The organism is bacterium SCSIO 12643, assembly GCA_024398135.1.
In the GTDB taxonomy this organism is placed as follows: domain Bacteria; phylum Bacteroidota; class Bacteroidia; order Flavobacteriales_G; family Salibacteraceae; genus CAJXZP01.
Window position 1 is genome coordinate 57672 of sequence record CP073750.1, and the last position, 230686, is coordinate 288357.

A 230686-nucleotide genomic window follows, 5' to 3' on the forward strand; every position below is an offset into this window, starting at 1 on the left:
GGGATATATTCATCCAAAAATTAGACCCCAGCGGAAACTTCCTATGGGCCAAACACATGGGAGATTTCGGAACCGATCGAGGTTTCGATATAGAGGTAGATCCTAGTGGTAATCTATATACCACAGGAATATTTGCAGGAACTATTGACTTTGATCCCGGGAATGGAACAAGCAATCTTACCTCAAATGGTAATGCGGATATTTTTATCCAAAAATTGGACGCAAATGGCGATTTCATTTGGGCAAAAAGTTTTGGAGGAATATATGGTGATTTTAGTACATCTCTAGCCATAGATCATAATGGAAATATTTATACGACCGGAGCTTTTGTCGATCTGGTCGATTTTGATCCTGGAGTTGGTATTACTAATCTCAATTCCAATGGTGATTATGATATTTTTATTCAGAAACTGGACGTAAATGGTAATTTTATTTGGGTTAAAAGTATGGGCGGAATAGATAAAGAATATGGGTATTCTATTTCTGTCGACCAGATGGGTAATATCTATAATTCTGGATTTTTCGAAGCTACTGTTGATTTTGACCCTGGATCTGGGATTAACAACCTTACCTCTAATGGATTTCAAGACATTTTCATTCAAAAGTTAGATAGTAACGGTGACTTTATATGGGTTGAACAAATTGGTGGGTGGGGAATTGACGGATGCCGGTCGATTGACGTAAGTGATTCTGGTAATATTTATGCGGTAGGTTATTTCTGGGATACCGTAGATTTTGATCCGGGGATAGACTCAAACTATCTCACCTCAAATGGTATGATGGATATTTTTATGCTCAAATTAGGTTCTTCTTGTTTTAACTCTTATAGCACTGATGTACAAGTGGCGTGTGATAGTTATACCTGGATGGATGGAATTACATACACCTCCTCAAATAATAATGCCACGTACACACTCACAAATGCTTCCGGATGTGACTCTATTATTTCATTAGATTTAACCATTAATGCTGTATCTGATATTTCGGTTTCTCAAAACCAAAATACCCTTACCGCTAATAATACCAATGCGACTTATCAATGGTTAGATTGTAATAATAACTATACCCCAATAACAAATGAAACTTCGATAAGTTTTACGGCAACGGCAAGTGGAAACTACGCTGTAGAGCTCACAGAGTTTGGATGTGTAGATACCTCGGCCTGTATGCTTATCAACAATGTAGGAATAAATGAATCAAATCCAAATCAGGGGTTTGAGTTATACCCTACTCCAGCTACAAACTTTCTCAATATATCTATTTATTCAATATCACAAGCTGTTCATGATGTGACCATTTTTGATACAAAAGGTTCCAGATTAATCGATTTAAAACTAAAAAACGGAGATCAAACAATTGATATTAGCAGTTTAAAACTTGGAATATTTATTATTCAGATCGATAATCAATACGCTAAGTTTATTAAGGAATAGTTCAATTCACCATATACATCTTATGTACGAATATTAACTCAAAAATTGAAGTGATTGATCTTTTACAATTAGGTCCTAAAACCTAGTTTTACCGACCAAATTCAATCAATAAACAATCACTACAAACCAAATAGTTACGTATTTACCATATGGATCATATTGCACACATCGAAAACGAAATTTCCGATTTACGTACCGAATTAAGAACGCACAAACTATATACTGCTTTAAACAGCATTGAGGATATCAAAACATTTATGGAGAATCATGTGTATGCGGTATGGGACTTTATGTCTTTGCTCAAAGCACTTCAAATGAAGCTTACATATGTAAACACTCCCTGGTTGCCTCCTCAAAATGCGACATTGGCCAGATTCATTAATGAGATTGTACATGGAGAAGAAAGTGATCTCAATGAATTGGGCGAACCACAAAGTCATTTCGAAATGTATTTGGAAGCCATGCATCAAATTGGAGCAAACACCAATGAAATAGACGGACTTATTCAGGCAATAACTTCAAGTCAATCCATTGATTACGCTTTAAACGAAATTGATATTGACCGTAAGGTTGCGAATTTTGTGAAGTTCACTTTTCAAATCATTGGGACTCAAAAACCACATTTAATTGCCAGTGCATTTACATTTGGACGTGAAGATGTGATTCCTGATATGTTTCTGGAAATATTAAAAAGTGCCGATCAAAAAAACCAGTATTACAATAAGCTTCGATATTATCTGGAAAGACATATTGAACTGGATGGAGATGAACATGGTCCATTATCATTGCAAATGATCACAGAGCTTTGTCAGGGTGATGATTCCAAATGGAGCGAAACACTCGAAGTTGCAAAACAATCTTTAAGTCAAAGAATAGCTCTTTGGGATGCCATTCATAATTTAATTGTAAATAATCAGCATATATCTGAGACAACAGCCCATTTAGAATCATAATTTTCTTCCGGATCTAAGACCATATTCTATCGGAATACCATAATTTTATAGGTATCTGACAATTAATAATATGATCGGTAGAGTCTTAATATTCTTAGTACTCAATTTCGCAGCACTCGCTTTGGGTAGTTTATTTACTGCCAAAGGTGTTCCTTCTGATTGGTACGTTGGCTTAAACAAAGCTCCCTGGACACCTCCGGGCTGGATGTTTGGATTTGCCTGGACATCCATCATGATTTGTTTTGCGCTGTATATGTCATATTTATGGCCGCAAATGGCTAACAAAAAACTGCTTATCCTATTGTTTGCCGGACAATGGATCCTAAACGTATCGTGGAATCCTGCATTTTTTCATTTCCACCAGGTATCAATAGCCCTAATAATTATAGTCTCACTGACCATTCTAATAGGTTATCTACTACTCAGTTTCTGGCCTATACTAAAATTAAAATCAACTCTCTTATTCCCCTATTTTATCTGGTTACTCATTGCCACGTCTTTAAATGGATATATTTTGTTGAAGAATTAAACTCACTAAAGTATAATGATTTATTATGCCTGTTATAATCCATAGTAACAAACATGTTTATGTAAGAATTCCATTGCTTTTGATTTCATTGATAGCATTTGCGATAAGTCCTATTCTTATAAGCATGATTGGTGCTTTGATCTCAGAATCAATATCAGGTCAGCCATGTAACGAAGCTAATTGTATATGGGGTGCATTTGGATGGTTGTTTATGTTAACTTTCCCAATCGCAATTTTAACTGCTATAATTTTAATGATTATTGTTATTTCTGATATCCTCAAACTTGATAATAAGAATAAACCATAAAACTATTATTTTAATAACCTAAATTTCAATTCCATGGAAAACTACTCCTTTCTTAAAACCAACGACCCGTATGTACTCACCCCTAAAAAACTTGTCAGATATAAACTGGAACTTCTGGAACTTCAAGATGGAGATATACTGATCGATATGGGTGTAGGTGATGCCAGGAGTTTGATTATGGCTTGTGAAATGGCTGATGTAAAAGGAATTGGGTATGAAATATCTTCAGAGATTACCGAAATTGCCAGAAAAAATGTTGCTGATGCTGAATTAAGTAATCGTATAGAAATCATAAACAAAAGTATGTACGATGCGGATTTATCTAAAGCCAATACGGTAATTATTTATTTAACCAGAACCATGTTAGGCGCGATCTCTGAAAAGCTGGAGAACGAACTCCCTCATGGTGCGCGTATTGTGACCCATCAATTTGATTTGCCCGGATGGACTGCTGAAAAAGAATTGGAAGTCACATATGAGGGATGCCAGGCCGAAATGGTTTATTTATATCGTAAAGACTAAAACTTCCTGAAAACCCATATACTGAATTACTTAAATACGACTTATAAACAGCGGCAAAAAGCCTTTCAATTTATGGTTTCATTCACTTTGGTTTTAACCTACTTTTGAAACTTCAATTTCATCACATATGAAGCAATCGCAGGCACTGGACATACTTAAATCAGGAGAAAACGTATTTCTTACCGGATCTGCCGGAGCTGGAAAAACCTATGTTTTAAATCAGTATATTGAATATCTGAAATCCAGAAAAGTACGTGTGGCAGTAACAGCCTCTACCGGTATTGCAGCTACACATATGAATGGAAATACCATACATTCCTGGAGTGGTATTGGGATCAAAGATCATTTAAGTCCTGCTGATCTAAGAAACATGGATACTAAAAAGTATCTAAAAAAGAATCTGGAAAAAGTAAAAGTGCTCATCATTGATGAAATTTCTATGTTACACAGAAATCAGCTCGATATGGTGAATATGGTCCTCAAACACTTTAAAAACACACAAAGTGCTTTTGGTGATATTCAGGTAATTTTTGCCGGAGATTTTTTTCAGCTCCCTCCTATTGGAGATACACCAATCCGTGAGCGCTTTGCATTTATGTCGGCTGCATGGGTAGAAGCCGATTTAAAGGTTTGCTACCTTACAGAGCAATATAGACAAAGCAATAACTCTTTGAATAGCATCTTAAATGAGATTCGGTCCGGTGAGGTTTCTCGAAATTCGATCCTACACTTAGAAAATGCAGCACATACTGTGTTAAAAGACAATTGGGAACCCACCAAGCTTTATACCCATAATGTGGATGTAGATAGAATCAATAAAGCTGAACTAAGCCAGCTTACAGGGAAAACCAAAATATTCAAAGCCAAAACACAGGGGAATCCTAAAATACTGGAAACGTTCAAAAAATCAGTTCAGGCTTCAGAAGTGATTGATCTAAAAATTGGAGCTAAGGTGATGTTTGTCAAAAACAATCCGGATTTAGGGTATATCAATGGTTCTTTAGGAGAAGTGGTTGATTTTGATTCTGAAATTGGTTTCCCAATCGTTCGATTGCTTAATGGGAAAAAAATAACAGCAGTACATGATTCATGGAGCATTGATGACGATGGTGGAAAATCACTAGCCAAATACGAACAAGTTCCTTTAAGATTAGCCTGGGCCATTACCGTACATAAAAGTCAGGGAATGACCTTGGATGCGGCAGAAATAGATTTGAGTAAAACCTTTGAAAAAGGTCAGGGTTATGTGGCTTTATCTCGATTAAAAGAGCTGGACAATCTAAAACTATTAGGGTTTAATCCCACAGCAATCGAAGTAGAACCTCTGGCACTTAAAGCGGATAAACGCTTTTTGGAATTATCTGGTGAAAATGAAATTCGTTTTATTGAGTCTTCCAAACTGGAACAAAACGCTAAAGAATTCATGGAATGGTGTGGTGGACTAACCGATCCAAAGGAAATTGAACGAGAAGCCAGAAAGCAAAAACAAAAAGCTTTTAAGAAGTCTACTTATGAGCAAACCAAAGAATTGGTTGAAAAGGGCTTAAATATCCTTGAAATTGCTGAAGAAAGAGGTTTGGGTGTGAGTTCGATTATCACACATCTGATTAAGTTAAAAGCTGAATATCCGAAGCTGGATTTAAGTCAATTTAAACCCAATGCGAAAGATTTAAAAGTGATTAAAGAAGCTCATCAAAAAGTAATGAAAAACAAAAAACCGGATGAGCCTTTAAAACTCGGAGTTCTGTATAATACGCTTAAAGGCGCTTATGAATATTCCGACATTAAATTGGCACTTCTCTTTATATAACGCGGCATTTATTTGGCTGATCACCTACCAATCCAATTATTATTTTAACTTATTTTCAATTTAAGGCAACTATTTTAACCGCTTTTACGTTTAGTAAGTAGTTTATTTATTGTATTTTAAAATAGATAAACTAGACGAAGAACTTAATACTCGATACGAAATTTTATTTCATAGTTAGTTAATAGTTTTAAGTTAATCAGGGCTCAAGAAAAGATCGCTAAAACCTGGCGATCTTTTTTGTTTTAAGTCCTTTTATATTCTTGCTTGATACGTGAACAATTTATGATATCTACCTTTTAGTTCGATCAACTCATCATGGGTTCCTCGTTCTTCTATCTTTCCTTGCTCTACAACCAGAATCTGATCTGCCTGACGAATTGTACTTAATCTGTGTGCAATCACAAATGTGGTTCTCCCCTTCATCAATTCAGTTAAACTATCCTGAATCATGCTTTCACTTTCGGTATCCAAATTTGAAGTCGCTTCATCCAGAATCAGGATTTTTGGATCAGCCAATACGGCTCTGGCAATAGCAATACGTTGTCTTTGACCACCGGATAATTTCACCCCTCTCTCTCCGATCACCGTTTCCAGTCCATCTTCGAATCTATTGGTAAATTCACTTACATATGCGGCCTCAACCGCTTTTTGAATTTGCACTTCAGTGGCATGTGGACGTGGGAAAATGATATTTTCTCGAATCGTTCCTTCAAAAAGGAAATCATCTTGCAATACAACTCCTAAATTGGCTCGATAACTTGCTAAGGTGACTTTTGAAAGGTCGTTACCATCAATCGTTACTTTTCCGGATTCCGGATTCATAAATGAAGAAACCAACCCGGCAATCGTACTTTTACCCGAACCTGAAGACCCCACCAAAGCTGTAACTGTTCCACTTGGTGCGTCAATATCCACCCCATGTAAAACCTCTTTATCTTCTTCATAAGAAAATGTGACGTTCTCGAATCTAATATCTCCTTTAACGTTTTTCAATTCAATCGTACGATCAGTTAAATCATGTTCTTCAGTTAAATTCATTAACTCTTCTGTACGATCTAATCCCGCAAAACCCTCTGTTAATTGACTTCCGATATTGCTCATTTGCACCAAAGGAGTAATCATAAACCCCAGATAAATCGTAAAGGATAAGAAGTCACCAAAAGTCAATGATCCATCTATCATTTTATAACCTCCCAGTCCCATAATTCCTGCGGATGCCAAACCCAATAATAAAGTGGCAGAACTAGTCACCAAAGCGGTTGAGGTCAAACTCTTCTTAATATTATGATATAAGCGCTCTACTCCTGACTGGAACGTCTTAATTTCTTGTGCTTCGGCATTAAATCCTTTAATCACTCTTACCCCATTTAAGGTCTCCGTCAAACGACCGGTCACCTCTGCATTAATCTTTCCTCGCTCTCTAAAAATTGGGCGAATAAAACTGAATGCTTTCATGGCCACAAAGGCAAAAATGGATACCGGAATCAAAACATATGCGGTCATTTTAGGGCTAATTCTAATCAATAAAAACAAGGAAGCCACTGCGGTTAATGATCCGCCTACCATTTGAACCAAACCAGTACCTACCAGATTTCGCACTCCTTCAACATCTGTCATAATTCTGGAAACCAATTCTCCTGACTTACTGTTATCAAAGAAATTAATAGGCAGTCCCAAAACTTTCTTCTGTACTTTAACTCTCAGTTCCGCAATCAAAAATTGCGCTTCTACACTTAGTAATCTCGTTAATAGAAATGAAGTGATCGCCTGGACAATAATCGATGCGACTACAACCATAAGCACCGTCCACAGCATATCAATATCTTTATTCACTACCACGTCATCAATTAAATACTTGGAAGCACCTGGTAATACTAAACTGGCCAATCGGCTGATGACAATTAATATCAGCCCCACAAACAAAAGCTTTCGTCTGGGCCATACTATAGTTTTAAATACATTGGATATACTGGTAGTAGATTTACTCATCTTAATTCTCAATTGATTGTTTAGGGTACGAAAATGTTTTTTTCATACGGGTGCAAATTTAGAATTATAAATAGAGCCAGTGTTTTAAAAGAATGGTATAGAATTCTTAATTTTCTTTAATTATTCCAACACTTCAAACTTTTTAACCAATTCATTACCGTTTTCGTCCACAACCACTAAAACATGTGTTCCTGCTGATGCAATGATTTCTAATTGATGAAAATCCTGCGTCACCCCAATATAATTACCATCCAGGTGCCAGTAAACTTTAAGTTTAGGATGTCGATGCACCAATTCAAAAACAGCTCTACCCTTTTGACCGGATAATTCTTTAGGAATAAAAATTTTGTTAGGGAATTTAGGGTAAATAAAATCCATTAAATGGTCATCAGCCGCTTCGCAGTCCGGTCGGATGGGTGGCAATGGTTTGTATAATGGCGATTTGATTTTGTAAAACCATTCTTGAACCGGAGGAAGCACAAACCAGCTTTTATGTAAAATCCGATCTGCCGATTCACAATTCATATTCACCCGGTATTGCTCTTGCATATCCACATGTACTTTAATGTGATATGGACACACTTTGGTGTTTTGAATCACATTTGGAATTAAAACAGTATCCACCAGATCACAGTCTTGTGAAGCTTTATGTCCACTTATCGCACAAACTCTGGTCTCCTGATAATCAGAAACAGGTTGTTCAAACCAAACCGTATCCTTTAAATGATCAAATACATCAAACATCACCGGAGCAGCATAACCGGAGCCTGTCAGAGATGCTCGCCCTTCCCCGTCTGCGTTTCCTATCCAGACCCCGACCACATAATTTGGCGTCACTCCAATAGCCCAGGCATCTTTATTTCCAAAGCTGGTTCCCGTTTTCCAGGCAATTTTACGAGACGAACCAAATGACTTCCACCCCGTTCGACTTATCGGTCGATTTACTTCCGTTAACGCTTCAAATGTTTCGTAAATCGCAGCTGCACTCAGGCGATCTGCTCCTACTTCCTCCTTATTGGGTATTTGCTTAAAATGACTACTGAGATACATATTAGAGCGTGAATAGGTTCCCGTTTTATTATAATGCTGTAAACGCCTTACCATTCCGGCATACATACTCGTCATTTCAATAAGTTTTCCTTCGGCTCCACCTAAAATCAAAGACAGTCCATAATGATCAGAATTATATACTAATGAACGCATTCCCATTGCAGTTAAGTCATTATAAAATCGATCTACTCCATGTTGCTTTAGCAATCTTACAAATGGAACATTCAAAGAGCGAGATAAAGCTTCATCGGCAGGTACGGCTCCATCAAATGTCATGTAAAAGTTCTTTGGAGAATAACCTGAAAAGTATGTGGGTATATCCGCAACCAACATTTTAGGCAGTAGTTCTCCCTGACTTAACATCGTAGCATACAGGAATGGTTTTAATAAACTTCCGGTACTTCGTGGAGCTTTGATCACATCTACATCATTTCCATGTTTTTTAGCGGTGGTCGCATTACCCACATAAGCCACTATGCGCCCTGTCTTTGGTTCGAGAATCAGAATAGCTCCGTTATAAATATCATTATATTGATATTGTTTTACATAGCTATTCAGAACATTCTGTGCAGACTTTTGCAAATGCGCAGAAATATCGGTTTGTACTCTTTCTCCATTCTTTTGCTCAAATGCACGATCCAACAGGTGATTGGCATATTGAGGTAAAGGATATGGTTTACCCGGCAAACTTTCCAATAACGCCAATTCCAAATTCTCCTCGGTGAGATATCCTTCCTTTTGCAGTTTCTTTAGCAAACGATCTCTTTTCGCTCTTAAAATTTCAGAATTCTTGCCTGGGTAAATTAATGCCGGAGCATTCGGCAACACGGCTAAAGCCGCCATTTCTGCCCAGGATAAATCATCAGCAGATCGATTGTAGTATCTCCAGGCTGCGGCATCTAATCCTACCACATTTCCACCAAAGGGCGCATTTGAAGCATACAGATTTAAGATTTCAGACTTACTATAATTGATTTCCAAATGCAATGTCCAAAACAATTCGATTAGCTTTTGAGACATCGTTCTGGACTTATTTTCTCGGAGCATTCTGGCTACCTGCATGGTGAGCGTACTTCCACCTTGCCTGATCTTTCCTGCTTTTGCGTTGACTTTAATGGCTCTGTATATTGAAAAAGGATTTATCCCTGGATGCGCATAGAAATATTGATCTTCAAAGAGTAAAATACACTTTTCAAACTTTTCGGGAACCTCCTCCATCGCAGGAAATCTCCATTGACCATCATTCGCAATTCTGGCACCGATTAAAACACCTGTAGAATCTTCCAAAATGGTAGATGTAGGTGATTTAAATTCAGGATTTGGAATAACAAATCTGGATAGTAAAATCAGGAGCAAGATCATTCCTGCTCCCCATTTCAAGCCTATTTTGAATCTTCGCACTTATTCTATTGCTCTCCCGGTTTCACCACCTTCACCCATTGTCCAGCCTCATTGGCATTAATTCTATTGTCATACATCGATTCCGCTTTCACTGCTGGGAGATAATACTCTCCCAAATAAGCGGCATTCAACAGAATTCTAAATGTTTTGGTATGATGATTATTGTAACTCGAAAAACGGCTCAGACTAAAGTATGTATACACACGATCATCACGAATATCCTGATATTCCGGAACATCTGCTTCATGAACATTCGGGCCTTCATCCATTCTGGTATTGTGAATCTCCCACCCTGATGGGAAAATCTGTGTCAACGCCAGATCATTTACATATTCATGTGCATTTGGATTAGTTATCTGCACTTCTGCCATAAAATCCGTTCCTTGTTCTAAACGTGACACATCAATTTCTTCGCCTTGCATATTGGTATATTTCACTTGAATCTTCAAGTTATTCTCAGCTGCAGCTTCTTCTCCTCTTGTAGGCGTTCCTGTAATTACTACTCTCGCATACATCAAACCTTTCCCTCTATTTTCCAACTCAATACTTCCTGAATCTGATATAGGTTTGTGTGTCTCTATATCAATCATTTTCAGCGGTAAAATAGAAGTCATTTGATCTTTCTGTTTGTTATTGATATTGAACGCAAATTTCATTTCTTTCGAAATTCCATTTTCTCCGGCAAACTTTACCATCGCCATCAAACAATAAGCGGTAGTCTGCGTACTCATCCACCTTTTATCAGTCAAAGAGTTTGAGATCTTTTTACTTAAAGTCAAAGCTTCTTTCTTTTTACCCATAATACTCATAGACTCTAAAATCATCGCCTGATCCCGATCAACCGAACCATAAGTGTAGCTATTGGTATAATTCCCATTAGTACCCACATAGGTACTCAAGCCAGCCACCATATCTTCTGCAATTTGCTTTTGACCTGCTAAATAATAAGCGGTAGCCAATCTCCAAAGTCCAGTATCGTCCAAATCATGTTTGGCTTTAAGACGATTCATAGCACCCATTTCAGGTGATCCTGCTAATGCTAAAGTATATAGTCGATAAGCTTGCGCCATATCCAAATACCTTCTCCAATGTGTTCCACGATAAGAAGTCAATGAATATGGATTGTAGCCGTTCGCAGCACGTTTTTGATATGAAATCCATTTGTCTTTCATACCGGATGGAATCACATACCCTTTGGCTTCAGATTCCAGAATAAAATGCCCCACATAAGTAGACCCCCAATCGCTTGAGCGGATTGCCCCAGGCCAAAAACCAAAACCACCTTCTGAATTTTGGAATAATCTCAATCGATCTAATGCGGCTTTCACATTTTCACTGGCTCGCTCAAACGCTCTTTGATCTGTTCCGGGATCCATTACATCTTTTAAGTACAACTGTGGGAATGCTCTGGAAGTGGTTTGTTCTACACATCCATGCGGATAGTCTAGCAGATATTTCAATCTGCGTTCAAAATCAACTGGTGGCATATTGGATAATTCCAGAGTAGCTGAGTTGGTCCCTTCTACTCCAAACAACTGATATCCTGTTTGCCATGTTTTCCCTCCATATACGACTGCATCAATGTATTTCGTCATTGGTGGGTTTGGATTTCGTACAGCCAGTTCTATATCATAACTTGCCTTTTCTCCCGCTCCCGAAACCTCAACATGCACCGTTCCTTTCCCAATCTTCTCTAAAACCTCCAGATCAAAGGTGACCACCTGATCATCAGGTTGTGTGAATGTGATCATTTTTTCTTTGACATAGTCCGATTTAAACATTCCATTGGCTTTTACCTTCACTTTTACCTTTTTCACCTTTTTGTCCATCGCAAAAACGGTAACTGGGAGTTTTACTTTCTCTCCCGGACCTAAAACTCTTGGTAATGTGGCCAATACCATCAATGGCTTTTTAACCGGAGTTGTTTTCTCCGCACTTCCGTATCGCTGATCTTCAGCAGCAATCACCATGGTACGCACCGATCCCACATAATTCGGAATAGAAATCACATGCTCATTTTCATCTCCCGATTTCAATTCAAATGGTCCAATAAACTTAACCATCGGTTTGAATCGGTTGACTTTGTCTTTGTCAGAATTATTCATTCCTTCATCTCCACCAATACTTAAAATACGCTCAATCTCTCCTCCGTATGCGCCAATCACCTCATCATACATATCCCAGGTTTTCACACCTAATGCTTCTCTCGCATAGAAATTTGCATGTGGTTTTGGCGTTTTGAATCGTGTTAAATCTAAGAGGCCCTCATCAACCATTGCCACTACATAGGTCATTGGTTTACCTTCTTTCTCTTTAATAGAGATTTTCAGGTCCGTTTCAGGCGCCAATTCATCCGGCATTTCTATGATTGGTTCCAACTTCGTATCCGGGTCTTCTACTTCAATTGGCATCACGCCATACATACGAATTGGAAGGTTATTTTCATGGGCATGAGGCTGCACCAATGTGACGCTGACATAAGCATTAGGTGCCATTTCAGGAGTAATTTTAATGGTATGATGTAATTCTCCACCTGATACTTCCAGCCATTGCGCATCGATCACTTTCGTTCCGTTTTCAATGGTCACTAATGCACGTCCACTTGCACTGGTTGGGACCACAATCTTAGCTTCTTCTCCCACTTTATACGAATCCTTATTCGTTGAGAAACTCAATACAGAAGCGCCTCCGGGATTTTCCCGGTTTCCACGATTCACCCAGGCTGGCCAATCTACATAGAATATGGTTCCTGTACTATGTCCACCATCTCGATCAATCACACGAACCAGATATCTTCCCCAATCCGGATATTCAATTTGAATCGGAATTTTCCCTTTGCCATTTTTGGTATGTATCACTGTTTTTGAAACCAGATTTTTATACGAGTTTCCGGTATAGTTTGCCAGGTATTCATGAGAAACATCCCACCACCAACGCCAGGATAGCTTGTAAATTCTAACTTCCAACCCAGATATGTCTACTGGTTCCCCATACTCATTTACAGTTCTTACATCAGCATAATAGGTAGAGTCCGTATAATATGTAGCATTAGATTTTGGCTTTGGGAGTTTTACACCAACATAACGTTTAAATGGCGAATAAGGCATTGTAAATCGATCAATACTATAATCCCCTCCTTCCTCAAACACTCGGGTCACAAAACTCGCACGTAACATTCCTGGGGCTGCATCCATGACTTTGATATCCGGTTGAATAATGGCTTTTCCCTCATTATCAATTTTACCATCAAAAATGACTTGTTCACTCGGGGTATATCGTTTAGCGATGTCTCTGAATTGATACTCCGAATATTTTTCAAAAGCAGTAATTCCGGGAGATAATGTCACCGCAATTTTTGCCTTTAAATTCTTTGCGGTAGCTCCATGTAACCATTGTACTGCAAGCTCTCCTCTATTGTCGGATTGGTTTACGGTTAAAATCTCATTATCAAATGTGTATTTGATTTTAAGACGATTCGGTTTAACGGTTTCTATTCTGATATACTTGCTAAATGTGGCTCCTCCCACTTTAATCTTAGCCAACCAGGAACCTGTTAAATCTTCAGGATCAGTAATTACTTTAAAATGATAGAAATCATTCAGTCCATCCTTTTTTACGATTCTCTTCTTTAATTGTCCTCTCGGATCAATCAACTCTAATTTCACCGGATGTCCTTTTGGCAATACATCATTTTCATCTTCTAAAATGAAATTCAGGAATAAGGTATCTCCTGGTCTCCAAACCCCTCGTTCACCGAAGATATATCCTTTAATCCCATCCTGAATCACTTGTCCACTCACATCAAAATGGCTCATAGAAAGAGATACTCCATCATCTAATTTTAAATACCCTTTTTCGCTTCCTTTGGATGCCACCAGCAAAAAAGGTTTTTCGGTTAAGTCAATCCATACCAATCCATCCGATGAGGATGTTGTAGTTCCAATCTTTTGATTTTGGTAATTGTAAATATCTAATTCAACTCCGGATAAAGATTGAGCCGTTCGAAGATCATTCACTGCTATCAATAGCTTTTTGTCTTTTCCTGACTTTACAATTAACCCGATATTACTGGCCAGAATATTCTTACTGACTCCTCGATGTGTTCTGTAATATGCTCTGTTACATGGATTGTCTCTTTCATTCCAGTCGTAATCATAATACCCGTAATCATAGTCATATTCGTCATAATATCCCCATTCATCGTAACGTACTTCTTCATCCCAACTGTCTGATAGTTCTTCATCATCCAATTCATCTTGCACTTCTTCACATGGATAGAGAGAGTAACTCTTTTTAAAACTTAAACTCACGCGGTATATCGCCCCTGGTTCAGCCTGAATCAACTCTGATAAATCCAATGAAAAATTATTCCATACACCATAATCAATAGGTTGTTCACTGGTTAAATTGACTTTCTTACGCAATACAGTTTTTCCGACTCTGGACATTTGATATGAACCATTGAGATTATTTGTTTGCAAGAATTGCAAAATGTTGTTCTCAAATATCCTTGTAATTTTCACATCAACCGCACTCAAATTCACCGCTTCAAATGGAAATATTAATCCGTCTGTTGAGGGTAATATGACGCCTTCTCCATTGATTCTCACTAAAGGTTTTACTTCAATAAATTCTATTTCGTATTTATCTACAGGTTGGAGATTATAGTCTACTGCATTCTTAATCTCCGTTTCAACCATCAGATATCTTACACCGGAAAGTCGTTTCTTCGGATATGCTTTGACAATGTTTCCTGAAATCTCAAATTTAAAGTTGTTATAATCCTGTAATCGAATCAGTCCATTTAAGTCCTGCGGGACTTTTAACGGGTCAGAAAAACTCAATTTCACATGTTGTTCTGGTTGTTGCACCACACTCACTTCCATGAGTTTAAAATCATTCAACGATGGGATTTCATATTCCAATTCTCCCGAGATTTCAATTCCAGCCTCATCTCCGTCCCATTCCAAGAATAGTATCTGCGCATCCACTTTACGTTCTACACTATCCACATAAAATTCATGCAGCGTCCCTGCAGCATCATGCATCCAATGGATTTCAAATGCTTCTGCATTTTGGGTAATCTTTAATAATTTCTCCGCTTCTCCATCATCCAAAAAATCAGCTGTTCTGATATTCCCGGAAAACTTATTCCATTCTAGCTTTTGAGTTTCGTAAGTTGTAATTCCATCGATGTTTACCGTAAAACTCTGTGTTTTGGTTACTACAGAAAACTCAAATACCTCAAAGTTCGGTTTTACATCAGCGACCTTTCCCAACTCAAATTCTATATCATATGTGATTCCTGACTCTAAATAACCATCCGGGATAAAAACCACGGTTTGCTGATCTCTCCAATAGGTTTTTCCGTCCACAGATGGTGAAAAATCAAATAACTCCTCCTTGACTTCTCCATTCATTTCGGTGAAATGTTTACTAGGTTCTGCCAATCGAATCACAAACTCGGACTTCTTCGAAATAACTCCTGAAGTAAACCCGGAAACGTATTGACTAAACGCTGGATCTACTTGTTTGACTTCATTCTTTTTATCGGAGCAAGAGTGAACAAATAATACACTAATAATCAGCAGGAAGTGTGTTAAGTTTTTCTTTAAAGTCATGGTCATTGATTTTGTGTAAAGTAAAAATAAAGTTTAAAAACGTAGGATAAATAGTAGCATTCAGTTCCGCTAGTTTTCAACGGGTTTTCCAAGGTATAGTATGGGGTAAATTGTTTTTTAACTTTTATTATCATTCAAAAAAAACAGCGAACCCAAGTCCGCTGTTTCTTCCTTGTTTTTTTTAAAACCTGGCATTGAGTGATAGAATGAAATTTCGGCCAGCCGCTGATACTCCGGAACTATACGGTCGATAACGTTGATCCGTAATATTCTCTATCCCCGTGCTTACCCAAAATGCTTTTGAAAGCTGATATTTCACTTTCAAATTCAGGGTATACCAGGATGGAGAATAATTGTTACCATCTGCATCTTTTGCATAGATTTCATCTTTATTCCGCTCTTCAACTGCTAAATCTGCAAATTTTCTTTCGCCCTGATAATTCATGTAGAACTGAATATTGAGCTTATCTACATGATATGTTAATCTGGAAATTCCGAAAAATGGTGCCGCATGTCTGGAGGGACTTATACTACCATCATCCAATTCTTCCTTACCTTCTTGAAAATTCAAGTCAGTAGAAAAGCTAAAACCTTCCGGTAGTTTTAATTCCAATCCAAACTGAACCCCATAAACATTGGCTACCGCAGCATTTTGGATAGCTTGAACCTGACTTAATTCTCCATCGTACATGATACTATCCTGTCCATTGATTTGGTAATTTCTACGTACCATAGCATTCTCTAGACGCGTAAAATACCCGGTTAGATCGATCTTTAATATCCCCGCAAAAACCTTAGCCATACCAATGTCCAAATTATAGGCATATTCTGCTTCTAAATTGGGATTAGGCACTGTAACTGCTCCGGGTTCGGAATCAAACACTTTACCTATATCATCCACATTTGGCGCTCTAAAGGCAGTCCCAAAATTGGTTTTAAACACCCATGTATCGGTTGGCCGATACACTCCTCCAAAACTTCCGGTTATTGCGCCATTGCTACTGCTTGATTCCTCAAATGGCAATGGATAAAAAGCCTGATTTTGTCTATAATCTGCTTCTAACATATACTGATTATAGCGTACTCCGGTTTGTAACGTTAGTTTCGGATTCACCTTGAATTCATCATTTACATATGCCGCAATCGACATCCATTGGGCTTGCGGATATCTGGAAGCATCCTTTTGCTCAATTCCTGTTGTAATATCCAAACTCACACCTTCAGATTTGACATCATTTAAAACATATTCCGCTCCATAGAAAACAGAATGACGTTTCCCCATTGACTTAATAAAATCCAGATTTACAGAATACGCATTTACCTTCTCCGTATTTGTGCTCTGATCGACTTTATTAAAGTTTCTGGTGATTCTACTCTCTTTAAACTGTTGTTGCGCCAATCGCACAGTCATGATATCAAAAGCCTTCTTATTTCCTTGATATATTACATTCAAATTATTCATCATCCACTTTTGTGGTCCATAATCCCAAACCGCATATCTAGGCAGCCCGTTTCTCACTCGATTATGTCGATCATAACGTCCATAAGACGAGGTCTCCGAATAATGATATCCATAGACAAAATCCCAGTTGGCATTAGGTTTAAAACGAACCTTCTGCATGAAATTCATCTGTGAATATGCCGTGGGTACCTGAAGCAATTGATCTGACTGAGTGACTACATGATCGATGGAATCTTGTCTTTCGACATAATACGGCTTTAAATAATCATCCGGTCCGTGGTTTCCCTGACGTAAATGGTCATAATCCCATGAACTAAAACTAGTCACCAAAGACCACTTATTCCATCCTATATTTACATCAAAGTGACCCGTTTTTTCTTTGTTCGCAGAAGAATATCTGGTATTCACCTTTCCTGAAACAAACGGTTTTCCATTTAAAGATAATTGAGGTTTCAATGTTTGAAATCCCATCACACCTCCAATGGCGTCACTCCCATAAATTACAGATTCTGGTCCGAATAGCACTTCGGTATTGGCCACAGCAAACGGATCAATGTTAATCACGTTCTGGATATTTCCGCCACGAAAAATGGCTGTATTCATCCGTACACCATCAACGGTATACAAAAGTCTATTGGTCGCAAAACCTCTAATCATAGGGCTTCCTCCTCCTTGCTGACTTTTTTGAACGAATACTTTTCCTGAAATTCCAAGTAAATCTGCTGCGGTTTGCGGATTTTGCAATGCGACTTCTTTACTGGAGATCGAAATAATCTTCTCAGGAATATTTGAGGTAGATTGTCGCCACCTCGTTGCAGAAACCACAGATTCATTTAAACTCAGGTTGGTTTCTTCTAAAACAATTTCAAAGTTTCGAGACTTTAGATCCTCAAAACTCCAGGTTTCTGTTTTATATCCAAGTGACCTGATTTCAATTTCTGTAGCTCCTTTAAATGCTGATATATCAGCTTGCCCGGAAGCATTTGTTGTGGCAAATGCTTTGGGCGATTCGCTGGCCAATGTGACCAGCTCTAATGGTTCCCCGGTTTCTTTATCTTTAATGGTAATGGTTTGAGACCATCCCACGACACAGAAACTCAACAAGAAACCAATCATTATAATTTTTTTCATTATTGATTTTAATTAAGCTTTCATTGTTATTTTATTTCATCAACTCTGATGAAAATAATATGACTTGTGGTTTAGCTTAATTGTGGTGGAGGACTATGTTGCTGTGGATTACACTGTTTTATCGAAAAACAGTAAGGTGTATTTGAATCTTGAAAAATGATATCCTCAGGACTAATTTCTAGTACCTGTTTGTCGTAATAAAGTGTTTTAATGATCTGTTGAATCTGCCACTTTTGATTCTGATTTTGTGGACTTCCATTTAACGCTATCGAAACCAATTGTGCCAACTGTTTATTTAATCTGGTTTCTTTATGATCCCACCAACACCAGTAGATTATAGAATCTCCATTGACTTCGGTTTCCACAATATCATACATATCTCCATTATACTCAAATTCTCTGGAATGTTTCCATTTAAGTTGAGTTTCTGTTTCTTCCTTGCTGAACTTCAATAGGGCTAACTCTTCACGATCCAGATCATGTATCATTTTCCACTTTATTTCACGTTTCACCTGTTTTTTCTGATAATTCAACCACAAATAAGTCACACCAATAGGCCCGACCAATACCAGAAACAATATGATTGACTTAATTCGTAACAAAGCAATGTACGTGTAGAATACGCAAACTTAATATTACTTACGTGAACTTGCTTTTATAGTGAGGGTTAAAGTGATTTTTATTTCTAAATCGTTAATCTTTTGAAATAGCATCCCGTACCGTCAAATCATGATTTTTTATTTGTATTCGACTCTTTTCCCGGATTTATCAATATCAAACCATTCCGATCCTAGTTGGACTCTTGCGTATTTGTTTTTTCTCAGGAACCCCATTGTTGAATCATAAATTGCAGGAATAACCAATTCACCCGCTCTATTTATAAAACCATATTTCCCATTTAATATCACCGGAGCTCTATCTAAACTATAACTTCCAATTTGCTCATATATGGGTTCACAGATAACCTCCCCATCCAGGGTCATTAATCCAAACTTAGATTCTTTCGAAAACATCAAATAATCATCTATCAAATAGAGTTCGCCTTTAATTGGTGGTATGATATCATTAAATTTTAAGTCTGTAAACCGAGATATTCCATTATTCTGCCATAAAATATAATGGTCTTCCGCTTCAATGATATTGTTATGAATCAATGGTAAAACTACTTGTCCTAATGTATCAATAAATCCTACTCCAGTTTCTGACCATACTTTATAAAATCTATTGAATGCTTTTATTTGAACAACACCATTATATGGGTACGTTACGAATGGACCAATAAATCTATATTGATGCGGCACAATCATTTTTTCTGATTTTTTGACCGATTTCAAGTCCCAATCACCAGGCTTATAGGTCTCCATATTATACTGTTTTATGACTTTCCCAGATCGATTTCTTATCAAAATAGGGTTGCCTTTAGGTTTTGGATACACCATGCTCCACGTCAATGCTCTGGGATGTTCTGATTCCAGAATCCTAATTTTTTGGTTCCATAAACCAATGACATCAACTTCAATAATTTGCGTTCCATTATAGAAAGGACGATAAAATACCGTTGGTTTCCTTTTATTCAATTCTTTCTCTGTTTTACTCCAATGTTGCCCCTGACAAGGAACAAAAATCAAAAGAATTAAAACCAATAGAAAATATCTTTTCATACCACAATTTTAAAACAAATCGTGACAACAAAAATTGATCCGTTTTAGGATACTCATATGAATCTAGGTTCTATTGGCAAGTTTTCTTTCTTAAGCTCCTTTTTTCTACAATATTTATGATTCATGAGCATTGATCTTAATGTTTGAATCTCATGAATCAGCTCTATCTTATACATATACATTCGATAAGCACAGTTTCCTTTTTCAAACAAAAGCAGTTCTTTTTGAAGTTGATATTCTGCATTAAGTAATTTCAGTTGTCTTTTGCCCGGAATACTGATGACACTATCATTCCCGTCTTCTTCCTGCGTGACATGATTCTTAATACTATCGCAATGCGACTTTATAAACTGGAACTCACCAACCATTAAATCAATTTTTCGCATTTGGTCTTGAATTTCTCTGAGTTTGATAATTTGTTTCTTTGAAATAAAAATTGCGTTACCCTCTTTAATATGTTGATCAATAGAATCAATCATTTTGATATCAAACTTGGATGATAAAAAATCATTACTGATATCTTGATTGATTTGACATAAATCGTCTTTCAATTTTGATTTCTGCCCCATGCCCAGATTGGCTACAAAAAAGATCAATATGATTAAACTCCCTACTTTCATTATTTCTTTGCCTTCTGTTTTTCATCCGGAAAATCTCCATGATTTTCAAATCTGATATTCAATGTATCTAAATCTCCACGCATGGATTCAATGTTCTGATGGGTTCTATCTAACTGCTCCAGATTCAACTCCTTTATTGGAGCCAGAGCCGCATCTATACGATCCAATGTTTCATTTATGGATTCCAGACTTCTAACCAATTTTTTGTGATCATTCTTAACTACAATTGTTGTTGGAGCCGGCTCTTTTTTCTTCTCTTCTCCCCATGAACTTATGGCAAAATCCGTATGACTATACCAATTATCCAAATTCATCATCCAATGCGGTTTTTCAGGATTTATATTTCCGGCTTCAATAGGTCTGGCGATATAAGCCAATGTAACTAAAACACTCAAAAACCAAACAATCACAAAACCAAATGAAGTATCCGAATTCATGTCGGTATCCTTTTTATCATGATACCAAAACCACAAGAACAAAATGGCAATAATCAATGCATATAGGAGCATATAAACTCCGACTCTCTGAGCGTCTTTCAGATAAACATGGAATATGATTTGTGCCTTTTCATAACGCTCTCTGTACTCCAGATTTTTATGTCTGGAATACAATTCGAATACTTTTAAACTCTTCCCAATATCCACCTCATCACCAAGATCAATATTCTCGAATTCATAGATTTCCGATAATTGTGTTTTTACTTTATCGGTCTTTTCTTTTCTAAGTATTTTATAATTCCATGAGGATAAATTTGAGTTATCTGACTGTTTGTACAAACTATCCATTCTTAAAATAAACTCAGACAACACCAGTACACTGTCTATTTTTTCCAATCTCTGTTTATAAAAATTCAATGTCTTGGTGTAATAGTTTATGGGGTGGTAATAATTCTCAAATTTGGAAAACTGCTCCTCAGGAATCTTACCTTTTAACGCATTAATCGATATTAGGGTATTGTCAATAATTTCACTGTGGATGTACTGGTAATTTGCATTATAGAACTTGTTCAAGCTTTTTTGATCCTCTAATTTTAAATTCGAATTATAGTTTCTAAAGAAAAAAGTCCGAACATTATAATCTGCCTTTAATTTTATCCAGGATTGAATATCAATTGTGCCTTCCTGAGACAATAAAGAATCCGTGTAGTTTCCTTTCGACAAACCTTTTGAAACGTACGCCCATTTATGATTGTCCTTTATCAACTCGTTAATGTTGTGCACATCCGTGCCATCTATCGCCTCAGTTTTTCGATCCGATGTCCTCAAATATTTATACGCTACTAATGGATTAATTTTATTCTTAGAAATCATGGTTGAAGCTTCTTTACGCTCCAGGAAATAGTTTTTGTTACTATGTAGCATCAAAGCTCCATGAAAAGCCAGTAAAATTACCAATACAGTACCTACCAAAATAAGATTAATCCATAAGGGATGATTTCTTTTATCGACTTGAAACAATCTTACTCCCAGAGCTAATACGCCAACGAGAACGATTAGAATCCCACCAAAGGCTACCCAATAATTGTAATTAACAGCTGGAAACCCTCCTAACAAAAATGGGATCACTAAAAGTCCAACAGCTAAATCTTTATAATCATTTTCAACCCTATCCTCTCGTATTCGGTAAAAAGCAAACAAGCTTACAAAAGCATAAATAACTCCTACTCCAACCGCTTCATAAATGAAATCGGTTTTATAGTTCGCCCAGGGTTCTATAAAACTGACTACTCCAATGCCCAAAACGACATCTAATGAGAAAATAACGGTATTGACTTTAAGTAACTTTGCTCCGGACTCCGGATAAAACAACCAGGAAACCAATAACAATTCGGTAATTGCTATGAGTAAATAAAACCAAATGGTAAACTCAAAAAAATTGAACCATGAATAAGAGGAATGAACAAAAAACGGATCTGCTATAAAACCTAAAATTGGAAGTAACTTTAACCCCAAACATAGAATAAAAGCACTGCTTTTATAGCTAGATTCAGAGCGACTTCCTTCATACTGCTCTATCCCCCAAATCCACCAATAGGAAGTGATTAAAAATATGATGGATAAAAAGAATACTATTGAGAAAATCCTCAAAGCACTGTAACTTCCTAATTCAGCTACGTCCCCTAGAATTTCTAATAAATTTGGAAATAATTGGGTAAAACCTCCCCATCCCAGAAGTAACCCAATAAAACCATTGAACAGTAATCCTTTTATTTCATTTAATTTTTCCACCTTATATCATATAGTCTATGGCCAGGTCAGGTCGAACGTATCTAAAGCCATAGTTGGTGTCGTTTGTGGTCCATAATCCACTGGAGTAGGAACCACACGACCATGAGATATGGCTCTTACTGTTCCATCTGACATCACCTGTACTTCTGTAAACCCAAAGTGATTGCCACTATCCAATGTCGTTCCCCCATTTCCGGCAATGATTTGCCAACTTGGAGATGTGGTTGGTTGTCCGGCCCAAAACAAATGCTCATGTGCCGAAAGCATCGCTTCACAATGATGGGTATTCATACTTTGCCAAATATCATGTACCTGATTGGTATCAAATCCCAATCCCGGATCTGAAGTATCACCTGTAGCAATCCCATTTGCATCATATGCAGGTTTATGTCCTAACAGGAATATATGTCCATTTGGATTAGAAGCTCTCCACGTTGAAATATCATTAGTAATCCAATTTACCGGAACTTTTCCCGGTTCATCATAGGTATCTGTATTCATTAATACAAAGTGATCTCCCTTATGATTGATCGAATAGGTTAACTGACTCTCATTATAGATCAAACTATCCGGGCCTCCTATTCCCGGACCATTATTGCCTACAATAAAATCAGACATTAATCGCAACCAAATTTCGTTAGCATATTGATTTGGTACTTCATTGTAATATGGTGGCTCAGAATATAAAAATTCATGATTTCCCGGAATAGCTACCATTTTGATCGTACTACTTGAAATGGCATGTTGATTATACAATTGTTTCCAGGCGGTTAATTGATCCACCAATTTATTGGTATCAATATTTTCAGCCAGAACCAAATCTCCAACAAAAAAGAAATAATCTGGTGTATGTGTGAGGTTTATCGCATCATCAAACGTAGCATTTAACTGAACAATATTGGTATGCGCTGCGTTGTAAAATGCAGATGAATCCCATGCCGGTTTGTTGTCGTGCCAGGAAATCCGGTTACACCCCATCACAATAAAAGAATAATCAATTGTTGGAGCGGCTGGCTGTTTTTCTTTAGATTCGGTGGTATTTTCCGTGGTATTACATCCGTATAAGATAGTTCCTAAAATCAGTAGATATATTGACGTAGCTTGTTTCATAAAATATAGTATAGTATTTAAGATATTCTGCAGGTAGGTTAGCTCGAACTAGTAGGACAGAAAATTACAAAGTCAAAACCTGATTTGGTATCCGTATAAATACGTATTTTATGATTAGGAGAATTTTACCTGTTGACATAAAAAAGCCATCCCAACAATTGGAATGGCTCGATCTATTTTTTAGAATTCTATTTTATCTTTTCTTACCTCCTCGGCCTCCACCTCCAGCAGGTCTTGCAGCAGGTTTAGCCGCAGGTTTTTGACTTGGTTGGCTTGCTGGTTTTGCTGGTTTTTGTTGAGCAGGCTGACTTTGCTGCTTTTGTGCAGGTTGTTTTGCGGGTTGCTGAGAAGGCTGCTTTGCAGGTTGTTTAGACTGTTTATTTTGTTGATTATTCGCAGGCTTTTGTTGCGGTACATTGACTTTACCATCTTTTACATTGCTTTTCTTACCTTGCTTCTCTGCCTCCGTTTTCCAATCTTTTTGTACAGGTTTTCCTGTTGAAGGTGCGCCACTCGCTTTTTTATTGGCACCACTCTGCTTTAAATCCTGACGGTTTTTTGCCCCATCATTTCTTTTAGCGAAAGATTTATCCGGATGTTTTGCGCCATAATCGTTTCGTCTGTTTTTGTTTTGAATATTAACAGCAGTTGTACTTCTTCTAACGGTTGTATGTCGGTAGGTATGATTCACATTTATATGAACATGTACGTTAGTTCTATAACGGTGAGGAGGATATGGATGCCAAGGACGATAATAAGGCGGATAATACCCCCAATAATATGGAGATCTCCATGGATTATAATATGGTCCCCAAAACCAAACATAGATTACCGGAGGGCTCACATATACAGGTTCTATGATGTAATTGCTTCCATACATGTATACATCACCAACTACCTGAACTTGTGTTTCTCCTTTGTCATCTTTTTCTACATCAATAGTTGCAACATCCTGAAAAGTATCTTTTCCCAATACGGCTTGAATCGTGATCAGGTGTGTTTCTTTCTCTGAGTTTTCTACTACTCTTAAGTAATCCACTTCCCCATCTTCGTTTAAATCTAAATTTGAGATTTGTGTTTCCGGATCATTGAGTCTTTTTTCAAAGTCTTCCAAATCCTTGGATTCCCCAAATACGGAAGCTACCGCTTCTAAATCCAGATTATCGCTTATATCACTACTCGTTGCTTCCACCGTGGTCACATCCTGAGCGTGGAGAATTCCTCCAAATAAAAATGCCCCCAGAATTAATATTATATTGAATTTCATTTTCATATCATCCTCTTTTGTATGAAAACCAAAAATAGTTTCTTTAAATCATGCGTCCAATATTATGGGCATATGATAAGATTGATTTTCATCATACTATTTGGATATACGATAATTCAGGTTAGGAAGTCCTTTTGATCGCCATTTCAAATGTTTTCCGCAATCTTTTATTGATCACTTTTTGCGGAGGCGTACTGCGACCATAATATAACTGTGCAAAATCTTCTATATCATTATATGCTACGATGATTTCCTGATTTTCATTTTCGTAAACTAAAAGTTTCTGACAAAATGCATCTAAACCTAATTTCGGACTATCATGCATCGCTTTGCCTCCAGGTCCTGGACCACCAAACAATAAAAGGGTTAATGGCTTAAGTTCAATTCCATACGGTACGGCATCTTTTTGATAATCGATCTCGCCAAACCAACGTGTATCTCCCTGAATTCCTATTATTTCTTTTAACCTCAAGATGGTTGAATCAAATCCGAAATCTGATTTCAAGAATGTAATTCCGTAGTTTTGGTCTACTTCTTTAAGGGAGGTCCTTGATTTTAAATCATCCGGAAATTCTGAGAGTAAACCATTTAAACGCTCATCGTATTCCTCTAGATCAGATTTCGAAACATTATGTCGTCTCGCAATAAAATCAGCTGACGTATAAGCTATGCTTACTTTTTGCGTATCCGGCTCTGAATAACACAATACCTTTAATGGCAAATCCAATGCTATCAAAGGGTTTTCCTGAATCAAACTACTATTCAATTGCGGATCATTAAAAAATGTCACAATCGATGGCGGTGTATAAACGTCTACCTGAGCAGCCAGTCTGGAATGATCAATGGCCATCCAAAAATTTGTAGCTCCTTCCTGCTGCTTCAATTCATTTTGTATCGCATCAACTTTACTATAAATATCTTCTTTGATTTCAGGTGACTGGCATCCTATCAGGGTTAAAATACTTAATACAATAACGCCCCATGAAAGGTTAAAATTCCTAATTAACTGCATAGTATCATTTTAATTCCTTGAAAATTAAAACAATTTCTAACAAATTGATATCCGTGTAAATACGTATTTTCCCGATTACTTTTTAGACTTCTTTTTGCTCGATTTTGCAAACGGATTGAATGCCAAACAAAGGTCTACCCAATAATGTAAATCTTCATCCAAATCAAATCCTTCAGGCTTTACGAATACATATCCCTTCATGGGTCTACCGGTAAAATCCATAGCCAAACATTCTGGCTTTTTTAGTTCTTTTTGATCTGCATCTCCAATCCTGGCCATAAGTAGATCATCACCACTTTTCTTGTCTTTTAAAACACCACACAACATTTTATCATCTACCATAAAACATAGTCCTCCCATCATTCTCAATTCTCTGAATGCTGTACCAGTTTCTTTTAAATACATCCTGATTCGATCTGCTAAAAATTCATCGTAAGCCATATGTTAATCTTTATAAAGTGAAATGACACCTCCATCGGCCATCCATTTGTGATAGTATTTATGATATCGGTCTTCATATAAATCAGATCCGTCCAGCGAATCTACTGAAACCCAATGAAAAGTTTCTACATCTACGATATCTTTTAATTCTCCTATTCCCATTAGAGTATCCGAACCATATAATATGCAAGTATCGCAGTAAAGAGTATGCAACCATCGTACCCGTATTCTTCTTTTATTCTCTTCAGGATCCGGGCTATCTGCAGCACTTCGGTCTTCGGTCCGCAAATACACATTGTCCAAAGAGTCGATATATAACCCATCTCGAACTTCATAATAGGTTCGATCTTTACCTTGATATACATTTCTCTGATGCTCAGAATCTGAACTGCATCGACAAAAAACAATTAAGATCAGATGTAGAATTATAATTCGCATAAAAAAAGCAAGTCATTTACAACTTGCTTTCAAATATACCTTAAATCATGTTTTCCTGAACCGGATCAGGTTGTGTAGCCCAGATATCTTCTCCGGATATTTTAGGCCAAATCACTCCATCAGGCATGGTTCCCAATTCATTCATTATCCGTGTTAATTCCTCATGTAAAAACTGACGTTGAGGTTCCCCGCTCCCTTCTTCCCAGGCCAAATTATTCATCTCCGCTTTATCATTGACCAAATCATACATTTCATACTGGGCTTTCTGTCCATAATGTGGATCAAAATACACAGCATATTTCCACCTTTTGCTCACAATACACCTGATATGAGAAGGTCCCATATCCGCTGGATTTTTAGTGGTTAAATAGGTGTCATCGTATGTAAAATGTACATATTGCTGTACCTCATCTCTCGGATTTAACAAAACAGGTGTTAAATCCTTGCCTTGAAATTTCCAATGATGTTTCTCTACTCCGGCCACTGTGGCTAATGTAGGCATTAAATCAATCAAACCAGACAAAGAATCCGTTTCCAATGGTTCCGGATAAAGTTTTGGATTAGAAAAGATCATCGGAACATTCAATGTTTCACGATATACGTTATACATTTTCTGACGCTGCATTCCGTGCGCCATCCCCATATCGCCATGATCACTAATTCTTACGATTAAAGAATCATCCGTCAAATTATTTTCATCCAGTGCCTGGAGAACTTTATTAATTTCTTTATCAACAAGTGATGTGAGATACGCATAAAACTGAATATATTTTCTGGCTTTTTCTTCAGTTTGAATTGGCCCATTTCCCTGACACATTTTTTTCCAAACCGTTTGTACGTATGGCTTTGTATCCAGACTCTCATGTAAAGAAACCGGAAGTTTGACCTTTATATGCTCAAAGTCAGCATCTTTATATCCAGCTGCTTTATAAAGTGGGGTACCATCTTTCATAAAATTTTTGACAAACCTTCCGGAATCATCAATAAAATCCTTCGGATCTATATCATGTTCTTCAGAAGCTGCAGTTCCCGGATACGACAAAACATCATGCGGGTTGACCAGAGACACTACTAAAAAGAAAGGTTTATCGCCATGTTTGTCTTTATAGGTCTTCAAAAACTCAAGCACACTGGCTTTTTCACGTAAAGCATCAGGAATAGAATCTTCATACCACGCACTATCTCCATCTCCATCAACAAAGCGACCATCGTTGTTAACATTGCCACCTCCGAAATTGAACATTTGCATATCATCTCCTGCATCCGGGTAATTCCAACCATTAAATCTCCACTTATTCGCAATATGTTCTGTATCCACAGGAGTCCAATACAGGTTATCTATTTTATTTTTAGGATTACGTACATTCTCCGTATTGTTTAGATATAAAGCCGGTTTAGTTAAATGCCATTTCCCCTTATACTCCACATGATATCCTGCAGCCTCCATCATTTTCCCCATGTTCTGATAATTTGAGGATAGGATATTTTGCATGGTTTGTTCTGTGGATTGAGGATCATCAAAACCCAACACTTCTTTTACTTTGTGATGTGCCGGATATGTTCCGGAAAACAAAGTCGCCCGGCTTGGGGAACATGTACAGGAATTACAATGCGCACGATTAAAAGTTAAACCGTTGGCCATTAATCGTTTCATGGCCGGTAGTTCTTTATCCGCCCATTCCGGGTCCCAGTTTTGTATCCATGTTTGCTGATCGGTAATGATCATTATGATATTGGGTTGTTTCTTTAGCTTTTCAAATCCCATTGGTAATTAATAGTTGTTAGTGAATAATTTGGATTTTTAGTATGTCCGCGAAAACTACAACTCCCAATCTATTTTCGGTATCAGGGTAAATACGTATTTTACAAACCCTCTAATTAGAGGGTTTGTAATTTAAAAAGCATCCTAATTTCCTATTTCACAACAGGTAATCATTATCTATTCGATGAGATCAAGTCATCAGATAAAAATAGTGGTTTTGCTTCCGTATAGAATGGAACTATGATTTTGCATATTCCCGAATCCAAATCGTTAATTTTTCATCAAAATTATCTGCATTTAACCCCAATAATTCTTCGGTTACATTCATGTATTTATTCACACGATCTTTTCTGCCGCTGGAAACTAATTTCAATACACCTTCTACGCCATGTTGCGTTTCAATTTTATCTACAATTATTCCTGAAATTGTTGATCTTACTGAGATTTCAGTTGAAATATGATCGAATATCTTAGTATTATCATTGAATAACTCCCATAAGCTTACTTCCGGGTTTTGTTTCATATACAACTGAAGCTCTTTAGCCAATTGATCTAACTCAATCATATTTCTATCTGCATCAGTATAATAGGCGTTTCCCCAATAATATGCGACTCCTTCTTCTGCAATCCAGTTACGGTCTTTACGTTCATGGATTTTTGCTGAATAATAATGAAACATATCATGTGAAAAGTCTTCATTGTTTTGAATCGCAAATATGGTTTTGGCATCCACGCCATATCCATCTTGCCACTTTCCGTTTAGATTGACGTAATAATCAAATCCCTGGAGTTTAATAATCTCTTGTCGATTATCACACATATAAAAATCCAGCTCTTCGGGTTTCTGCCCCAATTTGTGGGCAATCTCTGTGTTTTTTTGATCAAATGCTTTGGCTCTATCCAGTTGGATTTCATCTCTAAAATGATACGTAATATTCCCCACTTTTTGCGTCTTCCAATATCGTGTCTGGTAATCCAAAGGAATAGAAAAACGGACATTTCCTTCTCGCTCTTCCGCCAGTAAAGTCAATTCAAATAGCGGAATAATCTGTTCATCTTTTTTCCTAAAATATCCGATGGTCAACCAATACATATGATCTGCAACGGGATATATATTCATTAACTGTTTATCCTGAATTTCCTTTTTGGTCGAATCTTTCTTCAATTCATATCTCTGTAAGGTTTCAAAGGTGGATAAGGTTAATCCCTTTTGCTCTGTTCTTAAATAAATCTCATCCAGTTTTCCTGAAACTAATTGCTTATATAGTCCTTCAATCGCTTGATTTATATTCTGTTTGGTTTGATCAGACATTTCATATCTGATATATTTAGGTTTCAAGACATTATCTTGTGAGATTAATGTCATTTGAGATAGCAATATCCCAATAATTAATAAGGCTTTTTTATTCTTCATATACTTTAATTGGATTCTAGGTTTTTTAAATGTGTTTTAAGTGATTTAAAACTGTTTTTACTCGGTTTTGTTAATGATCATTTTCGTAAAGTTGATGCAAATCCTTTCCCCTGAGTTGCCCACTTTTTGAGTTTAACAAAACCATAAGAAACCCTCCCGGGCATTTTTTGATTTGGGTCAAAATTCAAATGAGATCGCCCTCTTAGATTTGCGATTCATCCAATACATTAAAGATGCGATATATAATTTTTATCTCTATGACTTTACTTTTCTCTTCATGCCAAAAGAAAAGTACTCCTCCTACACCGTCAGAAACAGCTTATATACTTCAACATGATGGGCTTCCAAAACCGGATTTACCAAAAGACAATCCTTTAACCCAATCGGGAATAAAATTAGGCAGAATGTTGTTTTATGAAACAGAACTCAGCAAAGACAATTCTATCTCGTGTGCATCGTGTCATGATCAAAAAAATGCTTTTTCGGATACCAATCAGTTTTCTATTGGGGTCAAAGGGTTACCAGGAAAACGTCAGGCTATGGCTGTTTTTAACATGGCATGGAACAATAATGAATTCTTTTGGGATGGACGTGCTGAATTACTACGCCACCAATCTTTAATGCCTATTGAAGATCCTTTGGAAATGGATGAAACACTAGAACAAGTGGTTATCAAACTTCAAAAAAGATCAGATTATCAATGGTGGTTCAAAAAGGCATTTCCTGACACGCCAGAAATAAATAGCCTCAATATTTCACTCGCATTAGAACAATTCATGTATTCTATTGTTTCCAACCAAAGTAAATACGATCAATACTTAAGAAATGAAGTCCGGTTCACTGCTTCTGAAGAAAGAGGTCGATACTTATATTTTACGGCTTATAATCCTTCCAATCCATCAAAATCCGGAGCCAATTGTGCCATGTGCCACGGTGGAGCCAACTTTGAAAATGATTCTTATATGAATAATGGATTGGACGATGAAAGTGATATCAAAGACCCCGGACGAAAGGCCGTAACAAACTTCTCATTGGATCATGGAAAATTTAAAGTCCCTTCATTGAGAAATATTGAATTAACACCACCTTATATGCACGATGGTCGATTTAATACACTGGAAGAGGTTATCGCGCATTATAATAACGGTATCAAAATCTCCAGTACTACAAGTCTTACATTAACCAGTATTCAACAAAACGGAGGTTTACATTTATCTGTGCAAGATCAAAAAGATTTAGTGGCATTCTTAAAAACATTAACGGACAGTAAATTACTTGCAAATCCCGAATACGCTTCCCCTTTTTAAGTCTAATTCATTATGATTTGATGTAACTGCGGGTTTAAAAACACCATTTTCATTGGGTTCTCACCAAGAATATAGGTTCTTTCATCGGAACCTATTTTTTCCAATTCACTGTTGATAGATTCAGAGAATTTTGTAAAAACGAGATCTGAATATGAATTTGATTCCGGGCTGATTTCTACATTATAGCTGGTTTCTCCAATATTAAATTGATGTTGTACCTGATCATTATTTGAAAGGGTTTGAACTACTCCCATTTCAAGACCCAATACATTCAATGTCTTATTTAGTTTAACATGATCTAATTCCAATTGATGATCTTGCATTTCCAGGCTAAAACTTCTATAGTCAAATTCAATTTCATCCATACAGTTCCAGACCTTTTTAAAATCTCTACAGTTCTGACATGCGCGTATTAATCCTTTACGTGAACTATTCATTTTTCCACGTGGAGTCAGGTTTAGATAACCTGCATTTTCAAGTTTTTTGATGCAGCGTTTAGCCCTGAATCGTCTGATTCTGTTTCGCACATAATCAACCATGGTATTTTGATAACCCATAGCAAATATGACAATCAGACTTGTGGACAAAAGCGCCAGTAATATTGCTTCAAAAATTTTCATTCAGATAATAGGTATATACGGTTACGATTCAATTAAGTTGCGTTGGGTTTACTGCGAATTTACAACGTTATTCTCTATTAAGAATAATTAACTATTCGCTAATTTCATCAACAGATTCAACTTCCATTTTTTCGTTTCCGTAGTCTCATGATATCCAGAATTATGCCAAAAAATTATTTTATTTCATTTCTGAAAAAATCATGTTTTTTAATCGTAGCTTTTTTACATTTATTAACAGTTATATCAAACTAATAAACCATGTGCTTCTTAATAATCCCACATGGATCTCACTTTATTTTTTTCTTCTCTCACCTTCTTCCCTACTAACCTTTCCCATAGAATTAAACCGGATAATTTCTCAATTAGTGTAGTCGGAACTAAAAAATGTTTTAATGATTTATCCGAAGCTTCATTGGCCATTAAAAAAGACCACATTTTGAGTTTCCCTCTTTTATCTTCCGTTAAGATCGATTTGAAATAAGCATTAGGGATCGGGATACTCACTTCATTATCATCATTTTCACCAATACTCTTCACTGGTTTATCAAAATAGAAAATGGGGCCACAAATCACATAGGTTTCCCAAATGTCATCATCCGCGTCCAATTTTCTCACTGCTGCTTCCAATTCTCTCCAAATCCCTCTATTAAATCGTTGATGTTGTGGAGACATATTGGATAATAAGAAAGTCTCACTATTCTGTAGTCTTAATTCATTCTGATTGGCGCTGGCTACTAAATGCCCTCTATCATATCCTGAACCTCTATAGTCGACCAAATCTGCTCTAAAAGCTTCGGGAATTCTATAATCAGGTCTAAAATTATCTATTCGATCAATATCTTTTTTCCCTGAATCTACTATTTCTAAAGCCCATTTTGCCTGCCTGAAATAGTACGAATATCCTAAGGCGTAATGTCTATTAAACAATATTTGATCGGCAGCTGGCATGCCATATCTTGTTTCTCTTTTTAAGCTAGGTAAATCATTCATTTTAAGACCGTATTTAATCTAATTCAACATCCATTATTTGATCTTCTAAAATTACAAAGTGAACACCAAAATGATATCCGTATAAACACCGATTTTTCATGTCCCACCCCTTAAAAATCTCACAAAATCAACACATTACGCTGCATGCATATCTTTTTAATGGTTAAATCTTAATTTGTTAATAGATAATTGAATAACCATCATATTCCTCTTTAAGTTGTTTCTACCTTTGATACTCTTATTCATATAAATTAAATCGATCAAAATGGCAGAATATCAATTTGATCCTAATGGATTACAGCAAAGAATACAACAACTGCTGCCAGATGTTAAGAAACTGGTTTTAGGAGCTGTGGTGATCTTGATAGGTGTCAACTCCTTCTTTCAAATAGACCCGGAAGAAGTTGGTGTCATTACCAGATTTGGTAAATACTCTCGTACGGTAGAATCCGGATTAAACTTCAAAATTCCTTTTACGGAAACGGTATATAAGGTACCTGTAGAAAATCAACAAAAGCTTGAATTTGGTTTTAGAACAACCAATGCAGATGTAAAGTCGGAATACAGACGTTCAAAGGGAGATCGCGAGGAATCATTAATGCTCACTGGCGATCTTAATCTGGCCAGTGTGGAATGGGTAGTTCAATATCGTATTGACAACGCGTATAATTATTTATTTAAAGTTAGAAACCCGGAAATGACTTTACGGGCTATCTCCGAATCAGCTATGAGACAGATTGTTGGTAACCGTACAGTTAATGAGGTGCTTACAGTTGGTAGAGCCGAAATTGGTGGTAAACTGGAAGAATTGATTCAAGACATCTGTAGAGAATATTCTATGGGGGTTAAAATTGACCAGGTGGTTTTACAAGATGTGAATCCACCGGAACCGGTAAAAGCAGCATTTAATGCAGTAAACGAAGCACAGCAAGAAAAGGAGACCTTAATCAATAAAGCCAAGTCGGAATACAATAAGGTGATCCCACGTGCCAGTGGACAGGCCGAAGAAACGATTCAAAAAGCGGAGGGTTATGCCACGGAACGTGTGAATGTCGCCAAAGGTGAAATTGCCAGATTTAACGCGATCTATGGAGAATACGTGAAAGCTCCTGAAGTTACTAAAAGACGAATCTACTTAGAAACCATGTCGGAAGTCATTCCACAAATGGGTAATGTAATCATTACCGATCAAAAAGGTAATGTACTTCCTCTACTTCAAATGCAATTAGATAAATCTCAAAAAACAGAATAATGCAAATCAAATCAACCTTATATTTTATTCTAGGATTCGCCTTTATTCTATTATTGAGTCAAAGTGCGTATGTTGTTCAGGAAAAAGAACAAGTTGTAGTCACTCAATTTGGGCGACCAGTTGGTGATCCTGTATTAGAACCAGGCATCAATTTTAAAATCCCATTTATTCAAAAAGCCAATTTCTTTGAGAAAAGATTTTTAGAATGGGATGGTGAACCGAATCAAATCACCACGAAAGACAAAAAATTCATATTTGTGGATACTTATGCCAGATGGCAAATCACTGATCCATTGCAGTTTTTCAAACGTTTAACCAATGAACGAGGTGCGCAATCTCGACTTGATGATATTTTAGATGGTGCAACCAGAGTCTTTATAGCGAAAAACAATATTGAGGAAGCGGTACGTTCAAGTAATCGTACACCTATTTCTGCAGATACCATGATGAATGCGGTTAAAGATACCCTCCACCCTATTTTTGTGGGGCGTGCAGCCATTCAAAAACAGATTTTAGCAGAAGCAAACCTGCAAACGGCAGATTTAGGCATAGAAATTCTGGATTTTAGATTTAAACGTATCAATTATGTTCAGGAAGTTCAAAACCAGGTTTTTGAGCGAATGAAAAGTGAGCGTTTTAGAATTGCCGATAAATTCCGAAGTGAAGGTCAGGGGGAAGCTTCTCGAATCAACGGACAAAAAGAGCGTGATTTGAAAGAAATCCAGTCTGTAGCTTTTCGTAAAGCAGAAGAAATCAAAGGTGCTGCTGATGCAGAAGCCGCAGCTATTTATGCCAGCGCATACAATAAATCTGCTCAGGCTAAATCCCTCTATGCTTTCCTGAAATCCATGGAAACTTTTGAAAACACCTTTAGCGGGAAAACCTCTATGGTTTTAAATACAGATAATGAGCTGTATAAGTTTTTAAAGAAAATGAATTAACATAAAAGTTGAAGATAATTAATGAAACCTCTTAAAATTGTTTTTTTAGGAACACCTGACTTTGCTGTGGCAAGTCTTAAAGCGATTCATGAATCAGAACACGAAGTTGTTGGAGTGGTCACCATGCCCGATAAAAAAATGGGGCGTGGGAGAAAGCTTCAGGGATCAGCAGTTAAAAAGTATGCTTCTGATCAGGGACTTTTCATCATGCAACCGGAGAAATTAAAAAATCCGGATTTTGTCAACGAACTCCAATCTCTACAAGCGGACCTATTTGTAGTAGTCGCATTTAGAATGCTTCCGGAAATTGTTTGGAATATGCCTGAACATGGTACACTTAATGTTCATGGCTCTTTATTACCTCAGTATCGTGGTGCTGCACCTATCAATTGGGCGATTATCAATGGTGAAAAAGAGACTGGAGTTACGGTTTTCAGATTAAAACATGAAATTGATACCGGAGATATTCTTTTAAGAAAATCTATTCCAATTCTTGAAGACGATAATGCAGAATCCGTACATGATAAGCTTATGGCTATTGGCGCAGAGGCTATTGTGGAAGGGGTACATAAAATAGCAGTTGGAGATTCTAATTTCTTACCTCAATTACAAAGTTCTGATCTCAAATCAGCACCTAAAATTTTTAAATATACTTGTAAAATTAACTGGGATCAGGATATTGAACATATCCACAACTTTATCAGAGGGTTAAGTCCTTATCCAGCGGCCTGGAGTGAAATTCAGATGGCAGATAAAATTTTGAATATCAAAATTTATAAAACACATATTGAGGCTGATAATACTGTTATACCAGGTACAGTATTTACAGATGGGAAGTCAACTTTAAAAATAGCCGGAAAAAATGGCTGGGTGATTATTGATGAAATTCAAATTGCCGGAAAAAAGAGAATGGCTACCGGAGACCTCCTTCGAGGGTATCAGTTAGATCATGCCGAAATCATCTTGTAAAATGAAAAACGCCACTAGATAGTGGCGTTTTCTTATTTATCTAATCTGGTTAATCCGAATTCCAAGCTCCCGTTCAATGGCCCGGAGTTTGGCAACCTCTTTTGCCAGCACAAAACTGATGGCCATACCCTTCTTACCTCCTCGTGCCGTTCTTCCACTTCTATGGGTGTAAAACTCCAATTGAGAAGGGACATCATAATGTACCACGTAATTCAATCCTTCTATATCAATTCCTCTGGCAGATACATCTGTGGAAATCAGAACCTGCAAACTTTTGTTTTTAATGGCTCTTAAGACTTTATCTCTATCTTTTTGATGCATATCCCCTTGTAAGGCATCACAGTTGTAATTTTTAGCCTTAAGTTGTTTAGCCAGAGTCACCGCTGTCTTTTTGGTTGTGCAAAAGATCACACCTCTAGCCCTACCTTGAGATTTTAAGAACTGAATTAACATATCCAACTTGTCATGCTCTCTTACAATTACAAATTGATGCTCGATATTCTTATTTACAATCTCATCCTTACTAATCTGCACATACTCCGCATCCGGACTCAGGTAATTATGAATTATCGCTTTAACATCCTTCGGTAATGTAGCAGAAAAAAGCCAGGTTTGTTTTTTAACTCCGGTTTGGCTTAAAATCGTTTCCAGTTCTTTTTTAAATCCCATATGAAGCATTTCATCTGCTTCATCCAAGACCACCGTCTTTACATGTTCTAGACTTACCACCTGACGCTCCAACAAGTCCACCAATCTACCCGGAGTAGCTACCAGTATATGTGTGGTACGTTTCAGTCTATCCAGCTGTTTCGAAATATGTTCTCCACCATATACAGCTTCAGTAAAAATCTTGTTTTTATGATACTTGGTAAACTTAAACAACTGTTTCGCTATTTGTTGTCCTAACTCTCTGGTTGGGGTTAGAATCAAAGCCTGAATATTTGTGCTTTTCGGATTCATATGATGCAATATCGGAAGTCCGAAAGCTGCAGTTTTACCTGTTCCTGTTTGTGCCTGAACCACAATATCAGATGTATTCTGAATTAAAAAAGGAATGGTTTTCTGCTGAACCGGTGTAGGTTCATAAATTCCAAGTTCGTTAATAGACTTTATATAATCCGGTTTGATTCCCAGCTTTGCAAATTGTGACACTAATTCTAATTTAAAATTGAAATGCAAATGTAAGGATTGCCTTCCATGATACAGGTACAAACCTATCTATGAAAACAAACCTTTAATTTGTACATATGTGGCTCCTATTCCATATTCACCATAATCCGCATCTCTATAAATAATGTTTCCGTGGCTATCGAGAACTTTACGAACCTCAAATTTCAGCACCCCTTCACCTACTCCATGGATCACCACAAACTCAGATACCGATTGATGAATACAAGAATGAATAAACTTTTCCAAACGATTAATTTGAACTTCCAACATTTCTGAATTGGTCATTTTTCCAGGTTGATCAACCAATTCGTGAATATGTAAGTCCAATTCAGGATGGCCTTTTCGACTCATCTTATCAAACACATCCATCGGGATGTGCATAAGTACTTCCTTGATTTTATTCTTCTTTTCAGTGGTCACCAATTCCTCAAAATCTTTTTGATGGGCCTGATGCGTCAAATTATTATCCTCATCTACACGAATCAGACTGGTAGTAGGAAAATCAAATGGGAAACCATCCAACTCCACAGTAGCCGTATTACCACTCAATTGAACGATAGTTCCTTCACCATCTTCATCCAAAATTTTCACATGATCTCCAACTCGAAAAGCCATTCGGCAAACTTAAAAAACTACATTTGCCATATAAAATTATCATTATGAAATTGTCTCATCTTTCGGTTTTAGTTCTATTCTTATTAGGTACATATCAATGTACTTCTTCTAACAAAGTTATCTCGATCAATACCGAATTGGCTGTGATAGAAGCTACAAAAACCCCAAAGGTGATTCGTAACATTCCAGGCGCATTATTAAAATTCACTATTATTTCATCCAAAGACATTACCCTAAATCATATCAGATATTGGGAATATAATGTCCCGGTAAAAATCAATAAACAATCCAATGATACGATTTGGGCAGAAGCTGAGTTCAGAAAGCCTAATTTAATGCGTGAACAGGTTCACAATGAAGAAATGAGTGCCCAACGTCCAATTGACAGTACATGTACCATATTATATACATATAAAGAGGAATCTTTAAAATTGGTCGTGCCTAAACTTAAACTACTTAAAGCAGAATAAACATTTATGAGACATTTGTAACCCGCTGAACATTTAGTCGGATTTACCAAAGGTTTATTACTCTTCGGGAATACATCATTGTATATTGTATTCTCATTTAAAATCCATTGATTATGTCTGATTATACCTATATAGATCAACGCTTACATTTACTATCTCAAATTATTGCCAAAGCCAATAGGTCTTTTATTCCCAAAAGAGATGATGACAGTCATACCAATTTAGGGTTTGATCCTATCAGTAATAGAATTCTGGGTAGATGGATTCAAACTTCATCTGAGCGATTAATGCTAACTTATAACCTGAATTTGCAGGAATTCCAGTGGATCAATGACCATCAGGAAATAAAGGTTACCATTTCATCTAAAAACAAGTTTATTACTCAAATAGAAATGGAACTGATTCGATTATCTGATTCTTTATCTCTTGAAAACTCAGATTTTTCAGCCCCGATGCATTATGAGATTCCAGACTATTCTTTTAAGAATGATCCTATTCCTGAATTTTCATCCGGCCAAATAAAAGAATGGGTACATTATCGAACATTAGCAAATACAGCCAGTTTTGAATTCATCCAGCATGTAGGTATTCATGAAGAAGTACGTATCTGGCCACATCATTTTGATACGGGTATCTATATAGTAGTAAATAAGCAACTAGGAATCGGGTTTGGATTAGCTATGGAAGATGGTCTGGCTAATATTCCATATTTCTATATGTCGGGTTATGGATTAAAAAATGAACTGGAGTATCAAAACCTTTCAGAACCAGGAATCGGTCGTTGGGAAATTGGACCGCATTGGAAAGGTGCGCTACTTCCCATTGATCAAATCAAATCGGATCAAACACTGCATCAATTTATGAAGGACGCGTCAGGTTATTTTTTAGAAACTTCCAGGACTTCTTAGGCCATATTTTGATTATTTGCATTCATTCGTAGCTCATAAATTCATACAAAACAGCTCAGACCCCTTGATATCAGTGGATTTGAGACCCAGTTATTAACAAATGTTGATAGTTTTCAACAAAACGCACCAATTTACTCCTAAATCCTTGCTATAAGTGAGTTATAGCATATATTTGGACAGAGTAATTAAATATTAATAACCTCTTAATTTAAATTATTATGAATAAAGCACAATTAATTGATGCTATGGCTGAAGGAGCTGGAATCTCAAAAGCAGCTGCAAAAAGCGCGTTAGAAGCATTTGTTAGCGCTACTGAGTCTACTTTAAAATCAGGTGGACGTGTTTCTTTAGTTGGTTTTGGATCTTTCTCTGTTTCTAAGAGAAATGCTAGAACTGGACGTAATCCTCAAACTGGAGCTGAAATCCAAATTGCAGCTAAGAATGTAGTTAAGTTCAAAGCAGGTTCTGATCTTTCTGATTCAGTAAACTAATCTGACTTTCAAGAATTTTTAAAAGACTGTTACTTAGTAACGGTCTTTTTTTTTGCCCTATTTTTATCTTTACATTTATTAACACTTTCCCGAAATGCTGCTTTTTAAATTCTTCTACCTTTACTCGTTGTTAGATTGTTTGATGTAACAAAGCGCTATTTCATATCGAGTATTTTAGATTAAATCGCTATATTTCAGACATTCTAATACAACTCGTATCAGAAAATATATATTCATCTAAAAACAATAACATGGGAAAAGGAGACAAACGTTCAGCTAAAGGTAAAAGAGTTATAGGTTCATCTGGTGTTACCAGACAAAGAAAGAAAAGCACTTATGTTGCACCAGCTCCTGCTGAAAAGAAAGTTGCCAAAGCAACAACCAAAAAAGCTGCTCCGAAAAAAGCTACTAAAAAGGCTCCCGCTAAAAAAACCACCAAAAAAGAATAGATTTAAATCAATTTATGGAAATGGTGAAGTCTTCGGGTTTCACCATTTTTTTATGTCTTAACGTTTGTAGCATTTCTATAACTTCTACATTTGAATTTAAACCCAATTCATTAAATAATAATATACATGCTTTTGAAACCGGTACGTCCTGCTCTCCTTCATCTCTTAAAAAGTGGAAAAACTTCATCACCATAAACACATTGAACCATCTGAAGAAACGTTTTCTAAAACTCTCTAAATCTGTGGTGTATAATCTAATTTCCGCAATAATCTCTTTCCAATCCACTGTTTCCAAAAACTTTAATGTCAACTCATCATGAATTTCGGGTTCTGAGATGTACAAGGTATCTACTAACTTCAAAAAGCTTTTCAATCGTTTAAAACTCTCAAACTGTGCTGTTTTATATATCGGAGTTTGGGCTTCATACATTTCCATCATTGCTCTCCCGGTTCCGAAAGGAACTCTAAATGACTGACGTGATGATGGGTAAACATTACATGTAGTCAATGCAGAAACCTCTCCGGCCATCATGAGCTTCAGCATAAACCAAAAATCCTCACCAGCTTTTCTTCGATTCATTCCTCCTTGCAGAACGTAAGCATCACGGGTAACTGCCATGGAAGATCCTACGGTAAATTTAGCATGCGGATGTTCTGCAAATGCCAACCCTGCCTGATAATACCTTAAATGCAATTCATATTGAATGATACTCTCTCTCTCAAAATCAGTCTGATCATTCACAGCTAAAGGATGCTCAAAATTGATACTGCATCCCAATGACTTAGGATGCTTAATAAAGTGATTACGTAAAGACATCAGGTAACTGCGATCACAAGTCGCATCCGCATCAAAAGCGGCTATGATAGGATTTTCAATTTCAGTTCCCTCTAACCTTCGTACCGCTTCATCCATTGCCACTTTGCGTGCCAATCCAGCGCCTGCATGCTTTTTAGGAAAAGATACTGGTTCAGATATCAAAAACTGAATGTGGCCATTGTTCTTTTCCTTTGCCCATTTTGATGCCTGATCAAAAACTTCTTGATTTAGATTCTTTTGATCTATATCCGCATTCTCAGGATGGTTAATCACCACAATAACCTCTACACCACAATCAGGCAAATCAGATTGTAGCAAGGACTCTAAACTTGTGACTAAATTCACTTCAGCATATGCAGGAATTGTCACTACCAGCCCCAGGTTCTTAAGTTTATCCTGCTTAAAGAGGGAATCCGTAAAAGTTTGTCTGGATAAATATTTTTGAATTATTGTCATTATGGTGCTACACGATATTTCTTCCAGGAATCATTCTCTTTTTCGAATACTATTCGATCATGCAATCTGGCTGGCCTACCCTGCCAGAACTCAAAATAATTCACTGTAATAAAATATCCACCCCAATGTGGAGGTCTTGGCACATCTCCTCCTTCAAATTTCTTTCTATACTCATCAGTAAGTCTCATGAGTTCTTCACGGTCTTTAACCAGCTCACTCTGAGACGATGCCCAGGCTCCTATCTGACTTTCTCGTGGTCGTTCTGCAAAATAGGCATCACTTTCTGCACTACTCAATTTCGTTACCACACCCTGAATTCTGATTTGACGCTCCATTTCCGACCAAAATACGTTGGCACAGATGTGCGGATTCTTTTCCAAATCGTTTCCCTTTTTACTGGAATAATTGGTATAAAACTTTATCCCCTCTTCATTCATGCCACGATTGTAAACAACTCTTGATGAAGGTTTATTTTTAGAATCTACCGTTGAAATTACCATGGCTTTAGGATCTAAAATTTGTGACCCTACCGCCTCCTCCAACCACTTCGCATACAGTTCTAGTGGATTATCACCAGCAGCACTTTCATTCAGTTCCTGGGATGTAAATTCATGGCGAATCTTACTTAAATAATTCGAAACCTCTTCTATCATAATTCCTTCTTTTGACCTTTTTCGTGATATAATAAAGCCGGTATCAGAATCAAAGTCAATACCGGATGTATCAATATTCTTCTTACATAAAACAAATATCTGTATTGCTCAGGTTCTGCTTGCCATGCGCCCCATAAAAAGAATGGAAAAAGCGCAATAAATACAATCCCAAGTATAGTACCAGTTAATTTTATCAAATCTCTTTTTTGAAAAATTACCTGAACCAAAGCCAAAGTGAGTAATGTATTAATCCCGTACCTCAACAACATGGCGCTTGAAAACTTCCAAAAATGAATTTCCGGCAAAGGATGGTTTTGATAATCTGGAATATGAAAGAACTCAATCAATGGATCATAAAATAAATGTCCTCCTACGAGTCTAACACCGGCTAGTGCGATGACAATTAATACGATATAGATTGACTTTTTGATCATGAATTATTTGTCTGCTAAAAACTTCACCCAAACCACCCAAAGTAAGAATGTGGTTCCGTATATAATTCCGGGAAAAATATAATCATGTGCCCATGTTGTATAATCCGGTAAATACAATACGATCATTCCTATGAAATAAATTCGAATCAGATTGGCTAAATATAAAATCGTAATTCCCAAAGGTATAAACCACAAATATCTTTGAAACTTACCTTTAAAAGCAATGACAAAGGCCACAAATAAAATCATGACACTTATCGCATTGCATCCTTCTATGAGTAACACCAGGGGTACATCAAAATATCGGATCTCTGCGACAGGACTTTCTCCTGAATAGAATGTGGAGATTTCAGGTAACGACCATGAAAATATTCGAGCCACTTGTTCGGTTACACCCTCGGTAATCATATCAATATGAGTTGTATAATACCCCAGATAAAAATTATAGAGTAAAACTCCAGTGATATAAACTGCGAAAAACTTAAATAGGAATAACCAAACAGCTCTATATTTTCCCAAAAATTCCACTACCACAAAAGTATTCTATATTGGCTATAAATATTCTCAGATCATTAGAAACCTATTACATTTGTGGGCATGAAAAAACAACTTCCTGAAGATTATAAAATTCAACTCGGATACGAAACACCTAAAGAATGGGTAGATGCCGCTATTGAGAATTTTGACGCTTTCTTAGTTAACCACGCTGATAATGAACGTAAAGCATCAACAATGGCCATGAGTTTTATAGCAAAAGCACCGGATAAAACGGAAATCATTGCGGAACTAATCGATGTGGGATTAGAGGAGTTGGTTCATTTCAAACAAGTTTACAAGTTAATGGCTAAAAGGGACTTACAATTCCCAAAGGACATTGAAAAAGATGCTTATATTAATCTCCTGATGAAAAGTTGTCGTTCGGGATGGCGTGAACGTTTTCTAGACCGACTTTTATTGGTGGCCATTGTGGAGACGCGAGGCGCTGAACGTTTTGGTCTGATTGCGCATAATCACCCGGAAAAAGATATCAGAGAGTTTTATACCATGTTATATAAAAGTGAATTCAGACACGGAAGTGTTTTCGTTGAGATGGCCCTAATCTACTACGAAAAGGAAGACGTTATGAAAAGATTGGACGAAATGATTGCTATTGAAGCAGAAATTTGTGCCTCTTTACCAATTAGAGGATTAATCCATTAATTGGTATAGTTTCTATAAAAACGCGGGACAATTTTCTTGCTGATCATCTCTTCTGCTTTTCTATACGCTTCTTTGGATGCTAATGTTTTATTACTTCCCACTCCCTTTACTTTAGTTAGTTTATCCTGATAGACTATACTGTTGTCTTGCGCATTTTTAACAACAACTCTTCCATTTAATAAAACATTATTCAATCCATTCATTACATTGACAAATTGGGTACTGGATTCTATTTCAACCCTTAAATCTGCTGATTTCTTGGAGTCTGCCAGTAAAAATCCCATTTCGGCTGCTTGCAACTCAAAGGCTTTCTTTAAATCTGAATTTCCGCTTTTACTTAAATCCTGTTCATTAGAAGTCACATAAATACTTGGTGCGGTAACTTCCAGCTTAATCAAAGTACTGGGAGCCTTCACATTATCAAAAATTAATGAATTAATCTCATCAGGTCTTTTCGTTCCCATGATCATCTTCTCAAAATCAATTTCAACTTTAACTTCTTGTAAGTTATTGGTACTGGTTACTTTCTTTAATTCAGTAAAGACTGTGCCTTCTAAACTACTCAAACCATCACGCGGACGGATCATTCCCTCAGAATAAGTAAACTTTACCGGAACCTGAGCAATTGGTTTTCCATCAAAATCGGTAATGATAAAACTCAAATCATCAGCATTCACCGCACTTCCCCAAACAGTATTCACCTGACTTTTAACCGGCTTAATATGAAACACGCGTATTCCCTGAGATATTTGAGCAAGAATAAAGTTTCCTAAATACACTTCTTTGGTCCCGTTTATACTCGCTTCCAATGGCTCTGATAAATATGGTTTTATTGGAGTAAGTGCATCAAAATAACCTTGCATTCCGGCTTTGTAATTACCCGCATGCCAGGAATGCCCTGCTTGTTCTAAAACCTGAACCGACATATCTATAGCCTTGTTGATCTTGATTTCCTTATCTTTTTGGTATTGTTCCTTTGACAATCTATAATAAACCCAGTACTCATACTCATTTTCCCAAACTGCAACGGATTCATAATTTTCAATTTGCTGATTGGTTTTTACCTGAATAAACTCTTTGAACTCATCTCTATACTGATTTTCATTTTCAAATGAAAACAACATAGAATTGGATTTCACTTTTACCTGAATTTCCGAAGCCAATTCATTTAGTGCATTTCTCTGTGCCACTATAGAATAACTTGTTGGATTTGCTGTTTTGGATGCCACTCCCACCCCAATATAATACATAGGGTCTGTTGGACGGTTAGTCACCCATTTCGGTTTAATTCCTCCAGTTTTCTGTACCTCCGTTGCAGTTGCTTTTTCGGAGCTACCGCAACCTGGGGTTACTAAAGAAAAACCAACCAAAAGCAATAAAACAATTAAGCTATTCTTCATCCGGATTATAGCTACTGATCCCATCCACAATATTTTTTGAAATTACTTTTAAAACCTCTAAAGACAACTCGTTATGCGACTTTAAAGATGTTTTCTTTGTTCTGACTTTACTGCGCAGTTTTCTTTGCTCAAAAAATGAACTATACACTTCATCTCCTTTGGCAAATGTCATCCCCTTAGATGAAAACTTACCCGGATATAAATTCTTATAATTTCCATTATAATTCACAAAATTGACATAATCAGATTTCTCTTTTCTAACCATATCAGATTTAATCACTTCACCAGTTTCAGTAGAAATCATTTGATATTGAAATTCCATTCTCACAGAAGAAGCTCCTTCAAACTCAGTATAATACACACGTTTATAACGGGTTTCATAGTATGTCTTTTTGGTTTCCGGATTTACTTTTTTCACTTGATAAGATTCAAATCCTTGTCTTCGGAAACTTTCTATCTTACCTCCTATTGGAACGTATCCTACTAACTTTCCTTTCACTAGAATATTGGCTCCCAACAACTCTCCGGTCTGAATATTTGAGCCGGAAGATTCCGCTTGCGCTACATTGGTCTTTTGCTCATCCAACAGAACTTTGTCATTGGAACGATCCAATATTTTAACGAAAGGATCATTTACCTGAATTAAACCGTTTACCACATCTTCCTGTACCATATTTGCATATCCGCCTTTTTGAGGAACATCTGTTTTAAACGGCAATACAGCCACAGTAATACTTCCTTCTTCTAATGCACGCTCTTTATAATCGATCGCCTCTTTATACATTGGCTTTTGTGAAAGAACATTAGACATGATACGATAACATCTACGATATTTCTCTGTATTAAAAGCTTCTATTCCATCCCGATATAATGGTTCCACTGTAGAATGTAAACTTAACTCTTTGACATCCTTGTATTCGGGATCAAGCTTTAAAATCTCTTTGTAAATCAGATTGGCCTCTTTAAACTTCTCTTCATATAACAGATCTCCAGCGGTTTCATAACGCTCGGCCAAATAGACTACCAACATTTCATCATAGTAAGCTTCATAGTACGGTGGAATTTCAACCGAAACAAAATACCCATAACGCCTTTTATAATTCAAAGCTTCCTGGTACTTATATACCGCCTCTTTGTAGTTTGAAACCGAATATGCCTTGTAGAAATCTGTTAGGGTTCGCTCAATTTGAATTTGTCCGGTTTGTTTTAAACCAATTTTCGCATCTACATTTTTGGGATTTCGTTGTAAAGCCTGTAAATAAAAAGCAGCCGCCTCATCATTTAAACCTGCCTCCTGTAAATTCCTTGCTTTTTTAGAATAACTCTTTGATCCTGTGCATCCAGCACCCGTTAAAATGGCAAAAGAAATAACGACATAGTAGATTATTTTCATGTTTAGTTTCGTTGGTTTTCTTCGCATTTTAGCAATGTTTATGCCTAAAAAGCCAAATGTATATCAAAGTTATATTTTGCCATAGCCTTTGCTTCTAAAACCCTCTGAATATTTAAATCTATTAACAGTTTGTTTAAATAAGAAACCGACAAATTTGGAAGAGATAAGCCCTTATCTAAGTCCATTACTATGGTAAGATTTCCAAAGCAATATTCTTTACACAGGAACCAGCTATAAAACAACGCTTTACATCATTAAAAATATTCACGCTTCCTATTGCTTTAACCAAAAGATATTTGCACTTTTGCCGCCCAATTATTTATCCGGAGTTTCGTACTCCACAAAAATAAAGTGCTATATGCCATTAAAATTAAGATTACAAAGACATGGTAAAAAGAGAAAACCTTTTTATCATATTGTTGCAGCTGACTCAAGAGCTCCACGTGATGGAAAATTTGTTGAAAAAGTTGGAACGTACAATCCAAACACAAATCCAGCGACTATCGATATCAACTTCGAGAGGGCTTTACACTGGTTAAGTGTTGGTGCGCAACCTACAGACACTTGTCGTGCGATTTTAAGCTACAAGGGAATCATGTTCATGAACCACTTAAACAAAGGTGTGGCTAAAGGAGCAATGACTCAAGAGCAAGCGCAAGCGAAATTTGACAAATGGATGGAAGGAAAAAATGCTCAAGTTGATGCAAAAGTAGCAAGCTTAGATAAAGCTAAGAGAGAAGCTGCTGCTGCAACACTTAAAGCAGAAACTGAAATCAAAGAAAAACGTGCTGCTGAATACGCTGCTAAAAATGCTGAGTTAGCTGCTGAGGCTGCTAAAGCTAAAGCAGAAGCAGAAGCTGCTGCAGCTACAGATACTCCTGAAGATCAAACTGAGGCTTCAGCTGAAGAAACTACAACAGAAGCTTAATATTTCTGTTCATGGCTCATTCGGGGTATTTTGAGTTAGGTAAAATTGTTCGTCCACACGGCTTTAAAGGAGCTGTAAAAGTGAAATTTACCCACCCTGCCTTAGAGCTTATTGAAATTCCGGAATCAGTTTTTATTGAAATCAATAAAAATCTGGTTCCGTTTTTTTTTACCAAATTTAATCCTCAATCCAACGGTTTTGCCATTGTCCAATTTGAAGACATCGATACTGAAAATGAGGCTAAGAACCTTTCCGGACAACAAATTTATCTTCCTCAAGAATTAGAACCAGTACCCGAAGGAAACGACTTTTATAGTGATGAATTAGTAGGATTCAAAGTGATTGATGCTGTACATGGAGATATTGGAACTCTGGACAATGTCATGGAAGCTCCTGCTCAGGATGTATTTGAAATCTCTCACCCATCCGGAAAAGAAATCATGGTTCCTGTTTTAGGAAATTTCATTCAGGAAATCGATCGTAAAAACAAGATTCTTAAATTAGAAGCGCCTGAAGGTCTGATCGATTTTTATTTAGAATAATAGTTCCATAACCGAGGTATTCTATTGATTCAATTATCCTACTTTTATCGGCTTTAAACCGGGATAAAACTGCAATAGGATTTATTTATCTGTAAGCACATTACAGATTCAACTTACTGTTCTAAATGAAATTAAAGGAAATCAAAATAGAAAGTCAAATCGGATCTATTTGTTTATTCCTACTTGCCAGTATTTTGATTGCTATCTTTAAAAATCCTGATTTTACCTTAGATGATTTTTCAAACTTGTATCTAGGTCAGGCCACTCTTGATGGAATTGATGCTACGAAAAGAGTTTCGTTGCTTTACAACGTTTTAATTCTCTCTGGTTTTATTCTTCCTGGTCTCTATATCTCTATTTCAAAGCTTAAGCAAACAGGCTTTTTATTAAATCGGGACCTACAGACGCTCTCCATTATTTCTACTACGGGTTTCTTTTTAATTCTCGCTGATATCATGCAAATTGAGAATACGTTTACGGTATTCTTCTTTCAATCTTTGTTTGGTTTAACCACCTTATATATCCTGGTCAGAAATCTATTTAATATCGACTTTGCATTTTATACTTTATATCCATTTACCACAACCATCTCCTTTGTATGTCTGCAATTAGGACTTCTTTTATTTAACACCACTGATCTAATCACCCAAAATGCGGTAGTCGTTTACAGTATTATTCTATTTCTGTTAAACGGATTGGTTTATCTGTCCAAAAGAATATTAGGAGTTTCGTATCAGCAAATTTTCAGGTTCTTATGGTTCACATGTTTGATTCCTTTGGTCTCGTTCTTCTCTATTGAACTTCTGTTTTGGTATAAAACAATACACGATGTTTTTATACCGTATAAAATTGTTCTTGCCGGGATTTTGTTTGTGTCGTTTGTGATTAATTTCATATTGGTTCTAAAAAAGAAAATCAATCTCACTCCTACCAAAGCTCTAAACCGATATTTTATTCCCTCGGCATTACTTTCATTTTTACTATTAACTGTATATCTCCCCTTTCAAAAACAACCGCAAGAGCTCTTTGAATTGGCCAATAGTGCGAATGCCATAATGAAAATATTTAGGTTCAATGAAATTCCATTCATTGATTTTTTTAATTCTCATGTCGCATTTGATTTCGTTTTCGGGTCCATTTATACTTTGATTTTCGGATATCAGGAAAATCTGGATTTCTTGTCCTATAATTTCATTTATACAGTTCTTATCTTCTTTATTGTACTCGCATTCAATAAAAAGATTTTTAAATCCTCAATCATTGCATTAATCTTTACTGTTAGTTTTCCTTTTTTCGGAAGTCTCTATTATCACTCCATGATGTTTGGCTTACTGGCATTTCTTATTGCATATCGGCTCGTTAAAGATCAAAGCATTAAAAACTACTTATTTTTATTTGGTAACCTCATCGCTCTCCTATTTTGGAGATTGGATACCGGGATTGCGGCTTTATTTTCAATTGGACTGTTTCTGCCCACATATTTTATTCTGGAAAACCAAAAAGTAAATTGGTCTAATCTATTAAAATCTACAGGTATTACAATACTTATTGGTTCTATGGCGGTTGTCATAGCAGCCGTAATTAAAACGCCTGAATTACTTTGGGATAATTTTATTGGAGCATTAATCTACGTTAAAGCAAATCAGGCGCATGCCTATACTCTGGTGGCCAATCAGATGAATCAGCAGTTTTATTTGTATTACGTCTTTATCCCGGCTTTATCATTTATTACTGTACTCTATATCATTTTTACCTTAAAGAAAAAAGGTACTGAAATATCAACTCAAAATAAGTACTTGCTTTTAGCCTCTTTATTCCTATTCGTTATCTTTTTCTTTAATATCCAAAGAGGAATCATTAGACACGGTTTTATGGAACATACGGAGGGCTTTTTGACCTCCACATTCTTTTTGGCAATAATGCTATTTTTAATGGCTATCAATCCGTTTAAAAGTAAGTCCCATAGATATTTTTTGTTTTTTGGAATTGGCTTCTTTCTCATTACAGTGACCAAATATTTCCCTTTTTCGCCACACAAATCCATGTTCGAAAAGCTATTACGAGAAAATACTCTGGCACAATTGGATTTAAACTTCAATCCTGACACATATTCCAGCAGAGTTATTGAAAACAAAGCATTTGCAAATAAAAATTACATTAACCTAAAAATATTTTTAGATAAACAAACATCTCAAAAACAAACATTTTTAGACTTTTCGAATACTCCGATGTTACATTTTTACACGCAAAAAAATGTTCCGGGTTATTTCTGTCAAAACCTTCAAAATACCGTTGATGATTATCTACAAATTCAGCACTTAAAAATGTTGAATCCAACAGATGTTCCTGTGACTATTTTTTCAAATTATCCTCCAAATGGATATGATCATATGGATGGAGTTCCGGGCACCTTACGTCATTACCTGATTGCGGAATACATATTCAAGAATTACATCCCTTATCAAGTGATTGATCAAAGAAGTATTTGGACCATTCCGGGATTTGCTCCAACTCCTTTATCAGGTCAAATTGATACAATCTCTGTACAACCACAGACGCATCATTATAAATATGCAGCTTTAGCCATTCAAGAACATTTCTCCAAAACTAAAAACCGTAAGCATATCCAATTAATACAAACCATTCCATCTCCTCTTTTAAATGATACGATTCCGATTGATCCTGATGTGCATTCGATATCGCATTTATTCATGAGTATTCAACTTTCTTCTCCTCAAAATTTTCAAAATGTAACGGTTGATCTCTTAAGTCATGATGAAATTATTGCAACAAATACGTTCATAACAAAATCTGATTATAATGCTTATATGATCCGATTAAGCAATCATTATTTGTGGCATAAGGAAAAAGTGACTTCTTTGGTTATCCATTCAAACCAATCTAATATTGCACAAATTGAATTTTACAAAGACTTAAGACTTGAACACTCAAAGTAAAATCTTATTAGACAAAATTTTTGCGAAGACGGCTGCATTTTTATTGAATATTATTGTCCGTATTGTAGGTAAAATTCTTTCCATTGATCATAACCTGGATAAAGAATTTAAAACCATCGCTATCTCAAAGTTCAAGGGTCTTGGAAGTATTCTTCAGTCTACACCAATGATTCATGCGATTCGTCAACGCTATCCTGATGCTGAAATCATATATGTCACTACTCCAGTAAATAAAGCTTTATTGGAAAAAATTGATTGGATCGATACTATTATTCTTGTAGATGATAGCGGATTTTTCAAATTTATCCAGACCAATATCACCGCACTTTTACAACTCATTAAAAAAAGACCTGAGATTTATTTTGACCTGGAAATATATTCGGATTATAGTACGCTATTTACCACTTTTACTTTGGCAAAAAACCGCGTAGGGTTTTATTTAAGATCTAGTTCGTTTAGACTTGGAATCTACACGCATATGATGTTTTACAATTCCAGAGTTCCTGCATCTCAAATCTACCTGCAACTCACAAAACTGATCAATTGTGATACAGATTCTGCTACATTTTATGACTTTTCAAATTATGGAGAACCACGATCCAACCAGTACATCGTCATCAATCCTAATAGTTCTGATTTAAGAGAGGAAAGAAGATGGGAAAAATCCAAGTTTATTGAACTTACCAGGCGAATCCTTAATGAATTGCCCGAGTATGAGGTTTTGTTAATCGGTAGCAAAGGTGAAGCTTCATATGTAAATGAAATTTCAGATGCTATAAATCATCCCAGATTGATCAATACGGCTGGAAAAACCACTTTGAAAGAGCTTATTTCAATCATCAGTCACACCAGTCTACTTATTACCAATGACACTGGCCCAATGCATTTGGCATTTTGTGCGAAGAGCCCTACCGTATGTCTATATGGCCCAAGTGCTCCGGAGAAATACGTAATGAATGATGCTACTTATATCATTTATCACCGTCTGTATTGTAGTCCATGTGTTCATGATTTTGAATTCGCTCCCTGTAATGGTGATAATCAATGTATGAAGTTAATTCAGGTTCAGGAAGTATTTGATCAGGTATTACTGGCAATACAAAAAGAAAAACCACAGACGCTATACAAAAACCCTCCTCATATTTTAAATCAAGAGAAAAAAGTATTCGGGATTATCAATAGATAAGATTCTAAAATTTAATTTTATAACACATCATAAAACTACACTCATGACAACTATAAATCCATATTTAACATTTAACGGCAATTGCGAAGCTGCATTTAATTTTTATAAATCTGTTTTTGGAGGAGAATTCCCTTACGTAGGGAAATTTAAAGACATGCCTGAAAATCCGGAGTATCAACTAACGGAAAACGACATGGAAAAAATCATGCATATTTCCTTACCAATCAGCAAAGAAACCGTTTTAATGGGCAGCGATTCATCTGAGGCATTTGGTAAAGCTTCTGTGGTTGGAAATAACTTTTCTATCTCCATCAATACAGATACCTTAGAAGAGGCTGAACGTTTATTCTCAGCACTATCAGAAGGAGGTCAGGTCACAATGCCCATGAACAAAACCTTTTGGGGTTCTCATTTTGGGATGTTAATTGATCCATTTCAAATTCAATGGATGGTTTCATTCAGTGAAGAAAAAATGGATATGTAATTCTTTGACTTGAGGTTTAAGCTTATTCTTTTGAGAGCATTTATCATCAGTTGCTTTTTGCTATTACAAACTGTTGTTTATTCGCAAAATCAATTTGTGGAGGGTTATTTTATTGATTCATTGGGAACGAAAACAGAATGTTATATTCTGAATATGGATTGGAAAGATAACCCTACTGAATTTTCTTATAAACGCGCATTAAATGGAGAATCTGAAATTCAGACTATCCGTGAAGTAGTAGAATTTGGTATACCATCACAATTTAAATACGTAAGGTTTGATGTTTTAATCGATAAATCCAGTGATCAGATTGAGCATTTAAGTCACACACGTAAAGCCATTTTTGAAAAGGAAAGGCTTTTTTTAAAAGTACTGGTTGAAGGACAAGCTTCTTTATATAGTTATCGCAAGATAAATCTCATCAGGTATTTTTATTCTACAGATACCATCGCAATTGAACAACTGGTTTATAAGCAATATCGGGTTGAAGACAAAAACACCATCTTAAAAAATGAGAAATTCAGGTATCAATTGAAGTTTAATCTTCCTTGTAATCCATCTACCGATTTATTAGCAGAAAACACCAATTACAGAGAAAAGGATTTAATCAAATATTTTATTGAATTTAACTCGTGCAAAGGCGAATACTATTCTGTTTTTGATAATGATGAAGAAAAAGACCTATTCAACTTAAACTTACGTCCGGGAATCCAGTTTTCCACCTTATCCGTATCGAGTAGTTTAACCAGTCTTTACGATGTCCAATTCGAAACGGAAACTGGTTTTAGAATTGGGATTGAAACTGAATTTATACTCCCTTTTAATAACGGCAAATGGGCTATAATCACAGAACCTACTTATCAATATTACCGCTCAGAAGGACACACATCCTCGCAAAATGTTAAAATTGACTATCAATCATTAGAAATTCCGATTGGTTTAAGACATTATTTTCATTTATATCAAGACACAAAGTTGTTTATCAACGGTTTGGTTGTCTTTGATTTACCTGTTAATTCATCAATAGCATGGGAATCTATTCCCGATCAACCTTTAGAATTAAGTACAAACCTTGCACTAGGAGTTGGATATAAGTATAATGAGAGACTTGGACTGGAAATGCGTTATGGGTTTAAAAGAAACATTCTAAATCGATATCTAAATTGGGGGGCTAATTACAATGGGCTTTCTGTTGTTTTAAGTTATACCATTTAATAAATGTTTTCATCCCATTCTTTTTTCACAACAGGTAAACATAACTCAATAGGAGTTTATCTGGTCATATTTATTCTAACAGTGTTTTTCACCAATTTAAGGCAAAACGTTGTTACTAATAATCAATGTGAAATTTGTTCAGATAAAGCAGGGTACTACATGTACTTACCTGCCACATTCCATTGGGGGTTTGGTACAAGTCATTATGAAGAAAGTTTTGAAGAACAACACGGTTATGGATTCAAAATTGACCGAGAAAATGATATTGTAATTACCAAATTCACCAGCGGTGTAGCCATTTTGTTAAGTCCTTTTTACGGACTTGGAACAATTATCGATCGGGTCTTTTCTTTAGGAAATCATCCCTACTCTAGATTTTATTTATTCTTTATCAATCTGGGATCTGCTTTTTATTTAACTCTCGGTCTATATTTTTTACGGAAATGGCTCCACAATTATGTAGACGCAATAAGTTCTTTTTGGACCATTATCACCCTTATTCTTGCTACAAATCTGACTTACTATACGTTGGATGAAAACTTAATGAGTCATTTATATTCATTTACATTGTTTGTCTTGATTCTTTACAGCATTAAGCGATTTTATCAATCTTCACATCTCAAATACTTTATATTATTCTCTTTCGCTCTAGCTCTTAGTATTTTGGTCAGACCCACAAATATTTTGTTCTTGCCTATCGCATTATTTCTGGATATCAAAGATTTTGAATCATTGAAAAAGAATCTATTACAGTTGATTTCTTTTAAAACCATTATTCTGGGAAGTCTGATTCTCCTACTTGTTCTATCTCCACAGATGGTATACTGGAAAATGGCATACGACAAATACATTGTTTGGTCTTATTCGGGAGAAGGATTTACTCTTTGGAATCGACCTGACTTTTTGATTACCTGGTTTTCACCCCAAAGCGGTTTAATCCCATATGTACCGGTTTTTATACTATCTATTATTTTCTGGATAGTTATGTATCGCAGAAAAGCCGCTAATGTCTGGTTAATTCTAATTACTTTTTTAGCCATTAGCTATATGTGTGCTGCATGGCATAATCCATTTTTTGGCGACTGTAATTTCGGTAAACGTCCAATGGTCGAGTATTATCCGGTTCTCTTTTTACCAATAGCATTTATGTTCTCTTATTATCCTTCTTTTTCTATACAAATCCAAAAAATTCTGATAGGCAGCTTAATGATATTTAGCTATTACCATCTTACACTATTTGGTGTTTTTGATACGTGCTTTTATGGCGAGGTATGGGAATGGGATACATTTGGCGCGCTAGTTAAAAAGGCTATTGTTTTAATTCGTTAAGGGTATGTCATTTCAGTTTAAACAGTTTAAAATCAACCATCATCCTGAAGTCTTTAAATTCGGCACGGATGCAGCTTTGTTGGCTACCTGGGTCAATCTTACGCATTCTAAAACAGTATTAGAAGTGGGAACTGGTTCGGGGGTGATCTCGCTCATTATGGGGCAAAGAAACCCTCACGCAAAATATGTTGGCATCGATATTTCCTCTCACGCCATTGAATTGGCTCAACAAAACTTAAAGGACTACCCGCTTCCCACACAAATAGAATTTATGCATTCAAAACTTCAGAATTTTGAATCCTCCATAAAATTTGATCACATTATATCCAACCCCCCTTTTTTTGAGAATAGTACTAAATCGCCTTCTTTATTAAAGAATAACACCAGACATACGGATACCCTCCCACTCCGGGATTTATTGAAGTGTTCTAAACAACTTCTTACTACTCATGGAAAAATAAGCCTTATCTATCCGGTTAGATATCTGGAAGATATTTATTCTATTTGTCAGGAAATTCAGTTATTTCCTCAAAGAGTTCACTTAACCAGAAGTAGACCTGAACGCGATATTAAGAGAGTACTTATAGAATTGGGGGCAACTCCGAATGCAAATCCGGAGCAAACCGAACTCATCATTGAAGGAACCTACAAAGGGTATTCCAAGACAGTTTATGATATGTTTCAACCATTTTACCTAAAACTATAATTTACCTTACAAATCGCAATGGTTGCTTCCAGTCCGGATGTACAATAAAATACATCCCAGCAGGTAAATCCTCAACATTCACCAACCACTTTCCACTTTGTTCAGTCCAATTCAGTTCAATTTTATTTCCAGTAACATCATACACATAACAATCGGAAATGTCAGATTGTACATGCACATTAGAAATCTGTAAGACATCAATTACCGGATTTGGATATAATGACGGTGTCATTTTAAGATGATCCATTGATTCATCACTTAAAACGATTTCGGAATTTCTCATCACCAACCATCGCTCCGGGTCCACTTGAATAAAACCAATTGGTTGATCCCATGTAAAATTAAACCACTGGTTATTTATGGTATTATCAAATGTAATTGACGTATCCGAATTTTGACTTAGGAATTTAAGTTCTACCGGCATTTCAAAGAAATCCACCGAACTATGTGTGGTTACCTGACTTATTTCAACAGAGTAATTGGGCTGACTCCCTGCCAATACTATCTTATAAATAGGATAACCTTCTCCAAAATACCAATCATTAAAGAATTCTGTTAAATCCTTATTACTAGCTGCTTCAAGATGTCCTTTTAGATCATTGGTGGTTACGAAACCAAAATGAAATTGGGGGTCATTCAGGTAATTTCTTAACCCTTGAAAGAAATCATCATCTCCTAATTTCCATCGCAACATGTGCAATAGCATCGCTCCTTTGTTATAGGTTAATCTTGAACTAAACAATCTTCCAAAGTTCAAAGTATCAGTAACAAAAACGCTTCCTCCATTCTGGGAAGTAATATTACCTATTTTACTGCTCTTCCAACTAGACCAGGCTAAATCACTTTTTTCAAATTCATTATACAACCCAGTTAAATAAGTCGCGAAACCTTCATTTAGCCAAAGCTCTTCCCATGAACGACATGTTACAAAATTCCCAAACCACTGATGCGCCAATTCATGTGCAATTAGATCATCATCGAATGAACCCATAGTCGACATCGTCTGGTGCTCCATTCCTCCTCCAATACTACTTTCGGCATGACCATATTTTTCTTCGTGGAAAGGATATGGTGTAAATAGTGAATCAAAAAGATCGAAATAGTCCGCAATATTTTCGTTTTGTGCTTCAGCATAAGCCAAATGCTCCGGATATACATAATTCAATACTGGAAATGAATCACTTCCAAACGGGATGTATTTAGTAAACTCCACATAATTGGTGACCGCTAATGAAACCAAATACGGAACTACTGGATATCTATGTTCCCAATAATATGTCACATCATTTCCTACTGTATCAATATGCGTTAATATCCCCTGGGTTCCTGGTACATTACCTAATGAGGTGGTAATCTGAATGTCTAATGAATCTATTTTATCATTGAGGCCATCTTTACATGGCCACCAGTTTGAAGCTCCATATGGTTGCGAAATGGTCCAAATCTCAGGAATATTATTTCCATGTAATGAATTCACATACGAACCTGATGGATCTCCTTGATAGAATATGGTGATTGAATCTGTAGTATTTGGAAGCAAAGGTCCGGAAAGAACTATAACTACAGTACCATCTCCAGGGCGAATTGGAGTCAGTTGAGTTCCATGATATAGAATCGAATCTACCATTAAGTCATCACTCATATCAAAATACAAATGGTTAATTGTATGTTGATTGACCTTAAAATAAGTTTGAACGCTTCCACTAATGGTATCATTTCCAGGATAGACATTCCAATGAATATCATGATACAAAACATCCACACTATCAGACAATGTAGCTACTCGTTCAGACCTTTGCATCGCTATATTTCTTTCAGATTTTACCAAAGCATCGAGTTTTGAAGCTGAATTATACTGTCCTTGAACAATAGAACCTAAAAGAATAAAAATGCTGAAAAAATAAAACTTCATATAGCAGAAAATTGTTTTGACCGTAGCGTCAACATTGAAATCACATGTATACACGTGTAAATCTAAGCTTTGGTAAACTGAAGTTCAAATAATTTTTGATATACACCATCCTGTTCTAATAATTCCTGATGATGGCCCTGCTCCACTATTTCACCCTGATCCATTACAATGATCTGATCTGCCTTTTGAATGGTAGCCAAACGATGGGCTATGATAATCGAAGTTCTACCTTTTGTTAAGATGTTAATGGCATTCTGAATCAATCGTTCGGTTTCGGTATCCACAGAAGATGTAGCTTCATCCAAAATTAAAATCCTTGGATTGTAAACATATGCACGAATAAATGCGATCAATTGTCTTTGACCTGAAGATAACATTCCTCCTCTTTCCTGAACATTGAAGTCATATCCTCCAGGAAGTTTTGAAATAAACTCGTGGGCACCAACCGCTTTAGAAGCCGCCACAATTTCTTCTTTGGTAATATCCGGATTTCTTAATGAGATATTATTTAAAATCGAATCAGAAAACAAAAAGACATCCTGCAACACTACACCTACGACCATTCGAAGTTCATCCAGTTTATAATCTCGTACCGAAACACCATCTATACTAATCTCTCCTTTCTGATATTCGTAAAACCTTCCAATCAGATTAATCACAGAACTCTTACCCGCTCCAGTTGCACCAACAAAGGCCAGAGTCTGACTTTGTTCAACAGTGAAACTTATATTCCTTAAAATCCAGTTTTCATCGATATAGGCAAACCATACATTTTTAAACTCAATACGTCCGGAAACCTCCATTGCGGAATGCTCTCCCTTTTTCACAATTTCAGCATCAGTATCCAGAACTTTAAAGACACGTTCACTGGCTACCATTCCCATTTGTAAAGTATTGAACTTATCCGCCAATTGTCGAATCGGTCTATACAACATATTGATGTATAAAATAAAAGCCATTAAGGTACCCAAAGTCGTACGATCGGAAATCACATCACCGGCACCCCACCAAACCAGTAATGCCAGTGAAATAGCACTTAAGACTTCAACCACCGGAAAGAATACAGAATTCGCCCATACCGTACGAATATTAGCTTGTGCATGCTGATAATTGATTTTTTCGAATGCTGCCAATTCTTGCTCTTCTCTGTTGAATACCTGAACGACATTCATTCCGGTTAAATGCTCCTGTACAAATGTGTTTAGATTAGATATTGCTGCACGCACATCCTGAAAGGCTTTTTTGATATAGTTTTTAAACCAGTAAGTCGCAATAAACAAAATAGGCATGGGCAATAAAACCGCTATCGTCAGTCTCCAGTCTTCATAAATCATGAATCCTACAACGACTACCAGTTTTAAGATGTCACCTATTATGATCAGAATCCCCTGTGAAAATATATCTGCGATCGTTTCAATATCGGAAACCACTCTGGTTACTAAAGTTCCGATTGGAGTTCTATCAAAGTATTGCAGTTTAAAATTGTTGATCTTCTTATAGATGTCTACCCGAATATCTTTGATCACGGTCTGACCAATCCAATTCGCCATGTAAGTTTGGGTAAATTGTAAAATGGCTTCTAAAACCAATAATGAAACCAATAGCAAAGTGACATTCAAAAGCATAGTTTCGTTCGGAACCAAAATATAATTATCAACCGCATGTTGAATTAAGAATGGTCGAATGGGAGCTAATAAAGCCAGAATAATCACGAGAACTCCTGTCAAAATGAATGTTCCTTTATAGGGTAAAACATAATCCAAAACACGCTTTAATAGCTTTAGATCAAATACATTTCCCGATACTCCTTTTGACATCTATTGATTTATCCAGTTAATTTTAGGAAAGCAAATTTGGCGTATTTATTTTACTTAATACATATCCTTTGATATAATAAATTGTTATTGAATCTAAACAAAAAGGCAGTGTGAAATCCACACTGCCTCTAACTTGATTCTTTATTCTACTTAGTTAATGATCAGTTTTTCATAAGTTACATTTCCTTCACTCTTCAGTGCTATCGTGTAAACTCCAGTACTTAATCTATTTGATTCATTAAACTGAGTTGAAATGATCTCATCTGCTTCTACATAACCATCAAAAATCACATCTACCATATTTCCTGCAAAGTCATATAGTACAATGGTCATTTGAGAAGAATTTCTTACTGAGAACTCTACTGTAAACTCACCGTTTGATGGATTAGGATATACACTTTTTGAAATTAGATTTACTTCAGCCTTGTTTACGCCACTGCTTAAAGTAATTCCATCTTCATCACCTCCATTTTCACTGTTATTTCCATATCCTCGGTAATCGTTTCTATTGCAAACTCCTCCTCCAGTTTTCAGAGTTACACCTCCAGAAGCGGTACAGCCATTCGCATCAGTAACGGTTACCACATATGTTCCGGTACACAATCCACTGATGTCATCTGTGTTATCACCATTGCTCCAGGAATACGTATAAGGTCCTGTTCCACCTTGCATGTAATTGAAATTAATATATCCATTACATGAATACTGTGTGGTAGGATTGTAAGCAGTAAACTGACCTTTCATTTTTGAAGGCTCCGCAACATTAATAGAAACTACTTTAGAACAACCTGCTGCATCTGTTACAGTCACATCATAATCTCCGGCACATACACCTTGAACATCCTGAGTTGTTGCTCCATTTGACCAATTGTAAGTATAAGGTGCTGTTCCTCCATTTACTGTTAAATCAATTGCTCCATCACATAATGGATTCTCATCACAATCGAACTTAAAGTTCCCAACACCACCAGAGTTTTTATAATAGATCACTAATTTCTTCACTCCTGATGCATTCATTGTAATGGTTTGAATAGATCCATCTCCCATATTCACGATGTTCTTAGATACAATTAAGTTATTATTCGCATCATAAGCTTTTGCTGTTCCGTAAGGTCCTCCATCTTTATCGATAAAGTCAAATGAAATCACCTTTCTTGTTTTCACAAATGTGAAAGTAATCTTACCTCCGTATCTTGTATCATCAGGTAGGTCATAAAGTCCATCATTATTATTATCTACATTGTTTTCCGGGAAGATTAGGATGTTTCCTTGATCCACCTCTAAATCAGAATCTCTGGTATTTGACAAGTCAGTATCAAAAATGATCAAATCATGTAATGAACCTGAGTTCGCTACACTTGTTAATGTAAATCCAAGTGAATTATAATTTCCTGACATTACTTCTCCGTTACTGTAGTTCGATAAATCAAACTCACAACTTGTATTTGCTGAGTTACAGCTGTTATCCGTAACCACATTTGAAACCTGAATTGCATTTGGCTCAGTAATTACAACTTGTTTATACGCTTTACATCCATTTACATCGGTTACCGTCACAGTATATGTCCCTGCATCTAAACTATTCACTGTAGCTCCTGATCTTCCATGTGACCAGCTATACGTAAACGGTCCAACTCCACTAGTCGCAGATACCGTTGCACTACCATCAGAAGAACCATTACATGTTACATCACTTTGAGCCACAATGCTTGCTGTAATACCATTGTTAATTGTAATCGTAATCCAGTTAGATTCTCCAATATATCTTGAACAATTGCTTCTTCTTGCACATCTTCTGAATTTAGTTGTTTGTGAAACCACTCCTGGATCATATGACGGTCCATTTGCACCTGGTATCACGGTCTGAGCCTGGCCAGGTATTTTTTTCAACCAAACATATTCTAAGGTTCCTACACCACCTGACGGTAAACTTACACTTGTAATTGGTGCCGGATCGAAACTTCCACAGTTAGACTGTGCTCCTGTGATCACACCTGCACTCGTTACATTACAACACATTGTTGCAATTGAACCACTTTCAGTTGCTGTACATCCATTCGCATCTGTTACCGTTACACTGTATGTTCCAGGTGACAAGTTATTTACAGTAGCAGTAGTTTCGCCATTACTCCAGCTATAAGTATACGGAGCAGTACCAGAGGTTATTACTACATTAGCTGATCCATCATTTAAGTTTGCAGCACAAGTCCCCTGAGTCGTCTGAACTGTTACAGTTACACCACCATGAACAGTCATTGTAATCCAATTGGTTTCTCCAACATACGTAGTACAGTTACTTCTTCTCGCACATCTTCTATACTTAGTTGTTTGTGTAATCATTCCCGGATCATAAGTCGGTCCATTTGCACCTGGTATCACAGTATATGATTGACCTGGTAATTTCTTTAACCAGATATACTCTATTGTTCCCACACCACCTGCTGGTAAACTTACACTTGTAATTGGTGCCGGGTCAAAACTTCCACAGTTTGATTGTGCTCCTGTAATTGCTCCTGCGCTGGTTACATTACAACACATTGTCGCTATAGTGTTACTACCTGTTGCTGTACATCCATTGGCATCCGTTACTGTTACTGAATATGTTCCTGGTACCAGACTATTAATTGTTGATCCTGTTGAACCGTTTGACCATGCATATGTAAATGGTGCTGTTCCTCCTGATACAACTGTATTCATACTTCCGTTGGCTAAGTTACCTCCACAAGTCGCTTGTGTGGCCTGAACTGTCGCACTTAATGCAGTCGGCTCTGTAATCGTTACTTGTGTACTTCCAGTACATCCATTTACATCTGTTACAGTCACTGAATATGTTCCTGCTGATAAATTACTCAATGTAGCTGTAGTACCACCATTACTCCAAGCATATGTAAATGGAGCACTTCCTGTTGCATTTACTGTAGCATTTCCATTTGAAGCTCCGTTACACATTACATTACTATAAGAAACAATATTTGCGGTTACACCACCATGAACAGTCATTGTAATCCAATTGGTTTCTCCAACATACGTAGTACAGTTGCTTCTTCTCGCACATCTTCTATACTTAGTTGTTTGTGTAATCACTCCCGGATCATAAGTCGGTCCATTTGCACCTGGTATCACAGTATATGATTGACCTGGTAATTTCTTTAACCAGATATACTCTATTGTTCCCACACCACCTGCGGGTAAGCTTACACTTGTAATTGGTGCCGGATCAAAACTTCCACAGTTAGACTGTGCTCCGGTAATTGCTCCTGCACTGGTTACATTACAACACATTGTCGCAATGGTGTTACTTCCTGTCGCAGTACATCCGTTCGCATCCGTTACTGTTACACTGTACGTTCCAGGTACCAGACTATTAATGGTTGATCCTGTTGATCCGTTTGACCATGCATAGGTAAATGGTGCTGTTCCACCGGTTACTAATGTGTTCATGCTTCCATTTGCCAAGTTACCGCCACAAGTTGCTTGGGTAGCTTGAACTGTTGCACTTAATACATTCGGTTCAGTAATCGTTACTGAACTTGTACTCGTTGCACCATTAGCATCAGTTACTGTTACACTGTATGTTCCTGCAGCCAATCCGTTGATAGTTGAAGTTGAAGCTCCATTTGACCATGCGTATGAGTAAGGAGTTACTGCTCCGCTTGCACTTGCTGTTGCTGATCCATTAGCATTTCCGTTACAATCTACATTGTTGTTTACTACTGCTGTAGAAGTCAATGCGGTTGGTTCTGTTACCGTTGATGTCGCTACTGCGGTACATCCATTTGCATCAGTTACAGTCACTGTATATGTTCCTGCTGTTAGACCTGAGATTGTTGCAGTCGTTGCTCCAGTGTTCCATGCATAAGTATATGCTGGGGTTCCTCCGTTTGCTGATGCTGCTACTTCTCCGTTAGAGCCTCCGTTGATTAATACGTTTGCGTTTACCACGCTTGATGCGGTTAATGCTGTCGGCTCAGTGATTGTTACTGAACTTGTGCTTGTTGCTCCGTTCGCATCTGTTACAGTTACACTGTATGTTCCTGCTGATAGTCCGTTAATTGTAGCCGTTGAAGCTCCGTTTGACCATGCGTAAGTATAAGGAGTTACTGCGCCACTTGCTGATGCTGTTGCTGATCCGTTCGCATTACCATTACAATCTACATTGTTGTTTACTACTGCTGTAGAAGTCAATGCACTTGGCTCTGTTACTGTTGAACTCGCTACTGCGGTACATCCATTTGCATCTGTTACAGTCACTGTATATGTTCCTGCTGTTAGACCTGAGATTGTTGAAGTTGTTGCTCCGGTTGACCATGCATAAGTGTATGCTGGTGTTCCTCCATTGGCACTTGCTGCTACTTCTCCGTTTGATCCTCCGTTGATCAACACATTCGCATTTACTACGCTTGATGCGGTTAATGCTGTTGGCTCGGTAATCGTTACTGAGTTTGTTGATGTTGCTCCGTTAGCATCTGTTACAGTTACTGTATATGTTCCTGCTGCCAGGTTTGTAATCGTAGCTGTTGTTGCCCCATTTGACCATGCATAGGTGTATGGAGTTACTGCTCCGCTTGCTGATGCTGTTGCTGAACCATTTGCATTACCATTACAATCTACATTGTTGTTTACTACTGCTGTAGAAGTCAATGCACTTGGCTCTGTTACTGTTGATGTTGCTACTGCGGTACATCCATTTGCATCGGTTACTGTTACTGTATATGTTCCTGCTATTAGGTTTGTGATCGTAGCTGTTGTTGCTCCGGTTGACCATGCATAAGAGTATGCTGGGGTTCCTCCGTTTGCACTTGCTGCTACTTCACCGTTTGAGCCTCCATTGATTAACACGTTTGCATTTACAGTTGATGCTGCTACTAGTACGGTTGGCTCTGTGATCGTTACTGAACTTGTACTTGTTGCTCCGTTCGCATCTGTTACAGTCACTGTGTATGTGCCAGCAGCTAATCCATTGATTGTTGAAGTCGAAGCTCCATTTGACCATGCATATGAGTAAGGAGTTACTGCTCCGCTTGCTGATGCTGTTGCTGATCCGTTCGCATTTCCGTTACAATCTACATTGTTATTTACTACTGCTGTAGAAGTCAATGCCGTTGGCTCTGTTACTGTTGAACTCGCTACTACGGTACATCCATTTGCATCGGTTACTGTTACTGTATATGTTCCTGCTGTCAAGTTAGAGATTGTTGAAGTTGTCGCTCCGGTTGACCATGCATAAGTGTATGCTGGTGTTCCTCCATTGGCACTTGCTGCTACTTCTCCGTTTGATCCTCCGTTGATCAACACATTCGCATTTACTACGCTTGATGCGGTTAATGCTGTCGGCTCGGTAATCGTTACTGAGTTTGTTGATGTTGCTCCGTTAGCATCTGTTACAGTTACACTGTATGTTCCTGCAGATAGTCCGTTAATCGTTGATGTTGTTGATCCGTTTGACCATGCATATGAGTAAGGAGTTACTGCGCCACTTGCTGATGCTGTTGCTGAACCATTTGCATTACCGTTACAATCTACATTGTTGTTTACTACTGCTGTAGAAGTCAATGCGGTTGGCTCTGTTACTGTTGATGTCGCTACTGCGGTACATCCATTTGCATCGGTTACTGTTACTGTATATGTTCCTGCTGTCAAGTTAGAGATTGTTGAAGTCGTTGCTCCGGTGTTCCATGCATATGTGTATGCTGGGGTTCCGCCATTTGCACTTGCTGCTACTTCTCCATTTGATCCTCCGTTGATTAACACATTCGCATTTACTACGCTTGATGCGGTTAATGCTGTTGGCTCTGTGATCGTTACTGAGTTTGTACTTGTCGCTCCGTTCGCATCTGTTACAGTTACACTGTATGTTCCTGCTGCAAGGTTTGTGATTGTAGCTGTTGTTGAGCCGTTTGACCATGCATATGTATAAGGAGTTACTGCTCCGCTTGCACTTACTGTTGCTGATCCGTTCGCATTTCCGTTACAATCTACATTGTTGTTTACTACTGCACTTGATGTCAATGCGGTTGGCTCTGTTACTGTTGATGTTGATACCGCAGTACATCCATTTGCATCAGTTACAGTCACTGTATAGGTTCCAGCTGTCAAGTTAGAGATTGTTGAAGTTGTTGCTCCGGTTGACCATGCATATGTGTATGCTGGGGTTCCTCCATTTGCACTTGCTGCTACTTCACCGTTTGAGCCTCCGTTGATTAACACATTCGCATTTACTACACTTGATGCGGTTAAGGCTGTTGGCTCTGTGATCGTTACTTGAGCTGTTGCATCACATCCTTTGCTATCTGTTGCAGTTACAGTATAAGTTCCTGCTGTTAGATTTGTGATCGTAGCTGTTGTTGCCCCATTTGACCATGCATAGGTAAATGGTGCAGTTCCGCCTGTTGCACCTGCAGTTGCTGATCCAGTACTGGTTCCATGACAACTTGCATTAGTTGATGATACAATTGAAGCGGTTACTGTTGGATTTACTTCAATCGCTATCACATTAGATTCTCCTGCATAGAATGTACAAGTACTTGTTCTTGCACATCTGATGAAATATGTTGTTTGAGTCAATACGCCCGGATCGTATGTGGCACTTGTTGATCCTGGGATCATTGTCCAATGTGGATTTCCTACAGTGTTTGGTACGTTCACTAAACTTTGTAACCAGATATACTCTATTACGCCTACTCCACCTGATGGTAAGCTTACACTTGTAATCGGTGCCGGATCAAAACTTCCACAGTTAGACTGTGCTCCGGTAATTGCTCCTGCACTGGTTACATTACAACACATTGTTGCGATGGTATTACTTCCTGTCGCTGTACATCCATTCGCATCCGTTACTGTTACTGAATACGTTCCAGGTACCAGACTATTAATTGTTGATCCTGTTGAGCCGTTTGACCATGCATAGGTAAATGGTGCTGTTCCACCTGTTACTAATGTGTTCATGCTTCCATTTGCCAAGTTACCGACACAAGTTGCTTGGGTAGCTTGAACTGTTGCACTTAATACATTCGGCTCAGTGATTGTTACTGAACTTGTACTCGTTGCTCCGTTCGCATCTGTTACAGTTACACTGTATGTTCCTGCAGCTAATCCATTGATTGTTGAAGTTGAAGCTCCATTTGACCATGCATATGAGTAAGGAGTTACTGCTCCGCTTGCTGATGCTGTTGCTGATCCGTTCGCATTTCCGTTACAATCTACATTGTTATTTACTACTGTTGTAGAAGTCAATGCCGTTGGCTCTGTTACTGTTGATGTCGCTACTGCGGTACATCCATTTGCATCTGTTACAGTCACTGTATATGTTCCTACTGTTAGACCTGAGATCGTAGCTGTTGTTGATCCGGTATTCCATGCATAAGAGTATGCTGGGGTTCCTCCGTTTGCTAATGCTGCTACTTCTCCGTTTGAGCCTCCGTTAATTAACACATTAGCATTTACTACGCTTGATACAGTTAAGGCTGTCGGCTCCGTAATCGTTACTGAACTTGTACTTGTTGCTCCGTTGGCATCTGATACAGTCACTGTGTATGTTCCTGCTGCAAGGTTTGTGATTGTAGATGTTGTTGATCCGTTTGACCATGCAAATATATAAGGTGTTACTGCTCCGTTAGCTGATGCTGTTGCAGATCCATTTGCATTACCGTTACAATCTACATTGTTGTTCACTACTGCACTTGAGGTCAATGCACTTGGCTCAGTTACTGTTGAAGTTGCTACTGCTGTACATCCGTTGGCATCAGTTACTGTCACAGTATATGTTCCAGCAGTAAGGTTTGAAATCGTTGAAGTTGTCGCTCCGGTTGACCATGCATAAGTATATGATGGTGTTCCTCCGTTTGCTGACGCTGCTACTTCTCCGGTTGACCCTCCGTTGATTAACACGTTTGAATTTACTACACTTGATGCTGTTAAGGCTGTCGGCTCAGTGATCGTTACTTGAGCTGTTGCATCACATCCTTTGCTATCTGTTGCAGTTACAGTATATGTTCCTGCTGCTAGATTAGTAATTGTAGCTGTTGAAGCTCCATTTGACCATGCATATGTAAATGGTGCGGTTCCTCCTGTTGCACTTGCTGTTGCAGAACCAGTACTGGTTCCATGACAACTTGCATTTGTTGATGATACAATTGAAGCAGTTACTGTTGGATTTACTTCAATAGTAATCACATTTGATTCACCTGCATAGAATGTACAAGTACTTGTTCTTGCACATCTAATGAAATATGTTGTTTGAGTCAATACTCCCGGATCATATGTTGCGCTTGTTGACCCTGGTATCATTGTCCAGTGTGGGTTACCAACTGTGTTTGGTACATTTACATGACTTTGTAACCAGATGTACTCTATTGTTCCTACTCCTCCTGATGGTAAACTTACACTTGTAATCGGTGCTGGATCAAAACTTCCACAGTTAGACTGTGCTCCGGTAATTGCTCCTGCACTGGTTACATTACAACACATCGTTGCAATTGTATTACTTCCTGTTGCTGTACATCCGTTCGCATCTGTTACTGTTACTGAATAAGTTCCTGGTACCAAGCTATTGATTATTGATCCTGTTGAACCATTTGACCATGCATAAGTAAATGGTGCTGTTCCACCGGTTACTAATGTATTCATGCTTCCATTTGCTAAGTTACCTCCACAAGTCGCTTGTGTTGCTTGAACTGTTGCACTTAATACATTCGGTTCTGTAATCGTTACTGAACTTGTGCTTGTTGCTCCGTTCGCATCTGATACTGTTACTGTATATGTTCCTGCTGATAATCCGTTAATCGTTGCTGTTGTTGATCCATTTGACCATACATATGTATATGGTGTTACTGCTCCGCTTGCTGATGCTGTTGCCGATCCATTTGCATTTCCATTACAATCTACATTGTTGTTTACTACTGCTGTAGAAGTCAATGCCGTTGGCTCTGTTACTGTTGATGTTGCTACTGCGGTACATCCATTTGCATCAGTTACTGTTACAGTATATGTTCCTGCTATCAAGTTAGAGATTGTTGAAGTCGTTGCTCCAGTGTTCCATGCATAAGTGTATGCTGGGGTTCCTCCGTTAGCATTTGCTGCTACTTCTCCGTTTGATCCTCCGTTAATTAACACATTAGCATTTACTACACTTGATGCTGTTAAGGCTGTTGGCTCGGTAATCGTTACTGAACTTGTACTTGTTGCTCCGTTCGCATCTGTTACAGTTACACTGTATGTTCCAGCTGCTAATCCGTTGATCGTTGAAGTTGTTGATCCGTTTGACCATGCATAGGTGTATGGAGTTACTGCTCCGCTTGCTGATGCTGTTACTGATCCATTCGCATTACCATTACAATCTACATTGTTATTTACTACTGCTGTAGAAGTCAATGCACTTGGCTCTGTTACTGTTGATGTTGCTACTGCGGTACATCCATTTGCATCAGTTACTGTTACAGTATATGTTCCTGCTGTTAAGCCTGAGATTGTTGAAGTTGTTGCTCCAGTTGACCATGCATAAGAGTATGCTGGGGTTCCTCCGTTTGCACTTGCTGCTACTTCTCCGTTTGAGCCTCCGTTAATTAACACATTAGCATTTACTACGCTTGATGCGGTTAAAACTGTCGGCTCTGTGATCGTTACTGAGTTTGTTGATGTTGCTCCGTTAGCATCTGTCACAGTCACTGTATAAGTTCCTGCTGATAGTCCGTTAATTGTAGCCGTTGAAGCTCCGTTTGACCATGCATAGGTGTATGGAGTTACTGCTCCGCTTGCACTTGCTGTTGCTGAACCATTTGCATTACCGTTACAATCTACATTGTTGTTTACTACTGCACTTGATGTCAATGCGGTTGGCTCGGTTACTGTTGAAGTCGCTACTGCGGTACATCCATTCGCATCAGTTACGGTTACTGTATATGTGCCTGCTGTTAGACCTGAGATCGTAGCTGTTGTTGCTCCGGTGTTCCATGCATAAGTGTATGCTGGGGTTCCTCCGTTTGCACTTGCTGCTACTTCTCCGTTTGATCCTCCGTTGATTAATACATTAGCATTTACTACGCTTGATGCGGTTAATGCTGTCGGCTCCGTAATCGTTACTGAATTTGTACTTGTTGCGCTATTTGCATCAGTTACTGTTACACTATATGTACCTGCTGCTAATCCGTTGATCGTTGATGTGGTCGATCCGTTTGACCATGCATAGGTGTATGGAGTTACTGCGCCACTTGCTGATGCTGTTGCTGAACCATTTGCATTACCATTACAATCTACATTGTTATTTACTACTGCACTTGATGTTAACGCTGTTGGCTCTGTTACTGTTGATGTTGCTACTGCGGTACATCCATTTGCATCGGTTACTGTTACACTATATGTTCCTGCTATCAAGTTAGAGATTGTTGAAGTCGTTGCTCCAGTGTTCCATGCATAAGTGTATGCTGGGGTTCCGCCATTGGCTGAAGCTACTACTTCTCCGTTTGAGCCTCCATTGATTAATACGTTTGCATTTACAGTTGATGCTGCTACTAGTACGGTTGGCTCTGTGATCGTTACTGAACTTGTACTTGTTGCTCCGTTAGCATCAGTTACAGTTACACTGTATGTTCCTGCAGCTAGTCCGTTGATCGTTGAAGTTATCGCGCCATTTGACCATGCATAGGTGTATGGAGTTACTGCTCCGCTTGCACTTGCTGTTGCTGATCCGTTCGCATTACCATTACAATCTACATTATTGTTTACTACTGCACTTGATGTTAACGCTGTTGGTTCTGTTACCGTTGATGTTGCTATTGCAGTACATCCGTTTGCATCAGTTACTGTTACAGTATATGTTCCTGCTGTCAAGTTAGAGATTGTTGAAGTCGTTGCTCCATTTGACCATGCATAAGTGTATGCTGGGGTTCCGCCATTTGCACTTGCTGCTACTTCTCCGTTTGAACCTCCGTTAATTAACACATTCGCATTTACTACGCTGGATGCAGTTAAAACTGTCGGCTCTGTGATCGTTACTAAACTTGTACTTGTTGCGCCATTTGCATCAGTTACTGTTACACTATATGTTCCAGCTGCTAGTCCATTGATCGTAGCTGTTGTCGCGCCATTTGACCATGCATAGGTGTATGGAGCTACTGCTCCGCTTGCTGATGCTGTTGCTGATCCATTAGCATTACCATTACAATCTACATTGTTGTTTACTACTGCTGTAGAAGTCAATGCCGTTGGCTCTGTTACTGTTGAAGTCACTACAGCTGTACATCCATTTGCATCGGTTACAGTCACTGTATATGTTCCTGCTGTTAGACCTGAGATTGTTGAAGTTGTTGCTCCGGTTGACCATGCATAAGAGTATGCTGGTGTTCCGCCATTGGCTGAAGCTGCTACTTCTCCGTTTGAGCCTCCGTTGATTAACACATTCGCATTTACTACGCTGGATGCGGTTAAGGCTGTTGGCTCTGTGATCGTTACTTGAGCTGTTGCATCACATCCTTTGCTATCTGTTGCAGTTACAGTATAAGTTCCTGCTGTTAGATTTGTGATCGTAGCAGTTGTTGCCCCATTTGACCATGCATAGGTAAATGGTGCTGTTCCTCCTGTTGCATTCGCTGTTGCTGAACCAGTACTGGTTCCATGGCAACTTGCATTAGTTGATGATACAATTGAAGCGGCTACTGTTGGATTTACTTCAATGGCAATCACATTTGATTCACCTGCATAGAATGTACAAGTACTTGTTCTTGCACATCTAATAAAATATGTTGTTTGTGTCAATACACCCGGATCATAAGTAGCACTTGTTGATCCTGGTATCATTGTCCAATGTGGATTTCCTACAGTGTTTGGTACGTTCACTAAACTTTGTAACCAGATATACTCTATTGCGCCTACTCCACCTGCTGGTAAACTTACACTTGTAATCGGTGCCGGATCAAAACTTCCACAGTTAGACTGTGCTCCGGTAATTGCTCCTGCACTGGTTACATTACAACACATTGTTGCGATTGAGGATGTATCTACTAATGAACATCCATTTGCATCTGTAATAGTCACAGAATAAGCTCCTGGATTCAATGCTGAAATCGAAGCCGTAGTATCTCCATTTGACCATAAATAAGAATACGGTGCGGTTCCTCCAGCTGTCAAAGTACTGATACTTCCATCGGCTAAATTTCCACCACAAGTCGCTTGAGTCGTTTGCAAAGTATTTGATAAAGCCGCTACTGGTTCATTTACGGTAAACGTAACCGAATCAGAAACACCATTTGCATCTGTTACTGTAACCGTATACGTTCCTGCGGATAAATTTGAAGCATTTGATACACTTGCTCCTGTATTCCATGCATAGGTATAAGGCGCTACTCCACCTATTCCAGCTAGAGATACCTGTCCTGAATTATCACCATAACATAAAACATCATTTACTTGATGGTTAATACTAATTGAAAGACTACACCAATCTGGCCAGACTATTGATTCAATATCATCATAAGGAGTAATAATATTGCTAGAAGATACAATTGCTAAAGTTTGCGGATCGATGGTGTATATAGTTGTACTTGCTAAGTGTGTTCCGAACATCAATCTTCCATCAGGTCTCATTTCCAAAGACTCCACAGGGCCTGGAAGTGTGTTAGTTAAAATGTTAATGTTTCCGGTAACCGGATCAAATGTGGACAATTCTTTATCATCAGTAGCCACATACAGAACCGATCCGTCTTTACTCCAGGCCATACCGTCAAAATCCAAAGGTGATGAGAATACCATGGTACCTACTCCTGTATTCGTATTAATGGTAATTAAACCATAATCATCTACCCATGCATATAAAACATTCGTCACCGGGTGAAATGCCAATGACACCACATCATCGTATCCTGTGGGACCAATAATGTTAAGGTTTCCTGTTAATGCATCTATACTATAAAAGTATCCATCGAACCCATGTTGGTTATCATTTCCTGATGTTGCATAAAGTATTCCGGTATTTTTATCGATTTCCATACCTTCAATATCCCAACCATCTAAATGAGGTCCAAGATTTGAAACTGTATTACCGTTAAATACATCTACTGTAAAAATTTGAGAATAATCGCTTGACTTTTTATCCTGAACAGCATACAATAAACACGAATTGACCGGTGCTGAAGGCACGGTCATTTTTACCATGTTGGATTGTTCTCCCCAATTGTAACAGGTATTTCTTTTTGACACCCTTATATAATAGGTTGTCTGTGTAATGAATCCTGGATTATAATCTTGAGCTGTTGCCCCCGGAATATCTGTCCAGTAAGGGTTTCCCGGAGTATTAGGTACCGGTACAGTACTCTTCATCCATTTATACTCGATTACACCGGTTCCTCCGGTTGGAAAGTTAGTGTTGACAATCAGGGCTGGATCAAAACCTCCTGGGACACCAGTTTGATTGGAAGAAATTGTTCCTCCATCAGTTATCGGGTCACATAAAATTGATTGTACTGTGAAGCTGTTAGTTTTAGAAATTGCAACGCCTTGCAATAGCAGAAACAACAGTAATGAAATTGTAGTAGGTAATGTTTTTTTCATTCTGTATTTATTTGTGTATGGATGCAAATCTAAGCTCCTTTTTCAATTAAAAAAACGACTTACACCCACGCAACCCACTGTATTACAGCAAAACACCCTATTTTCAAGGATTTAAAAGGGATAAAAAATATTAATTTTGTGATGAAATAGTTTAAAATTGTGACGTTATATTTAAAACGAAGATGTAATAGTTAAAACTCATGACCATTTAGTTAAAAACATTCAGTCTTATAAATTGAATTTTCTCTTAGTTTTTTGATGAAAATCTAATTGAAAAATTTGACCAATAAACACACAAAATATTTTGAGAAAAAAAGACACAAAAATCCCTGAAATTGAAAATATTTTCAATTCATTGCTGAGTTAAGGAAAATAAGAAAGTGTAATTTGTCTATCTGAATTTCTTTTGAAATTCTAGTTTTAAACCTTTGATCGCAACATCAGTCGGAACCTTTTCTAGTTGAGAAATAATATTCATCATTTCTTTCCCTAAATCAACAGCTGTTGCATTTTCAGGTAACCTTGACGCAGCTAAATTGATTAATTTGGTAATTTCATCCTTAGCCATCAAAACAAGCTTCCAGGCTGATAACGAAACATATAACTGCTGTGTCATATTATGCTCATATTCTTGTCTAATCGCCTTTAACATTTGCGTATGCAATGCTCTGGAACTCATTCCCGGTCTCTGCATACGCATCATTAAATTATCAGGTTGCAACCTTTCCAATAACAATATTAAACGTTCGTAAGCCTGCATTTGCAATGGACGCATATCTTGCTTATTCGCTTTGGATATCATCAGCTCATCTCTTCTCTTCTGGTCATCAAAATGATTCTTTAACATGACCTGTACCACCACTACCACTGCTACGGATGGAATTAATATCTTAAATAGGTCAAATAAATAATCTAATGCTGTCATAAACTTCTTCTTTCTTCTACTTTAAAATAAACTAATTTGATTTTGATCTGAATCATCTTCTTGCGCATTTGATTCAGGCTCTTCTTCCGGCTCCTCATATGGCAATGGTTCTGCCGAATCTATTGATTTCACTTTATATTTTGTCAGTCTATTGCCGTGCGCTTTATAACTCTTAATTGCAATAAACTCTTCCATATTTAACATTTCATCTTCACGGTCATTAGAACGTTTATCAAAAGATAGATTGACCATTGGTCTCCAATCCGATGATACTAATTCTAAATAGGAGTCTTCATGTTCAGATATAAAACCTATCTTTTTGGTCGTATCTTCTATTAAAAAGCGTTTTACGTAGAACTGTTCTTTCTCCCCATCCCAATAGATAGCGGTAATCGGCTTTTTAGGATTCCATTTTTCCAAAATCAGATAATCATCATCCACTTTGGTTGAAATATCGAACCCAGTCAATCTATAATGTCCGGATGAAGTAATATGCAGAATTTTATCTTCTCCTTTAAATTCACCCAACAAGTTTCCTCTCTCATCTGAATTAAATCTGGAAACGGTTTCATCAAACCATATTTTCCTTGCCGATAATGTAGAGACTCCTTTTTCTTTTAACTCAATCTTACTAACGATATGTTTGGTTAAAATATTTCCTCCGGCTCCTCTTCCTTTAATCGCAAGTTCTGCAAAGTCATATTCGAACTTGAGTTTTTTGACTTTTCCTGTATTTCGTAATACTACATTTATAACTTCTGCCTCACCATTTGGATTCACCGTAAGATATAACACTTTTGTTTTTGGAATACCCCTGGTTAAATCGTATTCTTTATCACGCGTAATCGATGTCACCTGGAATCTCTTCACACGAATTGGTCCTGTAGCACCATCTTTATATATAAGGTTGTATGTGGTACGTTCATCTCCCTTTTTCCAGATCCCCGCATACAGAATTCCCTTACCTACAAATGTTTTATCGGCTACACGTGTCACACGCATTTTACCGTTCTTTAATATGACAATCACATCATCTATATCCGAACAATTGGTTAGGAATTCACCCTCAGTACGTTTTAAACCGGTTCCTATAAAACCTTCATCATAATTCACCAACAACTTCACATTGGCTGCAGCCACTTTTGTGGCATCAATCGCACTAAACGACCTGATTTCCGTTTTACGCTCCCTACCCTTTCCGTACTTTCTTTTCAGCTCCTTGAAATAATCCACTGCAAACTCAGTAAGGTGCTCCAGGTCATGTTTCACCTGCGCCATTTCGTCTTCTAAGTTCGCTATAAACGTATCTGCCTTTTCTGCATCATGCTTTGTGATTCTTCGCATTGGAATGTCCATCAATTTGGTCAAGTCCTCATCTGTAATTTCGCGAATGAGATGTTTTACAAAAGGCTGCAATGCTTTTAAGGTATAATCCTTAGCTTCATCATACGTTTTTCCATCAAATTCTATATAGATTTTATTCTCAATAAAAATCTTTTCTAAAGAAGATTGATGCCATTTTTCCTGAAGTTCACCCAATTTAATGCGTAACTCCATTTCCAAAAGATCTTTCGTTCTTTGCGCAGAATACTTCAACATTTCAGAAACCCCAATGAAATGCGGTTTTTCATCCATAATCACCGAAGCATTCGGAGAGATCGATTTTTCACAATCGGTGAAAGCATATAATGCATCCATCATCTTATCCGGTGAAGTCCCTGGTGCTAAATGAACCAGTATTTCTACTGAATTAGAGGTGTTGTCTTCAATCTTTTTAACCTTAATTTTCCCTTTTTCACTAGCTTTAACAATACTTTCCATCAAGCTTCCGGTATCCGTGCCAAAAGGGATTTCAGTAATTTTAAGTGTTTTAGAATCTTCTATCTCAATACGCGCTCTAACCTTAATCTTTCCTCCACGTAATCCGTCATTGTAATTAGAGAAATCCGCCAGACCACCAGTTAAAAAGTCCGGTAGAATTTTCACGCGCTTTCCTAATAACGCATTAATCGATTGATCTATTAACTCAATAAAGTTGTGTGGTAAAATCTTACAGGCCAATCCTACGGCAATACCTTCCACTCCTTGTGCTAACAGTAATGGAAACTTAACGGGCTGTGTAATTGGCTCTTTATTTCTTCCATCGTATGACAATTGCCATTCTGTAGTCTTTGGATTAAAAATAACCTCCAACGCAAACTTGGTTAATCTGGCCTCAATATATCTGGAAGCTGCTGCACCATCACCAGTATAAATACTACCCCAGTTACCTTGCGTATCGATCAACAAATCTTTCTGTCCGATTTGCACCATAGCATCTGCGATGGATGCATCCCCGTGCGGGTGATACTTCATGGTATTTCCCACAATATTTGCCACCTTATTGTATCGGCCATCCTCCAATTCACGCATACTATGGAGAATTCTACGTTGTACCGGCTTTAATCCATCATTTAAATGGGGTACCGCACGTTCCAAAATCACATATGAAGCATAATCCAGGAACCAATCTTCATATAATCCAGATACACGAATGACATGTTCCATCTCTACCGAACCTTCTTCAGCAAATTCCGGTTCTTCGTTCATATTGTCGTTTTCTTCAACACTCATTTGTCGATCATTTCAATTCGTTAAAACTCCCTACTTTACCAACTCCTCTTCTACGTCTAATTCAATCTTCAGATTTTCAATAATAAACTTCTGACGGTCCGGGGTATTCTTACCCATATAGAACTCTAAAAGATTATTAATTGGGGTATCTCTTCCTACGATCACCGGCTGTAATCTGATGTCTTTTCCGATAAAGGCTCTAAACTCATCTGGTGAAATTTCACCCAAACCTTTAAATCGTGTGATTTCCGGTTTTCCTTTTAATTTTTGGATAGCGTTTTGTTTCTCCGCATCCGAATAACAGTAAATGGTTTCTTTCTTATTTCTTACTCTAAACAAAGGTGTTTCTAAAACGTATAAGTGGCCACTCTTTACCAAATCCGGGAAAAACTGTAAGAAGAAAGTAATCAATAGTAAACGGATATGCATCCCATCCACATCGGCATCAGTGGCCAATACCACCTTGTTATATCTCAACCCATCTAACCCATCTTCAATGTTTAACGCTGCCTGAAGTAAGTTAAACTCTTCATTCTCATAAACAATTTTCTTAGTCAGCCCATAGCAGTTTAAAGGTTTCCCTTTTAAACTAAAAACGGCTTGGGTACTGACTTCTCTTGCTTTAGTAATAGACCCGGAAGCCGAATCTCCCTCAGTAATAAAAAGTGTAGTTTCCTCTATTCCGTCCTTTTTAGTGTTATAGTGCAAGCGGCAATCACGAAGTTTCTTGTTATGTAGATTTGCCTTTTTCGCACGATCCCGTGCCAATTTCTTAATTCCAGCTAAATCTTTACGCTCTCTTTCTGATTGTAATATTCTCTTTTGAATAGCCTGCGCTGCTTCCGGATTTCTATGTAAAAAGTTATCCAGGCGTTTTGATATAAAATCCGATACAAATACACGCATACTTGGTCCATCTGGTCCCACATCATTTGAACCTAACTTGGTTTTGGTTTGTGACTCAAAAACCGGCTCCATCACTTTTACACTAATCGCAGCAGAAATACCTGAACGGATATCCACCGTATCATAATTCTTTCCAAAGTGATCTCTAATCGTTTTGATATAAGCCTCTCTAAACGCATTTTGATGTGTTCCACCCTGCGTGGTATATTGTCCGTTTACAAACGAATAATATTCCTCTCCATAACTATTCGTATGTGTAATCGCAATTTCAATATCATCTCCTTCCAAATGAATAATTGGATATAGTGGCTCAGCAGATAATTTATTGGTCAAAAGATCTCTCAAACCATTTTCAGATTGAATCTTATTTCCATTGAACAAAATGGTCAATCCACGATTCAGATAAGCATAATTCCAAATCAAACTCTCCACATGCTCCGAACGGTAGTGATAGTTCGGGAATATATTTGGATCTGGTTTGAAAGTCGTCTTCGTACCTTTTCTTCCTGAATAAGGAATCACCTCCGCATCATTTACAATCTCCCCAATGGAGAACTCCGCTTTCTTGGTTTTTCCCTCTCTAAACGATTCAATCAAAAAGAACTCCGATAATGCATTTACGGCTTTGGTACCAACCCCATTTAATCCTACCGATTTTTTAAAGGCTGCACTATCGTATTTTCCTCCGGTATTCATTTTAGATACACAATCCACTACTTTTCCCAGCGGAATTCCACGTCCATAATCCCGAACTTTTACCAGTCCTTCTTTAATACTCACTTCAATGGTGCGACCATTCCCCATAACAAACTCATCAATGGAGTTATCGAGAACCTCTTTGAGCAAAATATAGATCCCATCGTCATAGCTTTTTCCATCTCCAAGCTTTCCGATATACATCCCGGGTCTTAGTCGAATATGTTGCTTCCAGTCAAGTGATTTTATATGATCTTCGGTATAGTTTGTCTCTGTTGCCATGAATATCAAAATTGCGCTAAAAATATTGATTTCATTCAGTTTTTCTAACTAAAAGTTGATACAATTATTAACAAAGTATTGAACCGTTTTTTCGATAATTATTTTATAATTCTTTGCTTTAAAATTCACACTTTAATCATTTTCAATCAATTAGTATTTTAAGCGTCCCCAACAATTCTCATGCATTATTTAACAGCTTTAATTTCTTCATTTAATCACCCAATTTTTGAATAAATCTGAAGGTCAATTTTCAACGCATTAGTTGATCTTTTATTCGATTTATCTGAGGCAGTTTTTCTATTTAAAAATTTAGATACTTTTACCACTCAATTGAATTGAACCTATGCGCATTATCAAATCCCCCATCCTATCGTATACACCACTTATTTTTTCGTTTTTATTGTCCCTGATTTTTCAAATCGGGCAAGCTCAAAATAACCATATTGACAGCTTGCTTAAGGTTTCGAATGAAATGAAATCTCAGGGCACATTGGATTCCAGCTATGCTCAGGTACATTATGACCTGGCTATGAGTTATAATGGGGAGGAAAACTTTGATAATGCAATTGCGCATTCAATTGAAGCGCTGAAATATGTAGACCAAAATACAGACTTACATTTTTCAATTAATAATTCTCTTGGAAGTTTTTATTTGGATAAGGCGGACTATTTGGGATCGTTAGAATGTTTTAAAAAAGCTCTTGCGATTGCCATTACGTTGGATGATCCGATCAAACAAGGAGTGGTTCATTTCAATCTATCTACACATTATGATCATTCTGCAAATAGAGAACTCTCTCACTCACATCTAAAGAAGGCATATGACTTAATGATTGAAGCTGGTGATACCACCAAAACAATTCATCTGTTAAATTCTATGGCCATATTAAATACTGAAGATGGAGACTATGCTGATGCGGAAGATAAATACAAACGTGCTCTGGCATTGGCGAATACAGTTGAGGATCCGCAGTTAGTTTCTACCACCTACAATAACTATGGAAAGCTGTTTTTGGCTATTGATGATACCGCAACAGCTCTGGAATACTTGAAAAAATCCTATGCAATTGATCGGGTATCCGGTAATCAGGCTGAAAATGCAGTGGTGACGTATAATATTGCTGTGATTTATAAAATCACCAACCAACCGGATAGTGCTATTTATTATTATAATCTTGCGAAACAACATAGTAGTAATATCCAACAACTGTACTACTTACAGAGTATTAACAAATCCCTATTTGAACTGTATTACCAGCAGGAAGTTTATGACACATTACCAGAGATTTTTGCGGAATACAGACAGGTTTCTGATTCCATTTTATCGCGTGAAAACCTGAAAAAATATGCAGAAGCGCAGAATGAAATTGAATTGATGACCAATCAACAAGAGTTAAAACTGATCCAGTTGACACAAAAGAATGATAAACAAGCATTGATCTTAATCTCCCTTATCGCTGTTTTACTGGTTATTGTGCTGATGGGTTCCGTGATTGCCAGAAACAATTTACATAAACAAAAAATTGTATCTGAGAATCTGTATCGACAAACTAATGAGCAAAAAGTAAAAATCGAAACTCAAAAGCAGGAACTACAAACCAAACACGAAGCTCTTGAGAAAAATGCGGAGGAAAAAGATCGGATTATGAGTCTTTTAGCACATGATTTACGTACACCTTTCTCATCTATTCACAGTTTAAACCATTTGGTTACTGCTTCCGGAAACCTAACAGATAAACAAAAGGAGTTTTTGGATACATCCAACAAAGTGGTGCATGGAGGTCTGGACTTGATTTCAGATATTTTAGATATCTATAAGCTGGAAAATATGGAGTCTTATGATATCGATGAAATCAATATATCCATGCTTCTGAAAAACTCCATGGAAAAGTTAACTCCTATAGTCACAGTAAAAAATCAGATTCTTACTTCTGACTTTGATGACGAAATTCTATTTAATACCAATAGAGAAATGATTCAAAGTGCCGTGGACAACTTACTTTCCAATGCCACCAAATATTCTGAAAAGGGCAAAGAGATTAAACTTTCTGCCTTTAAAAAGGATAATGAGTTGATTATTAAAATCAAGGATAACGGACAAGGATTTAAAGAAGAAGAAAAATCCATTATTTTTGATCGGTTCAATAAGTTTACCAGATCAACTATTCGAACGGAGCCATCCACCGGTTTGGGATTATTTCTTGTCAAAAGTTTCGTTGAAAAACTTAATGGAACTATTTCAGTTGAATCAGAAAGCGGTAAAGGTTCTACGTTCACTTTAGTTTTTAAAGAGATCTTAGATTAATTCTTTACATATGCGAAAAATATTCTTTGGGTTATTTGCTTTAATTGTCATTGCGGCCCTATCCATTCTACTCTATCTAAAGTCTACAGTTAAAGATTATAATCAGGATATTCAACTGGCGCATTTGCAGCAACCTGCAGAAGTCGTTTTCGATAATTATGGCATTCCGCATATTTATGCGCAAAATGATGAAGATGCATTTAGAATGCTCGGTTATGTTCAGGCTAGTGATCGTTTATTTCAACTGGAGCTTTTAAGAAGAGTTGGTGGTGGTCGTTTAAGTGAAATTTTAGGGAAAGACCTCATCCCCGCGGACAAATACATCCGAACAGTTGGACTTAATGAGAATGCCAAACGTGCAGCAATCGCTTTTGAAAAAGAAGCTCCCGAAGAGGTAAAGAAAAACGTTTACGCTTTTATTGATGGTGTCAATCAATACATTCAGGAAGGTAAAACCCCAATTGAATTTCAAATTATTGGAATTCCAAAAACCGAATTTACTCTGACCGATATCTATCGTATTTTAGGATATATGGGATTTAGTTTTTCCATGGAACTCAAAAATGAACCTTTATATGATTGGATCTACCATAACCTGGGAGCTGATTACCTCAACGATTTAGCTCTAACGCGTTCTGATTTAGATGTTGATATTCCAAGTCAGATTGATTCGTTACCTGATACCACTGACTTCACATCTATCTCTGAGCACATCACTTCTGCATTAGAAAAGTTACCTATTCCTGTTTTTTATGGTTCCAATTCATGGGTTATTAGCGGTCAGAAAACAAAATCGGGAAAAGTGCTTTTTGCAAATGATACGCATATTGGATTTGCACAACCATCCGTATGGCATGAAGTTCATATGGAAACACCCGATCTTAAATTATATGGGAATTTCTTAGCTGGTGTTCCTTACCCTTTAGTCGCTCATAACGATCATCATTCCTGGGGATTGACCATATTCCCTGCTGACGGAACAGATTTATATCGAGAAACCATCAAAGATGGTAAGGTGCTTTACAAAAACGAGTGGACCGATTTAATTACACGTTCTGAAACATTAAATGTAAAAGATCAAGAGCCGGTTATTTTCGAAGTAACCACTACTCCACATGGTCCGATCATCAGCAATCTGGATCAATTTAAAGAAGATTTGTCCAAACCAGTTTCTATGTGGTTTGTTGCGAACCATGTGACTGATAGAAGAATTTATGCCATTGCGAAACTATCCACATCAAAAAACTTTAGTGATTTCAAAAAAGCTGCCGAAGAAATTGATTCGCCTGGACTTAACATTATGTATGGCGATATCGAAGGCAATATCGGTTGGTATGGTGCTGCCAAGTTGATTCATCGTCCGCCACATGTTTCTGGAAAAATCATTTTAGATGGTAGCACTGGAAAAGATGATCCATTAGGATTTTACGACTTTTCGTCTAATCCACATAATATCAATCCGGACAACAACTTTGTAGTTTCTGCAAACAATCCACCTGATTCGGTTAACGGAATTTTCTTTCCGGGATATTATTACCGTGGAGCCAGATATCAAGTGATTGCCGATCGAATCGCTCAAAAAGATGATTGGGACATAGATGCCATGAAAGAATTGGTGATGGACGACACTTCACCATTCTATCCGGAAAATGTAAAAATTATGGCCAATTACATCCAGCCACAAACAGATGCCGAAAAACAAGTCCTTGAAATTCTAACCTCCTGGAATGGCGCACATGGTCCGAAACAAATTGGACCAACGATCTACTACAAAATGATTTACAACACTTTACTCCATACACTTTCAGATGAACTTGGAGAACGTAAATTTGGCTTGATGCTCGCTACTCATATGTATTTAAGAAGTATTACACCTCTACTCCAAAACGATTCTTCAAAATGGTGGGATGATATTCATACCGATACGATAGAATCTGAAGCAGATGTTCTGAATAGCGTCTTTTCAAAAACGGTTACGGATTTAGTCACGCAATTGGGTGATGATCCAAATCTGTGGTATTGGAACAAAGTTCATTTCATTGAACATCCGCATCCGATAGGCAAAAAAGAACCGATGGACCGTGTTTTCAATGTGGGACCATTCCCTGCTGGAGGTGGTGAGGAAGTTGTAAATAAAATTGCTTTCAAACTCAATCCTGAAGGTATCTATATTTCCAGATCTGGTCCGGCAATGAGAATTTTATTGGACTTTAATGATCTCGAAAATTCCATTAGTATTAATCCAACTGGAGCTTCTGGAAACTTTATGAATCCACATTATGATGATCAGGCTGCCATGTATGTAAATGGTCAATTCCGGACTCAAAAAATGGTCAGATCAGATATTATGGATCAGCATGAAGGGGTTTGGAAATTCACATCAAAATAGATTTATGATACAGTATATTATTCAATTTTTAATCGCACTCATTGCATTCATCCATATCTACATTTTATGGTTTGAAATGTTTGCCTGGAATACCCGTGGTAAAAAAGTTTTTAAGCATTTTCCGGATGATTTATTTGAACCTACTACCACTATGGCTGCAAATCAAGGTTTGTATAATGGCTTTTTAGCCGCAGGATTAATCTGGACATTTTTTATATCCAATCCTGAATGGAAAATAAACGTATCTCTATTCTTCTTGTCATGTGTGGCTATTGCTGGCATTTATGGGGCAATCACCGCAGCTAAGAAGATATTTTTTGTTCAGGCATTACCGGCCCTAATCTCTATACTATTAATTTTAATTACTATGTAGGATGTTAGAATTACGCCCCACATGTGAAAACTGCAATCGTGCACTTCCTCCGGATAGTGAGGAAGCCATGATTTGCACGTATGAATGTACATTTTGTAAAACCTGCGTGGAAGAAATCCTGGAAAATGTATGTCCGAATTGCGGTGGAGGTTTTGAAAAAAGACCAATTCGCCCAAAGGGTGGACTTCAAAAATATCCTGCTGGTACGCGAGTAGTTTTCAAGCCCATTGATTTTGATCAATTCTCAAAACGCAAACAAAAGAACATCAACATCCACCCTAAAGATCGATAAGAAACTGATTCATGCAACGGTTTAATATCTGACAAGGTTTTTGTTTCGAATTCAACTTTACAAAATGAATAAGAGAATTGTAGGTATTGATGTGGCTCGAGCGCTGGCTGTTATTGGGATGATCATCGTTAACTTTAAAATGGTTTTTGGACATTCCGGTTCTGAAACATTATACCAGATTTCCAGTATTTTTGATGGTAAGGCAGCTGCCACCTTTGTTGTTTTAGCAGGTGTAGGAATAGCTTTTGCAACCAAAAATTTGTTGGCTCCGGAACATACAGCTCAGCTTATTTCGCGTAGAAATAAAATCTTAAAACGTGCCCTACTCTTATTCGTTATCGGGATTTCTTATATTCCAATATGGCCTGCAGATATCTTACATTTTTATGGTGTATATATTCCAATCACGATCCTGTTAATCAGTAAAAAAAGTAATATCATCTTATGGACGGCTATTGCTTTGGTCTTCTTGTTTCCAGTTTTGATGCTTTTTATGGATTACGAAAGTTTCTGGGATTTTACCAATTACGAATACAATCAATTCTGGACCGTTAAAGGTTTTATGTATAATCTTTTTTTTAATGGCTTCCATCCGGTAATTCCATGGACAGCGTTTATGCTAATAGGATTATGGTGGGGAAGAAATGCCTTACATTCTATTCCATTTATCTTAAAGTCTATGAAAATCAGTCTCGGAATTTTCATTGGCATCCAAATCATCTCTAAAACGGTTATTTACCTACTTGCTGATGGTCAACCGGAAATTGCTCAGGAGCTTTCAGAAATATTAGGCACCAGTCCAATGCCTCCCTTACCCATCTATATGATTTCAGGGGCATCTATCGCTATTTTTATTATTTCTACATGTATTTACATTTCACAAAAATTTGAATCTCATGTCATCATTAAGTATTTGGCTCAAGCCGGTCAATTGGCTTTGACATTCTATGTGGCGCATGTCGTGCTAGGTATGGGATTAATGGAAACTATTTACCCCAATAGTTTAGGCACCTACACCATTACATTCTCAATGAGTTATGCCGTTCTTTTTTCTCTGGGTTGTATTGTATTTGCACATCTGTGGTTAAAACGCTACAAAACCGGACCTTTGGAACGGATGATACATAAAGTCATTTCAATGTAAAAGCGACCAGAGTCATCTACAAACAACATATTTATCCATTTATTTAATCTCTTTGGTTCGTTAATTTTGCGTCTTATTTCCAAAGTATGGGAGATTCAAGAATTGCATCCAACAAGTATATTGATAACAGTCAGGATATTCTAAATATTCAGCAAAAGGTCATCTACTTCCTTCTCAGTATTATTATGGCTTTCGGTTTAACCTATTGGTTATCTGATCCGGAATTAGATCAGGCACAGGTATATGTTATGTTTTTACTTTTCTTATCCATTGGATTATGGGTGACCGAAGCAGTACCTCCCTTTGCAGTCGGGCTATTCATAGTGGGCTTTCTCATCTTCGCGCTGGGTTCTCATTATCAAAAAGTAGATCCCGAAAATGCCACTGAGTACGTCATGAAATACGTTCAAACCTGGTCTAATAGTGTAATCTGGTTAATGCTCGGAGGTTTCTTTATGGCAGAATCCATGCGACAGGTAGGATTAGATAAAACATTGTTTAGAGTCACTATTTCAAAATTCGGAACCCGTCCCAGGTATGTGCTTTTAGGGATCATGTTGGTCACAGCCATTTTTTCTATGATCATGTCTAATACGGCTACCACTGCCATGATGATTGCAGCGATATTGCCGTTTTTGGATACTCTCAAAAAAGATGCGCCATTTGCTAAAGCGATGCTCATCGGTATTCCAGCTGCGGCTTCTTTGGGAGGTATGGGAACTATCATTGGCTCACCGCCCAATGCGATAGCTGTGGAAGCTTTAAACAATCATGGAATTCAATTTGGTTTTTTGGAATGGATGGTGATCGGTTTTCCTACTTCACTGGTTCTCGTTTTTATTTTTTGGTTATTTCTCATTCAAAAATATGTTCCAAAAGTCTCCACTATTGATCTTTCATTTTTAGATCATTTGGATAAAGAGAGCAATTCAAGAATCTTTCAAGTCAAAAAACGGATCGTTTCCAGCATTTTACTTCTCACCCTACTCCTTTGGCTCACTGGAAATGTACATGGAATACCTGCATCGATGATTTCTTTTTTACCCATTATTGCTTTAACCATGTTTGGCATCGTATCTGGTGAGGAAGTACGTAAATTACCCTGGGACACTTTAATGCTAGTGGCAGGAGGCTTATCATTAGGATTAGCTATAAAAGAAACTGGATTAGCAGAATACTACGTCAGTCTGCTAAAAGACTTTGATCTCAACTTTTATGCAATGGTTTTAATTTTTTCGGTGTTGACTATTGTATTCTCTAATTTCATGAGTAATACAGCCACGGCTACCATTCTTATTCCAATTGCCATTATTCTGGCTCCTAACGATCCGTTAACACTTCCTTTGGTAATTAGTTTAAGCGCATCGGCTGCATTATTTCTACCGATCTCCACACCTCCAAATGCTATTGCATTTAGTACGGGAAGAATTGATCAAAGAGACTTTAGACACGGTGGTGTATTAATTGGGTTGATTGGTCCGGTTATCATTATTCTATTGGTTTTACTTTACATTCAATGGATTTAATACATTCGTAGCCTCACACGAAATGGAAAATTCAATAGAAGACATACTAGGAGGCCGATTCAGTAAGGAGAAGTTTATCACGCATATCCAAAGTAATCCTGCCGAATTCCATAAAACTCTTGAAATTTCAATATCCAACTTAAAACCTCAAGCCTGGAGAGCGGCCTGGGTGATCAATCATTGTATGTCTAAAGATGATGAGCGAATTCGTTCGTTTATTGAAAAATATATTCAACATCTGGATCGTGTTGAAGATGGCCATCAAAGGGAGCTTCTGAAGGTGCTATCTAAAATGAAAATTGATGAGGATCAGGAAGGTTATTTATTTGATAAATGCGCAACTATTTGGGAAGATGTTTCTAAAAGTCCTTCAGTAAGAATTATAGCTTTCAGATTCATGGTTCAGGTCGCAGAAAACTATCCCGAGCTAAAAAATGAAATGGGATTCTTTTGTCAGGATCATTATATCGATGAGCTTTCTCCGGGCATCAAAAACTCTTTAAAAAAACTCATCAAATCAGCTAAAATCAATCAAAACATTAACGGCTGAAAAATCACTTCTCCTTTGGTATTCATTTCAATTGCCGGAAATGGAATCTTCACCCAACTTAAAGCAATAAATACGGTTTTCAGAAATTTAGATCGGGTTGGAATTCGTGTAAAATCCACATCCATTGAAAAATAAAATTGTCGGTACCGTTCGAAATATGGTAGCGGTTCTCCATCAATTTCGGTAGGATTTTCATGTCCACCAATCATCCCGTTCGCACCATATCCAAAAGCGACATTGATCCACCTGGGAAATCTTGAAGACGATGGTAAAAACGATCCAACGTTTCCAGATAGCCAGTATGTCTGTCCATTATAGTCCTTCAACATCCTTTCGTTCCAGGAGCTTCCCAATAAATTAGGACGATACTGCGCATATTCTGATGGACTGTAGGATAACTTTAAGGCAAACCTTTGCTCTTTCCAGGTCAATTGTTGTGCTACATATAGTCCACTTCCAACAGTATTTGCGGCCATATCTCCCCAGGAAAAACCCCACCCTTCCGAAAATCCATCCATAACTTCAATGGTGGTTTGATACAACATGGAATATCCGGCACCATATAACGTAGATCTGGTATTATTCATTCCTGACCACCACAAAGCTTCTCGCCCATATAAAGACAATTGATATGCAGTTAAAGTATGCCCTACTTTATCAATTCCTTCCCATTCTCCATTGTCATCAAAAGTGTGGAATTTTCCAGTTGAATATTGGCTGTACCATGTGGCATATAACCCTCCCATGGTAATCCCATAAAATGCAGCCGAAGAAATACCCACAATTTTAACTCTTTTAGAACTTAAGGTATCTGGTCTCCAATCTTGTGGATAATTGGCATATGCAATTACAGCATCGGGATTAACGACCTGTATGCTTTGCTGCGCTATTCCATTCAAACAGCAACATATCAAAACCAGTATTCCTAACGCCTTTTTCAAGTGGCTAAGATACTATGGACATTCACAGATTACAATACAGTGATTAACAAAAAAAGCCGACTACAAGTAATCGGCTTCTCTAATTTAAAATCTTTTAGTGGCTATGTTCTGCCTCTCCTTTCTTCATTTCTGCCATTAGATAATACGCATTGTTGTACGCGATTAAAGTATTGGCTGCGATAGACTGAAGCGGCTTTATTTCCACCCAATCATCATCTGTTACTCCTACGTTAACTTCTATGGGTTTAAACTCCCATTCGGTAACTTGCCCTTCATTTTCCTGCTGAGCTGTGAAGATAAAATACTTATTCCCTTCTCGTACAACAGCGGCTTGTGGCAATGCCAGATTTTTCTGATCATCAACAATAATTCGTCCACGGATATACATCCCAGGAAGTAACATACCATCTTTATTTTCAATCTCTGCATGAATATGAACCGCTTTCGGATCTTGTTCAAAGTTTTTCCCTACTGAATAAATCTCAGCGTATATGGTCTTCTCTTTGCTGCTCTCCACATTAAAAGCAATCATCTGCCCTTCTTTTACCAATGCGATATCCTTTTCATATACCATAAAGTCCGCATGAACGTGGTCAATGTTCACAATTTCAAACAACTCCTTTTGAGGTGCTACATATTGGCCAATTTTCACCTCAACCAAACGTACGAATCCATTAATTGGAGATTTAATCGCAACTTTTTCAGAAATGTTTCCAGCCAAAACATTTTGGGGATTTAAATGCAACAATTTCAGTTGCGCTTCCAATCCCAAAACTCTTCCTTTTAAAGACTGATAGGAAGCACGTACTCTTTGGAACTCCTTTCCAGAACCCACCTTTTCTTCATAAAGTTTCTTTTGGCGTTTATAATCCTCTTCTTTAAATTCCAATTGATTCCAGGCATCAATATAATCCGTTTGTAATTGAATTAAATCGGGATGACTTGCATAAGCCAATATTTGTCCTTTAGATACCTGATCTCCTTCAATAACTTTAATATCGGTGATATTTGCACCAATTACAGTTGATACTGTAGCTTCATTTTGTGGAGGTACTTCCAGCTGTCCATTCGCTTCTACATATGTAGACAAATTCTTTTTTCGAATGGTATCTACTTTCATATTTAGAGAAGCAAACTGTTGAGCCGTAAAATGCACCTTGTCTTCATGTCCTTCACTGTGTTCATGTTGTTCATCAGTTTCACCCGCATGATCATGTTCATGCGAATCTTCCGAGTTTTCCGGATTACAAGCTATCAACAAATAACTTCCCAGAAACATAACCATTAATACTTTTATAATTGATTTCATTTTAATTCTTTTTTACTGAACTCCCAATAGATATTCTAAATTGATAATCGACTGATTATACGCATTTAATGTTTCCAGATAACCGAACTTCATTTGAAGTCCCTGCGTTAAACTCTGGAAGTATTCAATGTATCCAATCCCTCCATTTTCATAGCTTTTTTGCGCGTTTTCAATTAACAAATCAGCCTGTTGCAATGCGGTATGTTTATAATACTTCAAGCTATAATCATATTTCAATACTTGTTGCAGTTGCTTATCGTATTCGTTTTGCAAAACATGAGAATAATAATCGGCTTGCGTTTGTACCATTTCTCTCTGAACATTCTTTGCACGTACATCTGCTTTATATGAGCCAAAGAATATCGGAATAGATATTCCGGCTTGAATCCCTGAAAAACGGTCAGAAGACACTGCTAAATCTCCATTGCTGAGTCTTGAACCATCTAACGACTGATTGAAATATCCGATTTGTAAATCAGGTAAGCTTTTAGCCAATTCTACTTCTTTTTCCGCTTGCGCTATTTCAATTTGTTGCACCACATATTTTAGCATTGGGTTTTGTTGAATTTGCTGTGAATCGGTCAAAGCTGAAAAGTCTCTTTCTTCAAAGATTTTCGGTTCAAATTTCCAGCCAACCGTATCGTGTATCAATGCGCGTAACTGCTCTTCTTCAATGATAATATCCGAATGAATTAAATTCAGATTATTCTTCACTTCCATTGCTTTTGTCTCCGCTGTAACTTTTTCCAAATAGGTGGATGCTTCGGTTTCGTAACGTACATGGGCAGCATAAGCAAACCGTTGAAAAATAGAATCCTGATATTCCAAAAGCTTTTTCTGCTCCAACAAATACGACAATTGATACCAGGATTGTTTGATCTTTTGCTGTAATTCATTTTTAGAAATATCCAGCTGTGCCTGACTTCCTGCAATTCGTTCTTTAGCCAGTTTATTTTGTTTTCCATAAACTGTTGGGAAACTTAAACTCTGATTTAATTCTACTGCAAAATCGTTTCGATAACTATTATACTGCCCGTATCGAAACAACACATTCGTTTTTCCCAGATTCCAGGCTGATTTTTTTCCCAACTCTTCCATTGCTACTCCCTGACGAGCTACAGAAACATTCCCATTACTAGCCAATCCCACTGAAATCACATCTGATAAATCACTTAACACCAAAGAATCAGGTGAGGATTGTGCCATTGAAACTGAAGAGAAAACGGAACAGATCAGAAATACGCCAACACTCTTACGAATTGTAACTTTAAACTGTGTTTTATTTTCCATCCATTTATATAAAATTGGTAATACAAAAAGTGTTAAAAATGTAGCAGTGATCATTCCTCCAATAACTACCGTAGCTAATGGTCTTTGAATTTCAGCTCCGGCCGAGGTTGAAATAGCCATTGGCAAAAAGCCGAATATATCAGTCAATGCAGTCAATAGAATCGGTCTGATTCGTCTCTTTGCTCCAATGCGAATTCGTTCCGATAAACTCAGACTTTGGTCATGTTTGAGTTCATTCCAACCGCTAATCAAAACCAATCCGTTTAATACGGCTACACCAAACAGTACAATAAATCCTACTCCTGCTGAAATACTAAATGGCATATCCCGCAACCATAAGGAGAATATTCCTCCAATAGCAGCCAGAGGAATGGCCATATAAATCATCAATGTTTGTTTTACAGATTGTAGCGCAAAGAAGATCAGGATAAAGATCAAACCCAATGCAGCTGGTACTACCACCTTTAATCTTCCGGTAGCCCGTTCAAAATTTTCAAATGCACCTCCATAACGGATATAATATCCGGGGGGTAACTCCAATTGACTTTCCAGTTTATTTTGAATATCGGTTACCACAGACTTCACATCTCTTCCACGCACATTCACACCTACATATGTTCGTCTATTGGTATTGTCTCTACTGATCTGCATTGGGCCGGAAACATAACTGATTTCCGCTACCTCTTTTAGAGGGATCTGCGCCCCACTTTCCAGATATACATAAAGATTCTTTACATGATCAATTCCATCACGAAAGGATTGATTTAATCTCACAACCATATCAAATCTTCTTTCACCTTCGAATATGACTCCGGCTTTGCTCCCAGCAAATGCCGTTTGAATAATCTCATTTAAATCAGAAACGTTTAATCCGTATTGTGCCAATTTGTAACGATTGTACTTAATCGTAATCTGAGGTAACCCACTGGTGGCTTCTACTTTCATATCCGCTACACCATCAACTGTGGAAATCAAACGCCCCATTTCTTCAGCTTTTACAGCCAGTACGTCTAAATCCTCTCCAAACAACTTCACCGCTACATCTTCACGAACTCCGGTTAAAAGCTCATTGAATCGCATCTCTATAGGTTGTGTAAACTCATAATTTACTCCTGGAATCTGATCTATTTCCGATTTAAGCTCAGCAATCAGCTTTTCCTTAGTCATTCCCGGTCTCCACTCACTTTTAGGTTGAAGAATCGCAAAGCAATCTGCGATATCCATCGGCATAGGGTCCGTAGGAACATCTGCTACACCAATCCGGCTTATGACATGCTCTACTTCAGGAAAATTCTGCTTTACAATCTGCTCCACTTTTGTAGTGGTTTCTATGGTCTCGGACAATGAACTTCCCGGTTTAAGAATCACATGAAAGGCAATATCTCCTTCATCTAATTTAGGAATAAACTCTCCACCCAATTGCATAAAGCTAAATACAGCTAAAGCCAATAAAGTCAAAGCAGAAATAATCATTGCTTTAGAATAATACATCGTTTTCTGAAGCACCTTTTCGTAGGCATTTTCTAAATATTTCACCAACCGATCTCCCGGAGATGGTTGGCTTTTAGGACTTACCTTTAAGAACCATGCTGACATCATGGGCACATAAGTGAGACAAAGGATCATCACACCCATCATCGCAAACATAAAAGTCAATGCCATAGGCTTAAACATCTTCCCTTCTACACCTTGAAGCGCCAGGATTGGAATAAATACGATGAGAATAATTAACTGGCCAAAAAATGCCGAATTCATCATTTTAGAAGAAGATTCGATAGCCACCGCATCTCTGGATTTCGTATCCATTTGATGGTTTTTCACCACCTTTTCATGTAACAGAAATACGGTTCCTTCTACAATGATTACCGCACCATCGATAATAATTCCAAAATCAATGGCTCCTAAACTCATCAGATTGGCCCATACATCAAACACATTCATTAGGATAAATGCAAAAAGTAACGACAATGGAATGGTTGAAGCTACAATCAAACCTCCTCTCCAATTTCCTAAAAGGAACACCAATATAAAGATCACTATAAGCGCCCCTTCAATGAGGTTTGTGCTTACCGTACCGATGGTATTTGAAATTAATCTACTTCGATCTAAAAATGGTTCTATACGCACACCTTCTGGTAAAGATTTCTGAATTTTCTCAACTCTGTTTTTAACCGCTTCAATCACATCATTGGAATTCGCACCCTTCAACATCAAGATCATTCCTCCTACAGCTTCACCCTCACCATCTTTGGTTAATGCGCCATATCTAATCGCCTTCCCATATTGCACAGTAGCCACATCATTAATGGTCAATGGGATATTATTTTCCGTTCTTAAAACGATTTTACGAATATCATCCAGGCTTCTGGCTAACCCTTCCCCACGAATAAAATTGGCCTGATGATTTTTTTCTATATAGGCACCACCCGAATTTTGATTATTAGCTGCTAAGGCTTCAAATACTTCTGACATGGTTACACCCAGGGATTTCAATTTCTCCGGACTCACAGCCACTTCATATTGCTTTATATTTCCTCCAAAGGCGTTTACCTCAACAACACCCGGAACCATGGCCATTTGACGTCTGATAATCCAATCCTGAACGGTTCGCAAATCACTTAAAGAATATTGATCTCGATATTCTTCATCTACCTCTAAAGAATACTGATAGATTTCTCCCAAACCTGTTGAAATTGGGCCGATTTCAGGTGTTCCAAAACCCTCTGGTATTTCTGAAGCCACCTCGGTTAACTTCTCTGCTACCAGTTGTCTGGGTAAATACGTTCCCATATCATCTTCAAAAACAACGGTAACCAGAGAAAGTCCGAATCGAGAGATAGATCTGATTTCTGCTACTCCTGGTAAATTAGACATTGAAACCTCCACCGGATAGGTTACAAATTGTTCAATATCTACGGTTCCCAGATTAGGTGCCTGCGTAATGATTTGCACCTGATTATTGGTAATATCCGGTACGGCATCTATGGGGACTTTGGACATACTCCAAATCCCCATCACAATTATAGCTAGCGTAAACACTCCTATAATTAGCTTATTCCTGATCGAATAAGCGATAATATTATTAATCATAAAATATTCTTTAATTCAACTACAGTTAAGTATTTGCTATCGTTTGGGCATAGCAATCCCTTGAAAAGTTGAATTAAGCCCTAGGCGGCTTGAATAAAGAAGAAACAGGATTTTCTGTTTGAGAACAACGATAAATCGTTTTAATGGTTTGAACGGGTTCTTCTGCTAATGTTTGTTCAAAAGCCATTGGTAATTGAAAGTGTACGTGACAACAGTGACAAAAACATAATGGGGAACATCCATCCGATTCACTATCGTGATTATGTTCATGAGACATTTCCGTATGCACATCATTTTCCACAGATATATCATCTGCACATGGCCACCCTGCCAATGCCAACATATACAATGAAAATATGAATACTATTATTCGCACGTAACAAATGTAATTTGTTTTACCTAAATCTAAAACAAAGAAATACTATGATTTCGTTAATGATCTGATGACGTTTTCATGAAATTTTGAAACAATCATACTATGAAAGTATGGATAGAACTTATCTCTAAAAGTGGATACCCCCTTAAAATATGAACTATGAATAACTTTGGTCTGTCCTGAAGAATGTGGTTCAAATTGAATTTCCTGGATTCCCGCAGTCATTCCATTTTCTATATAACTAAATACAATTTGGAAATTCTCCCGATCAATTTTTACGATCTCCTGCGACATGCACAATTTCTTCAGCCCCAGAATAACTAAATGGATGTAATACACCTGTCCGACTTGCGCCCCTGGAAAATCATCTCCCGGATAATACACCTCTCCGGAGTTTTTATTTAATGCCAAACCAAATGAGACCCATCCACCACTATTCCATGCTATATTGGGGTCTGCTTGAATGTAGTGATCAAAAACTTCAGTAATCCCAGCAGATGCTATGAATTCATCTTGTACTAAACCATGTTGGTCAAAGTTGGAGTCTTTAGGGATGGTAGATTTTAAATCTTTAAAAGATACCACACCAGCGTCCATTTGATCCTGAAGTAGTTTTCTAAGTAACGGAAATTTTAATCGGGATTGATCTATGTCGGATAATTTCATAAAGTCATCGAAAAACTAAATGAAAGTACAAAAACTAAATCGATTGGCACATTTTGACTGTTAAATCCGCCATTCGCGCGGCATAACCTGATTCATTATCATACCAACTCGTGATCTTTACCAATCGGTCCTGAACTTGCGTAAGTGGTGCATCATAGATGGATGAATATTTATTTCCTACGATATCACTTGATACAATTGGGTCTTCATTGTATTGTAAAATCCCTTTGTATTGGTTTTGTGCGCTTTCTTTAAACGCAGCATTGACCTCCTCTACTGTTACATCTTTTTCAATGATACAAGTCAATTCAATTAACGACCCGGTAACCACAGGTACTCTAAGTGCACTCGCATGTAGTTTACCTTTTAACTCCGGAAGTACCACACCAACTGCTGTAGCCGCACCTGTCGTGGTCGGGATAATGTTTTGTGCAGCCGCACGTGCACGTCTTAAATCCGAATGTGGCGCATCTTGCAGTCTCTGATCTGCAGTATATCCATGGGTTGTTGTGATAAACCCATGGGAAATACCCCATTTCTCATTCACCAATTGGACTACGGGAGCCAAACAATTGGTGGTACAAGAAGCATTGGAAATCAAGTCTATCTCAGGAGTTAAAATCTCATCGTTCACACCTAAAACCACGAACGGTACATTTCCACTCTTGGCGGGTGCTGAAATTACCACTTTTTTAGCTCCTGCTTCAATGTGCTTACGTGCTTTTTCCTCTGTTCTAAAAACTCCTGTACATTCTAAAACCAAATCTACCTCTTGAGTTTTCCATGGCAACTGATCCGGATCACTGATCTGGGTATAAGAGATTCTTTCCTCTCCGATATACAATGTGTTTTCATCTGACTTTACCTCTTCCGGGTAAATGCCATGAGCAGTATCATATTTAAAAAGGTGCGCAATGGTTTTACTATCAGATAAATCGTTTACCGCAACAATTTTCACTTCAGAATTCGCTAATAAATTGCGCAAGGTCAATCTACCAATTCTTCCCATTCCATTTATCGCAACCCTTTTCATACTTCTCCTATATTTTGAAGCACAGAAACGCATGTTTCTGTGCTTTATTATTTTGCTTTAATCTTAAACTCGATCCATCACTTCCTTCACTACATTTTCCGCAGTGATTCCGAACTTCTCATATAATACTTTATACGGTGCAGAAGCTCCAAAAGTGTCCATACCTACAATACCACCGTTCATTCCAACGTATTTGTACCATGGCATAGTTGATCCTGCTTCAACCGCTACACGATTGATACAAGATGCCGGTAAAACTTCATTTTTGTATTCTGACGATTGCTTTTCGAATAAATCCATTGATGGAACAGAAACGACTCTTACTTTAACACCTTTAGCATTTAAAGTTTCTTTCGCTTCTAATGCGATTTCAACCTCCGAACCTGATGCTAAAATAATTGCAGTATATCCTTCATCCTCAGTTAAAACATACGCTCCTTTTGCAGTATGCTCCGCAGAAGCGTAGGTTCCATTACTACGATCTAATACAGGTAAATTTTGACGTGTTAACACCAATGAAGTTGGACCTGTAGTATTCTCTAATGCCAATTTCCAGGCTTGTGCCGTTTCATCTGCACACATAGGGCGAATCACTGACATATTCGGAATCGATCTTAAAGAAACCAAATGAGACTCCGGTTGGTGTGTAGGGCCATCTTCTCCTAAACCAATAGAATCGTGCGTCAATACGTAAATCGCCTGAACATTCATCAACGCAGCCATACGCATAGCTGGACGCATATAATCTGAAAATACGAAGAACGTACCCGCATAAGGAATTACCCCTCCATGTAAGTTCATTCCATTCATAATCGCTCCCATCGCGTGCTCTCTAATACCATAGTGCACATATCTTCCTTCTCTGTTATCCGGAGTGAAAGCTGTTTCCGACTTAGGGAATGTTTTATTTGATGGGCTTAAATCTGCCGAACCACCAATTAATGCCGGAATTTTTTCGGCTACCGCATTTAATACATCACCTGATGCTCCACGGGTTGCTACAGATTTTCCTGCTTCAAACTGTGGTAAATCTAAATCTGAGTAATCTGCATCTCCTGAAATCAACGCATTTAATTGTCTACCTAGCTCCGGATATAAGTTTCCGTAATTAGATAATTGCATATTCCATTCTTCTTCCGCTTCAATTCCTTCATCGCCTGATTCTTTACAGAATGTGGCCACTTCTTCCGAAACATAGAAATCTTCTAATGGTAAGCCAATGGCTTTTTTAGTAATTTCTAACTCCTCTGCTCCTAATGGCTCACCATGCGCTGAAGATGTACCTGCTTTTTTAGGACTACCAAAACCAATGGTTGTCTTACAAGCGATAATTGATGGTTTTTCTGTTTCCTCTTTCGCAATGTCAATCGCCTTATCTACAGCATCTAAATCATGTCCATCACAAGATTGTACATGCCAGCCGTAAGACTCAAAACGTTTTAAGGTATCCTCAGAAAAACTCAAGTTGGTATCTCCATCAATCGTAATATTATTGTCATCATATAATACAACCAACTTACCTAGTTTATGGTGTCCTGCTAAAGAACATGCTTCATGAGAGATTCCTTCTTCTAAATCTCCATCACCTACAAATACATAAGTAAAGTGATCGATGATTTGATTATCTTCCTGATTAAACCTTCCAGCTAAAGATGCTTCTGCCATAGCCATACCTACCGCATTCGCAATTCCTTGTCCCAAAGGACCTGTAGTTGTTTCCACACCAGGAGTAATATGATTTTCCGGGTGTCCAGGAGTTTTACTTCCCCACTGACGGAAATCTTTTAAATCATCAATAGTTAAATCATATCCATACAGGTGTAGCAAACTATAAATCAACATACTTCCGTGTCCATTAGAAAGTACAAATCTGTCGCGATTAAACCACTTTGGATTTGACGGATTATGATTTAAGTGATTGGTCCATAATACTGCTGCAATATCAGCCATTCCCATAGGCATTCCCGGATGTCCTGAATTTGCTCTCTGAACCCCGTCCATAGACAATCCACGAATAATTTTAGCTGTTTCAGCAATCATATTTTTTGTTGATGACATGTGAAGATTTTAATGTTATAAATATGGGGGGCAAATTTAATAGTTTAACCGTGATTTACGGATGTAATGTTTTCACAATTTCATACGATTTACAAACATATTGGGCCTGAATTACGTAAATACCAATTGGAAATCATTTTTTAATCTTTTAGTAATTATTTAATGTTCACAAAACGTAGTATAACTTCACAAAAATTAGATTTATGCTGAAATACTTTTTTGACTATATTTGGGACATTAACTATATGTTCTAAATAAATCAGTTTTAATATGAAAAAACAATTACTCTTTGCACTTGCTACTGCTGTAACGGTGGGTAGTTATGCACAGACCAGTACTCCGGACATGAATGGAGTAAACATTGCAATGCCGTATACCAAGAAAATGATCGTTGGTAACGAGCAAGGGCCTGTAAACAGAGCTTCTGGAGGTGGTAATTCTATTGCGACTTCTAGTAACGGTACTACAATCGGTACAACCACTTACGATCTTCAAACAAATGGTTCTGTACAAAACAGATTAGTAAAACATGCTGACGGAACTATTTCTGCTGTTTGGACTTATTCTAATGCTTATAGTCTTGCTGCTCCAGATCGTGGAACAGGATATAACTATTATAACGGTACTGCATGGGGAGCTGCTCCAACTGCACGTATCGAATCTGAACGTGGTGGATGGCCATCTATGTTAGGTGTAAACGGTGGTGAGGTAAATTCACTTCATAACACTGCTTCTGGTCCAATTACTATGAACAAAAGAGCCACTAAAGGTACTGGTTCATGGACTGAAACAGATATCGTTATTCCAAACAACAGTACGGATTTGATCTGGAACAGATCAGCTGTTGGTGGACCAAACGGACAAACTATTCACATGGTAGCGGTTACTGCTCCTGTAGCTAACCAGGGTACTTTATACCAGGGGCTGGATGGTGCTCTAGTATACTTCAGATCTTTAGATGGTGGGGTAACATGGGATCAACAAGGTGTGGTTTTACCAGGTATGACTTCAAATGAATTTGTTGGTTTTAGTGGTGATTCTTATTCAATCATGGCTAAAGGAAATACAGTTGTAATCGCTGTATTCGAAGACTGGGCAGATTCTTTCATCATGAAATCTACTGATAACGGTAACACCTGGACAAAAACTTTATTTATCGATTTCCCTCTTGATATGTATGTTGCAAATCAAGCTGGTGGTTCTGACGTTGACGGTGATGGTAATGCGGATACATTAACCACTACTGATAACGCTGGTGCGTTGGTAATTGATAACAACGGTATGGCTCACGTATTTTATGGTAACATGAGAGTATTAGATGCGGATTTAACTGATGCAGGTACTACTTTCTTCCCATATACTAACGGGTTAAAATACTGGAATGAAAACATGCCAGCGGATAGCGCACAATTCATTGCCTGGGCAGAAGATTTAGATAACGATGGTCAGGTAGCGAATACTAACGAGACTAATATTGCACAATATTTTACTTCATTGGCTTCTTTCCCAAATGCATCTATGGATGCTAACGGTGCGATCTACGTAACTTACTCTGCTTATATGGAGACTTTAAGTAACGGAGACCAAAGTTACAGACACATCTATTTAGTAAAGAGTGATGATGGTGGTTGTACATGGAACCAATTCGAAGACATGACTCCAAACGATAACTTCGCAGAGTGCGTATTCCCTTCTATTGCGGATATTACTGATGATAGTGTAAGATTCATTTATCAAGAAGATATCGAGCCAGGTTTAGCCGTTCGTGGTGACGAAGACGCTTATGGTGATAATAACATCGTTTATATCGCTGTTCATAAAAACTCTTTGAGTTCAACTACTTTAAACTGTGTAACATGGGTTGAAGGTGATACTGCTTTCTGTCCTGGTGCTAATGCAGTATTTGAAGCAAGCTGCGGTACTTCTTATGCATGGTCTACTGGTGCAACTACTGCAACTGAGACGATTACGTCATTTGGTACTTTTACTGTTGATATTACTACTTCTTGTGGTACAACAAATACACATACAATTACAACTGCACAACCAACTAATCCTCCGACAATCGTTAAAAACGGAGATGAATTCATTTGTGGTGGTGGTACTGCAACTCTTGGTGTAGATCCAGTTACTGGTGGTTCTTATTTATGGTCTACTGGTGCAACTTCTATTACAACAACTATTAATGCTGCAGGTACATATACTGTAACAGTAACGAATTGTGGAGGTACTTCTACTGAAACTTTCACTATTACTACTGAGCCAACTCCGGCTAATACTGTAAATGCAATTGGTCAAACTACTTTCTGTGAAGGTAGCGGATCTTTAGTTTTAAGTGCACTTGAAGGTTCTTCATGGTTATGGTCAAACGGAGCAACTACACAGTCTATTACTTTGAACTCTGCTTCTGAATCTGGATCATATACTTGTGATATTTCAAACTCTTGTGGTGATATGGTAACTTCTTCTGCTGTTACTGTAACTATTCATCCACAACCTGCAACTCCAGTAGTAACTTATTCTGGTAGCGGTGTATATACATCTGATGCAACTAGTGGAAACCAATGGTACTTAGATGGAAACATCGTTCCTGGTGCGACTGACCAAACTTTTAACGCTACAGATTATCAAGGTTCTACCGTATCTGTAATCGTTACAAATTCTGATGGTTGTACTTCTGAAGCTTCTGCAGGTGCTGTAGTTGGTTTAACTGAAATCAAAAACACATTAAACAACGTAAATGTGTATCCTAATCCAAACAATGGATTATTTGATGTAAACTTCAACGCAGCTGTAGCTGGTACTTACGAAATCAAAGTTTCTAATGTTGTAGGTCAAACTCTAGTAAGAAAAACTGTTAGCGTTTCTGGAAACATGAAAGTTAACATGGATGTGACGAACTTCAACACTGGATTATATTTTGTAACTATCGCTAGTGAAGGCGAAGAAAACGTTTACAAATTAATTGTTGAATAATATTCAGATTTATTGAACATAGAAAGGGCGGCAAATAATTTTGCCGCCCTTTTTTGTTTTAAACAATTATATCTCTAATCCACATTTAAAGTCATTGACTTATAACCATACGATTTACCCTCAATCCTAAACATATCCTGTACATCGCTTAATAAATAGAACCCTAATTTTTCATACACACGAATCGCTGGACTATTGATACCTAAAACATCTAAATCCAACCAACTTATACTTGAATCGTTTTTACAATAGTCTATTACAAAATGAAGTAATTGCTGTCCAATCTTTAAGTTTCTGAAATTTCGATCTGTTCCCATGCCCAGCACTACTCTATGCGCTGTATTGGGTTCTTTACGCAAACGAATATCAATATGCCCTACAATTTGATTGTCTTGATTTATGGCCACCCAAAGTTTTCGCCAGCCTATTTCTCCTCTCTTTTTATCAAATCCTTCTCTGAATTTTTTTGCCCACTCATTTGTAAACTTTGATTGTTCTTTAGAGAGTGGTAGAAAAAACAAATCATTATCTCCATTTTCAGATAAATGAACACTTAAGTAATCCAGGAAATCCTTAAGATCTTCTTTACTTAGCTCCTCTATTCGTATTGCGTGCATTGTTATATTTCCAGTTTAGAGTTTCTTCATACTCAGGAGCTGTTAAAAATACATCTCCCAAATGGATTTTAGATATAAAACCATCCTAACATTTACTTCTGGATTAGGGAGTCTTGCTAATATCCTTATACTCCTTGCGTTTCCAAATCTCCGTATACGGATAACCATCCATCGTCATTTTTACCTGTAGTGTATCCCCTTCTAAAGTAAATTCAGCAGAATACTTTTTATCTCCAGGCATGTAGATATTTCCATTGGAATATTTTCCATTTGCATATGTAATCCCATCTAAAAAATAATCCTCTTCGTTTCCCTGTGCTTCGTATTCTGAATTCCCATCATTGTAATAATGCATTTTTCCAATGTACTCGTCTTTATACTTTAGTATTTCATAGATCGCCATATAATAATCATTCTTTACTTCCCAGATTCCAATAATACTATCCCCCGGGCTAGTGCCTAAAATTGTTGATTTCACTTGCTCCGTTAGGCGCTCTTCCTCTGCATTTGTGGTATCCATAACTTCTTGATTTGATTCTATTTCTGTTTTTATCTCAGTGATACTCTCTGCCACCAATTGTTCTTTATGCCTTTGCTTTTCTCCTTTACAAGCAGTAAATGAGAATATCAACAGACCTATTACGATAAAGATTTTTGTGTTCATATTTTCCTTTTTATGATTTGAATTATTTGTAAAACTTGCTTAGATCAATGCAATTAGGGTACGATGTTTTTAATACGCTTTGAAATTTCTGAAAGGCGCAACCAATGTTGATAATATAAAGGGAGGCTCACCACACTTTCAATGTATTGATAGACATACATTATGAGGGCAAATAAAGCGCCATATTGGACTCCTTCGCTCGCTGAAAAGTAAATGGTAATGATGAGTAAAATCATCATGATCAACCAACTAATCGAATAGTTTATGGTTTCGATATCAGACAGTTTTATATTCCACCTCATCAACTTTAACAAATGAAATCGTAATCCTGATTGCTGGTTAGATCGAATGACATCAACCTGAGACTCCAGCTCATTATTAAATTTATGATTATAATCCAGGGTCCGCCCCCCACTTAATACATAAATAAATAACACTACTGCTCCGGTTACCAAAGCACCAAGAAATGTATTCCAGCTCAAAAAAGCTAAAATCGTCATTACACCAATTAATCCTATACTGTGTTGAACAATCATGGGTAATTCATTTTCAGCAAACCGCACCATTTCAGCCAACATATTCAGGCGGGCAGTTTTTAAAGAGTGTTTTTCTTTTGGAATGAACTTTAACACGATCGTACTAATTCTGATATAAATCTTAGCATAAAATCGGGAATCAAAATACCTTCGAAATCCTCCCATAATAATCAGTAATCCGCCTAGCAGTCCCAGGTTCCATATTCCTGACAAGTTTTTATGGAGCATTCCATCAATAGCCTGACCAATGAAATATGGAAATAAGACACCCAATAAAGCTTCAACAATGATGATTAAAATAGTAAACCCTAATCGCCATCGAAACTGATATATAATCTCTCTAATATCCATACAAGTAGTTTAAAACGAGTTCAGAATATAAAATGCTCCATAGGGATAAGACAATCCACAGAATGGTAATCACCCAAAACATGATAGGGTCTTCATCTCTGCTGTAACTATCCATGAAAAAGGTATATCTGGTTTTAATCCCATGGAAACTCCAGAAGAGAAATAACGCGGCAAAATAGAAATTGAAATGTTCATACCATAAAGCCACAGGTAATAGCAGCAAAGCGATAAATGTTTTCCATTTCGTTTCTTTTTTACTTACTGTTTTAGAAATTGCAGATAATTCCGGTTGAGGTTCATCCTTTTTTTTTACTCCTTCTCTTTTTTCTCTATTCCACTTTTCTGAAGTCTGATAGACTTCCCAGGTCCCCATTTCCAATTCTAACGGACTCATTTTAGCGGGTTGAAATACCGCGTGCGAACCATCATATTTAGACCAGTCTTTCGTTAAAATACGCCCCTCCGTATCTAATTTATTAAAAGTCTCTGAACCCGGAAACGGGATCATTAAATGCGGATATACCACATCAATATCTATGTCCTTTATAAAATCTAAAGTTTGATCAAAAATTCGGTGGTCATGAGCATCAAATCCAAAAAGGAAATCTCCTACCACCTCAATTCCATAGCTTTTTACAATTTCGACATATTCTTTTATCTGATTGGGCTTCACAAACGTTTTTCCTTGTTCTTTTAACGCTTCTTCGGATGGTGTTTCTATTCCAAACAATAAAGTCTTCACACCCGCCTCTTGTGCGGCTGCCAATAGATCTTTGTTCTTCGCAATCAAAACCGTGGTCTCCCCGTAAAAATTCATGTTTAAGGGAGCTAATGCTTTAAACAATTCCATGGCATATCTCTTATTCTGCGTCAGGTTATCAGAATGCAATTCAACCCATTCCACACCAAGCTTTTTCAGTTCTTTTAGTTCTGCAACAATATGTGGAATGGGACGTAAAGAAAATTTATCAAAGAATTGGTGGACCAAACAAAAATCACAATGCATTGGACATCCTCTACTCACCACAACCGACCAGGTCCAATTGTATTCCGAAACCGAAATTATATCGGTCGGATACGGTTTCAATTCTGCCAAATCCAATTGAGACGTTCGTTTGTAGGACTTCTTTAAAGTATTGTGTGCGATATCTTTAAAAATATCTTCCCATAGCCCCTCAGATTCACCAAGAATCAAAGTATCTGCATTTTCAGCAGCTTCATCTTGAAAAAAGAATGTGTGTAATCCACCTAATATGGTCACCTTTCCCTTTTTACTAAAAGCTTCTGTGATTTCATAAGCTCTGTACGCATCAGGCGTTGACATAAAAACAGCCACTACATCCGCATTTGAATCCAAATTGGTTTTCATACCAATGGTTTCATCGCACATCTCAATCTCTATACCCTGAGGCATGGCTGCAGCTGCGGAGAATATGTTTTGGGGCGGACCACCGGTTTCAGCTTTATACTCCGAATAAGAACTTCCGGCAGAGGCTTTAATCAAATATATTTTCATGGTCATAAGGCTTTTAAATTCAGTGTAATTCGAATAACCAGATTTAAATCCGGTGAATTACAGTACGAACTTACATTTGATTCATCAGAAACTTTTTGACCTAAATCAAGAAGTGCCTTATGACCTGATATTTCTTTCCGTTTTAGAAAAATGCTTGATTACATAGGCCCCGGGTTAATCGCAATAAAGATTCCTACTTTAAACCTCTATCTCATTTTAGGGTAGATAACTTCCCTCCTAGCCAAGCCATTGGAATATATGCCAATAGAAGATCGGTAACTACAAACCACGTTGGAGCAGGAATCATATTGGCAGCCACAATACCTCCAATTAAAAATATACCTCCCATTCCCATCGCAAACGCCATCTTATGATTTTTAGCGATCAAGCTTACAGACCATGCCCCGGCAAGGGTTCCCAAAGCATGCGCTAAAAATGGAAATATAAAATACTTAAAACTCAGTGTGGGCATCACTCGTTTTAAATCTTCAAGATTATTCGGATCAATACCAACTATTGGAAAGGTATTGTGTCCTAATTTGATCAATGCAAAATTCAAAGCATGCCCAATTAATAATCCAATGATAACGGCTAAAATGTTTCTTAAAATAGTTTTCATGACTTGTTTCGTTCTGGAGAATAATTTATTGTTCTGCGTATTTCTTAAATGCGGTCATGTACTTTATAGACTGCTTTTTAAACATAGGCTTTAATGCAAATCCCAACCACTTCATTATACCCTTTAACTCCATGGTGGTGTGACTTGTTTGCTTCACCAGATTTTCAGATACCTGTTCAAAAATTAATTCTACAATATTCTGTCCCATTTTACTATCGTAAGCAAACTTGATTTGATTCGGAAGATTTTGTTCTACGATAGATTCTATGATCACCATTTCCTTATTGTTGAACAAATAATTCAGATTTCGCTTAGATCCAACCTTTCCAAATTGTCCATCAATTTGTTCTGTGTTTTGCAAGCCTTCGGTCCATTCTTTGGCTCCATCCGGAGCAATAATTTTCTCTGCTACATGGCTTAATGAACCATTAATTTCGTTGGATAAGGTATATTTCATCACATTACTTTTTGATCTCTTTTACCGGAATGCAGAAGTCTAAATCAAAATAATCCCAATTCAATACATGCTCCCGATCTCTGAAAACTTCTAATCCGGGAAGATGTTCAGGTTCATAAGAGCTATTGATCAACCAATGATTAAACATAAAATTAATTGCGGTAGCCACTTTATTAAAATCACCCGAAACTGTCGTTACCGCATATTTACATTTAGGCAACACCTTAGTTTCGATACCACCACCCTTTTGTACCACAAAATCATGAGGTATGGTGATACATACCTCATAAGTATATTTCTCTTTGGGAGTCACATACGGGTCATCTTTTGACATTCCAAATATGGTTCCTGTCTCAAACAGTCCCTGACTTTTAGCCCACTCTATGATTTCTGAATATACTTTCAAAACAACACCTTCTTTAAAAGAATCTTTGACTCGGATAAAGGCAATTTTCCGTTGTGGAAATTCTTCAATCCTCACCGGGAAATCGTTTTTAAACTCCTCTGCATTCTCCGAACAATAATATTGATCTATATCGTGCAATTCTTTGCGAATCTTGCTATTCTCTATCGCACCACCATTTCTGTAGATACTGGGTGCACATCCAAAATACTGTTTGAAAGACCTGGACAAAGTCGCAGGTGAGGAAAAGCCACATTCATAGGAAATCTGAGCAATGGAATCCTTAGAGAACTTCAGTAATCGGGCTACTTTTTCTAATCGCACACGATTCGTATAATCAAACACTGATTCTCCAGTAACTGCTGTAAAAATTCTATGAAAATGATAGGATGAAAAAAATGAAACCGAAGCCAATTCATCCAGCGAAATTGACCGATCTAAATTATTGTTGACATAGTCCATAGCCAGATTCATCCGGCTTTGATATATTTCGTTTGATGTACCCAATTTGATTCTTTAAACATGTTACAGATGGTTAAAGGTACATTTCTTGGGGATATGTCATAGACTAATATTAGTTTCATCACGATTATTGAAAACCAACCATTCAAAAAGCGCGTACCATTTAATTTACAATAAAATACAAAAACACTAAATCTTTTAATTGGTAATCATAATCTTTTTATTGATTTGATGATCGCCATTAATGATTTGAATATGATAGATTCCAGCTGCTAAGTTTTGGGGTAACATTATCTCATTTTCACCAGATTCGAGTTGGGTTTGCGTGGTAAAAACTAAATTTCCAACAGCATTGAACAACCTGATTTGAGTATTACCACTTCCATTTAAAACCCTTGATAACCTAATAGTTAGCTTAGTTTGATAAGCAAATACATTAATTGATTCCTGAAGTGGATTCCCTTCTACTGAATTTACATAATCAAAACGAAGTACAAACCTACCCCAATTATCAAACTCATTTGTCTCAATAATTTGCGTATCACTATCAGTGGTATAAAACAGATAATACAACGCAGTTTGAATTGGAGTTGGATAACTTATAACTACATTTCCGTTTAAGGTATCTCCAACAGTAATAGCTACTTCGTTTACATCTTTTATTAGTTGATCTCCTACTCCATAACTATCATCATCGGACCAGTAAAATGAAGTTTTAGATGGTATCCCATCTAATGTTCCTGAATTTAAGATCTGATAATTAATGGGTACCGTTGAATGTACTAACTGTATATCGATTGTATCAAAATTTTGATCCAGTGCCGTATAGTTTACATATGGAGAAAATGTTATTACGAATACACCTGTATTATTATTTTCATCGATCTCGATTATGTTTTGATCTGCATCAATTTCATAAAATAAATAATAAGACCCGGTATATCCAACACTTGGATAGTTAATATTTGCAGTTGTATGCAGTGTTGTTCCTGATTGAATATGTCCTTCTGTTTTGTTTAAGACCAACTGGTCGTTAACGTCTAATATGGAATCCGTAGACCAATAAAATTTAGTTTTGGTAATCCTGCCATTAGTCTGTCCAGAATTCGTAATCGAATAATCAACTACAAAGCTCGGATTTGTTGCTAAAATTTGCTTTGGTTCCATCCATTCGTTAGCAATATATTCTGACTTAAATGTTTCTACCTTAAAATTATCTACTCGCATTCCCTGAACATATCCACCACTATAAATATTATGATTACTGCGATACACATATCTAAAAACAACATCCTTTTTACCTCCAAAATAAGATGCACCGATCGCAGTTGAATCGAGTACCGGAGCACTTTGCCCACCTGTTGGCGACCCTGTCCAACCTGGACCTCCAAGCTCATGTAGATTAGAACTATTATACCAATTGTGTGCTACACCCAGATTCGTATTAAGCACCGTCCAGGAGGCACCACCATCGAGAGAATACTCCATGTTTCCACCATCCTTATCATTAATACCATGGCTTTTACCTGTACACAATAAATCAAATGATAAATGCACACTATCATATTCAATAAAATCAAACGCAGGTGACTCCAAATAAAAATATGGATTTTGTATCCAGCTTCCACTGGATTGTGGTTCAGTAGACCATTCATTAGATTTTCTGAATGATTGGTATACCGGCTCACCAGGAGCAACAATGTTTCGCCATCTGTAGGCACCAATATTATTCGTATATGGATCTATAGAATATTGGTGCCAGCCATTTATCACAGGGCTATTAAAGTCATTCATATAAGGGTAGCTCTTAATACTATCTAACGATAAAGGCCAATATCCACTATTATTTGTTTCATTCGATTCGGTATTGGTATTGGAAACATCCAGTTTATACAACAAGTATTTATAAGACACTAAATTACTCGGAGCATTGAATGCATTATTGCTATAAAAATGCATATCTGGTTGGATCTCATTAATAATGTCCGTGCCTATTAAAAGATCAGATGAACTCCAAACCGTATCCTGAGAAAGATAGAAATTAACCGATGTTGGATATGAAAGGTAATTCCCATTATTTTTGATATGCATAAAAAATTTAATTTCATTAGCTATTGAGCTAATCATCAAAGATTTTTTATATTCCACATCCAAATCAATAAATGCCTCCCGAATTTCAAAATTATCGATCATTGCTCCTTCCATTGTCCCTCCCCCATTATTCGGTCCAGTACCTAGATTATATCTAAACTGTACCTGTGGTTGTCCTACCAAAAAACTTAGATCCAGAATATATCTTGTATTTCTGGTAATATCACGACCATTATACATTTCAAATGTGGTAAATGCACGTTCTTCAACATCAAATAATAATTCGGTTGTACTGGCCATGTAATAATTTTGATCCAATCCGGACTGATAATTTTTCATGTAATACCATTTATTGTACGATTGATTAGTGGTATCTAAGATCTCCCATGTTGCTCCACCATCAATAGAGTAACTCATATTGGCCTTTGCCTCAAAACAATGACACATTCCATTACTATGAAGTTTCATATCAAATTCAATTACCGGGTTAATCGCAGTAGAAAAATCAAATATCGGAGTATATAAATGCATTCGACTAAACGGATCTACTTGCCCTATATCATTCGTAACCCAGACTTTTGTTCCCGAAAAAGCAGTATCTAACATCACACCATTGGGAGAAGTCCATTCCCAATTGTCGTTACCAAAAGACGCATTATGTCTCCAACCATATATCTGTGTTTCAAAGTCGTTGTAATATGGAACCCCTTGTGATATGGTTTGATAGAGTTTAAAATATCCTTCATTGTTATACTCGCGCATTTCATCAACCATATCTGCAGTATCCAATACATAGATAATATAGTATGTTCCAGTGGATGAAGTCGGTTTGGTATATGGGAAATTGACCCAAAGTCTTGTAGTATCCGATATAATCCCATCTTGTCGTACACCTAATAATGGATCAGATGAATCCAAAACTGAATCGGTTGACCAGTAAAAAGCTGTTACAGTTGGAATTGTTGATTTCAACCCGGTATTACACAATGTATATTTTAATGTATCTACATTTACAGATTGATCGGTAAATCTATTTTTCAAATTACCTTCAATAGATAAATCGGGCTTCGGTTTTCCAACATAAATGTCATCTAAAACCATATTCAATCCGTTGTATCCACTCGCATTTCCATTATATATTCGAATACGCACATCCTTACTTGTATCAGCATGTACAGGAAGATACGCATTGTAAAAGTCCCATGTATTATTTCTCATCCTAGGAATATTAACACCTGAATACACAGTATTGCCACATCCCACTTTATATTTAATCGGAGTATAATTTGGATCTATCAGATTCTCTTTAAGCTTATACCAAAAAGAAATAACGGTTGAATCTTCTGTACTTAAATCTAAATGAGGGCTTTGCAAATACCCTAGATTATTGGAATTAGAATTAATAATACTCCAAACGGTATTTCCCGAATGTGTTCCTGAGTAATGCACCCTATTACCCGGTTCTCTTTTCCAATAAATCTTATTGGCACCACCTGTTTGCCATAGAGTATCAGTTGACTCAAAATCGGTAAAATACGGAACAGAATAAATAGTATCAATGATTAATGTTGCCATTCCAAGATTATCATTTTCATACGACTCGGTCAATACTGAATCCGCATCTACCTTGTAAAAAATATAATACGTACCGGAACTAATATTTTGTGGCATTGGAATCGTAATATCCCACTGACCAGAGTTTTGTACATTAGCACTTTTTGTTGCAATAAGCGTATCTCCAGTGTCAAAAACAGTATCTAAAGACCAGTAATAATCAGTTTTGTTTATATACGATGCAGGTAAAATCTTGTTATAAAACAAGAAAGTATTAATGTCAAAAGAAGTACATTCTTTTGTTGCTTTAAATGGATGAGATTGTACCGCATAAACATTCGGTAAATCTTCTTCGATTGTAAAATTATCAATAACCCATCCTTCTCCTGTAAACGAATTGGAATGACCACCAAACTTAAAACGAAATCTAACATCAGATTCTCCTGATACAGTATCCAAACTATGAAAAGACTGCACAAATGGATTATATGATGCAAAATTAGCATGACACCATGCCGGTCCGCTATGACCATAGCAATTAGCTACATTGTACCAATTATATTTTTCGGTATAATCTCCGTTTAAAACTTTCCATATTTGTCCGGAATCAGTTGAAAACTCTATAATACCTCCTCCATATGGCGCCACCACTTCCATTTTAAAAAAAATACCTACCCGATAGGTTTTGGTAGTATCAGACAAATCAAAAGAGGGTGTCTCCAAACACATCTTAGAATTAAAACTATATTGACCATTTAGATTTGTACCCCAAACATTTGGGGATGAAAATGGAGTATTTAGTTTAGTTCCAGTTGGAGCGCCCCATTCCCATTCATCCGTTCCAGTTAATGCATAATGAGACCAACCTACAGTATCTGAAGGACTATCGAAATTATTGTAATATGGTAATGGCATTTGCGCATTTACAGATATGAACAGGCAAAATACAAAACAATTAAGGGCTACTACTTTTTTCATTTTAATCAGTAACTTTTTGTTATTAATCCTAGGGAATTATCGTGGGCAAAGTTATCTAATAATAAAAAACACTACTATTTTATATCAAACAATTACATCCTATTTATAGCTCTAACAAACTATAGCCTCAACTTCAAAACCTTATCCTGAAAAACATTTCCTACAAAAGCCGTATCATTTTTTACAACTACCACACTAGATGCTGAGATTTGCGTACCGTCATTTTCATACACTTTCTCCACTTGATACTTCCCTTTTACATTTTCAATCTTAAAAAACTGAGATGGGGAGATTTGCGTAGAGTCTCCTGCATGCGTTACAAATTGAAATAATTTCGGATGAGTCGCTACCCAAATTACATCATTTTCATCCACATCAATATTATCTACTCCTGTATCTAAATCCAGCGTTTCTTTTAATTTTAAATCTCCTGTTGATTTATTTCTATCCAACACAAACACCTCATGTCCGGTAGAATGCGATACATATAAAGTACGTCCGTCATTCGATAAATTCACTCCATTGGCATACACCATCCCCTGATGAACTTTACGTGCCTTAGTCCCATCATAATACAACAAATAGGAATATGGCATTCTAAGATAATCTTCAACCATCCTTCCATTCTTAGAACTGTTCCCATGATCATTGGTTACATAAAACTGGTCTATTTGATCTCCCACAATATCATTTGGACTAAACATCAATGGATCGGTATACGTTTTTATATGATTCAGGAAATCAGATTCTATTTTGAATAACTCAATAGAATTTGTACCATTTCCATGATTGACCACATAGAGATATTTTTCCTGATTCAATTCAAATAGTGAAATCCCGTGTGGTTTTAAATCTCCGGAATAATCGGTTCCCATTTTGATGGGTTGATCTCCATTTCGTACATCCAGATAATAAATGCCATCTTTTCCATGATCTACACCATTATTCTTAGCCCAACGATCTAGAGCCGAGATATACAGGATATCTTCAGCCCTATCCCATTCCAAATCCTCGGTACCCCAAATCCCCCGATAAACTTCTAATTCCGTACCATCAAATTGGTTTTTAACGCTTTTAAAACCTCCTGCTTGCAAATACGTATCGAATAAAAAATACACGACTGCGATTACAATCATGATCCCTACTTTCTTTGATGTGTTCATTCTCCTTGCTTATGAATTAAATCTCCTTTGGTTAATTGTTCTTGCGCTATATCAAAGGTCCCCGCATAGATTTCCCCTTGATAATTGATAATTTTCCCTTTTTGTTCGGCATCCCATCCGGATATATAAAACAACTCTGCTTTCGGGTCAAAGTAAATCAACATTTGCTCTTTATGCTTGTTGTTTACATGAATCAAAATCTTTTGATCTGTCTTGTTTCCTCTTAAAGTATACTGATAATCACCTAAAGCATATTCTTTTACACCAAAGATCCCCTCCTTAGGATAATCTAACATGATCACATTTTCCAACAATTTATTCTTACGGAATTTTCCCGCATCTGGATTTTTACCATCTCCAAATAGGCATGCTCCAAATCCCCAATAATCTCCTTTAGAAAACTCACCCACGTATATATCCCCTCCGTAAATCACCGTAGCTCCCATTCCATTTAACTGGTCATCTTCATAATATCCCAATCTGATTTCTTCAACTCTTCCTTCAGCATCTTTAGAAATCTGTACACCCAACCCCTTAAACGCACCTTCAAAAATCTCTCCGATATACATTTGTCCATTCCCAAAGCTATACGTTCCATAACCGTGCGGCACATTACCTACAAATGTGCCTTCATACCAGGAACCATCTTTATATTTCATGGTACCAAAACCCTCTGCAATATCATTTTTAAATTCCCCGATATACACCAAATCTTCCTTGGTTAATGTGCCTTTGAACTTTTCCCCATTTCTGAATTCACCTTCGAATATATATCCACAATCACATTTAAATTTTCCGAAACCATTTTCACAATCTCCTTCTAAACATTGTGCATTTACTGCAAACGAAAGCAACACAAGTAAAACACTCCACAACCCATTTATATATTTCATCTTTGTTATCAACTAATTAACAGTCTGATTCTAAAAACTCATTTCTGCTATCCAAAATGAAGCCACTAAATTATAACTATGTTTGTAAAGAACATCCCCAATAGCAACATATGGATATCAGACAGACATTATTAGATACAGAAATGATTATGAAAGATTTTATCAGCATGATCATTACTGAAAGTTGGGGGAAAAACTGGATGACCGAAAGTGGTTTATCAGAAGAGCGTCTCAAACAGCTGAATCAAATCCGTTTGGGATATGAAGAGGAGTTCAATCCAATCACTACAGAAGGTCGTTTATTGAACTACTGTAATTTCATGGATTTAATTACTATTATTGATACCCATTGGAATAATCAGTTTGAAATTGCTTTTGGAGAATTGGATAATCTGAAGGCTTATCTTAAAACCTTACAAAAATTTCAAAATCCGGATGCTTTTAAACGTCCGTTACTCAGTTTTGAAAAACACTTTATCCTTGGGGTCACTGGTACCATTAGAAATAATATAGCCGTATACCGCACCTGGAAAGAAGTAGGGAAAGATGGTTTCCCGGTAATTGATTCGGTACAGGACAATTTTGCCAACCTCTGGACCATGGGGTCTCCCAAAAAACTAAAAACACAACTTTCTTTATCTGTAGGTGATCAATTGGAATTTATTATTCTAGCCACTGATCCTAAAGATGAAGAATTAGAATACCGTTTGTTCCGTCAAAAATGGCAAACCGGAAATGTGATCCAATATACCATAAAACAAAGTGACCTGGGAAAAGATATCTCTTTCCATATTGGTGTAAGAAGTCGCAGAAAACATCATGCATATCCATTGGGATATGATGATCGGGTTACTTTTGAGTATCATATTTTGCCCAGTGGAGAATAATCACTAGTCTTCTTTTTTTGTATAAATAGTTTGTGTGGGGAAAGCCATTTCCAATCCGTTGGCATTAAATTCTTTTAGAATTTTTAGATTCATTCCTGATCTTACACCTAAGATATCAGCACCTTTCCGGATATAGTAGATAAATGTAATTCCTAAAGAGAAATCTCCGAAATCTGTAAACGCAATATGCCTTACTTCGTCTACTCCCTCAGTTGTTTTATGGATATCATCTAATATAGACATTGCCTGTTCCATTTGCTCTGGTGTTGTATCATAAGTCAGCCCCAGATTCATTACCACTTTCCTGGTAGGCTCCAATGTTACATTTTCTACCATCCCATCCGTAAACTTTGAATTTGGAATGGTGACAGTTCTTCCCTCTAAGGTTTTTAAACGCGTACTTCTTAGACCTATTTCAGTTACGGTTCCATCAAAACCATTGATTTTGATTCGATCATTAATCTTAAAAGGTTTGTCTGTAAATATGGTAAATCCACCAAAAATATTGGAGATTGAATCTTTAGCCGCCATTGCAAATGCCAAACCACCAATACCCATACCCGCTATAATCGCGCTTACATTATAACCGGCATTATTTAATGCTACAATAACACCTAAAATCCAGATCACCGTACGTACCCCTTTTTGAACCACGGGTAACAATTGATCATCAAAATCACTTTCGGTCTTTTCCGCCATAGGTAACAAATACTTTTCTATTACGGCATCTATCAAACGTACCAATAACCACGTAGCTCCTACTGTTACAATAAAATAGTATACCGCACCAATCATATCATCAATAGCATCTGTAAAATGTAAACGTTCCAAACCATACCAGCTGGCTAAAACAGCAACTATAAACACGGACGGTTCTTTACTGGCCTTTAATAAAAGGTCATCTAATGATGAAGCCGTTTTTTGGGTAAATGACTCCGCGATCTTATTTAAAAACCAATGAAATATTCTAGCAATAATGACTGCTCCAAATATCATGGACAAGCTTATCGCCCAGTTTTCTAACGTATTGTGATAAAATTCTCTTGACAAAAATTCTTGTAATCCTTCCATTATTAAGTCATTTTAATCCAGTTCTCTAACATTTTATTTCCCTGTGGTGTCATTACCGATTCCGGGTGAAATTGTACGCCATACAACGGCCACTCTCTATGTTGAATTGCCATCACTACATCGGTTTCATCTTCTGCTAACTTTTGAAAACAAACGGGTAATTCATTGGTGCGTATTCCCCAGGAATGATATAACCCTACCTCCTCCTTTGAATCTAATCCATTGAACAAGGACTGATGATGGGTAATTTTTATCTGTTTGGACTCACCATGTCTTACAGGTTCTAAATTAATCAGTTCTCCACCAAAAAATTCTATTAAAGCCTGAAACCCCAAACATACCCCCAACATTGGGATTTTGTCATGATATTCACGGATAACATCCATCATCAATCCCGCCTCATCCGGTAATGCCGGACCCGGTGAAAAAATTATTTTATCAAATGATGCAACATCTGAAATATTAAACCGGTCATTACGCCAAACAACCAGTTCATCAACCATTGGTTCAATGGCATGAACCAAGTTAAATGTAAATGAATCGTAATTATCGATAAGTAAAATACGCACGATGCAAAAGAATAAAATCTATTTGCTTGATAAACATGAAAAATACAATAGTTTAAAAATTGTTAACGAAAACTAAAATTTTTACAGTCACATCAATTATACGTATCTTCACGCTGCCTATCTCTATCTAAACATCCAGTATTATGAAAATTACATCTCTACTCCTCGTCTCTTTTTTAATCTTAAGTGTGGGTGCCATTGCCGGAACCAATGATAAATCTGAATATTTTATTTGTCACTTTAATAAATGCTTCACCGAATTTGAGCTGGATGAACTCAAAGAAGATGGATTTCATGTGTTCGAACAGGACAGCACTTCTAACATTGTTTATGTAAAAGCAAAAAAGAATCATGCCCAGTTTTCAAAACAACTTAAAGAAAAAATGAAGGAATTGATCATGGTTGATAAAAACGGTAACCGTACATATATCGTAGAAACCGTTACTGAAGATTCACCGGAATTCCTTAAGCTCTTCTTCAACTTTATATAGTAAAACCTTTTTTCATAATATGAAGCGGATGATTTCTCATCCGCTTTTTTTATGCCCTAAACTTTAACTACACCTATATAAACCATCTTATTTCAGCGTTTTACAATCCCTCCGGTTTCCCCTTAGTTTAAATTGTACCGTTAGAATTTTCTTCCCTACCATTCATCCAACACATTTTACCATTAATCATATTAAATTAAAAAAATACACTACTATGTTTTGCATAGTACCTTCTTTTAGACATATATTTGCATAACCAATTAATAGTTATAGCAAAATACTATACAAAAAAAACAAACTAAAACATAAAAGGATGAAAACAATTACTACAATAATCATGGCAACACTCATCTTGGCCTTCACCAGCCATGCCGGGTCTGTCAGTAATTCTTCCGAATATTTTATATGTCATTTTAATGATTCTATTTCAAATTCGGATATAGACGAATTAAATCAACAAGGCTTTCAGGTATTCGAACAAGACACTCAAAATCTTGTTTTATATGTAAAAGCTCAAGCCTCTGCCCGATTCACAGAATACTTAATGAAGAGAATGAAATCACTGGTGCAGGTGGATCAAAACGGACAAAAAACATACATCGTTGAACAAGTAACGGAAAGCTCCCCGGAATTTCTAAAACTATTCTTCAACTTTATATAATTTGAAAATGAAGTATCATAATAAACTATCAAAACCAATCGCATGAAGATAGAAAACACAAAAGCACAAATGCGAAAAGGGGTTTTAGAGTATTGCATTTTATTGTTTATCAAAGACAATGAATTATACCCTTCGGAAATCATTGCCAAACTAAAAGAATCAAAACTGATTGTTGTAGAAGGTACATTGTATCCCCTTTTAACAAGATTGAAAAATGCGGGTATTCTCACTTACAGGTGGGAAGAGTCAACATCGGGACCACCACGTAAATACTATAGTTTAACTCCGATTGGAGAAACTTTTACCAGTGAGCTGTCAGCCACCTGGGACGGATTAGAAAAAGCAGTTAAATCGGCACAAAAAAGAAATAAATAACCTGACAATTATTTTAAAATGAAAAAGACATTAACAATAAATCTAGGCGGATTGGTATTTAATATCGATGATGACGCTTTTGTAGTCCTAAAAGGCTACCTCGACACCATAAAGGGATACTTCGATAATTCTGAAGGTCGTGATGAAATTATGACTGATATTGAATCCAGAATCGCAGAAATGCTTCAGGAGAAAATGCACGGTGGTAAAGAAGTGGTTAACACCAACGATATCAACGATGTGATCTCTGTAATGGGACAACCTGAAGATTATATTTCGGAAGATGAAATGGAGGATGCTACACACACCGCTGGGTCATCTAACTCAGGTTCTTATCAGGAAAGAAAGAGAAATACATATACTAAAAGAAGGTTATTTAGAGATACTGATGACAACATGATCGGTGGTGTGGCTTCAGGAATTGGATATTACTTTGGAATTGATCCATTGTGGATTCGCTTACTGTTCGTCATTGCCTTCTTTGCCGGATTGTCAGGTGGTTTAATCTATATCATCTTATGGATCATCATGCCAGAGGCACGTACCTCATCTGAAAAGCTCGCCATGCGTGGCGAGCCTGTCACCTTTGACAATATAGGAAAAACCGTGGAAGAAGAAATTCGAAACGTAAAAAAAAAGCTCAACAATTTAGACGAAAACCACGTTAGAAGACATTCAAGCAGCATTCATTCCGCCTTTTCCCGCCTGGGACATTTTATAGTTAGCATATTAAAATTTGCACTTAAAGCAATTGGGAAAATTTTAGGATTCTTTTTTATCCTATTTGGCGGAATGATTTTAATTTCAATTTTGTTTGGCACCTTCGCCCCTATCAACAATGTGTTCTTTGACTCCAACGATGAAGTAGTTGGCTATAACTTAATGGAACTTTCCAGTTTATTCTTCTCCTCAGGAGGTGATTTCTGGATGTCTGTTTTCGGTAGTGTATTACTTATCGGAATTCCTTTCTTAGCATTATTATTTGCTGGGTTCACATTGCTATTCAACACACGTCTTCCTAAATATACCGGATTAGCAATGGCTGGAGCCTGGGTATTGGGAATCATCCTTACTTCTATTGGAGGTATGCGTACCGGAATGGACTTCACTAAAGAATCTTCCATTTCAGAAGTTCAAACTTTAAGTCACGTGGCCAACGATACTTTCTACTTTGATATTCTGGACGACAGACAAATCGTAAAACGTTCTAAACATGACAGAGCTTACGATGAGTTTTTCAAAATGCGCGATGGCGAATTGACCATTGACGGAATTGAAGTAGATGTGTTAAGATCAAATACCACCTATCCGGAGATTGAGATCATCAAAGGTGCACGAGGAAGGTCTTTTGAAGTCGCTGATGATAGAGCTGAGAACATCAATTTCTCAGTAGTTCAGGATTCTAACGTAATCAAAATCAATCCTTATTTCAACATTGATGTGGAAGATAAATGGAGAAATCAAAACGTAAAAGTGAATCTGTATTTACCGGTTGGAAAAACGATTTTCATTCCTAAGAGCTATAAATATTTGATTTACGATATCCAGAACTACCACGATACTTATGATCGTAATATGGTTGAGTTATACTGGACTATGACCGATTCAGGATTGGTTTCACCAAAAATCATGGAACAGGAGAAGTTAGAAATGGAAGATCTGGAAGCATTAGAACTTCGAGAACTTGAGCGCAAACTGGAAGAAGGAGTTGAAAAACTCGAAAAGCTTGAAAAATTAGAAGTTACGGTTACTGCGGATGATGAAGAACATACGCTCACTATCGAATAACATTCATTATTCTTGGGTCTATTTTATTAGTTGTTAAATTACGTTTGGTCAGGCAAACAAATTCTAGACGAGAATATGTAAAAGGCTACTTCTTAGTGAAGTAGCCTTTTTTATTTTAAATCCATTTTTTCAGCCTTTTTCATCTAAAAAATCAAAACCTCCTCTCCAATCAATTTTGAGTTAAATAACTGATTACAAACGTACAACTCTATCCTACGGAAACTCTTTATATATGCCGAAAATGCATTACTTTTGCAACTCGTAAAAACCTATAAAAATTGGCATATATGGCAGAGGTAAAAGAGGCTCAGGAAGATATTGACGTGATGACTCCACAAGAGTTAAAAAACGAAATCTTAAATGATTATAAAATAGCTAATGAAAGTCGCCAAGCAAGTCTATTAGGTCGTAGAGAAGTTCTTACCGGAAAAGCAAAATTTGGAATTTTTGGAGACGGTAAAGAAATCCCTCAAATTGCTTTGGCAAAACAATTTCAAAAAGGTGATTTTAGATCCGGGTACTATAGAGATCAAACCTGGATGATGGCTGCAGGAGTTTTAAGTTTAGAAGAATTCTTCAGTCAATTATATGCAAACCCAGACCCAAAAGCAGAGCCTAATTCATCAGGTCGCCAAATGAATTGTCACTTTGGTACGCAAAGTTTAGATGAAAACGGTGAATGGAAAAACTTAATGTCCCAAAAAAATTCATCTTCTGACATCTCTCCTACTGCCGGACAAATGCCTCGATTGTTAGGTTTAGGGTTGGCGTCTAAAGTGTATCGTAACAACGAATTATTACATACTCCTAAATTTGAGCAATTTTCAGTAAACGGAAATGAAATCGCTTATGGTTCTATCGGTGATGCTTCTACTTCTGAAGGTCCATTCTGGGAAACATTAAATGCGATTTCAGTATTGGAAGTTCCTGTTGTGATGTCTGTTTGGGATGATGGTTACGGAATTTCAGTTCAGAAAAAATATCAGACCACTAAAGCAAGTATATCTGAAGCTTTAAAAGGTTTCCAAAAAGAATCCGGAACAAACGGTATGGAAATCTTCAGAACTAAAGGTTGGGATTATGCGCACTTATGTTTGACTTATGAAAAAGCAGCTGAAACTGCACGTAAAAACCATACTCCGGTATTGGTTCACGTAGAAGAAGTGACGCAACCACAGGGTCACTCTACTTCTGGTTCGCATGAGCGTTATAAAACACCAGAGCGTTTACAATGGGAAAAAGACTTTGATGGTATTTTAAAATTCAGAGAATGGATTTTAGAAAAAGAGATTGCTACTGCTGAAGAATTAGACGCTGTTGAAAAAGACGCTAAAAAAGCAGTAAGACAAGCAAAAACTAAAGCATGGAATGCATTCTTTAATCCAATTCAGGAAAACAAAAAATTAGTTCTTGGGTTAATGAAAAGCATTGCTGCGAATAGTAGCAAAAAAGTGTTCATCGACCGGGTGATTGCTGAATTAGAAAACGAAGACGAAGCATTACAAAGAGAAGTAACTCAAGCAGTACGTAGAGTGATTCGTTTAAGTCTGAATGAAAATACGGCTGAACGTCAACAGCTGATAGGCTGGTATCAGGAGCACAGCAAAAAAATGGATCAGGCGTTCCATACTTATACATTCTCAGAGTCGGAAAAATCTCCATTAAACATTGCTGGTGTAGCACCGCAAGTAAATGATGAATCTCCAATGGTAGATGGTCGTCAGATTTTAAGAGACAACTTTGATATCATCTTGGAGAAATATCCTGAGGTATTGATCTTCGGTGAGGACTCCGGTAAAATCGGTGGTGTAAATCAAGGATTAGAAGGATTACAAGAAAAATATGGTGAGTTAAGAGTTTCCGATACCGGAATTCGTGAAACTACCATTGTTGGTCAGGGAATTGGAATGGCCATGAGAGGTTTAAGACCAATTGCTGAGATTCAATATCTGGATTACATTATGTACGCTATTCAGGTTATCTCTGATGATTTAGCTACAGTTCAATATAGAAGTGGTGGAAAGCAAAAAGCACCACTCATCATTAGAACGCGTGGACACCGTTTAGAAGGTATCTGGCACTCTGGTTCTCAATTGGGAACAATCATTAATGCGGTTAGAGGAGTTCATGTTTGTGTGCCACGTAACATGACACAAGCTGCAGGATTCTATAACACTTTATTAGAAGGTGATGATCCGGCAATTGTGATTGAATCATTAAATGGATACCGTTTAAAAGAAAAACAACCACAAAACTTAGGAGAATACAAAACACCTCTGGGTAAGATTGAAGTGCTAAAATCAGGTACAGATATCACTATAGTGACTTACGGTTCTATGGTAAGAATGGTAGAAGAAGCTGCACGCCAGTTAATGGAATTAGGAATTTCTGTTGAAGTAATCGATGTTCAGACCTTATTACCATTTGACTTAGATCACGATATTCTGGAGTCATTAAAGAAAACCAACAGGTTATTAATTGTGGATGAAGATGTTCCTGGTGGATGTTCTTCATTTATCATGCAACAGTTATTAGAGAAACAAAATGCATATCGTTACATGGACTCTCAGCCGAGTACATTAACCGCAAAAGAGCACCGTCCTCCTTACGGATCAGATGGTGATTATTTCTCTAAACCTTCATTAGAAGACATCGTTGAGAAAGTATACGAAATCATGAATGAGGTAGATCCGGCAAAATATCCGAGTATCTACTAAACGAAATTAAAAAGAGCGCTAAAGGCGCTCTTTTTTGTTTTATACCATTTGATAAATTTGAACAGTTCTTTGGCGTACCCTTCGACTCCGCTCAGGGTACTAAATGTTAGACATTATAATTTTTAACCCTCAGATGTCCAAATTATTGACAAGTATCTAGTCTTTGAAAATAATTGATATGTTCTTTTTTGCTTGCCCAAAAAAGAACGAAAAAAAGGCACTTTTGGAAAGGCGGTTCGTAAACGACCGTGGTTCTTCCACTTTACATGCTATGGTCACATTCGTGACCGCAATTCCAAGCTACAGAACACTACCGCTGATCCAAAAGGGATAAACTTTATACCGATTAAGTAATTTCATTAAAGCTGATCTATTCTACTGGTTTGATTTCGCAGTAACATATCTACAGTAACCAGTGCGGCCATAGCTTCTACAATAGGAACTGCTCTGGGAACTACACAAGGATCATGTCGCCCTTTAGCCGCCATTTCTACATGATCTTTTTCATTCGATACTGTTTGCTGTACCTGACCGATAGTTGCCACCGGTTTAAAAGCCACTCTGCACAATACCTCTTCCCCGTTTGTTAATCCACCTTGTACACCACCTGAATGATTGGTTTTGGTACGTACCAGTTTATCCTGTACTTCAAACGCATCGTTATGGATACTTCCTTTCATTTCCGCAGCAGCAAACCCTGAACCGATTTCAAAACCTTTTACAGCATTAATTCCTAACATTGCGTGTCCTAAAGCCGCATGAAACTTATCAAATACAGGTTCACCCAGTCCGGCAGGTAATCCCACAATTTTAGCTACCACAACTCCACCCAATGAATCTTTTTCAGCAATGGCAGATTGAACAGCAGCTTCCATTTTTTCAGAAATAGTTGAAACGGGGCATCGTACCAATGAGTTTTCGCTTAAAGCAATGTCTCCAAATGCGATATCCTGCTCCATAACTACCGGACCAATTCGTTGAACATAAGCCCCTATCGAAATTCCTTTAATCGCTAAAATTTGTTTGGCAATTGCTCCAGCTACTACACGAATTGCAGTTTCACGCGCAGACGACCTTCCTCCTCCTCTATAATCACGAAAACCATATTTAGAATCGTATGTAAAATCCGCATGAGACGGACGGTATACATTCTTGATCTCTGAATAATCTTTTGATCTTTGATCTTTATTCTGAATCACAAATCCAATTGGTGTCCCTGTGGTCTTGCCTTCAAAAATACCAGAGTAAAACTCAACCTGATCTTCTTCTTTACGTGGTGTAGTCAACTTAGACTGTCCGGGCTTTCTACGATCAAGTTCTTTTTGAATTTGTTCTAAATCCAATTCCAATCCCGCTGGACATCCGTCAATGATGCCGCCTATTGCTTTTCCATGGCTTTCACCAAAAGAAGTCAATCTAAATATCTTCCCAAACGTATTGCTCAAAGCTCTTAGTCTTTAAGATAATTACTCTTATCTGATGGCGCATCGGAATCCGACAACTCCACATCCGTAGCCATGTACTTGGTCTCACCTAACCATGGAAACAAAAAGTACTTCTCTTTGTAATATAACTTCACGTTCCTTCCGGTCACCGCATCAATTTTCTTCAATAATTCAGGATCATCCGGTATAGAGAATTCAAAGCTTTCGTTCAACGGACTTTTTCCTTTTACTGCTCCAAAAACATTCAAATTCAATTGTCCTTCATAGGTTTTAAAGATCGTTCCTCTTCGGCTTACCTTGATAATCGTTCCGGCACGTACACCTTCGCTATACACGCCAAAATATCCAAATGCCATAATTCCAATTAAAACTACAACGACAATAGCCAATACTTTTTTCATAATCTAAGTAATTCGGTGTTAATTAAGCTTCTTCTTCCCAAATCATGGATAAATGTACAATAGTTTGTACAGCTTTATGCATATCCTGAACGCTAATCCATTCCTTTTTAGAGTGGAATGCATGTTCACCCGCAAAAATATTAGGGCAAGGTAATCCCATAAATGACAATCTGGATCCATCTGTTCCTCCACGAATACTACCGCGTTTTACCGGAACTCCAGCACGATCTATCGCTTTCATGGCATAATCTGCCACTTGCGGATGTTGATCCAAAATATTCTTCATATTTCGGTACTGCTCTGTCACTTGAAACTTATACGTAGATGCCGGATATTCATGCATTACATTTTTCACCACATTTTCCAACTCTTGTTCAAAAAGCGCCAATTCCGCATCGACAAATGAACGAATGATAAATGTAATACGTGCGCCTTCAGCTGTCGAGTTACATTCCAATGGGTGGATAAACCCCTCTCTTCCTTCTGTAGATTCAGGAGTCAAACGATCTTTCGGTAAATTCGCTAAAATATCCCCCGCAATGCGAACTGCGTTTTCCATTTTTCCCTTGGCAAAGCCGGGATGTGCACTTACTCCAGTAATATCAATTACCACACCATCCGCTGAAAATGTTTCATCTTCGATAGATCCTAAGGTTTCACCATCGATCGTGTAACCGAAATCAGCACCAAGTTTTTCTAAATCTACTTTATCAGCTCCTCTCCCAATCTCCTCATCCGGTGTAAACAATACTTTGATCTCGGCATGCTTGACCTCCGGATTTTGCACAAAATATTGTACCGCATCCATGATCTCAGCCACACCCGCTTTGTTGTCTGCTCCCAATAAAGTTAAACCAGAAGCCGTAATAATATCATTTCCAATTTGCGCTTGCAAATCGGTATGCTCACTCGCTTTGATCACTACAGAATTATCATCCGGTAAAACGATATCAGAACCATCATAGTTTCTATGTATAATCGGTTTCACATCCTTTCCGGAAGCATCCGGTGAAGTATCCATGTGTGAACAAAAACAGATCGAAGGCACATTCGATTTATCCGTATTCGCAGGAAGTGTGGCATATACATAACCCCATTCGTCCATATGGGCATCTTCCAAACCTAATTCTTTTAATTCTCCGACCAATACCTGTGCTAAATCCTTCTGTTTCATTGTCGAAGGAATGGTCTTTGAATGTGGGTCACTTTGGGTATCTATTTGAACGTATTTGATAAACCGATCAACGGCTGAATGATTGATTTGCATGTTAAAATGACTTTTGGATTTTTAAATTATCACAATCTCCACAAAGATAAATTCCAAAGCTCAAATAAAATGTGTTTTCTATCCAAAAGACCAATTTAATAATAGGAATGCGGCCAATTCCATTCCCCAGGCAACACCTAAATGAACAATCAAACCGCCATAAATATTACGTGATTTGTAGGACATAACACCTAATGCAAATCCACCAAAAACTGAAGAAATGATTTCCAGCATGGGTTTACCAAAATGCAGCACGGCATACAAAGAGACCATAGGTAAAATAACTTCCTTCCCAGCAAACCGCGATAAAGCAACCACCATATATCCTCTAAACATTAACTCAACAGCAAAGAAATCGAAGCCATAGCACGATTCAAAGGTCAAAACCTTCATCCACTCTGTCCATCCGGAAATATGAACACTCTGATATTTATAGCTGGGATAATAACGTAAAAAATCTTCTCCTGAAGCTGCAATAAAGACTATAGGAATTAATAACGAAGCCAGAATTAAATAAGATTTAATGGAAGCTTTATTAATATTCACTCCATAAAATTCAGGTTTAAAATGTCTCGTTGTGAAATAAATCAGAACCAATGGAATGACAATACTGAATAAACTCCCCAGATTAGAAATACAGGAATAATAAAACCCATATCCGTGTTCATGCGGAATAATTTGATCCAGATATTTCAAAGTATAATATGAAGAATCCACAGATATTAATAACACTCCCAGAAATCCATAAACCAGGTACTTTTTATTCGCAATTATTCTATCCTTTGTTTGAAAAATGGAAATCAATATTACCGGGCCAATAAAGGCCAATGAATTCATTAAGACATACCTGAATGTTCTCTGAAGTGAATGTTCAGACAACTGAAGAAACTTTCGGAAAAAATCAAAGTATTCATTGATTCCTATAACTCCGAATATGAAAAGTAAAACCAGAAGGTGGGTTAACCAATGGAATTGTGTTGAAAAATATGATTTAAAGTAGTTAAGCAATACTTTCATAATACCTTTTCATAGAAAAAGGGCGTCAAAATACATATTTAGTCCACCTGACGGGTTAAATATTTAAATTCTTAATGGTAAGTTAATAATCGATTGATTCTTCTTTACAACAAAGACTTACAACGACATCAACCCTTCAATTTTCTCTGCTTTGTGATAGACTGCAATTACATCAGCACTGCTTTGCATCATCTCTTTCCCGGATACACTTACGTATTTTCCCGTTTTAGATTCTCTAAATGTTACAGTCGCTTTTGATGTAAATAAATCTTCGACCAATGCTAAACTGTGATTGTTATTGGGGATGATAAACTTAAACAAATAAGGACTTGGAAACTGGTGATGGTCCTCTAACTTCTGCTCTAATTTTTTATAAAACTCTTCTTTCTCTGACATCTACTTAGTGCTTTGCTGCAAAGATAAAATTCAACATGCAATTAATAGACTTTCGGTTGGATTTAGTTTGGAGGGTTGAGTTTGGAGTGGTGAGCTTAGAGTGTTGAGGTGAGAGCAATGAGTATAGAGGGAAGCGTCTATAGTAATGAGTTCATAAGAATAGAATATTAATTTTTCGATTTGTTAATTGTAAACTTTCTTAAGATTAGAAAAAGAAGCACAAACATTATAAGCTGAATTAAAAATACTGGATATAAAACATGACCATCCATAAACCTATACCCAAAAGATATTGCGGAAACAGGTAATGTTAGTGTCAATGTATAAAGCGACCATTCTCCATAGAGTAAATCATCAGGATACACTGAGCAAACTGCCAACGTCCCGATTCCAACATAGAAAAGAGAAAACAATAAAATTGGTTTGTTACGAATTCCCCTACTCATTTACCTACAAATAAAACTAAAAGTGTTGAGTGGGGAGTTTGGGGTGGTGAGTCAAGATGTATTCATTTTCAACTGATCAACTGGAATCAAAAACACAGTTTGAAAATGCTAATTATCGAAAGTAAATTATGGATCTCCTGATCTATATCCCCTTTCGTCACTCACAAATCTAACCTCAACTCACAACTCCCCCTCAATACTTAATGATCTACTCAATACTTTTCCTCAATAACTTTATTCGAACTTCAATAATCCGCACCCCTCATTACTCAATACTCATTCCTCTCTACACTCTATTCCATCATCTGAATCTGAAATCCAAACATTCCTCCCAAACTGATCAATTCTTCCACTTTTAGTAGTGTACCTGATTTAATACGTAATACACGATCTTCATCTTCCAAATCAATGGTCCACTCTTTTACATCAGTATGTTCCTGAAACAATAACTTCAATACATCTACTTGAAAAGATGTTTGAATGTTGGTTTTAAAAACCATCCAATCATTTCGTTCTGAAATAAATATTTCTGTTTCCCGTAGTAAGCTATGCTCTATCATCTGTATCAGTTTGTGGTTCTTGAGGTGCTTCTCGATCATTTACGCGTTTGATATAATCCTGGTAAGCGGCTTCACCTTCTTCTTTCCAGAATTTATCGTATAAATCCCATTTAGAGAATTCTCCTTTACGCTTACCCCATTCCGATTTCTTTTTCTTTTTGTGAGATCCTGATCCTCCCGAACCAAATCCACCAAATAACAACTTAGCCAATACCAGAATTCCTACCGCTTGCCAATACGTTATGGTGGTTAAACCAAATATTTCAGGAATCAAAGCATTCCATAACCACATGATGGCAAAGCCAAATAATGCCGCAAATCCTATGACGGCTATTATTCCGAAAATAACGATCCCAACAATTTCAATTGGACTTCTGGACCTCATACTGTGCTTAAAACAATTCATTTCTATAGTTTTTAAATCTTTAATATTCTTTTTTCAATTTTTGATGGAGAATGGACAATGCACGATGTCTACGCGACATTAAAGTGCCTTCCGGGACACCAGTTTTCCGACACAATTCTTTATAACTAAAACCCTCAAAGTCAATGGCAATAATGACTTGCTTATATAGCGGTTTTAATGCCGCAATGGCCTGAATCAACGCCTCTTTCATCGGCTCTGAATAAGAGTTGTCAGATGTACCGTAAAACAACTCTGCAAATTCTTCCAGACGCGATTCACTTTCGTCTTGTAAAGAATCACTTGGTTTTCTGGTACGCATCGTATCAATAATCTTATTCCGAATCGCGTGATACACCAATCCCGCCACATTCTCTATCGGTGAAGAACTATCAGCCCTGGTAAATAATTTCAAAGCCACGTCCTGAATCAAATCTTCCGCATCCCGGTCTGCATTGTCAGAAATTCGTGATAACACATAGGACCGGAGTCGATCGTACTCCTGACCAAAGAATGCATTCAGTTTTTTATTATTATCCGATTCTGACATTTATGAAAGCCCTGTTTCAATGCTCTTCATCTATAAAGACGAAGGCTTTTTAAAATCTTGCATTTATTTCAAAATTTTTCAAAAAATAATTGAAATCACCTCGACAAGGTATGCCCTCCTCAAATACTTTTCAACGTAAGTAGGTGATTCTACCTATTTTATGAAAACAGGTTTTTATACGCTTTTAATTATTTATTGATCCATAGAGATTTGTGAGGTAATCCAAAAACAACCATTCGATGGAGTAGCTACTATCACTTTACGGTTACAAAGGCGGTATCTGAAAAGCCTGGTAAACAGAGTAAGAAATCAAATAAACTTAATTATTATGTCACAAATAACATTAGAAGCATTAGGAAAAGAAAGAGGGCTTTATTTAAGCCACGCATTAGATAAAGTATGGTTACAAACAGGAGTTCAGGGATTGGGCGAAGTGTTTGTATTGGAAAAACGTGGAGACCGTGTTGCATTAGCCTGTACTGGCGGTGAGCAAGGTAAATATTTAAGCCATGCTTTCGAGAAATTATGGTTACAAGATGGTATTCAAGGCGAAGGCGAAGAATGGATCATGGTTGACCATGGAAACGGAAACGTATCTTTCAACTGCTTAGGTAAAGAAACCGGATTGACTTTAAGTCATGCATTTGGTAAAATGTGGCTTCAAAATGGTTACCAGGGCGAAGGTGAGCTTTGGGCAATGAGAAACTATTAAAATACCCTTCAACATCAATCAAAATCCGGATGGTGAATAACTATCCGGATTTTTTGTCAATATCATTGATCTATCTAGCCAATCTACGATATGCTAAGGTATCCACATCACTTTCTTCAATAATCCAAATGTAACATGGTCTTGCAATTTGATCTAGATATTGAATAAATTCTCGTTCCTTCTTCAACGCCTCCTGACGCTTTCTCTCTTGATAAAACAATTGCATGTATTCTAAATCTTTCTCAATCCTATTCTCTTGTTTATAATTATTAAACTTTCGAATAGCTTTCTTTACTTCTTTTGGAGAATGTTCTGCTAAACTTATCTTTAATTTCAGTTCTTTTCCTGTTTGAAACTCCTGAATTTTCATAAATACTTTTTCATCTTTATAACCTATCGCAATGCATATGGCAGTTTCTTTTTGAGGCATTAACATATCTCTATTTTGACTATTCCCGACATGAAAAATCACATTATCTGATGAATTCAAACGATATATACTTTTTATTGATGAATACACCACATAGGTATAAACCTGATCAAATTTCTTCCCGTTCTCAACCTTTACTTCAAGACCATATCTTGCCCATGTTTTAGGAATAGTCCCCCTATCAATGTTTAGCCATCCGGTATCCGTCCATTCAAAACCATAGGCTTCCATTCGGTGTTTCTCACGCGCAAAAAGAACTTCTCTATATTCATCTGCTAATTCTTCCGCTTTTTTATTTTTCGCACCTAATTCTTCCTTTGCTTTTTGTTTCACCTTCTCCAACTGAGATTTGTATTTCTTCAATTGTTTCTCATAATACCCTTTTAATAGTTTGAAATGAATTTCCCCTTCTTTAACTTTAGTGAGTCTCTGTTTTGCGAAATCAGTAAAAACTATACTCATGGAGTCATTTCCTAAAGCCAATGCAGCTGCGCTATCCAGTTCCCATAGGTTTCTATCTAAATTTTTAACATAAATATCCAGGATATCATTATTACATGTTTTAAATATCACCTGAAGTCGCGTTTCAAATTCGCGGGTAGCAATCAAAGTGTTTTCAAACTTCTTATCCCATATCACTTTAATAATTGCCGGATCAATCCCACAGTCACATTCACTATCAACACTTTCCACGGCTGCTTCAACCGCCCAACCATATTCAGATTCATATGATTCTTTTGTATACTCACCATCCACCACGCGACTTTTAGGATTATCATATGGTTCATTGTAATCTGTCCCTACAAACCCTTCGGTTAAGAAACCTCCATCAGAAACGGATAAACTATAATATAAACTATCAACTAGTTCTTTTGTCAACTCTTTATGCTGCTTGTATGGTAAATTTTTAGCTACCGCATTTTCAAATCCATCTGGATAAAAGTCCAAAAGTTCAATATCAATTGGTGTCAGATATTTATCTAGTTCTTTCGGTTCTACCCAGTTCATATTTCCATCCTCATCTCGTATTCCTTTGTAAGCCATCATTCCTGATTTCTTCTTAGCGGTTGGAATTTCAATATATATGGGATTCTCTTTATTGATCGCAAGTCTTTCTCCATTCGAAGTTGCCTCCAAATAAATCATTCCATCCGTTTCCAGCAAATTCCCATCTGAGGTAGTCGTTAAGTTCGACAATACCATTTCTTCCAGAGATAAAGCTTCAGCTAACTCCAATTTCACATTAGATGTTACAACCTCACCTTTCGTATTAATAAAACAGCCTTTAGGTAACACAATCATAGTACCTTTTTGACCTTTCACAACGGTGTCGTTCTTCGCATCAATATCAAAATACTCGCTTTCGACTATTGTTTCTTTAAATGGGTCTTTTTCAGAAAACTTATTTGATGTAATAACCTTACTCTGGTCTCCAACACATCTATAAAGCGTTATGGATAAAAGTGCTAGGATTAGTATTTTAGTTAAGTGTTTTATCATCATTTTAGCTGTTATGTTCTATTTACGTCCAACTCCAGTTTAAATTTACTTGATTGGGAATTCCTAATTGATCAGAGGTAGTCGAAATCCAGTTCTCTAACTCCTGAAGGTTTTGAATCTTTTCTTTAGGGAAAATCAACCCCATTCCTACTCCCAATCGAACAAACAAATATTGTTCCGTTTCAATGATTTCAGTAATATCTTCTACTTTAACCGTAGTATTACCTTTTGAGTTTTCAGAATAGATTTCAGTCTCCCCCAATTGTGTTTTTGTTTCTAATCCATAATGTGATTTGAAATTCTCATCTACAAACGCATTGTAGTGCTTTTTATATTTCCACGCTTCATACTTTGGGTAAAATAAAAACCAAATCAACGACAACACCAGAAATACGATACTCATAGTCGTATCTCCAGTATATCCACCAAAAGCAGCAAAGGCCAGATATATAATTGGGATGATGATTCGTGATCTTTTGCGCTTCTTTTTAATTCGGTCTGATGTGGATGCCACAAGTAATTGAAACATCACATAATCTTCTTTTTCTAAAGCATATTTTAGGTTGACTGTCATATTCTAATAATTTTCATAATCATAGGCCATATAACCTACAACTTCTCGAAGTAATTCTAACAAATTCTTAAATATAGGATCACAATTCTCTCTGTTATTTCCCTTTAATCTGATTTGATTTCCATTGAACGATAATAATAATTCTGAACTCTTTCCATCCATAGTATATGGGTCATCCTTTTCATGAGGTAGGTCCGCTAACTTAAAGGCAATAATCTGTTCTTTAATCTGTCTAAATGAATTATGATCCAATATTATTTGTTTATCGGCAATAGTGTCCCTCCTTGCTTTCTTAAAATTTGAAGTATAAAAAGTACAACGTACGTTTCCTATACTATCAATTGTTGTGATCATTGTACTTACTGACAAATGATGATCTGAAACAAGTTTTAGATTAAACGATTCTATTGTATCATTAGGAAATTCATCTTGGGAAAATCCTAATAAATTAGCTTGTAACAATACTATTAAAATCAAATTCTTCATGAAGAACTTCATATTGATAAACCACCTTTTACTTTCTCAAATACAATAATAAATCTTCCAGTTTAGCTGACGAATCCTGGAGCCCACCAGCTCTATTTCGAATTACCCAGAATTTTTTATGATTGTCAATTAAAGCTTCGAGTTCTTTGGCAAGTTGTTCTTTCTGTTCTTTAGGAATATTCGCTGTTGATTGACCAGAAGCATCCAGACGTGCCAGCCCCAAATGAACTCCAAACAGTGCCAGATTTGCAGCCTGTCGGGTTTCTTTTAAAATGATTTCAGCATCTTCACTTTGCGGTTGTGCCTGATCCAAAACCGCCAATCCTCTTTGAATTTCTTTTTCTGCCAATATCAATCCCTCTTTATTCAGTTTCTTGGTTTGATATTGACCTTTCATAGTCCATTGATATCTGCGAATCATCAAATGAAACGCATTAGAATTTCCTGCCGGAATCCCTGCTTTCAAATACGCATTTCCAAGAATCAACATGGCCTGGGCTGTATTTCCTGTCGGATCATCAAATACATATTTATTTAGGTTATTCTCCAATTGACCTAAACTCTCCTCCCGATAATTCCAGGCATAACTTGCACCCAACAGCATACTGGCATATCCTACTGATCTTGGTTGAAAGTGTCCATAATCTCCCCAATCGGTAATAAGATATCCTTTGGCTTGATTCTTTTGTCCCTCTATCGCGGCCACCTTTAAATTGATAAATGCGTTTTTATTTCTCCCTATTTCCGAACGCCAGGTGGAGGTTCCCGGACATACATAAAAATCCAATCCGGCATTTTTGAATTTAGGTAAGTTCTCATCAAACGGATAAGTTGCTCCATACCCCCATACCAAAGGAATCATGTCTTTAGGAATTTCAGATATCAGCTCCGGGTGATTTAAAATAATATCACCCCAAAATTGAGTCTGTTTTCCATTTTTCTGTGCAATGGTGTTGAGTTGTTTTAAATAATTTAAATACACGTTTCCTTTTCCTAAACTGTCGCATGCAGACTTTGATTTTCCTAAACACAACTCCACCGTTTCATCACATCCGATGTTAAAATACGGACTGGTAAAATTGGGAAGTAATTCGGTATACAACTCCTCCATCAATGCCAATGATTTCGGGTTGGTTGGAGCTAAACTGGTACGCTTTCGCTTCCCCCAAACGGTTTTACAATCGGTTTCGCATTCGCATAAATCCAAATATTCATCGTGCTTTAACCAGTTTTCCAGATGCCCAAAAGAGTTTTGATTCGGTACCAGATCAATATAATGCTGTTGACAGTACGCATTCAATTCCTGAATTTGTGCCGCAGTAAACGGACTACTGTTTTCCCAAACCACTTTATGATTTTGATAGGCAAAAGTATGTTCTGTATACAATTGTAATTCGTTGACCCGCCACTCGGCCAATTGATCTACGAGCAAATACATGCTCTCCATCTTAGGTACTTTGTCACGGCTAATATCCAGCATATAGCCACGTCTTTCAAAATTGGCCCAATCATTAATGTTGATCTCCGGTACTGCCTTTTGTTCGGCTAAAGCATAATCCAGTAATTGTCTCACGGTACGTTCCGCATATCGAACCCCAGCTTTATTTTTCGCTCTAATTACTATGCTTTGATCTGCTATTCGAATCGAATATTCATCGTGTTTTTGATAACTGGAATCTATTTCCAAACTAACGCTCAAATCTCCTACTCTAAAATTCAATTTTGAGGCACTCTTGTTCGAGACCGTATTCAACATATCGGACAGTTCTTTGACTTGAGCTACAGGTACAGCTATTTCTTCTTGACTTTCGGTGTATTGCTGTGGAGGAATAATTAATTGTGCTTTCCACGCTTCACCTGCATATAGATTCAATTGTATCCATCCAACGATACATATCAATAATATCCTCATCTAAAATTTGATCTTTCTTTTGTTTACGTCCTGAAATTAGTCCGTGGCAAGGTACGTTTCTATTTTTAAATGAATACGCATCTTCGAGACAAAATCACATGCTCTTCGAGCACCTGATTTCCCTCAGATGGCTTTGTTTTTCGGTAAGACAAATGATAATTTATATCATTTACATATTACCAACAAAAAAACTCAACAACGATACCAATGTGACAATCAACAACATTACCAAGCATCCATTTCTTGTTTTTCTATCAGACTGCTTTAAATCATCCAAATACTTTAAGGCATTCTCTTCTTTCAAAAAATAGCCTCTCCACGCATTATCTGGGACTGACATCACAAACTTCTCATTACAGATTTTGCATCTATAATTTAACTCATAATCAATTACTCCTTCTCCAGTAGGAACATAAATCTCTACTTTATTTTCCCTTAGTTTTAAATCTAAGTCTTTTTCAAACCTTTCAAAATCATCATGAGAAGGAAAACCTTTGTATTCTTTATTAAAACAATCTGGACACATATCAATGATTTTCCTTTATCAATAGCATTTTACCATCGATAAACACTTTGCGATAAATAATTTTTTCTTTTTTGAATTTAAAAACCACCTTATCAGAGTCAAACTTAATTTTCAGCTTGTAAGCCAATTCTGTGGGAGATTCTAGAGATTGAGTACCCGTCCAATAGTAATGATCATATTTGTCATTCTTTATTTGTTTAAACTCAGTATATTTTCTTTGATTTAGTTGATTTGGGGAATTAAAAACTTCTAAAGTATCTGGACTTTCTATTATCCAATTGAGACAGTAAAAATGATCTTTATTAATTTCAAAATTCTTCCCATTCTGGCCCCAACTTGCCAGGCTGCAAAAGGTTAGAAATACTGCAATAATTAATTTCATAAACTTAATCCTACTTTAAAACCGCATTTCTTCGAAATACCAATTAGAATACCTTTTGACTAAAATAATATGACAAATTGTTTTTTGAGAATATCTCAATTCGTAGACACAATAATGTTTTCCGATACTCACTTCAATAATATCATAACTACAATTAAACTTTTTTAGAAGTCTTATCGATTCTTGATCGTCTTCATCAAAGAAATCTAACAGATCGACATTATCATCATTATCAAACTTTGGATCAACAAGCAAACTTAAAAAGTCATAATCTTTAGTTTTAGCAGCATATTGTAATCCTCTAATAACACTAACAGGATCTTTATGGTCTAATTCGTAAAACCATCTTTCCTCCAATAAACTTCCCTCCGAAATACTAGCATATATCCATGAATTAAACTCATTTAGATTCCAAAATTTATTGATACCATTTTTGGGGCATTTAGGTTTTAAGTAACAGCTTGCACCTTCATAACTCTGAAACCAATAATCACCGATATAGTCAAAACAATTCATTAAAAACTGACTTGATGTTATAACTGTAGCTAAATCTATTTTTCCAAATGATTTAATTGAAACCGAATCATTTTCTATTTTAAGTTCGCCCGAACTTCCATGTAAGACATTATAGCTCTCAGATTTTACATCTTTTCGCAAAAAAAATAATGCAGAAACTCCTTTTTCATATTTAAACCTATGATAATCACATTGCCATTCCTTCCAAAAATTTAGTGTTAACTTTTTATTTCTCTGCTCTTCTCTTTTTATATCATTACGAATTTCTATTACAAATGAGGAATTATTTACCTCGACAATTTCGCCAACCACTATTTCATCTGCTTCTAATGTCAAAATTTCAAATGGTATTCTCGCTTTTTTTGCAGTTAAAAAACTGGAAACACTTAGTGCTAGAATTAATAAAAAGTACTTCATAGGTTATTCGATTTAAAGGGTAATTATTGTTTTCTATTAATATAGACGTTTAATAAAGTATAGAAGATGGTCTCATTAACCATTTCACTTATTCTATTTCAATTTCTGCTACGAACCACTCAAAACCATTTAGTATTTTTAAATATTGGGGCATGCTTTCCATTATACTTTTCTGCTCGGTTTTATAATCAGTAATTATTAAACTACCATGAGTTCTATCATTCCAATCAAACAATCTAAGCGTATCTAATCTACTCCCACACCACATAAATTCATAATACATAGTATAGCCAGGTGGGCCATAAGTCATGCTGAAAGCTTTTAGTTTTTTCGGATAAAAAGTAGGATTTGGGATTTCAATTTTTTCAGAAAAGGTATCGGTTTTTGAATCATATAAATAACAATCATGTATATCCGCCAAACAACATCCTGAAGACGGATACCAATGTATTACTAAGTCAATTGTTTGATCTCCGTTAATATCAAATATGGAATCGGAAACAAAACTCATATTGCCTATCCTCACAACTAAAATGGGACTCTTGTAATGATCCTTTTCTGAATATACATGTATGTATGTTCCTGTAAAATTTGATAGTCGAATGTATTTATGGTTTATCGACTTCGAAAAAACCTTACCCGACATCAATGTTAGAGCATCATTGTCAACATCCTGACTCTCATTTTCTATTAATTTCAAAATAGACAAAGTCGAATTAACACTGTCCTGATCTGACTGAGAAAACGATGTATTTACACATCCCAACATTAAAAGAAAAGTGAACAAAAGCTCTGAAAAACTTTTGCGATCCTTCACTTCTATATTTGAGTAGTCCATACGTTTCATTTAATCTCCTTCATGATCTTTACGAGTCCTTTTTTGATTCCCGTATAAAACTTACCTTTTTTAAACTTTGGAACCATATATTGATCTATGATATACTTAGCTTCCTCATTCGTCAGTTTATCTTCAAGTCCTTTACCTACTTGTATTCTGACTTCTCTAATTTGCTTTCCAAATACAATCAATATCCCATTATTCTTTCCTGCTTTACCTGTCCCCCAATAATTCCCTAAATCCAAAGAATAATCGAATAGCGTTTTATAAGGCGCATAAGATTCAATAGTAACAATAGCTATCTCATTGGTGGTTAATTTTTCATGTTTTACAATCATGCGGTTCAAATGATCTATTTGTCCTTGCTTTAAGATTCCCTCAAAATCATTTACATACCCGATTGCATCGGGGAATTTAAAATACGGCTGCGAATTACTTTGGGAATGGAAGTTCAAAGTAACAATCGCAAATAAACAAGTTAGGATTATTTTTAGTTTCATTTTAAGTTATTAAGTATCGACCAAAATACACAATCCGCATCAGGTTAAATCATCTCTTGTGATTTCTTACGCCAAAAACTGAACGGTTTTGGCTTTTCGCAACCAGGAAATCGCAAAGGCCTCGATAGCCACCACCTCAAATACAAATACATATGGGAAACCTACCTCTACGCCTTGTTTTTCCAGAATCATTAAAACGATCATGATAACAATACTTGCCCAAATAATAATTCCACAGGTCTTATAAAACATATTCAAACCCTGAGAGTTGTTGGACGATAACGTAAATTTAAAATAAGACATATACCCTAACAAAGAGATAAATATCCCAGCTGAACCCAGATGGATATATTTCTTGGTCATATTGTCCACGTGACCAAATAAATACGGGCTATCCGTGAAATGAATAGGCCCCTCAGCATTCATGGAGGTAGTGGGTACCAAAACCACTACAACAGCAAAAAATGCGGCTATACTTGTGATCACATTATCACTAATTTTCTCCGAGGGTAATTTTTCGTACCCCTGATAACTAAACAGCATGATCGCAAAGGCAAAGATGATGGCAATAAAAAATAAACTCGATCGGGTATAATAGTAATGACTAAATGAGCTCAATACCTTTTCTATGTCTGAACCGAAATACAATAAAAATGGGAGCATCATTCCCAATAAGCCAATGTTTCTTCTCTGTTTATACAGTTCTTTTTTGTACGTATCCATGATTGTTGATTTTATAAGTTGAATTGATGCATCTAAATTCGGTGATCTGATTGGAACTTTATATCACGGAATTCGGTGATATTATTCTAGATCAAATCATTGAATAAAATATGGTAAGCTGGTCCGTTTTTTTGAATCACAGTAATTCCAACCTACCATATTCAAATACGTCAAGTTCTATTTTTAATTATCCAATAATTCTGTATTTCTTCGCAAAAACTGCAAAGTAGTTTACGTCCAGTTTAAAATTAGAATTCACTCGAATATCTTCTCTATACACTTCCAAATTATGTCTTCCCGGTTCTAAATAAATGGTTGTTGATGCTGATGAAAAAAATGTTACCGTACTACTTTCTCCTTCAAAACTCATATCAGCTGCTACGCGCTGCCCATTCAGCTTTACATACAACCGGATTCCTGCATTAGCGGTAGGCCCAGAGTAGTTTGCACTTGCACAGGCATTAATAGTTAAAAGACTTGGCACCTTAATCTCAATATAGTCTTGCCATTTATTCTCAGAATAACCCTCAGGGGTTTTATTCATGGCAATGATTCTTACAGGTGAAATTCTTCCGTTTTCAAGTTCCGACTTTTTTAGATCTTCTTTCATGTTTTTGGTTTTAATTAATGATGGATCTAAATACGAGAGTTTCACTGTAATATAAAATCACGGAATTCGGTGATTTTTTCTTTAACCAAATAATAATTAAAAATAAAAGCCATTTAAAGGCTCCAACTCTCATCTCATCAATCTAACTACCTTTGCGCAAATTTTTGGATGTGAATTTTACGGATCTTAATATCAACAACACGATACTTCGGGCGATTGAGGAAGTCGGTTATACGACTCCTACTCCTATTCAAGAAAAAGCATTTCCGGTAATTATGTCGGGGCGCGATATGATTGGGATTGCCCAAACGGGTACCGGAAAAACCTGGGCGTATTTGTTGCCTTTGATCCGAATGTATAAATACACCAAAAGCATGCATCCCACCATGTTGGTGTTGGTACCTACCCGCGAATTGGTTTTACAAGTTGTAGAGGAAGCCGAGAAACTCTCGCAGTTTACCAACTTACGTGTAGGTGGATTTTATGGAGGAACCAACATCAATACCCAAAAAGAAAAAGCTTTTCACGGATTGGATTTAGTGGTTTCTACCCCTGGAAGATTATATGATTTGGGACGTATTGGCGCTTTACGTTTAAAACACATCAACAAACTGGTGATTGATGAGGTGGATGAAATGATGAATTTGGGCTTCCGTACCCAGCTGAATAACATTTTTGAGCTTTTACCTGAGAGACGTCAAAACATTATGTTCTCCGCTACGATGAACTCGGAAGTGGAAAAACTCATCACCGGGAAGTTTATCAGTCCGGTCAATGTGACCATCACCCCTACGGGAACTCCTGTAGAGAAAATTGAGCAACAAGCATTTCATATTCCGAATTTCAATTCTAAGGTGAATCTGCTTCAGTATTTTATTGAAAACGATCCGGACTTTACCAAGGTATTGGTGTTTGTGAAAAATAAACGTTTTGCGGACCGTTTGTTTGAGCGCATTGAAATGGAATACCCGGAATTCAGTCGTGTGATCCACTCTAACAAAATGCAAAACTACCGGATACGTTCAGTAAAAGCATTTCAGGAAGGTCGTTGTAAATTACTGATCGCTACTGATATTATTGCACGTGGAATTGATGTGGATCAGGTGACTCATGTAATCAACTTTGATTTACCGGAACATCCTGAAAACTATATTCATAGAATTGGTAGAACGGGTCGTGCGCAAGAAAGCGGTGTGGCCATCTCATTTGTGGCAGAAACAGAACTGGGACTTTTACATAACATTGAAGGGTTGATGAAGAAGACCATTCCCGTACTTCCGGTACACGAAGATGTAGAAATCCGAGAAGACCTCATCAAAGAAGAAATTCCAGATAACCATGACCGTTCATATGAAGTAGGCTCTAAGAAAAAAGAACTGGCTCCCGGTTTTCATGAGAAAAAAGCCAAAAACAAAAAAACCAATCAGGGTGGTTCTTATCGCGCTAAAATCAAAGCGAAATACAAAAAACCAAAAACGCGAGGACAAAAAAGAAAGAAAAAATAAAGTTGATCAACCTATTTCGGTTTAACTCTTTAACATCCTTCGATTCCCTTCGGCTCCGCTCAGGGACGAAGGACTCCATCTTTCCATGTACTACCAATTAATCGTAGCACCGTAAGAATCGATAAGAAAACAGCTATCTCATCATTGAAGTTTTTCGTTTAATTTGTTTGATCAATTTGATGCAAAAACAATGAATTGGTATAGTTCTTGGTTTCGGCTGCGCGAAAAACAAACTATACATTTGAACAATGAAATTTCTACCTATACTACTGCTGTTATTCCCGCTGTGTCTTTCTGCGCAAACAGATGAGATAATTACCCAAAGTATCCGTGGAACCATTCGTGATAAGGTCACACAATCCCCACTACCCGGAGCATCTATTGTACTTTTAGATGTAGAACCCAAAACCGGAACCACCACTGATGTCAATGGTGAATTCCTGATTCCCAACGTACCTATTGGTCGGGTACATGTACAGATTTCTTATATCGGCTTTAAACCTCAGGTATTACGCAACTTACTATTGACTGCCGGAAAGGAATTAATCGTTAATGTCGATTTGGAAGAACAAGCTTTTGAAATGGACGAGGTAGTCGTTACCGTCAAAACGGACAAACAAAAAGCTTTAAACGAAATGGGTACTGCCAGTGTCCGTACCTTCTCCATAGAAGAAACTGAACGTTATGCCGGGAGTTTAGGCGATCCTTCTCGGATGGCTTCGAATTTTGCGGGAGTCGCTATGGTCAATGATTCCCGAAACGATATCATTATTCGAGGGAATTCCCCGGCCGGATTGTTATGGCGCTTAGATGGAATTGAGATTCCGAACCCCAATCACTTTGGCGCCAACGGAACTACAGGTGGTCCGGTGAGTATGCTCAACAACAATCTATTGACCAATTCAGATTTCTTTACGGGTGCCTTCCCTGCCGAATATGGAAATGCAATGTCAGGAGTATTTGATTTGAGAATGAAATCGGGAAACAATCAAACACATGAGTTTTTAGGACAAGTCGGTTTTAATGGTTTTGAATTGGGTGCTGAGGGTCCCTTCTCTAAAAAACACCGAGGATCGTATATTACCAATTATCGGTACTCCACACTAGGATTACTGAATAATATCGGAGTGAATTTTGGAACCGGAACCGCAATTCCACAATATCAGGATTTGACCTTTAAACTGGACTTCCCTACCGAAAAAATGGGAAAATTCACTTTAATCGGGATGGGTGGTTTAAGTTATATCGAATTGTATGACAGCAAAACCGCGGAAGTGAAACCGGATGAAAACATTGATTATGAACTGCAAGGTGTAGACCTCAACTATGGTTCCAATATGGGCGTGATTGGCTTGTCTCATTTGTATTATTTCAGTCCGAAAACACGATTACAAACTATTGTTTCGGTTTTGGGTTCTCAAAACCTTACGCATATAGATTCGCTGCGATTCGATCAAAACGGATCGATTATCGCCAATTCAAATTACAAATTCTATTCTGCAACTTCTAATGAAGTCAAATACACTGTAGCTTCACATCTGAATCATAAAATCGATTCAAGAAATAACTTTAGAACAGGGTTTTACTTTGATGTTTTTCAAATCTCGTTTCGAGACAGTGTACTGGATTTTGAAACCCGTAATGTAGATGATCGTTATAAAGCGAATGGCGTGATTCCGGTAACCCGTGCCTATTTCCAATGGCAACATTTCCTGAATAAAAGGACCACTGTGAATGGTGGATTGTATACGCAGATTGATCATCGGAACAATGCATTTGCTTTAGAACCTCGTTTGGGAATTCGATACGAACTCAGTCCTAAACATGCTTTAAATCTGGCGTATGGTATGCATTCGCAAATGCAAAACAAGCGTTACTATTTCATGGAAGAGAAACAAAATAATGGTCGATACATTCCTTTAAATCAGGAAATGGGATTGTCTAAATCACAGCAGATTGTTTTAGGGTCTAATTATCAAATTGCGCCCAACTTTAGATTTAAAACCGAAACGTATTTCCAATATTTATATGAAATTCCGATCACCCCTTCTCTACCTGAATTTTCTATGATCAATACAGGAGACAACTACAATAGTGCTTTCCCGGATAGTTTAGTCAACAACGGTACCGGAATGAATTATGGTATTGAGTTTACCTTAGAGCGTTTCCTCAATAAAAACTTCTATTTCCTGAGTACATTATCGCTATTTGAATCCAAGTACAAAGGTTATTCTGAAACTGAACGCAATACCGCTTTTAACGGCAATTTCGTATGGAATGTGTTGGGTGGATATGAACTCCGACTGGACCAAACTAAATCTTTGGGTTTTGATGCACGGATGGTTTATGCGGGTGGCAAGCGATATGTTCCGGTAGATTTAGAGGCTTCTCAGCGTGAATATGAAACGGTATATAAATGGGATGAAGCATACGATCATAAGCATGGGAATTATTTCAGAACCGATTTAAGAATTTCGTTTAAAATGAATGGTAAGAAAATTGATCAGGAATGGGCGATGGACTTACAGAACTTTACCAATTCTAAAAACTTGTATTCTGAATCGTATAATCCGAATACTCAGAAATTACATCAAACGTATCAAACGGGATTCTTCCCGATGTTTTTGTATCGTATCCGATTCTAAAAAGTACGCTTATAAAACTGTTTGGTATCTTCCGGGAGAAGTACTTTAAAATCTAATTCCTCGATTCTATAAATCAACGGTCTGCGTTTTCCATATTCCTCAGGTGGATATACTTCAAACGTATAATCGTTGGTAAAATAAATAGACCATATGTTATATCGAATGGAATCTAATTTAGGAATCATCGCTACAGTATCATTGTATCCCAAAGCCTCTCCCCGGGTTGGAATGGTTCGTAGATCATAAATCCAAAATTCACGGCCTAACATGCCCATTTGGATCAGAATATCTTTTTTAGGATTCATTTCAAATCCACCGGAAGACAATGTAAAGAACACTTCTTTGAGCATTAAATCATAGACTCTAAAATTAGCACAATTGGTTCCACATCCCCAGCCATGTATTATTTGGTTCAGATGATTCCATTCAAAATCTCCGCCAAACCCCGGTACGATTTCGGCCATTTGGGTTAAGGTTTCCAGATTGTATAAAGTCAATCGATAAGCCCCGCCTTTATCTGCCTTATGACGAAAAAAGAAGTATTTTCCATCTGGTGAAATTTCTAAAGTTTTAACTTCTTCCCAGGCCTTAAAATGCGTCACATTCACCTCTTTTCCATTGACTTTGGCATAAATATCATAATAAGCACCATCGTGAAATTCAATGTAGATTTCATGCTTTTGCGCCATAGAAACCTGCAGTCCAATCAACCCAATGACCAATAGTAAAATATGCTTCATGTGTCTTTTAAATCTAATGACGGAAAAAGGAATGATAAAGTATTTTTTAGAAGATTTAATTACAATGTACCTGTTAACTTATAATAGATGGTCGCTAGTATTGAATACACCACAGGAATTCCCCACCACATCTTTTTCTTCACTTTAGGGTCTATATTCTTATTGGTGTATATCTCATAAAAACCAAAACTTAATACCGCCAAACTAAATGTACCACTTATGATCACCACATATTTATTGGATGCCAGATAAGTTGTCGCAAAAGCAAGTAGAGTAATAATGGTTACCAGAAAAACATTTTTTTCCATCCAGGATTTAGCCCCACCCTGAAAAGGTGTAATTGAGTGAACATCTTCCAACCTTCGTTTTATTTCATCATAATCTTCTACACCAGAGTGAATCAAAATAGTCTCCGAGTCACTTTTAACCGTAAGCACTCGTAAATCCGCGGTACCTTCTATAATTTCTATGATTTCATTGAATGGAATCGTTACGGTTGGTAAATTCATTTGTTCTCTAACAATCTGATTTTCTTCGATCGTTAACTGATAACTATAGAAAATTTCCTCTTGTCTTTTCAATTGCTTTTTAATCGTAAAAAACATAATCGCAGACGCCATCATAATTACAAACGGATATGTATACATATCCATAGAATGATCATTTGAATTTAAGTACGCAATTCCAAGTCCAGCTAATACTGCGAATATCATAAGTATTAATACAGTACGCATATACTTTTTCTTGTGTCTCTCAAATGCATTGGGCTTAATAGTGTATACTCTGTCCATATTTCAAGTATTAATTGGGTTTTAATTTATCTTCCTAACAAATCCAGTTCAAAACAAATAAATGGGTCTGTCTTACCTTGAAAAAACACCTCCCCTCGTGTTTGATATCCTCTTCTTTTGTAAAAGTTTTGAATACGCTGATTTTGGCTATATGCGTCTAATCTGATAGATGGATACCCCGACTCTTTCGCATGAGCTTCGGCAAAATCCATCAACTTCTGCGCATAACCATTTTTTTGATATTCGGGTAATACCACTAAACGATGAATCACCATTGGCATATCTTCTTTATAGGTCCACCCAATATTTACATATTGTTCGTCTTGTTGTTCGTCCAACATTATCGCACCAATAATTTGAGCTCCATCAAACAAGGCATACACTCTTCTTTTTTCAATGGATGTACGAATCAGATCCTGCGTGGGGTAATTCTCATTCCATTGCTGAATGTTCTGGGCCAGCATATCATTTCTACAAGCTATATAGATATTCCAGATTTGATCGAAGTCAGCATTTTGGGCTAATTTGATTTCCATATCATTAGACTAGTTTCCATTTAAACATGCTCCACAAATTTAGACGGATTCTTTAAATATCTATCCTATTTCTGTTTTCGTTTTATCGCGAAATAAGCCAGTAAAACAGAGACTCCAACCACGCTCACCAAAATATATACCCAAGATGGAATCGGTAACGGATCTCCTTGCGCATATGAGTGTAACCCGGATAAATAATAGTTTACTCCAAATGAAGTCATGATAATGCTAAAGAACGCTACCACGCTCGCTGCACTAAACCAGTATTTAAATGGTTTGATCACCGGGATCAAACGTAAATGCAATACAATCGCATAAGCCAAAATAGAGATTAATGCCCAAGTTTCTTTCGGATCCCACCCCCAATAACGTCCCCAACTTTCATTGGCCCATACACCTCCTAAAAACGTTCCGATGGTCAGCATATAAATCCCTATCGTCATGGCCATTTCATTCAATAGCGTGATTTCTTTTAAGGCATTCTTTACGGCATCATTTTGCTTTCTTACCAAAATCATCATCCATAAAGAAGTGAAACCTAATAATGCAGATAATGCCAATGGTGCATAACTCCCCACTATAATGGCTACGTGAATTTTTAACCAATAAGATTTCAATACCGGTACCAGATTGGTAATTTCCGGATTGAGCCAATCTAAAAACGCAACAAACAATAGTGTCCCCGTAAACAATGTAGCCAACGGTAGTATAAAATCGGTCTTTTTATGGAATAAGATTCCAAATAAGATGGTCGCCCAGGATACCAGAATCGTCATTTCATATCCATTACTCCATGGCGGATATCCACCCGCATACCAACGGATAATCATATTGGCAGTTTGGACTACAAATAAGAAAGCTGTAAAATACACCAGTCCTTTTTGAATTTTAAATAGTATCAAACGTGGTTTGAAAAGTAATGTGATGGCTATGATTAATAGAATGAGTCCTACGAGTGCATAACTGTAGAACAAATGGAAAAACAGGCGCATTTTATTGTACCATAATTCTGCTTTGATTTGATTTTGAGATGGAATAATGTCTTCTGCGTAATGCTCCTGGTACTTTTTGATGTAACCAATGTATTCGTGTACTTTGGATAAATCTCCCGTCATTCTCGCAGAATCACTCGCATTAAAAACCATTGGTAGGATATTCCGAATAAAAACAGAATCCTCCTGTCCTACACCCAATAAAACAGATTTATCTGTAAACCATCCGTGATTCAAATCATCAGGTTTCGGGAACATCTTCATGTATGAATCAGTTAAGGCCTGATACAAGATATTGAAACGCTCATCTACCTTAATCACTTCTTCCATATGGGCTGAGCGCTGATCGGGCTTGGTATTATACGCTTCATCCACCATATCCTGAAGTTTGTATTGCCCTTCCGCATTAAAGAAGTCTTTAAGCGCCAAAAACTCCGAAGTACTTCCCAATTTCTCTTGAATCAAACGCCCCTTCTCCTGATCAATCTTAATCACTGGTGCAAAGGTCCAAAATTGAGGTTTCGCATGAATGGCCAAAAACAACTGATTGACGTCCAGTTTGGTTTTCACCGAATCATACTGCAAATTGAATGTCGTTTTTCCGGTTAGTTTACGGGTTAGTTCGGATGCCAATGTATTGACCGGCTTGATTCGACCGTCCATGTCTTGCAATAACAATCCACCAAAAGCTTGTCCCACTTCTTTTGGAAATACTCCGGATACCTTTTCAAACTCACCAGAGTTTTGTCCAACTACAGTCAGCGAAAACAATAACAAAATCAATGTGGTCATTCGTTGCTTTTTCACTTTAGCCAATGAACGACTTAAAAACTGGAAACGACTGTCTTTGGCAAACAAACTCCAGATCATCCCTAGTGTCAATAAAAAATATCCCAAATAGGTCACTTGTGTTCCCCACCAGTCATGATTTACGCTCAATACCGTTCCTTTTTCATCCGTATCATATGATGCCTGAAAAAAACGGAATCCTCCGTGATCCAATACATTATTCATGTAAATGGTATATGGAAATTTCTCTGATCCATCGATTACATCTAAATAACTGGAGTATGAGGACGGACTGGTACTTCCAGGATAACGGATCAATTCAAAATCTTTTAAGTACAATGAGAATCCCAGAGGAATAATTTCAGGTCCAATAGCCACACTCACCTGCTTTCCGTTGAGTTTGAATTCACTTGATTTCGATGTTTCTGTAGGTCGGTAATCCAACGCAATTTCTTTATGTTCTCCTTCACTGCTTACATTTAAAATAACTTTATCAGAAAGGGTTCTTTGTAATTTCTTATCCTCTGAAGAAGTATAACCAATTTTGGAATCCGGGTGTGCGCTCTTTACCACAAAACTCATAGCTCCAGCTCTGTATAATGAGGCAAATTTCAAAGGGACTAAAGTATCTGCAGCAAAACTGCCAGAAGTTTGTGTCGCCATTTCTAAAACTTCGGCAGGTACATTAGATTGAATAAACATTTGGTCTCCTTCCAATCGTAATTGTACATCTACCGGATCATTGGCATTAAAGCCAATCATTCCATAAGGTGAATCTATGACCTGCCCCCTTTTCATCACATATGTTGCTCGCTGCCCCTGATCGGCCATCACCACGGTCAATAAATAATCAGCTCCGGCTACAATGTCTTTTTCTGCAAATGGAATATAATCTACGCTTGATACTGTAACATCGTTTAGTGTATATTCAAATTTTGGAGGGGTTAATACGGTTGGTTCTAATCCTTTCACTAACTCTTCTTCATCTACTTTTAGTGTCAGATAGCTTTTATTGCTCCGCATAGTTTCGGTCGCATGTCCCTCCCGGATACTCACCACTCCTTCAAATCCGGTATATCGACTTACGAATGCACCAATGAGCACCACCACAAATCCCAAATGAAAAAATAGCAAAGACCATTTCTCTCTTCGATACAATCTGTATTTCTGAATGTTTAGAAGAAAATTTACCGCCAATAACCCCATGATCAATTCAAACCACCAGGCATCATATACAACTGCTCTCACCGCAGGCGTTCCGTAATCATTTTCTAAAAATGTGCCGTATCCACAAGCAGTTCCAAATATCAATAATATGATCAGGGATATTTTATTGGAACTCAGAAAACCCATCAACTGCTTCATCATGACGCAAAAGTAAAAATGGTGCCCTGGGGCACCATTTTATTATTATTTAAATTTAAATTCTGAAAAAAACTACTCTGCAGATTCTTTCATCCATGTAGGAAGTACATCCTTTTTGAATTGTTCTTTTTCCGCTTCTAATTTTTCCATATCCAATCCAATGTATTCTTGAGCTAATGCTTTTGTCTCAATATTTGGATAAGGTACTGGTTCGTTTAATCCTAAGCTACTTAATAAACGTGCTAATTTCAAACGTGCTTCTTGAGCGATTCTGGTTCCGGAAGTCATAATTCTACTTACTTCTAATGGTGCGTGGAAAGAAGCTCCGTGAGAAGCCACCGCATAATCCCAACGCCATTGTGCGTGACGAATATCCATTAAAATCGGTTTCATTTGTTCTTCAGTGGCACCTAATTCCCAGGCTTTACCTGCTTCAACGTGTGCACGTACCAGCAATTTTTCTAACTCAATCGCTTGCTCTTTGTTCTTAGCTTGTCTTTCATAAACATCGCCTACTAAAGCTTTAGTTTCCTGACGGTGACATACCTGACAAGAATTTGCCGGATTAGCCAATGGAGACTGAATATGGTGATCTGTGAATTTCTGTCCACCTTCAGTTTTATATGGCATATGACAATCAGAACAAGAAACACCACGTTTAGCATGCACACTCTGAGTAAACATTTCGTAACCCGGGTGTTGTGCTTTTAACATAGGAGCTTTACTAATGGTATGCGTCCAATCTGCAAACTCGATATTGTCATAATAAGCTTCCATTTCTTCAACGCCCATACCTTTTTTCCAAGGGAATGTTAAATATGGTACGCCTTCTTTACCAGGAATTTTCTTATCAAAATAATACTCTACGTGACACTGTGCACATACTAATGAACGCATCTCCTGGTGAGAAGCTTCAGAGATATCTTTTCCCATAGCTTCGAATCCTTCAACTAATGCAGGACGAGAAATACGTAAACTCATGTTTTTAGAATCGTGACAATCCGCGCATCCAATAGGATTGGTTACTTCAGGACCTTTGTCTGCCCATTTTCCTTTGTAAAACTCCTCAATACCCAATTCGTTCATCAAACGTGGCACATCCGGACTTTTACAAGTCCAACAAGTACTTGGCATTGGACCAGTTCCAGGACCTGTTGGCCCTCCTGTTCTCAATGTATTATGGATATCGGTAATTGCATATCCGTGACCAATTGGTGCATTATAGTCTTTCGCAAAACCATAACCTGCCCATAGTACAACTAATCTTGGAGACTCTTCTAGCATATCCTTATACCCGTCTTTGCTATTATAGCTTTTGAACGTAGTATCCAGGGTTTGCATGAATGACTGATACTCTCTTGGGAAATATTCCCCCCAAACGGCATTATCAGATTCATTTTCATCAATCTCAATCTTAGGCATGTATGCAAAACGTGCCTCTGCTTTCCGGTTGGTAATATTACTAGCTAATAATCCTAATAAAAATACAACTACAATAGTCACCACCAGGAGTGTCCAATTTCTAGCTTTCATAATTCTACTTTTTAGTGTTGTTTTGGTCGATTTGTTCTTTCATCCACTGTGGTACAATGGACTCTTTATTCTCTTCTTCTGATAATGGTTCTACTTGATAACCCACAGATGACAAGCTTTTTACACGTCCGTGAGGAACTTCACGATGACATTCCCAACATTGTCTATCTGTTCTACTCGCATCATGTCCTTCTATCCAGGCGGATGCCTTAGCATCTGTAACCTGGTCGCTGTGACAACGGATACAATTGGCCTTTACTACTTCCTGTCCTGCTTCATGCATGACGATAACTTCCGGTTCTGCATGTAACGTAAAAATAGTAGCGTGATATAACCCGTCTTTTGCTTTAAAGGCATACTTTCTGAACACATTATCATGGGGAACATGACAATCATTACAATTCGTCACTTTTCCGTGTGAGCTATGATCCCAGGTAATGTATTCAGGTGTCATTACGTGACAGTTAATACAAGTTTTCGGATCATCAGATAAATAAGAAATGGCTTTAGATTCCTGTAAGATAAACAAACCTAAACCGATGACGGAACCCGAAAGTATGATCACCCAGGTTTGCCATTTCTTTGGCGGTTTTAAATTAGAAATAAAGCGCATGTCTAAAATTTATTTTTTAATACTCAAAAGATCTGTTGCGAAGTTGATTTGTAACCACATCCAGTTATTCGTTCCGGTTTTTGCTAAACCGTTTACCGGATCGGCCATATTCTTAATTTGCTTCATTGAATCTGTAGCAAACATTTGAGAATAACCTACGTTGGCAGATACTCCTTTTGTTAATACTACTTTGTAAACTAAATCAATCTCAGTACCTAATCCAGAATCTACTGTTCTGGTTCCAGCAGGATCTGTTAAATCCAATAACTCCACCGGAGACATAAAATAGTGTACAAAAGTTAATAATGAGTGTTTATTGGTCTTACCTAGTTTAAAGTTCGCTTTACCATAAATATCAATTAACCCGGTATTTCTTCCATTTTGGCCATGTGCATTACCTACATAGAAGTAATCCATAAATCCATAAAACTTGTGATTTGTACCATATAGAGGATTCCATGAGTTGTTATTCTTCGCATCTGCATCATGTGCAGTTCCTGAAGCATAATCCACACCAATCGTAATTGGAGTCAGATCAGTTTTGTAAGTAAAGTTCAATGCTACAAAATATGCGCTAATATCCTGATCAGCAACATTCTTACCCATTTGGTAATACATCTCTGCACCGATTTTCCACTTATCACCTTTATATGTAGGAATTAAACCAATAGTTTGGCTACTTACCACAGAAGAATCAGCGATTTTTTCTCTTCCGTCATTGTTGAATAACAAGGAAGCAGATAACTTATCCCAGTCTTTATGCGCCCAAACATACCCCATCATTTTATAATTATTTAGCTGGTATTGACTGAACGACAAGTACTTTGGTTCATTTTGGAACTGGTTAAACGCGAATCCACCATGAACTTTTAATTTTTTAGTAGCATCTTGATACTTGATCACAAATGCATCATGGCTACGTCCTTGTGCAGCCCAATCTAAATTACCAAAGAAACGTGCATTATCATAGTCAATCGCCTGACGTCCTACTTTAAATGCCCAGTTTTTATTCATATAATACTCCCCATATGCTTCATATGCATTGAACATAGAAGGATCCGCCTTATAAATCTGACTTGTGCTACCCCACATACGCACGTCTTGCAGATTTAAATGAATATGAAATTTAGAATTTTTATAATCGAACCAGATTCTAGAACGTTGCTCTACGAATCCAGCCGCTTTTAAAGTATCTGAGAATGGTTTTTTGAAACCGTGACGGTATTCGAATCTCGGTCTGATTTGAGCTCCGATTGTAACTACTCCTGTATCTTTAGGATTTGAATCTCCGGCAGAATCTGCCGCCATGACAGGTTGAAATACAATTGCTTGTACTAAAGCAATTCCGACCCATTTAAGTGTATTTTTCGTAAACATAATACAATTTTTTGTGTAAATATGACTACTCAAAATTACACTACCATGACAATTATTTCAATCAAATATAATGCAATTTCTGTGACTTTAATCACATATTAAATTGTATTAAAGTTTCCTTTTTGTAAAGAAAACCTTACTTATTACTGAATTACAATGCTTTAGAAATTATTATTGTTTTTTACACAAAACGCGTAAAACGGAGAGTTAACGAATATAATCGTCCTTTTGTCAGAATTTCAATTTTAGATTTTAAGGATTTTTTGATATTGAATTTGCCCGTCAGATTTTATCAGTTTTAGCACGTATAAACCCTGTGATAAAATGGATAAATCATTACTTCCCTGAACGAATTCTATTTTTATTTCATGTCCGTATTGATCTAAAAGAATTGCATGATCAAACTGGCTTACAATATTCACAACTCCGCTGGTGGGATTCGGATAAACTAAACCTTGTTCGTTTCCTAATTCTAAAATAGATGTCACATTCGGATTCCAACTATTCCCAATTTGATTTCCCCATAGGTATTCGGCTAGCTCGGGATAATCGATAAAGGGATTTCGATTCTTTTGAAATTTGGTATATATAATCTCATTTCGATTTCTTTCCCAATCGGATACAGGATCATTTCTGTGCCACTCTAATAAAGTTGTCAATGAAGCTTGTAACGGATTTTTGTCACTTTTACTCAATAAGGTATTTGTAAGTTCTAAATCCGGCTCGTTGCCATTTCCTTCATAGCGAACAGCCATATAAAAAATCATTCTGGCCACATCTCCCTTCACCGCATCAGGTGGTTCAAAGGTCCATAAATTAGCATCTCTCTTTGACCCTGTTTGATACCCATCATCTACCACATCTATACAAGATACACAATCATCAAAATTTCGATTATTTCTGGTAGAATTTACACTAATATCACATGGTCTTAAATGATGTACATCAGTCCCTGCTCCTGTGCTGGTTCCAAAATCACCTCGTGACTTTGCCCAAACATGTTCTCTATTCCATCCTTGTCCTCCGTTATACTCCTGTGCCGCATCCACACTTCTTCCAGAATAAATAAGAATGACATTGTTAGGGTTTACGGTATCCTGATCTGTCTGCTTAAGAATATCCCATACATCGGTGGATGATGATGTATACGAATAGGCTTGATGATTACGAATAATCAGATGTAACTCTTGCTTTAAAGTCGCATCACTACTATTAAAAGCAGTTTGATAATAATCCGAAATCTGCCCAAACACATTGGTATAGATCAATATGTTAACTGCCAACAACCCTAACCTTAGCATATACTTATTCAATGAACTGCGAATCTAAGGATTCTATACGAACAAATGCTTACACTATATTTTCTTATGATTAAGTTTACTCTATCTCTTCCGCTGGAACAACTTCCAAATTTCGGATTAAGTAAGTTTCCGTTTCTGCATACTCCTGTATGATCTCAAACGTATTGAGACGAAGTTCTTCTAATTGGTCCTTGAAGATATAATAGTATTGATCTCCCGCATCAAAGCCATCTCTATCTACACGATTTAACCAATTTAGTTGATGTGTCTCTCTATAGAAATTGGTAGCTGGTTCAAATAACCAATGAATACCCAAACTTACATCTGTCTCATTTGGGAAATTATCCTGATGGTATTTCTCCAATGTTTCTACCATGTTTTTAGTATACATGTCATACCCCCACTCCGATGAAGCGTGCCAATCAAACTTAAAAACAAAACTTATAATTGAAGCCAATGCTAAACCGTACATTACTGGCGCCATCCACTTTTTATTTCCTAAAGCCGATACATATTGCGCTAAAAAACCAAAATGAACGAGATACAATGGAATTAGAAATGATGAAAATCTGGCCACCGGATAATCCGCTCCAAGAATCACATGTGACAAGATAATAATGGATGAAATACATATTAGAAGTAAATTCGATACAATTAAGCCCTTATAACTCTCAAAAAACTGCACCTCTTTTTGAATCAATTTAAATATGATCCAAACAAATGTTAAAAGCACAATGAGAACCAATACTATTTTAGCTACAACAAATGCGGTATCTGATAGTCCTAATCCATGTGTTAAGTTAATCGAAACATGTGTCAACGTATTTTCAAAGAAACCCTCCTTTCCTCCAAAATCTAGTTTACTAAATGTGAGTACACGTCTTACCGGTTCAAACAAAATGGCTGTGGCAATCAACAATGGAATAATATGCACTTTGTTTATTTGAAACAGCTCAAACTTGCCTGCTTTAACATAAAACTGCTCCATAAAGATCACTACATTATATACTGCTAAAAAAGACACATAAATGGTGAGCATGGTAAAACTGCTTAAACTCGCTAAAATTGCAGCTGAATGAAACCAGATCAGGTACTTGCGATTTGGTTCCCGCAGATATTCGATCAAATAGTACATTCCCATAATCATAAAACCGAAAGACAATCCGTAACCTCTGGCCACACTAAATAAATCAATCATTGCCAGATTTGAAATCAATAGTGCAAATACAGGTATTGTAATAATTGGATCTTCACTTCGGTAAAGCAAATAGGAATAACGCATGTAAATCAACAAGGCTAACAAATTGGGTAAGCGCAATGCAATCTCCGAACTCCCAAATATCATTTCTGAATACTTCATAGATAGACTATTCAAAATGTGATTATTGGTATACCAATTTTTAAATGAGATGATATCCATAAAACTATCATGAATAAAAGCCAAGTAGGTGTAGCTCTCATCATGGGTAAATGAGGTCATTGAGGCCTTTATAAACATGGCTATAAATAGGATAGCTCCAAGAATTATCACAATATATTTCGCGATATTGGTGTGTTTTATTTCGGACATATAATTCTTGATCTTTTAAATCTCAAACGAAGCAATACTTCTTACATTTTTGATAAAGCGGAGCGCAAAATACACCTTTTCAGGACAAACCTCAAAATGAAGAAAATATTATCTCGACTTCATAAATATAGAGGACAAACTTTCAATGAATATGAGCAAATAAAGGCAACATCAATGTTGAATATAAGTGTTGCATTACAATTTGAGGCATAAAAAATCCCCAGATTCATCGGAACCTGGGGATTAAAGATTTTTTAGATGAAGACTTTAATCTTCTTTATCGTCTTTTTTCTTCTTTTTCTTGACATCATTTACGAACTTCCCGTTGATACTTTGTCCAAGAATAACCACATCTTTAGTTCTGCTGTATTCTTCAATCGCATGTCTCATTTGCTCTTCAGTATCACGAACCAATTTTATACCTGTATTGGCTCCTCTATTTCTTACCTCGATGTAAAATCCGTCTCTAAGTTTTTTCGGTTTAGTTGGAGGTCTTCCCATAATTTACTCTTATTTCTTCTTGTTATAGTGTTTTCTTGTACCAAAACAACGTTTCACACATCACATAAATCATTAATAAACAATTGATTTAATCAAAAATGCAAACACTATTTCAGGTCGGCAATATAGAACAGCAAATTCGATTAATCAAGAATTTTAGGAAATAGTATGAATTAAACTATTAATAATTCTTATACTTTAAAGATATCTTGTAAGATTGGCGTAAGCCCACTGAAAAAGAACTCTACCGCAATTACCATCACAATAAGCCCCATAAGTTTCATAAGCACCCTATTCCCTGTTTCTCCTAAAAACTTCGAAATTCTGGTGGCACTCATAAATATGATGTAGGTAATAAACATAACAAATGCCATAACCAATATAAGTTCAATTTTTTGATCAATTGTATTGGCATCATCCATTAAAACAATAGAATTCGTAATTGCTCCGGGTCCTGCAATCATGGGGATGGCCAATGGTGTAATCGATATATCACTTACATAAGAATTGATTTCCGCCTCATCATTAAATTTCATCTTTCCCAATCGCGCATGCAACATATCCTGCCCCATAATAAAAAAGATAATCCCTCCTACGATTCTGAAACTGTTCACAGAGATTCCGAAAAAAGAAAACATCAACTGCCCTGAAAAGGCAAACATCACCAGGGTAAGAAACGCAATTACCACAGCCTTCCACGCAGTTTTCTTTCGTTGCTCTTCTGTTAATGTAGAGGTCATCCCTAAAAACACCGGCATTGATCCAATGGGGTTAATCAGTGTAAAGAAAGATGTAAACACTAAAATGGCGTAGGTATATAATCCTTCTATCTCTATCATTACTTTTTGGTGCAAATGTAATTGCAGAACGCATTAATTAATGTTCACTATTGTAAGAACATTGTAAGGTTTTATTCGTTTAAGATACTTTACGATGTCTGTAATCATAGTCTTTTAGAAAGTTTTTTGCTATTGTTGTATCTAAATTATCTAGTCATCAGGGTCCACATAAATACATATCATAATCCTAAGCTTCTGTTGAAAATCAAATGGACATTTACGATTCTTTTTTTGACTCTTATTCAAATAGGGAAATCACAGCCTATTCCTGAATCTGTAAACTACATCAATTATACTTTAACAGATGGATTACCTAGTAACGAGACCTATGATGTTTTTCAGGATTCTAAAGGCTATTTATGGATTGGTACCGATAATGGAGTCGTTAAATATGATGGTCACACATTCAAGACCTACACTACCAAAGATGGCTTAACCGATAATACAATTTTTAGAATCCAGGAAGACTACAAAGGACGTATATGGTTTATGACATATCGAAGGAATCTTTGTTTTTACGAGAAAAATGAATTTCACACTTTTAAATATAATGAAAAACTCCAAGAAGCTACGCAAAATCTTGATTTAACCTATACAATCACAGATTTCCATCTAGATTTCAACGAAAATTTAAAATTAACTTTTGTCAATTTATTAAATATGCAAATTGACTCTAACGGTAATATTACTAGCGAATCGATAAAGTCAATAAGATATTTACCCCAAATAACACCCAAAATAGAAGCGACTTTAGATAAATTAATGAATGAAATCAATAGTAATAAGTCTATAATAAACACTGAAAAATGGGGAAAGCTTCATATACTTAAAACTAGCGAATCTACATATATTAGCTATCAAAAGAATCTTTTTACTTGGGATAAAATCAACCACAGATTAATCACATTCCCATTTTATTATCAAACGGTTACAGGAATATGTTCCGATTTTGAAAACGGAATTTGGATTTCAACATTATCCAATGGCATTTTTTATGTTCCCTCTTCACATCTAAATCAATTTGAAATTAACATATTAGAAAATGAACATCTTTACGGAATAGTTCCTCAGTCTGATAACATGATTTTTTCATACGGTCAAGACTCGCACTTTTATGAATTAAGACACCCATATTCCCAACTTACTACTTATTCGAAAAATCTTGATTTTAGAGCGATACCGGATAAATACCTTGTTAAAGGGCTTAAGTTTGAGAACCCCATTTACGTCAATCAACATTTAAATACACCAAATACAATTATTAAACTATCTCCAACAATTACACTTTTAGGTTCTATTCAAGGTATAATTAAAGTTTTAGAGGGAAAACCAAAAAAAGTAGCAAATCATAAGGTAATCCAAATCAACAGTTGGACTACTAAAATAGGGTCTCAGTTTTATGATCACTATTATAATATAACATGGCAATTGTTCCCCTACAATATATCATCAAATAGAATCTTTAAGTTTTATAGAACTAACAAGAATCAAATATTACTAGCAACTACAAATGGCATCTTAGAATTCAATCCAACAAATAATAATATATTAGAAATTGAATCCTTAAAAGCACTCAAAAATTACAGAATTCAAGACATAATTGAAACAAAAAACAACACTCTGTTTTTTGCAACTAAGGCCAATGGAATTTTCACATTAAAAGATAGTATTATTAACTCAATTGATTTAGATTCAGGATTATTGAGTAATACTGTAAATCAACTCGTCTATGATTCCATAAAAAACCAAATTTGGGTAGGAACAAATAATGGTATTTCAGTATTAAATCAAAACACGAAATACGAATGGGTTCCAAGATCCATTATTACAAAACACGATGGTTTAGGATTAACCGATATTAGACAACTGATATTTTATGATGAGTATTTATTATTTGCTAATAACGAAGGAATTGGAAAAATTCACAAAAGTCATCTTGATGATACCTTACCTCCTCCAATCCTTCACATTCAATCATTGTTGAGTAATGAGCACTCTAAAAATATTGATTCAACAATTAATCTTACTCATGATTCCAACAACATCCAAATTAACTATCATGCGATTTCTTATAAATCGCAAAATGATATTATCTATAAATATCAATTAAGTCCAATCAATGATTCCTGGCAAACTACAACTAATGATAATATCATATTTAATGCACTCCCTCCTGATGATTATACGCTTAAGCTTAAAGCCATCAATATTGACGGTGTAGAAAGTGAGATTCAAACTCTACAATTCTCTGTTATCCCTGCTTTTTGGATGACCTGGTGGTTTAAGGCTATTGTGATTATTATTGCTATTATTTTTGGTTATAAACTATCTATCAGAACTATTAAGATTTATAAAACTCAAGCGCAGTTTCAAAAGACCATCAACGAAATGCAAATCATTTCTTTGCAATCAAAAATGAATCCTCATTTTATTTTTAATTCTTTAAATTCTATTCAGAACTATATCCTTAAAAATGAAAAAACAAATGCCAATCAATATCTCCTGGAATTTTCAAAACTGATTCGAACCATTCTTCAAAATTCAGATTCAACAACTATTCTGCTACAGGATGAACTTGAAACGCTTAAAATGTATGTAAATCTCGAAAAAAAGAGAATTAGAAAAGAGTTTAAATATACTGAAGAGATTGACTCCGAAATTGATTTAGAAAAATGTATTATTCCTTCCCTGTTAATCCAACCATATATTGAAAATGCAATTTGGCATGGAAAAGTTTATAGCAATCCCAATGGAGAAATAAAACTATCCATTCATAAAAAGCAAAACACTTTATTTATCGAAATTTGCGATAATGGAATTGGTATTAAAAATGCCGAAGCCAGTAAAGTCAAAAAAACACAACATAAGTCCTTAGGAACTTCTGTAACTAAAAAAAGAATAGAATTACTTTCTGAATTGAACAACGAAATGTCAGATGTAACTATTTCTGAAGCTTTTAGAAACGAAAAGGTTTTTGTAGGTACAAAAATCATATTCAACATTCCTTATGTACTGAAATATAACTCTTAAATTATTAAAACCTGTTTCACATACCAATATCTTTACATATGGATTATTTTAATAATTCTAATAACAAATTCTGGGATTTCTCAAACCATTCCAGAATCTGTTAATTACATCAACTATACACTTAAAGATGGATTGCCTAGTAATGAAACTTATGATGTGTTCCAGGATTCTAAAGGGTATATTTGGATAGGTACCGACAATGGAGTTGTAAAATATGATGGTCATACTTTTATATCATATAACACAAAACATGGTTTAAAAGATAATACGGTTTTTAGAATCCAAGAAGATTCCAATGGTCGTATTTGGTTTATGACTTATAGTAAAAAACTTTATTATCTAGAAAACAATAGAATCCTTCCCTATAAGTTTAATGATAAAATAATAAACTCTATATCAAATCTACTTTCAGGTCATACTATTACAGGGTTTAAAAAATCTGCTTCTAACTCTATCATATTAACTTTAGTTAATTTTTCTACGATAACAATTGACGATAACGGAACAGTAAATACAACTATAGAACCTAATCAATTATCTAATATTGATACTATCACATCTAATTCTATGGCTCAAATAATTAACACGGTCAATAGAATGGATAAGCAAAAAAACTCCAAACATATTTTCCTTACTAATAAACTAGGAAAAGTACATTTTTTCGCAAACAAAAACAGATTTGGAATAGGTACAAATTCTGGGTTAATTATTTTTAATGAGAAACAAATTATTGCTCATTTTTTAAAGGATTATCATATTACCGGATTTACAATAGATAATGAAAATGGAATTTGGGCATCAACATTAACAAGTGGTTTAATATATATTCCAAATAAAGACCTACATTTTTATAAAATATCAAACTCCGAAAAAAATTTAATCAATGGAGCTATTAAACAGGATAATTCCATAATATTCAACTTTGGATCAAATCAAAACTCTCAATATTATAATTATAAGTATGACGAAATTAGTAATGAATTTTCTATAACATCTGATACTATTGATTCTTATCTGACTCCAATAGACGACACAAAAAAAGGTCTTAAATTCGTTAACCCAATACATATCAAACACATTTTTATAGCAGCTTCAACTTTTATTCAAATTGACAACAACTTTATTTTTGCTGATGATATAATTGTTCAATTCAATACTTCATTTAAGTACAAAAAAAAAATAGACCCATCTCAACTTATTATCGCTACAAATTTTTATGGTGAAAAATGGTACTTTGATCGAAATAGACATATACGACCTAAAAAACCTTTTTTCTATAATATTATTAAGCAGAGTGATAAAATTAAAATAAAAAAATTCTTCCTTAGTAAGGATAAAATACTTTGGACAGGAACTCTGAATGGTATTTCTATCTTAAGTCAAAATTTGAAGAACGAATGGACTCCAAGGTCTGTTATTACAAAACATGACGGTTTAGAGCTAGCTGATATTAGACAATTAATATTTTATAATGATTATTTATTCTTTGCTAATAACGAAGGAATTGGAAAAATTCATAAAAGTCATCTCGATGATTCCTTACCCCCACCAATTCTTCATATTCAATCTTTGTTGAGCAATGAATACTCAATGAATATTGACACAACTATCAACCTTACTCATGATTCCAACAACATCCAAATTAACTATCATGCGATTTCTTATAAATCGCAAAATGATATTATCTATAAATATCAATTAAGTCCAATCAATGATTCCTGGCAAACTACAACTAATGATAATATCGTATTTAATGCGCTTCCTCCAAATGATTATACACTTAAGCTTAAAGCCATCAACATTGATGGTGTAGAAAGTGAGGTTCAAATACTGCAATTCTCGATTATCCCTGCTTTTTGGATGACCTGGTGGTTTAAGGCTGTTGTGATTATTATTGCTATTATTTTTGGTTATAAACTATCTATCAGAACTATTAAGATTTATAAAACTCAGGCACAGTTTCAAAAGACCATCAACGAAATGCAAATCATTTCTTTACAATCAAAAATGAATCCTCATTTCATTTTTAATTCTTTAAATTCCATTCAGAACTATATTCTCAAAAATGAAAAGACCAATGCCAATCAATATCTCCTGGAATTTTCAAAATTGATTCGAACCATTCTTCAAAATTCAGATTCAACAACTATTCTACTACAGGATGAACTTGAAACACTTAAAATGTATGTAAATCTCGAAAAAAAGAGAATCAGAAAAGAGTTTAAATATACTGAAGAAATGGACTCCGAAATTGATTTAGAAAAATGTATTATTCCTTCCCTGTTAATCCAACCATATATTGAAAATGCGATTTGGCATGGAAAAGTTTATAGCAATCCCAATGGAGAAATAAAACTATCCATTCATAAAAAGCAAAACACTTTATTTATCGAAATTTGCGATAATGGAATTGGTATTAAAAATGCCGAAGCCAGTAAAGTCAAAAAAACAAAGCATAAATCTTTAGGAACTTCTGTGACTAAAAAAAGAATCGAATTGCTTTCAGAACTGAATAATGAAATGTCAGATGTAACTATTTCTGAGGCTTTTCGAAACGAAAATGAAGATATTTACGTAGGTACTAAAATTACATTTAATATTCCTTACGTTTTAAAATTTTAGAATATGAAAATTACCGCTACGATTCTAGATGACGAATTTGCTGCTGCAGAAAATATTAAAATTTTACTATCTAACTATTGTCCTGAAATTACCATCCTTGGAATTGCACACTCTATCAGTGAAGGAATAAAAATGGTAAAAAAAGACAAACCTGATTTGGTTTTTCTTGATATTTCCATGCCTCCTGAAGGAACTGGATTTGATTTTTTAGATATGTTCCCTAACAGAGATTTCCATGTCATTTTCGTAACAGCCTACGAACAATACAGTCTTAAGGCATTAAAAGAGCATGCATTCGATTATATCTTAAAACCAATTGATTTCAAAGACTTAATCAAATCTATTGATCAATTTAAATCTATTCACTTTAAGAACAAAAAGGAAATTGATCATTCCCCTAAAACCATAACGCTCTCCACAGACCAGGGAGTGCATGTGGTCCGCACGGAAGAAATCTTATTTTGTAAAGCTTCAGGAAGTTATACCGAATTCCATATAGCAGAAAGAGCGCCAGTAATTATATCAAAACCGTTAAAATACGCAGAGTCTATCCTTACTTCTAGTCAATTTAAAAGAGTTCATCGCTCATATCTTATCAACTCAGAGAAAATATCAAAATTTACAAAAGAAGATGGCGGTTTTGTTTATGTTGGCAACGAGGTGATTCCAGTTTCTAAAAAATACTATGACAATCTCTATGATTTAATCTCATAGTCACTGGTTTTCCTTTACAAACCATATCTACAGATTCACTAACTCAAAATACAGGTTCACAAAATTCAGGATTTTGTGTTGCCCAGGTGATATACATTTGGGTATAGGTAAGAAATATTAACCCTAAGATACTTAACCTTATACTTGTTCGGTAGAGACTTCAGAATTTGATTCTGAAGTCTCATTATTTATACTTCTTCATCCATCATGTCTGTTACGACATGATATCTAGGATCTTCAATTGAAGTTTCAATTATGGGCTCCAACTTTGGATGCGCTTTAAGCAATAACATTTTACACTCCGGACTTAGGTGTATTAATTTCAATTCTTTACCTAAATTCAAATACTTATCTGCAATATTACTCACGGCTTCCATCCCCGAATGATCAGCAACTTTAGATTCCATAAAGTCTATTTCTATTCTCTTCGGATCACCCTTTGGATTAAACTTTGAATTAAAATTTTGAATCGAACCAAAGAATAAAGGCCCCCAAATTTCATATACCTTGGTTCCATCATTTTTTGTGCGCTTTCTTGCACGAATCATCGTTGCATTTTGCCATGCAAACACTACAGCAGAGATAATGACTCCCGCGATAACTGCAATAGCCAAATCTTTCCAAACTGTTATTGCAGAAACAGCGATCAAAACAAATGCATCTGCTAATGGGATTTTGTTTAAAATTCTAAAACTACTCCAGGCAAATGTGCCAATTACTACCATAAACATTACACCAACCAAGGCTGCGATTGGAATTTGCTCGATTAATGGGGCTCCGTATAGAATAAAAATTAATAATCCAATGGCTGCCACAACTCCTGATAATCTTCCCCTACCTCCGGAATTCACATTAATAATGGATTGACCAATCATTGCACAACCTCCCATTCCACCAAACAACCCATTTAAAATATTTGCACTTCCTTGTGCAACACATTCTCTGTTTCCCGATCCCCGCGTATCCGTCATTTCATCGATCAGGTTTAATGTCATTAAAGATTCGATTAAACCTACAGCTGCAAGTAAGAATGCCGTAGAAACTATCAGGTCCCAATGCCCCATTATGGTATCCACCAAGCCAAAAATTTGAAATTGGAAATGCGGCAAACTACCTTCCAGACCTTTACCACCACCATCTCTAATGAATGAACCTACAGTTCTTACATCTATCCCACCCAAAATAGTTATTGCTGCAACCACTATAATGGCTGTCAAAGCTGCTGGAATTTTCTTTGTAACCTTAGGCAACCCCCACATAATCAACATCGTAAGACCAACCAATCCTATCATAGTATAGAGCTGCATTCCTTCTAACCATTCTTTTTCACCATTTATGGTTTCTTTGAACATCCCCAACTGCGCAATAAATATGACAATAGCCAAACCATTTACAAACCCCATCATTACCGGGTGCGGAATCAATCTAACGAACTTTCCCAGTTTCAATACTCCAGCCAAAATTTGAATTACTCCCACCAAAAGCAAAGTGATAAACAACCACTGCAAACCGAGATTTTCAATTGGTGTATCCAGCCCTAAACCAACATCATTTCCTTTACGAATCAAATCTACCATTACAATAGCCATCGCTCCGGTGGCACCAGAAATCATTCCAGGTCGTCCCCCCAATAAAGATGTTATTAACCCCATCATAAATGCACCATAAAGCCCGACCAAAGGATCTACTCCTGCAACAAACGAAAATGCCACAGCTTCCGGCACTAATGCCAAAGCAACGGTAAGTCCGGATAATAAATCATTCTTAGGATTTTGTGTGAAATTTCGAGCAAACGAACCCGCAGCCTGTTTAAAACGATTCATAATGATTGATTTCCAATTTTAAAAAAGGCTGCAAAAGTAATTTTTTAATCCACTGATTCGATTAAATATAGAATAAGATTACATCAAGAAAAATACTTACATAAATCTAACAAAAAAGTCTTTTGAAAAGACCAATGCCATTTAAAAGAATGCACTACTTTTGCGCGCGAAAAATAAAAACATAAAAAAATGGCAGGTACTATAACTTACACTATGGTAAAACCTGAAGCAGTTGCAGCAGGTCACACAGGACATATTTTAGGAATGATCACTGACGCGGGATTTAGAATCGTTGCGTTAAAAAAAGTTCATTTATCAGCTGAGCAAGCTGGCGAATTCTACGCAGTACATAAAGAACGTCCGTTTTACGGAGAATTGGTAGAATACATGTCTGGAGGTCCAATCGTAGCAGCAATCGTTGAAAAAGAGAACGCTGTAGAAGATTACCGTAAATTAATTGGTGCAACTAATCCTGCTGAAGCAGAAGAAGGTACTATTAGAAAGCGTTTTGCAAAATCTATTGGCGAGAATGCAGTTCACGGATCTGATAGTGACGAAAATGCACAAATCGAAGCAAATTTCTTTTTCTCAAGATTTGAGAGGTTTTAATATAGTTAATGGATAACTAAAAAAACCTCAATCGTAATGATTGAGGTTTTTTTATGCCATAGTTTTTAACCTTCTACAATAAATTTCAACAACAAGTATCTCTAAATCAATTCATATTAGATTTTTCATATGTTTAGTCAGTTTTTTTGTTGTCCTTGAATCATAAATAAACAGAAGATAAGTCAATACTTTAACCCTACGAACATTTGTAACTTTACATTGTCAAAATGTTAGACTCATTTAATTCTAATACAATGGAAACATTACATAATATTCATGAAATTTTAAGTCAGCCCTGGCCATGGTGGGCAGGAGGAATAACAATAGGAATCACGCTGTTCTTCTTACTTTATTTTGGTAAAGAATTTGGGTTATCCGCTAATCTTAGGACAATGTGTGCCGCAGATGGTGCTGGTGAGTTTTCTGATTTCTTTAATTTCGATTGGCAATCTCAAGGTTGGAATCTCATGGTGGCTTTGGGTGCTATGTTTGGTGGTTATATGGCTGCAACCTACTTTTCTCCTGATCAGGAAGCTCATATATCTCAGGAAACCGTTTTATCACTAAACGAAATCTCTAAAGATGTTCCTGGAGCTCAATTGGTTTATGGTGAAGTACCTATTGTTCCTGCTCCTACTGTAGAAAAAGCCGATATTCCTGATTTTTGGAATCTATATAGCTGGAAGTCTCTGTTTACACTCAGAGGGTTTATCATCATAGTGGGTGGTGGTTTTTTAATAGGTTTTGGATCAAGATATGCAGGGGGGTGTACCTCCGGACATGCTATTTCAGGTATAGCAGACTTACAACTACCATCTCTTGTCGCGGTAATTAGCTTTTTTATAGGAGGGCTTATTATGACCTATGTATTCCTTCCTTACATTTTAAAAATCCCATTTTAATCTGAAAAAGATATATCAACTAAAAATCGATCATCATGAAATTCTTTAAGTATATAATGGTAGGGTTCCTATTTGGTTTTGGAGCCTATAAACTGGAAATGATTTCATTTTTCAGAATTTACGAAATGTTTCACTTTCAAGATTTCCACATGTACGGGATCATCATAACCGGAATCACATTTGGAATTATCATTACGCAGTTATTCAAACTAGGTTTTGTCAAAACCTCTAAAGGGGAACAGAAAATATTCAATCCTAAAGCGCATACCTGGCCAAGATATATTATTGGCGGAATCATTTTCGGAATGGGCTGGGCTCTTACCGGTGTTTGTTCAGGAATGATGTTCGTTCTCATGGGAAGTGGATATACCGTATTCGGTGTTTTTATTGCTGCTGCAATGCTGGGAACATTTGTTTATGGAATGGTAAGGAAACATATTCCACATTAATGACATCTATCCTTATCAAATTCCGATAAATTGACACAAAATTTTGTTGATATATTATGTCTAGCAATATTTGACTGAATCATACCTCTCGTTATTTTCGCGCCAATCAAAGACTAAAATTTATGAAAATCATTGCAGAGGATATTCCTGGTGTTAAACTAATTCAACCTCAAGTATTTGAAGATTCGAGAGGCTATTTTTACGAAAGCTATAATGAAGAAAAATTAAGAGAAATAGGTATCAATGAAAAATTTGTTCAAGATAATCAGTCTCTTTCTAACAAAGGGGTTTTAAGAGGTTTACATTTTCAATTACCTCCAATGGCTCAAGGAAAACTTGTTCGTGTAATCAAAGGTGCCGTTTATGATGTTGCTGTAGATATTCGTAAAAACTCTCCTACATATGGTCAATACTATGGTGTAGAGCTTAATGAAGCTAATAAACTTATGCTTTGGATTCCAGAAGGGTTTGCGCATGGTTTTTGTACCTTAGAGGATCAAACAGTTTTTAATTATAAATGTACCAACTATTACAGTCCTCAACTTGAATCTGGAATTAGTTGGAATGATTCTGACATTGGTATTCACTGGAATATTGAAAATCCAATACTTTCAGCTAAAGATCAAAATAATATCTCACTTAAAGAGTTAGATTCTCCATTTTAAAATTGAATTATTATGCACACAAAATTCTCGAAGTACATCGTAACATTTATAGGTTTACCTCTTGCTTTATACGGGGCAATGCAATTGTTCAGTTTCAGTAAAAATGAAGTTGTTGAAAAAGAAGAATACCAACATTCCTTTAACACGGACTACAAAATTTACGCGCTAAATCTGCCCAATGACCTCGTATTTGCTGAAGAGAGAGTACCACTTCAATTGGTTGATGTACAAGAGAAACTAGATCGTGAATTGCTGGTGAATACTTATTGGCAATCCAATACGCTACTTTACCTAAAACGTGCGCATAAATATTTTCCAATCATTGAACCGATTCTAAAAGAAAATGGGATTCCGTTAGATTTTAAATATTTGGCTGTAATTGAAAGTGGTTTAACCCCTATTGTATCTCCTGCCGGTGCTACTGGTTTTTGGCAAATTATGAAAACTACAGGTAAACAATATGGATTAGAAATTAACACTGAAGTGGACGAAAGATACCATATTGTAAAGTCTACTCAGGCAGCCTGTAAGTATCTAAACGAAGCTTACAAAAAATTTGGAAGCTGGACTTTAGCTGCTGCTTCGTATAATATGGGAATGGGTGGTTTAAATCGTCAAATCACCAAACAAAAAGTAGATTCTTATTACGATCTAAAACTAAATACCGAGACTGGAAGATATGTTTATAGAATCATCGCTGCAAAAGAAATCTTATCAACACCAGAAAAATACGGTTTCCAGTTTAGAGAAAATCAATTATGGAATAAGATTCAAACGGAGCCTCTAACTATTGATACGAGTATTACCGATTTGGCTTCATTCTCAAAGGAAATTGGATTAAACTATAAAATTCTTAAAGAATATAACCCGTGGTTAAGATCTAATAAACTAACGCTTAAGACTGTAAAATCTTATACCATGGATATTCCAAAAAAGGAATTTTTACCATTACTTGTTCAAGAATAGACTTATATAGTGCGAGCAAATATTATCTCGCACTATTTCTCTTTAACCCTAAATCTGCTGAATTGATACATCAGCTTTATCGAGCAAAATTTCTTTCAATTTCAAGATTATTTTATGATCCTGAATATTGGTTTCGTGAAAAGAATTAATTAGCGTTTCTGCGACTCTATAAACTGCCTGCTTAAGTTTATCATCAAATGCAGTATAATGCTCCTCTACATAATCGATAAACGAATTAAACGCCACGTCAGGATCGTATAGATTCTCATTTAAATAATCGAACTCCATTTCAACATAAAACGCTGAATCTGTTCCAAATTCATCCGTGCTATCTTCCAATGGAACCAGGTCTTCTAAAACCAGCTTATGAATTGCTTTAATTTCTGCATCAGTTATATTTCCATCTGCCTTGGCCAGAGCATATAACAACTTCCCTACCTCTGAATAAAAGTTCTTATAAATCATAATCCTCATATTTAAATTTGCACCATAAAGGTAAAAAAATTGCCTTTGTCTATTGCTGATAATCATCCATAAATGATTAATTTAAATTACGTACTTTTATAGATTCAAAACCCAATACAATGTCAAATTTATGTCCCGAATGTGGTGATCCTTTTAAAGGCCGATCCGATAAAAAGTTTTGCTCTGATTCTTGTCGAAACACTTATAACAATAGATTTAACAAAGACTCAACTAACCTGATGCGTAAAATCAATAGAACACTACGAAAAAATAGGCAAATCCTTTCTAAATTAAATCCTAACGGAAAATCCAAAACCAGTAAAAAGACATTATTATTACTTGGTTTCGATTTTAACTACCATACCAATACTTATATCACAAAAAATGGAAACACATACTTCTTCTGTTACGAACAGGGTTATTTACCGTTGGAAAATGATTTGTTTGCTTTAGTCGTTAAGCAAGAATATGTGGGATAACTAAAATGCCCATGCACGACTAAAGAAACTCGCATTGGAAATCAAAAGAGAATCCCCACTGGCATTATAGACCCATCCAGAAAAAGAGCCTTTCACTTCTAAAGCAGAAAAGCCATCATAATTCTTTGCCACATCAGTTATTGTAAATGAATGGGTGGCTTGTGTAGAAAATCCATTTGGTGCTAATGAGGAGCTCCAAAAAACGCTATCAGCATCTATATAATTTATAAAAGCAATTGATGTGTCAGGGTAACTAATTTCAATTGGGAAACTCAGTTTTAAATAAGTACTGTCATTAATACCATCAGCAGTATCGCTTACACAGTTGCGTAACCCGAAACCTATCATCTCTTTTTTTGATGTATCCGAAACATATGCAAAATAGGAAGTGAATTTCATAGTATTTCCTAAACCACAAGGCCCTTGATCCTCTCTAAACACACCATTTCCAACATTGTTTACACTACTCTTCATATCCAGAACAGTCCCCCCTACGGTTGCATTGATGAAATAATTCACATCACTGACAACAACCATACTATCTTCTGGCTGAGGAGGAGGAAATGAAGCATCGACTTTCTTGTTACAAGACATTGTAAAAATCACCGATACCGAGACTAATAATAGTATAATATGTTTCATCAATATAGTATAAAATCAGGTTATTAAGCAAAGTTATATTTTAACTTGATAATGCCTAATTCTGAACAATTCTTCCTTTAAATTGACCTTTCTTCAACTTAATAGAATCTCCAGCTGCATTGTATAGGTAACCCTCGAACTTACCATATGCTATTTTCTGTGAGAAAACGTCATAATTGTTATCCTCAATAGCAGATAGTTCAAACCTTGCAAAAGAACTTGTATTCCCTCCGAATGCAGTACTCCATAACACACTATCCGCGTCTATATAACGAACAATAGCATATCTATCATCATCAGTCATTTTAGGATAATATGGATATTCTCCGACTATTAATACCGAATCGATTTTACTAATATCCTTTAAACTATCCGTTCTTGCACATCCTTTTAAATCAATGTAAATAGACTCTTCCAATTTATTTGGAACCACAAAAGCTGTAGTATGCGCTTGAATAAATTTATTGATATCTGTTGGGCAAAATCCTTCCTCTGCGCTAATGGTCCAATTCGAGTAATTATTAATTCCATTAAAATAGCTAAACGGCACATTGTCTATTTCAACACTCACAAATAAATCTATGGCAACATTGTTTCCACTGGTATCCGATTGATTGGGGTTTACATATGGCTGCAACGCTTCATCTGATTCACACGAAACCAACCAAAACAGTCCTAACAACAGAACTACAAATACCCGAATATCCAATTTCATCACCCTAAATCCTTTCTAATATACTCCATACTGGAATTGGAATTCTCCTCCTTCAATACGTATAGATTCCGTACCATTATATAAAGTCACATCCATTTTTCCCAGAATCACACTTTCACCTAAAACATTTGCAGGTGCTGCAGTTACCGACAAAATTTGAAATGAATCATTTGCCTTAGATCCACTACCACTTAAGGTCCTCCAAACTTTTCCAGTATCATCTACCCATGATATTTCTACACCATCAATAGGAGCCAAAATATCACTACTTCCGTAAGGATAAGTTCCCACATATAACAAACTTTCTTTATCCGGCTTACTTGTAGAATCGGCAATACATTTCAAAATCTTAATTTCTAATGTATGTGTTCCACTTAAACTATACATCCCAGTTAATTGTCCATAAAATACACTCGGAGAATCACACGCTACATAACCTGAATCAAACACCAAATTGTAAAATCCATCAATACTATCCTGAAGGGTATAAAAAACACTATCAACTTTCCCCGTAAAATAATATGGCGCTACAATTGGAATCGAGTCTCCTTTTCCCCAATTAAAGTCTGGGTCTTCATTATGTGGGACATTGGTTACCAGTGTGTCCTTTTGACACCCTACAAACCCTAGGGTTAAAACAGCTACAACCAACATTAGCTTATAAATACTCTTCATTTCTAAAACATTATGAACAGCCCCAAATATAGCATAAAAATCGAATCTTAAATATTTTTTTTCGGTCTCAGATAAACCGATTATCCTACCTTTCTATTCCATCAAACCTTTACCACTGCGCATTGTTATAAACTTGTTGAGATTTGTAGACTAAAAAATAATCTTACTCATATAATTAGGACTACTTTTGTCCCCCATGAAGGTAAAACCATATCTTGTTGGAATAGCCGGTGGGAGTGCTTCCGGGAAAACATCTTTTTTAATGGACTTGAAGAATTCTCTTCCTCCTAAAACTGTTTCCATTATCACTCAGGACAATTATTATCTTCCTATTCATGAACAAAAAAAGGATGAGAACGGAGAAGTCAATTTTGACTTACCAACGTCTATTGATCGTGAAAAATTTCATGCTGATTTAGAACATGTCATGAACTGGGAGCCTATTACCATTAAGGAATATACATTCAATAATGCTGAAAAGATTCCTGGGCTTATCACCATTGAACCTCGTCCAATCATCATTATGGAAGGTTTATTTATTTTCCATTTTGAAGAAATCAGAAAAGCTCTGGATTTAAGAGTTTTTATTGATGTTAGGGAACATAAGATGCTTGAACGAAGGTTGAAACGAGATTATGTTGAACGAGGATATAACGAAGAATCTGTACGTTATCAATGGGAAAACCATGTTGTACCTTCGTATAAAAAATATTTAAAACCATATCGTGATGACTCGCATGTTATTGTGACTAACAACAGTCACTATACCAAAGGGCTTGATGTGATCACGAATCATCTTAGATCTAAACTTATTTCACATTTTTATCAGCAATAAATTCAATTACTATGAAATTTTTCATCGATACCGCTAATCTGGATCAAATTAAAGAAGCTCAAGATTTAGGTGTTTTAGACGGAGTAACAACAAATCCTTCATTAATGGCAAAAGAAGGTATTACCGGAGCTCAAAACATTTTAGATCACTATGTTAAAATCTGTAACATCGTAGACGGACCTGTGAGTGCTGAAGTGATCTCAACAGATTATGAAGGTATGATTAAAGAAGGAGAAGAATTGGCCGCTTTACATCCAAATATTGTAGTAAAAATTCCTATGATCAAAGACGGAATTAAGGCTCTAAAATACTTTTCTGATAAAGGAATTAAAACCAACTGCACTTTGATTTTCTCAGCTGGACAAGCTCTTTTAGCAGCTAAAGCGGGAGCGACTTATGTTTCTCCGTTCATCGGTCGTTTAGATGATGTGAGCTATGATGGTATGGATTTGATTGCTCAAATCAGAATGATTTTTGACAACTATATGTTCGAAACAGAAATTCTTTCAGCTTCTGTAAGAAACACCATGCATGTGATTAAATGTGCTGAGATTGGTAGTGATGTTATGACGGGACCTTTAAGTTCTATTCTAGGATTGCTAAAACACCCTTTAACAGATATTGGTCTTGCGCAATTCTTAGCAGATTATAAAAAAGGAAATTCTTAAAAGATTTCTAATCTTAAAAAAAGAGGCCTTCGATAGGCCTCTTTTTTTTGACTATGTTTTGCAACTTTCATTACATAACATTTAAAACCTTACACACTAAATTTGTCAACTGATTGATCGACTATGGAAGAACAAAAGATGAAGACCGAAGAAGAACGTTTAAAGCATGAGAAAAAAATGACGGGGTATCTCAGTTTATTTAACTTCTTACTCACTTTTCTGGTCGGATATTATTATGGTTTTCATTATGCCGCTGTTTTGGCTTCTTTAACCAGTCTAATCATTGGGTATACCAGAGATGAATCGGAAATTCCATTGTATAAACAAGTTTGGTCGTTAGCAAGTCCTTTTGTATTTGTGATTCTTATTGGCTTTATCAATCCTTCTGTTGTTCCTGTTGGGATTTCCGGAGTATTGTTTACTGCAATTGGTCTACATGTAAAAACATTAAACCAGGGAATCTATGTGAAGCTTATCATTCTGGGTACAGCATTTATTTTAGCTTTATATGGTGGATTAGTCCAGTACCCTAGATATGTTCAAAGTGTATTGGCACAGACTACTCATGAACAACTTCCTAATTTTTCCATACGTGATTTGGATGGGAATCAAATTTATCTAAGTGAATTGAAAGGTAAAGTTGTACTAGTCGACTATTGGGCTACATGGTGTAAGCCTTGTAGGGATGAATTTGTTGAACTTGAAGAAGTTGTGAAACACTATAAAGAAAATGACAAGGTTGTTTTCCTGATCACAAATGCCAAAGGAAGTGGAGATACATTAGAAAAAATTCAAAACTTCGTTCAATCTAATTCTTATCAATTGCCTTTTTACATTGATGATACCGGATTAGCAAGTCAGGCGGTTAACGTTTCAGCATTTCCTACTTTAGCATTAATTGATAAAAATGGCACATTGAGAATACATCATACAGGTTATTCAAATGCAGAAAACCTTAAAGATTATTTGATTGAACAAATTGATGCTTTGATTCAAGAGTAGCTATAGACGCTTAGAAAAACAAATACTATTGTCCACTCCCACATATGGAGGGTAATTATCAATCACATGATAGCCTTTAGATTGATATAAACCAATAGCACTTTCCATAGTCTTCCCCGTTTCTAAGACAATATCCGTATAACCTAAATCTTTCGCCCAGATTTCCAGTTCTTGCAAAACCTTTGATGCGATCCCCTGCCCTCTATTTTCTGGTAAAGTATACATCCTTTTGACTTCTACGGTTTGATCTTTAAACAACTTGAACGCACCGCATCCAATTGGTTTCTCTGAACTATAAATAACCACGACATTTTTGATTAGATCTATTTTATTATATTGATCATAAAAAGAATGCGCATCACCGTCAATTACCTCTAATTCGGAATCTAAATGTCTCACTAAACTCTTAAACCCTTTATTTTCAGAATCGGTTCGAAGTATTTTCATATTTTCAATTAATCCACCCATTCTATCTTAAATTCATGACGCATCAACTCTTCCCCTCTAAAGTCTTCTCCTATCTTTTTAAACTTAATAAATGTTAAATACATAGGCGTATCCAACTGTTTAAAATCCACTTCTTCATGTACATTGACATCGTAAATAACATCCACCTGACGTGTACAGATGTATCGTTTATTCACCCATTCATAATCACTAAATCGGTGGTTTAAACGAGATTCAATAAACCAAAAACATGGTTTTGTATTCGACACCAATAACTCTTTATTCGGATTCTTCCACACTTCATATATTGCTGCTTCAGAAAAACCATTCAAATCTTTAAAAGGAACATTTTTCAATGCATTTTTATAGGTGTTTTTTGAAAAGGATGCATTGACAAAAACACCTTCTTTATCGGGCATATCCACTATGATTTGAAAAGGTTTTCGCTTTACCTGAACCACATGATATTTAATGGGAAGCTGTTGACCATCCTGAACGATATATGCTTTAAAATGATGCGCAGGAAATTTGGGTGGGGTCGCTCCTAACGTAAACAACCAAACAAGCACCAAAATGAACCTGAAAGTATTTGTGTGAAATAGCTTCATAATATCCCTAAATATTAAAGCTGGCAAAACTATTCAGAATCTCTTTTATTGTAATAAAACTTTAAAATTAATAATCCTAAAATTGCCGCCACCAAAGAGGCCGCCATTACACCTACCTTGGCATGTTCTATAATTGATTTATCATCGAACGCTAAATCCGTGATAAAGATAGACATTGTAAACCCTATTCCCGCAAGCATTGCCGCACCGTATATTTCCATCCACGCCACATTATCAGGCAAAGTAGAGAGTTTTAACTTTACCATAAGCTTGGAAAACAATGAGATTCCCAGAAATTTCCCAAGTACCAAACCAAACATCACACCAAGTGCAACAGGATGTAACATCATATCTATAATAGAGCCCGAAATCTCTATACCTGCATTACTCAATGCAAATAGTGGTAAAACGAAATAGGCTACAAACGGGTGAATTGCATGTTCTAGTTTTTGTAATGGTGTTTGTACTTGCTCCATGGCCTTTTCCATTCCCGAAATAGCATGTGCCTGTTCAGTAGACAATAACTTACCCGATTTCATATTTTTTGTAAATACATCGGCATACTTTCTCCCCTTTTCTAAAAACTCTTGTTCAGATATTTTAGCTCTGGCAGGAATTGTAATCGCTATCAGCACCCCAGCAAAAGTGGCATGTATTCCAGAGTAAATAAACGCAATCCATACACCAAAAAGGCCCACAATTCCATAAAAGGTTCCACTTCTAATTCCAACCTTATTCGCAACGATTAAAACCACAATAAATGCCAATGCTACCCATAACTGATTAAAATCTATACTAGCCGGATCGGTATAAAACAAAGCAATCACCATAATCGCTCCTAGATCATCTGCAATTGCCAAAGCAGTTAAAAATATCTTTAGATTTATACTTACGCGATTCCCCAGAAGAGATAAAACTCCCAGAGTGAAACCAATATCTGTCGCCATGGGAATCCCCCAACCATTTGCGGTATCCGGATTATCATAATTAAAAAATGTATAAATCACCGCAGGCACAATCATTCCTCCTACTGCAGCCATAATTGGCATTGAAGCTTTTTTCAGAGAACTTAACTCCCCTTCCATCACTTCACGCTTGATTTCTAAACCAACCGTAAAGAAAAATATCGCCATCAATCCATCGTTAATCCAGTGATTCAAAGAAGCATCTAAATCAAACCAGTTCTCAAATTCAAACTCCATATGAATCTCATGCCATACATAATGATAAGAATGTGCCCAGGGTGAATTTGCCCAGATAATCGCAATGACTGCTGCGACAACCAGAATAATTCCACTGATGGTTTCTTTGGAGATAAATTCACGTCCATGTTCGGTGACTAAATGAGGTGTCTTTTTCATACGTATAGATTTATGGTACGCAAAATATATTACAAATCTGACAGGTAATAAAGTAATCCAGGCTGAAATCCGAAATAATTCAATGCTTTAGACCTCATTTATGCTTTATAATACTACTTTAGCCCACTATGAAAAGTGTCATGTTTGTATGTCTGGGAAACATCTGTAGATCCCCTATGGCTCACGGTATTTTTAGAGATAAAGCTCAAAAAAAAGGATTGAAGGTTCATATTGAATCTTCAGGTACATCCGGATTCCATGTTGGTGAACATGCGGACCCCAGGTCCATCAGCACCTTGCGTTCTAAGGGTATTGATATTCTGGACTTAAGATCTCGCAAGTTTGATTTTGTCGATTTCAAAGACTATGATTTTATTTTTACTATGGATCAACAAAATCAAAGTGATGTTTTGAGAATGGCAAAAGCTGCAAATAGTCAAAATACCCCTGAAATGATTATGAATTTGTCCCACCCGGGAGAAAACATATCGGTACCAGATCCATACTATGGCGGAACCACAGGGTTTGAAGATGTATACCAAATGCTAGACGAATCATTAGATGTATTGATCGAAAAAATTGAAAATCTTCAATAGTTTTCACCATAAACAAACAGCTATTATTTAGACGTGATTTATCACTTTTGTAGCCATTAAAATTTATAAAATGAATTCAGGTACATTGTTTTTAATTCCAACACCAATTAGTGATGCACCCATGCATTATGTGATTCCGGAAGGTAACAAAGAGCAACTGGCACATATCACTCACTTTTTAGTTGAGAAAGAAAAACCTGCAAGAGCTTCATTAAAAAAATTAAATCTTAAAAATAATATTCAAGATTTAAAGCTCTACAATATTGGAAAATACAGTGAGAGTAGTGATTATGAGTCATACTTTGCACCTATCTTCAATGGTGAAGATATGGGATTACTTTCAGATGCTGGCTGTCCTGGAATCGCTGATCCTGGATCAGATCTGGTAAAACTTGCTCATCAGTTTAATATAAAGGTGGTGCCTTTGGTAGGTCCATCTTCTATTTTCCTGGCACTAATGGCTTCCGGTTTAAATGGACAAAATTTTGCTTTTCACGGTTATTTACCTGTTAAAGATAAAGAGCGTAATAAGAGACTGAGGGAATTAGAACAGATTTCAACGAAAACCGGACAAACTCAAATATTCATCGAGACACCATATAGGAACGAACAGATGTTTGAAGCATTAAAAAAAACGCTTCGTGCAGACACAAAATTGTGCATGGCACTGGATACCACGAATTCAAATGAATATATCAAAACATTGGATATTGCAGAGTGGAAATCATATCAGCATCCATCTTTCCACAAAAGACCATGTGTCTTTTTATTTCAGGCTTAACGGCCATATTATTTAAAAGCAAAAGAGTTAATTAGAAATTGGTAGGCTACATTTGCCGACTAAATTAAAAGATCAAAATATCATGAGAGAAATCATTGAGCAAGCCTGGGAAAATAGAGACATGTTAAATGATCAAAAAGTGCAGGATACCATCCGTGAAGTAATCGAACAGATTGATTCAGGTAAACTGCGCGTGGCGGAGCCAACCGAAGATGGATGGCAAGTGAATGAATGGGTAAAGAAAGCTGTGGTTATGTACTTCCCTATTCAGAAAATGGAAACTATTGAAGTAGGTCCATTTGAATTCCATGATAAAATGAAATTAAAAACCGGTTACGAGCAAAAGGGAGTTCGTGTGGTTCCTCATGCTGTAGCAAGATACGGTTCTTACATTTCCAGTAATGTCATCATGATGCCTTCTTATGTAAACATTGGTGCTTATGTTGATGAAGGAACCATGGTCGATACATGGGCTACTGTAGGTTCTTGTGCACAAATTGGTAAGAATGTGCATTTATCCGGTGGTGTTGGAATTGGTGGAGTTTTAGAACCACTTCAAGCAGCACCTGTTATTATTGAAGACAATTGCTTTATTGGTTCACGTTGTATTGTTGTTGAGGGTGTTCGTGTTGAAACCGAAGCTGTTTTAGGAGCAAACGTGGTTTTGACCATGTCTACAAAAATCATAGACGTTTCTGGTGATGAACCTGTAGAATACAGAGGCATTGTTCCTGCGAGATCAGTTGTAATTCCCGGAACCATTGAAAAAGAGTTTCCGGCAGGAAAATATAATGTACCCGTAGCATTGATTATCGGTAAGCGTAAGCCAAGTACAGATAAAAAGACTTCACTTAATGATGCTTTACGTAACTTTAATGTTGCCGTTTAATGACCATCGTCCCAAATAAAATATTGATTATTCAAACCGCCTTTATTGGTGATGTAATTTTGGCCACCGCACTTATCGAAAAGATTCGTGCGCATTTGCCAAAAGCTCAAATTGACTATTTAGTACGTAAAGGCAATGAAGCTTTAGTACAAAATCATCCGCATATTAATGAGGTCATTATTTGGGATAAAAAAAGTGGAAAGTATAAGAATTTATATCGCTTACTCAAGCAAATTCGAAACTCCGAATATGATGCGATTGTAAATACACAAAGGTTTGGTGCAACTGGAATGTTAACCGCATTATCCAAAGCCAAAATACGTTCCGGTTTTTCCAAAAATCCTTTTTCTATTGGATTTACGCATTCGGCCCCACATGAGATTGGAGATGGCACGCATGAAGTAGAGCGAAATCAAAAACTAATTTCATTTTTCACTGATGATATTGCTGCAAAACCCCGACTGTATCCTTCAAAGGAAGATTTTGATACAGTATCTCAATATCAGAGTCTACCTTATATTACGATCTCTCCTACTTCCGTATGGTTTACCAAGCAATATCCAGCTTACAAATGGGTAGAATTGATTGATCAAATTCCTGAAAATCTTAATGTATTTCTTTTAGGTGGGCCGGATGATAAAGAGGTCATTGATCAGCTTATAGCCAAATGCCAATTAAATATTCCGGAAAATCTAGCAGGACAATTATCATTTCTACAATCTGCGGCTTTGATGAAAAGTGCCAGAATGAATTATGTCAACGATTCCGGACCACTTCACCTCTGCTCTGCAATGAACGCACCGGTAACATCAGTTTTTTGTTCAACTATACCAGATTTCGGCTTTACACCGTTATCAGATAATAAACATGTTATAGAAACAGCATCAAAATTAGATTGTAGACCTTGTGGACTTCATGGACATAAAAGCTGTCCAGAGAACCATTTCGAATGCGCAAATACAGTGGAAACAAGACAATTGTTATCAACATTAGAATAATCATTTAGGAATGATTAAAATATCATTAAAATTGGAACAAAACCCAGTAAAAAGTGTGTTTTTCCAATAATTCAAAATAATTTTGAGGAGATAAAAAATAAAGAGAATGGACACCGCACGAAAACTAACAGTTAACGAAAAAGCATTAGCTGTAAACCTTGACCCTCATGTCTATGGATCATTTTCAGAAATTGGTGCAGGTCAGGAAGTTGCTGCCAATTTTTTTCAAGCCGGAGGGGCCTCCGGTACAATTGCTTTGACGCAATCGGCTTATGATAAAAAGATCTCTAATGCCATTTATGGAGAAGGTAAGCGATTTGTAAGTAAGCAACGTTTGGTGAGAATGATGGAGCATGATTATGCAAATATCACAGACAAATTGAGCGATCGTAAAGACGACACATGTTTTTTCGCATTTGCTGATACAATAGAGACTTTAAATTTCCATAAAACCAATCAGGGACACGGTTGGATGGGTATTACCTTTCAAAGAAAAGCCAATACCGCACCAAACCAAATTGTCATGCACGTCATCTTACATGATAATGATCCTTTGTTACAACAAAAGGCCGTTGGACGTCTGGGAGTAAATTTGGTTCATGGCGTATACAATAAAACACATTCCATTAAGGAGTTTTTAACCTCTCTAATGGATGGATTAAGTCGTTCTCGTGTAGAGATTGACATGTTCAATATCATTGGACCAGACTTCGAAAATGTAGACAACAGATTAATTAGTTTGAAACTGGTGAAATTGGGGTTAACCCCTGTAGCCATGTTTGGACCTGACGGGAATAACGTTCAGGCATCCGAGATTTTATATAAAAAGAACCTTTTGGTTTTACGTGGTCGTTTCCGTCCTCCTACCCTTGTAAACGTTGATATGTTATTAGCTGGATACCGACAGTTTGTAAAAGAAGAAGATGTAGTCAAAAAGGATCTTATTGTACTATCTGAGCTTTCATTGAATAATCTTTTAATGGGGGATGATCAAAAGAAAGAACGTGATTACATGGATCGTGTGGACATTTTATGTTCATTGGGACAAACTGTAATTATTACCAACTATCAGCACTATTATAAATTGACCAATTATCTATCTGATGTAAACAGAGGGCGTAAGATTGGCGTTTTGATGGGGGTGAATAATCTCGAGGCTATTTTCAATCCAACATATTATAAGAATCTAAAAGGTGGAATCCTGGAATCTTTTGGTCGCTTATTTGGCCGAAATATCAAACTATTAATCTACCCGGCTACGGATGCTGAGGATGGTAGTTTACATACATGTGAAAATGTACAGATTGATAAAACTTTGATGCACTTATTCATGTATTTGATTGAGAATAATCAAATTGAAGATATTAAGAATTGTAACCGTGATTTACTGACTATTTTCTCAGACGATGTGCTGGAAATGATTGGAAGTAATAAAGCTGGTTGGGAAAAAATGGTACCAAACAAAGTCGCCCGGACCATTAAGTCCAACGGAATGTTTGGATATTCAAGTAACTAAATACAAAAAGCGCTGTTGAAATCAACAGCGCTTTTTCTTTAATAATTCATCCAGGAAAGAAAGTCATTCACCCTACTCCTTGTAACCAACACTTCTGATTCATATTCAGGTTGAATCACTAACTTTAGTCTACTATTGAAATATTTGTGAATCCCCTTTATACACGTATTATTGAGTAGTAAATGTCTATTTACTCTAAAAAACTGTTTTGGGTCAAGTTGATTCGTAACTTGCTCTAAAGAAAAATCTACGATGAGTTTTTTACCATCCTTTTTTACCAGATACACCGTATTCCCCTCAGCATAAAAGAATCCTATATCGTGGGTATGTACCCGTTTATATTGATCTCCAACTTTAATTAAAAAATTGGATTTATATGATTTTTCAATTTTACGTGCAATCAGATTATTCAATACATCATCAGTGAGGTTATTTCTTTTACTCCACAATGATTCGTACTTATTTAAAGCTGACTTTAGATCATTTTCATCAATCGGCTTTAACAAATAATCAATACTATTAAGTTTAAATGCCTTTAAAGCAAATTCATCATATGCAGTGGTAAAAATGATCGGAGTTTGAATATTGACCTGCTTAAATAATTCAAAACTGGTTCCATCAATTAATTGAATATCAGAAATAATTAAATCAATTTCCACATCCCGGGTAAACCATTCTTTACCTTGTTGGACACTTCTAACCTGATCAACAATCTCTACATCCTGACGAATATTCGCTAATGTTCGCTTCAACTCATTCGCTAACAAATTTTCGTCTTCAATAATTAATACTCGCATACACTCTAAGATTCATTTCAAAACTACATTAATAGACACCTTGAAATTGTTAAAACATTGCATCATCAAGTCGGATTTATTTTATTGGTTAACTAGATTTATAATCGGGAAAAAAATAAGGACGAACGATTATTTTACCACACTAAGCATACTATTCTTAAAATGTGAAATGCACATAGAGCTATGTCAAATGCAAAAGGATTAACATTAATTACATTTGAATGGAATTTTTAGACTTACGAACTAGTCACATTGAGTGATTTCAGGGTCTACTCTGTCAATATGAGGACTTAAATAATGAATCCCCAAATTCATCCCTCTTAATATGAATAACACCCCAATGATAAAAACCATATACGGAATGGCTTTCTGAAGTTTATTTCTAAACTGCACGGTTACGAAACTTCCTAAAACCGTTGCCGTATACATCATGGGGATGGTTCCTAACCCAAAAAACATCATAAAGGACATCCCTCCTAACATATCTCCCTCAGCAATCGCACCGGCCAATGCTATGTAAACCATGGCACATGGAAGTAAACCGTTCAATACACCAATAAAAAATAAAGATTCAACAGACGACTTTTTAAACAACCGTCCAAATACCGATTTCAACTTCCCTATATACTTAAAGGTTAAGGCATCAATATTTGCCATAGCTGAAATCTTAGGTAATACCACAGATAGAATCATGAATATACCCGCAAAAATAGATAGTGATCGTTGCACACCGGCCATTATTAAACTCTTACCGATGAGTCCAAAGGCCAATCCTAACATACCGTAGGTAACCAATCTGCCCAAATTATAAGCAAATGCTCCAAAAAGTTGGCTCGCCAGTGAATTTCGATTCAATGGGAGGGCAAATGCTATAGGGCCGCACATTCCCAAACAATGGAAACTACTGACCAACCCAATCGTTATTGCTGCCCACCACTGAATCATCTATATCTTATTTAATGAATAAAAATGTTCTTCTCCAAATAACATTCTTTACCATCAATATTCCACTTAACCTGGATCTGATATTTCCCTCTTTCAAAATTATTTGCTGAAATCATTTGTTGTCCGGAATCATCCAAATCCAGTGGAATCGTTAAATCTAATTTTGAATTGGAAGGTCTGTAAAAATGTACTTCTCCTTCTGCATCTGTAGACTCAAAATCACCATTTAAATCTAATTGCCAATTGGCTTCAACTTTAGTCCAATTTAATTGGGTATTCAACTCCAATGCATTTTTCACCTGATCAATTTGATCTTGAAACTGCATTTCCTTCGCATAATAATCTTCGGTAACTAACTCGGTATTCTTATCATCTGCCATACTTCTAATTAGTACAGAAGTGAATACTACGACAATGGTTACTGGTATTGCTATGGCTGCATGCCCCCAGGTAAATCTCATATATTATTGAATTGGCCCTAAGAACATCGTTTTAACCGTGGTTAATGTTCTATCGGAATTATTAATATTCAATTTAAGTTTTGTTTTATAGTCTGTGACTCTATCCGCATCAATGATCACAAACAATGCTCCTTCTGCAGAACCACCTGCTGGTACAACCGGAGCATGTCCGATCAATTTCACCTCTGCGCCTTCAAAATCATCAATTACAAAATTAACATCAATTTCGTCTTTTGTTTTATTAATTATCTTGTAGGTATATAAATTCTTTAGCTGATCACCTTCTTTTTGATATGTAGTTCCCTGACTTCTTAATACCGTAGCTTCTACTGGAGATCTTAAAGCCAATAGAATCACCATTGCTGACATTAACAATCCAAGTACTGCACTATATGCAATTAAACGTGGCGTAAACTTAAATGGCTCCTTTTTCTCAATGTTTTCGATAGATGCATATCTAATCAAACCTTTAGGTTTAGAAATACTATCCATAATGCTATCACACGCATCAATACATGCTGTACAATTCACACATTCCAACTGTGTTCCGTTACGAATATCAATTCCTGTTGGGCACACATCTACGCAGGCTTTACAATCGATACAATCTCCTTTTCCAGCTGCTTCTCTATCTTCGTTTTTCTTAAATCTTGCACGTCCATTGGTACTTTCACCTCTTACAAAGTCATACGCCACAACGATTGACTTATTATCTAAAAGTGCCCCCTGAAGTCTTCCATAAGGACAAACGATGATACAAGCTTGTTCTCTAAATCTCGCAAATACGCCATAAAATACTCCGGTGAAGATGACCATTGATATAAACCCGGTTGTATTTTCAAATGGAGATGTAGTAAGTAATTCATTTACCTGCTCTACCCCAATGATATAAGAAAGGAAGGTATGGGCGATGATTATGGAAATCAGGATAAATAGAAAATTCTTTATGCCTTTCTTTCTGATCTTCTCAGCATTCCATGGCATTTTATCCAATTTCTTTTGTTTTCTCCAATCTCCTTCAATCCAATATTCAATTTTTCTGAATACCATCTCCAGAAAAATAGTTTGCGGACATATCCATCCACAGAAAATCCTTCCAAATACTGTTGTAAATAGAATGATAAATACAATTGCCGTTAGCATGGCAATTACAAATAGAAAGAAGTCTTGTGGCCAGAATATTTGCCCGAAAATGACAAACTTTCTTTCTATAATGTTAAAAAGTAATAGTGGCTCCCCATCAATTTTCACAAATGGGCCACCAAATAATATGATTAATAATATCCAGGAAACGATTGACCTTCTGTTATAGAATCTCCCTTTCGGTTTTCTGGGATATACCCATTTTCTTTTTCCTTCATCGTCAATGGTTCCTATGGAATCTCTAAAAGAACCTCTTTCTTCTAGAATTTCTCCATAATTATTTCCCTCATCCATATCAAATCTTTTATTGTGTAGAAAACAAAACACCTTGAAAGAGCTGTAGTACAGTCAATCAAGGTGTTTCATATTGTTATTTTGTATTCATGAATATCCTTTCGGATTATTCACCTGTCCACTTGTCGCCTTCAGGTGCTTTTCCGCCTTCAGGATTTGTTCCTTGTAAGCTTAATACAAAACTAGCTACTTTTTGAATATCAGTTGGTGACAATTGTGACTCCCAGGAAATCATTCCTTTTTCAGGAACACCAACTTTAATGGTACGGAATACATTTTTAATTCCTCCACCATGTAACCAATACTCATCTGTTAAGTTTGGACCTACACTACCACCACCATTTGGTAAGTGACAAGCTACACAATTCGTATTATAAATCTCAGCTCCAGCAGCTAAATCAGCTTCAGAAGTCAATAGAGTTGCAGAATTCTCATCTACACTTGCACCACGTTTTGCAGCTTCTTCTTCAGCTAATTTCATTTCAGCCACAAACTCGTTATGTCCTACATGACTATCTACATTAAACAGATAATACCACATATACACACCTGAGAAGAAAATAGTGATATAGAATCCCATCAACCACCAAGGTGGAAGGTTATTATCTAACTCGTGAATTCCATCATAATCATGATCTAACAAGATTTCATCCTCATGCTCTATCGCTACTGCATCGGTTAAACCTAAGCTACTGAACATACCATCTTCTGTGGTAACCTCAGCATCTTCAGCACTCGCTTTTAATGCATTCGTAATTTTCTTTACATTCACCAACAAGATGATGATCACAAATAATAAAAAAGCATTAATTGAGATTAAAAGTAATTCCAGGCTTGAATCTAACACAAATTCTGAAGAACCTCCTCCTTGTGCAAAAACACTCGTACTTGATATCAAAAGTAAACCTGTAAGAGCTGTTGCTGCATTAGGTGCATATTTTTTCCAGATCGATACATTTCCAGTTAATGATTTAAACACACTAGAAATAACGTATAGCAATACGATTTGCACCACCATCATTCCCACTAAAATGTAGGTCAAACTTGTATCACTAATTCCGCTTTCGCCTCCATTGGCAAACGCCCCGAATGATGAAAGCATCATGGCGGATAACAGGGCATATTTAAGTCTCCCGCTTTGGGCAACTATATTCTTAGTTTGGTTGAATATTTTCATTTCCAAATAATTTTCGATTAAATATTAATTTTCATTTCGTCATCCTGAAAAGGCAAACTAGAAATTTCATCTGCTGTTCCCTTCTCCATTGAGAAAAAAGCGTAGTAAGAAACGTACAAAAAGATCAGAACGAACATTACTAAGGCTACTGAAGCCAGATAATCCATTCCTTCAATTGTCGCTAGATGATTTTTTATAAACTTTAACATGACTTTCTTAGTTTGTAGCTCCTCTTCTATTTAGAAGAGGAGCATTTTCAAATTGACTTATTTTTTATGAATATCAGTTCCCAACCTTTGTAGATAAGCAATCAATGCAACAATCTCTTTATCTGGAGAACATTCGATACCCTTAGCTTTTAGATTTTTAGAAATTTGCACAGCTTGCTTTTCTAAATCCGCCATTGCTTGTGCTTCATACCCTTCTGGGTAAGGAACACCGATCTTACGTAATGCACCGATCTTATCTTCTAAGTGCGATGTATTCATTACATCTCTAATAATCCAAGGATATCTTGGCATAATCGAATTTGGACTTGTAGTTTCTGGATCGAACATATGATTGTAATGCCAATCATCACTATACTTTCCACCTAATCTATGTAAGTCCGGACCTGTTCTTTTAGAACCCCATAAGTGTGGGTGGTCGTAAACATACTCACCTGCTTTAGAATATTCCATTCCATTAGGATCGTATCTCACTACCTCACTTCTGAAAGGTCTAATCATTTGAGAGTGACAGTTATTACATCCTTCTCTAATATAAATATCTCTACCTTCTAACTCTAACGGAGTATATGGTTGTACACTGGTAATTGTAGGAACATTAGACTTAATCAAGAATGTAGGTAACATCTCAATTGCACCACCAATCGCTACTGCTACGAAAGTCCAAACCATAAATTGAACTGGTTTTCTTTCAATCCATCTGTGCCAGTGGTCACCTGAATGTTTAGTATATGTAGTAGTTAATGCAGGAGCAGAAGCAGCTTCAACTTTAGACAAAGTACCTTGTGCAGCTGTTTTAACCAGGTTCCATGTTGCTAATAAAATACCAGTGAAATATAATAACCCTCCTAAAGCTCTTAGTTTATATAAAGGAGCCAGTACAGTTACAGTTTGTAAGAAGTTTGGATAAGCCAACATTCCTTCATCTGTGAATTGTTTCCACATAGATGCTTGTACCCATCCTGCCCAATACATTGGAATAGCCCAGAATAACAATCCTAAAGTTCCAATCCAGAAGTGAACGTTTGCTAATTTAATAGACCAAAGTTTAGTGTTCCACATTTTTGGTACTAACCAGTAGAACATACCAAATGTTAAGAATCCATTCCATCCTAGTGCTCCAACGTGAACGTGAGCAGGAATCCAGTCAGTGTAGTGTGCAATTGCATTTAATGATTTCACAGAAAGCATAGGTCCTTCAAAAGTTGACATACCGTATGCAGTAATTGCAATTACAAAGAATTTTAATACTGGTTCTTCACGAACTCTATCCCAGGCACCTCTTAATGTTAACAATCCGTTGATCATACCACCCCAAGAAGGGAAAATCAACATCACTGAGAATGCAGTACCTAATGTTTGTGCCCAATCTGGTAAAGCTGTATATAATAAGTGGTGAGGACCAGCCCAGATATACAAGAAAATTAATGCCCAGAAGTGAATAATCGATAATCTATAAGAGTAAACGGGTCTTCTTGCCGCTTTAGGCACGAAGTAATACATCAGACCCAAGTATGGCGTAGTTAAGAAGAATGCCACCGCATTGTGACCATACCACCATTGTACCAATGCATCTTGTACACCTGCATACCATGAATATGATTTAAACATATGCACCGGCATCTCGAAAGAGTTTACTACGTGTAATAAAGCTACAGTAATGAAAGTTGCCAAATAGAACCAAATAGCCACATACATATGACGCTCTCTACGCTTGATAATGGTCATAATCATGTTTAAACCAAACACAACCCAAATCAAGGTAATTGCAATATCAATAGGCCATTCTAATTCAGCATACTCTTTACTTGTTGTAATCCCTAAAGGCAACGTAATTGCTGCAGAAAGAATGATTAACTGCCATCCCCAGAAGTTGATGTTGGATAACATCTTACTCCACATTGGCGTTTTAAGAAGACGAGGCATTGAATAATAAACCCCAGCAAAAATTCCGTTACCCACAAAAGCAAAAATTACCGCATTCGTATGAAGCGGTCTAATTCTACCGAAAGTGGTATAAGCCAAGTCGAAATTCAACACCGGAAATGCTAACTGTAATGCTACGGTTAATCCCACAAGCATACCAATTATTCCGAATGCTACGGAGGCGATAATAAACTTCCTTACGATATCATTATCGTACTCGAAGTGTTCTACGTTACCGGAAACATGTTCCGGATTGGTAATTGTTTCTGCCATTTTTAGCGATTTAATTGTTTTCTGATTATTTTATTTTGATTGTGTTTTTACTTTTTTGGAAGGGTTAATCTCCTGTTCATAGTTTTCATCATCAAATAACATGCGTACCGAAGGCGTATAGTCATCCTCATATTGTCCATTCTTAATGGCCCAGAAAAAAGCTCCTAAAAAGAATAAAGCAGCTAACAAACTGAATCCCACTAAAATAAAAATTACGCTCATTTTAACGCTTTTTAACGATTAACCTAAACAAATATCATATCGAATTGTGACCTAAAACGTGAGCCGCATCAAGATGAAATATGACTTTCATCATACATTTGTCATTGGATTGTCATGGGTAAAGTTAAAAATTAAAGTAAAACTAAATCTAAATCAGTGTTATAAGTTTCTTTTTCTTGCTGACAATCGAATAGATAGGGTAATAAATGAAACAACGGTTATTGAGCTAATTGGCATTAGTATTGCTGCGAATAGAGGTGTCACCAAACCTTGAATGGCAAATAACATTCCTAAAGAATTATAAAACAATGAAATCGCAAAACTCGTTTTAACCACCTGAATTGTCTTTTTAGAAAATCTCATAAAACCTTCTAAATTCACAAAATTTGCGGCATCCAAAATAGCATCACATGCCGGGGTGAAATTATATACCTCATCACTCACCGCTAGTCCTACATTGGCTTGTTTTAAAGCTCCAGCATCATTTAATCCATCACCTACCATTAAAACTTTTGCCCCTTGATCTTGTAATGCTTTGACATAATCCAGTTTATCTTGAGGTGATTGATTAAAATGTAGATTTTCTCGCTCAAAATAGTTTGATAAATTCTCCATTTCTGATGAGTTATCTCCAGAAATCAAATGAAGATTAAACTGATCATTCTTTAGCTTTTGAATCAATTCGGCAATGCCAGTTCTATATTGTTTTTTAATAATAAAATACCCTAAAACTTTAGCATCTATTTGTACGAAAACTCGAGAGGACAAATCCTTTTTAATCTCTCCGTTATACTCCACAAAACTCGCAGCTCCTAATTTCAAATGCTCCCCATCAACCGTTCCCTGAATTCCCTGAGAAACAACTTCTTTGTACCCTTCAACTGCTACGGTTGTCATCCCGTGCATATGTTGATAAATCGCTTTACTTAATGGGTGAGTAGAATTTGCAACTAATGAGAATATCATTTGATTTTGCGCTTCTGTCAGATCACCTCCAACAAAATGGACCGACTCATCTCCGGATTGGGTTAATGTCCCGGTTTTATCAAACACGATAGTGTCCACTTCCGACATCTTCTCGACCGTTTCTGCATTTTTCAGATAAAAACGATTTCGTCCAAAAATCGTCATCGTATTTCCAAAAGAAAAAGGCAATGTCAGAGCTAAAGCGCATGGACACGCAATAATTAATACCGATGTAAATACTTTTAAAGCTGTAGTAACTCCGCTCCCCCACCAAAATAATAAGGTTAGGGATGCCACGATTAGTACAAAAAAGGTAAAGTACTTACTCACCTTATTCACTACACTTTGATATTGCGATTCTTCTTTCGCAAATGCATCCTGATTCCAAAGTCTGGTCAGATAAGATTGAGATACCGGTTTCTTTACCTTTATCTTAATTGAAGCACCTAACTGTCTTCCTCCTGCAAACAGTTTATCACCTTTCGTTTTTTCAATCGGAATAGACTCTCCCGTCACAAAACTATAATCGATTTTTGCAGTATCACTTAACAATTCCGCATCTGTAGGTATAATCTCCTGATTTCTAAGAATCACTTCATCATTGATCTCCAATGTGCCTACTGGAACAGGCTCTTCTCTATCCGCAAATACTTTAACAACAGCTAATGGGAAGTAAGATTTATAATCCCGTTCGAATGATAATGCCTGATACGTCCTGTTTTGATACCATTTTCCAACCAGTAACAAAAACACAAACATGGTAAAAGAATCCATAAATCCACTTCCGGTTTGTGTAATGATCTCGTACGCACTACGACTAAATAAAGTCATGATCCCAACGGATATTGGGAAATCTATATTAATGTATCGTTTGATTAAAGCTTTATATGCGGAAACAAAATAGTCTGACGCACTGTAAAACAAAACTGGTGTCGCCAGAAATAAATTAAGATACCCAAATAGTTTTTTAAAGCTCTCATCCAAATAATCATTGGTATCGAAATAATCCGGAAAACTCAACAACATTATGTTTCCAAAAGCAAATCCAGCTACACCAAGTTGATAAAAGAATTTCTTGTTTTCCTTCTTTGATTCCTTTTTCTTAAAATCCTCTAAAGAAATGTTGGGTTCATATCCTATTGAGGACATCAACTCTACTACTTTTCGCAAAGAAATTTTTTCAGTTTTGAAAACCACATACACCTCTTTCTTTAAAAAGTTAACTGTTGATCGAATAATTCCGTCCTCCAGTCTATGCATATTTTCCAATAACCAAATACACGAACTACAATGTATTTTAGGCACATAAAATTTTATGCTCGCAACTCCCCCATCTTCAAAATCCAATAGCCCCTGTTTAACCTCATCATTATCTAAAAAGGCATATTTATTTCCAATGGCTTTGAGAATTTTATTACCCGGGTTGTTTTCAATTCCATAGTAATTGTTCAGTCCATTTTCATCTAAGATTTCATAAACCGTTTTACATCCTTCACAACAAAACTTATGTTCATACGCCTCTATGACAACCTCTTCAAAATCACTTCCACAATGATAACAGGTGTTCTCATTTTTTTCGGATAATTCCGTTTCTCTTTTTATTCCCTGTATCATACTCTGAACTATTGCGCGTGCAAAAGTGAGTCACCCTTAGTTTTTTACCAAACTTTTCATTCAATTTGGTAAAACTTTTAACTCATTGATCAATATGTTTAAATCTAATGCTGTTACTCAATTTTACGTATTTAATTCTCTATTTTTCACTTAGAATCACCACCCCAAATGATTGACAAGTATCCTCAAATACAGAATGAATTCAATGAATTCTCCCAATCGGACGTCACCCACGCCCTTCAAATTTCAGGAATGGCTATCTGGGAATATGACATCATTTCTCGTGATGTTAAGTTTAATGAAAACTGGTTTGTAATTCTTGGTTACGGACTAGATGAACTTCCTCCTAAAACTTCTACATTTTATCAATTGCTTCACCCCGAAGATTATGATATTTTAAAAGATGCTGAAAAAGCGCATTTGATCCATAACCCACATGGTATTTTGGAGGTTCAATATAGAATGCGAACAAAGTCGGGCAAATGGAAATGGCTTCGTAATAGAAGTAAGCTTATTTACGATGAGGATGACCACCCAATAAAATGGGTGGGCAGTATTCTGGATATCAGCCGACTTAAAGATTCGGAACATCAAGTGATTCAAAAAAACCAGCATATCAATGCTGTAGTAAACTCTCTATCCGACATTATATATGAGATTGATGAAGATTACACTTTTATTAATTGTTGGGTTCCAAATAACAATCCGTTACATACCAGAATAAAATCTTATAAAGGAAAAAATGTTTCTGATGTGTTTAGTCGCACAGTCTATTCCTATTTTAAAAACCTGGTTGACGAAACTATTAATACCGGAAAACCGCAAGAACTCACTTACTATTCTCCTAAATTTGACAAATATTACCTGGCCCGAACCACCATGATTCCTCGGAATGATTCATTCAAAAAGCATATCACAATGGTGGTTCAGGATATTACCAGTATCCAAAAGACCAGGAATAGATTAGAAAAAAATGAAGCCAATCTAAATGCTATTATTCAAAATACATCTGATGTTTTTTGGGCAATTGATATTACGGGTAATATGATTATTTTCAATCAGGCTTTTGATGAATTGTACTACAACTTATCACATTTACATCCCGAGATTGGAGCACCATTATATGACGGCTTTTTGTTAGATGAAACTGCCAAAAGGTGGCGCTTGATTCATGCTAAGTCTTTGAATGGGATAGACACTCAGTTCTCCAAACATGTACATTTCTTAGATGGAAGAAAAAGGTTTTACAAATTCCATATCAACCCATTGAAAAATCTGGAGGGAGAAATTATTGGAAGTGTGGTTACAGGGCGAGATATTGATGACATCTACACTTCAAAAAAACAGGCAGAAAAAGCTGCGAGGTTAAAATCTAAATTCGTTTCTACGATCAGTCATGAAATTAGAACCCCATTAAATGCTATTCTGGGCACATGTCACCAGCTTGAATTAAATAATAAACAAGAAAACCTGAATGAGGATATTAATATATTACATCTAGCTTCTGAAAACCTATTATCTTTAATCAATGATGTACTTGATTTCACCAAGCTAGAATCTGGAAAATCCACATATAAACCATCTCATTTCAATCTAACACACTTACTCAAAAACATCAGTCAGTTCTTACGGAACCTGGCGACCAATAAAGGATTGGAATTTAATATTGATATTACGGAAGATTTACCGGAATTTATTACCACAGACAAAACAAAACTTCATCAAATACTAACTAACTTACTCAACAACGCCATAAAGTATACCGATAAGGGAATGGTAAACTTTAGGGTGACTTCAAATAAAACATCTAAAGATAAAGCTCTGATTGGGTTTGAAATTATAGATACAGGTGTTGGCATTCCAAAATCTGATCTAAAAAACATATTCGATAGTTTCACCCAATCATCCACTTCATTTGATTTACAAAAAGGAGGTACAGGTTTAGGTTTAGCCATAACGAAAAACCTTGTAAATCTATTAAACGGAGAAATTACTGTCAAATCAACTGTAGGAAAGGGTTCTATCTTCTATTTGGAATTGGAGTTTGATATCTATCATCAAAAAATGAAAACGACTGAACCGCATTATTTATCTGAAGATCTGGAAGGGATCAATATTTTGATTGCAGAGGACAATGAGATCAATGCTAAAATTATAACACGTCTGTTAGGCCAATGGAATGCTTCGTATGACTTGGCCTGTAATGGACAAATTGCAGTGGATTATGCCAAGAAGACAAGCTACAACCTGATTCTTATGGACATTCAAATGCCGAAGAAAAATGGATTTGAAGCTTCTAGCGAAATTCGGAATTTAAATATTGGAAATAACTGCTCCACTCCTATTCTAGCTTTAACCGCACAACCAGATTTTTCATTTGACCCAAGCTATCAGGAAGGTATTTTTAACGGATATATTTTAAAGCCCTTCCATCCGGATAATTTAAAATCTATTTTGCTCACGCATACAAAGCATTCTGCATAAAACAAAAACAGCCAATGAAATTTCATTGGCTGTTTCTTTAATATCTATTTAAAACTTTTAAAGTGCGTATGTTGACATAAACTTAATACGCATTAATCGAATTTCTTCTAAAGTATAATCATCTTCTCCTAACTCAGCTAAAGCATCTTCAACAGAATCTGTTTCCGCTTCCATAAAATACTCTACGATTTCTTCTTGATAGTCTTCATCTAAAACATCATCTATATAATAATCGATGTTCACTTTTGTACCTGAAGCTACAATGTTTTCCAATTCTGTAATGAATTCATCATCTGTCATGCTTCTCGTTCTCGCTAAATCTCTCAAAGGGATTTTCTTATCAATTCCCTGAATGATTCCAATTTTAGATGCTGATTTATTGGCTACAGTTTTGACCACTACATCCTGAGGTCTTTCGATCTCATTTTCATTTACATAGTTTTCAATCAACGCTAAGAATTCAGCACCGAACTTTCTTGCCTTACCTTGTCCAACTCCCACAATATTCTGAAGTTCTTCCATGGTAATCGGATACTGCGTAGCCATATCCTGCAACGAAGGATCTTGAAAAATCACAAATGGAGGTAAGTTCTTGGCATGACCAATTTCTTTACGGAGATCCTTCAACATGTCATACAATACAGGGTCTCCTGCTGAACCTCCTTTTTGTACCACGTTATTTCCACCTTTCATTAATTCATCATAATCATGATCCAGAATTAAATTGAAAGATCCAGGGTTCTTCATGAACTCCAAACCTTTTTCGGTTAGGAATAAAGTTCCGTATTCTTCAATTCGTTTACCAATGTAATTGTTTACAAAGCTCTGACGAACTGCAGCCATCCAATATTTTTCGTTGTGATCTTTTCCACTACCAAAATGTGGATTCATATGCAATCTATTGGCTTTTACCGTAGGACTTTCTTTACCTACTAAAACCTCAATGATCTGCTTGGTCTTAAATTGTTGTTTCAGATCATAAATTATCTGAAACATATGTGCCAACTCTTTTCCTGCTTCTACATGTTCTTTGGGGTTTACCAGATTATCATCTAGTTCATCCTTACCAGCTGTTGTCTCATCCCACTCTTCTCCGAAGTAGTGTAATAAGAATTTACGTCTTGACATTGCAGTTTCGGCATAAGCAACCACCTCATGCAACAACTGCTTACCCACTTCCTGTTCAGCAACAGGTTTACCTGCCATGAACTTTTCAAGTTTCTCAATATCCTTGTAATCGTAATATGCAATACATCTTCCTTCTCCACCATCACGTCCAGCTCTTCCGGTTTCTTGATAATAACCTTCTAAACTCTTTGGGATATCGTAATGCATCACGAATCTTACATCCGGCTTATCAATTCCCATTCCGAATGCAATTGTAGCTACAATTACATCTACATCCTCCATTAGGAACATATCCTGATATTTCGCTCTTCTGGATGCTTCCATCCCGGCATGGTATGGCAATGCTGAAACTCCATTTACCTGTAACGTTTCTGCAACCTCTTCCACCTTCTTACGGCTCAAGCAGTATATAATTCCCGATTTACCCGGATTTTCTTTGATGTATTTTATGATTTGTTTTTCAGGATGAATTTTTGGAAGTACTTCATAGTACAAATTCGGTCTATTGAATGATGCTTTAAAAACACTCGCATCCGTCATTCCTAGATTTTTCTGGATATCCATCTGAACTTTTGGTGTCGCAGTTGCAGTTAAAGCCATAATTGGAATACCTGCATCAATCTGCTTAATCATTTCACGAATTCTTCGGTACTCCGGTCTGAAATCGTGCCCCCATTCAGAAATACAGTGTGCCTCATCAACCGCTACAAATGAAATCTTTAAACTTTTAAAGAAATCAACGTTTTCTTGCTTATTTAAAGACTCCGGTGCTACAAAAAGTATTTTTGTCACACCATTTACAAGGTCCTCTCTTACTTTCCTTGCATCCCCTCTACTTAGAGATGAATTTAGATAGTGTGCGACACTATCATCAGTTAAAAACCCCCTCAGCGCATCTACCTGATTTTTCATTAATGCAATTAGTGGAGATATAATAATTGCGGTACCTTCTTGTAGCAAAGCTGGTAACTGGTATGTTAGAGATTTCCCTCCTCCAGTTGGCATAATTACAAAGGTGTCTTTACCTTCTAATATGCTCTTAATTATGTTCTCTTGATCACCTTTAAATTTATTGAAGCCAAAATACTTCTTTAACGGTATCTTTAAATCTTCCATTACCCTAAATTATACTAGAGACGAATATCATTTGCGTTCAGAGATTAAAAATATAATAATCCCCATTATTAGCAAAACTATTTATGAGTTTAACTCATCTTAAAATTTAAATTACGAATTTATTAACAGAATGTTGGGTTAAACGACTAATTCCGCAATATATTTTTGACAAATCTCTTTAAACTTCTCTACATCTATTGGTTTTGTGAGGAAATCATCACAACCTACATTTTTTGCGCGCTCCTTATCTTCTACTCCTGAATATGCCGAAATAGCTACGATTGGAATCTCAGGTTGTTCACTCTTAATTTGTTTAGTAGCCTGAAAACCATCTAAAATTGGCATTTTAAGATCCATAAAGACCAGATCTACATCATGGTGATCCTGACAGTATTCTACCGCATTTTTTCCATTCCTAACATTCACAATGTGAATATCACTTGTCATATCCTGTAAAAGGAATTCTAAAAACATGAAATTTACTTCTTCATCTTCAGCAATCAATACTTTAAATTGATCATTTTCTAATATTTCCTCTACATCAGCTTTATGATCCAAATTAACCGGATTATATGGGATAATTACATTAAAGGTAGCTCCTTTATTCAACTCCGATTCAATGGTAATCTCTCCCCCCAGAAGATTCGTATTTTCTTTTGCTATGGATAATCCCAGGCCTAATCCTCCATAAACTTTAGAAGTGTTTTTTTCCGCTTGAGAAAAGCGTTCGAAAATGATTTTCTGATTCTCAGCAGGCACACCTATTCCGGAATCTTTCACCCATATTCTCAGCTGACCATTATTCAACCTATAACCAATTTCCACTTCTCCCTGATGAGTGAATTTTAGTGCATTTTCCACCAGATTATTCAATACTTTGAGTAGCTTGGTTTTATCTGTGTATATCATACTATCATGATCACTTAGTCCCTTGATCAGATGTAATGACAAATTCATTTCTTTAGCCTTTAACTCAAATATGGAGAATAGTTCTAACAACAATGAATTCAAATTCACCTCCTCATAGATCGGTTTAACCTGCTTCGTTTCAAGCTTCGATATTTCAATGATGTCATCAATAATACGTACCAATTGATTACTACTGCTCTGAATAATGCTAATGAAATGTTTCTTCTTTTCATCAGATAATTCAGGATCATCCAAAAACTGCGTAAAACCCACAATACCATTTAACGGAGTGCGTATTTCATGAGACATATTATTCAAAAATTGTGTCTTCAATTTATTACTCTCTTCCGCTTTATTTTTCTGTCTAATCAGCTCTTTCTCCGCTTCTTTTCTTTCGGTAATATCTCGAATGGCAACTACTCTTAATACTTCATTATCATATGAAATACTCTTGGCCTTTACTTCTACCGGAATGATATCCCCATTTTTCTTTCGCGCCTGAATCTCGTAAGCTTTTGGATTCTTTACTTTTAAATTCTCGTAAACTCCTTCATGGTACTCTGGTAAGACAATTAGGTTAATAATATTCACTCCAATAAGTTCATCTAAACTATACTGAAACAACTGACTAAAAGCTTCATTGGCATCACTTACAATTCCTTGTTCGTGAATAATAATTCCTTCGACCGTAATCGTAGACAGTTTACGAAACTTCGCCTCACTTGCCTTGAGGGAAATTTCATTCTCCTTTTTTGATGAAACATCCGTTACGGTTTCTAATCTTACCCATTTATTATCAATCCATTTGATGGCCTTTACCTGACAATTATAAAAGACATCATTCGATTGACTAAAGAACTCCCATTCCCTTGTATCAGCAGGTTCTCCACTCCCCGATAATAATAAAGTATTATCTATATATTCTTTTGGTAAATCTCCATCAATATCTAATACATCTGTAAAAGACTTACCTACTACACTTCCTAATGTATTCTGGCCGTATTTATTCAAATAAATAACCTCATTCGATTGCAAATCAGATACGATTATAATGGATTCAATTGCATCCATTGTGGCTTGAAATCGTAAGTTCTGATTTTTAAGCGCCTCTAAAGTTTTAGATCGAATGATTCGCTGCTCCAGGTTTTTCACCGCAGCTTTCAAAAACTCCAATTCAGAATATGTCCACTCTCTTTCTGTTTCACGGTTATCAAAACCGATAAAGCCAAAAAACTCTTCATCTACAATGATTGGAATTAATAAGATCGCTTTAATATTCAACTCTGAAAAAAATTCTTGTTCCCATTTAGGAAACGATGATGTTCTCAGATTAATCACCTCTCCGGATTTTAACTTATCCGTTAATTCTGTAGCAAATTCATTGACCACCAAATACTTTAATCCGGGAAGATCGTCATCATTGTCCAGGAACATATTCCGCCCCCACTCACTGACCTTATTCGCTGAGATTTTCCCGTCTTCATCATAGGTATTTAAAAATATATAGGTATGATCTGCATTCCCCGCATCTCCTACTAAACGTACAAATTCTTTGTATGGAACTTCCGGACTATAATCCAGAAGTAAAGAAGAAATTTTGTGTAATGTGGTCAGGTAATTTTCATGTTTGGTTATATCATCACCAATACATACGTAACTCAAGATATCCCCACTTTCTTCATCATAAATCGTGGTTTTCTGCCAGGATATCATTCTTTCTTTCCCATACTTTGTCAAAACAGGAGTGTCGTAAAACTCATCCATTTTTTCCACACTATAACTGTTCAATGGAGAATCCTCATCCGGGACAAAATGATTAAACCAGTTTTTTCCTAGCATCTCAGCTTTGGTGTACCCCAAAACCTTACATGTATCTGCGTTTACATCAATTACTCTATAATCTGCATCAATGTGAACGAGCATTTTGCCAAGCAGGTCAAGCATATCGGTTTTTTCGAATCTATCTATGTACATGCATTTTCGGAATTAGTGTCCTTTATTTTACTGCAATATGCAGAACATCCTTAGCCAAAGTTATTATATTCTTTATCAAAGTTATATATATCGAAACTATCCTTTTGGTATTAAGAGTTTGGTTCTACGATTTCAATAAATTATATCTCAATTCTTGATTAAAGAATTTGTTGACTATTTTTGCCAAAATTATACAATTATGCTTTCAAAAATGAATCCAAAAATTTCTGTTTTATTCATTACTGTTTTTGCAGTAGCAATGTCGCGTATTATTCCTCACTGGCCAAATGTTACTGCCGTAGCTGCAATAGCTATTTTAGGTGGAGCAACAATGCGTAATTCTTTAACAGTAATTTTGATTCCTGTTTCTGCAATTTTCGTTAGTGATTTAATCATCAATAACGTTTTTTACAGCACATATTATGATAGTTTCGTATTATTCGGTGAATCTTCTGGATGGATTTATGCTGCATTTATCTTAATGGCAGTGATCTCTCACTTTACGATTAAAAGCTTTAAAGCATTACCTATTGTGAGCGTAACAATTATCAGTACCTTATTGTTCTTCGTGCTTACTAACTTCGGTACATGGTTACACAGTCCTTTTTATTCTCAGGACATGGCTGGTTTGATGTTAGCATTTGAAGCGGGGTTACCATTCTTGTTAAATAGTATTTTAGGTAACTTATTTTTCGTTGGAGTATTCTTCTATGGTTACTCTAAAATATCTGAAAGACAATTAAACTGGTTATTTATTGAAAAATAAACAACCTTCAAAATCATATTTAAAAGCCTTTTCTAGCATTTATGGAAAAGGCTTTTTTTATTTCAAATAATTTGAATCAATGGACTGGATAGAACTCGGATACTGGGGAATGTTTTTCTCCGCTATACTTGCCGCAACTATCCTTCCATTAGGGTCTGAGGCCGTTTTTTTAGCTCTGCTCTATTCTAAATATGATATGAATTATCTGATCATTATTGCGGGTGTCGGAAATACTATTGGTGGGATGATCACCTATTACATGGGGAAACTTGGGAAATGGTCCTGGTTGGAAAAATGGTTTAAAATCCCGCAAGACAAAATTGAAGTGCAAATGATTCGCGCACAAAAATATGGCTTTATCTATGCCTTATTCACATGGCTTCCCGGAATTGGAGATCCAATGGCTGCTGCTATCGGTTTTGCCCGAATTCATCCTCTAAAAGCCCTTACTGGTATGTTTATCGGGAAGACATTACGCTTTTTAGTCATTGCTTTAATGTGGAAATATAGTATAGAACTTTTTTAAAGCGTACAACAATGTATTTTTGCAGCTAAAACAATCGTAAAATGGCAACTATACATCAAAACCTATCTGACTATTCTTCTGAAGATGTTCCAAACGGCAATAAATACACTATTGCCATTATTAGAAGTGAATGGAATGAAGATATTACTCAAAATCTGGCAGACGGAGCCGAAAGCGCATTGTTAGATAATGGTGTATTAGAAGAAAATATCATCAGGCATGATGTTCCCGGTGCTTACGAATTACCCCTTGCTGCCCAATGGATGGCTAATAAACCTGAAATTGATGCCGTGGTATGTATTGGTACTGTTATTCGTGGAGAAACGTCTCATTTCGACTTTGTGAGCCAGGCAGTTTCCCAAGGTGTTAAAGATGTTAGTTTAAAAACAAATAAACCGATCATCTTTGGAGTACTTACTGATGATACCAAACAACAATCTATTGATCGATCTGGAGGTATTTTAGGAAATAAAGGTGTTGAAGCGGGGGTTACAGCTTTAAAAATGCTAGGTCTAAGAGACCAGCTCTAACGGGAAACTAAAACTACCATTCCCACGTAATCTTCGATCATTCCATTAAATCGTTTTACGCTGATTTTATAGGAAAACACAGAGTTGTGCGCTGTGATTCTACCATTTACTCTTCCATCCCATCCCTGGTTAAGGTCGGTTGTTTCATAGACCTGTACTCCCCATCTATCAAAGATGCGCATGTACACCAATTCTTTAATACCATAAGTTACAGGCATAAATAAATCATTATCTCCATCCCAATTAGGTGTAAACGAATTTGGGATGTATACTGAAAAATCTTCTTCTACGTGTACAAAAAATGAGGTGTCACTAACAAAACACATATTGGTATCCTGATACGTGAGGGTGTATACGGTTGGTGTAGTAGGTGATACCAACGGTTCCGCACAATCACTACAACTTGCTGAGTTTGCCGGATTCCAGGAATAAAGCAACGGCATATTTGAAGACATATACACCTGATAATCTCCTCCAATAAAAATTGAGGTATCTGACGGGAAGAATAAAATTTGTGGTTTATGTTGTACTATAATTTCAACCGTATCGGTATTCTGACATAGGTTAGAATCCGTTGCAGTAACCACATATTGAATATCGCTGGTAGGCGTAGTAACCGGATTTTTAATATTCGGATTATCTAACCAGGTATTCGGTCCCCATTGATAGGTCAATCCGGCAGGATTCGCATTTAATTGGTAACTGTCTCCAATACATACTGCTTTATCATCAATAGCCTGAACATCAGGAAGCGGGAAAACTTCAATTATATGCGTAGAAGTATCTGAACACTGCGTTTGCGAATCCCATGCAACCAATTTAATTTCATGCATTCCTGCAGAATCTAAATGAAATCCGGTTGTAAAATTTGTTGAGACCTGATTCCCATTTAAAAACCATCTCCAACTATCTTCACCAAAAGATTGATTAATAACCCCTAAACTTAAAGGGACACATCCATCATCTTGTGACGTTAAAAAGTGTGATTCCACATGATCCACTTCCAAAATAATACTATCACTTTTCTGACATAAACCGGAAGAATCAGCATATAAAAGAATGATTGGATAATTTCCGGGTTGGGTATACATATGTCCTATCATAGATTGAGGGTATGATGATGTATCGACTACTCCATCTCCAAAATCCCAGGTAAATAATCGTGCTCCAGAGTTATTTATGGCATCAAAGAATACGGTATCTCCCACACAACCAATTGCCGGATTCACTGTAATATTAGCCACAGGACCTCCTATATTTATAAAATTAGGTTTCGTAATTGTATCTGTACATCCATAGGTTGTTTTCACTACCAAAGTCACATCATACTGTCCCGGGTTATTATATAAGTTCTGTGCGGTAGTCCCACTTAGCGTAACAAAATTCGGTGAATCACCAAAGTTCCAGGTCCATGTAGCTCCATTCTGAACAATACTGGAATCCGTAAACATGACACTGGCCGGGTAACAAGTCGCAACGGTAGGATTTGCGATAAAATTTGCTATCGGTAAACTTTGAACATCAATATTTTGAGGCATTACATAAGTCGAATCACAACCCATCCCGTCAGTTACGGTTAAAGAAACAGTATAGTTTCCTGAAGAATAGGCATGTTGCGGTTGATATAATGTACTGGTGGTCCCATCTCCAAAATCCCAGAAATAAGTAAAATTCGTTCCTGTGGGTGCACTATGGAAATATGCTGAATCTCCGTCACATAGTAGATTATTGACTACTGCAAAGCTCGCTGGTGGCTGGGTAGTATGAATGTAATTCGTTTTTTCATGTTCGTTAGTACACCCGAAAGTATCTACCACTATCAATTCTACATCATAAGTATTATTGAGTACTCCATCATAAATATGCAACGGATGTTGCAACGAAGAGGTTGAGCCATCCCCAAATTTCCAATGCCATGAGACAATGTTTGTATCAGTAACGGTCAAATCAGTAAACTGTACCGGTAACGGATCACAACCAGAAGTAGGATTTCCGACAAAATCAACCACCGGGTGATATACGAATATATCATTGACCAATGTATCCGTACAGTCGTTTTGGTCACGTACAACTGCAAATACATGATTTAATCCGGGTTGCGTAAACGTAAACTGATTATTGGTAAAACCCGAGGAATATGCCGTATCTGTATTGAATCCCCACCGGACATCTCCCAATGCATTTATAGACGAACCTGTATTAAAAAACACTACATCGCCCTTACAAATAGTGGTATCAGAATTCGTTAATATACCTTCTAAAAACCGTATAGCCAGTTCGACTTCTGCGTCCTGCCAACAGCCGGTAGTAGAGTCATAGACGGTTAAAATAGCCATATAATTGGAGTCCACAGGAGGATATAAATGTGATGTATTCCAATTCACAGAATCTATAGTAGAACTATCTCCAAAATCCCACCAAAAGCTTGTTCCACCAAGCGCATGAGGAACAAATGTCATCAGGTTTGGTGTGTCACAATTTATAATATTATCAAATCCAATGACGGGACCTGAAATATGTATAATCGAGTCAATGGTAATAGTATCCTTACATCCGTTATAAGATGCCACTAATGACACACTCATATATCCGGTATCCAAAAATAAATGGGCAGGTTCAAAATCACTTGAAGAAGTTCCATCTCCAAAGTCCCAGAAGTATTCATCCAATAAATTGGTATCTTGTGATAGGTTAATAAAATTAACGGTATCAGAACCACATGCGACTATGGTATCAATAGTGAAATTAGCAGTTTGGACAGACCCTACCTCTATCCATACCTGATAATTGGTTGTACAGCCATCTACAGAAATAACAGTCAATTCTACCTGATACTCCCCAGGGTTCATAAAAGTGTGATTTGGAGAGAAACTATAATCTAGCGGAGAACCATCCGCAAAATCCCAAATAGTACTGTCTATTGAAGCTACTGGTGTTGTTAAATTAGTGAAGTCAACATAAAGCGGTGCACATCCATTTGACACACTGGGCGTGAAATAAGCCTGAGTAATTTCAATAGTGTCATTGGCGGGTATGACAGCCATACTTTTACAACCATTTGCTGTAGTCACCACTAAAGTATCATCAAATATACCTTCTCCGTAATACGTATGTGATGGGTTTTGTACATCACTAGAATCTCTTGGATATCCAGGATGAGTTCCAAAATACCACTTCCATTCCACAATATTTCCAATAGACTGGTCTACAAAATTTGCTATTAAAAATGGTTCACATGAGAAATTTGGCGATGACGTAAAAGCAGCCTGAACATATTCCACCACAATATCTTGTGTTACTGTATCATCACAATTCAATCCTGCACTTGAAATCAAAGTCACGGTATAGGTACCTGGAGTCGTGTAGATATGATCTACCACAGGACCAAAATCTGTAGAACCATCTCCGAAATCCCAATAAAAGTTACTTCCACCATTTGAAATATTGGTCATCGTAGTGGGTACCCCCGGACAAGTAGTATCAGGAATATCCATTGCTGCCTGAATACTTCCAATCCATACGTAGTTTGGTATGGACAAGGTATCTGTACAACCTAGTGTGTTTGTCACAATTAATTCCACATCATATCCCCCTGGTTGTGTAAAGGTGGATGTTACTGTAGGTGTGGTATAACTTGTACCGTCAATCGTCCAATTATAAGTTAATGTTCCGGTACCCGTTGATGAATTCAAAAAATTGACCGTTAAGGGAGGGGCGCATGCCGTTGCTGATCCCGTTGTATAAAAATTTGCACTTGGTTGCGGATGTACATTCACAAGGTTAGGCTGCACACTTGTAGAACTACAACCTAGCGTATCAGTAACGATAAGTGTCACAGAATATGTTCCCGCATTGGCATAAACATGCGTTTGATTTTGACCACTTACGATTGGGGTTCCATCATCAAAATCCCATTTCCAGGAGGAGATAGGTGCATTTGAAGGAATAGATAAATCCGTGACTTGAAATGGAAATGGCGCACAACCGGTTACCGTTGGCTGAAAAGTAAAAGCCGCATTTGGAGCCGCTAAAACATGAATGTAAGCTGCTTTGGTGATGCTAACCGTATCCACCCCATCAGAAACGGTAAGCGTTACAGTATAAGTACCCGAAGAATTATAAGCCGCAGAAGGGTTCATATTATTCCCAACAGCTGTATTTCCATTGCCAAAATCCCAGTGGCGATAAACTATTCCACCGGTGGACAAATCATTAAAATCTGCGATAAAGGGTACACATCCCACGGTAGAATCCGCATCAAAATCAGCCACAATTTGAGCATAAGAAACCTCTACTGTAAAATACAGCAATAGCATTACCAACAACCTTTGAGTATAGCTATATATTTGGCTCATTTAGAATAATCTAGGTATAGGACGTATTAATAATTAATATAGTTGGCTGGATATCGAAATATTTGTCAATATAAAATAAATAGACGGACCTTCCAAAAATGATTTGGAACTAGACTATCTCGGAACTTTCAAACCTTTACATTTGCGCTATGAATGTGAAGAAAATTTTTGATCCCAAATCTGAACAAACTATTGCCGTTACTACTCTTTACGGGTTAGAAGAACTACTTGCAGATGAAATAAAACAGCTCGGTGCAAAAAATGTTGAAGTAGGAAATCGTGTAGTACATTGTTCTGGAAATCTGAAATTTATTTACAAGTCGTGTCTTCAGCTGAGGCATGCACTTCGCGTATTGGTTTATTTAGATGAATTTGAAGCATTCAACCCTGATCAATTATATGAAAAGGCGTATAACCTGAGTTGGGAAGATTTTATGGGTCATCAAAGCACTTTCGCTATTCATTACACGGTCAATTCTAAACACTTTACGCATACCAAATACGCTTCTTTAAAATTAAAAGACGCTATAGTAGATCGTATTCGTCAAAAAAGCGGGCAACGTCCTTCTATTGATAAGGATCGTCCGGATTATCAGTTTTTCCTGCATATTTCAGATGAGTTTGTAAGTATTTATTTAGACGCTTCCGGTCCGACTTTAAATCGTAGAGGTTATCGAGAAGAAACAGTCGAAGCTCCTTTAAATGAAACCTTAGCAGCTGCTTTGGTTCGTTTAACGAAATGGGATGGTTCAGTTCCTTTAATTGACGGGATGTGTGGTTCTGGTACAATTCCAATCGAAGCAGTATATCAAGCCCGAAGAATTCCTTCGCAATGGTATCGTTCAAGATTCGGTTTTAATACCTGGAAAAACTTCGACAAAGATCTCATGTCTGAGGTTAGAAATGAAGCTAAATCTGCGGTAAAAGATTTGAAAGTTCCAGTATATGCCAGTGATATTTCCGATGTATCTCTTGCTTCAACAAATCACAATGTCAGAAATGCACGTTGCGATAAACATATAACTTCACAACTATCGGCATTTAAGGATTTAAAAAAGAAAGAAGATCAAGGGGTCATCATTATTAATCCGCCTTATGGAGAACGATTGACTCCTGAAGATATCAATCGTCTTTACAAAGAAATTGGGGATACATTAAAACAAAACTTTCAGGGTTGGGACGCCTGGATTATCACCTCAAATAAAGATGCTTTAAAACATATTGGATTGCGTACCAGCAAACGAATTAAGCTATATAACGGACCTTTGGAAACCCGGTTTGTACATTATGAATTATATCGTGGATCCAAAAAAGCCAATAAACAACATTAAGAGTTTCGATCGGGGAACTTCTTTTTAAGAAGTTTCTCCTTCCATTTATCACCGAAAAAATCAAAATTGCTGATTCCATATATCACAAAAAATACAGACCAGGAAAAAAGCATCCACCCAATTACGGTCCATGACATATCTCCTCGAATTACGCTAATCACCGGATAAATTAAACTCAAAACTGCCCACATAACCCATTGATATAATCCCTTAATGCTCTGAATATACTTCTCCTCTTTTTCTTTTTGAGCTGTGCCATCAGTATCCTGCTCAACAATCTCAATTTCAAATACCGCAGACAATGCCTTAATAGATTCTAATCCGGCTTTATGATCATGTTCTATTCTCTGAATGGTACGCACACTCAACCCCGTCATTTCAGCCAACTGTTCTTGAGACCATTGTCTTTCTTGTCTCATCTTTTTGATCAAAGAGAGAAAGACTTCTTTGCTATATGTTTTCATACTTTTCATTTCTCCAACAAAAGTATTTACAACTGCTTTTTTGCTCTAAGCATCTACACGACAGCCACCCGACAAACAGGTGACATCAACTAAAAATCAACCCCTTGCAGTCCCTGATTATTTGCTACTCAAATCATTCTCGACACTCAATCTTGCCAAAGGAGCATTCCCTTTTGAAGCAAAATCTCCAGACAGGAATTTTAAATACGCAGTAATTGCAATCATTGCCCCATTATCAGTCGTATATTCCATTTTAGGAATAAATACATTCCAGGATTTTGATTTTTGAAGATCTAATAAACCTCTTCTTAAACCACTATTTGCAGATACTCCACCTGCTACAGCTACATTCTTAATTCCAGTTTCCCTTACGGCACGTTTAACCTTTCCCAATAATGTTTCTACGATGGTATACTGAACCGAAGCACAGATATCTGCTTTATTTTTATTAATAAAGTCCGGATTTTTGGCGATTTCCTTTTGCAGAAAATATAGAACTGAAGTCTTTAATCCACTAAAACTAAAATTTAACCCCTGCATTTTTGATCTTGGAAATTCAAAAGCATCCGGATTACCTTCTTGTGCATATTTATCAATCAAAGGCCCTCCCGGATAAGGTAATCCCATGATTTTAGCAATTTTATCAAATGCTTCTCCGGCTGCATCATCTTGCGTTTGACCTAACAATTCCATATCAAAATGATTGTTCACTTTTACGATTTGGGTATGTCCTCCCGAAACCGTTAAACATAAAAATGGGAATTCAGGAATATTTGATGAACCATCAGATTCTGTAATAAAATGAGCCAAAATGTGCGCTTGCATATGATTCACTTCAATCAAAGGAATGTCTAAACTCATAGACAATCCTTTAGCAAATGAACTTCCAACCAATAATGAACCTAATAAACCCGGACCACGCGTATAGCCTATAGCGGATATCTCTTCCACTTTAACATCCGCCTTTTTCAGAGCCATTTCCACAGTTGGAACAATGTTTTGTTGATGCGCTCTGGAAGCCAGTTCCGGAACAACTCCTCCAAACTCTTCATGTACGGTTTGACCGGAAATTACGTTTGAACATCGTACACCATCTTTTATAACTGCAACGGAGGTATCATCGCACGAAGACTCTATTCCTAATATGATAATTGGTGCACTCATTTAATTAATTTTGCAAACGATTTTAGCCAGTAGTTTTTGGCACTATTTTTAAAGAAAACAAAACTATCAAAAAAGTCCTCAAAATACTTAAGTACATTGCAATTGTACTCGTCCTGTTCATTCTTTTGATACAGTTCTTTTTGTGGACCTCCTTTGGGCAGACTCTAATTGCAAAACAAGCAGCATCCTATCTTGAAAAAAAACTCAATACTGTAGTTCAGGTGGATAAGGTGGACATCAGCTTTTTTAAATTTATTCGATTAGAGAAACTCTATATTGAAGATTTACAACATGATACTTTGTTTTATATCGATAATCTGGATGCTGAAATAGAGTCTTTTGATTTCAAAGAGGACACTACGCTACTCCAATTTGGGCTGGTTCAAATTGATCAACCGGTATATAATCTTCAACAAACTATTGATAGTCAGCATACCAATTTGGCTTTTTTAATCGATGCTTTTTCATCTAATGACACGACCTCAAGTGGCATGAATATTCTGATAAATGCTTCGAACATTATCGTCACCAACGGACACTTTATCTGGGATAATGATAACTATGAGGTAATTCCATTTGGTGTGGATTGGAACCATATTGAATTGAATCAGATTAATTTGGATGTGACCAACTTTAAAATGGTCAATGATTCATTTAACGGACACTTTGATACCTTTTCCTGGTCAGAAAGGTCTGGATTCGTATTAGATCATTTTTATGGAGATGCGATTTTCAGTCCAACCACTACTCAGGTGGAAAACTTAAAGATTAAAACCCCGTACTCTGATTTAGCATTAGATCTCGAGTATACTTACGATTCCATAGCTTCATATGCCGAATTTATTGATCAGGTATATATGCAATACAAACTGGACACCTCTATCATCAACTTTAAAGACATCGCTTATTTTGCTCCTCCTTTGGAAGGCTTAGATTATGAAGTAACCGTATTTGGAAAAGAGCGTGGCCCGGTAAGTGATATGAAATTTCAGGATATTTTTCTGCAATATGGTGAAGCGACTACACTCTATGGGAGAATTTTCATTGTAGGATTACCGGATTTTGAGTCTACATCATTCACCTGCAAATTCAAACATCTTAGTAGTAATTACAATGATTTAACCTCGATAAAGGCCTATCCATTTAATGAAGGTAAACAATTGGAAATCCCACACTTTCTGAATAATGCAGGCACCATTGATTTTAAAGGGAATTTCACTGGATTCTATAATGATTTTGTAACCTATGGGACTTTTAAATCCGATAAAGAGATCATCAATACCGACTTACAACTGGCGCAAGAAGAATCCGGGACAGTAAGGTATAGTGGAGCCATTAAAACCACGAATTTTGATTTAGCGCGAATCATGAATAAACAAGATTTATTAGGCAAGGTCAGTATGGATATTCAGGTTAAAGGAGAAAACCTGGCCTTTGAAAAAATGGATCTGGAAGTGGAAGGAAAAGCATCTCGATTTGATTTTATGGGGTACACCTATAAGGATATCACATTTGATGGTACCATTATCGACCAAACCATTAAAGGGCTTTTGGACATTGTAGATACCAATGTGAATCTCTCATTTGATGGCAGCATTGCTTTGGGGGGTGAAGTTCCCCGATATGAATTCTCCTCAAAAATTGAACATCTTCGCCCAGGACAACTTCATTTAATGGATAAAGACAGTTCTTCAACGGTGAGTACCGAAGTGGTCTTTAACTTCCAGGGAGATTCCTTTGACAATGTATTGGGTCGAGCGGGATTACGAAATTTCCATTATGTTGAAAATGGAAAACCGGTAACGTTGGAAAAAGTAGATTTTCTGGCATTTACTACCGGTAAGGACAAAACACTAGCGCTTAGTTCCGATAACATGACCATGCAAATCACAGGACAATTTTACTTTAAGGAACTACTCAAATCTCTTAATTATGTGATCTATAAATGGCTCCCTTCTGTTTATAGTGAACCACAAATCAAACCTGAAACTGTAGAGAATTTCCATTTGGTTTTAAAAGCCAAAAAATTCAGTGGGTTCTCTGCTATATTCATTCCACAGGTTACATTCAAAAGTGATCTGAATATCGATTTCTCATTCAATTCTGAAGCAGAAGAGATTGAACTTTTAGCCAACTCTTCTCGAATGAATCTCATAGGTCAGGATGTTGCAGACCTGGATTTAAATGCAAAACTTACCACAGATACTTTTAACTTAAAAGCACGAATTGGTTCTGTATTGTTTACAGATAGTAACTACATCGAGAACTTTAATGTGAAGGCCGAAGCCATAGAAAACTTAATTCAATCCAACTTACATTGGGATAATTATCTGGATTCAAATAGAAATGCAGGTGATATCAATTTTGACCTACAATTTATTGATCCTGAAAACTTCCAAATAGGGTTTACAGATTCCTGGGTAACCATCAAGGATACACTTTGGGCGCTGCATGATTCCAGTGAAATCATCAAACGCCAAAAAGAATATGTATTTAATGATGTGATGTTGGCGCAAAGCTATCAAAGCTTTAGGCTTAATGGTTTTATTAGTGAAGACCCAGAAAAAGAATTAGAAATTGAAGTAGACAGTTTTAACCTGAAATTCCTCAACCCGTTATTCAATAAATACAACATTCATACTGAGGGTATTGTGGACGGCTCTACCATACTTAAAGATGTATATAATGATATTCGTCTCTACTCCAATTCTAATTTTAAAGACCTGACATTCAATCACCAAAAATTAGGTTCAGGTCATCTTAAATCAGAATGGGATGCTGAAAATGAAAAGTTCGATCTGGACTTAAACTTCGAAAATGATACTTTAAAAACCATTTCTTTGGACGGATCTTACTACCCTAAAAGAAAGGAAAACAAATTGGATGTTAAACTCTCATTAGATCATTTTCCAGCAAATGTTGTAGAACCGTTTTTTACCGAATTTATTGATCAGGTCTCCGGAACCGTTAATGGGACAGCCAGTTTAACAGGCACTTTTAATGAGCCTGTACTCCAGGGTAACTTCACGCTCAATGAAGTAAAAACCAGAGTGATTTATTTGAACGAAGTTCTTTACGTAAATGATCAGGATGTTTTTATTCGCCCTAACCTCATCGGTGCAGATGCGATATATATTACCGATGCCGCAGGAAAAAAAGCGCAGGTCAACTTCTCTCTATTTCACAATAATTTTGACGATATAAATTTTGATTTGGCCGTTACATCTGTCAGTCTTTTTAGAGCATTTAATACGACCAAAGTTGACAATGATTATTTCTACGGAACGATCTATCTAAATCCCGGCTCCACAATTGGCATTGATTCCGATTACGATGGAAACCTCAATTTATCGGCCAATGTTAAATCCGGTCCGGGCACACAGGTCTACATTCCGTTCTTTGAGGATGATGAAGTAGCGCAAAAGGATTATATCTATTTTAAAGATATCAATATTAAAACTGAAGTTATCCCTGAGGAAGATTTGCATAAAGAAGAAACCTTTGGATTAAATCTGGATATGTCCATGGAGCTAAACAAAAATGCGATGGTACAATTAATCTTTGATGAGTTTACTTCAGACAAGATTCAAGCGCGTGGGGATGGAACAATTAATCTAAAAATCAACGAGGATAACGATTTTAGCATTTATGGAAATTATGAAATTTCAGAAGGATTCTATCTCTTTACCTTCTCAAAGGTAATCAGCAAGCGATTTGTTATTAACTCAGGAAGTCGCCTTACATGGAATGGTGACCCCTATAAAGGACAAGCAGATATTACAGCATCATATAACGTAAGAACCGCATTATTTGAACTTGGAATTACAGCGGCTTACGATACAGCAGAGTTGAAAAAGCGTGTTCCTGTGGACGTCATGCTAAAAATGACGGGGAATTATATGAATCCGGATTTATCCTTTTCATTTAAACTTCCGCCAAAGTATGATGAAATTCAAACGCTTCTCAATAGCCTGGATGAAGGAGAGCGCAACAAGCAGGTTTTTGGATTACTGATTCTGAATAAGTTTATGCCCATCACCGGAAATGATGTGGCTGCAAGTTCTAATATGTTAGCGACCAATTCTACTGAAGTATTATCTAATCAGCTAAGTAACTGGCTTTCTAAAATTAGTAATGATTTTGATGTAGGGGTTCGATATAGTCCGGGAGATAATATTACCGCAGATGAAGTTGAAGTGGCACTTTCTACGCAGCTATTTAATGATCGGGTTTTGGTGGAAACCAACTTTGGAATCTCCGGAAATGTAAGCAGTAGTACTACCACCAAGACAAATAACTTCGTTGGTGAATTTACGGTTTCTTATAAAGTCAATCGCAAGGGGAATATTGTTGGAAAGGTATTCAATCGATCAAACGAACTCAATCCGGTATATCAAAATATTTCGCCATATACCCAGGGAATTGGTATTGCTTATACAGAACCTTTTAAAAGCTGGGACAATCTAGGTTGTATCTTATCTAATCACTTGAAAAAAGCTGAAAACAAAAGAGATTGCGAAGCAGAATACTACAAACAACAAGAAGAGGAGCGTGAAGAGAATCTGGCTATTATCAATAAAAAAGTAGCTAGAAGTCGTAAAAAACAGGAAAAACGCAAGCTGAAAAAAGCCAAGAAAGGGCAGACAAATTAAGACTTATCCAGACCAAATAAAAGTCCGGGTTTTCCTTCAAAATCAAACTTTCTTTCCAATTGGAATCCAAGCTTTTTTAGTACATGAACTGAAGCTTCGTTTCCTTCCTGTACCCTACCTATCAAACGGTCCAATTCTAAATCTGAGAAAGCATATGTAATGGCTCCTTGTGCAGATTCTGAAGCATATCCCCTCTTCCAATATTTTCTAAAAAAACGGAATCCTAAATCTACCTGATCCATATCAGAATGATATTTTAATCCACACCACCCTAAAAATACGCCATCCGATTTACGAATTACGGCCCAACGACCATATCCTTGCTTTTGGTATTCGGTATAGTTATTCAGGAAATCTTTGGCATCTGTAACTTGACTAAACGGTGTATCCCCGGTATATTTTAATACTTCAGGATCTTCATTCAAATCAAAAAATGCTTGCGCATCAGCTGAGGTTAAGTTTCTACAATACAATCTTTCCGTTTCGAAAACCATATTAATGAGGTAATTTATCACTGAAATAGCCATATAACCATGTACCTGCAACTGCTGACAAAATAATCACTATAACCATTAAAGCTCCATTACCAATCAATACGTAAAGTGGTCCCGGGCATGCACCTGTTAAAGCCCATCCCATTCCGAAAATAGATCCTCCCATTAAATATCTGCGCCATCCTTTATCTTTTGGACTAAACACAATTGGATTACCGCCAATGTCTTTAATACCCATTTTTTTTATGATCGTAGTACTAATGATGGACAATATTACAGCAGAACCTATAATACCGTACATATGAAAACTTTCAAAACGGAACATCTCATAAATTCTAAACCATGAAATGATCTCAGCTTTGGTAAACATGATCCCAAAAACGATTCCTAATCCTATATATTTTAAATACTGCATAAACTATAGACTTAAAATTACAGGTAATAAAAAATGAGTCATTACCAACCCTCCGATAAAAAAACCAATTACAGCAATCAAAGATGGTAACTGTAAATTAGCTAATCCGCTAATGGCATGACCGGAAGTACAACCTCCCGCCCAGCGCGTTCCAAAACCAATCATTAATCCGCCCAAAATCATGATAATAAAACCTTTTAGCGAAAATAAAAGGTCCCAGTTGAACAACTCTTTTGGATAAATTCCTTCCTCATAACTGGTCAAATTCATCTCCTGTAATGATGCTACAGTAGAATCAGCCAAAATCATCCCTTCACCATTTGACATATACTGCGAAGCAATAAACCCTCCTATGATAGTTCCTAAAATAAATGTCAAATTCCACACTTGTGATTTCCAGTCAAAATCAAAAAATGGAATCTTCTTCCCTGCCCCAGCAATAGCGCACACTGTTCTTAGAGATGATGATATCCCAAAGCTCTTCCCAAACATGGCCAACATGGTATAAACTAACGCAATAATGGGCCCGGCAACATACCATGGCCATGGATCTTTAATGAATTCCATACGTATACTTTTTTCTTGATTTGGATCTGAATGTCAATACCGGAAACTCCATTTGATTTACAATCTCCTTGGATGGACATCCTCTCATTACACTGATTAAACCTTTTCTCTGTTTTGAGCCGATAGTCATCAAATCTATTTTGTAAATCTTACAAAAATCAATCAAAGCTCTATCGATCTTCTTATCATTAATATGATGAAACTCTACATTTTTCAAATCATGCGCTTTGGCAAAAGCTTCCATTCCAAACATCGCCTCATCATGACTCATAAACTTACGAGGTGTGTTTACCCTGATCAAATGCAATTTGGAATTAAAAGCTTCCTGAATCTTTTTCACCATTCCAATTCTCACATCATATCGTCTGAAATTATTGGCGAACGCAATGTTATTAAAAGAATCAAAATAATCTTTAACCGTAAGTACCGGAACTTTAGAATTCAGTACGATGCGCTCTACAATTGGTCCATGCACCATTTTCTTTAAACCAGATGTAATGTCACTATGCATGATTACCATATCAATACGCTCCTCCTCAATCACTTTCAGAATCGACTCGATCATTAAACCTGATCTTACCAAAGGCTCTACCGAACATTCATGTTGTTTCGCCCAGTCCTGTACCTTTATGGCGCCCTCTGCAACTTCTTTGCGATAGACGGAAGCATCAAACTCCTCATGATCTGTAAGTTCACCATTTTCATCAAACACCGCATCTACGGGCGCATTTACCACTTTAAGAGCTACGATTTCCACATCAAATTTCTGAGCCAACAACTTTGCAGGTTTTAATGCAATGGCTGCTAAATCTGAACAATCTGTTGGAACTAGAACTCTCATTTTTATCCGTTAAAATACGACTTCGATACGTTTTGAAAACGGGCGCAAATTATAACAAATAGTCCTATAATCAGACTATGCACATTTTAATTTATACACGAACCACGTGGATATTTACAACTCTATGAGAATCTATTTGCCAGAATTAAAATCTAAAATCCCCTGAAGTAAATCATTCGCAAAATGGAGTTCTGTAACTTGTTCAAATACCAAACTCAACTTTCCGGACTTTTCTTTTAATTGAGCTTTTTGCGGATAGCGCTGAACGAAATCCAAAACTCTATGGAAATAAGGGCTTTCATAGTAACTGGACTGTTGGTTACTGACAAAATACCCAATCAATTTGTTGCTCTTCAACACCAATTTCTCAAAGCCGATATCTTTAGCTTTCCACTTTAACTTCACGGATTCGATCAATAATCGGGTTTCATCAGGTAATGGTCCGAATCTATCAATTAATTGTTTCGCAAAAACTTCTAAATCCTGTTCCGTCTTAGAATCAGCAAGTACTTTGTACAACTTTAAGCGTTCAGCAACGTTTTGAACGTATCGATCCGGAATCAGTATTTCCAAATCACTTTCTAAAGCAGTATCTCTGACATATTCTTTTTCTTCAGAAGCGTACATTTCCTTGAATTCGTTTTCTTTTAACTCCTCAATAGCTTCATCCAAGATTTTCTGATACATTTCAAAACCGATTTCACTTATAAAACCGGTCTGCTCTCCACCTAAAAGATCTCCTGCACCACGAATATCCAAATCACGCATCGCAATATTGATTCCGCTTCCCAAATCTGAAAACTGACTAATCGCCTCTAGCCTTTTACGACCTTCAGTGGTCAATGCCGACATCGGTGGCGCAATAAGATAACAAAATGCTTTACGATTGGAGCGTCCAACCCTTCCACGCATTTGATGCAGGTCACTTAATCCAAAATGATGTGCATTATTAATCAAAATGGTATTGGCATTTGGGATATCTAACCCAGACTCAATAATAGTAGTCGCCACCAGCACATCATATTCTCCATTCACAAAAGCCATCATACGCTTTTCCAGTTCCTTTCCATCCAACTGTCCATGTCCGGTAACCACACGTGTTCCGGGTACCACTCTTCTCACCAGATTTGCGATTTCCTCTAGATTGGCCACACGATTATTAACGATAAAAACCTGTCCATCCCTGGCAATTTCATAGCTAATCGCATCCTTAAATATTTGTTCGTTGAAGGTGTGCACTTCCGTTTCTACTGGTTGCCTATTCGGTGGTGGTGTACTGATCACAGATAAGTCCCTGGCCCCCATCATAGAGAATTGTAATGTCCTCGGAATGGGTGTAGCCGTTAGTGTTAAGGTATCTACATTGGCCTTCAATGTCTTCAATTTATCTTTTACTGCAACACCAAACTTTTGTTCCTCATCAATAATCAATAAACCCAGGTCTTTAAACTCAACATCTTTACCTACAATTCGATGGGTACCAATCAAAATATCGACCTTACCGTCTTTTAGCTTTCTTAAAACCTCTTTGGTTTGTCCGGCTGTTCTGAATCTATTCACATATTCAACCGTTACCGGAAAGTCTTTCAATCTATTGGAAAAACTTTTATGATGTTGCATGGCCAAGATCGTTGTCGGCACTAAAACAGCGACTTGCTTTCCATTTACCGCAGCTTTAAATGCTGCACGAATGGCTACCTCAGTTTTTCCAAAACCAACATCTCCACACACCAATCGATCCATTGGGGTTTCTGATTCCATATCTGTTTTTACATCCAATGTAGATTTCTCCTGATCCGGTGTATCTTCATAAATAAAAGACGCTTCCAACTCATGTTGCAAATACGAATCCGGAGCATACTGAAAACCTTTTACCGATTTTCTTTGTGCATACAATTTGATCAAATCATATGCGATCTTCTTAATCCTGCTTTTGGTCTTACTCTTGGTATTCTTCCATGCTGGTGAACCAATTTTATGAACTTTTGGTTCAGTTCCATCTTTACCTGTGTAACGCGCAATTCTGTGTAGCGAGTGAATACTAACATACAACACATCATTATCACGATAAATCAACTTAATGGCTTCTTGTTTTTTGCCATTGTTGTCCACCTTTACCAGTCCGGCAAACTTTCCAATTCCATGATCCACATGAGTCACATAATCTCCGGTTTCCAGTTTTGCCAAATCCTGGAGTGTAATATCCTGCTGGCTCTTCTTAAATCCTTCTTTAAGATGGAATCTGTGAAAGCGTTCAAAAATCTGGTGATCCGTATAACAGGCTATCTTAAGACTTTGATCCACAAACCCCTGATGCAAATCCAACAGAATCGGGGAGAATGTATGCTGACGCTCCAGATCTTCAAAAATGTTATGTAATCGATCGATTTGTTTTGCTGAAGAAGAAGCGATCACGTTCTGAATACCTGCTTTAGTATTCTCTTCAAACTGCTCGCTTAATAACTCAAAGTTCTTATTGAATACAGGTTGAGGCGCCTGTTTTACCTGTACTGCTGTAGCTTGGGTATAAAAGTTATTCAATCCATACTCTACGACCTTCTTTTGCGCACATATTTCGGCAACTTTTTTACCCCAAATGTAAAGTTCCTCAGGCGGCAACATCACCGTTTCCTTGTTCTCCGTTTTAGGATATAATTCTACCGCCAGATTAAACTCTTTCTCTACTTTATCAATCGCAAATTGTACATCCTTAAACCAAATGGTTGTTGATGGTGTAAAAAACTCCAATACATTAATTCGGTTTTCTACCAACATCTGGTCACGTACATCAGGAACAATACTTATTTTCTGGTAATTATGATCGGATAACTGTGTAGCAGGATCAAATGTTCGAATAGAATCTACTTCATCTCCAAAAAACTCCACACGATATGGCAAATCGTGGTTATAAGAGAAGATATCGACAATCCCCCCACGAATCGCATACTCACCTGGTTTTGAAACAAAGTCTTCTCTTTCAAATCGGTATTCATCTAACAATTCATTGATAAAATCTAACGAAATCTCATCACCAATTTGGATATCCAGCGTTTTACTTTTTAACTCTTTTCGCGTAACTACACGCTCAGACAACGCTTCCGGATAAGTGATCACCACAACTTCTTTACGGTGACTTACCGCATCCAAAGTTTCCGTGCGCTGTAATACATCCACATCGTTCACTTTATCTTCTCGATAAGGTGTTCTGGACGATGCAGGTAAAAAATGTAGTTTATTTTCTGGCAATAACGCTAAAAAATCATTATGCAGATATGCGGCTTCCTCCCTATCGTTAGCCACAATCAAATGGCTTCCACGTAAATGGGAAATCACTCCGTTTATAAGCAATGAAGCTCCTGAACCTACCAATCCATTGATCTTGAATTGACCTGAATCTGCGTCTCTCAGATACATCATCAATTCCATCGCTATCGGATGATCGGCAAATGCTTCTTTTATTGATTCTTTAGTCATAGTTATTGATCTCAAAAAAATAAGGGTCTCTAAAATCTACATCTAGAAACCCTTGAATTATCATGTTGAAGTGGATTTTACTCAACCTCCAAAACGTCTTCTTTTAAAAACTCCATCACCTCATCTACCATATCCGCTGATCCGGTAAAATACGGTACACGTTGGTGCAAACCATTTGGCTCCATGTCCATAATTCGATTCATACCATCAGTCGCTTTTCCTCCTGCTTGCTCCGCAATCATTGCAAACGGATTACACTCATACAACAATCTCAACTTTCCATTAGGAGCAGTATCTGTTGCAGGGTACATAAAGATTCCTCCTTTTAGCATATTTCTATGGAAATCTGCCACTAAAGATCCAATGTAACGCGCACTATAAGGTCGGTTGGTTTCTTTGTTTAACTCCTTGCAGTAGGCGATATATTTTTTCATTCCATCAGAAAAGTGCGGGTAGTTCCCTTCATTAATCGAATAGATTTTTCCTTTTTTAGGAATCTGCATGTTCGGATGCGATAAATAGAACGTTCCTAACGATGGATCCATGGTAAAACCATTTACCCCTTTACCCGTAGTATATACCAACATGGTTGAACTTCCGTAAATCACATATCCGGCAGCCACTTGTTGATCTCCTTTTTGTAAGAAATCACGCATTTCCAATGGCGAACCTACCGGAGAAACTCTTCTGTAAATGGAGAAGATTGTTCCAATACTCACATTCACATCAATATTTGAAGATCCATCTAACGGATCAATCATTACTACATAATTTCCATCCTGTGCAATATGACTATCAAACTGAACAAAATCTTCTTGCTCTTCAGATGCCATTCCACATACTTGTCCCTGAGACTCTAATGCATGCATAAAAATCTCATCGGCATACACATCCAACTTTTGTTGTTGTTCTCCCTGCACATTCTCAGCTCCGTAAGCACCCGTAATATCAGCAATTCCGGCTTTATTCACTTCCCTGTTCACCACTTTCGCTGCCAATACAATGGCGCTCAATAAGCCTGTTAATTCTCCCGTTGCATAAGGGAAATCACTTTGTTTTTTAATGATATAATCTTCGAGTGTTACCAATTTCATAACGCTATGTTTGATTTTCTGATTTTAAAGCTGACAAATATAACAATGTGATGTCGGTTTACTGGATTTTACGGTTCACTTTTTACCCCTAAATATTGCTCAAATCCATTCTTTAAAAAATTTAAATTCATTGCATTGAATAAACTACTTTTGCACCACCAAAATTTGAGCTTATGAGTACGCCATTAAATACCATTGAAGAAGCAATTGAGGATATCAAAAAAGGGAAAGTTGTTATCGTTGTAGATGACGAAAACCGTGAAAATGAAGGAGACTTTGTTGCTGCTGCAGAATTGGTAACACCTGAGATGATCAATTATATGGCGACATATGGTCGTGGTTTAATTTGTACTCCGGTGACAGAGGATCGAGCGAAAAGAGCTGGATTAGAGTTAATGGTTGGAAATACTTCCGATCCGCAAGAAACTGCATTTACCGTATCTATTGACCTATTGGGCGATGGAAATACAACAGGTATTTCTGCAGCAGATCGTGCAAATACTATTAAAGCTTTACTGGATGATCATCCTGAGAAAAAGCGTTTCGGAAAACCTGGTCATGTTTTTCCTTTAATTGCGAAGAATGGTGGAGTATTGAGAAGAACCGGTCATACAGAAGCAGCTATTGATTTAGCTAGATTAGCCGGACTTGAACCTGCCGGGGTTATCGTGGAAATCATGAACGAAGATGGTACCATGGCACGTTTACCTCAATTGAAAGTTTTAGCTGAAAAATTAGACTTAAAACTGGTGAGCATTGAAGATTTAATTGCCTACAGAATGGAAAACGAATCTTTGATTGAGCGCATGTTTGAAGTGACTGAAACGGTAGGTAAACATGAATATAAGTTGATTACCTACGAACAAACCACAACCGGAGAAAAGCATATTGCATTGACTTTGGGTGAATTTGATCCAAATGTTCCGACATTAGTACGTGTACACTCTAGTTATGTACAGGGAAATGTATTTGATAGTTTAAATTGTAAAACAGGGCCTCAAATTCATGCGGCAATGAGACAAATCGAGAAAGAAGGTCGTGGCGCTATCTTGTATATGCAACACGGACACTCTTCTACTCCAAGCAATGGTATTACGGCAAGTGGAATTGATTCGGTAATTGCCAAAATGAATTCACCGGTTAAAATCGATTCTCGTGATTACGGAATTGGTGCTCAGATTTTACGAGATTTAGGAATTAGCAAAATGAAAGTAATGAGTAGTCGCTCCACCAAGCGTACCGGAATTGTAGGTTATGGTTTGGAAGTAGCTGAATACGTACCATTAGAACTCGCATAGATTATGTACAAGTCGATCATTCGTCCGATTCTATTTCAATTCAATCCTGAAAAAGCGCACCACATGGTGATGGGGATTGTGAAAGTTAAACTGGCTATCCCAGGTGTAAAATCTATTTTTAATGCGATGTTTAAGTCTACAGATAAAAGACTTGAGCGTACCGTATTTGGCATCAAGTTCCCAAATCCAGTTGGATTGGCTGCAGGATTTGACAAAAACGCGGATTACTACAAACAACTAGCACATTTAGGATTTGGTTTTATTGAAATCGGTACGGTAACTCCGGTAGCACAGCCTGGAAACCCAAAACCAAGAATGTTTCGACTTCCTGAAGATTCCGGATTAATTAATCGAATGGGATTTAATAATGGAGGCTTGGAACTCGCGATTGAAAATCTAAAGAGTCGTCCCAAAAACTTAATTATTGGAGGGAATATTGGTAAAAACAAAGTCACTCCGAATGCTGAAGCATTAAACGATTATATCAAAGCATTTAACGGTCTGTATGACTATGTAGATTACTTTGTGGTGAATGTAAGTTCTCCGAATACTCCTGGACTAAGAGAATTACAAGACAAAGGTCCTTTGACTGAGATTCTGAACGCTCTACAGATTGAGAACAAAAAAAGACCTCAAACCAAACCGATTTTATTGAAAATTGCTCCGGATTTAACACCGGAACAATTGGACGACATCATTGATATCATTCAAACTACAAAAACCGATGGAGTCATTGCAACCAATACCACAATCAGTAGAGACGGATTAAAAACCGACCCTAAAATCACTTCTGAAATGGGTGGATTAAGTGGCAAACCGGTAAAAAGCAGATCAACCGAAGTCATCAAATATTTATATCAAAAATCAAATGGTTCTTTCCCAATTATTGGTGTGGGAGGAATTCAAACTGCTCAGGATGCCATTGAAAAGCTGGAAGCTGGTGCTTCATTGGTTCAGGTCTACACGGGGTTTATTTACGAAGGACCATATATGATTAAGCGAATTTGTGATGGAATTTTGAAACATACTTCCTGATAATTAGAGCTCTAGTATCCACTCTAATTTAAACTGGAAAATATCCTTTCTTCTCACTAAATTTGCACCATGAAAATTATCGAATGTCCTCGTGATGCCATGCAAGGTTTGCATGACTTTATACCTACTGCACAAAAGATCAAATACATTAACCAATTACTAAAAGTAGGTTTTGACACATTGGATATGGGGAGTTTTGTTTCTCCCAAAGCTATTCCGCAAATGCGTGATACGCAAGAGGTTATTAAAAATCTGGATTTAAGTGATACCGATACGAAACTACTCACCATTATCGGGAATACACGAGGAGCTAAAGAAGCCACTCAATTTGATGAGATACATTACTTAGGTTTTCCTTTTTCAATTTCGGATACTTTTCAGAAAAGAAACATCAACAGTACCATTGAAGACTCTTTCCATCGTGCAGAGGACATTTTGAATTGCTGCGTGATCGGAAATAAAGAACTTGTTGTTTACATTTCAATGGCATTCGGTAATCCGTATAATGATCCGTGGGATGCGGATATCGTTTTAGAATGGGCGCATCGATTACATAATGAATTGGGTGTGGATATTATCTCTTTATCTGATACCATTGGGGTCGCCAATCCTGAAACAATCGATTATCTGTTTACTTCTTTAATTCCTGAATTACCACAAGTAGAATTTGGGGCTCATTTGCATACCACTCCGGATACCTGGAAAGAAAAAGTTCATGCAGCAGTCCATGCCGGTTGCGAACGATTTGATGGCGCTTTTAAAGGTTTTGGCGGCTGTCCTATGGCTAAAGACGATTTAACCGGAAATATGCCTACCGAAAACTTAATTTCTTATTTCAACGAAAAGAAAACTGATATTGGATTGGATATGGATGCCGTTCAGGCTTCGTTACAAATGACTACTGAAGTATTCCCGTTGTAGGAACTACTCTCCTTCCATCACACGATAGATAGTCGTTTTACTCATTCCCTTCGTCATTATCTTTATCGTCTTTAATTTCAAATGATGAAGTTTGGCTCTACGACAAATGGCGAATTGTTCTGCTTCTTCAGGTAATGCGATCAAGATTTGCGTTTCTCTTAAGGTTCTCACTTTGAGTTGTGAGAAAAGGTTTTCAAAATACTCAAAATCTTCACCGGCATCCACCGCACGTTCCTCGATACTGCCAGGGGCCTTACTTTGGAATGGAGGATTAATCAGAATATAATCAAAATGAAAATGTAAATTCTCAAATAAATCTGAATAGACTACAATAATGTTTTGTCTTTCATCTCTGGCGTGAACCGTTAATTCATCTAACGCTACAGGATTAATATCTGATGCGGTAACCAATGCCCCTTTACTTGCCGCCAACATGGATATAATTCCGGATCCACATCCCAATTCTAAAACTGTTTTTTGATCCAGATCGAGCTCATTTATATAGTCCAGAAAAGCTTCTGTAGATGGATACATCCTTGGAGAAAATACTCCCGGTAACACATTCACACTTAAATCTTGATAGGTATATACACATGTTTTCTGGTGCTTCCATCTCTGAAACTTTAGTTTCAATGGATTCCATATTGATTTAAGTATACTCGTTAATCCCATAAATTTGATCTAAAACTTCCTAAATGGTAAATCACCAAACACTACTTTGAACCGTTCTGATAAAGATAATCCGGGTTGTTTCACCTCTCGCCAGATAGAAATAAATTCATGCATGGTCACCACCCAGGGGTTTTCTGTTTCAATATTATTCGGAATTCCAAACTCTATCTTTTCATCCGTTCTGAGGTAGGTACCAAACAACCTATCCCAAATAACGAAAACTCCACCTAAATTCTTATCCAACTCATTAGATTTCACACTATGATGTACTGCATGATTCACCGGGGTTTGCATAAACTCTTCCAAAAATCCCAATCGCCCGATCAACTTGGTATGCACCCAAAACTGATAGAAATAAACAAATGAATCCATAAAGAACACATCCAATGGTTCAAAACCAAAAAATGGCATGACCGTCCACAATGGAAATTTAAATACCTGCAATAGAAACAATCCCCTGATGGAAACCGTAAAGTTGTATTCCTTAGAATTATGATGTGCTACGTGAAGAGCCCAAAAGAAGCGACTTTTATGTGCGATCCAATGGAACACATAAAACATAAAGTCATTAAACAATAACAGGCCAAACCAATACAAAACCCCGTAATACCATGGTTCCTTAGCAAAATCAAATAGTCGATGTTCATATACAAAATCAAACATGACAAATACCATCCCTTTTACTGAGGCTAAAGCGCCAAAAGTCAATAGACCTAAGAACATATTAGTCAGGGTATCAGGGGTAGAATATAACTTGGCATTTCGATAAGATGAAATGATCATTTCGCCTAAGATAAAGGTTACAAAAATGATCACCATGATGATCTGATCAGGCCTGGCTGCCTGACCTTTAATAATTTCAATAACCGACATATTGTATACAGATTAGTAGTACAAAACTAGAAAATTAAACATAACGTTATCATTGTATTGTTTGATTTTTGAACTGGTAAAATGTTAAAAATAATCCTACCTTCGTCCGCATGCATCCGGAACTTTTCAAATTCAACACCCCTGATTTCCTCACAGGTTTACTCCCTAATGAAATCGTAATTTACTCGTATGGCGCTTTAATTCTAATTGGGGTTTTAGCTGCTTTTTCTTACCTGAAAAAATATGCTTATCAGGATTTCGGTTTATCCGAAGATACTTCTCAATCCTTATTGATGGGATTGATTATCATGTCGGTTGTTGGAGGTAAGTTCTTTATGATATTTGAAAATCCTTCATATTACCTCTCCAATCCAAAATCGTTAATCAGTAACTCCGGATTTGTATTCTATGGCTCTCTTATTTTTTCAATGGGCTTTGTGGTTTGGTTTATCAAAAAACATCAATTATCCACCTGGAAATTTCTGGATCTCATTGGGTTTGTTGCCATTATTGTTCACTTTTTTGGAAGATTGGGTTGCTTTATGGCAGGATGTTGTCATGGAATAGAAAGTCACGGACCTTTTGCCGTTACCTTTAATGATCCATTAAGTCAGGCCCATCCTTTAGGCGTTCCTTTACATCCCACACAATTGTATAGTTCGTTTATGTTGGCGAGTATTTTTCTGATTCTCACATTAGTCAGAAAACGTCAACAATTTGCGGGACAATTATTCCTCCTTTATTTGATTCTATATTCCACAGGGCGTTCTATCATTGAAGAATTTAGAGGTGATGAAGCGCGTGGTTTTTTATTTGACGGGTGGTATTCTAACTCTCAATTTATCTCTACCGTGATTATCACATTCGCCATCATTGCATATGTCTTGCAATATCGAAAATCTAAAACGAAAGGTTAGTTTCCTTTAAGAAAATTATGAATTGCCAGGCGGTAACCGTCTAATCCCAATCCGGAGATCACACCTTTGCTATTTCTGGCCGTTACCATCTTTTGGCGGAATTCTTCACGTGCATAAACATTGGATATATGCACTTCTATAACCGGAGTATCTATAGCAGCCATAGCATCCATAATCGCCACAGAAGTATGAGAGAAACCTGCAGGATTCATCACCACTCCATCCATACTTTCCGTATCGTGTAATTGATCAATAATTTCTCCTTCATGATTACTTTGAAAATACATCAACTCCACACCTTCAAATTCTTTTTTCAGATCTTCTAGATAATGCTCAAAATTTTGGTTCCCATAGATATCCGTTTCTCTGGTGCCTAGCTTATTCAAATTTGGTCCGTTGATAATCAATATTTTCATGGTGAATCTATTTATTTCTTATAATTCTCAATAGCTTTCTGATGCTTGTCTAACATTTTTTGAATCAGCGTAGTCGGTTGTAAAACCTTTACTTCATGTCCAAACCCCATAAGCAATTGTTCCAACTCAAAAGTAAGAATTACGTACAATGACACAATTCCTCCAAAATCTGTTTTTTCAATTTGCTGTGACTCATGAATGGGTTGCGACTCCAGGTACTGTACCAACACATGATTACATTCAAATACTACATTTTCCGGTATCAATGAAGGATTTGCTGTAATGCCAATGGAATATTTAAAGAATTCATCTGCTTTAAAGCCTAAATCGCGTCTAAACGCTTCCTGTGTAACATTTACCTCATGCATACGTTCCAAACCAAAGACTTTATACACTTCACTATTTTGTTCTTTAGCTACCAAATACCAACGATTTTTATGCTCTTTTAAAAGATACGGCTCCACGACTCTTTCCGATTCAGAATCCGCTTTAAAACTTTGATAGCTAAATGTCAATATGCTCTTCTTTCGAATCGCATTTAAGATGGGTGCCAAAAACTCATTCCCGGATACAGTGGGTGTATTCTCAAATTGAATAAACTCTTTTTCGACCGTAGTATTCAAACCTGTAAGATTTACCTTATCCAATACCTTTTCTATTGCATTTTCATAATCCTTAAAAATCGCCACGTTTTTAAATTGCGTTAGAATATTGGTCGCAAATTGTACGGCTTCTATTTCATCATCGTTCAATGGCACAGAATCTATACTATAATCCTCATCAGCATAATAGTAGCCTCTATAATTTCGACTATATTCAATTGGTGCAAAATATCCCAATGCCTCGTCATTCTTCATCGCGCGAATATCCTTTTCAATACTGGATTTAGAAATGGGCTTTAAAAGCACATCGCTGCACTTTTCCATAATATCTTCCACCGAAGGATAGGGTTTGTATTTGTTTCTGAGCATTTTATCAATCACGTGGTAACGGATTGTAGCGAATTTATTTGCCGGCATCTTTATGGTTTAAAACACAAAGATATGTTTTGGACTACAAGTTTCCGCGTACAAATCGTATTCAAAAACTTAACAAATTTCAAATCCCTGACTATTTCGAATCAAACATTTAAAAAAGCGTTAAATTCTCTTCAGATTCAAAAAAAATAATCGAATCAGCCATCCTTTTCGTCTTATATTCGTATTCAAACTAAATTTTAAAACATGGGTAAATTCTTTCTCTCTGTCATCCTTTTATTTTTAGCATATCTCCCTCAAACCACTGCACAATCAGTAAACTTTGAAGGTGAAATTCACTTTACCACAACCTATACCTATTTCCCAGAACATTTGTTAAGATACAGAGATCAGTTACCAAGAAACAGTGACGTTTATATCCGTGATAATTTGGTTTGCAAAAAAGGTCCAACTGGCCTGGTGAATGGTTATCAAATCTACATTAAGAATTTAGCCACCATGACAGGTTATAATGCGATGCAGGTGGGGGAAACTTCAGTGGCTTACCGCCTTACAAATCAAGATTATCAAGCCGAAGAAAATAGCATGGTGACTCCTGTAAGTATTGAATATTTAGATGAAACAAAACAGATCGCTGGATTTTTATGTAAAAAAGCACTGGTATATATGCCAGGTTCTACCAAGCCATTCATTGTGTACTATACCGAAAAAATCCCGGCAGAGGCTTATGTCGTTTACAAAGGATTAAAAGGTTTTCCGCTGTATTTTGAAGGAAACATGAATGGAGTTACATTTTATTCTGAAGCATTTGCAGTAAATCCAACCAAACAAAGTGATGCACAATTTTTACTTCCTAAAAACTATAAAGTTTTAAGTAAAGAAGAATACAGAAATGCACTGATAAAAGACATTCCGCAACAGTAGAAATCACCCCTTAAAATTGTTAATAACCGTGCTGAAAACTATAGATTCTCCCAATAGAGATAGTGTTTTCAACGTTTACTTTTGAATGTAGGAGTAAATTGTAGCGCAGAGCATGGCCAAAAAGACAAATAGACCAAAAGGAGAAAAGGATTTAGAAGAAAAATCTAAAAAAGAGAAGGCACCCAAGAAAAACAAAATCAACCTGTTTTCGAATTTAAAATCTGAAAAATTCAGATTAGGATTTGGACTATTCTTGATTCTTGTTTCGCTTATCTTTTTAATCGCCTTTACCTCATTTTTAGTTACCGGGAACTATGATCAGAATTTGCTTAAAACCGGTGTAGATGAATTAGGCAATACTGAAATCAGAAACTGGTTGGGAAAATTCGGTGCGGTCATTTCTCAAAAATTCATCGGAGATTGGTTCGGTCTGGCTGGATTCATTTTTGTTCCAATCATTTTCAGATTAGGAATCAAAGCACTGTTTAAAATCACTTTAATCAATGCAAAAGTTATATTCAAATACAGCGTTTTTATTCTGCTGTGGTTACCTCCTTTTTTATCTTATTTCTTTACCAGTGATGCTACTCTAATCTTAGGTGGTGGAATTGGGTTAAGCATTATTAGCTATCTTAACGTAGCTGTAGGCTCTATGGGAGCATTAATGATTTTATTGTTTGTCTTAGCTGCATTTGTATTGATTAATTTCAATATTTCTTTAGAAGGGGTTTTCGATAAATCTGATACACCAGAGGTCGATCCTATAATGGATTCAAAAGAAGTAGAAAAAGTTAAACCAGTTACTCCAGGTCAACCTAAAGAAGATCCTCCTGTCGTGGAACCTACTCCACAGGAAGAAATCATCCCTCCTACTCCTGCACCGGTTCAAGAATTAAAACTAGATTTAGGTAGTTCAGAAGAACCTGCTAATAAGGAAGTTGAAGAAGTTTCTGAACCCGTAAGCGAAATGCCTCTTGAGGTCGTTACTCCTACGGTAAACGAACCTGAACCAGAATCGGTTCCTGCTGAACAGGTAACTGAAAACATTGTTTTATCTACTGACGCTCCTAAAGAAACACCTTCTGCTCCGGTGGATGAAAATGTGGCTTTAGAAGCGGTAGTTGGTGAAGAAGAGGAAACCTTAAAGGATAGTGAAATCCGTGATTTAGCGAAAGAATTTGGAGAATATGATCCGGAACTAGATCTTTCCAAATATCAAAAACCAAGTCTGGATTTATTAAAAGATTTTGGGAATACCGGAATTGAAATTGACCGTACCGAACTGGAAAGTAATAAAAACCGAATTATTACTACGCTTAAAAATTACAAGATCGAAATCTCGGAGATTTCTGCAGTGATTGGGCCAACGGTTACATTATATGAAATCGTTCCTGCTCCGGGTGTTCGTATCTCTAAAATTAAAAATCTGGAAGATGATATTGCCTTGAGTTTATCCGCTTTAGGTATTCGTATTATCGCTCCGATTCCGGGTAGAGGTACTATTGGTATTGAGGTACCAAATAAAAAGTCGGAAATCGTATCGATGAAAACCATGCTGGCTTCTGATAAGTTCCAGAATACGGAGATGGTACTGCCTGTAGCTTTAGGTAAAACGATTTCAAACGAATCATTTATTGCTGACTTAGCTAAGATGCCTCACTTGTTGATGGCTGGTGCTACCGGGCAAGGTAAGTCGGTTGGATTGAATGCTATTCTGGTTTCATTACTCTATAAACTGCACCCGTCTCAACTAAAGTTTGTTTTGGTCGATCCTAAAAAGGTAGAGCTAACGCTCTATAACAAAATTGAACGTCACTATTTGGCAAAACTTCCTGGGGAGGAAGATGCGATTATTACAGATACACAGAAAGTGGTTGCGACTTTGAATTCGCTATGTATTGAAATGGATCAGCGTTATGACCTGTTAAAGGATGCCATGGCGCGTACGATTATTGAATACAATCAAAAATTTGTTGCGAGAAAGTTAAATCCTGAAAAAGGACACCGCTACTTACCATACATTGTTTTGGTGATTGATGAGTTTGCCGATTTGATTATGACCGCAGGAAAAGAAGTGGAAACACCTATTGCGCGTTTAGCTCAATTGGCACGTGCTATTGGGATTCACCTAATTGTGGCTACACAAAGACCTTCAGTGAATGTAATTACCGGTATGATCAAGGCCAACTTTCCAGCACGTCTGGCATTTAGAGTAACTTCTAAAATTGACTCCAGAACAATTTTGGATTCAGGTGGTGCAGATCAACTTATTGGCCGAGGTGACCTACTCTTCTCTCCTGGAAACGAAATCATACGTTTACAATGTCCATTTGTAGATACGCCAGAAGTTGAACGAATTTGTGAGTTTATTGGTGAACAACAAGGGTATTCTGATGCCTTCTTATTACCGGAATATGTTGGAGAAGCTGCTGCATCTCAAGGTTCAATGGCTGATGAAGATCGAGATGTACTTTTTGACGAAGCTGCTCAGATCGTGGTTCAGCACCAACAAGGTTCCGCATCTTTATTACAGAGAAGACTGAAATTGGGATACAATAGAGCCGGAAGAATCATTGACCAACTGGAAGCCGCTGGAATCATTGGCCCATTCTCCGGAAGTAAAGCCAGAGAGGTACTTATAGCTGACGAAATTAGTTTGGCTCAAAAATTGAAAGGGGGAGAATAAATCCAATAATCATAACGGGTTTAATTATAAATTTGCAAAAAAATTAAAATGAAAAAATCGCTATTTGCCTTAGTCTTATTACTATCATTTTCTTTGGGGACTTTCGCTCAAAATGAGAACCCAAAAGATCCTAAAGCCAAAAAGATTTTAGATAAAGTAAGCGCAACCAATAAATCATATTCTACGATGTATATCGAATTCGATTATCGTTTGGTAAATAAACCAAATGGAATTGATGAAAAACAAGCTGGTAAAGTTTGGATCAAAGGAGATCGTTATAAATTGATGTTTCCCGGAATCGAAAGATATAGTGACGGAAAAGCTGTTTGGACCTATTTAGAAGATGATGACGAGTGCCAAATCTCTGATGCTACTTCTGAAGACGAAGAAGAAGGTTCAATTAGTCCATCTTCTCTTTTAACAATCTATGAGAGCGGATTCAATTACTTATACGGTTCTGTGGTAAGTGTGAACGGGAAAAAGACGGACATGATCAAATTGTTTCCTGAAGGTGGTGGAAAACCATACCATACAATCAAAATTTATGTGGATCAGGCATCTTCTCAAATCACAAGAATTGAAGTATTTGGTAAAGACGGCAACACTTTCACTTATGATTTAAAAACAATCAAAAGCAACGAGGAAATGAACGATTCTATGTTTGTTTTCGATACCTCTAAAGCAGGTGATGTTGTGGATTTAAGAGATTAATATTCAAAATATAAATAGTAAAGCCTGAGATTGAAATCTCAGGCTTTTTTATGATTTTAAATTAAATGATGGACCATAAAAATATTCCGGGGAATTTGCGAAAAAACATCTTTGTAGGCGGTTTAGTCCAAATTGTACAAAAGCACCACCAACGTTCAGGTGAACTCACAGAAGGCATCGTTTCACGTATCCTCACCAAATCTCCACAACATCCACATGGGATCAAAGTGCAAATAGAAACCGGGGAGATTGGTCGCGTAAAATGGGTGATTTTAGAAGAATAAAACCTTACTCAAAAAAGTAAACCGTACGCTTTTGTGTATCAGGTCTTCCGATAATATTATTGATATAGTCTTTTTGATGGACTAATTCTCCCTTTTTGATAAACCCCTCTGCAAAAGGCATACATGCGCCCCAAGAACCGGATGACTTACAATTCTCAAAATCATCTACCAGTACAATGGTATGATTTCCTGTAACGATCACACAATGATCGTATTTTTTGGCTTGTTCAAAAACATCAGCTACGTTTTCTTTATCCAAAGACATTACTTTATCCGCAGATGCTTCCGCAGCAGCAATAAAGCTTTCTATTGGTTTTTCTACATTTTCCAGCGCATGGATATCATCTAAAAAATCATGAACAATTTGATTTTGATCTCCGCTTTGAGAATCAGAACCACATGCAATAAAAAGAATACTAATTAGCGTAAAAACGAATGTGTATACAATCTTCATAAGACTTAAGTTTTGAATTATTAGGTTGCAAACATTCTTTATTCCTTTAAAACTTCAAAGAAATATTTCGTTTTTTATGTGTGTTGAATACCCTTCCTATTTGGACTTCA

185 protein-coding genes (2 of these 185 only partly in view) are annotated in these 230686 nt (G+C 36.7%); 71 read left to right on the forward strand and 114 right to left on the reverse strand.

Features of this window, described 5'->3' with window-relative positions:
* The 5 genes from KFE94_00320 to KFE94_00340 all read left to right on the forward strand — a co-directional run.
* Window positions 1–1433, forward strand: partial view of an SBBP repeat-containing protein gene (locus tag KFE94_00320; protein ID UTW66589.1) — the 3' portion only. Its footprint begins 628 nt before the window's first position; 1433 of the gene's 2061 nt are visible here — the last part of the coding sequence; the start codon falls outside the window, past its left edge; it ends in the stop codon at window positions 1431–1433.
* A 149-nt stretch (window positions 1434–1582) separates the two neighbouring features.
* A complete protein-coding gene (locus KFE94_00325) occupies window positions 1583–2386 on the forward strand; it encodes a DUF3050 domain-containing protein (protein ID UTW66590.1) in 804 nt (267 codons plus the stop codon).
* Window positions 2387–2456: 70 nt separating this feature from the next.
* Window positions 2457–2915: a tryptophan-rich sensory protein gene (locus KFE94_00330; GenBank protein UTW66591.1), complete on the forward strand. Its 459-nt coding sequence runs from the start codon at window positions 2457–2459 to the stop codon at window positions 2913–2915.
* Window positions 2916–3255: 340 nt separating this feature from the next.
* Entirely contained in the window at window positions 3256–3744 is a 489-nt protein-coding gene (locus KFE94_00335; protein UTW66592.1) for a class I SAM-dependent methyltransferase, read from the forward strand.
* 127 nt (window positions 3745–3871) lie between these two features.
* Window positions 3872–5554, forward strand: a complete 1683-nt coding sequence (locus KFE94_00340; protein UTW66593.1) for an AAA family ATPase — start codon at window positions 3872–3874, stop codon at window positions 5552–5554.
* Between the two features lie 252 nt (window positions 5555–5806).
* Here the strand turns inward: KFE94_00340 and KFE94_00345 are convergent, their stop codons facing one another.
* From KFE94_00345 to KFE94_00415, 15 genes are all read right to left on the reverse strand, one after another.
* Complete coding sequence (locus tag KFE94_00345; protein ID UTW66594.1) at window positions 5807–7543, reverse strand: ABC transporter ATP-binding protein; 1737 nt, start codon at window positions 7541–7543, stop codon at window positions 5807–5809.
* A 120-nt stretch (window positions 7544–7663) separates the two neighbouring features.
* A complete protein-coding gene (gene pbpC / locus KFE94_00350) occupies window positions 7664–9955 on the reverse strand; it encodes a penicillin-binding protein 1C (protein ID UTW68180.1) in 2292 nt (763 codons plus the stop codon).
* Window positions 9956–9999: 44 nt separating this feature from the next.
* Window positions 10000–15615, reverse strand: coding sequence for a hypothetical protein (locus KFE94_00355; GenBank protein UTW66595.1), 5616 nt, complete (start codon window positions 15613–15615; stop codon window positions 10000–10002).
* 181 nt (window positions 15616–15796) lie between these two features.
* Window positions 15797–18208 (reverse strand): TonB-dependent receptor, encoded by a 2412-nt coding sequence (locus tag KFE94_00360; GenBank protein UTW66596.1) that lies wholly within the window; start codon window positions 18206–18208, stop codon window positions 15797–15799.
* Window positions 18209–18279: 71 nt separating this feature from the next.
* Entirely contained in the window at window positions 18280–18810 is a 531-nt protein-coding gene (locus KFE94_00365) for a hypothetical protein (protein ID UTW66597.1), read from the reverse strand.
* 135 nt (window positions 18811–18945) lie between these two features.
* Window positions 18946–19869, reverse strand: coding sequence for a WG repeat-containing protein (locus tag KFE94_00370; protein ID UTW66598.1), 924 nt, complete (start codon window positions 19867–19869; stop codon window positions 18946–18948).
* Between the two features lie 53 nt (window positions 19870–19922).
* The gene (locus KFE94_00375) at window positions 19923–20489 is read right to left on the reverse strand and encodes a hypothetical protein (GenBank protein UTW66599.1); all 567 of its coding nucleotides are present in this window, start codon (window positions 20487–20489) and stop codon (window positions 19923–19925) included.
* Window positions 20489–22717, reverse strand: a complete 2229-nt coding sequence (locus tag KFE94_00380) for a hypothetical protein (protein UTW66600.1) — start codon at window positions 22715–22717, stop codon at window positions 20489–20491. Before KFE94_00380 ends, KFE94_00375 begins: the two co-directional genes overlap by 1 nt.
* A gap of 15 nt (window positions 22718–22732) precedes the next feature.
* Window positions 22733–23827: a hypothetical protein gene (locus KFE94_00385; GenBank protein UTW66601.1), complete on the reverse strand. Its 1095-nt coding sequence runs from the start codon at window positions 23825–23827 to the stop codon at window positions 22733–22735.
* Window positions 23828–24020: 193 nt separating this feature from the next.
* Window positions 24021–25094 carry a hypothetical protein gene (locus tag KFE94_00390; GenBank protein ID UTW66602.1) on the reverse strand — a complete coding sequence of 358 codons (1074 nt, stop codon included), beginning with the start codon at window positions 25092–25094 and terminating at the stop codon, window positions 24021–24023.
* Between the two features lie 121 nt (window positions 25095–25215).
* Entirely contained in the window at window positions 25216–26106 is an 891-nt protein-coding gene (locus KFE94_00395) for a DUF302 domain-containing protein (GenBank protein ID UTW66603.1), read from the reverse strand.
* Window positions 26107–26181: 75 nt separating this feature from the next.
* Window positions 26182–26547 (reverse strand): TfoX/Sxy family protein, encoded by a 366-nt coding sequence (locus tag KFE94_00400; protein UTW66604.1) that lies wholly within the window; start codon window positions 26545–26547, stop codon window positions 26182–26184.
* Window positions 26548–26550: 3 nt separating this feature from the next.
* Window positions 26551–26985, reverse strand: a complete 435-nt coding sequence (locus KFE94_00405) for a hypothetical protein (GenBank protein ID UTW66605.1) — start codon at window positions 26983–26985, stop codon at window positions 26551–26553.
* Between the two features lie 40 nt (window positions 26986–27025).
* Window positions 27026–28750 carry a sulfatase-like hydrolase/transferase gene (locus KFE94_00410; protein UTW66606.1) on the reverse strand — a complete coding sequence of 575 codons (1725 nt, stop codon included), beginning with the start codon at window positions 28748–28750 and terminating at the stop codon, window positions 27026–27028.
* 235 nt (window positions 28751–28985) lie between these two features.
* Window positions 28986–30161: a hypothetical protein gene (locus KFE94_00415; protein UTW66607.1), complete on the reverse strand. Its 1176-nt coding sequence runs from the start codon at window positions 30159–30161 to the stop codon at window positions 28986–28988.
* Between the two features lie 233 nt (window positions 30162–30394).
* On the opposite strand from KFE94_00415, the gene KFE94_00420 reads away from it, so the two are divergent.
* Window positions 30395–31468, forward strand: a complete 1074-nt coding sequence (locus tag KFE94_00420) for a c-type cytochrome (protein UTW66608.1) — start codon at window positions 30395–30397, stop codon at window positions 31466–31468.
* A 2-nt stretch (window positions 31469–31470) separates the two neighbouring features.
* Here the strand turns inward: KFE94_00420 and KFE94_00425 are convergent, their stop codons facing one another.
* Together KFE94_00425 and KFE94_00430 are read right to left on the reverse strand one after the other, a co-directional pair.
* The gene (locus tag KFE94_00425) at window positions 31471–32088 is read right to left on the reverse strand and encodes a hypothetical protein (GenBank protein UTW66609.1); all 618 of its coding nucleotides are present in this window, start codon (window positions 32086–32088) and stop codon (window positions 31471–31473) included.
* 267 nt (window positions 32089–32355) lie between these two features.
* Window positions 32356–33078, reverse strand: a complete 723-nt coding sequence (locus tag KFE94_00430; GenBank protein ID UTW66610.1) for a DNA/RNA non-specific endonuclease — start codon at window positions 33076–33078, stop codon at window positions 32356–32358.
* Window positions 33079–33343: 265 nt separating this feature from the next.
* Between KFE94_00430 and hflK the strand changes: the two genes are divergently transcribed.
* From hflK to fmt, 3 genes are read left to right on the forward strand one after another with little or no spacing between them, the layout of a single operon-like run.
* Entirely contained in the window at window positions 33344–34330 is a 987-nt protein-coding gene (gene hflK, locus KFE94_00435; protein UTW66611.1) for an FtsH protease activity modulator HflK, read from the forward strand.
* On the forward strand, window positions 34330–35271 hold the full coding sequence (gene hflC, locus KFE94_00440) for a protease modulator HflC (protein ID UTW66612.1): 942 nt from the start codon (window positions 34330–34332) through the stop codon (window positions 35269–35271). The genes hflK and hflC overlap by 1 nt, the downstream gene beginning before the upstream one ends.
* Window positions 35272–35292: 21 nt before the next feature.
* A complete protein-coding gene (fmt, locus tag KFE94_00445) occupies window positions 35293–36240 on the forward strand; it encodes a methionyl-tRNA formyltransferase (protein ID UTW66613.1) in 948 nt (315 codons plus the stop codon).
* 36 nt (window positions 36241–36276) lie between these two features.
* On the opposite strand, the gene KFE94_00450 is transcribed toward fmt, so the two are convergent.
* Together KFE94_00450 and KFE94_00455 are read right to left on the reverse strand one after the other, a co-directional pair.
* Complete coding sequence (locus KFE94_00450; GenBank protein UTW66614.1) at window positions 36277–37392, reverse strand: DEAD/DEAH box helicase; 1116 nt, start codon at window positions 37390–37392, stop codon at window positions 36277–36279.
* A 66-nt stretch (window positions 37393–37458) separates the two neighbouring features.
* Entirely contained in the window at window positions 37459–38025 is a 567-nt protein-coding gene (locus tag KFE94_00455) for a Smr/MutS family protein (protein UTW66615.1), read from the reverse strand.
* A 44-nt stretch (window positions 38026–38069) separates the two neighbouring features.
* On the opposite strand from KFE94_00455, the gene KFE94_00460 reads away from it, so the two are divergent.
* The 4 genes from KFE94_00460 to KFE94_00475 all read left to right on the forward strand — a co-directional run bounded on the left by KFE94_00460 (window position 38070) and on the right by KFE94_00475 (window position 40343).
* Complete coding sequence (locus tag KFE94_00460) at window positions 38070–38495, forward strand: hypothetical protein (GenBank protein UTW66616.1); 426 nt, start codon at window positions 38070–38072, stop codon at window positions 38493–38495.
* A gap of 113 nt (window positions 38496–38608) precedes the next feature.
* Window positions 38609–39403, forward strand: a complete 795-nt coding sequence (locus KFE94_00465) for a hypothetical protein (protein UTW66617.1) — start codon at window positions 38609–38611, stop codon at window positions 39401–39403.
* Window positions 39404–39621: 218 nt separating this feature from the next.
* Window positions 39622–39894: an HU family DNA-binding protein gene (locus KFE94_00470; protein ID UTW66618.1), complete on the forward strand. Its 273-nt coding sequence runs from the start codon at window positions 39622–39624 to the stop codon at window positions 39892–39894.
* A 251-nt stretch (window positions 39895–40145) separates the two neighbouring features.
* Window positions 40146–40343 (forward strand): 30S ribosomal protein THX, encoded by a 198-nt coding sequence (locus KFE94_00475; protein UTW66619.1) that lies wholly within the window; start codon window positions 40146–40148, stop codon window positions 40341–40343.
* Between the two features lie 7 nt (window positions 40344–40350).
* Here the strand turns inward: KFE94_00475 and KFE94_00480 are convergent, their stop codons facing one another.
* The 4 genes from KFE94_00480 to xrtF are packed head-to-tail and all read right to left on the reverse strand — an operon-like array spanning window position 40351 to window position 43237.
* On the reverse strand, window positions 40351–41616 hold the full coding sequence (locus KFE94_00480) for a hypothetical protein (protein ID UTW66620.1): 1266 nt from the start codon (window positions 41614–41616) through the stop codon (window positions 40351–40353).
* Window positions 41616–42269, reverse strand: coding sequence for a pyridoxamine 5'-phosphate oxidase (gene pdxH, locus KFE94_00485; protein UTW66621.1), 654 nt, complete (start codon window positions 42267–42269; stop codon window positions 41616–41618). The genes KFE94_00480 and pdxH overlap by 1 nt, the downstream gene beginning before the upstream one ends.
* Window positions 42266–42703 (reverse strand): exosortase F system-associated protein, encoded by a 438-nt coding sequence (locus KFE94_00490; GenBank protein UTW66622.1) that lies wholly within the window; start codon window positions 42701–42703, stop codon window positions 42266–42268. Before KFE94_00490 ends, pdxH begins: the two co-directional genes overlap by 4 nt.
* 3 nt (window positions 42704–42706) lie before the next feature.
* Window positions 42707–43237 (reverse strand): exosortase family protein XrtF, encoded by a 531-nt coding sequence (xrtF, locus tag KFE94_00495; protein UTW66623.1) that lies wholly within the window; start codon window positions 43235–43237, stop codon window positions 42707–42709.
* A gap of 63 nt (window positions 43238–43300) precedes the next feature.
* Between xrtF and KFE94_00500 the strand changes: the two genes are divergently transcribed.
* On the forward strand, window positions 43301–43903 hold the full coding sequence (locus KFE94_00500) for a tRNA-(ms[2]io[6]A)-hydroxylase (GenBank protein ID UTW66624.1): 603 nt from the start codon (window positions 43301–43303) through the stop codon (window positions 43901–43903).
* Here KFE94_00500 and KFE94_00505 read toward each other — a convergent pair.
* Window positions 43900–45327, reverse strand: a complete 1428-nt coding sequence (locus KFE94_00505; GenBank protein ID UTW66625.1) for an LPP20 family lipoprotein — start codon at window positions 45325–45327, stop codon at window positions 43900–43902. The genes KFE94_00500 and KFE94_00505 overlap by 4 nt on opposite strands.
* Complete coding sequence (locus tag KFE94_00510) at window positions 45293–46696, reverse strand: hypothetical protein (protein ID UTW66626.1); 1404 nt, start codon at window positions 46694–46696, stop codon at window positions 45293–45295. Before KFE94_00510 ends, KFE94_00505 begins: the two co-directional genes overlap by 35 nt.
* Before the next feature lie 358 nt (window positions 46697–47054).
* On the opposite strand from KFE94_00510, the gene KFE94_00515 reads away from it, so the two are divergent.
* The 8 genes from KFE94_00515 (at window position 47055) to KFE94_00550 (ending at window position 56043) form a co-directional block, all read left to right on the forward strand.
* On the forward strand, window positions 47055–47624 hold the full coding sequence (locus KFE94_00515) for a 30S ribosomal protein S16 (GenBank protein UTW66627.1): 570 nt from the start codon (window positions 47055–47057) through the stop codon (window positions 47622–47624).
* Between the two features lie 11 nt (window positions 47625–47635).
* Complete coding sequence (gene rimM / locus KFE94_00520) at window positions 47636–48166, forward strand: 16S rRNA processing protein RimM (protein UTW66628.1); 531 nt, start codon at window positions 47636–47638, stop codon at window positions 48164–48166.
* A gap of 125 nt (window positions 48167–48291) precedes the next feature.
* A complete protein-coding gene (locus KFE94_00525) occupies window positions 48292–51123 on the forward strand; it encodes a hypothetical protein (GenBank protein ID UTW66629.1) in 2832 nt (943 codons plus the stop codon).
* Window positions 51107–52309, forward strand: coding sequence for a glycosyltransferase family 9 protein (locus KFE94_00530; GenBank protein ID UTW66630.1), 1203 nt, complete (start codon window positions 51107–51109; stop codon window positions 52307–52309). Before KFE94_00525 ends, KFE94_00530 begins: the two co-directional genes overlap by 17 nt.
* A 43-nt stretch (window positions 52310–52352) precedes the next feature.
* The gene (locus KFE94_00535; GenBank protein ID UTW66631.1) at window positions 52353–52793 is read left to right on the forward strand and encodes a VOC family protein; all 441 of its coding nucleotides are present in this window, start codon (window positions 52353–52355) and stop codon (window positions 52791–52793) included.
* Window positions 52794–52946: 153 nt separating this feature from the next.
* On the forward strand, window positions 52947–54008 hold the full coding sequence (locus tag KFE94_00540; GenBank protein UTW66632.1) for an outer membrane beta-barrel protein: 1062 nt from the start codon (window positions 52947–52949) through the stop codon (window positions 54006–54008).
* Window positions 54009–54011: 3 nt separating this feature from the next.
* Window positions 54012–55337: a hypothetical protein gene (locus KFE94_00545; protein ID UTW66633.1), complete on the forward strand. Its 1326-nt coding sequence runs from the start codon at window positions 54012–54014 to the stop codon at window positions 55335–55337.
* A 4-nt stretch (window positions 55338–55341) separates the two neighbouring features.
* The gene (locus tag KFE94_00550) at window positions 55342–56043 is read left to right on the forward strand and encodes a methyltransferase (protein ID UTW66634.1); all 702 of its coding nucleotides are present in this window, start codon (window positions 55342–55344) and stop codon (window positions 56041–56043) included.
* Between the two features lies 1 nt (window position 56044).
* Here the strand turns inward: KFE94_00550 and KFE94_00555 are convergent, their stop codons facing one another.
* From KFE94_00555 to KFE94_00565, 3 genes are all read right to left on the reverse strand, one after another.
* Window positions 56045–57955 (reverse strand): T9SS type A sorting domain-containing protein, encoded by a 1911-nt coding sequence (locus KFE94_00555; protein ID UTW66635.1) that lies wholly within the window; start codon window positions 57953–57955, stop codon window positions 56045–56047.
* Window positions 57956–58017: 62 nt separating this feature from the next.
* On the reverse strand, window positions 58018–59772 hold the full coding sequence (locus KFE94_00560) for an ABC transporter ATP-binding protein (protein ID UTW66636.1): 1755 nt from the start codon (window positions 59770–59772) through the stop codon (window positions 58018–58020).
* A gap of 150 nt (window positions 59773–59922) precedes the next feature.
* A complete protein-coding gene (locus KFE94_00565; protein UTW66637.1) occupies window positions 59923–72960 on the reverse strand; it encodes a T9SS type A sorting domain-containing protein in 13038 nt (4345 codons plus the stop codon).
* Between the two features lie 45 nt (window positions 72961–73005).
* On the opposite strand from KFE94_00565, the gene KFE94_00570 reads away from it, so the two are divergent.
* Window positions 73006–73212: a DUF1939 domain-containing protein gene (locus KFE94_00570; protein UTW66638.1), complete on the forward strand. Its 207-nt coding sequence runs from the start codon at window positions 73006–73008 to the stop codon at window positions 73210–73212.
* 490 nt (window positions 73213–73702) lie between these two features.
* Here the strand turns inward: KFE94_00570 and KFE94_00575 are convergent, their stop codons facing one another.
* Genes KFE94_00575 through KFE94_00585 form a run of 3 tightly spaced genes read right to left on the reverse strand, consistent with a single transcriptional unit; the run spans window position 73703 to window position 78733 of the window.
* Window positions 73703–74236, reverse strand: coding sequence for a hypothetical protein (locus KFE94_00575; protein UTW66639.1), 534 nt, complete (start codon window positions 74234–74236; stop codon window positions 73703–73705).
* 21 nt (window positions 74237–74257) lie between these two features.
* The gene (locus tag KFE94_00580) at window positions 74258–76849 is read right to left on the reverse strand and encodes a DNA gyrase/topoisomerase IV subunit A (GenBank protein UTW66640.1); all 2592 of its coding nucleotides are present in this window, start codon (window positions 76847–76849) and stop codon (window positions 74258–74260) included.
* 30 nt (window positions 76850–76879) lie between these two features.
* Window positions 76880–78733: a type IIA DNA topoisomerase subunit B gene (locus tag KFE94_00585; GenBank protein ID UTW66641.1), complete on the reverse strand. Its 1854-nt coding sequence runs from the start codon at window positions 78731–78733 to the stop codon at window positions 76880–76882.
* Window positions 78734–79076: 343 nt separating this feature from the next.
* On the opposite strand from KFE94_00585, the gene KFE94_00590 reads away from it, so the two are divergent.
* The 7 genes from KFE94_00590 to KFE94_00620 all read left to right on the forward strand — a co-directional run bounded on the left by KFE94_00590 (window position 79077) and on the right by KFE94_00620 (window position 87312).
* Complete coding sequence (locus KFE94_00590; GenBank protein UTW66642.1) at window positions 79077–81038, forward strand: tetratricopeptide repeat-containing sensor histidine kinase; 1962 nt, start codon at window positions 79077–79079, stop codon at window positions 81036–81038.
* A gap of 10 nt (window positions 81039–81048) precedes the next feature.
* Complete coding sequence (locus KFE94_00595) at window positions 81049–83427, forward strand: penicillin acylase family protein (protein UTW66643.1); 2379 nt, start codon at window positions 81049–81051, stop codon at window positions 83425–83427.
* A 7-nt stretch (window positions 83428–83434) separates the two neighbouring features.
* On the forward strand, window positions 83435–83800 hold the full coding sequence (locus tag KFE94_00600) for a DUF1304 domain-containing protein (GenBank protein ID UTW68181.1): 366 nt from the start codon (window positions 83435–83437) through the stop codon (window positions 83798–83800).
* Between the two features lies 1 nt (window position 83801).
* Entirely contained in the window at window positions 83802–84092 is a 291-nt protein-coding gene (locus KFE94_00605) for a DUF1272 domain-containing protein (GenBank protein UTW66644.1), read from the forward strand.
* Window positions 84093–84156: 64 nt separating this feature from the next.
* Complete coding sequence (locus KFE94_00610) at window positions 84157–85236, forward strand: DUF418 domain-containing protein (GenBank protein ID UTW66645.1); 1080 nt, start codon at window positions 84157–84159, stop codon at window positions 85234–85236.
* Window positions 85237–85322: 86 nt separating this feature from the next.
* Window positions 85323–86762, forward strand: a complete 1440-nt coding sequence (locus KFE94_00615) for an SLC13/DASS family transporter (protein ID UTW66646.1) — start codon at window positions 85323–85325, stop codon at window positions 86760–86762.
* A 22-nt stretch (window positions 86763–86784) separates the two neighbouring features.
* Window positions 86785–87312 (forward strand): hypothetical protein, encoded by a 528-nt coding sequence (locus KFE94_00620; protein UTW66647.1) that lies wholly within the window; start codon window positions 86785–86787, stop codon window positions 87310–87312.
* Here KFE94_00620 and KFE94_00625 read toward each other — a convergent pair.
* From KFE94_00625 to tkt, 7 genes are all read right to left on the reverse strand, one after another.
* Window positions 87294–88253, reverse strand: a complete 960-nt coding sequence (locus KFE94_00625; GenBank protein UTW66648.1) for a DUF2279 domain-containing protein — start codon at window positions 88251–88253, stop codon at window positions 87294–87296. The genes KFE94_00620 and KFE94_00625 overlap by 19 nt on opposite strands.
* Before the next feature lie 94 nt (window positions 88254–88347).
* Window positions 88348–89562: an efflux RND transporter periplasmic adaptor subunit gene (locus KFE94_00630; protein ID UTW66649.1), complete on the reverse strand. Its 1215-nt coding sequence runs from the start codon at window positions 89560–89562 to the stop codon at window positions 88348–88350.
* A 12-nt stretch (window positions 89563–89574) separates the two neighbouring features.
* On the reverse strand, window positions 89575–93942 hold the full coding sequence (locus tag KFE94_00635) for a CusA/CzcA family heavy metal efflux RND transporter (protein ID UTW66650.1): 4368 nt from the start codon (window positions 93940–93942) through the stop codon (window positions 89575–89577).
* Window positions 93943–94015: 73 nt separating this feature from the next.
* The gene (locus KFE94_00640; protein ID UTW66651.1) at window positions 94016–94318 is read right to left on the reverse strand and encodes a hypothetical protein; all 303 of its coding nucleotides are present in this window, start codon (window positions 94316–94318) and stop codon (window positions 94016–94018) included.
* A gap of 45 nt (window positions 94319–94363) precedes the next feature.
* The gene (locus tag KFE94_00645) at window positions 94364–94984 is read right to left on the reverse strand and encodes a hypothetical protein (protein ID UTW66652.1); all 621 of its coding nucleotides are present in this window, start codon (window positions 94982–94984) and stop codon (window positions 94364–94366) included.
* 34 nt (window positions 94985–95018) lie between these two features.
* A complete protein-coding gene (gap, locus tag KFE94_00650) occupies window positions 95019–96017 on the reverse strand; it encodes a type I glyceraldehyde-3-phosphate dehydrogenase (protein ID UTW66653.1) in 999 nt (332 codons plus the stop codon).
* Window positions 96018–96080: 63 nt separating this feature from the next.
* Window positions 96081–98075: a transketolase gene (gene tkt, locus KFE94_00655; protein UTW66654.1), complete on the reverse strand. Its 1995-nt coding sequence runs from the start codon at window positions 98073–98075 to the stop codon at window positions 96081–96083.
* Between the two features lie 270 nt (window positions 98076–98345).
* Between tkt and KFE94_00660 the strand changes: the two genes are divergently transcribed.
* Window positions 98346–101051: a T9SS type A sorting domain-containing protein gene (locus tag KFE94_00660; protein ID UTW66655.1), complete on the forward strand. Its 2706-nt coding sequence runs from the start codon at window positions 98346–98348 to the stop codon at window positions 101049–101051.
* A 74-nt stretch (window positions 101052–101125) separates the two neighbouring features.
* Here KFE94_00660 and KFE94_00665 read toward each other — a convergent pair whose 3' ends face one another.
* The 10 genes from KFE94_00665 to KFE94_00710 form a co-directional block, all read right to left on the reverse strand.
* Window positions 101126–101668, reverse strand: coding sequence for a GNAT family N-acetyltransferase (locus KFE94_00665; protein UTW66656.1), 543 nt, complete (start codon window positions 101666–101668; stop codon window positions 101126–101128).
* 103 nt (window positions 101669–101771) lie between these two features.
* Window positions 101772–102332 carry a DUF2147 domain-containing protein gene (locus KFE94_00670; GenBank protein UTW66657.1) on the reverse strand — a complete coding sequence of 187 codons (561 nt, stop codon included), beginning with the start codon at window positions 102330–102332 and terminating at the stop codon, window positions 101772–101774.
* Window positions 102333–102385: 53 nt separating this feature from the next.
* Window positions 102386–103219: a hypothetical protein gene (locus KFE94_00675; GenBank protein ID UTW66658.1), complete on the reverse strand. Its 834-nt coding sequence runs from the start codon at window positions 103217–103219 to the stop codon at window positions 102386–102388.
* A complete protein-coding gene (locus KFE94_00680; GenBank protein ID UTW66659.1) occupies window positions 103209–104735 on the reverse strand; it encodes a radical SAM protein in 1527 nt (508 codons plus the stop codon). The genes KFE94_00675 and KFE94_00680 overlap by 11 nt, the downstream gene beginning before the upstream one ends.
* 211 nt (window positions 104736–104946) lie before the next feature.
* A complete protein-coding gene (locus KFE94_00685; GenBank protein UTW66660.1) occupies window positions 104947–105354 on the reverse strand; it encodes a hypothetical protein in 408 nt (135 codons plus the stop codon).
* 25 nt (window positions 105355–105379) lie between these two features.
* Window positions 105380–105811 carry an SRPBCC family protein gene (locus KFE94_00690; GenBank protein UTW66661.1) on the reverse strand — a complete coding sequence of 144 codons (432 nt, stop codon included), beginning with the start codon at window positions 105809–105811 and terminating at the stop codon, window positions 105380–105382.
* A gap of 4 nt (window positions 105812–105815) precedes the next feature.
* Window positions 105816–106721: an AraC family transcriptional regulator gene (locus KFE94_00695; GenBank protein ID UTW66662.1), complete on the reverse strand. Its 906-nt coding sequence runs from the start codon at window positions 106719–106721 to the stop codon at window positions 105816–105818.
* A gap of 153 nt (window positions 106722–106874) precedes the next feature.
* A complete protein-coding gene (locus KFE94_00700) occupies window positions 106875–111299 on the reverse strand; it encodes a T9SS type A sorting domain-containing protein (protein ID UTW66663.1) in 4425 nt (1474 codons plus the stop codon).
* Window positions 111300–111418: 119 nt separating this feature from the next.
* On the reverse strand, window positions 111419–112462 hold the full coding sequence (locus KFE94_00705; GenBank protein ID UTW66664.1) for an SMP-30/gluconolactonase/LRE family protein: 1044 nt from the start codon (window positions 112460–112462) through the stop codon (window positions 111419–111421).
* Window positions 112459–113355, reverse strand: coding sequence for a hypothetical protein (locus KFE94_00710; protein UTW66665.1), 897 nt, complete (start codon window positions 113353–113355; stop codon window positions 112459–112461). Before KFE94_00710 ends, KFE94_00705 begins: the two co-directional genes overlap by 4 nt.
* 110 nt (window positions 113356–113465) lie before the next feature.
* On the opposite strand from KFE94_00710, the gene KFE94_00715 reads away from it, so the two are divergent.
* The gene (locus KFE94_00715) at window positions 113466–114242 is read left to right on the forward strand and encodes a hypothetical protein (GenBank protein UTW66666.1); all 777 of its coding nucleotides are present in this window, start codon (window positions 113466–113468) and stop codon (window positions 114240–114242) included.
* A 3-nt stretch (window positions 114243–114245) separates the two neighbouring features.
* On the opposite strand, the gene KFE94_00720 is transcribed toward KFE94_00715, so the two are convergent.
* Window positions 114246–115313 (reverse strand): mechanosensitive ion channel family protein, encoded by a 1068-nt coding sequence (locus KFE94_00720; protein ID UTW66667.1) that lies wholly within the window; start codon window positions 115311–115313, stop codon window positions 114246–114248.
* A gap of 2 nt (window positions 115314–115315) precedes the next feature.
* Window positions 115316–115882, reverse strand: a complete 567-nt coding sequence (locus KFE94_00725; GenBank protein ID UTW66668.1) for an aminodeoxychorismate/anthranilate synthase component II — start codon at window positions 115880–115882, stop codon at window positions 115316–115318.
* Between the two features lie 143 nt (window positions 115883–116025).
* Here KFE94_00725 and KFE94_00730 point away from each other — a divergent pair, with 143 nt between their 5' ends.
* The 5 genes from KFE94_00730 (at window position 116026) to KFE94_00750 (ending at window position 121914) form a co-directional block, all read left to right on the forward strand.
* Window positions 116026–116373, forward strand: a complete 348-nt coding sequence (locus KFE94_00730; GenBank protein UTW66669.1) for a hypothetical protein — start codon at window positions 116026–116028, stop codon at window positions 116371–116373.
* Between the two features lie 313 nt (window positions 116374–116686).
* Window positions 116687–117034: a hypothetical protein gene (locus KFE94_00735; protein UTW66670.1), complete on the forward strand. Its 348-nt coding sequence runs from the start codon at window positions 116687–116689 to the stop codon at window positions 117032–117034.
* A gap of 42 nt (window positions 117035–117076) precedes the next feature.
* Window positions 117077–117409 (forward strand): PadR family transcriptional regulator, encoded by a 333-nt coding sequence (locus tag KFE94_00740; protein ID UTW66671.1) that lies wholly within the window; start codon window positions 117077–117079, stop codon window positions 117407–117409.
* An 18-nt stretch (window positions 117410–117427) separates the two neighbouring features.
* Window positions 117428–119197 (forward strand): PspC domain-containing protein, encoded by a 1770-nt coding sequence (locus KFE94_00745; GenBank protein UTW66672.1) that lies wholly within the window; start codon window positions 117428–117430, stop codon window positions 119195–119197.
* A 287-nt stretch (window positions 119198–119484) separates the two neighbouring features.
* Window positions 119485–121914, forward strand: coding sequence for a transketolase (locus tag KFE94_00750; GenBank protein UTW66673.1), 2430 nt, complete (start codon window positions 119485–119487; stop codon window positions 121912–121914).
* Between the two features lie 359 nt (window positions 121915–122273).
* On the opposite strand, the gene aroC is transcribed toward KFE94_00750, so the two are convergent.
* The 8 genes from aroC to KFE94_00790 form a co-directional block, all read right to left on the reverse strand.
* The gene (gene aroC, locus KFE94_00755; GenBank protein ID UTW66674.1) at window positions 122274–123359 is read right to left on the reverse strand and encodes a chorismate synthase; all 1086 of its coding nucleotides are present in this window, start codon (window positions 123357–123359) and stop codon (window positions 122274–122276) included.
* Window positions 123360–123364: 5 nt separating this feature from the next.
* Window positions 123365–123760 (reverse strand): 6-phosphogluconate dehydrogenase, encoded by a 396-nt coding sequence (locus KFE94_00760; protein UTW66675.1) that lies wholly within the window; start codon window positions 123758–123760, stop codon window positions 123365–123367.
* A gap of 22 nt (window positions 123761–123782) precedes the next feature.
* On the reverse strand, window positions 123783–125027 hold the full coding sequence (gene pepT / locus KFE94_00765) for a peptidase T (protein UTW66676.1): 1245 nt from the start codon (window positions 125025–125027) through the stop codon (window positions 123783–123785).
* A 78-nt stretch (window positions 125028–125105) separates the two neighbouring features.
* A complete protein-coding gene (locus KFE94_00770) occupies window positions 125106–125864 on the reverse strand; it encodes a CPBP family intramembrane metalloprotease (GenBank protein UTW66677.1) in 759 nt (252 codons plus the stop codon).
* Between the two features lie 297 nt (window positions 125865–126161).
* The gene (locus KFE94_00775; GenBank protein ID UTW66678.1) at window positions 126162–126440 is read right to left on the reverse strand and encodes a DUF493 family protein; all 279 of its coding nucleotides are present in this window, start codon (window positions 126438–126440) and stop codon (window positions 126162–126164) included.
* A 739-nt stretch (window positions 126441–127179) separates the two neighbouring features.
* Window positions 127180–127446, reverse strand: coding sequence for a hypothetical protein (locus KFE94_00780; protein UTW66679.1), 267 nt, complete (start codon window positions 127444–127446; stop codon window positions 127180–127182).
* Window positions 127433–127852 (reverse strand): hypothetical protein, encoded by a 420-nt coding sequence (locus tag KFE94_00785; GenBank protein UTW66680.1) that lies wholly within the window; start codon window positions 127850–127852, stop codon window positions 127433–127435. The genes KFE94_00780 and KFE94_00785 overlap by 14 nt, the downstream gene beginning before the upstream one ends.
* 19 nt (window positions 127853–127871) lie before the next feature.
* Window positions 127872–128399, reverse strand: coding sequence for an RNA polymerase sigma factor (locus KFE94_00790; protein ID UTW66681.1), 528 nt, complete (start codon window positions 128397–128399; stop codon window positions 127872–127874).
* Between the two features lie 328 nt (window positions 128400–128727).
* Here KFE94_00790 and KFE94_00795 point away from each other — a divergent pair, with 328 nt between their 5' ends.
* Window positions 128728–129111, forward strand: coding sequence for a hypothetical protein (locus KFE94_00795; GenBank protein UTW66682.1), 384 nt, complete (start codon window positions 128728–128730; stop codon window positions 129109–129111).
* 70 nt (window positions 129112–129181) lie between these two features.
* On the opposite strand, the gene KFE94_00800 is transcribed toward KFE94_00795, so the two are convergent.
* From KFE94_00800 to KFE94_00850, 11 genes are all read right to left on the reverse strand, one after another.
* Window positions 129182–131044: a hypothetical protein gene (locus KFE94_00800; protein UTW66683.1), complete on the reverse strand. Its 1863-nt coding sequence runs from the start codon at window positions 131042–131044 to the stop codon at window positions 129182–129184.
* Window positions 131045–131063: 19 nt separating this feature from the next.
* Complete coding sequence (locus KFE94_00805) at window positions 131064–131615, reverse strand: YcxB family protein (protein UTW66684.1); 552 nt, start codon at window positions 131613–131615, stop codon at window positions 131064–131066.
* A 3-nt stretch (window positions 131616–131618) separates the two neighbouring features.
* The gene (locus KFE94_00810; GenBank protein UTW66685.1) at window positions 131619–132101 is read right to left on the reverse strand and encodes a hypothetical protein; all 483 of its coding nucleotides are present in this window, start codon (window positions 132099–132101) and stop codon (window positions 131619–131621) included.
* Window positions 132102–132129: 28 nt separating this feature from the next.
* Window positions 132130–134013: a family 20 glycosylhydrolase gene (locus KFE94_00815; GenBank protein ID UTW66686.1), complete on the reverse strand. Its 1884-nt coding sequence runs from the start codon at window positions 134011–134013 to the stop codon at window positions 132130–132132.
* A 169-nt stretch (window positions 134014–134182) separates the two neighbouring features.
* Window positions 134183–134539 carry a hypothetical protein gene (locus tag KFE94_00820; GenBank protein ID UTW66687.1) on the reverse strand — a complete coding sequence of 119 codons (357 nt, stop codon included), beginning with the start codon at window positions 134537–134539 and terminating at the stop codon, window positions 134183–134185.
* 1 nt (window position 134540) lies between these two features.
* Window positions 134541–134921, reverse strand: a complete 381-nt coding sequence (locus tag KFE94_00825; protein UTW66688.1) for a hypothetical protein — start codon at window positions 134919–134921, stop codon at window positions 134541–134543.
* A gap of 15 nt (window positions 134922–134936) precedes the next feature.
* Window positions 134937–135854, reverse strand: a complete 918-nt coding sequence (locus KFE94_00830; protein UTW66689.1) for a hypothetical protein — start codon at window positions 135852–135854, stop codon at window positions 134937–134939.
* A gap of 88 nt (window positions 135855–135942) precedes the next feature.
* Window positions 135943–136692 carry a hypothetical protein gene (locus tag KFE94_00835; GenBank protein ID UTW66690.1) on the reverse strand — a complete coding sequence of 250 codons (750 nt, stop codon included), beginning with the start codon at window positions 136690–136692 and terminating at the stop codon, window positions 135943–135945.
* A gap of 5 nt (window positions 136693–136697) precedes the next feature.
* Window positions 136698–137192, reverse strand: a complete 495-nt coding sequence (locus KFE94_00840) for a TPM domain-containing protein (protein ID UTW66691.1) — start codon at window positions 137190–137192, stop codon at window positions 136698–136700.
* 66 nt (window positions 137193–137258) lie between these two features.
* Entirely contained in the window at window positions 137259–137915 is a 657-nt protein-coding gene (locus tag KFE94_00845) for a hypothetical protein (GenBank protein ID UTW66692.1), read from the reverse strand.
* A gap of 187 nt (window positions 137916–138102) precedes the next feature.
* On the reverse strand, window positions 138103–138525 hold the full coding sequence (locus KFE94_00850; protein ID UTW66693.1) for a hypothetical protein: 423 nt from the start codon (window positions 138523–138525) through the stop codon (window positions 138103–138105).
* 170 nt (window positions 138526–138695) lie between these two features.
* Here KFE94_00850 and KFE94_00855 point away from each other — a divergent pair, with 170 nt between their 5' ends.
* Complete coding sequence (locus KFE94_00855) at window positions 138696–140030, forward strand: DEAD/DEAH box helicase (GenBank protein UTW68182.1); 1335 nt, start codon at window positions 138696–138698, stop codon at window positions 140028–140030.
* Between the two features lie 248 nt (window positions 140031–140278).
* Window positions 140279–142675, forward strand: a complete 2397-nt coding sequence (locus KFE94_00860; protein ID UTW66694.1) for a TonB-dependent receptor — start codon at window positions 140279–140281, stop codon at window positions 142673–142675.
* On the opposite strand, the gene KFE94_00865 is transcribed toward KFE94_00860, so the two are convergent.
* The 11 genes from KFE94_00865 to KFE94_00915 all read right to left on the reverse strand — a co-directional run bounded on the left by KFE94_00865 (window position 142672) and on the right by KFE94_00915 (window position 155622).
* Complete coding sequence (locus KFE94_00865; protein UTW66695.1) at window positions 142672–143415, reverse strand: hypothetical protein; 744 nt, start codon at window positions 143413–143415, stop codon at window positions 142672–142674. The genes KFE94_00860 and KFE94_00865 overlap by 4 nt on opposite strands.
* A gap of 59 nt (window positions 143416–143474) precedes the next feature.
* The gene (locus KFE94_00870) at window positions 143475–144206 is read right to left on the reverse strand and encodes a hypothetical protein (protein UTW66696.1); all 732 of its coding nucleotides are present in this window, start codon (window positions 144204–144206) and stop codon (window positions 143475–143477) included.
* A gap of 26 nt (window positions 144207–144232) precedes the next feature.
* A complete protein-coding gene (locus KFE94_00875; protein ID UTW66697.1) occupies window positions 144233–144742 on the reverse strand; it encodes a GNAT family N-acetyltransferase in 510 nt (169 codons plus the stop codon).
* 65 nt (window positions 144743–144807) lie between these two features.
* Window positions 144808–147891: a cytochrome c biogenesis protein CcsA gene (gene ccsA, locus KFE94_00880; GenBank protein UTW66698.1), complete on the reverse strand. Its 3084-nt coding sequence runs from the start codon at window positions 147889–147891 to the stop codon at window positions 144808–144810.
* 69 nt (window positions 147892–147960) lie between these two features.
* On the reverse strand, window positions 147961–149421 hold the full coding sequence (nrfA, locus tag KFE94_00885) for an ammonia-forming cytochrome c nitrite reductase (GenBank protein UTW66699.1): 1461 nt from the start codon (window positions 149419–149421) through the stop codon (window positions 147961–147963).
* A gap of 4 nt (window positions 149422–149425) precedes the next feature.
* Window positions 149426–150034: a cytochrome c nitrite reductase small subunit gene (nrfH, locus tag KFE94_00890; protein ID UTW66700.1), complete on the reverse strand. Its 609-nt coding sequence runs from the start codon at window positions 150032–150034 to the stop codon at window positions 149426–149428.
* A gap of 9 nt (window positions 150035–150043) precedes the next feature.
* A complete protein-coding gene (locus KFE94_00895) occupies window positions 150044–151342 on the reverse strand; it encodes an alginate export family protein (GenBank protein UTW68183.1) in 1299 nt (432 codons plus the stop codon).
* A 314-nt stretch (window positions 151343–151656) separates the two neighbouring features.
* Entirely contained in the window at window positions 151657–152712 is a 1056-nt protein-coding gene (locus tag KFE94_00900) for an endonuclease (GenBank protein UTW66701.1), read from the reverse strand.
* 76 nt (window positions 152713–152788) lie between these two features.
* Window positions 152789–154282, reverse strand: a complete 1494-nt coding sequence (locus KFE94_00905; GenBank protein UTW66702.1) for a hypothetical protein — start codon at window positions 154280–154282, stop codon at window positions 152789–152791.
* Window positions 154283–154549: 267 nt separating this feature from the next.
* Window positions 154550–154783: a hypothetical protein gene (locus KFE94_00910; protein ID UTW66703.1), complete on the reverse strand. Its 234-nt coding sequence runs from the start codon at window positions 154781–154783 to the stop codon at window positions 154550–154552.
* A gap of 191 nt (window positions 154784–154974) precedes the next feature.
* Complete coding sequence (locus KFE94_00915) at window positions 154975–155622, reverse strand: NAAT family transporter (GenBank protein ID UTW66704.1); 648 nt, start codon at window positions 155620–155622, stop codon at window positions 154975–154977.
* A 198-nt stretch (window positions 155623–155820) separates the two neighbouring features.
* Between KFE94_00915 and KFE94_00920 the strand changes: the two genes are divergently transcribed.
* The 3 genes from KFE94_00920 to KFE94_00930 all read left to right on the forward strand — a co-directional run bounded on the left by KFE94_00920 (window position 155821) and on the right by KFE94_00930 (window position 161988).
* Window positions 155821–158652, forward strand: a complete 2832-nt coding sequence (locus tag KFE94_00920) for a histidine kinase (protein UTW66705.1) — start codon at window positions 155821–155823, stop codon at window positions 158650–158652.
* Window positions 158653–158784: 132 nt separating this feature from the next.
* Complete coding sequence (locus KFE94_00925; GenBank protein ID UTW66706.1) at window positions 158785–161274, forward strand: histidine kinase; 2490 nt, start codon at window positions 158785–158787, stop codon at window positions 161272–161274.
* Between the two features lie 3 nt (window positions 161275–161277).
* Window positions 161278–161988, forward strand: coding sequence for a response regulator (locus tag KFE94_00930; GenBank protein UTW66707.1), 711 nt, complete (start codon window positions 161278–161280; stop codon window positions 161986–161988).
* Window positions 161989–162176: 188 nt separating this feature from the next.
* Here the strand turns inward: KFE94_00930 and KFE94_00935 are convergent, their stop codons facing one another.
* Window positions 162177–163811: a SulP family inorganic anion transporter gene (locus KFE94_00935; GenBank protein UTW66708.1), complete on the reverse strand. Its 1635-nt coding sequence runs from the start codon at window positions 163809–163811 to the stop codon at window positions 162177–162179.
* 189 nt (window positions 163812–164000) lie between these two features.
* Here KFE94_00935 and KFE94_00940 point away from each other — a divergent pair, with 189 nt between their 5' ends.
* The 5 genes from KFE94_00940 (at window position 164001) to KFE94_00960 (ending at window position 167402) form a co-directional block, all read left to right on the forward strand.
* Window positions 164001–164420, forward strand: a complete 420-nt coding sequence (locus KFE94_00940) for a nucleoside-diphosphate kinase (protein ID UTW66709.1) — start codon at window positions 164001–164003, stop codon at window positions 164418–164420.
* A 254-nt stretch (window positions 164421–164674) separates the two neighbouring features.
* Window positions 164675–165322, forward strand: coding sequence for a YeeE/YedE family protein (locus tag KFE94_00945; protein UTW66710.1), 648 nt, complete (start codon window positions 164675–164677; stop codon window positions 165320–165322).
* A gap of 35 nt (window positions 165323–165357) precedes the next feature.
* A complete protein-coding gene (locus KFE94_00950; protein UTW66711.1) occupies window positions 165358–165771 on the forward strand; it encodes a YeeE/YedE family protein in 414 nt (137 codons plus the stop codon).
* Between the two features lie 122 nt (window positions 165772–165893).
* A complete protein-coding gene (gene rfbC, locus KFE94_00955; protein UTW66712.1) occupies window positions 165894–166436 on the forward strand; it encodes a dTDP-4-dehydrorhamnose 3,5-epimerase in 543 nt (180 codons plus the stop codon).
* Window positions 166437–166514: 78 nt separating this feature from the next.
* Window positions 166515–167402 (forward strand): lytic transglycosylase domain-containing protein, encoded by an 888-nt coding sequence (locus KFE94_00960; protein ID UTW68184.1) that lies wholly within the window; start codon window positions 166515–166517, stop codon window positions 167400–167402.
* Between the two features lie 48 nt (window positions 167403–167450).
* Here the strand turns inward: KFE94_00960 and KFE94_00965 are convergent, their stop codons facing one another.
* A complete protein-coding gene (locus KFE94_00965) occupies window positions 167451–167867 on the reverse strand; it encodes a hypothetical protein (GenBank protein ID UTW66713.1) in 417 nt (138 codons plus the stop codon).
* A gap of 119 nt (window positions 167868–167986) precedes the next feature.
* On the opposite strand from KFE94_00965, the gene KFE94_00970 reads away from it, so the two are divergent.
* Window positions 167987–168346, forward strand: a complete 360-nt coding sequence (locus KFE94_00970) for a hypothetical protein (protein ID UTW66714.1) — start codon at window positions 167987–167989, stop codon at window positions 168344–168346.
* On the opposite strand, the gene KFE94_00975 is transcribed toward KFE94_00970, so the two are convergent.
* From KFE94_00975 to KFE94_00985, 3 genes are read right to left on the reverse strand one after another with little or no spacing between them, the layout of a single operon-like run.
* Window positions 168347–168988, reverse strand: coding sequence for a hypothetical protein (locus KFE94_00975; GenBank protein ID UTW66715.1), 642 nt, complete (start codon window positions 168986–168988; stop codon window positions 168347–168349).
* Window positions 168989–169043: 55 nt separating this feature from the next.
* The gene (locus KFE94_00980; protein ID UTW66716.1) at window positions 169044–169703 is read right to left on the reverse strand and encodes a hypothetical protein; all 660 of its coding nucleotides are present in this window, start codon (window positions 169701–169703) and stop codon (window positions 169044–169046) included.
* Between the two features lie 15 nt (window positions 169704–169718).
* Window positions 169719–170378 (reverse strand): hypothetical protein, encoded by a 660-nt coding sequence (locus KFE94_00985; protein ID UTW66717.1) that lies wholly within the window; start codon window positions 170376–170378, stop codon window positions 169719–169721.
* 196 nt (window positions 170379–170574) lie between these two features.
* Here KFE94_00985 and KFE94_00990 point away from each other — a divergent pair, with 196 nt between their 5' ends.
* The 3 genes from KFE94_00990 (at window position 170575) to KFE94_01000 (ending at window position 172883) form a co-directional block, all read left to right on the forward strand.
* Complete coding sequence (locus KFE94_00990) at window positions 170575–171213, forward strand: uridine kinase (protein UTW66718.1); 639 nt, start codon at window positions 170575–170577, stop codon at window positions 171211–171213.
* Between the two features lie 11 nt (window positions 171214–171224).
* The gene (gene fsa, locus KFE94_00995; protein UTW66719.1) at window positions 171225–171881 is read left to right on the forward strand and encodes a fructose-6-phosphate aldolase; all 657 of its coding nucleotides are present in this window, start codon (window positions 171225–171227) and stop codon (window positions 171879–171881) included.
* Window positions 171882–172004: 123 nt separating this feature from the next.
* Complete coding sequence (locus KFE94_01000; GenBank protein ID UTW66720.1) at window positions 172005–172883, forward strand: TlpA family protein disulfide reductase; 879 nt, start codon at window positions 172005–172007, stop codon at window positions 172881–172883.
* On the opposite strand, the gene KFE94_01005 is transcribed toward KFE94_01000, so the two are convergent.
* From KFE94_01005 to nhaA, 3 genes are read right to left on the reverse strand one after another with little or no spacing between them, the layout of a single operon-like run.
* Entirely contained in the window at window positions 172884–173330 is a 447-nt protein-coding gene (locus tag KFE94_01005) for a GNAT family N-acetyltransferase (protein ID UTW68185.1), read from the reverse strand.
* Window positions 173331–173338: 8 nt separating this feature from the next.
* A complete protein-coding gene (locus KFE94_01010) occupies window positions 173339–173938 on the reverse strand; it encodes a hypothetical protein (GenBank protein ID UTW66721.1) in 600 nt (199 codons plus the stop codon).
* A gap of 29 nt (window positions 173939–173967) precedes the next feature.
* On the reverse strand, window positions 173968–175299 hold the full coding sequence (nhaA, locus tag KFE94_01015) for a Na+/H+ antiporter NhaA (protein ID UTW66722.1): 1332 nt from the start codon (window positions 175297–175299) through the stop codon (window positions 173968–173970).
* Window positions 175300–175427: 128 nt separating this feature from the next.
* On the opposite strand from nhaA, the gene KFE94_01020 reads away from it, so the two are divergent.
* From KFE94_01020 to KFE94_01040, 5 genes are all read left to right on the forward strand, one after another.
* Window positions 175428–175895, forward strand: coding sequence for a low molecular weight phosphotyrosine protein phosphatase (locus tag KFE94_01020; GenBank protein ID UTW66723.1), 468 nt, complete (start codon window positions 175428–175430; stop codon window positions 175893–175895).
* 70 nt (window positions 175896–175965) lie between these two features.
* Window positions 175966–176676 carry an SAM-dependent methyltransferase gene (locus KFE94_01025; protein UTW66724.1) on the forward strand — a complete coding sequence of 237 codons (711 nt, stop codon included), beginning with the start codon at window positions 175966–175968 and terminating at the stop codon, window positions 176674–176676.
* Window positions 176677–176758: 82 nt separating this feature from the next.
* Entirely contained in the window at window positions 176759–177565 is an 807-nt protein-coding gene (locus KFE94_01030) for a 2,3,4,5-tetrahydropyridine-2,6-dicarboxylate N-succinyltransferase (protein UTW66725.1), read from the forward strand.
* Window positions 177565–178563: a glycosyltransferase family 9 protein gene (locus tag KFE94_01035; GenBank protein ID UTW66726.1), complete on the forward strand. Its 999-nt coding sequence runs from the start codon at window positions 177565–177567 to the stop codon at window positions 178561–178563. Before KFE94_01030 ends, KFE94_01035 begins: the two co-directional genes overlap by 1 nt.
* 106 nt (window positions 178564–178669) lie before the next feature.
* Entirely contained in the window at window positions 178670–180079 is a 1410-nt protein-coding gene (locus KFE94_01040) for a TonB-dependent receptor (GenBank protein UTW66727.1), read from the forward strand.
* A 38-nt stretch (window positions 180080–180117) separates the two neighbouring features.
* Here the strand turns inward: KFE94_01040 and KFE94_01045 are convergent, their stop codons facing one another.
* From KFE94_01045 to KFE94_01085, 9 genes are all read right to left on the reverse strand, one after another.
* Window positions 180118–180876, reverse strand: a complete 759-nt coding sequence (locus KFE94_01045; protein UTW66728.1) for a response regulator transcription factor — start codon at window positions 180874–180876, stop codon at window positions 180118–180120.
* Between the two features lie 243 nt (window positions 180877–181119).
* On the reverse strand, window positions 181120–181821 hold the full coding sequence (locus KFE94_01050; GenBank protein UTW66729.1) for a sulfite exporter TauE/SafE family protein: 702 nt from the start codon (window positions 181819–181821) through the stop codon (window positions 181120–181122).
* An 11-nt stretch (window positions 181822–181832) separates the two neighbouring features.
* Window positions 181833–182282 (reverse strand): FixH family protein, encoded by a 450-nt coding sequence (locus KFE94_01055; GenBank protein ID UTW66730.1) that lies wholly within the window; start codon window positions 182280–182282, stop codon window positions 181833–181835.
* A 3-nt stretch (window positions 182283–182285) separates the two neighbouring features.
* Window positions 182286–183719, reverse strand: a complete 1434-nt coding sequence (gene ccoG / locus KFE94_01060) for a cytochrome c oxidase accessory protein CcoG (protein UTW66731.1) — start codon at window positions 183717–183719, stop codon at window positions 182286–182288.
* 106 nt (window positions 183720–183825) lie between these two features.
* Window positions 183826–184737 (reverse strand): c-type cytochrome, encoded by a 912-nt coding sequence (locus KFE94_01065; protein UTW68186.1) that lies wholly within the window; start codon window positions 184735–184737, stop codon window positions 183826–183828.
* Between the two features lie 176 nt (window positions 184738–184913).
* On the reverse strand, window positions 184914–185105 hold the full coding sequence (locus KFE94_01070) for a CcoQ/FixQ family Cbb3-type cytochrome c oxidase assembly chaperone (protein UTW66732.1): 192 nt from the start codon (window positions 185103–185105) through the stop codon (window positions 184914–184916).
* 57 nt (window positions 185106–185162) lie between these two features.
* Complete coding sequence (gene ccoN, locus KFE94_01075) at window positions 185163–187322, reverse strand: cytochrome-c oxidase, cbb3-type subunit I (GenBank protein UTW66733.1); 2160 nt, start codon at window positions 187320–187322, stop codon at window positions 185163–185165.
* Between the two features lie 30 nt (window positions 187323–187352).
* Entirely contained in the window at window positions 187353–187544 is a 192-nt protein-coding gene (gene ccoS, locus KFE94_01080; GenBank protein UTW66734.1) for a cbb3-type cytochrome oxidase assembly protein CcoS, read from the reverse strand.
* Between the two features lie 159 nt (window positions 187545–187703).
* Window positions 187704–190124, reverse strand: coding sequence for a heavy metal translocating P-type ATPase metal-binding domain-containing protein (locus KFE94_01085; protein ID UTW66735.1), 2421 nt, complete (start codon window positions 190122–190124; stop codon window positions 187704–187706).
* Window positions 190125–190292: 168 nt separating this feature from the next.
* Between KFE94_01085 and KFE94_01090 the strand changes: the two genes are divergently transcribed.
* A complete protein-coding gene (locus KFE94_01090) occupies window positions 190293–192608 on the forward strand; it encodes a PAS domain S-box protein (protein ID UTW66736.1) in 2316 nt (771 codons plus the stop codon).
* 57 nt (window positions 192609–192665) lie between these two features.
* On the opposite strand, the gene KFE94_01095 is transcribed toward KFE94_01090, so the two are convergent.
* Window positions 192666–194852 carry a RecQ family ATP-dependent DNA helicase gene (locus tag KFE94_01095; protein ID UTW66737.1) on the reverse strand — a complete coding sequence of 729 codons (2187 nt, stop codon included), beginning with the start codon at window positions 194850–194852 and terminating at the stop codon, window positions 192666–192668.
* A gap of 138 nt (window positions 194853–194990) precedes the next feature.
* Complete coding sequence (locus KFE94_01100; GenBank protein ID UTW66738.1) at window positions 194991–197735, reverse strand: PAS domain S-box protein; 2745 nt, start codon at window positions 197733–197735, stop codon at window positions 194991–194993.
* A gap of 211 nt (window positions 197736–197946) precedes the next feature.
* Here KFE94_01100 and KFE94_01105 point away from each other — a divergent pair, with 211 nt between their 5' ends.
* From KFE94_01105 to KFE94_01115, 3 genes are all read left to right on the forward strand, one after another.
* On the forward strand, window positions 197947–198501 hold the full coding sequence (locus KFE94_01105) for a hypothetical protein (GenBank protein UTW66739.1): 555 nt from the start codon (window positions 197947–197949) through the stop codon (window positions 198499–198501).
* A gap of 79 nt (window positions 198502–198580) precedes the next feature.
* Window positions 198581–199027 carry a DedA family protein gene (locus KFE94_01110; protein ID UTW66740.1) on the forward strand — a complete coding sequence of 149 codons (447 nt, stop codon included), beginning with the start codon at window positions 198581–198583 and terminating at the stop codon, window positions 199025–199027.
* Window positions 199028–199068: 41 nt separating this feature from the next.
* Window positions 199069–199557: a 6,7-dimethyl-8-ribityllumazine synthase gene (locus KFE94_01115; protein UTW66741.1), complete on the forward strand. Its 489-nt coding sequence runs from the start codon at window positions 199069–199071 to the stop codon at window positions 199555–199557.
* On the opposite strand, the gene KFE94_01120 is transcribed toward KFE94_01115, so the two are convergent.
* Entirely contained in the window at window positions 199554–203912 is a 4359-nt protein-coding gene (locus KFE94_01120; protein ID UTW66742.1) for a PKD domain-containing protein, read from the reverse strand. The two genes, KFE94_01115 and KFE94_01120, sit on opposite strands and share 4 nt — an antisense overlap.
* A 149-nt stretch (window positions 203913–204061) precedes the next feature.
* Here KFE94_01120 and KFE94_01125 point away from each other — a divergent pair, with 149 nt between their 5' ends.
* On the forward strand, window positions 204062–205243 hold the full coding sequence (locus tag KFE94_01125) for a class I SAM-dependent RNA methyltransferase (protein UTW66743.1): 1182 nt from the start codon (window positions 204062–204064) through the stop codon (window positions 205241–205243).
* Here KFE94_01125 and KFE94_01130 read toward each other — a convergent pair.
* Window positions 205240–205707, reverse strand: a complete 468-nt coding sequence (locus KFE94_01130) for a helix-turn-helix transcriptional regulator (protein ID UTW66744.1) — start codon at window positions 205705–205707, stop codon at window positions 205240–205242. The two genes, KFE94_01125 and KFE94_01130, sit on opposite strands and share 4 nt — an antisense overlap.
* A gap of 117 nt (window positions 205708–205824) precedes the next feature.
* A complete protein-coding gene (tsaD, locus tag KFE94_01135) occupies window positions 205825–206871 on the reverse strand; it encodes a tRNA (adenosine(37)-N6)-threonylcarbamoyltransferase complex transferase subunit TsaD (protein UTW66745.1) in 1047 nt (348 codons plus the stop codon).
* A 140-nt stretch (window positions 206872–207011) separates the two neighbouring features.
* Here tsaD and KFE94_01140 point away from each other — a divergent pair, with 140 nt between their 5' ends.
* A complete protein-coding gene (locus KFE94_01140) occupies window positions 207012–211523 on the forward strand; it encodes a translocation/assembly module TamB domain-containing protein (GenBank protein UTW66746.1) in 4512 nt (1503 codons plus the stop codon).
* Here the strand turns inward: KFE94_01140 and KFE94_01145 are convergent.
* From KFE94_01145 to fbp, 6 genes are all read right to left on the reverse strand, one after another.
* Window positions 211520–212023, reverse strand: a complete 504-nt coding sequence (locus tag KFE94_01145; GenBank protein UTW68187.1) for a GNAT family N-acetyltransferase — start codon at window positions 212021–212023, stop codon at window positions 211520–211522. The genes KFE94_01140 and KFE94_01145 overlap by 4 nt on opposite strands.
* Window positions 212019–212432, reverse strand: coding sequence for a YeeE/YedE family protein (locus KFE94_01150; protein UTW66747.1), 414 nt, complete (start codon window positions 212430–212432; stop codon window positions 212019–212021). The genes KFE94_01145 and KFE94_01150 overlap by 5 nt, the downstream gene beginning before the upstream one ends.
* 3 nt (window positions 212433–212435) lie before the next feature.
* Window positions 212436–212999 carry a YeeE/YedE family protein gene (locus KFE94_01155; GenBank protein UTW66748.1) on the reverse strand — a complete coding sequence of 188 codons (564 nt, stop codon included), beginning with the start codon at window positions 212997–212999 and terminating at the stop codon, window positions 212436–212438.
* Window positions 212986–213840: a universal stress protein gene (locus KFE94_01160; protein ID UTW66749.1), complete on the reverse strand. Its 855-nt coding sequence runs from the start codon at window positions 213838–213840 to the stop codon at window positions 212986–212988. Before KFE94_01160 ends, KFE94_01155 begins: the two co-directional genes overlap by 14 nt.
* A gap of 132 nt (window positions 213841–213972) precedes the next feature.
* Window positions 213973–217314, reverse strand: a complete 3342-nt coding sequence (gene mfd / locus KFE94_01165) for a transcription-repair coupling factor (GenBank protein ID UTW66750.1) — start codon at window positions 217312–217314, stop codon at window positions 213973–213975.
* Window positions 217315–217391: 77 nt separating this feature from the next.
* Window positions 217392–218408, reverse strand: a complete 1017-nt coding sequence (gene fbp / locus KFE94_01170; protein ID UTW66751.1) for a class 1 fructose-bisphosphatase — start codon at window positions 218406–218408, stop codon at window positions 217392–217394.
* A gap of 173 nt (window positions 218409–218581) precedes the next feature.
* On the opposite strand from fbp, the gene ribB reads away from it, so the two are divergent.
* The 3 genes from ribB (at window position 218582) to KFE94_01185 (ending at window position 221662) form a co-directional block, all read left to right on the forward strand.
* Window positions 218582–219706 (forward strand): 3,4-dihydroxy-2-butanone-4-phosphate synthase, encoded by a 1125-nt coding sequence (gene ribB / locus KFE94_01175; GenBank protein ID UTW66752.1) that lies wholly within the window; start codon window positions 218582–218584, stop codon window positions 219704–219706.
* A 3-nt stretch (window positions 219707–219709) separates the two neighbouring features.
* Entirely contained in the window at window positions 219710–220741 is a 1032-nt protein-coding gene (locus KFE94_01180) for a quinone-dependent dihydroorotate dehydrogenase (GenBank protein UTW66753.1), read from the forward strand.
* A gap of 69 nt (window positions 220742–220810) precedes the next feature.
* Window positions 220811–221662 carry a hydroxymethylglutaryl-CoA lyase gene (locus tag KFE94_01185; protein UTW66754.1) on the forward strand — a complete coding sequence of 284 codons (852 nt, stop codon included), beginning with the start codon at window positions 220811–220813 and terminating at the stop codon, window positions 221660–221662.
* Between the two features lie 3 nt (window positions 221663–221665).
* On the opposite strand, the gene KFE94_01190 is transcribed toward KFE94_01185, so the two are convergent.
* Window positions 221666–222295, reverse strand: coding sequence for a class I SAM-dependent methyltransferase (locus KFE94_01190; protein UTW66755.1), 630 nt, complete (start codon window positions 222293–222295; stop codon window positions 221666–221668).
* A 48-nt stretch (window positions 222296–222343) separates the two neighbouring features.
* Complete coding sequence (locus KFE94_01195; protein UTW66756.1) at window positions 222344–223207, reverse strand: sterol desaturase family protein; 864 nt, start codon at window positions 223205–223207, stop codon at window positions 222344–222346.
* Window positions 223208–223317: 110 nt separating this feature from the next.
* Between KFE94_01195 and KFE94_01200 the strand changes: the two genes are divergently transcribed.
* Window positions 223318–224124 (forward strand): prolipoprotein diacylglyceryl transferase, encoded by an 807-nt coding sequence (locus KFE94_01200; protein UTW66757.1) that lies wholly within the window; start codon window positions 223318–223320, stop codon window positions 224122–224124.
* Here KFE94_01200 and aroQ read toward each other — a convergent pair.
* Together aroQ and KFE94_01210 are read right to left on the reverse strand one after the other, a co-directional pair.
* A complete protein-coding gene (aroQ, locus tag KFE94_01205; protein ID UTW66758.1) occupies window positions 224121–224540 on the reverse strand; it encodes a type II 3-dehydroquinate dehydratase in 420 nt (139 codons plus the stop codon). The genes KFE94_01200 and aroQ overlap by 4 nt on opposite strands.
* An 11-nt stretch (window positions 224541–224551) precedes the next feature.
* On the reverse strand, window positions 224552–225559 hold the full coding sequence (locus tag KFE94_01210) for a WYL domain-containing protein (GenBank protein ID UTW66759.1): 1008 nt from the start codon (window positions 225557–225559) through the stop codon (window positions 224552–224554).
* A 204-nt stretch (window positions 225560–225763) separates the two neighbouring features.
* Between KFE94_01210 and KFE94_01215 the strand changes: the two genes are divergently transcribed.
* The 4 genes from KFE94_01215 (at window position 225764) to KFE94_01230 (ending at window position 230122) form a co-directional block, all read left to right on the forward strand.
* Window positions 225764–226441, forward strand: coding sequence for a hypothetical protein (locus tag KFE94_01215; GenBank protein UTW66760.1), 678 nt, complete (start codon window positions 225764–225766; stop codon window positions 226439–226441).
* A 112-nt stretch (window positions 226442–226553) separates the two neighbouring features.
* Window positions 226554–229127, forward strand: a complete 2574-nt coding sequence (locus KFE94_01220) for a DNA translocase FtsK (protein UTW66761.1) — start codon at window positions 226554–226556, stop codon at window positions 229125–229127.
* 48 nt (window positions 229128–229175) lie between these two features.
* On the forward strand, window positions 229176–229838 hold the full coding sequence (locus tag KFE94_01225; protein UTW66762.1) for an outer membrane lipoprotein carrier protein LolA: 663 nt from the start codon (window positions 229176–229178) through the stop codon (window positions 229836–229838).
* Window positions 229839–229906: 68 nt separating this feature from the next.
* The gene (locus KFE94_01230) at window positions 229907–230122 is read left to right on the forward strand and encodes a YwbE family protein (GenBank protein ID UTW66763.1); all 216 of its coding nucleotides are present in this window, start codon (window positions 229907–229909) and stop codon (window positions 230120–230122) included.
* Window positions 230123–230126: 4 nt separating this feature from the next.
* Here the strand turns inward: KFE94_01230 and KFE94_01235 are convergent, their stop codons facing one another.
* Entirely contained in the window at window positions 230127–230576 is a 450-nt protein-coding gene (locus tag KFE94_01235; protein UTW66764.1) for a hypothetical protein, read from the reverse strand.
* A 96-nt stretch (window positions 230577–230672) separates the two neighbouring features.
* Window positions 230673–230686 carry the 3' end of a DUF2911 domain-containing protein gene (locus tag KFE94_01240; GenBank protein ID UTW66765.1) on the reverse strand. Its footprint extends 853 nt past the window's final position, so only the last 14 of its 867 coding nucleotides appear in the window; the start codon falls outside the window, past its right edge; the stop codon is at window positions 230673–230675.

Excerpts from the sequence above, each read along its gene's own strand:
- KFE94_00730 (UTW66669.1), top strand. The coding sequence starts at position 116,026 with ATGAAAATTACATCTCTACTCCTCGTCTCTTTTTTAATCTTAAGTGTG.
- KFE94_00980 (UTW66716.1), bottom strand. The coding sequence starts at position 169,703 with ATGAAATTGGATATTCGGGTATTTGTAGTTCTGTTGTTAGGACTGTTT.
- KFE94_00620 (UTW66647.1), top strand. The coding sequence starts at position 86,785 with ATGGAAAATTCAATAGAAGACATACTAGGAGGCCGATTCAGTAAGGAG.
- KFE94_00490 (UTW66622.1), bottom strand. The coding sequence starts at position 42,703 with ATGATCAAAAAGTCAATCTATATCGTATTAATTGTCATCGCACTAGCC.
- KFE94_00370 (UTW66598.1), bottom strand. The coding sequence starts at position 19,869 with ATGAAAAGATATTTTCTATTGGTTTTAATTCTTTTGATTTTTGTTCCT.
- KFE94_00830 (UTW66689.1), bottom strand. The coding sequence starts at position 135,854 with ATGAAGTACTTTTTATTAATTCTAGCACTAAGTGTTTCCAGTTTTTTA.
- KFE94_00590 (UTW66642.1), top strand. The coding sequence starts at position 79,077 with ATGCGCATTATCAAATCCCCCATCCTATCGTATACACCACTTATTTTT.
- KFE94_01000 (UTW66720.1), top strand. The coding sequence starts at position 172,005 with ATGGAAGAACAAAAGATGAAGACCGAAGAAGAACGTTTAAAGCATGAG.
- fmt (UTW66613.1), top strand. The coding sequence starts at position 35,293 with ATGAAACCTCTTAAAATTGTTTTTTTAGGAACACCTGACTTTGCTGTG.
- aroQ (UTW66758.1), bottom strand. The coding sequence starts at position 224,540 with ATGAAAATATTGATTATCAACGGACCAAATTTGAATAAGCTAGGCACC.
- KFE94_00990 (UTW66718.1), top strand. The coding sequence starts at position 170,575 with ATGAAGGTAAAACCATATCTTGTTGGAATAGCCGGTGGGAGTGCTTCC.
- KFE94_00870 (UTW66696.1), bottom strand. The coding sequence starts at position 144,206 with ATGGACAGAGTATACACTATTAAGCCCAATGCATTTGAGAGACACAAG.
- KFE94_00705 (UTW66664.1), bottom strand. The coding sequence starts at position 112,462 with ATGAACACATCAAAGAAAGTAGGGATCATGATTGTAATCGCAGTCGTG.
- KFE94_01195 (UTW66756.1), bottom strand. The coding sequence starts at position 223,207 with ATGTCGGTTATTGAAATTATTAAAGGTCAGGCAGCCAGGCCTGATCAG.
- KFE94_00630 (UTW66649.1), bottom strand. The coding sequence starts at position 89,562 with ATGAAATCAATTATAAAAGTATTAATGGTTATGTTTCTGGGAAGTTAT.
- KFE94_00740 (UTW66671.1), top strand. The coding sequence starts at position 117,077 with ATGAAGATAGAAAACACAAAAGCACAAATGCGAAAAGGGGTTTTAGAG.
- KFE94_01095 (UTW66737.1), bottom strand. The coding sequence starts at position 194,852 with ATGGAAGATTTAAAGATACCGTTAAAGAAGTATTTTGGCTTCAATAAA.
- KFE94_00825 (UTW66688.1), bottom strand. The coding sequence starts at position 134,921 with ATGAAATTAATTATTGCAGTATTTCTAACCTTTTGCAGCCTGGCAAGT.
- KFE94_00335 (UTW66592.1), top strand. The coding sequence starts at position 3,256 with ATGGAAAACTACTCCTTTCTTAAAACCAACGACCCGTATGTACTCACC.
- KFE94_00720 (UTW66667.1), bottom strand. The coding sequence starts at position 115,313 with ATGGAAGGATTACAAGAATTTTTGTCAAGAGAATTTTATCACAATACG.
- KFE94_01225 (UTW66762.1), top strand. The coding sequence starts at position 229,176 with ATGAAAAAATCGCTATTTGCCTTAGTCTTATTACTATCATTTTCTTTG.
- KFE94_00910 (UTW66703.1), bottom strand. The coding sequence starts at position 154,783 with ATGGGAAGACCTCCAACTAAACCGAAAAAACTTAGAGACGGATTTTAC.
- KFE94_01040 (UTW66727.1), top strand. The coding sequence starts at position 178,670 with ATGGACACCGCACGAAAACTAACAGTTAACGAAAAAGCATTAGCTGTA.
- KFE94_00790 (UTW66681.1), bottom strand. The coding sequence starts at position 128,399 with ATGTCAGAATCGGATAATAATAAAAAACTGAATGCATTCTTTGGTCAG.
- tkt (UTW66654.1), bottom strand. The coding sequence starts at position 98,075 with ATGTCATCAACAAAAAATATGATTGCTGAAACAGCTAAAATTATTCGT.
- KFE94_01130 (UTW66744.1), bottom strand. The coding sequence starts at position 205,707 with ATGAAAACATATAGCAAAGAAGTCTTTCTCTCTTTGATCAAAAAGATG.
- KFE94_01215 (UTW66760.1), top strand. The coding sequence starts at position 225,764 with ATGGGTAAATTCTTTCTCTCTGTCATCCTTTTATTTTTAGCATATCTC.
- KFE94_00935 (UTW66708.1), bottom strand. The coding sequence starts at position 163,811 with ATGAATCGTTTTAAACAGGCTGCGGGTTCGTTTGCTCGAAATTTCACA.
- KFE94_00860 (UTW66694.1), top strand. The coding sequence starts at position 140,279 with ATGAAATTTCTACCTATACTACTGCTGTTATTCCCGCTGTGTCTTTCT.
- KFE94_00840 (UTW66691.1), bottom strand. The coding sequence starts at position 137,192 with ATGAAACTAAAAATAATCCTAACTTGTTTATTTGCGATTGTTACTTTG.
- KFE94_00340 (UTW66593.1), top strand. The coding sequence starts at position 3,872 with ATGAAGCAATCGCAGGCACTGGACATACTTAAATCAGGAGAAAACGTA.
- KFE94_01045 (UTW66728.1), bottom strand. The coding sequence starts at position 180,876 with ATGCGAGTATTAATTATTGAAGACGAAAATTTGTTAGCGAATGAGTTG.
- KFE94_01020 (UTW66723.1), top strand. The coding sequence starts at position 175,428 with ATGAAAAGTGTCATGTTTGTATGTCTGGGAAACATCTGTAGATCCCCT.
- KFE94_00400 (UTW66604.1), bottom strand. The coding sequence starts at position 26,547 with ATGGCTTACGATGAATTTTTAGCAGATCGAATCAGGATGTATTTAAAA.
- KFE94_01010 (UTW66721.1), bottom strand. The coding sequence starts at position 173,938 with ATGAAGCTATTTCACACAAATACTTTCAGGTTCATTTTGGTGCTTGTT.
- KFE94_01025 (UTW66724.1), top strand. The coding sequence starts at position 175,966 with ATGAATTCAGGTACATTGTTTTTAATTCCAACACCAATTAGTGATGCA.
- ccsA (UTW66698.1), bottom strand. The coding sequence starts at position 147,891 with ATGATGAAGCAGTTGATGGGTTTTCTGAGTTCCAATAAAATATCCCTG.
- KFE94_01055 (UTW66730.1), bottom strand. The coding sequence starts at position 182,282 with ATGAGATTTACCTGGGGGCATGCAGCCATAGCAATACCAGTAACCATT.
- KFE94_00430 (UTW66610.1), bottom strand. The coding sequence starts at position 33,078 with ATGAATGATTTACCTAGCTTAAAAAGAGAAACAAGATATGGCATGCCA.
- KFE94_00475 (UTW66619.1), top strand. The coding sequence starts at position 40,146 with ATGGGAAAAGGAGACAAACGTTCAGCTAAAGGTAAAAGAGTTATAGGT.
- KFE94_01230 (UTW66763.1), top strand. The coding sequence starts at position 229,907 with ATGGACCATAAAAATATTCCGGGGAATTTGCGAAAAAACATCTTTGTA.
- pepT (UTW66676.1), bottom strand. The coding sequence starts at position 125,027 with ATGCAAATCAATCATTCAGCCGTTGATCGGTTTATCAAATACGTTCAA.
- KFE94_00945 (UTW66710.1), top strand. The coding sequence starts at position 164,675 with ATGGAAACATTACATAATATTCATGAAATTTTAAGTCAGCCCTGGCCA.
- KFE94_00985 (UTW66717.1), bottom strand. The coding sequence starts at position 170,378 with ATGAAGAGTATTTATAAGCTAATGTTGGTTGTAGCTGTTTTAACCCTA.
- KFE94_00395 (UTW66603.1), bottom strand. The coding sequence starts at position 26,106 with ATGCAGTTAATTAGGAATTTTAACCTTTCATGGGGCGTTATTGTATTA.
- rfbC (UTW66712.1), top strand. The coding sequence starts at position 165,894 with ATGAAAATCATTGCAGAGGATATTCCTGGTGTTAAACTAATTCAACCT.
- KFE94_00940 (UTW66709.1), top strand. The coding sequence starts at position 164,001 with ATGGCAGGTACTATAACTTACACTATGGTAAAACCTGAAGCAGTTGCA.
- KFE94_00685 (UTW66660.1), bottom strand. The coding sequence starts at position 105,354 with ATGAAAACTATTTTAAGAAACATTTTAGCCGTTATCATTGGATTATTA.
- KFE94_00615 (UTW66646.1), top strand. The coding sequence starts at position 85,323 with ATGGGAGATTCAAGAATTGCATCCAACAAGTATATTGATAACAGTCAG.
- KFE94_01070 (UTW66732.1), bottom strand. The coding sequence starts at position 185,105 with ATGTTAAAGTTTATAAAAAATCATCTAGCGACAATTGAAGGAATGGAT.
- KFE94_00895 (UTW68183.1), bottom strand. The coding sequence starts at position 151,342 with ATGGCGGCAGATTCTGCCGGAGATTCAAATCCTAAAGATACAGGAGTA.
- KFE94_00670 (UTW66657.1), bottom strand. The coding sequence starts at position 102,332 with ATGAACACAAAAATCTTTATCGTAATAGGTCTGTTGATATTCTCATTT.
- nrfA (UTW66699.1), bottom strand. The coding sequence starts at position 149,421 with ATGAAAGCTAGAAATTGGACACTCCTGGTGGTGACTATTGTAGTTGTA.
- KFE94_00330 (UTW66591.1), top strand. The coding sequence starts at position 2,457 with ATGATCGGTAGAGTCTTAATATTCTTAGTACTCAATTTCGCAGCACTC.
- KFE94_01115 (UTW66741.1), top strand. The coding sequence starts at position 199,069 with ATGGCAACTATACATCAAAACCTATCTGACTATTCTTCTGAAGATGTT.
- fbp (UTW66751.1), bottom strand. The coding sequence starts at position 218,408 with ATGAAATTGGTAACACTCGAAGATTATATCATTAAAAAACAAAGTGAT.
- KFE94_00405 (UTW66605.1), bottom strand. The coding sequence starts at position 26,985 with ATGCGAATTATAATTCTACATCTGATCTTAATTGTTTTTTGTCGATGC.
- KFE94_00535 (UTW66631.1), top strand. The coding sequence starts at position 52,353 with ATGACAACTATAAATCCATATTTAACATTTAACGGCAATTGCGAAGCT.
- KFE94_00865 (UTW66695.1), bottom strand. The coding sequence starts at position 143,415 with ATGAAGCATATTTTACTATTGGTCATTGGGTTGATTGGACTGCAGGTT.
- KFE94_00500 (UTW66624.1), top strand. The coding sequence starts at position 43,301 with ATGAAAAAACAACTTCCTGAAGATTATAAAATTCAACTCGGATACGAA.
- KFE94_00360 (UTW66596.1), bottom strand. The coding sequence starts at position 18,208 with ATGAAAAAAATTATAATGATTGGTTTCTTGTTGAGTTTCTGTGTCGTG.
- KFE94_00525 (UTW66629.1), top strand. The coding sequence starts at position 48,292 with ATGAAATTAAAGGAAATCAAAATAGAAAGTCAAATCGGATCTATTTGT.
- nrfH (UTW66700.1), bottom strand. The coding sequence starts at position 150,034 with ATGCGCTTTATTTCTAATTTAAAACCGCCAAAGAAATGGCAAACCTGG.
- tsaD (UTW66745.1), bottom strand. The coding sequence starts at position 206,871 with ATGAGTGCACCAATTATCATATTAGGAATAGAGTCTTCGTGCGATGAT.
- KFE94_00325 (UTW66590.1), top strand. The coding sequence starts at position 1,583 with ATGGATCATATTGCACACATCGAAAACGAAATTTCCGATTTACGTACC.
- ccoS (UTW66734.1), bottom strand. The coding sequence starts at position 187,544 with ATGAGCGTAATTTTTATTTTAGTGGGATTCAGTTTGTTAGCTGCTTTA.
- KFE94_00915 (UTW66704.1), bottom strand. The coding sequence starts at position 155,622 with ATGATAGAGATAGAAGGATTATATACCTACGCCATTTTAGTGTTTACA.
- KFE94_00905 (UTW66702.1), bottom strand. The coding sequence starts at position 154,282 with ATGTCCGAAATAAAACACACCAATATCGCGAAATATATTGTGATAATT.
- KFE94_00665 (UTW66656.1), bottom strand. The coding sequence starts at position 101,668 with ATGCACGCAATACGAATAGAGGAGCTAAGTAAAGAAGATCTTAAGGAT.
- KFE94_00815 (UTW66686.1), bottom strand. The coding sequence starts at position 134,013 with ATGAGGATATTATTGATATGTATCGTTGGATGGATACAATTGAATCTA.
- KFE94_00470 (UTW66618.1), top strand. The coding sequence starts at position 39,622 with ATGAATAAAGCACAATTAATTGATGCTATGGCTGAAGGAGCTGGAATC.
- KFE94_00745 (UTW66672.1), top strand. The coding sequence starts at position 117,428 with ATGAAAAAGACATTAACAATAAATCTAGGCGGATTGGTATTTAATATC.
- KFE94_00810 (UTW66685.1), bottom strand. The coding sequence starts at position 132,101 with ATGAAGAATTTGATTTTAATAGTATTGTTACAAGCTAATTTATTAGGA.
- KFE94_00580 (UTW66640.1), bottom strand. The coding sequence starts at position 76,849 with ATGAGTGTTGAAGAAAACGACAATATGAACGAAGAACCGGAATTTGCT.
- KFE94_00390 (UTW66602.1), bottom strand. The coding sequence starts at position 25,094 with ATGAAATTCAATATAATATTAATTCTGGGGGCATTTTTATTTGGAGGA.
- KFE94_00605 (UTW66644.1), top strand. The coding sequence starts at position 83,802 with ATGTTAGAATTACGCCCCACATGTGAAAACTGCAATCGTGCACTTCCT.
- KFE94_00415 (UTW66607.1), bottom strand. The coding sequence starts at position 30,161 with ATGAAGAATAAAAAAGCCTTATTAATTATTGGGATATTGCTATCTCAA.
- KFE94_00735 (UTW66670.1), top strand. The coding sequence starts at position 116,687 with ATGAAAACAATTACTACAATAATCATGGCAACACTCATCTTGGCCTTC.
- KFE94_01235 (UTW66764.1), bottom strand. The coding sequence starts at position 230,576 with ATGAAGATTGTATACACATTCGTTTTTACGCTAATTAGTATTCTTTTT.
- KFE94_00710 (UTW66665.1), bottom strand. The coding sequence starts at position 113,355 with ATGAAATATATAAATGGGTTGTGGAGTGTTTTACTTGTGTTGCTTTCG.
- KFE94_00610 (UTW66645.1), top strand. The coding sequence starts at position 84,157 with ATGAATAAGAGAATTGTAGGTATTGATGTGGCTCGAGCGCTGGCTGTT.
- KFE94_00575 (UTW66639.1), bottom strand. The coding sequence starts at position 74,236 with ATGACAGCATTAGATTATTTATTTGACCTATTTAAGATATTAATTCCA.
- KFE94_00480 (UTW66620.1), bottom strand. The coding sequence starts at position 41,616 with ATGACAATAATTCAAAAATATTTATCCAGACAAACTTTTACGGATTCC.
- KFE94_01200 (UTW66757.1), top strand. The coding sequence starts at position 223,318 with ATGCATCCGGAACTTTTCAAATTCAACACCCCTGATTTCCTCACAGGT.
- KFE94_01085 (UTW66735.1), bottom strand. The coding sequence starts at position 190,124 with ATGATACAGGGAATAAAAAGAGAAACGGAATTATCCGAAAAAAATGAG.
- gap (UTW66653.1), bottom strand. The coding sequence starts at position 96,017 with ATGAAAAGGGTTGCGATAAATGGAATGGGAAGAATTGGTAGATTGACC.
- pdxH (UTW66621.1), bottom strand. The coding sequence starts at position 42,269 with ATGATAGAAGAGGTTTCGAATTATTTAAGTAAGATTCGCCATGAATTT.
- nhaA (UTW66722.1), bottom strand. The coding sequence starts at position 175,299 with ATGAAAAAGACACCTCATTTAGTCACCGAACATGGACGTGAATTTATC.
- KFE94_00960 (UTW68184.1), top strand. The coding sequence starts at position 166,515 with ATGCAATTGTTCAGTTTCAGTAAAAATGAAGTTGTTGAAAAAGAAGAA.
- ribB (UTW66752.1), top strand. The coding sequence starts at position 218,582 with ATGAGTACGCCATTAAATACCATTGAAGAAGCAATTGAGGATATCAAA.
- KFE94_01210 (UTW66759.1), bottom strand. The coding sequence starts at position 225,559 with ATGCCGGCAAATAAATTCGCTACAATCCGTTACCACGTGATTGATAAA.
- KFE94_00345 (UTW66594.1), bottom strand. The coding sequence starts at position 7,543 with ATGAGTAAATCTACTACCAGTATATCCAATGTATTTAAAACTATAGTA.
- KFE94_01050 (UTW66729.1), bottom strand. The coding sequence starts at position 181,821 with ATGATTCAGTGGTGGGCAGCAATAACGATTGGGTTGGTCAGTAGTTTC.
- KFE94_00965 (UTW66713.1), bottom strand. The coding sequence starts at position 167,867 with ATGATTTATAAGAACTTTTATTCAGAGGTAGGGAAGTTGTTATATGCT.
- KFE94_00465 (UTW66617.1), top strand. The coding sequence starts at position 38,609 with ATGTCTGATTATACCTATATAGATCAACGCTTACATTTACTATCTCAA.
- KFE94_00410 (UTW66606.1), bottom strand. The coding sequence starts at position 28,750 with ATGGGATTTGAAAAGCTAAAGAAACAACCCAATATCATAATGATCATT.
- KFE94_00555 (UTW66635.1), bottom strand. The coding sequence starts at position 57,955 with ATGAAGTTTTATTTTTTCAGCATTTTTATTCTTTTAGGTTCTATTGTT.
- pbpC (UTW68180.1), bottom strand. The coding sequence starts at position 9,955 with ATGATCTTGCTCCTGATTTTACTATCCAGATTTGTTATTCCAAATCCT.
- KFE94_00690 (UTW66661.1), bottom strand. The coding sequence starts at position 105,811 with ATGAAATATACCTTATCCAACGAAATTAATGGTTCATTAAGCCATGTA.
- KFE94_00715 (UTW66666.1), top strand. The coding sequence starts at position 113,466 with ATGGATATCAGACAGACATTATTAGATACAGAAATGATTATGAAAGAT.
- KFE94_00550 (UTW66634.1), top strand. The coding sequence starts at position 55,342 with ATGTCATTTCAGTTTAAACAGTTTAAAATCAACCATCATCCTGAAGTC.
- KFE94_01065 (UTW68186.1), bottom strand. The coding sequence starts at position 184,737 with ATGGTGGTGCAAATCGTATTGCTATACGTTATTTCTAGTGTGTTTAAA.
- KFE94_01125 (UTW66743.1), top strand. The coding sequence starts at position 204,062 with ATGAATGTGAAGAAAATTTTTGATCCCAAATCTGAACAAACTATTGCC.
- KFE94_01120 (UTW66742.1), bottom strand. The coding sequence starts at position 203,912 with ATGAGCCAAATATATAGCTATACTCAAAGGTTGTTGGTAATGCTATTG.
- KFE94_00970 (UTW66714.1), top strand. The coding sequence starts at position 167,987 with ATGTCAAATTTATGTCCCGAATGTGGTGATCCTTTTAAAGGCCGATCC.
- KFE94_01030 (UTW66725.1), top strand. The coding sequence starts at position 176,759 with ATGAGAGAAATCATTGAGCAAGCCTGGGAAAATAGAGACATGTTAAAT.
- KFE94_00975 (UTW66715.1), bottom strand. The coding sequence starts at position 168,988 with ATGAAACATATTATACTATTATTAGTCTCGGTATCGGTGATTTTTACA.
- ccoN (UTW66733.1), bottom strand. The coding sequence starts at position 187,322 with ATGGCAGAAACAATTACCAATCCGGAACATGTTTCCGGTAACGTAGAA.
- KFE94_00950 (UTW66711.1), top strand. The coding sequence starts at position 165,358 with ATGAAATTCTTTAAGTATATAATGGTAGGGTTCCTATTTGGTTTTGGA.
- KFE94_01005 (UTW68185.1), bottom strand. The coding sequence starts at position 173,330 with ATGAAAATACTTCGAACCGATTCTGAAAATAAAGGGTTTAAGAGTTTA.
- KFE94_00595 (UTW66643.1), top strand. The coding sequence starts at position 81,049 with ATGCGAAAAATATTCTTTGGGTTATTTGCTTTAATTGTCATTGCGGCC.
- KFE94_00835 (UTW66690.1), bottom strand. The coding sequence starts at position 136,692 with ATGGACTACTCAAATATAGAAGTGAAGGATCGCAAAAGTTTTTCAGAG.
- KFE94_00560 (UTW66636.1), bottom strand. The coding sequence starts at position 59,772 with ATGTCAAAAGGAGTATCGGGAAATGTATTTGATCTAAAGCTATTAAAG.
- KFE94_00675 (UTW66658.1), bottom strand. The coding sequence starts at position 103,219 with ATGGATATTAGAGAGATTATATATCAGTTTCGATGGCGATTAGGGTTT.
- rimM (UTW66628.1), top strand. The coding sequence starts at position 47,636 with ATGGCTCATTCGGGGTATTTTGAGTTAGGTAAAATTGTTCGTCCACAC.
- KFE94_00680 (UTW66659.1), bottom strand. The coding sequence starts at position 104,735 with ATGAAAATATATTTGATTAAAGCCTCTGCCGGAAGTTCTTATTCGGAG.
- KFE94_00420 (UTW66608.1), top strand. The coding sequence starts at position 30,395 with ATGCGATATATAATTTTTATCTCTATGACTTTACTTTTCTCTTCATGC.
- KFE94_00760 (UTW66675.1), bottom strand. The coding sequence starts at position 123,760 with ATGAAAAAAGTATTGGCTATTGTCGTTGTAGTTTTAATTGGAATTATG.
- KFE94_00660 (UTW66655.1), top strand. The coding sequence starts at position 98,346 with ATGAAAAAACAATTACTCTTTGCACTTGCTACTGCTGTAACGGTGGGT.
- KFE94_00875 (UTW66697.1), bottom strand. The coding sequence starts at position 144,742 with ATGGAAATCAAATTAGCCCAAAATGCTGACTTCGATCAAATCTGGAAT.
- ccoG (UTW66731.1), bottom strand. The coding sequence starts at position 183,719 with ATGGATGAGGGAAATAATTATGGAGAAATTCTAGAAGAAAGAGGTTCT.
- KFE94_00425 (UTW66609.1), bottom strand. The coding sequence starts at position 32,088 with ATGAAAATTTTTGAAGCAATATTACTGGCGCTTTTGTCCACAAGTCTG.
- KFE94_01155 (UTW66748.1), bottom strand. The coding sequence starts at position 212,999 with ATGGAATTCATTAAAGATCCATGGCCATGGTATGTTGCCGGGCCCATT.
- KFE94_00385 (UTW66601.1), bottom strand. The coding sequence starts at position 23,827 with ATGAAACAAGCTACGTCAATATATCTACTGATTTTAGGAACTATCTTA.
- KFE94_01090 (UTW66736.1), top strand. The coding sequence starts at position 190,293 with ATGATTGACAAGTATCCTCAAATACAGAATGAATTCAATGAATTCTCC.
- fsa (UTW66719.1), top strand. The coding sequence starts at position 171,225 with ATGAAATTTTTCATCGATACCGCTAATCTGGATCAAATTAAAGAAGCT.
- KFE94_01180 (UTW66753.1), top strand. The coding sequence starts at position 219,710 with ATGTACAAGTCGATCATTCGTCCGATTCTATTTCAATTCAATCCTGAA.
- mfd (UTW66750.1), bottom strand. The coding sequence starts at position 217,314 with ATGACTAAAGAATCAATAAAAGAAGCATTTGCCGATCATCCGATAGCG.
- KFE94_00355 (UTW66595.1), bottom strand. The coding sequence starts at position 15,615 with ATGACTTTAAAGAAAAACTTAACACACTTCCTGCTGATTATTAGTGTA.
- KFE94_00515 (UTW66627.1), top strand. The coding sequence starts at position 47,055 with ATGCCATTAAAATTAAGATTACAAAGACATGGTAAAAAGAGAAAACCT.
- KFE94_00585 (UTW66641.1), bottom strand. The coding sequence starts at position 78,733 with ATGGCAACAGAGACAAACTATACCGAAGATCATATAAAATCACTTGAC.
- KFE94_00820 (UTW66687.1), bottom strand. The coding sequence starts at position 134,539 with ATGTGTCCAGATTGTTTTAATAAAGAATACAAAGGTTTTCCTTCTCAT.
- KFE94_01150 (UTW66747.1), bottom strand. The coding sequence starts at position 212,432 with ATGCAGTATTTAAAATATATAGGATTAGGAATCGTTTTTGGGATCATG.
- KFE94_00795 (UTW66682.1), top strand. The coding sequence starts at position 128,728 with ATGTCACAAATAACATTAGAAGCATTAGGAAAAGAAAGAGGGCTTTAT.
- KFE94_00780 (UTW66679.1), bottom strand. The coding sequence starts at position 127,446 with ATGATAGAGCATAGCTTACTACGGGAAACAGAAATATTTATTTCAGAA.
- KFE94_00645 (UTW66652.1), bottom strand. The coding sequence starts at position 94,984 with ATGAAATTATCCGACATAGATCAATCCCGATTAAAATTTCCGTTACTT.
- KFE94_00750 (UTW66673.1), top strand. The coding sequence starts at position 119,485 with ATGGCAGAGGTAAAAGAGGCTCAGGAAGATATTGACGTGATGACTCCA.
- KFE94_01100 (UTW66738.1), bottom strand. The coding sequence starts at position 197,735 with ATGTACATAGATAGATTCGAAAAAACCGATATGCTTGACCTGCTTGGC.
- KFE94_00505 (UTW66625.1), bottom strand. The coding sequence starts at position 45,327 with ATGGGATCAGTAGCTATAATCCGGATGAAGAATAGCTTAATTGTTTTA.
- KFE94_01220 (UTW66761.1), top strand. The coding sequence starts at position 226,554 with ATGGCCAAAAAGACAAATAGACCAAAAGGAGAAAAGGATTTAGAAGAA.
- KFE94_01035 (UTW66726.1), top strand. The coding sequence starts at position 177,565 with ATGACCATCGTCCCAAATAAAATATTGATTATTCAAACCGCCTTTATT.
- KFE94_00775 (UTW66678.1), bottom strand. The coding sequence starts at position 126,440 with ATGTCAGAGAAAGAAGAGTTTTATAAAAAATTAGAGCAGAAGTTAGAG.
- KFE94_00545 (UTW66633.1), top strand. The coding sequence starts at position 54,012 with ATGTTTTCATCCCATTCTTTTTTCACAACAGGTAAACATAACTCAATA.
- KFE94_01160 (UTW66749.1), bottom strand. The coding sequence starts at position 213,840 with ATGAGAGTTCTAGTTCCAACAGATTGTTCAGATTTAGCAGCCATTGCA.
- KFE94_00785 (UTW66680.1), bottom strand. The coding sequence starts at position 127,852 with ATGAATTGTTTTAAGCACAGTATGAGGTCCAGAAGTCCAATTGAAATT.
- KFE94_00700 (UTW66663.1), bottom strand. The coding sequence starts at position 111,299 with ATGAAAAAAGTAGTAGCCCTTAATTGTTTTGTATTTTGCCTGTTCATA.
- KFE94_00930 (UTW66707.1), top strand. The coding sequence starts at position 161,278 with ATGAAAATTACCGCTACGATTCTAGATGACGAATTTGCTGCTGCAGAA.
- KFE94_00845 (UTW66692.1), bottom strand. The coding sequence starts at position 137,915 with ATGGATACGTACAAAAAAGAACTGTATAAACAGAGAAGAAACATTGGC.
- hflK (UTW66611.1), top strand. The coding sequence starts at position 33,344 with ATGGCAGAATATCAATTTGATCCTAATGGATTACAGCAAAGAATACAA.
- KFE94_00770 (UTW66677.1), bottom strand. The coding sequence starts at position 125,864 with ATGAATTCATTGGCCTTTATTGGCCCGGTAATATTGATTTCCATTTTT.
- KFE94_00900 (UTW66701.1), bottom strand. The coding sequence starts at position 152,712 with ATGCTAAGGTTAGGGTTGTTGGCAGTTAACATATTGATCTATACCAAT.
- KFE94_00510 (UTW66626.1), bottom strand. The coding sequence starts at position 46,696 with ATGAAAATAATCTACTATGTCGTTATTTCTTTTGCCATTTTAACGGGT.
- KFE94_01185 (UTW66754.1), top strand. The coding sequence starts at position 220,811 with ATGAAAATTATCGAATGTCCTCGTGATGCCATGCAAGGTTTGCATGAC.
- KFE94_00635 (UTW66650.1), bottom strand. The coding sequence starts at position 93,942 with ATGATTAATAATATTATCGCTTATTCGATCAGGAATAAGCTAATTATA.
- KFE94_00455 (UTW66615.1), bottom strand. The coding sequence starts at position 38,025 with ATGGCTTTTCGAGTTGGAGATCATGTGAAAATTTTGGATGAAGATGGT.
- KFE94_00805 (UTW66684.1), bottom strand. The coding sequence starts at position 131,615 with ATGACAGTCAACCTAAAATATGCTTTAGAAAAAGAAGATTATGTGATG.
- KFE94_00800 (UTW66683.1), bottom strand. The coding sequence starts at position 131,044 with ATGATGATAAAACACTTAACTAAAATACTAATCCTAGCACTTTTATCC.
- KFE94_00460 (UTW66616.1), top strand. The coding sequence starts at position 38,070 with ATGAAATTGTCTCATCTTTCGGTTTTAGTTCTATTCTTATTAGGTACA.
- KFE94_00540 (UTW66632.1), top strand. The coding sequence starts at position 52,947 with ATGGATTGGAAAGATAACCCTACTGAATTTTCTTATAAACGCGCATTA.
- KFE94_00850 (UTW66693.1), bottom strand. The coding sequence starts at position 138,525 with ATGAAAGAAGATCTAAAAAAGTCGGAACTTGAAAACGGAAGAATTTCA.
- KFE94_00375 (UTW66599.1), bottom strand. The coding sequence starts at position 20,489 with ATGAAAGTAGGGAGTTTAATCATATTGATCTTTTTTGTAGCCAATCTG.
- KFE94_01105 (UTW66739.1), top strand. The coding sequence starts at position 197,947 with ATGAATCCAAAAATTTCTGTTTTATTCATTACTGTTTTTGCAGTAGCA.
- hflC (UTW66612.1), top strand. The coding sequence starts at position 34,330 with ATGCAAATCAAATCAACCTTATATTTTATTCTAGGATTCGCCTTTATT.
- KFE94_01110 (UTW66740.1), top strand. The coding sequence starts at position 198,581 with ATGGACTGGATAGAACTCGGATACTGGGGAATGTTTTTCTCCGCTATA.